The organism is Micromonospora sp. NBC_01638 (genome assembly GCF_045209745.1).
Lineage (GTDB): Bacteria > Actinomycetota > Actinomycetes > Mycobacteriales > Micromonosporaceae > Micromonospora.
Genome location: NZ_CP109273.1, coordinates 6,640,495 through 6,871,180, shown reverse-complemented (window position 1 = coordinate 6,871,180; position 230,686 = coordinate 6,640,495). Strand labels below are relative to the sequence as shown.

Sequence of the window (230,686 nt, the reverse complement as noted above, 5' to 3'; positions counted from 1 at the left end):
CTGGCAGCCCACGCGCTGCTGGTCGGCTCGGCGGTCCGCCGCGGCGGTGCCCGGCGGGCCCGGTGGGCCTGGGCGCTCACCGTGCTGGTGGTCGCCGTGGCCGCGGCGCCCCTGCTGTACGCGGCGTCCCGCCAGGCCGACCAGGTCTCCTGGATCACCCGCGACCAGGCGGCGCTCGCCCGCTTCCCCCGGGAGCTGTTCGGCTCCCTCCCGGTCGCCGTGACGTTCGTCGGGACCGGCCTGGCCGGCGCCGCCGTGCTCTGGCGCCGGCGGCGCGCACTGCTCCTTCCGCTGCTGGTCTGGGCCGTGGCGCCGGCGGTGTGCTGCTACCTGAGCCACCCGCTGGTGCACCTCTTCCTGGCCCGGTTCGTGTTGTTCACGCTGCCCGCCTGGGCGCTGCTGGCGGCGGTCGGGATCGCCGTGCCGGTCGCCGCGCTGCGGCGCGCGCTGCCGGCGGGCGGGCCTGCGGCGGTGCTCGGCGCGGCCGTGCTGGCCGTCGCCGGGGTGGGCCTGCCGGGCCAGGTGGAGGCCCGACGCAGCCCGGTGCCGGGGGAGGCGGACTACCGCGCCGCCGCCGCCCTGATCGACCGGCGGTACGAGCCCGGTGACGGCATCGCCTACTCCGGTTGGCGCGGGTGGAGCGCCCCACTGCCGATGGCGTACCAGTTGCGCACGGCGCCGCGGGACGTCTTCCTCGCCGTGCCGCCCGGCCGGTCCGGCGGGTTCTGGGCGATCGACTGCGTCGATCCCGCTCCCTGCCTGGGCGACGTCCGGCGGATCTGGCTGGTCGTCGGCGGGGCGGGCGACCCGTACGAGGGCATCCCGCCCGCCCGGGCCGAGCTGCTCCGCCGCGAGTTCGCCGTCACCGGCACCGACCGGTTCGTCGGGGTGGCCGTGGTGCTGCTGGTCCGCCGTCCCGGTCCGTGACCACTGGGGCTACCTGTCCGGTTGTGGGTGTGACCCGTGGACGCCAAGCCCGTCGCGGTGACCGTGCAGGCCGACAAGCCGGACACGGGCCAGCTGATCCCGCACGGTGTGCAGGGCGCCCAGTCGCGCATCGACCTGAACGACGAGCAGACCGCCAACGCCAAGGCGATCATCGCCGCCACGAAGAAGGCCGGCCTGCCCGGAGCGGGCGGCGGTCATCTCCATCGCCACCAGCCTGCAGGAGTCGAAGCTAGTGCGGTGTCCAGTAACGTTCGCCGGGTTGGTGGCCGGGCGGTTTTGTCGTACCGGTGGTGTTGGATCGGATCGTGGCTCGTCGTCGGGATCCGCTTGCGCCTCGGGTTATGCATCGCACGGCTCGGGTGGCGTTGCGGGTGACTTCTCGATCGCAATCTGACTGAGAGTCGCGCTCGCATGCACCCCACCCCCTGTAATTTCGCGGCAACGTCACAGACTGCGCCGCCTTCTATCAAGATCACAAGAGTGATGCCTCGCGTGCAGCGTGAGTAAACGGTCCGGGCAGGGGTGCAGCAGAAAGATCGGACCCCGTCGCCACCTCGCCTCGGCGGTGTTCGCGGGCGGGGCCGCGATAGTCTGCAACGGATGAAGCCGTCGGCTCGAAGGTGAGGCTTGCCCGATGGGTACCAGCTACGAACCGATGAGTCTGGCCAGGCTGGCCACCCATCTGGTATCCGCGGACACCGACCGGACTCGCTGGAAGCTCGTATGGGAGTTTCTTGAGGAGTACCGCTGGGAACCCGCCGAAACCAGGGTCGACCTGTTAAGTGATGAGCCCGGGCTGACCGGGGACCCGCGGTGGGACGCGCTGCTTGCCGCGGTCGCGGAGCACCTGCTGGCTCAGGCAGATCTTGCACCGCCCGCATGGGTCGACGCACGTGTGCTGCGCCGGGCGTGGTTCCCGGCCGAACTGGCCATCCACCGGGCAGACGCCCTGGCATGGGCGCCGGCTGCATTCCGAAAGCATGGTGTGTACCTGTCCGTTCACGATCTGGCTGCGGCGTGAGCGGGTCAGGCGGCGTCCTGATGGGGCGCCCGGAACTCGAACGCGCGTTCACTGACCTGGGCGAGCGGCTTGTCCGTCGCGGGGTCGTCGCCCACATCTTCGTTGTGGGTGGTGCCGCGATGGCGCTCGCCTACGACGCGAAACGGGTCACCAGGGACGTCGACGCGATGTTCGTCCCGCACGGAGTCGTCCTCGATGAGGCGCGTGCAGTGGCCGACGAACTAGGCCTGCCGCCGTGGTGGCTCAACGAGCAGGCCAGCGTGTATGTCTCCGGCAAGGACGACCCAGGCAGGCGGCGGGTCTTCGACCACCCGGGCCTACAGATGGGTGGTCGGGCGGCAGCGTCATGCGCCTCCGTCCGGCGGTCGCGCCGGCCGGCACACGCGGCGGTGGGCGTGCATCGTTCGCTCCTTGGCTTCCGTCACCTCGCTCTGCGAGGGGGCGGGTTGGAGGGCGATGCCCGGTCGGCCGGCAGCCAGGCCAGCTCGGCCTCACCGAGCTTGGCGAGCACTTGAGCGGTCAGCCGGTGCACCCGCACATTCAGGTCGGGGGCGGGCGTATTGCCCGTTTGCGGGTCGCACGCCAGGCGGCAGTGGATAAGCAGGTCGGGCAGCATTCGCAACGCCTGTGGGAGATGACCACCCTCGGTAAGCCGTCCACGCGTACCCCACCTGGTGGTCGAGCTGCGCCAACGACGGCGCCGGCTGGTCTTTGCTGCCTGAGCCGGGTCTGTCGTAGCGGGCTAGCGCCGCCCCTACCCGATCTACCGCGCTGCCGGTGTCGGTCGTAGGTTGCCGCGGGGCCCTGCCGGCGAGCAGCACGGCTGGGGCGACGCCGAGCGCTCCGGCGACCGTCTCGATCGTCGAGAGCCGATCGAGGGTGCGGACTCCCCGCTCGACCTTGTCCACGCAGCTTTTCGTCCGACCAGCTCTACGACCTCACTCCTTCGCCGAACTGGACGAAAACGAAATACTACGCGGGCCCGGACTGGGGCGAGTGCCACCACGACATCGCTGTGATCGACGAGGCTGGTCAGCTCGTTAGCCAGCTACGCCTGACGGACGACGCGAACGGCCTGGCCCAACTTCTGGCCGCCCTTGCTGCAGTGCGCCGCAACCGGCGTTCGATCCCGATCGGAATCGAAACCGGCCGCGGTCTGATGGTCACAGGCCTACTCAAAATCCCCGCCCTGCCGCGATCCGGCGGGCGCCGGCCCACAGGATCGGCGGGCCCGGGACGTCAGCAGCGGCGGCCCCGGGCCCGGTCGGGTGTCAGCAGGAGCCCCAGTTCTCGCGGCAGATGCAGCTGCTCGTACCGCCGGAGCTGTTGGTGTAGTTGTAGTCGCAGCAGTTGAAGCTCACCAGCGTCGAGCCCTCGTAGGCACAGGTGCGCCAGCAGTGGGCGCCGCCGCAGATGGTGAGGCCCTTGCAGTTCTTCGCGCAGCAGCCGGAGCCGGTGCAGCACGGGCAGCCGTCGAGGCCGCGGCAGCCGTTGGGGACGGCCGCCTCGGCCCGGCCCGGGAACCAGGCCCCCACGGCGGCGGCGACCATCGAGGTGCCGGCGAAGGCCAGGAAGCGGTTGCGGGTCAGCTGGGTGGTGCGGATGCGCTCCTGGATCATGTGTGTGCCTCCTTGGTTGCGTGGACGGCCTGCCGCCACAGGTGGTCGAGGTTCGCGGCCGCGTCCGCGCCGCTGCCCTGGCCGGTCGCGACGATGTAGCCGTCGCGCTGCGCGATCGCCGTCGGGAAGGTGTGGAGGTTGAGGTCGGTGCGGATCTGCCGGGCCACGTCGCCGGCGATGACCGGCACCCCGGCCGGTACCGACGCGCGGACGTCGTCGGCCGTCGGGCCCGGCTCGCCGATGACGCAGGCGACCAGCGGAGCCTGCACCCGACCGAGCTCGCCGGCCAGCCGCAGGCACGAGCCGCACGTGGTCGACAGCAGCACGACCAGCGACCGCGGCCCGAGCTCGCCCAGGCCAGCCAGCGCCTCGACGACGGAGTCCGGCAGCCGCCGCCCGATGACCAGTTTGGGTGGCCCCGCCGCGCCGTCGTCCTGGGCTAGGCGCAGGCGCAGCTCGGCGACGCCGCGGAGGGCGGCGAGGAACGCGACGGTGAGCACGACGCACATCGCGACGAGCGCGATGGCGACCACGTGCACCATCAGGCCCGGGCCAGGAGGCGCATGAAGTGCACGGTGAGGGTGCCGTCGCGCCGGTTGTCCAGGCACTGCAGGGCGACCGAGTCGCCGGCCCGGAGGTGGTGGGCGGTAAAGCCGACGAGCGGCTCCACGGCTTCGCCGACGTAGAGCAGCGTCCGCGGGTCGAGCCGGATCTGCTGGCCGTCGACGGTGATCGCGTCCGCGGCGACCTTGGCGACCCGGCCGTTGACCTCGCGGTGCAGTGGGACGGCGACGGCGGTACCGGTGGAATCCTCGACGAGCACGAGGTCGCCACCGCGCAGGGCCCAGCCGTAGGGGAGGGCCTGCGCCTCGAGGGTCCGCAGCGCGCCGTCGAACTGGCGGGGTCGGTCGGTCGGGGCCGTGCGGGCCCGGACGGACACCTGCCGGCCCGCGACCGCTTCGACGACGTTGATGCCGGGGGCCGGTGGTGGCGCCGCGTCGGCTGGGGAGGTCACGGCGACCGCCGCCGCCCCGCCGGCCGCGGCGGCCGAGCCGGTGATGAGCAGTTTGCGCCTGGACCATGGAACGCCCACGATCCGCTCCTTTCTGTCATGGCCCCGAGTCGCCTCAGGGCAGCTGATCCCGTAGGGGAATGACCAAGGTGATGATGAGCAGGCCGCCCAGCGCGACGAACGCGGCCGCGTCGGTGACGGCGCGCAGCGGTGTGATCAGGCCGCGCCCGGCGATCTGCAGCCCGGCCCGCCAGACCAGCAGCGAGCCGCCGACCCGGCTGGCCGCGTAGGCCGCCCAGCCCAGCGCCGACAGCCGCGGGTCGCCGATCGCGAACGCGGCGAGCGGCAAGAGGTAGAACAGCCAGTACCCGATGCGCGTGGTGAAGCCGAGCCCGAGCGCGAAGCCGTTGTATGCGGCCGTACGCCAGTCCTCATGCGCCAGCCAGCGCCGGTCGGTCTCCCGGTCGAGCTGCCACGGCAGCCGCCGCCGGGCGGCTCCCAGCAGGACGGTCACCGCCGCCAGCCCGGCCAGCAGCAGCCGGGTCACCGGGTCGAGCAGGGCCCCGGCGAGGCCGATCACGCCGCCGGCGAGCAGGCCGGCGGTGATCGCCGCGCCCAGCAGGACGACACCGGCAACCGTCAGTGAGCCGAAGCACCCGGACACGCGGGCGCGTGTGATCATCACGACCACGTTGGGTCCTCAAGGCAGGGCCTGCTGGGCCAGGCCGACGGCGACCGCCGCGATGAGCAGCAGCCAGAACGGGTTCGCGCCGGCCCACACCGCGAGGCCGGCGCCGAGGGCCGCGCCGGCGGCTGCGGTCAGCAGTCTCACTGCGCGGGCTCGTGCTCATGGTCGTGCCGGTGCCCGGCGTCGGGGGCGTCGATGAGCGGCAGCTGCCGGCGCCGGTTCACGATCTTGGCCAGCCGGTCCAGCTCGCCGGTCTCGTGCAGGGTGCCCTTGGCCGCGACGATCCCGTCGACGAGCGCGACCCCGAACGGCGCCGAGTGCACCTGAAACCGTTCCAGCGCACCGCGGGCGTCGGCTCCGGTGACCTGGCGGACGCCGGCCGGCAGGCTCGCCACGACGCTGTCGCCGGACCCGGGCACGGTACCGTCATTGACGACGCACAGGAACAGTTCGGGCAGCAGGCTGTGCCGGACCGCGTCGATGACCTCATGGCACGACGAGCAGTCGCCGAACAGGAACAGCACGACGTCGTCGCGGCCGAGGCCCGGCACGCGGGGCGCGAACGAGCCGACCGCCAGCCCGTCCATCGGCGTGCGGCCGATACTGTCGACCCGGTCGGTGAGCAGCTCCAGCTCCCGGCGTACGACGAGCGCACCGAACCCCAGCAGCACGAGCCAGACCGCGGCGACGGCCAGCAGCGTCACCTCACCCATCGGCCGCTCCGCTTCCGTCGAGGGTGGTGGCGAACGGCCGCAGGGTCGCCATGGTGCTCAACACCAGGTAGCCGCACACGATGAGCACCCCGGCGAGCAGCCCGAGCAGCCGGTCGGCCGGGGGTTGGCTCGCGGCGGCGACACCGGCGGCCGCCGCGATGTACACCACGTTGCGCGCGACTGTGGCCCATGAGATCCGTTCACCGGTACCGAAACACGCGCACTCGAACGACCGCCCGCGGGCCAGGGCCACCGCGACCAGCGTGGTCAACACGGCGAGCAGGGCGACCCCGGCGAGGGCCGGCCAGCGCGGGCTCGGGCTCGCCACGAGGGCGACACCGAGCAGGACCTCGGCTCCGCCGAGCGCTCGCCCGGCGACCGGCCGAATCCGCTTGAGCACGCCGAAGCGAACCATGGCGAGGGCACTGTCGAAGGGCCGGCGCAGTTTCGGGACCCCGCTGGCGACGAACATCGCGGCGAGGACGCCGACAGCCACCGCAAGCACGGACCCCGTCACCGTCATGCCGTGGACGGTAACGGTGTCGCATCATGAGCATCAATATTGAGAGCCGTGATTTGTGCGGTGGTGAAAGGCTCGCAAATGCCGCACCGGGTCCAACACATCCGGTTCGTGAGACGCTGATCGCATGCCGTCCGCTGCCGTGATCGACCTGGACGCCACTGCCGACCCTGCCCCGCCCGGGACGAGGCGCTGGTTCCCGGCCCTGGTGGTCGTCGGCGTGCTGGCGTTCGCGGGCGGGGCCGAAGCTGCGGCACCGTTGAAGCCTTCGCTGGTCCTGCCGCCCGACGGTACCGTCGACGTCCGCTCCGACGGCCACACCGTCTTCGTGCTGGCCCCGTCCGTCGTCGCTGCCTACGAGGTGCCCGGCGGCCGGCAGCGGTGGGTCGTACCGGTCACCGGCGCCGCGCAGCTCGTCGCCGCCGAACGGGGCCGGGTGGTGATCGCCGAGGCCGAGCCGGCCACGCTCACCGCGCTGGACGCCGGCACCGGCGCGCCGGTGTGGCAGGTCGGCGGCTACGCACCGGTCCTGCACGGCACGGCCGGCGCCGACGGTGTCGTCGTCGCCGACCTCCGCGGCACCCGGGCCGACCGGCCCGACCTGGCCGGCATCGACATCCGCACCGGTACGGTGCGCTGGACCCTGCCGGCGGCGCCCGGCACCACCCGGGCCATCGACCCGGTCGGCTCCGACGCGGCCGACCTGCGCGTCACGATCGCCGAGCTCGACGCCGAAGGGGTACTGCGGGTGCATCGCGCCGACACCGGCGCGCTCGTGCGGACCGTCACGCTTGAGCGGCCCGGGAAGGTCGACGGCTTCGACGTTGCCGCGGAGCGGGTGCTGGCGTACCGGGCCGACCAGGGGGAGCTGGTGGGCAGCGCCGTGTTCGACCTGACGACCGGCCGGCAGCTGTGGCAGCACCCGGCCGAGCCGGACGGTGTTCAGCTCCAGTGGTGCGGCGGCCTGGTGTGCCGCACCGGCGCCGACGGCGTCACCGCGCTGGACCCGGACACCGGCGGCGTGCGGTGGCGGCTGGCCGGCTGGACCGCGCTGGGCCCGCTCGGCGACGGCCGCATGCTCGCCACCCGGTCCACGCCGGGCGGCCTGGTTCTCGACGCCGCGACCGGGCGGGTCGACGTGCGCTTCGACGGCTGGTCGGTGCTCGGCAGTACCGCCGCCGGTGACCTCCTGGTCACCGCCGCCCGGACGCCGCTGATCGGCGCGCTCGACCCCGCGACCGGAGCGGTGCACGTGCTGGGCCGGGCCGCCTCCCCGCCGACGCAATGCATCACGACCGCGACGCTCATGGCCTGTTGGAACGGCCGGGTCTCGATCTGGACCCCGGCCGCCTGAGGAGAGAGGCAACGCTGTGCGAGCAATCCCGCTGTTCGTCGTGGCACTGGTGCTCTGCGGGTGTACTGCACCAGCCCCGCCCGCCGCCGGCCCGGCCTCGCCGGCCAGGTCGGCGCCGGTGCCGTCGTCGCCGGCCGCGTCGCCGCCGGTGCCGGCCTTCCAGCAGAGCCTGCCCGGCAGCGCCCGGCGCGAGTGCGTCGCGGTGCCCGGCGACGCCACGCTGGTGCGCTCGGGCGACTTCATCGCCGGGGACTTCGTGGAGTACCGCCGGCAATGGCATCCTGACCTCGGCCCCGACCTGGGCAAGCTGTTCTGGCTGCCGGCCCGCCCCCAGCTCAACGCCGCGCTCACCGTGACCGCGACCTCCGGCGGCCGCACCGAGACCTACAGCGCCGGCTCGCTGGCGACCAACGACGCCGGGCAGGCGATGTACCCCAGCGGCATCCCGTTGCCGGCCGCCGGAACGTGGAAGCTCGTCGCGCAGGCCGGCGACGGGTGGGGGTGCTTCGAGCTGACACTGCTCTGACCGGCGTTCGGCGCGCGCCCGGGCCCAGCTCAGCCGACAACACCAACGCCAGTCAGCTCCGATCCCAAATGAACGGCTACCTCAAAGACGGGGCGCTCAACAGCTACCACGTCTCCTTCGCCAGGGCCATCGCCGACATCACCCGGGGCCGTGGCCTGGACAAGCGGGCGGCGCTCATCGCCATCACCACCGCGATCACCGAAAGCAGCCTGCACAACTACACCGAGCCCAACGACCTCGACAGCCTCGGACTGTTCCAGCAACGCCCCTCCCAGGGCTGGGGCACCCCCGCGCAGGTCACCGACCTCATCTATGCCACCAACGCATTCCTCAACGCCATGCTGCGCAAATTTCCCAACAACAGCTGGATGACCGGCGACATCGGCGCGATCTGCCAAGCAGTCCAGGTATCCAAGTACCCCGACAACTACGATAAGAATCTGCACGACGCGCAGATCGTGGTACCGCACGAGCCTTAACGACCTTTACCTCGCGACGGCCTGAAGACGCCGACATCAACCCGCTTCTGCCGCGGTCCGCCCACTACACAATGTCGTGGCGGGCCTGGCGCGGGCAACGCCTACGCCGACGAATGAGGGTGGCTGGGCGTTCTCGCTCGTTGACGAGCCGTTCGCGCGGGGTCGCTGCCGGTGCTGCGGTAGTCACCTCACGTACTCAGATTCGACCTGACCGCCCCTATCGTGGATGCGCATCTTGAATCTCGAGGTCCTGTCGGATCGGCGCTTGCCTTCCGGCTCCGAGCCTAGGTGAAGTCCCGGAGCTGCTGGCGCGAGGTCGCTTGATGACGAGACTTGGCGAGCGGGTTCCTGGATCGTGCCCTCCGCCGTTCGGTCGTGACTTCTACCATCAATGATGTCGCTGTCGCTCGATAAGGTGCGGACATGTCTCTCGATGAGGTTGTCTCCTCGGGTGGTTCGGTCGGTGATGCTGGCGCCGCGTCACAGCTGGCCAACGACAAACGCACGGGCGCCTCTGTCAATCCCCTGAAAGCGTGGAGGGTTGTTTAAGCTGCCTTGGCCCGGCGGGCTTCGGCGATGAAGTGTTCGTAGTCGATGGGTGACATGCCGTCGCAGGCGCTGTGGCGTCTGCGGGTGTTGTAGAAGTCGACGATCCAGGTGGCGATCTTGATGCGGGCCTCGGCGCGGGTGTGGAACCGCTGCCGGTGGATGTACTCGACCTTGATGGTGGAGTTGAACGCCTCGGCGGCGGCGTTGTCCAGGGCGCAGCCGACCCGGCCCATCGATTGCAGGACGCCGAGGCGCTTGCAGGCTTTGGCGTAGTCGGCGGCGGTGTACTCGTCGACCCGCGGTCGCTGTGGAAGATCACTGCGTCGACGGTGCCGCCGCGGGTCGCGGCGGCCATGCTCAGGGTCGCCGTGGTCAGGTCGGTGTCGTGGTGGGCGCTCATGGCGTAGCCGAGCAGCCGGCGGGAGTACAGGTCGATCACCGTGGCGAGGTAGAGCTTGCCCTCGTCGGTGACGACCTCGGTGATGTCGCCGCACCACAACACGTCCGGCGCGACGGCGGTGAACTGCCGTCGCACCCGGTCCGGCGCCACGGGGCGTTTGCCCTGCCGGGTGAGGCTGCGTCGGCGCCTGGGGGTGCGTCCGGCCAGGCCGAGGGCGGCCATCCGGGCCGCGACGGTGTTGACCGACACCTGCCACCCGTCGGCGTGCAGGTCCTGGGTCACCCGGGGAGAGCCGTACGTGCCGCCGGAGGCGTCGAAGGAGACCCGGATCGCCTCATCGAGGGCGTCGCGGCGAGTCTGCCGCGCCGTGGGTTGCCGGTCACACCACTTGTAGAACCACGACTCACTCACACCCAGCGCCCGGCAGGTGACCGCGTGCGGCACGGCGTGCTCGGTCCTCTGAGCGGCGACGAAACGGGCCACAGTCACTTCGTCGCCTCCTTGACCCACAGGACCACAGATCGCTTGAGCACGTCGCGCTCCATCGCCAGCTCGGCGTTCTCCTTGCGCAGCCTGACCAGTTCGGCGCGTTCGTCCTCACCGAGCCCGCCGGCGGCAGCCTCGCCGCGGGCCCGTCGGTCCTGCGCCACCCAGTTGGCCAGGGTGCCGTCGTTGATCCCGAGATCCCTGGCGACCTGCGCGATCGGCTTACCCGTCTCCCGCACGATCCGCACCGCTCCGTCGCGGAACTCCCGGTCGAACCGTCTCCTCGTTTCAGCCATGACCATCTATCCCCTTAGGTCCAGCCTCCACGCTATCGGGGGAACCTCATTTGGCGTCGTTGCCGTGGGTCGGGGATGAGCCATTCGGCGACATTGCTGTCGTGGAGTGTGTCGGCGATCAGGGCGGCGACGGGGCCCTGTCTGCCCAGCGGGCGGCGCGGATACGGGGAACGTCCTGCATGGTGGGGAGCCTCCGGGCGTACGGATCGGGGCTGGCAGTGGACGTGGGCGTTGCGGACATGGCCGGCGCTGCTCGCCGGCGGTGAAGTTCAGCGGTAGGCGGCGGTGGCGAGGTCACCGACGACGGCGTCAACGGCGGCCGTGATGTCACGGACGGGCCGATAGTGCTGGTTGGAGATTGTCGTGAGGTGGGCGGTGAGTGCGGTGGTGTCCTCGTAGAGGTAGAGGTGTGGGGTGAGGCCGAGGACGGCGACCAGGCCGGCGAGGGCTGCCGTGTGGTTGTTAGGTGGTTCCCGTCCGGCGGCGAGGTAGCGCAGCCGGGCGCGGGGACCACGGTCCACTTGGTGTCGGTGGGCAGGTAGGTGTCGGCGCGGATGAGTCCGGCGAGGCGGCGTCGGGTGTGGTGGTGCATGATCCCGGCGGCGAGCAGGCCGGCGCGGGTGCGTTCGTAGAGGTCGTCGGCGAAGTCGCGCAGCCAGGGCTTTACCGTGGCGGTGGGGTGGGCGTAGCGGATCGAGGCGAGCGCGGTGTCGGCGATCAGGTCGCCGACGGGCCGGTCGATGCGTAGTCGAAGCTGCGCGATGGGGGCCGGGCGGGTCGTCTCGTTCGGGTCGAGGGTGACCCGCCCGGCCAGGAACAGGTCGATCAGGACCGCGCCGGCCATGCCGAGGGCGAGGGTTCGGCGGTGCACGTGGGGTTGGCCGGTGTCGTCGTCGTGGCCGAGGAGGAACAGCTCGTCGCGTAGCGGCAGTTGGGGGATCGACGCGGTCATCAGCTGGCTCCTACCGCGGTCCGGCTGCGAGCTGTCGCAGCCGGCGGTGTACCCCGTCGTATGCGGCGCGCGGGGCGGGGAGGAGGGGTTTGTCGACGGCGGCGAGGACGGTGTAGTTCGGGTCGCACACGTTGCCGATCGGCGCCCGCCCTGCCTGCGACACCAGTTGATAGGCGTCGAGGGTGTCCAGGCCGGTGAGGGTGCTGGCCCAGCCGACGAGGTCGTGGTGGGCGATGCGGTAGGCGTCCTCCAGGGGGCGTGCACAGCCGACCGACATGATCGAGGTGTCGGTCTCCACCCGGGGCCAGGGCGTGGGCATGTTCCCGGTATCAGCGTGCTGCGGGCGGACCGTCGCGCCGGCGTCGATCCGGAACGGCCCGACGTGGACCACGCCCTCGTCGGCCCAGTGTCCGGACAGGTCGACCTGCGCCACCCGGCGTGAGCGACCCGGATCGTCGTCGCCGCCTGCCACGGCATCCGAACGTGATCCACCAGGCGCGGGATCTTTGGACCGGGGCGGTTGTTCGGCGACCGTCCCGCCTGTTCGGGTTCCTGTCCGAGCGATGTCTTGACCAGCCCGGACAGGGTTGTCCTGTTCGGAACAGCGGCGAGCCCTTCCCAGCGCCCAGCCCAGCTCGTGACGATCTCTCTGATCCCCTGACGGGTTGGGCAGGACGCCCGTCGTCCGATCGGGGACCACTCTCGGGGGAGGGATCCGTATGGGGCGTAGGCCGTTGGCAGCCCGGGGCATGGTGGCGCGCGGCGCCGGCTGGCGCCGGATGTTGGGGGCGGCGACGGCAGCGGTCGTCCTGCTGTCTACCGCCTGGACCGGGGCCGCTCCCGCGAACGCGGATCCGAAGGCACCGCCACCGGCGGCGCCCGGCAGCACCCCGGCGGCCGTGGCGGCGGATCCTTCGGAGGTGGCCGCGGGCAAGCGCGCCGCACTCCTGGGACCGGCGTGGCGGTCATCGAACGACCGGGCCTGGGCCACCTCGGGAGACGCGGATGGACTGCACGTGCTGGTGGCCGACGCGCGGAAGGGCTACCGCTGGCGGACGGCGGCGACCCTGTCCGAGCCGGGCTTCGACACCGACCGCTGGATCGGGAACGCGTGCGTCACCGGCTCCGGCCGGCGTCTCGTCGTGGTGTACGCGCCACGCACCTTCACCAACGAGGCGGCGCTGTTCGACCGGGGGGCGTTCACGGCGGTGGTCGACCTGACCACGGGGGCGGTCGTGAAGCTGCCCGTACTGTCGTCGCTGGCCTACTTCAGCCCGGCCTGCGGGGTCGACGAGAGCGCCGTGCTGACCCAGGCTCGTACGGCCGACCTGCCCGGGGACACGGCCACCCGGACGCGGCTGATCCGGGTGGACGCGGCCAGTGGGAGGACTGCCGCGCCGTTGACCCTGGACGGTCAGGTGACCTCTGCGGTTCCGTTGGCCAACGGGCAGATCGTCGCGGTCGACGCCAACCGGCTCGTCCGCATCGACGGCACGGGCAGGCGGGTCGCGGTCGTCGGCACGAGCGGGGTGCCGTTTCGGCTGGTCGCGGGTTCGGACGGGGGCGTGTCCTTCCTCGAACGCGAGGGCGACACCGCTTCGGTCCGGCGGGTGGACGCAACCACGGTGACCCGTGCCAGGGCCGGTCAGCGCCGTCCCGCAGGACCACTGCACACCGTCGCGAGGGGAAGACTCACGGAGATCGACCTGGCCCCGGGAGCCGGTGGGCGGACGTTCGTCACCGGTGCGGCACGGCGTCCCGCCAACGCCGGTCCCGCAGGCCCGGTACGGCTACTGCCCGTACCGAAGGGCGCCGAGGTGTCCACCCTCGGCGAGGCGACCATCGTCGCCAACTCCTGGACAGCCGATGGCGGCGGCGACAGTTCAGTGGCCCGTGCGGTCGGGTTGACCATGTCCTTCACCACCACCGGCAAACAGGCCGCCTTCACCGTGAATCCCGGCACCGACCGGTCCGGGCGTGCCGGGCGGGACGCGCACCCGTCACTGGACCCACGAACACCGGCCAACGCGCGCAAGCCAGCCATGACCACGGCGGTCGGGTCCACGAGCAACCCGGTGGAGGAAGAGCGGACCTGCGCGGTACCGCGCAACGATCCACGGAACCAGGCGCTCCAGCCGAAGCCACGTCAGGTGGAGTGGGCGGCGAACCAGGCGGTGATGAACGCACTCAATGTCGCGCGGCCGGCGAACTGGAAGAACCTCGGCATGCCCGCCTACACGCCGCAGGGTCTGTTCCCACCGGTGCCGCTCGACGGCGGCGGCGCCGTACCCGCGCAGATACTGCTGGGGATCGCCGCCCAGGAGTCGAACACCTGGCAGGCGTCCAGCAACACCGCGCCCGGCGTCACCGGCAATCCGCTGATCGGCAACTTCTACGGCCGCCAGGTCTACGACGACGACGCCGGAAACGACTGGGACGTGGACTTCTCCGGTGCCGACTGCGGGTACGGGGTCATGCAGGTCACCGACCGCATGCGGCTGGCCGGTCGGGAACGACCCAGCGACGGGCCCGCCCTGCCGTACCAGACGCAGCGCGCCGTCGCGCTCGACTTCGCCGCCAACATCGCCGCCGGGATGACCATCGTTCAGGAGAAGTGGAACGAGACCCGGCGCGCCGGTCTGACCATTCACGGCGGCCAGGCACATTTTCTGGAGAACTGGTTCTTCGCGTTGTGGGCGTACAACTCGGGGTTCCACCCGCAGAGCACGGCGGCCCAGAACAACGGTGCCTGGGGCGTGGGGTGGAGCAACAACCCGGCGAACCCGATCTACCCGGCGAACCGGCTGCCGTTCATGGACTCGACCGCGGCCGACGCCTCCAACCCACAGCGATGGCCCTACCAGGAAAAGGTGCTGGGCTTCGCGGCTCGCCCCAACGAGGTGCTGGAGGCCCCGAACGTCCTCGTCGCGCAGTTCCGCCCGGCGCAATGGAACGGCGGGCCCGTCGGCGGCTCGGTGAACCGACGCGGGGTCAAGCCGCCGGTGAACCTGTTCTGCGATGCCACCAACAACTGCGAGCCCGGCGCGCAGCACGAACCGACCGCGCCCGACCTCGAAGAGCAACCGCCGGGGCCGTGCGCCCATCGCAACGCCGCCGGCCAGTTCGACCTCAAGTGCTGGTACAACAAGGCGGTCAGCTGGAAGCCAAACTGCCTCGAAACCTGCGGCTACGAGTTCATCCGGTTCGACGAGGGATACGTCTACCAGGAGGACGGCACCTCCTACCCGCCACGGTGCACCCGCGACGGTCTACCCACCGGCGCGCTGGTCATCGACGACGTCCCGGCCGATGTCCCCGCCATCCGCCCCAACTGTCCCGGTACGGGTCCCCAGGCCGGCACCTTCACGCTGAACTTCGCGATGGACACCGCAGGGTTGTTTCCCTCGAAGGTGGACTTCCACCAGCTGGGTAGCGGCTTCGGCGGTCACTTCTGGATGGCGCACACCCGGCACCGGGACATGCGCGACGGCAAGCAGAAAATCTCCGGTACCTGGGCACTCAGCCAGCCGATCCACGGCTGGACCCGGGTCATGGTCCACCTGCCGCAGCAGGGTGCGTGGACCCGGCAGGCCGACTATGTCATCGACCTTGGGAACGGGCAGACCCGTCACCGTGTCGTGAATCAGGCGGTCCAGGCACTCACCTGGGTCGACCTCGGGGTGTTCCCGCTCGCCGGCGACGCGCGGGTGCGGCTGAGCACCGAGACCGTCGACGGTGACGGTGAGGACGCGGTGGCCTTCGACGCAGTCGCTTTCGTCCCTACCACGAAGCCGTTGGCCAACTACGTGGCAATGGGTGACTCCTACTCGTCCGGTGAGGGCGTCGCACCGTACTTCACCAACAGTGACTACAAGCGTTCCAACGGCGACGTGAACGACTGCCACCGCTCTCGGACGGGGGCCTACCCCATGCAGGTGAAGCTGCCCGGCCACACCAAGACGATCGCGCAACAGGCCGCCGAGGGCACGGCCTCGTTCGGCTTCATCGCCTGCTCCGGCGCGATCTCACCGGAGGTCAGTCTCGACGCCGCCAACGACCCGCCGGAACCCAGCGATGTCGCGGGGCACACGGTGTGGGGTGACGTCGGTGGTACCTGGGGACGGAAGTCGCAGAACAGCGGCGAGCTCATCCAGGTCGACCAGGGCTGGCTCGACGTCGACACCACCCTCGTGACGCTCACCATCGGCGGAAACGACGCCCGGTTCGCCGAGGTCATGCGTAGCTGCATCGCCTCCCAGGACTCCTGCTACTCGCCGCTGCACAAGCTCACCCGAGGCAACGGCAGGGTCGATCCTGAAGCACTGAGGGTCTACGAGAAGAAGGTCATCCGGGACTGGCTACGGCAACATCTTGAGGCGACCTACCGCGCCGTCGCCGCCAAGGCACCCAACGCCCAGATCCTCGTCCTCGGATACCCGCAACTCTTCCCCGACAAGCCCGCGTCGAGCGGCTGCCTCGGCATCGAAAAAACCTCCCTGCACTTCCTCAACACCCTCGGTGACCTGCTCAACATCGCCATCGCCAACACCGTCGAGAAGGTACGGCAGGACGGCGTGAAAATCCGGTTCCTCAACTCGACCCAGACCTGGCGGGAGGGCGTGGCCCACTGGGCGTGCTCCTTCATGACCGTCGAGTGGAGCAACGGCGTTATCGCCACCGCCTCGCCGGGCAGCGGCCAGGAGGTGCCGGGCAGGGGCAGCTTCCATCCCACCGCCGAAGGACACCAGCAGCTCGCGGCGATCGTCAACAAGCAACTGAACGGGGTGAGCACGGCGGCGACCGTGAAGCAGCGGATCCTCGACTACGTCGCCACGCGTACGCCGGAGGGCGGGCGATGGCTGGTCGATGACGCCCAGGCGCTCCGCGCCGCCGAGACGTGCCTACAACTCAGCGCCCACGGCGGAGTCGTCGGCGACCCGTGCATAGACCTTCCCCTGATTTTCCCCACGACCGGAGACGCGGCCGGTGCCGCCATGAACGACCTGGAGGCGCTCGTCGCCAACCCGCCCTGGGTCCACCTCAACTTTGTTGAGAATAAGGAAATGAAGAAGGTGCTGCCGACGCGGTCGTGGATGGACCTCGCGCCATATGTTCAGAGCACCTGCCCGAAGCCGCGCGTGCCCACCGGGTACCAGTGCGACGAATATCCCTTCTACTCCAGCGAGCTCGCCGCCGCATGGGACTTTATCGAGGGCGAAAATTCACCCAGCTCGACGAGGCTGAAGATGATCCCGGCTCCGGAGAACAGAGCCGAGGGCAGCGCGTTGCGTCAGTTCTACCCCGCCTGCGGCATACCGACCGGCACCTATGTCGGCCCCGCGAACGGTAGCCAACCACTGACGGTCGGCGGCGGCTACCTGACCATCCCGATCGTCACCGACCCACCCACCCAGGCGCCGTTCACCTTCTACGTCTGCTGACCCATCCACCGGCGCCCCATTCACCGACAGAGTCGTACGCATGAGAAAAGACAGCGCGTGCACCGGATACACGCGCCCTCGCCATCTCGACGGCGATGATCGTTACCGGCCGAGTTTCCGGTCCTGCGGACTGGTGTCCACCTCGCCAGCAACTCGACCGGTCAGCATCGGCGACCCATATTTGACCATTCCGGTGATTACCGAGCCAGTGTCAAGTTCTCCACAAATTTTATGTCTGCTGATCAGTCAACCACAGGAGAGAGAGTCGTGCTCAAAACCTTCCGAAGAGGCGTGGCGGTGCTCACGCTCGTGGTCACCACGGTCATCACCGGCCTGACGGTGATGGCGTCCCCCGCCTCCGCAGCCAAATGGGATCCGACAATCCCATCAGACTGGAGCCGGCGTGCGCTGTTCGCCGGAGGTATACCGACGAACCTGCGCCTGGATGTGCGGTACGGGGGTGGACATGGAACGCCCGTTCACCTGTGGGCTTCCAGCAACGAGCCGACCCAGGTCTGGGCGCAGGAGGCAGCCGACCAGGGTGGTTTCTACCTACACCCCGCATTCAACCGTTGGCTCTGCCTCGACTTCGACGGCGATCGGGCCGCCGGAGCAACCCTCAAAGTCAACAACTGCAACGGGTCCGCGTCCCAACGCTGGTACGAGGGTTTCCAGTACGACCACGCTTTCGGCCTAGTCACGCATAGTGACAACCGATACTGCGTCGATGTCCCAAGCAGCAACTTTTCGAGCGGACAGACCCTGCAGATCTGGGACTGCAATCAAACCAACGCTCAGCGGATCTATGGCGCTGGCTGTTACGAGGACAGCTGCTTGGGACGCAGCCCGGAGATCATGGGGTGCGGGTTCGGCGCGCTAGTTGGAGCCGACTTTACTGTCAACAGCAGTCGGGTCACCATGCTCTTTTCAAATACTTGCAACTCCGTTTGGGGTCGGATGACAGTCGACCCGGGAATCCAGACTGGCAGAAAGGTCGTCCTGCAGCGGTTCTTGAAAAACGTCAACGGCGTCTACGACCAGTTCTCATCAGCCTACCTCAACGGGGGTGCGACCGGCTGGACCTCGATGTACGGCCGGGGTCTTGGTTGGAGATTCCAGGTGTGCTTCGACGCCACGCATAACGGCGGGCCATTCGAGTGCAGCGGGCAGATGCGATGAACCTCCGGGCGGGATGATCCAGATCGTCGGACGCCCGGTCGGGACGATTTCTTCCCGATCGGGCGTCGTCCCTGACTTAGCGCTACTCCTCCGTGGAAGATCAGGTTCTCGTCGTGGTGTAGAAGACGGTGTTATTTGGTGTTGTTCACGACGAGTTTCTTGATGTTGCGTTGGACGAGTTGGACTTTGGCGGGGATTTCGTTGGGGGTGGCGGTCCATTGAAAGGGCCGGGGGTTGGTGTTCCAGCTCGTGGTGTAGTCGCGGATGGAGCTGATGAGGACCTGAACCGAGGCGAAGGTGCCGCGGCGGATGGCTTGGCTGGTGGTGATCCCGAACCAGATCTCGATCTGGTTGATCCAGCTGGATCCGGTCGGGGTGAAGTGGAACTGCACGTTGGGGTTGGCGACGAGCCTGGCGAGGACGTCGGGGGTGGTGTGGGTGGATAAGTTGTCGAGCACCACGTGGGTTTTCCGTTTCCGACGTATGGCGACGGCCTTGCGCAGAAAAGGCTAGGAGCGCTGCCACGTTGCGGTCGGGCGGCATTCGGCGGTGACTTCGCCGCTGGCGACGTTACGCGCGGCGAAAAGGTTCGTGGTGCCGTGCCGGACGTAGTCGTGGATGCGTTGCTCGGTGGCGTCGAACTCGGGGGCAGCAGCGGCTGGGTCCGGTCCAGGGCTTGGCTCTGGGTGTTCTCTCGATACTCAGGACGACCGCACCGCCGGGCGATTCCAGATACAGGCCGACGAGGTCACCGACCTTGTCGGCGAACCGGTGATCCCTGCTAAGTGTGAAGGTGCCGGACCGGTGGGGTTTCAGTCCGTGATCGCGCCAGAGTTTCGCGACCCAGTGGTGGGAGACCGATACACCCTTTTACGACCAGCGGAGGCGAGCTGTGCGCGAAAGCAGGTTCAGCACCGACGATCTCCCTACAGCCGACCGGTGGTCGAGCTGGAACGAGTTCAGCACCGACACTTACTACTCGACACGGATGCGCACTCATGATCCGGAGAACTTCCAAGGCTCGATGCGTATGCTCGACCTCGGTCCCATCAAGGTCTCCACCCTCAACTACAACCCACTCGAGGTGTTCCGAACCCCGAAATTGATCCGGCAATCCGACCCCGGCGTGCACCAGCTCGTACTTCCCCTACGCGGACAGATCGGAGTCTCCCAGGCCGGCCGCGAGAGCAGCGTCGATTCCCGGGCCCTGATCCTCTATGACCCCTCGCGGCCCTTCCACTCCTGGACGGCAACCACACGCGGTCCCGATGTCAGCTGCATGGTCGTCCTGATCCCGAAGAAGCTGATTGCCCTCCGAGCACAGGTCCTCGAACCGCTCAACGCCACGCCCCTACCAGCACGGCGCGGCCTCACCGCTCTACTAAGGCGCCACCTCATCGGGCTACAGAGCAACGCTGTCAGTTGGACGGCGGCGGACGCCGCCCGCCTCGGGACCATCACCCTGGACCTGATCGCCGCCACCTACGCCCACGAACTCGAAGCCACAAGCGTCCTGCCACCCGAGACACACCGGCAGGCGCTACAAACGCGAATCCACGACTTTATCCAACAACGACTCCGCGACCCCGGCCTCACACCCGGCACCATCGCCGCAGCGCACGCCGTCTCCACCCGTCACCTGCACACCATCTTCCAACAACAGGGCCTGACCGTCGCCGCGTTCATACGCCAACAGCGGCTAGAACGCTGCCGCCACGACCTCGCCGACCCCCGCCACCGCCACCGCCCCATCCACGCCATCGCCCACCAGTGGGGATTCACCAGCGCCGCCCACTTCACGCGCCTCTTCCATGCCACCTACGGCAGAACGCCCGGCGACCACCGGCACGCCGCTGGATGCGCCCTGCGCCCTGGCACTGGGCCCGGGAGTGTACGAATAACGGCCCCGTCTAACGTTCGGCGGTGACGGAGAGCATGGCGGTGATTGTCGGATCTGTGTCGGGGCGGCGAACGGTGTAACCGGAGGCGGGACATCCCTTTCATCGGAGGTGGCCCGCCTCCGGCCAGGCCGGCTGTCAAGCGAGGTAGTTATCCCATGCGTACTCGCCGGCAACGTTGCGGTACCAGACGTTGAGGTGATCGTTCTTGCACTTGTGCGTGAGATTCCAGGCGCCGCCGCTGCGGTAGAGCACCGGCGAGCTGCCGTAGTAGCTGGAGTGCCAGGGCGTACCGTCCGCGAACGCCAGCCGGACGCTATAGGGAGTGCATCCTGCCATGGCGTGAACGTCGGCTGCAGCGGGCGTGGCGACCGCTCCGGTGGCCAGCGCGATTCCGGCCACGGCGCTGGCGAGCACGCGCTTCGTCGTCGGCATGACTGAACCTCCTTCTGTCGAAGAAATTGACACCGATCGGGCGTCAAATAGATCGTGCCCTCCGCGGAATCCGCTGTCATTGACAATCTATGCACGGCGATTGACCGTCCGTGCCGCCCGCCCACCGGCCCCCGGCTGGTCGAACGGCGGGCCCGCAGGACCCGGATGCTTTGGCGGGTTCAGCCGCTGAAGCCGCTGCGCGGGGTCGTACGTATTCAGCTTGAGAGAGCAGCGGGGATCCACGGGCCGGTGGTGAACAGCTGTTTGAGTACGTCGAGGGCGTCCTGGCCGTGTTTCGCGGCGGTGGACAGGTAGGACCGGACGGCGGCGAAGTCGGCGAGTCCTTGCAGCGTGCGCCAGGTGCCGGAGATCTTCTGGGTCTACTGACGTTCTCGTGGGTCGGGTTTCATGATCGTCCGGGGAGTGGTGGGCAGAGGCCGCCTCGTCGGAGGTTGGCCATGGTGATCAGCGCTGTGGCGCTGCGGTACCCGTATGCCTGGCGGGTCAACACCCGTAGGTGCATGTTGTTGGCTTCGATGCGGGCGTTGGACAGTCCGCTGTCGAGCATGTTGTGGATCGCGGGCAGGTGACGGCGGATCGTGCGGGAGAGTTTCACGAACGGGGTCAGCTTCGATCGGCTGGCCCAGTGCAGCCAGCCCTGCAGCAGCAGCCGGCCGGGTTCGCCCTTGACCGCGATCACCTCCCGGAATTGTTCCTTGAGCAGATACGCCCTATACAGCGGCCGGTTCGTGGCCTGGATCGACGCGAGGGTCGCTTTCTGCTTGTCGGTCAGGTTCTCGGGGTTCTTCCATACCGCCCACCGGGCGTCCTTGAGCGTCGCGGAGGCATGGGTGCGCCCGCCCTTGCCGCCGCGTAGCCGGTTCCACAGGTCACGGCGCACCTCGTCCAAGGCGTCGGTGACCCACGCGACCAGGTGATACGGGTCCAGGCAGCGCAGCGCCCGTGGCGCCCGCTCGGTCACGACATCGTCGATCCACCCGGCCGCGTCAGCCGACACGTGCGTCAACTGCGCGGCCCGGTCAACGCCCAGTTCGTCGAAGAACCTGTGCACGGTGGCCTTGTCCCGTACGTCGGCGGCCCAGACGAGGCGGCCCGTGTCGTGGTCCACGACCAGGGTCAGGTACCGCTGGCCCTTGCGGTAGGCGACCTCATCGATCCCGATTCGTTTGAGCCCGGTAAGCCGGTCGACACCGGCCAGGGCCGCGTCGACGACCCTGCCCACGATCGCGACCACGCTGCGCCAGGCGATACGCAGCAGACCGGTCACCGCCGACGCCGACGTACGCGCGGCCAGCCACGCCGCGGTGTCCTCGAACGCGGCCGTGAACCTGGTGTTGTGACGCGCCCACGGCACCGCGATCACCGTCGGCCCGTGCGTCGGACAGTCGACCCTGGGCACGGCCGTCTCGATCACTACCCGCAGCGTGCCGAAGTCCAGATGCCGCCACCGCCGCCGTCCCCAGCCGCGGTCGTACCAGGGCGCCCGGACCTGGCAGCGCCCACACCGGCGAGCAGCGCCCTTACGCGGCCGGGCGGAGATCACCAGGACCTCACCGTCGCCGTCCTCCTCCAGCCGAGCGTCCTCGACGACCGCCCGCTCGAACCCTGCCTGTCGATGCAATACCCTGGTCAAACGCACGCCGTGTTCCGATCTTCAGATTTCTGTGTCTTCGCAGCTCAGAAACCTAGACGCGACACGGCGTGCCTTGTTGATCAGAGCATCAACCCACCCACGAGAACGTCACAAGAGCCGATCTTCTGTTGAAGCTTGACCGGGCGAAGATCACGTTCGGCCTGGTTGTTCGTGAACGGCACGGCCAGGTCGACGACGAACCGCAGAATCATGCCGCGATGGGTGTGGAAGCGCTCGACCAGCTTGCCGGCCTTCGACACCTCGCCCTGACGATCGGGTGGGTTCTGCTGACGGCCGTAGGCGATCGCGCCGGCGTAGCAGGCCCGGACGCGGCTGATCTCCGCGTCGGTCAACGCTTCCCGGCCAGCCGCGACGGCCTGCTCGGTCATCGTCTTGGCCATCAGCAGCGTGTCGGCCATTACCTCCGCCCATGCCTGCCCGGCCGGGTCCTGCTCGTGGACGCCGCGTAGGTCACGGATCAGGTGGGCGCCGCACCAGGCGTGCTCGGCGTCGCTCAGATGCTGGTAGGCGGCGTAGCCGTCGCGCACGATGGTGCCGTCGAAGCCGGGTAGTACCCCACCGGCGTCGATGTCGGCCTTGCTGCGGCCGCCGACGTGAAACGACGTCAGCATCGGAGCCGAACCTCGCGGACGCGGAGTGCTTGAAAGGGTGACGCGTGCAGGGCGGTGATTGGGTAGCGTCCCGGGCGTGATCGAGCTTGTCGAGCGGCATACGGTTCTCGCCGTTGTGGTCGGGTCGCGGGCGTACGGGCTGCATGACCGGGACTCCGACTACGACCGGCGTGGTGTGTATGTGGCGCCCACACGGGCGTTCTGGCATCTCGACAAGCCGCCCACTCACCTCGACGGTCCGGCGGTGGAGCAGTTCTCCTGGGAGTTCGAACGCTTCTGCGTCCTGGCCCTGCAGGGCAACCCGACAGTCCTGGAGGTGCTCTGGTCCCCGCTGGTTGAGTCGATCACCGTCGACGGGGAATGGTTGCTGGCGGCACGGCAGGCGTTCCTGTCGAGGCGGGTGGCTGAGACCTATGGCAACTACGCCCGGGATCAGCTCAACCGAGTGGCGGCCCGCCGCGAGCGGACCGGCGAGACGAATCACAAGCAGGCCATGCATTTGATCCGGCTGCTGGTCGCCGGGGCGCATGTGCTGCGTACCGGGGAGGTGCTGGTCGACGTTCGTCACCTGCGTGACCGGCTGCTCGCGGTGCGGCGCGGCGAGTTGCCCTGGGATGAGGTTGCCGCGTGGACGGCGGACCTACTTGTTGAGCTCGCCGACGCGACCGCCGCCACCACGCTGCCCGATCAGCCCGATCGGATTGACGTGGATCGGCTGCTCGCGGCCGTGCGGGAAAGGAACCTGTAGTGACCACCGAGGTGCCGCCGTGGGCCGCCGAGGCAGCCTGCGCCCTGCCTCGTCCGCTGCTGTTCGCCACCGTCAGCGGTGCGCATCTGTACGGATTCGCGTCCATCGACTCCGACCTGGATCTGCGGGCCGTGCACCTGCTCCCGGCTGAGGAGGTTGTCGGGTTGCGCACCGGTCCGCAGACGTTGCAGCACATGGGCGTGCGCGACGGTGTCGAGTTGGACGTGGTCAGCCACGATCTGCTGAAGTTCGTCAAGCTGTTGACCAGCCGCAACGGGTACGTTCTGGAGCAGCTGCTGTCGCCGCTGGTGGTCGTGACCACTGCGGTGCACGCCGAACTCATTTCCTTGGCCCCGCGGCTGGTCACCCGTCACCATGCGCACCACTACCTCGGATTCGCGGCCACCCAGGAGAAGTTGTACGCCAAAACCGGGCAGCTCAAGCCTGCGCTGTACACGCTGCGGGTCCTGCTCACCGGGATCCACCTGATGCGGACCGGCCGCGTAGAGACGAACCTTGGCGTGCTCGGAACGAGGTTGGCGTACGTGCCGGATCTCATTGCCGCCAAACGGGAGGCCGAGCATGGCCCGCTCCCCGCGGGCGTTGCAGGGTGGCTTGCTACCGACGTGTCGCGGCTGCGCGCCGAGCTGGAGACGGCCCGGGACATCTCGGTGTTGCCCGAGCGCGTAGATCCGGCAGCCGTGGACGCCCTGCACGACCTGGTGGTGCGCACCCGACTGCACGGGCTCCCCAACCAGCGTCGTGAGTCAGCGGGCTGAGGTCCGCCCTTCACGACCTGGAGCCTGAAGTTGCAGTCGTCGGAGAAGTCCGCCCCGCAGAGCATGCTCAACGCCTGCAGCTCCTGACCACGCTCCCGCCTTGCGGCCCGCGCCCCCTCGAAGGCCGCAGACCGCAAGGCGGGCGCTATGCCCGCCGGTTCGCAAGGCTGCAGATCTGCCCATCACAGGGTACGGACGGTCGCCGGGTGCGCTACGGGTTGGCAGTCGTTTGGACGAACGACAAGACCCGCGGCAGGACGTAACAGAACTCGCCGCCGCCCCATGAGTCCACAAGGCCACCGGCTCGTCCCATCGCGTCCCAAAACGGCTCAGTTGATCGAATGATGTCCTCCGCAGTGGCCGGATCGACGTCGATGGCGGCGCATACAGCCGCCGTCAGTTCCGTCCGGGACTCGGCGGGCATGTCTTCAAGCGGATCACGATCCATTCGCAAAAGCTACCTCGGCAGACGTGCACGCTCATGCCGGTGAGCGGGCGGAACGCTCGGTCGCGCGTACCTGATGGCGGGTAGGCGACCTGCGTCCGCGAGCAGTTCGCCGAGTGGATGGTTGACGGCTAGCGTGTGGTCTTCGGCGCTGGTGCTGGTGGGAACAGTTGACGCAGCGTCGGACCGATGGCCGTGGCCAGCGTGCCGTCGTCGCCGGAGTGCATGACCAGGTTGACCACCCCTGTTGCGACGTCGCCGGTGCGGGTTTCGGCAGCTGCGGGCGCGATGTCGGGCAGCGCGAGATCGGCGAGTAACTGCCGCACCAGGACACCTTCGCCCCAGAATGCCTCTGCTGGAATGGGGAGCCGGCCCAGCCAGGACAGCAGGATTGCCGCCCTGCCGGTGGCTGAGGGCGTGGCTGCGGTGAGCCGTCGCCGGAGATCGTCGACGTGCGTATCGGACAGCTCGCCGCATTGCTGACCGGTGGCGGCGACCAACACGGGATGCAGCACGCTAGGAACCCCACGCTCAATCAGGTACCGCTTGCCCTCTCGCCCGGTGGGCCGGAACTGCGGGCGGCGCTCCTGCAGGTTCAGCAAGTCGGCCAAGGGCGCCAGGAATGACGTCAGCTGATCCGGTACACCGAGCCCGGCCAGAAACAGGTGGAGCGCCCCAGGATCTGCCACGACGAGGTCACTACGGAACCGCGACCGCTCCCAACTGACCGAGCCGTGGCCATGCAAAGCAGCGCTGGCGAGCACCTCGCCTGCCGCATCGCGGAGCACGATCGTCGGCCCACCGTGACAACGACAGATGTCACCGATGAAGCGACCCGTCGTGGTCAACACGCGCGCCGCGTCAACCGACCCGGCATCCGGGAGCTCGGCCAGAATTTCACGACCGGCAAGAGGACCGCTGTCCTCACCGCCTTCGACAATCTGCACGGCGTGTGCCCGAGACCAGACATCGTCGAGCCACTTGATCATGGGGACCTCTCCTGTGCCGACCCAACGATCATCGCAGGCATGCTTACGCCGACCGCTAACACTCAGGACACAGCGCACTCTCATGCCGCCGACCCTGGGCGCTGCGCCTCGGAGCCCCGGTCGCGTTGACTAAACGTCGGCCTCGCACTGCTCGATGAAGACGTGCCGAAGCGGAGCCCCAAGGCGCCTGGGCGACGCCAGGGTCACGGGCCCGGGATTGGGGGAGCACGGCGGGAGCAGCCGGGTGTCCTGAACGGCGTTGAACTGCATCCAATAGCGCACAATGGCGCTCAACCGCACCTGCCCCCACCTGCGCCTTCTCGTTCCTGCAGGTCAGAGTGGGTGCGGCGTCCTGGTTCACCGCGGAGTGCTCTGCGGTTTCGGGCAGCAGTCGATAGTCCTCTATGTTGCCTGGCGGGGGAGTGCGCGCAGGTCACAGTGGTAAGGAGCTGCTGGGTGGCCAGGCCTTGCAGTTGAGAGCAGATTGGGTGCAGGTTGGCGAAGTGGTCAGCGCGCCCGAAGTGCTCACCGATGCTGGACAGGGCGGCGGGCGTTGACCTGCGGTGATGCGGACGGGCGTTCCGGCGTGAGCTCCCAGAGAAGATCGAAGAGGTCAACCTAATGAGTTCTGGGAGTGAGCCATCCGCGGCACACTCCTGGTGGGTGAGTAGCCGCCGGCAGACGAGCACTCCGTCCGCCTGGACGTTGGAGTCCTGAGCAAAGATCGTGCCGCTGTTGGTCGGTGTGGAGAGTTGATCGCTGATGGGATGTCGTGCCCGCCCGATGGTGGCGTGAGTACTGCTTCATTAGGTCGCTGATGGTTCTCCGCTTGGCTACCTGCGGTGATCGGTTTGAGAGGCGGGAGACGTGTTGCTGTTCGTGGGAGATGACTGGGCGGAGGACCACCACGATGTTGAGGTGATGGACGCGTCCGGTCGGCGGCTGTCCAAGGCCCGGTTGCCGGAGGGCATGGCGGGTATGGCCAGACTGCACGCGATGATCGGCCAGGCGCTCGGTGATGACATCGACGTCGAGGATGTCTGCGCGCGGGTGAAGATCGGGATCGAGACGGATCGGGGCCCGTGGGTGCAGGCGCTGGTCGCGGCCGGGTACACGGTGTATCCGGTGAACCCGTTGCAGGTGTCCCGTTATCGGGAACGTCTGGCGCTGTCCGGGGCCAAGAGCGACGCGGCGGCGGACGCGCACATGTTGGCCGACATGGTGCGTACTGACTCGCACCAGCTGCGGCCGATCGCCGGGAACTCGGCCGAGGCGGAGGCGGTCAAGGTCGTTACCCGGATGCATAAGACCCTGATCTGGGAACGCACCCGCGCGGGTCAGCGGCTGCGGCACGCGTTGCGGGAGTACTTCCCGGCCGCGTTGGACGCGTTCGAGGACCTCGACGCCGGTGACACTCTGGAACTGTTGGCCAAGGCCCCGGACCCGGCTGCTGCCGCCCGGTTGAGTCTCGGCCAGATCAGCGCGGCGCTCAAACGCGCCCGCCGCCGCGAGGTTCCGGCCAAAGCCACCGCGATACAGGCCGCCCTGCGTGCCGAGCACCTGGGCCAGCCGGCCGTGGTCACCGCCGCCTACGCCGTGACTGTACGGGCGCTGGTCGCTGTGCTGGGCACGCTCAACGAGCAGGTCACCGCTCTACACGGGCAGGTGGAGACCCATTTTGGCCGGCACCCGGACGCTGAGATCATCGGGTCCCAGCCGGGACTCGGGACGATCCTCGGCGCCCGGGTGCTCGCCGAGTTCGGCGACGACCACGACCGCTACACCTCTGCGAAGGCCCGCAAGAACTACGCGGCGACCAGCCCGATCACCCGCGCGTCCGGGAAGAAGAGAACCGTCATGGCCCGGTTCGTGCACAACGACCGGCTCGTCGACGCCCTGATGACCCAGGCGTTCACCTCGTTGCGGAACTCGCTCGGCGCCCGCGCCTACTACGACCAGCAACGCGCCCGCGGCGTCAGCCACAACGCCGCCCTGCGCCAACTCGCCAACCGCCTCGTCGGCATCCTCCACGGATGCCTCAAAACCGGCACCCGCTACGACGAGACCACCGCCTGGTCGCACCACCTCACCCAAGCCGCTGCTTGACACTCAAGCTCCTGGGATGTCTTTGCTGGTCATCGCCTGGCCGGTGCCGGCTGTTGTCGTAGAGCCCCTCAGGCGCGATCGAGAGAGTTCGCCGCGTCGACGTACCGCTCCGGGCCGTCCGTGGTGCCGTCGGTATGGATCCCGGGAGCTGAGACTCAAGTCCCACCAGCAACCTTCTGACCAGGGCTTCTTGCTGGAAGACCCCTTCGGCGAACCCGAAGGCGTCATCATGTCAACGCCGGCTGAAAGTTGACCCCTCTGTTCCGGCCGAATTTTGACCCCCTCGCTGGTTGTTGATGTTCAGTCGTTGGTCTTGGTGGCTGCGGGGACGCGGCCGAGGTCGCGGTCTTTGAGCCGGTAGCTGTCGCCCTTCATGGAGACGACTTCGGCGTGGTGGACGAGCCGGTCGATCATGGCTGCGGCGACGACGTCGTCTCCGAAGACTTCGCCCCACCGGCCGAAGGGCTTGTTCGATGTGACGATCAGTGAGGCTCGTTCGTAGCGGTTGGAGACCAGCTGAAGAACAGGTTCGCCGCTTCGGCTTCGAAGGGGATGTAGCCGACCTCGTCGACGATCAGGAGCGGGATCCGGCTGAGTTTCACCAGTTCGTCTTGCAGACGCCCGGCGTGGTGGGCGTCTGCAAGGCGCGACACCCACTGGGCGGCGGTGGCGAACGCGACCCGGTGTCCGGCCTGGCAGGCCCGGATCCCCAGGCCGATGGACAGGTGGGTCTTGCCAGCCTCCCCCATTCAGAGGGGATTTGATTCATCGAGTGTGATGAAGGAAAGGTGCACCCGACCTGCGAGGATGTGATTGCTTAGGCCATATCCACAGTAGAAGCGGGTGCACCTTTCTGGTGAGCAAGGGTAGCGGGTGGGATCAGCGGCTGCAGGTAGCCGCGGGTGGCAAGGGTTTGGTGGGTCATGCGGGTGCGGTCCTGCTGCGGCAGTGCGCGGACCGGACCGGGTTGACCGGGGCCGTGAACCGGGTGCTACCCCGAGGTGGGGGGCCGGGCTGGTGGGATCGGGGCACGGTCCTGGTGTCGCTGGCGGTCGCGATCGTGCTCGGCGCGACCAGTATGTCGGATATAAGGCTTCTCGCCCATCAGGCTCTGGTATTCGCTGATCCGCCGTCGGAGGCGACCGTGCGTCGTGCCCTTGTGGGGCTGGACGAGGCCGGGCTGCGCCGGATCGGCAAGGCCCGGGCGAAGGTCCGCGCCCGGGTGTGGGATCTGCTCGCCCGCCGGCCGAACGGTTTCCCGTGGCTGAGCGTGGCCGGGAAACTGCTGTCGGGGTGGGTGGTCATCGACCTGGACGCCACTTTGATCACCGCCCACTCGGACAAGCAGGGCGCGGCGGCCACGTTCAAGCGTGGCTTCGGGTTCCACCCGCTGGGGGCGTGGTGCGCGAACACCGGCGAGAGTCTGGCCATGCTGCTACGCCCGGGTAATGCCGGCTCGAACACCGTCGCCGACCACATCCGCGTCCTCGGTGAAGCGGTCACGCAACTGCCGGTCCGGTACCAGCGCAAGATCCTCGTGCGGGTCGACGGCGCCGGTGCCACCCACGACCTGCTGCAACACCTGGAGCAGATGAACCGGCTGTGGCGCACGGTGAAGTTCACCGTCGGCTGGACGATCACCGACGTCGACGAGACCGCGATCGCCACCCTGCGAAGACGCCAGCCGCCTGCGCACCGGCAACGCACCCCGAGTCATGGCCACCCTGCACAACACCGCGATCAGCCTGCTACGCCTGACCGGCACCACCGCCATCGCCAAAGCCCTACGCCATAACAGCCGAAACCCCTACCGACCACTACAACTGCTCGGAATAAACCTGAAACGGGCATAGGCCTACCTTGCCTGAGCCCTGCCGCGCCGGAGCGGTAGCTGGTCCCGCTAACTGAGACACCGATCCCACTCGCGACGCCGTGGCCAGCGCATCCTTTGTGGTGACCTCTTCGGTGAACCCGAAGAGGTCAGCGACTCGATGGGTCTACGCGAGCCAAAGCATCGCCGCGACGATGATTGGTTGTGGGGCGTCAGTCCGTGTCGCCCCTCCGGCACGCAAAGCTGACCGATCCGGCGTCTCAGCTCAGCGGTCTGTCCGCCGTAGGCGAGGGCGCCGTCACCGATGCGCCTCACCCGGTACAGCCCCAGGCCTCGGGGCACCTGCAGGGGTCCGGTCGGTGCGGTACCCGCGACAGGTTCCCCGAGCCGTACGTCGGCGCGCTTCTTGCCTCGATACGGTTGATGGTGCTGGGCCTCGATCCCGGCCGATACGAGCCGCTCTTCCCCGCCCGGGATGGCTTTTGGCCAGCGAGATCCGCGAGTTCGGCTCGTATAGCGCCTGGATGGCGACCTCCTGCTACCTGTGGCCCCGTGGACGAATGAGACCGATCCCTATCGCTGCTACGGAGCCCGGGTCGGCTTCGTGCGTCGCTGACTCAATGACCCGAACGCCCAGCGAACCAGCAGCGTCGGGCCTACGCCACCTGCAGGCTGATGTGGCCGGAGGTCGATGTGGTGTGCGCGTCGACCCACTCGTACTGGACGACTACATGCGCAGCATCGGCGACTCCCGGCGGGTGGTGGACATGCTGGTGGGCGACACACAGCGGATCGAGGTGGACGCGGAGCGCGGATTCGCGATCCCGCAGGAGATTCCGGACGAGGTGCGGGCGGCGTTCGGTCGCCTGGTGGCGGCTGGCTACACGAGTCGGTTGATCTGAGCCCGGCTACCGCCGTGGCCCTCTCGGCCGGACGCCCATCCGGTGTTCACCATTGCGTTCCCCCGTCGTCCCAGCCCTTCGCCGGTGTCCTGCGGCTAGAGCAGACCACCGGCAAATATGCCTGATCGTCCTGCTGGAACCGTCAGACCGGGTCGGCGGCGCGGAGCCGTGGCCACCGCTGCTCGGTCCAGGCCCGCAACAGCCACTCCACCGGTCCGTACCGGAACCGAGCCATCCACGCCGCGCTGGCGGCGAGCTGCGCACTGTAGATGGCGACCGCGATGAGGAGGACGACCGCAGGTGCGACGGTGCCGGCGAGGCCTAATCCGACGCCGGTGAAGACCAGCACACAGAGCAGCGATTGACCCAGGTAGTTCGACAGGGACATCCGTCCGGCCGGCGCGAGTACGGCGACTACCCGCCGTCCCCGGTTGGTCTGAAAGAAGTGGAGAAGGGTGGCGGCGTACGCGGCGGCGAGCAGCGGCGCGGTGAGTACGCCCGCCGTCAGCCCGGTCAGGTTGGCGCTGCCCCCGCCCGACGCGAAGATCACCGCACCGGCCAGGCCGACCGGATAGCCCAGCCGCTGCACCCGGCGCAGGAGCTGCCGGTTCCCGACGACGTCGGTGAGTAGCCGGCGCCGCCCCGCCGCGTAACCGAAGAGGAAGGCCGAGAGAGCGAGCGGCCCCTGCACGAGGAGCGTGCCGAACATCGCCGGCAGCTGGCGTACGTGCTCGGTGATCACCGAGTCGATCCCGCCCTGTAGTGCCTCGGTGGACCGCTGCCCCGCCGCGAGTGCCGCCGCCGGATCGGTGACCAGCTGGGTCCCGCCCGTGGCGGCGAGCGCGAGGACGAAGCCGATCCCGCCGGTCAGCAGTACGGCAGCGCGCAGGGCGCTGCCGACGGCGACTCGTCGCATGGCGAGCAGGACCAGACCGAGCAATGCGTACGTGGTCAGGATGTCGCCCTGGAACAGCAGCACCGCGTGCAGGATGCCGAGCACGAAGAGCCCGGCCAGCCGTCGCCGGAACCGTGGGGCGAAGTCGACGCCGCGCCGCGCGGCGGAGTCGAGTTGGAGCGTGAAGCTGTAGCCGAACAGGAAGGAGAAGAGCAGGTACGCCTTCATCGCGAAGAGCAACTCGACCAGCCACCGGACCGCCTGGTCGCCCCACGAGTCGTGAGCGGGATCCGGAACCAGATGGAAGGAATAGCCGGAGGTGAAGAAGGCGATGTTGACAATCAGGATGAGGAGCAGCGCCACGGCGCGCAGCGCGTCGACGTCGGCGATCCGGGAGAACGTCCCGGGCGACCCCTCATTCACGACCGGCGGGTTTTTGATGGAGAACTTCACGCGGCTACCCCCGTAACGAACAGGAAATCGAACTCGATGGCTCCCTCCGACCCTATGAAGCGGCAAATCCAGGTGACATCCGGTGAGCGGGAATGTCGCCGGTGGGGCAGGCCCTACTCCCAGGGCTTCCTGAGGCGTTTGGTTGCCCCGTTTCCGGTCATTCGGCGTAGATATGGGGATCAATGCGGTTGGCGATGCCGCCGGAGTCCGCCGGGAGCGCCATCGCCCCGGTCGGGTTAGCGGCTGCCGGCTACCTGGCCCGCACTGGCTGGCCGACCGCGGGGTCTGCCGTCGCACCAGTGCGGCGTACCGGCCGTCGAGCACCATCAACTCCTCGTGGTCGCCGCGCTCGATAATCTCGCCCTGGTGCGGCACGATGATCTGGTCGGGAGCAGGGTGGGAGCAGCCGGGTGTCCTGAACGGCGTTGAACTGCATCCAATAGCGCACAACGGCGCTCAACTGCACCTGCCCACACCTGCGGCTTCTCGTTTCTACAGGTCAGCAACGCGGCGCCGTCTTCGAGGCGCACCACGGTGTGCGAAGATTCGGCGCCGGTTGCTGGTTGCGGCCCGACTGTGTTCGGGCGGATTGTGATGGGGTTCGTCGTGGTCGACCCCGAATGCTCTGTGGTGCTGATGAGCCTGTAGGTCAGCATGGTGGCGGAGGGCTTCCACGGGAACCGTGGATTGGTGCCAGTGAGCCCGAGCGTCAGACTTTCGAATCTCCCTGCCCTCCCCGCGACGGACGCCGTGGTCCGCGTGTGAAGGAGGCTGGTGATGGAAGTCGTTCACTCCCGCTGCGCCGGGATGGACATCTCGAAGAAGGACGCCAAGGTGTGCGTGCGGATCGCGGGGGCTGGTCGCCGTAAGACGACTGAGACGGTCACGACCTGGGGGTCGATGACAAGCCAGATCCTCGCGTTGCGTGACCACCTCGTCGATCAGCAGGTGACGTGTGTGGTGATGGAGGCGACCAGCGACTATTGGAAGCCGTTCTACTACCTGCTTGAGGACGCCGGCTTCGAGGTCATGCTGGTCAACGCCCGGCACGTGAAGACGCTGCCAGGTCGTAAGACCGATGTCGCGGACGCGACCTGGCTTGCTCAGCTCGGTGCGCACGGCCTGGTGAGGGGGTCGTTCGTACCGCCCGAGCCGATCCGTCAGTTGCGGGATCTGACCCGGGCACGCACGGCGATCACGAGGGAACGTGGCCGGGAGGTCCAGCGGCTGGAGAAGTTGCTGGAGGACGCCGGGATCAAGCTGTCCGCGGTCGCGTCCGACATCCTTGGAGTGTCTGGGCGGGCGATGTTGGAGGCGTTGATCGCTGGTGACAGGGATCCGGCCGCGCTCGCGGATCTGGCCAAGCGTCGGCTCCGGTCAAAGATCCCCCAGCTGACCGAAGCGTTGAACGGCCGGTTCACCGAGCACCATGCGTTCCTCGCTCGCGTGCACCTGGACCTGATCGACTGGCATACGGCAGCGATCAACAGGCTCACCGAGCGGATCGAGGTGATGATGGAGCCCTTTCAGGGCTTCCGTGACCTGATCTGCTCCATCCCCGGCATCGGCATTCTGACCGCCGACGTGATCATCGCCGAGACCGGCGCCGACATGACTCGCTTCCCGACTGCGAAGCACCTGGCCTCGTGGGCCGGTACGACACCCGGCAACAACGAATCGGCGGGCAAGGTGAAGTCCAGCCGAACCCGACCCGGCAACCCCTACCTACAAGGAGCGTTGGGGGCGGCGGCGATGGCGTGCTCCCAGAACCCGCGCAGCTACCTCGGCGCCCGATACCGGCGCATCGCCTCACGCCGTGGACCGCAGAAGGCCAACATGGCCATCCAGCACTCCATGCTCATCGCGATCTGGCACATGGGCACCACCGGCACCTTCTACGACGACCCCGGCGCCGACTACTTCACCCGCCTTCACCCGGACCGATCCAAGAAACGAGCCATCCATCAACTCGAAGCCATGGGGTACAGCGTCACCCTGGAGAAGGCATCGTGAAGCGAACCAACCTCTGACGCGAAGGGGAATCTTCGCGTCAGAGGGGGTGCAGCGTCCTGTTTCACCGCGGAGTGCTCCGCGGTTCTGCACAGTGGTCGACAACTCTCTATGTCGCCTGGCAGGGGAGTGTGTGCAGGTCAAGGCGGTAAGGGGTCGTTAATTGGCCTGGCCTTGCAACTGGGAGCAGATTGGGTGCAGGTTGGCGAAGAGGTCTCCGCGCCCGAAGTGCTCACAGATGCCGGACGGAGACGAGGGGCTTTGACCTGCGGTGATGGAGATTGAGCGGTGCGGCGTGACCTCCCAGTGGATACCGAAGAGGTCAAGCCTCCAGCCTCCCGACTGGCTGGTGCCGGCTGTTGAACTGAGGCCTGCCTGCGCCAATCACGAGGACAGCCCGCATCGATGCACGGCTCTGGCTGTCGTCGCAGTGGCGTCGGTACGGGTCCCGTGAGCTGGAACCCAAATCCCACCGGCAACCTTCTGGCCAGGCTTCTTACTGGGAGACCTCTTCGGCGAACCCGAAGGCGTCAGCACTGGCGCCTTCCGCTCATGTCGATGACAGTGCGTCCGGGCGCGGGCACCTTGGGGAGGCTGCACGAGGAGAAGCCGGCGAACCAAGAACCGATTTCATGCTTTGTCGACATGGCCGGGGTGAGACCGGCGTCGCGAGCGCGAGAAGGCTACGGCTGGCGCGTCGCTGCGGCGGTGAACAGTTCGTAGGTGACGCCGGTGAGGTGTTCGGAGAGGTGCCACAGGCGATTGGCTGTGTCGGTGTCGTGGATGGCGTGTTCACGCGTTCGGCGGGTCGGTTCACCGCGCAGTTGCAGCAGGCCGTCGGGGACGATGTAGCTGCCGCCGGGCAGGTCCGGTGCGGTCGCGGCGTACAGGGAGGTCTTCGCTCCTTCCGGAGTTGGTCGGAAGGCAATGCGCACGAGCAGACGTGTGACGGTCGCGTAGAGCCGTCCTCTGCCGCTATTGGCGCCGCCGGTGAGCACGTTGGTGCGGGTGAGTCCGGGCGCGACGGCGATGCTGCGCAGCTTTAGCCCGGCGGCGTCTGCCCGGCGCTGCAGTTCCGTAGCGAAGTAGAGGTTGGCCCGTTTGGACTGCACGTAGGCGAAGGCCGTCCGGTAGCGGCGTTCGGCGTTGAGGTTGCCCAGGTCGAAACGGGCAAAGCGCTGCCCTTCGCTGCTGACGGTGACCACCCGTGGTTCGGGTGCGGCGAGCAGCTCCGGCAGCAGCAAGCCGGTCAGGGCGAAGGTGCCGAGGTGGTTGATGCCGAACTGCGACTCGAACCCGTCCGTGGTCAAGGCAAAGGGCACCATCGCCACCCCGGCGTTGTTGATCAGCAGGTCCAGTCGACCGTGGTCCCATTCGGCCGCGAACGTGCGGATGGACGTCAGGCTGCCCAGGTCTACCTGGCGCAGTTCCAGGTGAGCGTCGGGTACCTCGCTGTGCATGCGGGCGAGCGCAGCTTGACCGCGTTCGGGGTCGCGGCAGGCCAGCACCACGTGTGCGCGACGGCGGGCCAGTTCGCGGGCGGTGACATAGCCGATGCCGCTGTTGGCTCCGGTCACCACGGCGACGCGTCCGGACTGGTCGGGAATAGTACGCATCGTCCAAGAGGGAGAGTTCCGCATGTTGTGCACACCTCACGGGAGACCGTCGATCTATGCAACTCCAAGTTGCGATAGGCTCATCGTGCCATCCGTGTCGGATTATCGCAACTTGGAGTTGCAATGCAGTCCGCCCAGTCCGCCCAGTCCGCCCAGTCCGCCGCCCGACCGATCGGGCGTGGCGCCAAGGTGCGCGCCGCGGTCCACGCCGCCGCGCTCGCCGAGCTCCTGGACAAGGGCTACGCCGCGTTAAGCGTCGAGAACGTCGCACAGCGCGCCGGCGTACATAAGACGACGGTGTACCGCCGCTGGATGGATCGTGACAGTTTGCTCGTCGACGCCCTAGCGGAGCACCTGGCCGCCGACATCCCCGTTCCCGACACCGGAGCGATAGAGACCGATCTGCGGGCGCTGGCGCGTTCGCTCGTGCAGACGTTCACCAGTCCGACCGGACAGGCCATCCTTGCTGCCATGTTCACCGGGGCGGCCCATCTTCCGCAGATCGCCGCGGCTCGGCGGCACGTGTTCGACGACCGGCTCGCCAGAGCCGAACCGGTGGTCACCCGCGCCGTCGAGCGCGGCGAACTCGCCCCAGACACCGATGCGGCCGAACTGTTCAAGACCCTCGCCGCGCCGATCTACCTGCGTCTGCTCATCAACGCCGAGCCAGTCGACGAGGCGACCGCTGACCAGGCGGTACGAGTCACGCTGGCCGCCGCGCACGCTGGCGCACTGCGTCCGACGCACGACGGCGAGCCGACCAGCAATCGACTTGGTCGTGGATGTTGACAACGAGTTGCCCGATCGCCCGTAGCGCTCGACCAAACAGCAAGATTGGATGTACTGCCGCGATCAGCGCGCTACGGAGCGCCAGAGCGAGTTGGGCCGCCCAGCTCCCGGACATGCCGAGGTGAGTGCACCCGGCTGAGATAGGTCCCGGGGTTCTCGGAGTGATCCAAGAGATCAGTACAATCCGACCGATGACTTCGGCGTATGCGCCAGGCCATTCCCAGCACAGCCACCCAGCCACTGGAGCCCCCGTTGGCCGACGCCGCCGCCGCACGTGATGCACTTTGGTCCGCCACTCACGCGGAGCGCGCCGCCCTCGCCGACGACCTCGCCGAGCTCGACGACACCCAATGGGCGCAGCCCTCACTGTGTGGGAACTGGATCGTTGAAGAGGTCGTCGCCCACCTGAGCGCAGCGGCGAGCACCGGTACCGTGCGCTGGCTGACCAGCATCCTGGGCGCACGCTTCGACTCCGATCTGCACAACCAGCGCCGGCTGGTCGAGCACCGCGGCGCGACGCCCGCCGAAACCCTCGAACGATTCCGTCGCGTCATCACCAGCACCACGGCAGCGACCGGGCATACCGCCGCATGGCTGGGCGAGGTCATCGTGCACGGACAGGACATCCGCCGGCCCCTCGGACTGCCTCACACACCCCCGGTGCAAGCCGTCACCGAGGTCGCCCGCTTCTACGCCAGCCGGGACTTCACCGTCGCCAGCCGCAGCACCGCCAAGGGGCTACGCCTGGAAGCGACCGATGGGCCCTTCGCGACCGGCGCGGGTCCGCTTGTCAGCGGTACAACGCTCGCGATCACGATGGCCATGGCAGGCCGCCACGTCTACTGCGACGATCTGACCGGTCCCGGTGTGCCCATCATGCGCGCACGCTGCTCGCCCTAATCCTGATCAAGGGGCAGCAAGAGAAGCGAACGAAATCTCCTCTGCGCGAGTAGCTCCAATGTCCGATCACTGGCCGCTCGAACAAGGTCAGGTGCGCACATCTGCCGCGATCCGCGCGGTCTCGCCGACCGACCGGATCTGCCGATATGAGTGCATTTGGACAAGGCCCGATGAGGTGGCTCCACATCGTAGAGATCCATGTGCCGCTCGGCGTCGAGCCAGAGATTTTTTCAGTCCCGTCGCGTCGGGTAGGGCGCCTCGGCGAGCTCTCCACCCCCAGCGTGGCCCGCAGCCGCACCGGCACGGCCAGCGCGATCTTCCCGAGTGGGAGGCCGTCAGCCGCGACACGCCGCATGACGTTACCCTGCAAAACCGGCCAGGATGGTCGCATTGGACCGGGTCAGGCGCGCGATCCGGTCGACGGGCCTGGCACGTACTCGAGCACGACCGCCCTCAGGTAGCGCGGGGTGGTGGGGAGATCGGCCGCTCCCACCGCGAACATCAGCGGGCTGCCCGGGGTCCCGGCGATCCCGTGCAGGCTCATGCCGACCGCGTCCGGCGGCTGCGGCGCGGGCATGCCGACCCACGCGCCCGTGCTGTACGCGGCGAGCGCCGCGCTCGGTGCCGGGGAGTTCTCGATCAGCCACGGCAGTCCGGCCGGGTCGGTCGCCACGTCGGGCAGCGCGCCACTCGGCGCGTCCCGGAGCATCTCGAAGGATCCACCGCCGCCGCGCACGGCCAACCCACCGTCGCCGACCGCCCACAGCTCGCCGGACGAGCGACCCGCGAGCGCTTCGAACGAGGACTCCTGTTCGTTGATGCCCACCTGGACCGTACGCCAGCCTGAGCCGTTCCAGTGAAAGAGCAGCGGGCCCTTGAACCCCTTCCATGCGCCGTTGCCGGCGGCCCAGACGTCATCCGAGCGAAAGGCCTTGATCGCGGTGAGGGTGCAGAAGTTCGGCATGCCACCGAAGGACGTGCCGCCGGTGCGGCATTCGGCGGGCGACTGGTGCGACCGCCAGGACCGGCCGTCCCACTGCTCGATGATCACCTCGCTTTGGTGATTGCCCACCACCCAGGCGTGTCCACCGACGACGGTGAGTCCGGTGATCAGCGCGTAGCTCTTGCTGTTGCCCCGCGCGAACGGCACCTCGCGCCAGGCGGTCCCGTCGTAGTGCAGGACGTGCGTCACCTGGTCCTCCGGGACGGCGGCGGCCGTGCTGCCAACCGCCCAGACGTTCGAGGGCGAGTCGGCCGCGACGAGGTCGAACCGACCGTGCCACGCGATCGCCGGCAGCGCCGCGCGTGCCCAGCGCGTCCCGTCCCACTGGAGGATCAACGGGATGCCGGTGTCGTTCGGCTGTTCGGGCGAGTAGGCCTCGCTGCCGACGGCCCACGCGTGCGTGGCGTCCACCGACACGACGTCCCACAGCACGCTGGTCGGCCCGGCCAGCTCCGGCAGCGTGGCCAGGCGCCAGGCCGGTGCCGGCGCCTTGGTAACGACGGCTTCGGGCGACCCACTGGCGGCGGTCGCGGAGGGTACCGAGGGTGATGCCGAGGTGCTCGTGCCGGCGCGTTCGCCGGTGCACCCCGACGCCAGCAGGACAGCGGCCAGCGTCACGGCAATCTTGCGCATGGCACCGATGATCGCAGGGCGGCGCCACCCTAGGGATCCCGTTGATCAACGCGCTATACGGACGTGGATCACGGCGAAGGCGCTCAGGTGCCAACCCGGGACGCGGAAGGGCCCAGACCACCGTCAGGGCGTCGTGCCCGAAGACGTGCCGCATCTGGGCCAGCAGGGACGGGAAGTGGTTGCGGTGGTCCAGCGCGTGACGCCGATCGCCGGGCGCAGGCGTCCCTCCGCCACCGTCGATGGACGACTTCATGACCAGGTGCGCACATCTGCCGCCGACCGCGCGCCCACTAGCCGCTACCGCCCGACTCTGCCGAGATCAGTGCGTTCATGGGTCAGCCGACCCGCCAAGCGGCCGGGTCGACACCGCCGGGCACCGGCGTCGCCGAGTCGTAGGGCTGCCGGGTGAAGACGAAGGTCCCCGGTAGGCGCCGACTCATTCATCGGCGCCCGAGCGGCCACGCCGGACCCGCCGGTCAGGGCTGGTACTGGTTGCGGGTGCGGGGCAGCCACTGGGGGTGCTGGTCGCGTAGGTAGCGGATCAGTCCCTCGCGTAGGTCGCAGCGCAGGTCCCAGGCGCTGGCGCCGTCCGCGGCCGAGGCCTGCACCTGGATGACCACGGTCTGCGGGGTGGCGTCGACCATCTGGAGCACCCACCGGTCTCGATCCCACAGCGGTGAGGACTCGACCAGTCGGCGTGCCTCCCGGCGGAGGTCGTCCAGGTCGGCGGTGTGGTCGACATGGATCTGGATCTTGCCGATCACCCGCGTCTCGTTCCGGGTCCAGTTCTGGAACGGCCGCTCGGTGAAGTACGTGGTCGGCAGGATGAGCATCCGGTCGTCCCAGAGCCGGATCACCACGTTGGTCAGCTTCACCTCCTCGACCCGGCCCCATTCGCCGTCCACCACCAGCACGTCGCCGACGTGCAGCCCGTCGGCGAAGGCGACCTGGATGCCGGAGAACGCGTTGCCGAGCGCGGTTCGGGCGGAGAGGCCGATCACCGCGCCGACCACCCCAGCCGAGGTCAGAATGGAGACGCCGAAGAGGCGTACCGGCCGGAAGGTGATCAGGATCAGGCCGACCGCGAGGACCGTGACAACGGCCACCGTGAACCGCCGCACCGGGCGGATCTGGGTCCGGGCCCGCCGGACCCGCCGGCTCGTGACCGGATCGCTCGGCAGCTGGCTGAACGCGACCGCTTCGGCGACCTGCAATGCCTTGATCACCAGCCACGCACCGACGGCGACCAAGACCAGCAGGATGGCGTGCCGCAGATAACCCTGCCACCGGACCGGTCCGGGCGGCAGCGCGTAGTACAGCGCCCCGACCAGCAGGACCGCGGCCGCCGGGCGGCGGCAGGCGTGCCGCAGCGGCTCCAGCAGCCACTTGTAGCGGCCACGGGCACCCCGGCGGATCAGCACGCCGGAGACCAGGTCCACGACCACGGCCGCCGCCAGCGCGGCCAACACGATCAACGCGGTACGCATCAGAAGCCGTTCACCGTGATCCCGATGCCGCCTCTCCCGGCCTCGCGACCGCACTCCCCGCGTTCAGGGTGCCATCCGATTCGGTGGCAAGCGGTGGATATCGGGAATGCCAGACGGCCGTGACCGACGTCCGGCGGCTACCGAACGAGACGGTCGGCCTGCCCGCAGGCTTCCTGCGAGCCGGCGCAGGATGCGTGATCGGCACCCTATGGCCGGTCACCGACCTGCCGGGGGCACCGCTCATGCAGCGCTATCAGCTGCTCTTGGGCGTGCCGGACCGTGCGGCCCGGTGCCCGCGCGCGGCCCAGCGCTGGCTGGCCGGGGCAGGCGACGCGGAGTTGGCGGCGTACTTCGCGGGCGAGCCCGCGCCCGCCGAGGCACCGCACGACGAGCGTTGGCTATTCGCCGACTCGCACTACTGGGGCCGGGTGCTGTCGGGCCAATGCAGGATGCGGGCAAGGTGAACACGGTCCACACGCGGAATGTACATCGGCGCGGTTGTGTTCGGTCCGCCGGAGCGGTCTCTGCGGCCTCATCCCTGGCCGTCACAGATGCACGTTTCTGCCGCGATGCGCGCGGCCGTGTCGTGAATCGTCGAGCTGTCTGCCCGCTGCCTGCGAACGAGTTGGTACCCGGTGTTGGCCGTCAGACCAGCCAGCGACCATTACGCATCAGGTCCCGGCCGGCGAGCTCGTTCTCCTCCCGCCACGCCTGTATCCGGCGAGGTGTCACCCGGAAGTACGCGTAGCGGGTCGTGCCTATCCGTGCATCCCAGAGTTTCGCGGCGAATGCGTCGGCCAGATTGGCTGGCACGGTTTCGCGCGAGAACGTCTCGACGGTGCCGTCGACGAGCACCACGTCGCGGGTCGGGCCGACTGACAGTCGTACCCGTCCAGAGGAACGCAAGTTGCGCCCGGTCGGGCTGGACTCGCCTGTCGCCAAGATGAACGCCGCGCCGTCCCAGAGGAAGGACAGCGGCACCAGGTAGGCGTTGCCGTCCCGGTCCGCTGAGGCGACCCATGCGTCCAGGTCGTGGTCGAGACGGGCCAGCGTGTCCTGCTTACGTTGCTGCAGGGTGCGCGGCGATTCGGGTACCACGTGGGATCCTCCTTCATGCGTCTGCCGGGCGCTTGCGGTTCTTCCGCTCGACAGGCGCCCCAAGCAAGGATCAGCGTTAAAGCGCACTTGAACGCAAGCGGCAACGCCTGGACCTCCGAGCCCGATCGCCGGCCGGGCTCACGGCGGACTTTCCAGCAACGAATCGACCGCTCATGCCGCGATCCGGGCGCTTACCCTCGCCAGCGAAAGACCGGGTCTGCCGAAATCCGCGCGGTGGCGGGACCGCCACGTCGCTCGTTCGGGTGCCGTCCGCCAGCCTGGACGACGCCCACCCTGGATGCCAAGACGGGCGAGGAGAAGGGCACGGCCATGACGGACACCGGTGTGATCCCGGTTCCCACCGGGAGTGAACGGTGAACGCCGTCGGGGCGGCGCCCTGAGCGTGGTCGGTAGCCCGTCGGGCTACCGACCACGCAGCTGAGCCGGGCCATGCCTGACATCGGCAGATTGGCCAGAGCAGCTAGATCCCGGTGTCGGGATCCGTCACTCGTCGCGGGGTTTGCCGAACTCTTCGATCAGCACGGGATACTGTTCCCCCCCGTGTCCGGCGGCGATCGAGCGGTCGGCCATCGCCTTGATCAGCTTCGGCAGTTCAGCGTTGACACCCGCCGCCTCGCTCTCCTCGATGAGATGTGCCATCGCCCGCGCGTCGGTCTCCAGGGCCGACACCTCGGCTGGGAAGGAGCCGCTGTCGATCTGCTGGGCATACCCAGGCAGCCATTCGGCCACAACGGCAGCGATCTGCTGTGCGAACGGCGCATATGTTGCGGCGTCAACACCGGCCGTCCTGAGCAGGGCAGTGCCCTGGAGCCAGGCGTTCAGGACGCTCCACATCATGGCGAGGCCGGCCACGTCGTACAGGGACGCCAGCCCAGGATCCGTACCCAGGTAGGTGACGGTGCCGAGCGCGTCGAGGGTCGACCTGTGTGCCTCGAAGTCCGACTGCGGCCCGCTGTGCAGAATCACCGCCTCGGCGGTCCCGATCGTCGGCGGGACGGCCATGATGGCGCCGTCCAGGTAGCGGACGCCGCGCTGCTCGGCCCATTGGGCGGCTTCCCGGGCCTGGGCCGAGCTGCCGGAGGTCAGGTTGATCAACATCGTGCCGTCCAGCTCGACCTCGGTCCCGCTGAGCAGCTCGTGCATGGCCTGGTAGTCGGTGACGCAGATGATCGTCAGGGAACCTGCCTTGAGCGCGTCGCCAACCGTTGGCGCTAGCCGGGCACCGTCGGCCACCAACTGGTCGGCCTTGGAGGTCGTACGGTTCCATACGGTTGTGGGATGCCCGGCTTTCAGGAACGCGCCGGCGAGTGCCTGGCCCATCAGTCCGAGTCCGATGACTGTCACGGGAACTCTGTTGGTCATGGCAGCATCGTCAACGTTGATACCGGTGTGAAGGTCAAGTGAGGTTTCGATGCGGATCGGGGAACTGAGTCGTCGGACGGGCGTCAACGCCCATCAGTTGCGCTACTACGAGACCCAGGGCCTGCTGGAGGCAGACCGCGGCGCGAACGGCTACCGCGAGTACGACGAGAGCGCCGCGCTGCGCGTGAAGCAGATCCGGCACCTGCTTGGTGCCGGTCTGTCCTCGGAGGACATCGCGTACCTGCTGCCTTGTGCGGTCGGAGAGGCCCCGGAGTTGCTCGGGTGTCCCGAGTTGCTGGCCGCGATGCGGTCACGGCTACACCGACTGGACGATCAAATGGACAAGCTCTCCCAATCCCGCGACGCTCTTGCCGCCTACATTCATGCGGCCGAGCGAACGGGCAGCGAGAACTACCCACCCTTTGACGATGCTGACCTGGAGCCCGTCCCTGCCTGAGCAGCCGGGGTGCCAATGACCCGGCGTGCCAACGGAATGACGGCAACGCCGTCCAGGACGGCGGTAGCCGTGCTGGCAGGCGTACACGACTGGAGCGTCGATCAGGCCGGCGTCGGCCGGGGCCAGCGCCGACAGGTCCTGTGTGGCCAGCAACACAGCAGTCGACGCAGTACATGCGCGGCGCCGACCGCAAGGACGGCTTGATCAGGTGCACGCTCATGCCGCTGACCGCGCGACTTTGCCGAGAACAGTGCGTTTCCTACGCTATAGCGGTGACGTCGGTGCGACGACGGCCCCGGTCACCGTCCTCGACGGTGATGTGGACAGCCTGCCCTGCCTCGGCGCCTGACGGTTCGTTTCAGGGCGCGTCCGCCGGTGGTGGGCTCTTTCGTGTGGGCCCGTCCTGCGGTGCCCATGGGCGCAGAGCGATGTCGGTGGCCTTTTGCAACGACTCGCGGATCGCGGCTGGGTCGGCTCGGCGCTGCGGATCCTCCATCAGCGTTGTCAAGGCACCGGTGGCCGCGCCGACGAAGGCGCCGACTAGCGCGACCGCGCTCACCTCGTCCAGGCGGTCGGGGTAGGCCGCGGCCAGGTGCCGGGCGATCTCGCGCTGGCTGTCCCATTGCAGTTGCAGGCCGCGGCCGCGGACCGCGGGCACCTCCATGGTCAGTCGGATCCGCAGGACGGCGAGCCGGCCGGTCATGTCCTCGCTGTCGTCGTTCGCCTCACGAAGCGCGCGCAGCAGGACGTCGGCCGGTTCCTCGTCCGGCGAGCGCCCGGCAATCGCGTCGACCGCGACCTGCACCCGACGGTCGGTCTCCGGGAAGAGCAGATCCTCCTTGCTTGGGAAGTAGCTGAAGAACGTGCGGGTGCCGATCTCGGCGGCGGCCGCGATGTCGGCAATTGTGGTCGCCTCGTAGCCCTTGCGTTCGATCAGGTCGATGGCGGCGTCGACCAGCGCCTTGCGGGTGCGGGCTCGCTTGCGGTCGCGAAGTGACATGGGGACCAGATTACCGCATCGAGTGTTATTCGGCATCTATTGCGCTACTGCATCCAGTGCAATTAATCTCGGCTCATGCGGACGGTACTCATCTCCGGAGCCGGCGTGGCCGGCCCGACCCTCGCCTACTGGCTAGCCCGCGCGGGGCTCCGTCCCACGGTCGTCGAGCGCGTGAACGGCCAGCGCTCCAGCGGCAACCCCGTCGACGTGCGCGGCCCGGCCCTTCCGGTGGTCGAGCGGATGGGCGTGGTCGACGCCCTGCGCGCGGCGGCCACCCAGGCGACAGGCATACGGTTCGTCGACTCGGACGGCCGGTTGAGCCGCCGGATGTCGATGCCGGCCACGCGCAGCGCGGCCGGCACCCCTGAGATCGAGGTGCCCCGTGCCGATCTCGCCCGGATCCTGTGCGCGGTTGCCCGCGATGACGCCGAGTTCGTCTACGACGACACCGTCACCCGCCTCGACCAGGACCCGGGCGGGGTGGACGTCACCTTCGAACGCGGCCCGGCCCGCCGGTTCGACCTGGTCGTCGGGGCCGACGGACTGCACTCGGCGGTGCGCCGGCTCGCCTTCGGCCCGGAGCGCGACTTCGTGCGCCACCTCGGCGTCTACGTGGCCACCACACCGCTGGGTGAGCCGCCCGAGGATCCGCACGACGTGCTGCTTCACAACACGCCGGGCCGGCTCGTCGCGATGCATCCGGTCCGCGGCAAAGCGGGCGTCGCGTTCATCTTCCGGCACCCCACCGTCCCAGGCTTCGACCACCGCAACCTCGCCCAGCACCGGCGGATCCTCGCCGAGGTGTACGCGGGCGAGCACGGCTGGCGAGTGCCCGAGTTGCTGGCCCGCGCCCAACGGGCGGACGACCTCTACTTCGACGCGGTCAGCAAGGTGGTGCTGCCGTCCTGGTCGGTCGGGCGAGTGGTGCTGCTGGGCGACGCGGCGGCCTCGGTCTCGCTGTTCGGCGACGGTTCGAGCATGGCTATCGCCGGCGCCCGTACGCTAGCCGCCACCCTCGCCGAGGGCGACCACGTCGCCGCGTTCCGACGCTACGAGGCCGAGCACCGACCCCGCACCAACGCCCGGGGGCGCGGCGCCGGTTTCGTAGCGGCGATGCTGATCCCGAAGACCCGGGCCGGCATCCTCACCCGTAACGCCGCAGCCAGGCTGCTGCCCACCGGCCGATGATCTTAAACGAGCCCGCCGCGTGGACCGCGCTTCGCTCGCGCTGTTGCCCCTCGATGTGATCTTCTGAAAGGTCGCGCGGCGGCGCCCGCTCATGCCGCTGATCGCGCCCCGGAATGTGACTGGCAGCCAACGTACTGATTTGCCGCAATCCGCGCGCTACGGAACGTCATGACGAGTCCGCAGGCCAGCTCCCGGACATGCCGATGTGCGGAAGTTGGGCAATAGCAAGTGGTCGATGGCCCCCGCCTGAGCTGTCTGGCGGTGAGGGGTGGCCGGCTCGCCGGCCAGCGGGTCGGCTCGCCCGCCCACGCCGGGTGCGGGCGGGGGCCAGAAGGCTTCCGGTGTCAGCCGGTGAGGCCGGCGTCGTGGGCGAGCAGGGCGACCTGGGTACGGTTGTTGAGATCGAGTTTGGTGAGTATGCGGGAAATGTGGGCTTTCACGGTGGCCACGCTCATGAACAACTCGCCCGCGATCTCGGCGTTGGACTTGCCCCGCCCGACGGCGATGGCGACCTCGCGTTCGCGTTCGCTGAGCTGATGCAGCGCGGTGGTGGCGTGCTGTTGCCGGGCGGCGGCGCCGGTGTCGCTGAGGTGGGCGATGAGCCGTCGGGTGACGGTCGGCGACAGGATAGGTTCGCCGGCTGCAACCCGCGCGATGGCGCGCAGGATCTCGGCGGGTGGGGTGTGTTTGAGCAGGAAGCCGCTGGCCCCGGCGCGCAGGGCGCGCAGGACGTACTCGTCGGCGTCGAAGGTGGTCAGGACGATGACCTCGGGTGGGTCGGGTCGGGCGCGGAGTTGTTCGGTGGCGGCGAGGCCGTCGAGGGTGGGCATGCGGATGTCCATCAGCACCACGTCCGGGGCGTATACGTCGACGGCGGCGGCTACTTCGCTTCCGTCGCCGGCCTCGCCCACCACGGTAATGTCCGGCGAGCCGCGGATGACCATGGTGAGGCCGGCCCGCACGAGCGGGTCGTCGTCGACGATGAGGACCCGCACCGGTGCGTTCACGTTGGGCTCCTTGTCCGTGCTCACCTGGGCCGGAGGCCGGTTCCGACCGCGATCAGAGGGTAGGCCACGGTAGCCAGGCCCTGAGCCGGAAGTCACCGGCGGGGGTGGGGCCGTGTTCGAGGCGTCCGCCGGCGAGGGCGGCCCGTTCGGTGAGCCCGATGAGGCCGATGCCGGCGCCGGGGATGCCGGCAGGGCTGGTCTCGGCCGGGTACGGGTTGCGGATCTCGACGGTTACGCCGTCGCCTGGGGCTGCCCGGACGGTGACGGCCGCCTCGCCGTCGGGGGCGTGCTTGCGGGCGTTGGTCAGCCCTTCCTGCACGATCCGGTACGCGCTGCGCCCCACACCAGCCGGTACGGCGGAAAGCGCGTCGGTCTGCCAGTCGAGCCGTACCCGCATCCCGGCGCGCCGCGATTGGTCGACGAGGTCAGGGAGGTCGGCCAGGGTGGGCTGCGGCCGTTCCGGCGTCTCGTCGGACCGGTCGACACCGGTGCGGAGGACGCCGATCACCTCCCGAAGGTCCTCCAGCGCCTGGTAGGCGCTGTCGCGGACCACCCCGGCGGCACGGGCGACCTCCTCGGGCGCGGCGTCGGGGCGTAGCTCCAGCGCCCCGGCGTGCAGGCTCAGCAGGGACAGGCGGTGGGCGAGCACGTCGTGCATCTCCCGGGCGATCCGGTTGCGTTCGCCCTGGCGGGCTTCGGCGACGCGCAGTTCCTGTTCGGCCTCGACCCGCCCAGCCCGCTCCCGCAGCGACTGGCGCCGGGCCCGTACAAACATGCCCCAGGCGAGCACCGCGGCCGCGAAGACGACGCCCAGCACGATCTGCGACCAGGGTCCGACCGGGACGTCCGGGCGGACCAGCAGCCTCACGAACGGTACGAGCGCGTACCCGGCCACGATCGGGGCGACCACCGCGAAGCGCCGGTGCACCGCGACGGTGAACAGCGCGACGAACGCCGCGCCCGCCGTCGACGTCGAATAGACGCTGACCAGACCCACGACCACGGCCAAGCCGACCGGCCAGCGTCGGCGCAGCCACACCCCCAGACTGCACAGGCCGCCGAGGACGAGGTCGACAGTGAGCGGGACTGGTGCGATGTGTTGCGCGAGGCCGTCGCCCAGGGCGAGCACCGTGAGGCCGACGGCCAGCAGGAAACACGCGGCGTCGACCACCCGGCCGCGGATCGTGCGCCCGGCCGGGCGTACCGGATCGTGGTCAGCATCGCTGGTCACGCCCGCCGGTAGCGGACTCCGATCCTGCGGGTCCGCCGGGACCATCATGATCAAAGGGTACGGCCGGGTCGGGCCCCACGGCATCCGACCAAAGTCGATCCCGCGGTGTAGACCTTCGGCCCACCACCATCGACCTGGGCTCGTAGCGGCGTATCCGGCCGCTCCAGCAATCTGTTCCACATCACCGGAACGGACAGCCAAAGAAGACTCCGAAACCAATTCCGACCATTCCTGCGCCAACGAATGACGTGGTGTTGCACCGATCATCCGACCGCAACGAAGGAGTGAGAGATGAGATCACCGCATAACCCCGCCACCGCGCTGGAATCCCTGCACGTGCCCGTGAGCGCGGCAGCGGCAACGACGGGGCCTACCCCGACCCGAGCGCTCCGAGAGCGGGTCGTGGGCGCGACGGCGATCGCGTTGGCAGCGTCGGTGGCGATCCAGAACGCGGTGGTGGTCTGGGCCGGAGCGCCAGACTACGGGGGCCCGATCAAGGAGGTGCTCGCCTTCCACGCGGAGCACCGGGTCGCGGTCGCGATCGCGGTCGGCCTGGAGGCGCTGAACCTGCCGCTGCTGCTCGGGTTCCTGACCGGTCTCCACGGGCTCGTCGAGCGCCGCGGGCGTGCGGGCGCAGACTGGTCGCGCCTCGCGGTGGCCGCAGGCGCGACCCTCTCGGCAGTCTTTGCGCTCTACGCCGTCCTGTGGAACGGTGTCGTGCTGTCCGCCGGCGAGCTCGCCGAGCCGAGCCCGGAGTTCGAGCTCGCCTGGCAATTGCATGCAGCAGCCTTCGCGTTGGCGCTGCCGGCGCTCGGCACCACATTCATCGGCGCTGCGCTGGCGGCGCATGCGAGCCAGCTGACGCCGCCGTGGCAGCGTCTGCTCGCAGTGGCCGGGGGAGGCCTGCTGCTCGCCGCCGGGGCGGCCAACCTCGCGATCGCGGACGGCTCACGGCTCCTCTTCGTGGGGATGCCCGGCTACGCCGCCTGGCTCGTGTGGCTGCTTGCGACCGGCGTACGGCTGGTGCGCGCTCGAACAGCTGACCGTCCTGACGACGCATCGACCTCCGACGAGGAGGGATGATGGGAACCGACATCGAGGCAGCTGCGGTCGCCGCAGCGCTTGGGGCGTTCGCCGGCCGTGCGCCGGGGGTGCGATTGCCGATGCCGCGCTCGAGTTCGAGGGGAGCGGCAGTGGGCGTTCTCGGTAGCAGCGGCGGGCCTCGCCGCCCTGGGCGGCAAGGCGGGCGAGCGCTCGCCTTGATGCCGCCGCACGGTCCGCGGCGGGATAGCTGATGGCCGGCGCGAACGTCACGTCGGCCGCCGCTGGGCGCAGTGTCCGCGCTCCGAGGCCGTCGTCTCGATATGCGCGGGACCTCGTTTGCGGGGCGTGGCCGTAGTATCCGGCGGTACCCAGCAGGCTCGCACCACCACGATCAAGCTCGTCGACGTTACGGACACGCTGCGCCGCGACAAGAGCGGCGGCGTAGTCCTTCCCTCCGCGAAAGATCGACTCGTAGGACGCGCGAACTGCCATGCGTGCTTCTACCACCACCGCGCCACCGACCGCGCAGGAACAGGCCCGCGGAACTGATCGGAAGCCTGGCGTTCGCGCGCTTCCACTACCGAGGCCGCCGGTCCTCGAACCCAACGAAACATCCTCATCTGGCACCCCTCTGTGTCAAGAGACGGCGAGGAGTGGTGTTCTAGGCTGGGGTTCGGCGGGTCCGGGAAGTGACTGTTCCGAAGTGTCGGCCTTGGGGACTGGGTCGGCCGCGCTGGATTGAAGAGTCGCCCCCACGTGTCCTCCCGGGCCCGTCCTCGACGAGGCGGCATCTTTGATCATCTGCTTGTAGACGACGTCGGACAGGCGCCGTTTCAGGCAACGTATGGCTTCCATCGGGGTCTTGCCCGCGGCGAGTTTGCGCCGGTAGTACGCACGACCTTCGGTGTCGTGTCGCATCTGGACGATGGCCATGATGTGTAGGACCCGGTTGATGCGCCGGTTTCCGGCGCGGGACAGCCGGTGGCGTTTCTGGTCGCCGGACGAGGCGTCCAGAGGCGCGGTGCCGTTCCAGGAGGCGAAGTGGCCACGGGTCGCGAACCGGCTGACGTCACCGACGTCGCCGATGAGTCGGGCCGCGCCGGACGGGCCGATGCCGTTGAGGTCCTGCAGACCACTGCCAGTGGCGGCGACGAGTTCGGTGAGCTCCTTGTTCGCGGCCTTGATCTTTCTGTCGACCTGGGCCAGCTCGGTGATGAGTTCCGACGTGAGCCGCCGGCGGGTGGACCCGACCAGGTCACGGGGTCGGACCGTGTTGAGTAGTGCCCGGGCTTGCGGGGCGGACAGGAACGTCTTCGCCCCGCCGGGCACCAGTTCCAGGAGCAACTTGTGAATCCGGTTGAGTAGGTCCGTGCGGGCATGACCAAGACCATCGCGGCGGTCGACCAGCAGCCGCAGCGCAATTGTCACGTCGTCGACGGCCACCTCCCGCAAGCCCTTGGCCCGTAACGCCGCGACGGCCACGCTGTGAGCGTCGACCGGGTCGGTCTTGCGGCCCTGACCGGTATCGAAGACCCGGGCCCGCGCGGACAGCTTCGCCGGAACGTCGATCACAGTCTCGCCGTCAGCCACGAGGCGTTGAGCGATGTGCCGGCCGATACCGTTGCAGCCCTCGACCGCCCAGACACGGTCCTTGTTCTGTCGGCCGACCTTGAGCATCGCCTGGTAGCCGTCACGGTCGGTGCCGAATCGACCTTGGGCAAGGATCTGCTCGCGGTCGTTGATGATTTCAATGGTCGCGGACCGCTTGTGCGGATCCATGCCGATGATGACGCGTCCCACGCTCGTCCTCCTCGATCGAACCGGGCTGAATCCGGCGAGGAGGGCAGCGCTACTTCGAGCTGGGCAGACCCCTCTTGAGCCTCTCCGCGCCACGGTGACCGGCGGGGCGCATGCCAAATGAGAGCCACACCAACTCGCGGTGGGCAGCCGATGAGAGAGCTACCCCGCCGGTCACCTCGACCTAGCCTGGCCGGGCTGCGGTCGTAGCACCAGTACATAAGTAGCCGCCGAGCGGGCGTACTGGCGTGCCGAACGGCCGTCACTGTGGGTGCTGTTGCTCGGGCACTTCTTTGGCGGTGACGTCCAGGCTGGCGTTGAGGCCGGCGGCGATCTGAGCTGGCAGCGGGTAGACATGTTCGACAGGTAGGTGAGCTGCTGCTGCCTGCACGTCGCCGCCAACCAGAAGGTCCCTCATGCGGTGAACGGTGGGGGTGATGTCCCTGATGGCAACCATCCAGTCGTCAACGTATCGGTGGACGGCCCTGCCGGACAACCCGACCTGCAGCGACCGGTACGGCAGTGCCTTCAAATGCAGTGACCGTTCTGGATCCCACTGCGCTCGTACTGGACTGGCCGTCATCAACGCACCCCGTCCCGATCGCGCCATGCCCGTCGAGATTGAGTCGGCCGACGGCGGGAACCAGTTCCCGGCTTTAGGGGTCAGATTCGCAAACTTCCGCTCAGGGCAGGTTGATCGTGTACTCGGCGGTGTGCACCGTGCCGCCGACCTGGAAGTCGAAGAACGCCCGGTACCGGCCCGAACTCGGGGCGGTCAGCCAGAACTTGACAGTCCCGTCGACCAACTCCGGCTCGGGGTGGACGTGCACGTACCCGAGGTCGCCCTCACGGACGACGACCAGGTGCCCGTACGCGCCCAGGTACCGCTCCAGCTGCACGGGTATGGTCGGGTCAGCGCTGACCTGGAAGTGCATCGGCGCCGTCACCCCCACCGTCGGGGTGCCGCTCATCGATACCACGTACGGCCCGGCCGTTGCCTTGGCCTGCGCTGGCGGCAGCGCAACGGGGATGTGTGCGCCGGGCACGGTGTGGTCGACGCCCAGCACGAGGGGGATCTGCGTGCCGTTGGGCGCGGTGACGGAGAAGTCGGCGTAGACGCGGTAGGCGCCGGGTCGGGCCAGCGTCAGGGGGACGCTCCAGGTGCCGTCTGGCGCCATCGTCGGGTGCAGGTGCTGGTAGCCGGTCAGGTCGCGGCCCACCACGATCAGGTGCAACGGCTTGTCGTGGACGACTGCGAAGCGGGTCGCCGGTTGGCGGTCGGTGCCGACGATCCGGAACCGGTAGTCGGCGCGTACGCCGGGCGGTTGGGACCGCTCGAGTGGTTGCAGGGTGTACCCGTTGGCGCTGACCGTCGTCCCGGTGGCCAGTGTCTCGCCGGTTGAGCCGTCACCCGGATGGGTGTGGGGTCCGATCCCCGGCGCGTGTTGGTGCCCATCACCGGCGGACACCGCCTGCCCCGAGGTCGGGGACCCGCCGACTGGCTGGCGTGCGGTGGTGGCGGCCGGGCTCTGGTCGGCGATGCCGATGCGGGCCAGCCCGAAGCCGGCCAGCAGGGCCAGCACCAGACCACCGACGAGCAGCGTCAGGTGGGTGTTGCTCAGCCGGGATTCCGGTGCCATGGCGGCGACGTCCACGTCGGACGCCGACGCCGGGGTGACGAGCCCGGGCTTCGACTCACTGTCCGTCCTGCCGAGAGCCTTTGCCTCCCGGTCGGTCGGAACCAGATCGACCGCGACGTCCGTCCGGGCCACGACAGCCGCGTTGCCCTGACGCGCCGCCGGTAGGGTGCTGGGTCGCCGCCTGCCGCCGGTGGCGGGCCCATTGGCGCCTGTGATCGCGCCGGTCTTGCTGCCGACGGACTTGTGCCCGGAACGAGCGCCGGTCTTGCCGCCGACGGTCTTGTGTCCGGAACGGCCACCGGAACTGCGTCGGCCGGCGGTCGTCCCCGGGGTGCGGCTCCGGCCGATGGGCCTTCCCCGGGAAGCCGAGCGACGACGCCAAGCGATCAATCCGGCCACCGCTGCCACGGCCGCCACCGCCCAGCCGACCCAGACCATCGCTCCGGGGCCGTCGTCGTCGGTCGACTCGACCGGAGGAGCCGCCGCCGGTGCGGTCGCCGACTCGACTGGTGTGGTCGGTACCGCAGACGCCTGCCCGGACGACTTGTGCTGCTCGGTGGCGGCCAGCAGCGCCGGGTCCGGCTGGTTCGTCGGCGGGCTCCACCCCTGCGGCGCCGCCGTCGCCCGCCCGTTGTAGCGGAACGTCATCGTGCCCCGCACGGTGTCACCGTCGGACGCGACCGACAGGTAGCTCACCGAGTACTGACCCTTGGCGGGCAGATGCGCGAGGGCCACCACCGCCGGGAACCCCGTCGTGTATTCGCGTGGCTCGAACTGCCCGTTGACCAGGAAGTACTCCCGCACCGGCTTGTTTAGCGGCTTCGGCTCCCCGTACGACCAGCCGTTGTCGACCCGGCTGCCACCTGGGGCGGTAATGGTGAAGTACGCGTTGGCGGCGACCTTCTCGGTGAAGTACAGCTGCACCGACGTCAGCGGCTCGCTCACCGTGGCGCCGGCCACCGGGGTGGACATGGCGAGGGTCCCGTGAGCTGCGGCCGGCGGCGCGGACGCGAGCAGTGTGACCGCCGAGGCGAGGGCGAGCGCGAGCAGGCCCGAGGCCAGCCGTCGGGGAGCCTGAGGGAGACGACGCATCTGAATATCCTCACCGTGGCGAGGCTTTGCGCAAGAGGTCGCGATCTTTTTCCTCAGATAACAAAAGTTGGATACGCTCCGGTTCCAGCCCTGTGTCACGAATGTGAAAGGCTGTGCCGCCGCGCTGTCGGGCTGGATGGGCAGCTGCGGTGACCAGCTATGCTCGCCCCGGCGCTGGTTCGCCCGGTGGTAAGCTGGCCGGGTGCCGTAAGAGGGAACCCGGTGGGAATCCGGGGCTGCCCCGCAGCGGTGAGCGGGAACGACCGCCGTCATCAGCACTGGGCCAGTGGCCTGGGAAGCGACGGCCAGTAGGGGACCGGCGTGCAGCCGGTCGGGCCCGCGAGTCCGAAGACCTGCCCGCGCTGCGTACACAATCGTGTGCGCTGCCGTCGGCCTCGCGGGTGGGCTGAGCGGGTGACGTGCCGGCCGGAGTATGCCGGTGCGTGCTCCTCAGCGTGTGTCCGCGTTCCGGCGGTGTGGTTTCCCGAGGGACGGACTACCGCTGTGCACGACACCACCACGATCGCCGGCCGAGCGCCGTCGGCGTCGCACCTGACCCTGTCGCAGATCATGGATCAGCACCACACCAACCTGATGGGTACGGTGCACGGGGGTCGGATTCCTCAACCTCATCGACTCGGTGGCCGGGGTGGTCGCCGCCCGGCATTCGGATGGGCCAGCGGTGACCGCCGCGATCGACGAGACGGCGTTCCTGCGCGCGGTGCGGGTCGGCGATGTCGTGCACGTCGACGCCCGGATCACCTGGGCCGGTCGCAGCTCGATGGAGGTCGCGGTCAAGGTCACCGCCGACCGGTGGGACCGGGCGGTGCCGCCCACCGACGTGGCCACCGCGCACCTGGTCATGGTGCGCGGCCGCGTTCGTCGCGCTCGGGTGCGCCTCGCGCTCGGTTCGTAGCGACGGTCGGTGACCGCCGCCGTGGTCGCGCTGTCGCAGTGGACGTGGCGTGGTCATGCCTGGTAGGCAGGCGGGTGTGCGCATCGTTTCACTGCTGCCGGCGGCCACGGACATCGTGGCCATGCTTGGCCTGACCGGGCACCTGGTCGGGCGTACCCACGAGTGTGACTGGCCACCGGGGGCCCTGGCCGACATCCCGGCGGTGACCGCGACCTCCCTGCCTGAGGCCTTGACGAGTCGGGAGATCTCGGCGGCGATCGCCGGTGACGCGCACCGAGGATCATCGCTGTACCAGCTCGACGTCGCCATGCTGGAGGACTTGAAGCCGGACCTGATCCTGACCCAGGACCTGTGCGATGTGTGTGCGGTCTCCTACGAGCGGGTCAACGACGCGGTTCGTCTGATCGATCTCGACACCACTGTGGTGTCCCTGGAGGCGAGGACCATCGACGGGATCCTGGACACGGTCGACGCCGTGGCCGCCCTGACCGGCACCGAAGGCCGGGCGGCGGAGATCCGAGCCGACAGCGAGCGCCGACTCGCCTCGATGCCGGGGCCGGTGCCCGGCGCGCCGACGGTGCTGTTCGTCGAGTGGCTCGACCCGTTGATGCCCGGCGGGCACTGGGTGCCGGAGCAGATCAGCTATGCGGGTGGACGGTCTCTGCTGCTCGGGCCGGGTGCGCACAGCACCCCGCACCGGTGGTCGGTGGTCCCGGACCTGGCTCCCGAGGTGGTGGTGTTCGGGCCGTGCGGGTTCACACCCGAGCGAACCATCGACGAGCTGTCCGTAGCGGCCGCGCAACCCGGCTGGGCGGACCTGCCCGCGGTGCGGCGGGGGCAGGTGTGGGTGGTCGACGGGCCCGCCTACTTCAACCGCCCCGGCCCGAGGGTCGTCGACGGCGCGGAGATCCTCGCCGCCATCCTCGCCCGCCGTCCGGATTCCCGTGCTCGGCGGGTTTCCGTCGCCGCAGGTTGACGCTGCCGTGCCCGAGTGGTCAAGGCGGATATCGGCGGCGGAGCGTTGCCAGGGGCCGCGGTGGGGCGGCGGCAGGCCGCCGCCCCACCGTTCGCTCAGCTGAGCGTGCTGCGGATATCGGCGGCGGCGGCGACGAGGCGGGTCAGGGCCTGCTCGATTTCCGGGTAGCCGCGGGTCTTGAGGCCGCAGTCGGGGTTGGCCCAGAGCCGGTCGGCGGGCACCGCCGCGACGGCGCGGCGTAGCGCGTCGGTGACCTCCGCCTGTTCCGGTACGCGGGGGGAGTGGATGTCGTAAACGCCGGGGCCGACACCCCGTTCGTAGCCGGTGGTGCGCAGATCGTCGAGAATCTCCATCTTCGACCGGGACGCTTCGATGCTGGTGACGTCGGCGTCGAGGGCGTCGATCGCGGGCAGTACCTCGCCGAACTCGGAGTAGCACAGGTGCGTGTGGATCTGGGTGGCGTCGGCGACCCCGCTGGTGGCGAGCCGGAACGCCCTGACCGCCCAGTCCAGGTAGGCGCGCTGCGCGACCCGGCGCAGCGGCAGTGTCTCCCGCAGGGCGGGCTCGTCGACCTGGATGATGCGGATGCCGGCGGCTTCCAGATCGCGGGCCTCGTCGCGCAGTGCGAGAGCGACCTGGTTGGCGGTGTCGGCGAGGGGTTGGTCGGTGCGGACGAACGACCAGGCCAGGATCGTCACCGGTCCGGTGAGCATGCCCTTGACCGGTCGGTTCGTCAGTGACTGCGCATAGGTGGACCAGGCGACGGTCATCGGCCCGGTGCGGGTGACGTCGCCGTGGATGATGGGTGGGCGTACGCACCGGGAGCCGTACGACTGCACCCAGCCGTTGGCCGTGGCGGCGAACCCGTCGAGCTGTTCGCCGAAGTACTGCACCATGTCGTTGCGTTCCGGCTCGCCGTGCACCAGCACGTCCAGCCCGAGTCGTTCCTGCACGGCGATGACGTGGGCGACCTCGGCGCGCATCCGCTCGGCGTAGCCGATGTCATCGAGCCGACCGGCCCGGTGCGCCGCGCGAGCCTGCCGCAGTTCCGGGGTCTGAGGGAAGGATCCGATGGTGGTGGTGGGCAGCGGTGGGAGGTCCAGTCGGGCCTGCTGCTTGGCGGCTCGTTCTGCGTAGGGTCCCCGGCGTACGTGTTCGGGCCGCAGCGCGTCGAGGCGGGCTCGGACCGCGTCGTTTCGCCAGGCTGCCGGTGCGGCGGGTGGGGGAGGAGGAAGCACGCCGACGCCGTCGCGTAGGGCGCGTCCGAGGGCCACGACCTCGTCGACCTTCTGCCGGGCGAACGCCAGCCGGGCACGCAGGTCGACGTCGAGGTCGGGTTCGGCGGCCAGGTCCACCGGCACGTGCAGCAACGAGCACGACGTCGACACCGCGACGTGATCGGCCAGCCCGGTCAGTACCGCACCGGCCGCAGTGGCGGCGCGCAGGTCCGTACGCCAGATGTTGCGCCCGTCGACCAGCCCCGCGACGATCGTCTTGTTCCGCAGCGGCCCAGCGGCGGCGAGCCTCTTCAGGTTGCCCGGCCCGGCGACGAGGTCGATGCCCACCGCCTCGACCGGAGTGCCCAGCAGCGCCGGCAGCGCGTCTCCGAGGTCACCGAAGTACGACGCGACGAACAGCCGGGGCCGGTGTTCCACGCTGCCGAGCTGACGGTACGCGGCACGCAGCGCGGCGATCTCGTCCGAGGTGCGGTCGGCGGTGTAAGCGGGCTCGTCGAGCTGGACCCATGCGACCCCGGCGTCGGCCAGGGTGCCGAGAATGTCGGCATAGACCGCGACGAGGCCATCGAGTCGGTCAAACGGCCGGAACCCCTCCGGGGTGTTCCCGGTGGCCTTTGACAGCAGGAGGTAGGTCGCCGGCCCGACCAGCACCGGCCGCGTGGTGACGCCGAGGGCCTTTGCTTCGGCGTACTCCCGCACGGCCTTCTCGGGGCGGGCGGTGAACACCGTGTCCGGGCCGATCTCCGGCACCAGGTAGTGGTAGTTGGTGTCGAACCACTTAGTCAGCTCCAGAGCCGGTTCCCGCTCCGTACCGCGCGCCATGGCGAAGTAGGTGTCCAGGTCACCGAGGCCGAGGTGGCGGAAACGGTCCGGGATCGCGTCGATCAGGACCGTGGTGTCGAGCACCTGGTCGTAGAACGAGAACGTGTTCGACGGAACAGCGTCCAGACCGGCGTCGCGCAGCGAGCGCCACACCTCTGCGCGCAGGCCGGCTGCGGTCTCCTGTAGAGCGGTCGCATCGATCCGGCCCGCCCAGTAGGACTCGACGGCGTGCTTGAGTTCCCGGTGCGGACCGATGCGGGGGTAGCCGAGCACGGTGCTCAGCCCGAACGGTGTGGTCACGAGACGGGTGTCCTTCCCTCGAGGTCGACCCTCGACCACACGGGAAGAACGGCAGGGCACCGGCTGACGACCGGGCCTCGCCCAGGCCCTCCCGAGAGGCCGGTGGCGGCGTACGCGGACGCGTACGCGGTGCGGGCAGGTCTTCGGACTCGCGGGCGCGACCGGCGTGAACCGATCTCCTACTGGCCGTCGCTTCCCAGACGCTCACGCGTCCAGTGCGTATGACGGCTGTCGTTCCCACTCACCGCTGCGGGGCAGTCCCGGTCTTGCACCGGGTTCCCTCTTACGACGCCACACCATGATGGTGCGGCGAACCAGCACTGCCGACCATCGTACGGCCTGCGAGCTGATTCCCCGGGCCGCAGTCATCGGCAGCTTTTCCTGTCGTCCGTCCAGCACCGGACCGGTCGGGAGTCCGGGTGCCCGGACTCCCGACCGAGGCCCGCTACGGCGGGGAGATGGACGGCGCCTGCCCGGAGCCGAAGCGCCATCCTTCGACAGTGCCCTGCGCGGGGTTGTAGTGACTGGGTTCGCGTTGGGCTACACCACTCCGACCCCGTTCCCCAGCGACCGCTCCTACGGTCAGGTGCGCTCGGTTCTGGGGTCCAGTGCCATCACCGGGTTGTCCGGCCCTTTCGAGGTGGGCGAGTTTGCTGTCGCGCCGAATGCCCGCCGCGGTGGTCTCGGTCGGCGGCTACTCGACACTCTGGTTGGTGACCGTCCGGCGTGGCTGCTGACCGTGCCGACGATCCCCGGAACGACGGCCTTCTATGACGCTGCCGGGTGGCAGAGGTTGGGAACCGGCGAGGGCATCACGATCTACACGAACGTGCCCCTCGCGCCGAGCGGCTGACGGGGGGCCGCTGGGGCCAGGCAGTAGTGCGCCGCGCAGCACGGCGGACGGGTCGGCGAGATGTCTGTCAGCGCGGCACCGCAGTACGAGGCGATCGCGGACTCCGACCGGAATCTGCCGACGACGCCGGCGCGGGCCAGGTTCTTCACCGCGGTCACGTTTCCGATGCCGCGTAGCTCGGTGAGGGTGGTGCCAGAGGCCGTGACGGCGGCGGTCAGGGTTGTTGTTGCCTCGGTGATGCGCCGGTCGAGGCGGCGGACTTTGCTGAGCAGGTCCTGGCGACCTGCCCCTTAGTGAGGCGGCCCCTGCGCCCCTGGCTGGGCTGGACGGACAATGATCGAATGTCCTCGACGATGCTCGTGGTCGGTCCGAAGCTCGGCGTTGCGCTGGTCGTGCTGGCCCTCGTGGCGGCGATCGTGGTGACCCTCGGGAAGCTGGGCCACGGTCGGCAGGTGCTGGTCGCTGCTGTTCGTGCTGCGATCCAACTGGGTGCCGTGTCGTTGCTGATCGCGGGCATCGTGGTGTCGCTGTGGGCCACGGCCGCGTTTGTCCTGCTGATGTGTGGTGTGGCTGCGGGCACGTCCGGTCGGCGTGTCACGGGCGGCAGCCGGGGGTGGTGGGCCGGTGTGCCGATCGTGGTGGGCAGCATGGCGGTGGTGGCGGGGCTGCTGTTGGCGGGCTTGGTGCCGATGCGTGGCATCGCGATCATCCCGGTCGCGGGGATTCTGATCGGCGGGGCGATGACTGCGACCTCGTTGGCCGGGCGGCGGGCGGTGGACGAGCTGACCAACCGGCGTGGCGAGGTGGAGGCTGGCCTGGCCCTGGGTTTGCTGCCTCGTGATGCCGTGCTGTTGGTGTGCCGTCCGGCGGCCGGACAAGCGTTGGTCCCGGCACTCGACCAGACCCGGACGGTGGGCCTGGTGACCCTGCCCGGCGCGTTCGTCGGGGTGCTGCTGGGTGGAGCGAGCCCGCTCGCCGCCGGAGTGACGCAGTTGGTCGTTCTCGTCGGGCTCCTCGCTGTGGAGGCCGTCGCCGTCGTCCTCACCGTCGAGTTGGTGGCCCGTGGCCGTCTCCATCCCGCCAGATTGAACCCCGGGCTCAGCCGTTGATATCGTCCGATGCCGCTACGGTCGCAAGGCACTGAAGCAAACCATGATTGCCAGCGCGCTGTCGCGGCGCAACAGCCGCAACGGCCGGCATGCCGGTGAACATGTCATCGCTGGCGCTGCGCCCTGGCGCTGCCTACCGGGGGTCGTGCAGTAGTGCGCCGCGCAGCACGGCGGACGGGTCGGGGCCCAGGTCGAGCCGGCTGGGGCAGACGTCGGCGCGGACGAGCAGGTCCCCGACGGCGGCGATCATCGCGCCGTTGTCGGTGCACAGGCGTGGTGACGGCACCCGCAGGTGGATGCCGGCGGCGGCGCAGCGTTGTTCGGCGAGGCCGCGTACCCGACTGTTGGCGGCGACACCGCCAACGAGGAGCAGCGTGTCCGCCTGGTGGTCCCGGCAGGCGGTGAGGGCCTTGCGGGTGAGGGTGTCGGCGACGGCCTCCTGGAACGACGCGGCGACGTCGGCGACGGGCAGTGGCCGGTCACTGTGTTGTTCGACCCAGCGGGCGACGGCGGTCTTGAGCCCGGAGAACGAGAACCGGTAGGGCGGGTCCTGCGGGCCGGTCATCGGGCGGGGAAACTTGATGGCGTTCGGGTCGCCGTCGCGGGCGATCCGGTCGATGACCGGCCCGCCGGGGTAGGGCAGGCCGAGTAGGCGGGCGACCTTGTCGAATGCCTCACCGGCGGCGTCGTCGACGGTGTCGCCGAGGTGCACGACGGGGTCGCGGGCGAGGTCGCCGATCAGCAGCAGGCTCGTGTGCCCGCCGGAGACGATGAGGGCGACGCATCGGGCCGGCAGCGGCCCGTGTTCGAGGACGTCGACGGCGGCGTGGCCAGCGAGGTGGTGCACGCCGTAGAGGGGGACGCCGAGGCTCAGCGCGTATGCCTTGCCGGCGGCGAGGCCGACCTGGACGGCGGTGGCGAGCCCGGGACCGGCGGTGGCGGCGACCGCGCCGATGTCGGCGAAGCTGATCCCGGCCTGGTCCAGCGCGTGTTCGACCATGGGGGTGATGGCGTGCAGGTGGGCTCGGGCGGCGATCTCGGGAACCACTCCACCGAAGCGGGCGTGTTCGTCCATGCTCGTGGCGAGCGCGTCACCGAGCAGGACGCCGTCGGCGACGATGCCGACGCCGGTCTCGTCGCAGGACGTCTCGATGCCCAGGACGACCGTCACGCCTCGGTGCCCTGGTGGACGCCAGCGCCGACGCCGGGGTGTTCGGCGCTGGCCGCGAGGAGGTGTTTGCGCAGTTTGACGGGCAGCCGGTCGACGTAGGCGAGGCCGTCGAGGTGGTCGACCTCGTGCTGGAAGCATCGGGCGAGGGTGCCGGTGCCGTCCAAGTGGATGGGCTCGCCGTGCAGGTCGACGCCGGTGACGGCGGCGGTGGCGGCTCGGGCCAGGTCGGCACGTTGCCCCGGCACGGACAGGCAGCCCTCGGAGTCGATCACTAGTTCCCGCTGTTCGGGCAGGTGCAGCACCGGGTTGATCACGTGGGCGATGGTGTGGGTGTTGGTGGCGTCGGGGCAGTCGACGACGAAGATCCGGGCGTCGACGCCGATCTGGTTGGCGGCGAGGCCGACCCCGTTGGCGGCGTACATGCTGACGAACATGTCGTCGACGAGCGCGGCGAGCGCGTCGTTGAACACGGTCACCGGGGTGCACCGGCGGTGCAGGACCGGGGTGCCGTAACGGGTGATCGGTCGCGGGGTGCCGACATGCCTCTCCATAGCTGCCCATATTATGCAATTGCAAAACTATGGCAGTAGGGGAGTGGTCTGGTGCGGACGGCGGAGATCAAGCGGCGGTACCTCGCGCACTTCGAGGCGAATGGCCACACCGTGGTGCCGTCCGCTCCGCTGCCCGCCATCAGCGACCCGAACCTGTTGTTCGTCAATGCCGGCATGGTGCAGTTCGTGCCGTATTTCCTGGGTCAGCAGACTCCCGCGTACCAGCGGGCGGTGAGTGTGCAGAAGTGCATCCGCACGCCGGACATCGACGAGGTCGGTAAGACCAGCCGGCACGGCACGTTCTTCCAGATGAACGGCAACTTCTCCTTCGGTGACTACTTCAAGGCCGGCGCGATCCCCCTCGCCTGGGACCTGGTCACGAAGTCGCAGGCCGACGGCGGGTACGGGCTGGACCCGGAACGTGTCTGGCCGACGGTGTACCTCGACGACGACGAGGCGTACGAGATCTGGCGGTCGGTGGGGGTGCCGCCCGAGCGGATCGTCCGTCGGGGCAAGGCGGACAACTTTTGGTCGATGGGGATTCCCGGGCCGTGCGGTCCGTGCTCGGAGTTGTTCTACGACCGGGGCCCGGAGTACGGCCGGGAGGGTGGCCCGGCGGTCGACGAGGACCGCTACATGGAGTTCTGGAACCTCGTCTTCATGCAGTTCGAGCGGGGCCCGGGCACGACCAAGGACGACTACCCGATCCTGGGCGACCTGCCGGCGAAAAACATCGACACCGGCATGGGCCTGGAGCGGATGGCCTCGATCCTGCAGGGTGTGGACAACCTTTACGAGATCGACGAGGTCCGGCCGATCCTGGCGCGGGCGGCCGAGCTGACCGGGAAGCGGTACGGCGCGCACTCCGGGCATGTGGCGAGTGAGTCGCACCCGGACGACGTGCGGCTGCGGGTGATCGCGGATCACGTGCGGACGGCGTTGATGCTGATCGGCGACGGGGTGACTCCGTCGAATGAGGGTCGCGGGTACGTGCTGCGTCGGATCATGCGCCGGGCGATCCGGTCGATCCGGCTGCTGGGCTGGCAGGATCGGGCGCTGCCCGAGTTGCTGCCGGTGGCCCGGGACTGCATGGCCCCGTCGTACCCGGAGCTGGCGAGCGACTTCGACCGGATCGCGGATTACGCGTACGCGGAGGAGGAGGCGTTCCTGTCCACCCTGCGTGCCGGCACGACGATCCTGGACACGGCGATCGCCGAGACCCGCACGGCGGGTGGCTCCGCGTTGTCCGGGGCGAAGGTGTTCCAGCTGCACGACACGTACGGTTTTCCGATCGATCTGACTCTGGAGATCGCCGCCGAGCAGGGTTTCGCTGTCGACGACGAGGGTTTCCGCCGGCTGATGGCCGACCAGCGGACTCGGGCGAAGGCGGACGCGCAGGCGCGCAAGGCGGGGCACGTCGACCTGTCCGCCTACCGCCGAGTGCTCGACACGCACGGGCCTACCGACTGGCAGGCGTACCAGACCCTCGACACCGAGTCGACCGTCCTCGGCCTCCTGAGCAGCGGCGGAACGCCGCTTGACGTCGCCGCGCCGGGTGAGATCGTCGGTGTGTTCCTCGACCGGACCCCGTTCTACGCGGAGTCCGGCGGCCAGCACGCGGACGCCGGGATCCTCACCGGCGACAACGTTCGGGCCGACGTGCTCGACGTCCAACGACCGATCAAGGGTCTCGTCGTCCACCAGGTCCGCATCGCCGATGGCACCCTCGCCGTCGGCGACCAGATTCACGCGGCGGTCGACCCGCAGTGGCGACTCGGCGCCCGGCAGGCCCACTCCGGCACCCACGTCGTGCACGCCGCACTGCGGCACGTCCTCGGACCGAGCGCGTTGCAGTCCGGCTCGTTCAACCGCCCCGGCTACCTCCGGCTCGACTTCTCCGCGCCGAGCGGTCTCTCGCCGGCCACCCGCAGCGAGGTCGAGGAGGTGGCCAACCTCGCGATCCGCGACGACCTGCCGGTCCACGCCCGATACATGCCCCTGCCCGAAGCCCGGCAGCTCGGCGCGCTCGCCCTGTTCGGCGAGACCTACGACGACACCGTCCGCGTCGTCGACATCGGCGGCGAATGGTCCCGCGAACTCTGCGGCGGCACCCACGTCGACCGGTCCGCCCAGATCGGGGCCCTCGCCATCACCTCCGAGTCCTCCGTCGGCGCCGGACAGCGCCGCGTCGAGGCCGCCACCGGCATCGGCGCCTTCCGCTACCTGGCCCGCGAACGGGATCTGGTCACCACCCTCGCCGACCAGCTCCGCGCCCCACGGGAGGAACTGCCCGATCGCATCACCGCACTGGTCAGCCGAGCCAAGGCCGCCGAGCGCCGGGCCGAACAGCTTCAACTCCAGCTCACCCGAGCCCAGGCCCGAACCGTGGCCGCCAACGCCGAGGACATCGCCGGAACCGCGTACGCGGTCAGCACCGACACCGCCGACGGTGACCCCCGCCAACTCGCCGAGCTGATCCGGCGAGAACTACCGCAGGACCGTCCCGGGGTCGTGGTGGTCGCGCCCACGTCGAACGGCACGATGCGACTCGTCGTAGCGGTCAACGACGAGGCGGCCAATCGCGGCACGTCGGCCGTACACCTGGTCAAGACCGCCCTCGGCGGGCGCGGCGGCGGCAATGCCAGCCTCGCCCAGGGCGGCCAGCCAGGGGGACGGCCGGATCAGGTCGTCGATCTGGTGCGGGACCTGCTGCGCTCAGTCGGCTGAACGGCGTATCCGGGACGTGGCGCGTCTTCGCAGCAGGTGTCGCACCGCCCATAGACCACCACGCCGCTGGAGCGCCCCGCCGGGTCGGTGCTGAAACCGGCCGCGCCGGCCGCCTGCACCGCAGTGAGTACCGCCGCAGGCGAGATGTGGCAGATTCGCTCGCAGTTGGTGCAGACGGCGTGGTGCTGCGGGTGGTCGGCGAACCCGTAGGTCATCGCTGCGCTGACCGGCACCGCGTGCAACTCTCCCAGCTCGGTCAGGTGCATCAGCACGCGGTGCACCGTCGTCAGGTCGACCCGCAGACCGTTGCGCCGGACGTGTTCGTGGACCTGTGCGGCGCTCAGGTGTGGCCGGTCGGGCGGGGCTTCCACGAGCACTGTCAGCACCGCCTGCCGGGCCAGCGTCTGACGCAGTCCTCGCTCACGCAGCCGGTCCAGAGCCGCCACCACCCGATCCGATGCTTCTGTGATCAATCACGTCCCCTAACGACATCCGCGCCCTTGTTGCAAGATAATGGCAACAGCCACACTAAGGCAGCACTGAGAGGACGTACCCCATGGCCGTGTACAACCTGCCCGACCTGCCCTACGACTACGGCGCACTCGAGCCCGCCATGTCCGGCGAGATCCTGGAGCTGCACCACGACAAGCACCACGCCGCGTACGTCAAGGGCGCCAACGACGGGCTCGACCGGCTCGCCGAGGCCCGCGACAAGGGCGACTACTCGACGCTTGTCGGGTTGGAGAAGACGCTCGCGTTCAACCTGTCCGGGCACGTCCTGCACTCGATCTTCTGGAACAACCTGTCCCCGGACGGCGGCGACCGCCCCGACGGTGAGCTGGCGGCGGCCATCGACGAGCACTTCGGCTCCTTCGACGGCTTCGCCGGGCAGTTGTCCGCGGCGACGAAGGGCGTGCAGGGTTCCGGCTGGGGTGTCCTGGCCTGGGAGCCGCTGAGCCAGCGGTTGATCGTGGAGCAGGTCTACGATCACCACGGCAACGTCGGGCAGGGCTCTACCCCGGTCCTGGTGTTCGACGCCTGGGAGCACGCCTACTACCTGCAGTACCGCAACGTCCGCCCGGACTACGTGGATCGGCTGTGGAACCTGGTCAACTGGACCGACGTCACCGCCCGCTTCGACGCCGCCCGCGCCGCCACCCCGAAGATCTGATCCGGCATGAGTGGGTATACCCCGCAGGCGGCGGAGATCGTCCAGCGGGCCGCTGGCGTCATCGCGGCCAAACACCGCGGTGACCTCGCGGGCGCGGAGGCCCTGATGTCGGCGTTCGGCTCCGAGCAGGCCCGCACGCTCGGGTTCTACCTGTTGGCGGATCTGGCGCTCGGTCTGGTCAAGGCGCAGAGCGGCCAGTCGATGAACGACCTGGTCCGGGAACTGTCCCTGCTGCTGGCCGACACCGCCCAGTCGCCACCAGCTTGACCGTCTGCGGGGCCCCGCAGATCTGCGGGGCCCCGCGGGGCGCTGTAGCTTCCCCATCGCCCGTCGGGAGACGGCCCATGCGCAGGAAGATCGACCACCTGGTCATGACGATCGACGGCCGGGAGGTGGCTGTCCTTGCCGTCGCGGACTTCAACCGCCTCGATGCCTGCCGCCGGCAGCTCGGCGCGAGCGAAGCCCAGGCGCACCAGCTTCGCCAGCAACTGCACGATGCCCGGCGTCGCCTCGCCCGCCTGGAGGGCCGCCTCGCCGGGGCCTCCAACCTCGAAGCACCCGCCCGAGACTCAGGGGTGCGCGTCCTCGCCCTGCCGACCCTGTCGACGATTCGTGCGGGTAGCCGGTCCGACGTTGACGTAACCAGCGGCCGGCTCACCCGCTGCCGCTGGTCACGTCGACGCGACGCAGGTTGATCAGACGCCGTAGCGCAGGTAGATGGTGTCGCCGACGGTCACTGTCGTGCCGCGGGTCGCGGTGACCGGGGTGCCGCCGTCGCGGGACACCGTCCAGGTGGAGGAGCCGCTGTTGGCCAGGCCGTTGATCGAGGTGATGGTGCCGGTGCCGCTGGTCGGGTTGAGGGCGGTGACGCAGCCGCTGGGGGCGGCTGCGCCGATGGCGGCGTCCAGCACGGCGCCGAGGGTGGTGGTGGTGGCGGTCGGCGTGAGGGTGACCGCGCACGGCTTGATGCTGCCGCTGCTGTTGTCGATGATCACGGCGAGCCGGGTGGCGGTGCCGGCGGTGAATCCGCTCGCCGCGACCCAGGTGGGCGCGCCGGCGGTGACCGGGGTCGGGGGAGCGGCGGTGTAGCCCGCGCCAGCCAGGGCCCGCACCGCGTCGATCGAGGCGTACGCCGATGGGGTGGTGTTGGTGGTGAGGTACTTGAACCCGCCGCCGGTGAGCTGCTGCGCGCGGAGGAAGTCGATCGGGGTCTTACCGGCGGTGGTGGTGAAGTCGGTGCCCTGGCTGGGAATGCCGCAGGCGTTGAGCCCGGAGACGGCCCAGGCGTTGGAGTCGGTGTTGACGCCGAACATCGAGGTGAAGGCACCCGAGGAGTTGACGAGCTTGCCCTTGAGGAAGTTCTTCGCCTGGACGATGTCGGTGTCGGTGTTGGGAACGCCGGCGACGCAGAGGGCGGCCATGGCGGCGCCGGTCATGTCGATGTCGCTGGCGGCGGCGAGTTGGGTGGGGTTGCCCTCGGCCTGGGTGAAGGTCCAGCCGCCGTCGTTGTGCTGGTTGTTGCGGATCCGGGTGACCGACAGGTCGAGCAGCGCCTGCGGTACGCGGGCGGCACCGGTCTGGGTCTTCGCGCCGGCCAGGGCGAGGGTGGCGAAGATGGTGCCGTTGACGTTGGCCGGCGGGCCGTAGTAGCCGGCCGAGCCGGTCTGCCAGTAGGCGATGGTGTCGGCGATCAGGTTGCGGGCGGGCGAGACGCGAGCGGGGTCGATGCCGGCGGCGTAGGCGTTCAGGACGCCGCGCTCGTAGTCGGTCACGACGGGAGAAGTGCTCGGCCAGGACGCGGCCGAGAGTTGGTTGCGGTACACGGTGCGGGCGTTCTTGGTCGTGTCGCCGGAGGGATAGACGTCCACGGCCGCGACACCGGCGGGGGCGAACGCACTGAACGCCCACTCGTTCGACAGCCCGCCGCTGGCGTAGCTGCCGTCGGTGGCCTGCAGGGTGCGCAGGTAGGCGACGCCGTTGGTCTTGGCGGTGGCGATCTGTGCCGCCGTCGAGGTCGCGGCGGCCGGTGCGGCCCCTGCCGCGACCGCGACGACGGTGGCGATCAGCGCAGCGGCGGGAACGGCCGCGAGACGTCTCCGGCGACTGCCGGAGGAAAGGCGCGAGGACATCAGGTCTCCTTGGGGTACGGGGCACGACTGCCTCGACCCGGGACCCAGCGGAAGAGCCGGCGGAGCGGGGCGGGCCGGCCGCAGGACGCGTGGGACGGATACCGCAGGTGCTGCGTCACCACGTGGGTAGTCGGGCTCGGGACGGGTGAACCGTCCTCACCGTTGCGCGTCAGCCCCGGATTCCCACCGGGTTCCCCCACGCGATGACGCGGTCACGGTATGGGAGGAAAGCCCTACCGCGCGCTGTTAGGTAGATGACACGTCCTCGCGTTGACGAGGTGGTTGCTGCTGTGGTCCGATGACCGCGATCCAGCAGTCAGGGGAAGCCGGTCAAAGTCCGGCGCTGGCCCGCAGCCGTAGGTCCCGTTTCGGGACGAGTCGGATTACCTGGCTGGATAGTGCACCGCAGCGCCGTCGAGGTACACGGCGCGGAGCCAGATTTCCGGGACTTGTCCTCGGGGTCCGCGTCCGCGCCTGCGCCGCTACCCCCTGAGAGAGTCGCCATGTCCCCACTGGTCAGTCGAACGTCGCGGAGTTCCGCGCCGTGGTTGGCGTTGGTCGCCGCGGTGACGCTCGGCGCGTTGGCGCTGGTGGTGCCGACCCGTGCGGCGCTCGCCGATCCACTGGAGTCCTGCACCCCGACCCAGGGCGCTGTCGTCGCGGTCGACTTCGGCGCGTGGGGCGGGCCGTTGCTGCGGGGCTGCGACGCCACCCCGACCACCGGTCTGGACCTGCTGCACGAGGCGGGCTTCACCACGACCGGCACCGCTCACGACGGGCCCGGGTTCATCTGCCGGATCGGCTCGCCCGACTTCGACGCCGGCGCCGAGCACCCGACGCCGGCCGACGAGGCGTGCCAGCTGACGCCGCCGGCGACGGCCTACTGGTCCTACTGGATCGCCCCGGCCGGGCAGGACCACTGGACCTACAGTCCACTCGGCGCGATGTCGCAGCGACCGGGCCCGGGTGAGGTCGAGGCGTGGGTCTTCGGCGGCACCGACATCGGTGGCACCACCGGCGCACCGAGCTTCACCCCCGCCTCGGTACGCGCGACCGGCCCGACTCCGACTCCGACCGCAACTCCGACCTTAACCCCGACCGGGACGCCCGAGCCGGCGCGGCCGACGGAAGCCCAGGTCAAGGCCGTCGCGAGCTACCTGGTGGGGCAGCTCACCGACGGCGACCACGTCGACAACGGCGGGGTCGACTACTACCGGACCATTGCCGTCGCCACCGCCCTGGCCGGGACCGGCGGTCAGGCTCAGACCCTCACGAAGATCGTCGACTACCTCCGGGCACACGTCGACGCCGCGATCTTCCCGAACGGCGACACCGCCCCACCACACACTGCCAACGTCGCCAACCTCGCGCTCCTCGCCACGATCACCGGCGGCGATCCCCGCACGTTCGGCGACCGGGACCTGATCGCCACGCTCACCGATCGGGTGTGCGCCGCGACCGACTTCGATGCCGGCTGTGCCGCCGCGGGTGACTTCGCCGGATCGAGCGGACCGTTGACCCACGCGACCGCGCTGCTCGCGCTCAAGCGGGCCGGCGTCACGCCGCCCGCCGTGACCGTCACCCGGTTGACCGAGCAGCAGTGCGCGACCGAGGCCTTCGGTGGCCTCTGGCTCAGCCCAGGCGAGTTCTGCGATCCGGACCTCGCCGCCACGACGCTCGCCGTCCTGACGATGCACGCGCTCGGCGGCCAGGATGACCCGCTGGGTTCGGCCAAAGCGTTCCTGACCGGCGCACAGGAGACCGACGGCGGTTACCAGCCGTACACCGGCGCCGGGGTCACCGACACCTACTCCACCGGGTACGCAGCGCAGGCCCTCGCCGTGCTGGGCCTCGCCGACCGGGCCGCCACCGCCACCGGTCTGCTGGTCGGTCGGATCGTCACCGGCGGTGGGCTCAACCCCGACCCGAGCAACCCGGACGCGGACCTGGCCGCCACGGCCGCCGCCGCGCTCGCGCTGGCCGGAAAGAACCTCGCCACCCTGGGTGAGACGAAGCTGCCGCCGGCCGGGCCGCGACCCGATCTGGTCAAGGGGGTGTCCTACCTCGTCGCGCCGACCAATCTGATCGACGGCAGGTACTACGAGTCGTTTCCCGGCTTCCCCGACTTTGGGTTGAGCATCGACGGCGCCTACGCCCTGGCCGCCACCGGCGGGGACGACGCCAAGCTGCGGGCGATCGTCGAGTTCCTGCGCGGTGGCGGCGCGGTCGGCGACAGCGGATTCACAGTGGACACGTGGCTCGGCATCGGCACCGACTACGCCGCCGGCGGCGCGATCGGCAAGGTCGCCCTCCTCGCCCAGGTCACCGGCTACGACCCACGTTTCTTCGGCGGACATGACCTGATCGCCGCGCTGGGCGACGTGACCTGTACCAAGCTCGACGAGCTGGCCGGCTGCGCCGGGGCGGGCAACTACCGGTACGCCACCTCGGTGTTCGGGCAGTCGCTCGGCATCATCGCGCAGCGCCGCGCCGGACAGGGCGACGCGGCCGCCAAGCCGGTCGACTTCCTCAAGGGTTTGCAGCGCGCCGACGGGTCGTTCCCCAGCCTCATCCCTGCGGCGGACGCCGACCGGGACGTCGACAGCACCGCGATGGCCGCGATGGCTCTCGCGCCGTTGACCGACGACCCGGCTGCGGTCAGCGCCGTCGACAAGGCGCTGACCTGGATCGTGTCGACGCAGAAGGAGCACGGTGGGTTCCCCGGCGCGGCCGGCGACTCCACCAACTCCACAGCGCTCGCGATCCAGGGCCTCAGCCTGCGCGGCACCACCTACGCCCGACAGGTCGACAAGGCGTTGTCGTTCCTGGCCGGCCAGCAGAACGACGATGGCGGGTTCACAGTCGCTGCCGGGGGCCAGGCCGGCTCGGACGTGCGCGCGTCCACCCAGGTGGTCGGCGGCGCGACAGGCATCTCGTTCGCCGCCCTGACCCGGGACGTGCACGAGCTGCCGGGCCCGGACCCGTCAGGCACCCCGACGGCGACCCCGACCGCGACGCCGACCCCGACCGCGAGTCAGTCGTCGTCCCCGTCGGGCGCCCCCAGTGTGACGCCGCCGTCGGCCGGCACCGGCGGGCACTCGTCGGGCAACCTGCCCCGCACCGGTTGGTCGATCGTCACGATCACCCTGCTGGCGCTGGTGCTCGTCGTCGCGGGCATCCTGCTGCGGGTCTCCGCGCGCCGTCGCGCGGTTTCCAACACAGGGGGTCTGTCGTGACGGTCCGCAGGTGGTGCCGCTCGATCGCGGCCCTGTCGATCGTCGCCGCGCTGGCGGTGACGCCCGCGCCGGCGCTGGCCGACCCGCTGCCGATCGGGCAGTGCACCACCTCGTCCGGGGTGATCCTCGCTGTCGACTTCAGCGCGTGGGGCGGGCCGCTCCTGCGCTCCTGCGGCACCACCCCGACCACCGGTTACCAACTGCTCAACCAGGGCGGCTGGCGCACCACCGGAACGCAGCACGACGGGCCGGCGTTCATCTGCCGGATCGGTTACGCGGGCCACCAGGGCGGCACCCAGTACCCCACCCCGGCGAACGAGAGGTGTGCGCTCACCCCGCCGGCCAGCGCGTACTGGTCGTACTGGCACGCCGACCCGGGGCAGAACAGCTGGGTCTACAGCCAACTCGGCGCGATGAGCTACAAGCCCAAGCCCGGCAGCGTCGACCTGTGGATCTTCGGGGCGACCGACATCGGGGGCACCGAGGGGCGGCCCCGGTTCAGTCCGGACAGCGTCCGCGCCCGCAACAGCAAACCGACCGGCGCGGCCACCGCCGCTCCGCCCCCCGCCGCGCCCACCCCGGCCCAGCCAGGCGGCGGAATTCCACCGGGCGCCGGTAACCCACCGGGCCCTGGCAACCCGCCGCCGGGCGACCCCGGCGTCGGCAACCCGCCGCCCGGCCTTCCGCCGGCCGGAGCGCCGCCGTCGATCCCGGTCAGTGGCGCGCCCACGCCTCCGGCCACCGTGGCGACATCTCCGGGACCGGTGGTGCCGTCCGGGTCGTCGAGCGCCACCACCGACGGACCACGCGTTCTCGACGCGGAACCCACCGCGACTGCCGCTCGTCAGGACACCGGTTCGGCGCTGCCGACACTGATTACCGTCGGGCTGCTGGCGCTGCTCGCCCTCGTCGGCGGTGTCGTCGGCTGGCGCCGCCGCCGCACCTAACTCGGAAGTAGACCTACTTCCTCCCGATTAGGGCCGCTTCGCGAAGCGAAGCAGCAAGGACTAACCCGATGCGCCCGATCCGTACCGGCCTTCTGCACCGCCTCGCGGTCGCCCGGCTGCCGCGCCCCCTGCACCCGGTGGCCTGGTGGCTGTGGGCGCTCGCGCTGGCCACCGCCGCGAGCCGCACCAGCAACCCGCTCCTGCTGCTGCTCATCTTCGCGGTGCTCGGGTTCGTCGTCACCGCCCGTCGTACGGACGCGCCCTGGGCACGGGCGTTCCGCTACTACCTCTACCTCGCCCTGATCATCATCGCCATCCGGGTGGTGTTCCGGACCGTCTTCGCCTCCGGCGTCACCCCCGACGACCACATCCTGTTCCAGCTCCCGCATCTGCCCACGCCCGAGTGGTACGCGGGAATCCAGATCGGCGGTCCGGTGTCGCTGGAGGCGACCCTGTCCGCCTCCGTCGACGGGCTCCGGCTGGCCTGCCTGTTGTGCTGCATCGGCGCCGCCAACAGCCTCGCCAACCCCAAACGCGCACTGCGGGTCCTCCCCGGCGCGCTGTACGAACTCGGTGTCGCCGTCACTGTCTCGCTGAGCGTCGCACCGCAACTCGTGGAGAGCGTGCAACGGGTCGCCCGTGCCCGCCGACTGCGCGCCGGGCGGGCCAGGGGCCTCGGTGCCCTGCGGGCCATCGTGATGCCGGTCCTGCACGACGCGCTGGACCGGTCACTGCGGCTGGCCGCCGCCATGGACTCCCGCGGCTACGGGCGGGTCGGCACCGCCACCCCGGGCTCGCGGCGGCTCACCGGCGTCCTCATGCTCACCGGCATGGCCGGCCTGTGCGTCGGCGTGTACGGCCTGCTCGACCCGCGCGTACCGCACCCGGTCGGGCTCGGCGGCCTCGGCGGCGGTGTGCTGCTCTGCGTCGCCGGAATGGCGCTCGGTGGGCGTCGGGTCTCCCGCAGCCGCTACCGACCCGACCCGTGGCAGTGGCCGGAGTGGACGGTCGCCGGCTGCGGCGTCGTCACGGCCATCGTCCTCGGTGCCGGCACCGGCTACGACCCCGCCGCGCTCAACCCGAGCCTCTACCCGCTGCACTGGCCCAGCCTGCCCGCCCTACCGGCCGCCGCGATCCTCGTCGCCGCCCTCGCGGCGATCGCCGCACCGACACCGCCGCGCCCGCACCGACCGCAGCCCGCCGCCGCTGTGCGCCGCGGCGCCGCCGACACCGCAGGAGCACCGTCATGATCCGCTTCGAGCGCGTCAGCATCACGTACGACGGCGTGCCCCGCCCCACCCTCCGCGACGTCGACCTCGACATCGACGAGGGGGAGCTGTGCCTGGTCGTCGGCCACACCGGCGCGGGCAAGTCGACACTGCTCGCCGCGATCAACGGCCTCGTCCCGCACTTCAGCGGCGGCACCCTCCAGGGCAGCGTGCGCATCGCCGGCCGGGACACCGCCGACCACCCACCCCGTGAGTTCGCCGACCTGGTCGGCGTGGTCGGGCAGGACCCGGTCGCCGGGTTCGTCACCGACACCGTCGAGGAGGAGCTGGCGTACGGGATGGAACAGCTCGCCCTCGACCCGGCGGTCATGCGAACCCGGGTGGAGGAGACCCTCGACCTGCTCGGCCTCGCCGACCTGCGCCACCGTGGCCTGCATGAACTCTCCGGCGGTCAGCAGCAACGCGTGGCGATCGGCGCGGCGCTGACAGCCCACCCACGGGTCCTCGTTCTCGACGAGCCCACCTCCGCGCTCGACCCGACCGGGGCCGACGACGTCCTCGCCACCATCACCCGGCTGGTCCACGACCTCGGTGTCACAGTCGTGCTGGCCGAGCACCGCCTGGAACGCGTCCTGCCGTACGCCGACCGGCTCATCCACGTCGCCCGCGACGGCACCGTTCACCACGGCGACCCGGCCACCCTCGTCGTCAGCACCACCGTCGCGCCGCCGGTGGTCGAACTCGGGCGCCTGGCCGGCTGGTCACCGCTTCCCCTGTCGGTACGCGACGCCCGCCGACACGCCACCACCCTGCGGGACCGGCTACCCACCACGCCCCCGCAGCCACACCGCCATTCCCACGCCGACGCCCAGACCACGCTCACCGCCGCCGGCGTGATCGTCCGCCACGGACCGGTCGTGGCCGTCCGCGGAGTCGACCTGACCCTGGTACGCGGTGAGATCACCGCGCTGATGGGCCGCAACGGCTCCGGCAAGTCGTCCCTGCTCTGGGCTCTGCAGGGCTCGGGCCGTCGAGACGGCGGCACCATCGCCGTTCCCGACCCGTCACAGGGCGACCTCGACCCGGGCAGGGTCGGTGCCAGCCAGGCCCGCCGACTCGTCGGCCTCGTCCCGCAGACCGCCACCGACCTGCTGTACCTCGACACCGTCGACGCCGAACTCGACCAGGCCGACCGCGACGGCGCCGAGCCGGGCAGCGCGCGACGTCTGCTCGACGGCATCGCCGCCGGCATCGACGGCGACAGCCACCCCCGGGACCTGTCCGCCGGGCAGCAGCTCGCCCTGGTCCTGGCCATCCAACTCTCCGTCACCCCCGGTGTGCTGCTCCTCGACGAGCCCACCCGTGGGCTGGACTACCAGGCCAAGGCCGCGCTGACCCGTACTCTCGACAATCTCGCCGCGCAGGGCCGTGCCGTTGTGGTGGCCACCCACGACGTCGAGTTCGCCACCGCGACCGCCGATCGGGTGGTGGTGATGGCCGACGGTGAGATCGTCGCCGCCGGACCCGTGCCGGCCGTCCTCACCGCGTCGCCGACCTTCGCCCCGCAGGTGGCGAAGATCCTCGCGCCGCTGCCGTACCTGACCGTCGGGCAGGTCGCCGCCGCCCTCGACGATCCGGCGGTGCCCGCGTGACCACACCTAACGTCGCCGTCCGCGTGCCCGCCCGCGCCGTGCTCGCGATCACCATGGCGTCGTTCCTGGGTTTCGTCGCGTTCCTCTGGCCATTCGTCGTCGCGCCGGGCACCTTCGGCTCCACCCAGACCCCTCCGCTGATGTTCGGGGTGCTGCTGCTCCTGGTCCTCGCCGTCATCTTCGCCGAGATCGCCGACGGCAGGATCGACGCCAAGGCACTCGCCATGCTGGGTGTGCTCTCCGCGATCAACGCGGCCCTGCGACCACTCGGGGCCGGCACGGCCGGCATCGAAACGGTCTTCTTCATCCTCGTGCTCGCCGGTCGGGTCTTCGGACCGGGCTTCGGCTTCGCGCTCGGCTGCACCTCGCTGTTCGCCTCCGCCCTGCTCACCGGGGGAGTGGGACCGTGGATGCCGTACCAGATGTTCGGCTGCGCCTGGATCGGCATGTTCGCCGGCCTGCTGCCCAAGGTCCGGGGACGGGCCGAGATCATCCTGCTCGCCACCTACGCCGCAGTCAGCGGATACTTCTTCGGCTTCATGCTCAACCTGTCCTTCTGGCCGTTCTCACTCGACCCGACCAGCTCGATCGCCTACCAGCCCGGGCTGCCCGCCCTCGAACAACTCCACCGGTACCTGACCTTCTTCACCGTCACCTCGCTGGGCTGGGACACCGGGCGGGCGGTCACCACGGCGATCCTCGTCACCCTCGCGGGGCCGGCGGTGCTCGGCGCATTCCGGCGCGCGGCCCGGCGTGCACGTTTCCGGGCCGCCCCGACGTTCACGACCCCTGCTGTTGATGCGTCCGCCGGGGCACTCGCGCGCACTGAGCATGGCGACCAATCGTGCCGTGGAAGTGGCCCAACAACCCAACCCGAAACGCCCACCCATCCGCTGATCCCCTGACGGGCCGAGCCGACCTCGACCCTGGCCTACAACAGGTTCGTTAGTGAGTGACGAACCCAGCTATGCCAAGCACCTCCGCAGCCTAGGACTTAAGCCCGCGCTGGCTTCCGACTTCCGCGCCACCTGCCAGCATGTCCGTCAACACCCCCGCGACCGGCGGCCCGTCCTCCCTTGGCCGGGCGTGGCGGGAAACTGGTGTCATGAGCTACCCCCGTTTTCATGGAGCTTCGTAATCATGGTCTGATGGCCATGGGGAGGAAGTTTCTGTGGCGGCACCGAAGAAGTACCCCGATGAGCTGCGTCAGCGCGCTGTGCGTTTGTACCGCGAGTCGGACCCGAAGCCCGTGATCCGGCGCCTGGCCGAGCAGCTCGGCGTGCATCATGAGGCGTTGCGGAACTGGATCCGGCAGGCCGAGGCCGACGCGGGTGAGCGGGAGGATCGGCCCAGCAGCGACATGCTGGCCGAGAACCGCCGGCTGCTGAAGGAGAACGCGGAGCTACGCCGGGCGAATGAGATCTTGAAGGCCGCGAGCGCGTATTTCGCGGCGGAGCTCGACCCGACCCGGCGACGGTCATGACGTTCATCCATGAACATCGTGACCAGTTCGCGGTCGCGCTCCTACTACGGGTCCTCAACATCGGCGCGTCGACCTACTACGCGTGGGTCAAGCAGGCCGAACAGCCCTGCGACCGCGACATGGTCGACCTGGGCCTGCTCTCCAACATCCACGAGATCTGGACTACTTCCGGGCACACCTACGGCGCGGACCGGGTGCACCGGCAGTTACGCCGCGACGGCATCCACGTCGGCCGCAAGCGGGTGGAGCGGCTGATGGCCGCCCAGGGTTGGCAGGGAGCGTTCCTGCGTCGAGGCTGGCGCGGCGGCTCCACCCGTCAGGACCCACGGCACACGCCGGCACCGGATCTGGTCAACCGGCAGTTCACCGCGACCGGACCGAACCGGCTGTGGTCGCCGACGCCACCCGCATCCCCTGCGGTCAGGGCGTGTTCTGGCTGGCCGCGGTCCGCGATGTGTTCTCCCGCCGGATCGTCGGCTGGAAGACCTCCGACCGCTGCGACACCGACCTGATCCTCGCCGCCCTCGAATACGGCATCTGGTCGCGCGACGTCCGCGACGGTCAGCTGATCCACCACAGCGACCGCGGGTCGAACACGTCCTTCCGGTTCGCGCAACGCTTACAGGACAACGGAATCCTGCCCTCGATGGGCTCCGTCGGCGACTCCTACGACAACGCGCTGATGGAGAACTTCTGGTCAACGCTGAAGATCGAACTCGTCTACCGCACAAGCTGGCGGACCCGCGACGAGGCCGAGAACGCGATCTTCGCCTACATCGACGGGTGGTACAACACCCGCCGCATCCAGAAAGAACTGGGCGACCTCAGCCCCGACGAGTATGAGACCGCCTGGCACCACCAACAGACCAACCTGACCGAGCCAGATAGCGTCATCCCTGCACCGACCGGCAGCAGGTAACCACCGCTCCATCAAAGCGGGGGAAGCTCAGCCAGGACCCGGCCCAGTGTGCTGTCGTCGGGAACCCTGCGTGCCCCGGTGAACCGGTCCCGGGCCGCCCCAAGACGGTCCCATACCTGGTCCGGCAGATCCGCGGCCCACTCGGTGATCTCGACGACCCGGCTCTGCCCAGAGACCACCGCCGCGACCGCGACCGCAAGCAGACCCGGCAACGGATGGATCCGGCCCCGCCGGTCCCGAGGATCCGGCACCTGAGCCAGCACCTGCACCAACCCCGGCCCGTCCTGCTCCTCAAAACGCGACACGCCAATCAGACGTGCGGACAACCCGCCGATCAACGATGATGCTTCCACGAGCGCGGTCCTTCACTTGTGATCATCCAGCCTAGACACCTGAATGATCACCCGAAGGCCGCGCTCTTCTACGTACCCACCGGAACCGGCGTGACTACCCCATAACCGACCATCCGGTCAAACCTCGATCTTGCGAATGCCCTGCTGAGACAGCCTCTAGATTCGTTGAAGTTTGAATCGCTGGTTGGCACCGGTGCCGGGTGTCCACTGGGAGATGCGGGCACCGTCGGCGGTCGAAGCCTGCCAAACGTCCATTGCCAGACCGCTTTGCCGGTTGATGAGTCTGGCCACCCCGCCGCCCTGGTCGTCGACCCGCCATTGCTGGCTGGCGGCGTTGGGTGTGTCGGGTTGCTGGGTGATGTCGGCGCCAGTGCTGTTGCTGGCGGCCTGCAGGAACAGGCCGCTGTGCCGCGCCCTGATCCGGAAGTGGCCCCCGTCCGCCGGCAGAAACTCGAACTGCTGGTTCTGTCCGCTGGTGCTCTGCCACTGGATCAGCGACGCGCCGGCGGCGGTGGACGCACCGTTGATGTCGGCGGCCTTGCCGCTGTGCTGGGCAACGAGCCGGTAGTACGCGCCAGCCTCGACCGGCCCCGAGTTGACCCCGGACGCGCGGTAGGTGTGGCCGGCCTGGCCGGTGAACTCGACGAGATCGGCGTCGATCCGCGTCGGCTGGATGGCGCTGCCGCTCGTCTCGTCGCGCAGTTCGAAGGTGCCGGCGAAGATCCGGTTGCGAACGCGGATGGGTCCGGCGCGGTCGGGAGTGACGACGAGCTCGATTCGGCTGCTGCTCCAAGCGGCGCCGACGGTGTATCCGCCGCGGCCGCGGAGCCCGGTGATCTGCCCGGTTGGCCAGGCGGGTGGTAGTGCGGGCAGGAGGTGTAGTTCGTTGTTGTGGCTTTGTAGCAGCATTTCGGTGATGCCGGAGGTGGCGCCGAAGTTGCCGTCGATCTGGAAGGGCGGGTGCAGGTCGAACATGTTCGGTGCGAGCCGGTCGGTGCGTACCAGGTCGCCGAGGAGCTTGTGGGCGCGTGTGGCGTCTTCCAGTCGAGCCCAATAGTTGATCTTCCAGGCGAGTGACCAGCCGGTGCCGTCGTCGCCGCGCAGTTCCAGGGTCTGTCGTGCGGCCTGGTGCAGTTGTGGTGTGCCGCGTTTGGTGATCTGGTTGCTGGGGTGCAGCCCGTACAGGTGGGAGACGTGCCGGTGAGTCCGCTCGGTTTCCACCCAGTCGGCGAGCCATTCCTGGATGTTGCCGCGTGACCCGACCCGCGTCGGCGGCAGCCGGTCCCGGGCAGTCAGTACCTGGACGCGGTAGTTGGCATCCACGTTGAGGACTTCGGCGGCCCGTGCGACGCCATTGAACAGGTCACGCAGGATCTGGTTGTCCATCGTCGGCCCCGCGCACACGCTGGCGTTCGTGTGATGACGCAGCTCGGGCGAGTTCGACGGATTGGTGACGAGGTAGCCGAGCGTCGGGTGGCTGACCAGCGTGTCGAGGAAGAACTGGGCAGCGCCTTTCATGGCCGGGTAGTTGGCGCGCAGGAACTCGACGTCTCCGGTGAACTGGTAGTGGTCCCAAATCATGGTGGCCAGCCAGGCGCCGCCGGTTTGCCACATTCCCCACAGGGCTTCGTCGACCACCGACGACCCGCGCCACGCGTCGGTGTTGTGGTGGGTGACCCAACCCCCTGCGCCGTACTGCACCTGAGCAGTACGGGCGCCGGTCACCGTCAGATCTTTGATCATGTCGAAGACCGGCAGGTAACACTCGGCCAGGTTGGTGGTGTCGGCCGGCCAGTAGTTCATCGGAAGGTTCGCGTTGATGGTGTACTTCGAGTCCCAGGACGGGGCCATCTGGTCATTCCAGATCCCCTGCAGGTTCGCCGGCTGGCTGCCCGGTCGCGAGGAGGAGATCAGCAGGTAGCGACCGTACTGGAACAGCAGCGCGGAAAACTGCGGATCGTTGACGCTCGCGTGCTGCGCGATCCGCACGTCGGTGGTTTGGTCGGCAGCCGTCGTGCGTCCCAGATCGATCGACACCCGGTTGAACAGCGCCTGATAGTCGGCCACATGGCGACTGCGCAACTGGTCGAAGCCGATGGTGCGGGCCGCGTCGAGGTGCCGCCGCGCGATGCCCTGGTAGTCGCCGTTGACGGTCCGGTAGTTGACGTAACTGGAACCAATCGACACCAGCAGGGTGACGCTTGTCGCGCCGGAGACCCGCAGCGTGCCACCAGAGCTGCTGACCGTACCGCCGCTCACGGCGGCATTGGCCAGAGCAAGGAACCGGACCTGGCCGGTGATGCCCTCCATGTTGCCGGAAACACCGTCGAGGCCGATCGTGGCGGCGTCCGGGCTGGACACGGTCGTCCGTTGCGGGCTGCCGAAGGTGGCGGTGAACGTGATCGCGTTTGCCCGGTCAGCGGTCAACCGGATCACGATCACCTGGTCCGGTGCGCTGGCGAAGACCTCACGCTGAAACCGCACCCCGTTGAGCACGTAGCTGGTGGTAGCGGTGGCCGTGGTCAGATCGAGGGTCCGCTGGTACTGCGACGCCCCGCTGGCACTGCCAAAAGCCAGCCGCAGGTCGCCGACCGGCTGGTAGGCCAACTGCCCGACCGGACTGCCCAGCATGGTCTGGTTGATCAGATCCTGCGCCTGCGTCCACTGATCGGCGAAGACCCGCCGTCGAATCTCCGCCAGGTTGGCCGCGCCACGGGTGTTGGCCGAATCATACGGGCCGCCGGCCCACACGGTGTCCTCGTTCAGCTGCAGCCGATCGGTGTCGAGATTCCCGAACACCATCGCGCCCAACCGGCCGTTACCAATCGGCAGAGCCCGTAGCCAATCCGAACTCGCCGGCTCGTCGTACCACAACGCCATGTCGTTGGCTGCCAGCACTTGTGGGGGTGCAGTCGACCCGGCCCGAGCGGCTGCGGTCCAACCCGCCGGCAGCAGCATGACACCAGCCCCGGCCGCCCCGGCTCCGAGCAGTTTCCGTCGTGTCACTTCAGACATCTTGTCTCCTTCGTGCAGCCGAGCGAAGCAGCGGCGACCCCAGCCGCCCGGGTGGTGACGATCGCAGGGCGGAAGAAGCGGAACGTTGACGAGGACGTCGCCTGAGTCCTTCGAGGGTGTCCGGCGGTCCAACACTCATCAGACGTCACATGTTAACAACTGAGATAAAAGGTGGTCAATGCGTAACCACGGGACCGCACGCGATGCTGTTGTCCCGACCGTCCAGGGCTCGTAAACCCAGCCCACACCGTTCGCGCCATCGCCCTGCGGAGTCGGCGCGCATGAGGCGATCGACTGACGGGTAGTCCCCTAAAGGTCAGACGTACCCTCTGGGCCGGGCCGGTCCCCACGGCCAACCCGACGCTGCCGCCGTACCCGGCACCACGCACGCCGGTGGCCGAGACCCACCCGGCGTGGCGGCGCTTGACGTGGCACAGGTGCTGGCGGCCCATCGCCCGGAGCCGCTGCGACCAGTGCCTCTGACCTCCCGCCTCAGGCATCAAGGATCTGCCATTCCTGGCTGATCTCGCCGCTGACCGGTTGCTGGACCGCCCTGGCGCCGTCTGCGGTGGAGCCGCCTTCGACCCCGACACACCAGCCATTGCTCACGTTGACGAACCGGTAGTATCCGCTGGTCGTCGCCGGAACGAGATTCCACCACTGGTTACGTCCGCCGTTGTCGGCCCATTGAACGAGTGCCGCGCCCTGGCCCGAGCCACCTGGACTGTCCAGGACTTTCCCGCTTTTGACACCGGACAGCCGGAATGAGCCATCGCTGTTGGGCAGCAGCCGCCACTGCTGGTTGGCCGCGCCAGTCCACGGCCACTGGATGACAGCTGCCCCATCCGTGGTGGAGCCGCCGTTGACGTCCAGCACCTTTGCGCTGCGCCGGTTGACCAGTCGAACGACGCCGCCGGCGGCCGGCAGGCCTACGACAACCTGTATCTGTTGCCCGGCCGTCAACGAGATCACCCGGGCATGCGGGCCGAGCGGCGAGGGGGTGACCGTCGCGGAAGTGGTGATGGATGCCATCCCGCGCCGGCTGAGGAGGGTGATCGCCTGGGTGATCGTCGAGGTGAGTGCCACGGTTACTGAGCGACCAGGAAGATCCCAGGAGAGGCTGTGAATGCGGACCTGATTGCGTCCGCGGACCCCGGTGATGGTGCCCCTGGCGAGCTGGCCGGGCACGGCGGGCAGCAGCTCGATGACGCCGGGCCTGGTGTATACAAGCGCTTCGCTGAGCACGGCCGGCAGCGTGTTGGCCGCATCGGCGTTGTAGGTCTCCAGATTCGGGTTGTGTGCTGTCATCAGCGACCGGAAGATCATGTTGTTGCCGATGATCTTCCGGAGGTTGCTGTAGACGCCGGCGCCGTCCTTGAGTCGAGCGGAGGCGAGGGCTCGATGCAGGCTGCCGTGCGCGGAGGTGTTCTCGTCACCGCGCAGCGCCAGGGCCCTGAGCGCGGCGGTGACCAGACCGGGCGCCTCCTCGGGATTGATCTCGTGCAGGGGCCACGCGCCGTACAGGTGATGGACGTGCCGATGGTTGTAGCGATCCGTGAGTCCCGGCCAGGACCATTCGGCGAGGGCGCCGCTGCCGTTGACCGTGTAGGGCGGGAGCTTCGCCAGCAGGGCCGTCCAGCGTGCGACACCTTGGCCGGCGCCCTGTTCGACACCGAGCGCGTTGGCGGCCTCGACGGCCGCCCGCAGGGCGTGTCTGCCGGCCTGGATGTCGCCGGTGGCGTTGATCGCCAGCAGGACGTTCGTGCTGGCCGGCGAGTTCTCCATCGAGAACGACGGCACGAACACCACACGGCCGGCCGAGTCGGTGCGGGTCAGGAAGTCCTCGTAGAACAGCGCTAGCTCCATCAGCGCCGGTCCCAGCTTCTCAGCCAGGAACGTCCGGTCCCCGGTGACCTGGTAATACTCCAGCAGCGGGTAGAGCAACCAGTCCGCGCCACCGGTCCAGCACTGGCCGGGGAAGCCGGGGTCGAAGTGCAGCATGTACCCGTACTCGCCGTCGGTTCGTGATGGGGCCAGGAAGCCGCGGGCGCCGTACAGGTTGCGAGCGTTGGTGCGCCAGTGAGCGAGCTGGCCGAGGATCAGGTTGAAGTAGCCCTGCATGGCATCGGTGAGGTCGAGAATGTTGCCGCCGGCGACCTGCAGGTTGATGTTGGCATCGGTGGTGAAATCGTCGGCCCAGGCGCCATTCCAGGTGCCGGCCCAGATTCCGGTCAACCGCGGCGGCAGTACGCCGCTGGAGCTGATGAACAGGTAACGGCCGCTGTCGTAGAGGCGTTCCAGCAGGGCCACATCGATGGTGTTGCGGTTGGCGTTCTGCCGGGCGATCAGCTCGGTGGTCGACAGTTGCCGGTCGGCGGCGGAGACGTTCAGGTCCAGGCGGGAGCGGTCGTACATCGCCGAGTGCAGGGTGACGTGCCGGGTCCGCAACTCGGCATAGTCGGCGCGCACTGCGGCCAGCGCCGCGTGCAACGGCTTGCTGTCCCAGGCCGTGGGTGACTCGTAACGGTCGAGTTTGGTCAGCAGGAGGAGCCTGGTTGCCGCGGTGACGACGATGCTCGACCCGTTCGCGGCTACCGTGCCACCGGTGGCGACGACCCGGGTGACGCCCTCGAAGCCGAACGCGCCCTGCCCGGACGGGTAGGTGCCTCGCAGGTTCAGGTAGCCGGAGCCGTCAATGACGCCGGCCTGGGTGGTGAAACGGACCGAGCTGGGGACGCCCGCGAGGGATGTGTTGACGCCCAGCGTCGCGTCGATCGATCGGCCGGATGCCGGGGTCAGTTCGTGTACGACGACGTTGTCGGCTCGGGAGGCGAAGGCGCGGCGAGTCCAGGTGCCGTTGCTGTCGGTCCAGGTGGAGGTGACCTCCCCGGTCCGGAAGTCGGTGATGCGGGCGTATCCGTTGGCCGTGGTCATGCCGGGAGTGCTGATCTGCAACTCGAAGCCGGGGTGGTAGGTCTGGGTCCAGCGCAGGCTCCAGCCGGCCGCGAAGTCCGTGTTGGCTCCGGCGTAGTTCCCGGCCAGCGCCTTGTCTCGTACGCCGGCCAGCCGCCCGGAGATTACTGGCGGGGTTACGCCCCGGCTCCCGTTGGGCATCACGAAGCGGTGGTGATTGAAGATCACCTTCTCGAGGGTCGGCGTTCCGTACAGGACCGCGCCGTACTCGCCGTTGCCGGTGAGGAACCCGTCCGTCCAGGTTGTCGCCGCGGTCGCGTCGTAGATCCCGCGCTCGGGCAGGGTGACCTGAGGCGCAGCGGCGGCGGCCCGTCCGGCGCCCACGGCCGGGATCAGGGCCGCCGAGCCGGTGGTCAAAGCGGCGGTGGCGAGCAGGCGCCTACGGCTCACGGGCAGGTCCGTCATCAGGAGTTCCTCTCGACACCGAGGCTGAAGGTTGTGCGTCATCTCGTCCGGCACCCGCAGCCCGTCGGGTCTGGGCTGCGGACAACGGTTCTGCATTCTCGAATCGATTCGGCAAGAATATGAGTAACATCGATGTTCGTCAATTTTGCCAAGATTGGATCGTGGTCTACTCGGGCACGGGAACCCCACGCCCGAGCAGACCTCACAACGATCGGTCAGCTGGTCACCGGCGGTCGGACTCGTCAACCACCTCTGGCGTTAGTCAGGCGGGCACGAACTGCCACTGCTGGTTGGTCCCGCTGTTGGCGGTCCACTGCACGACCTGCGCCCCGTCACTGGTCGCTGCGGCGTAGACGTCGGCCACCAGTCCGCTGGCCTGGCTGACGATGGTGTAGTAGCCGTCACCGGTGGGCCGCAGGTACCACGACTGGTTGGCACCGCCATTCGCCGACCACTGCTGCAGTTGCAGGCCCGCCGTGGTGCTGCCGCCGTTGACGTCGAGCACCTTTCCAGAGGCGGTGTAGCGCAGGGTGTAGGCGTCCTGATTAGCGCTGATCGTCCAGGTGGGGGTGCCGCTCTGCTGGACCGTCTTGGCGCCGTCGGCGGTGGAGTTGCCGGCGATGGCGAGGGGCTTTCCGCTGTTGCGGTTGACGATGCGGTAGGTGCCGGGCGTGGGCCCGGTTCCGCCGCTTCCGCCGAGGTTCAGGTATTCGGCCGAGTCGGTGAAGAGGGTGCTGCCGGACTTGGCGGTCGACAGCTGCAGGTAGACGCGGCTTCCGGTGGCGGGGGTGGTGAAGGACACCGGCTGGGTGACCCGCGAGCCGAGTGGGATGGTCAGGCTGTTGCTGCCGGACGCGACGACCGCGCCGGTCGGGCTGTCGAGCCGGGCGGCCCAGGCGAAGTTCACCGAGGTGTTGGTGAGGTCGTCGTTGAACACGGTGATGTTGCGGGTCACCGTGGCGTTCCGGGCGTAGCTGGGTACCGCCTGCGGCAGCGGGAAGCTGCCGTTCGAGTCCGAGGCGCCGGAGGCGGACCAGTAGGGGAGGTCGACCGCGGCCACCGGGTTGAACGCCGTCTGCACGCGCTGGATCTGTGCGTTGCTCCACGGGTCGGTCAGGTTGTCCGCGCCGTAGACCGGGCGAGTGCCCTCCTCCGTGGTGAAGTCGGTGGTTCGCACGCCCGGCACCACGCTGGCCCAGGCGGACAGCAGCGTGTACGGGCGCAGGTCGCTGGCGTCCTTGCCGCGCTTGGCGGCAGTTGCGGTGGCGAACCACGTGAAGCCCTGCTTGGTGCTGCAGGCAGGCCAGATGTACTCGCCTTCACCGTCCGGGCGCCCGGAATTGCGATTCAGGGCCTCGCCGTACCGGCCGACGCCGTCCAGGTAGTGCGCGAAGATGGCGAAGTTGGAGTAGTTCATGGCCGGGTACCGGCTGGCCGAGTCCGCGCCTGGGGCGGCGTCGATGCTGATCGGCCGGGTGCCGTCGTTGCCGTTCATCGCCGCGTACAGGTCCTGTTGGAACTGCTGCGAGTCGTTGTTGTTGAAGCTGGGCTCGTTGATCTGGCTCCAGCGGATGATCGCCGGATGGTTGCGGTCGCGCAGGGTCAGCGCACGAGCGTGGGCCACCATGTTGTCGCGTCCGGACACGAAGTCCTGGGCACCGCTGCGGATGGCCGTCTCGTCGATGACCATCAGGCCCATCTCGTCGGCCACGTCGAGCATGTACGGGCTGGCCGGTTCCATGTGCATGCGTACCACGTTGTAGTTGAGACGCTGGTAGTTGTTCACCGCCTCGGGCCAGCCGCCGTTGCCAGACGACGGCGGCAGGAAGCCGGGCAGGGTGTCGTACGCGTCGCCCTTCCCGCCGTAGTTGACCCGGTCGTAGTCGGCGCCCTGCAGGCTGTCGCCACGGAAGTTCACCCGCACGCCGTTGAGGTAGTAGTACTCGCCGTTCTGCGTGCTCTCCCGGAACCCGAAGCGGTACGTGGCGTCACTGGTGCGGCCGTCGTCAACGGTGGCGTGGATCGCCAGGCGGTGCAGTTGGGCCCGGTATCCGGACCGGTACGGCACATTGGGCCACCAGTACGAGGTGGTGCCGAGGTCCCACGCCACGGGGCCCACCGTGACCTTCGCCGTCGAACGGGCCGGCACCGTCACGGTCCGCTGCGGCAGCTGCGGGTAGCTGAAAGAGCCCGCGCCGTCGGAGGTGATCGACCCGCTCAGGGTGACCGTTCTGGTCGCGGCCGAGGAGTTGGTCACCGACACGTCGTAGCTGAGGGTGCGGTTCGCCACCGAGGTGCGGACGAACGCGTCGCTGACATACACCGCCGGGTACACCCGCAGGGACGCGGACCGGTAGATGCCCTGCGGTATCGCCTCGGACCAGTCGGCCGCCACGGGGACCAGGTACTTGCCGCCGGACGACTTCAACGCACCGCGGCCCTTCACCTGCACGCTGATCGTGTGGGTGGTGCCCGGCGCGGCGTAGCCACTGATGTCGAAGTTCGACGGGGTGAACGCCGTCGTCTGGGTCGCCACCACCCGGCCGTCGACGGAGAGTGTCGCCTGGTGGTTGACGGCGCCGAACTCGATCCAGGTCGACTGCGGCTGCCCCGAGTCCGGCACGGTGATGCTGCGCGAGTACACCGCCTCGTTCACGTCGGTGAAGCCCTGTTTGTACCAGCCGCCACCGGGCACCGTGATCGAGGTCGTCCCCCGACCCGAGGGCGTGAAGCTCCACGTCCCGCTCAGATCGACCGAGGTGATCGCGGCGTTACCGGCCGCCACACCGTCAAGTCCAGCGGCCGCGACGCTCTGCGTCGTGACCGGCGCGGCCAGGGCCGACCCGGGGGTCGCCAGGGTCAGGCCGCCCAGCGTCAGGGTCAGGCCGAGCGCCACGGTCGCGGCCAGCCCTCTGGCCGACGCCGACAATCGGCCACCCCAGTGGACGTTCGTACGATGCACGGGTAACCTCCTGTGACTCACCCGACAGCCTTACGACTCCGGGTCAAGGCTTCGCTGCCGGCGGTAGTCGAATCGATTCGACGGCCCGGGTGAACACGGCCGACACGTAGATGTGATTAACCGGCAACACGGGCACTGAGTCAAGGATTTGGACTCATCTATCTTGTGCCGAAGCCTGGAATTCCCTCAATCCCGACAAAAGCCGCAGCAAAGGTAGGATGAAAGGGCCGTCGGTATCACTGTCGACGCACCGGCCTCCGACTGAGGCGCCTGCGGGATGGTTAGCCCGCGGCGTTCATCGGTTGGCGGGAACTTCTTCGGCGCCGGCGTCGACTACCGTGTGCGACCCGGAGTGGCCGGGCGGCACCGCACTCCCCGACGGGTGAGCGCGGAAGAAAACCGGCTTCCCCGAGGTAGCCGCCCTTTCGCGCATCGGTCGCAGTGGATAGATGCTGTGCTCGCGTGCCGAAGATCAGCGGGGGATCTACCTTCTGATGGGGCTAGTTGTTTGAGTGGTTCCGCGCCTGCAGCTACATGGAGGGGCTTGGTTGCTCGGGTGGGTTCCCGCGGGCCCGGACGATGTCCGCGATGGCGACCCCTGCCAGGACGAGGGTGGCGGTGAGGGCGGCCACCAGTGCGGGTGCGAGCACCAGAGCGGGGCCGGCGACGATCAGCATGAGCAGCGCGACCAGCCGGGACGGTGACACGCGGCTGAACACCTCGTACTCGAAGCGGGCTCGTCCGGCCAGGAACAATGCGGGGCCGCCGAGGATGATGCCGGCCAGCCAGGGTGTGGTGTGGCCGGTGGGGTGGGCGATGGCGACTTCGAAGCCGGCGGAGGCGGCGACGACGCCGGCCACCATGAGCAGGTGGGTGTTGGGTGCGGACCGCACGAATCCGCCGGGATCTTGGGAGGATTCGATGGTGGCCTTCAGCAGGGCCCCGGCGCGGTGGACGTAGATCTGCCACAGCAGCACGGTGACGGCGAAGGCCAGCAGGAGCGCCGCTGTGTGGCTGATTGTCGCGTCGGTGTCGGCGTAGGCCAGGGTGGTGAGGAGGATGAGATCGCCGAGGGCGAGGGTGAAGAATTGCTGGTAGCGCTCCGCCAGGTGGTCGGCTGCCACCGTGTACTGGGATGTGGGTATCCGACCGAGCCGGGGCGTGGGGTAGCGGAGCCAGGCCGACCCGTAGTCGATGGCGAGCGCCGTGGTCCACAGCAGGCCCCGCGCCGGACCTGTCGCGAGGCCGCCGGCGAGCCACGGTACGGCGGACACGAGGAACCAGAAGACGAATCGGCTGGGGTGCAGGTGCGCCGCGCGGTTGTGCAACGTGGCGACGAGGAAGATGCCACGTCCCAGGTTGATCGCCACGTATGCGCCCGCGAAGACCAGGGCGTGGTCGGCGAAGGCGTCGGGCAGCGTGCCAGCCATCAGGATGGTTCCGAGCATGACCCAGAGCGTCATGACGAAGATGGGGGGCCGCTGCGCGTGGTAGAGGTCGGTTACCAGCGCGGTGACGGACCAGACCCACCAGATCGCCAACAGCAGCACCACGGTCTGGAAGGCCCCGACCCAGTCGAGGCGCTGGGCCAAGGTTCGTGACGCCAGGGCGAGCGCGGCGACGAAGACCAGATCGAGAAACAGCTCCAGCAGGGTTGCCCGCTGGGGCCCCTCGCCCTCCCGGGCCAGCCCTACTGCGAGGTCGGTCGTCATCAGGTTCCCGTCTACTGGCTCCTGGTTTTCACGACTGGAGAGAGGCCTGCAGTAGGGGAACCGGCTGAGTCGGGTGGCAAGAAGCCCTGAATGATTTTAGGTGTGTATTGAACTTAATGTCGCAAAATACCCTGCTCACGGTTCGACCAGGCCGGCCCGGATCGCGTACCGGGTGAGGTCGAGCCGGTCCCGCATGCCGAGCTTCTGCAGGATGTTGGCCCGGTGCCGGTCGACCGTCTTCACGCTGATGAACAACGCCTCGGCGATCTCCTTCGCGGAGTTGCCCTCGGCGATCAGCTTGACGATCTCCTCCTCGCGCGGGGTCAGGATGCTCTCCGGGATCCGTTCTCCCTGCCGGTCGCGGTGCAGGTAGTCCCGGATGAGCGCGGTGATCGCGCCGGGGTAGAGGAAGGGCTCGCCGCGCATCGCAGCCCGGCAGGCCTCCAGCAGGTCCCGGTCGGCGACCGACTTGAGCACGTAGCCGGAGGCGCCGGCCCGGAGCGACTCGAAGAAGTACTGCTCGTTGTCGTGCATCGACAGGATCAGGATGCGGATGCCCGGTGCCCGCCGGGAGATCTCGCGGGCCGCCTGGAGTCCGGTCATCCGGGGCATTGCGATGTCGAGGATGGCCAGGTCGACCTCCGACTCGTTGGCGGCCTCCACCGCCTCGGCGCCGTCGGCCGCCTCGGCGACCACCGCCAGGTCCGGTTCGGCGTCGAGGATCAGGCGTAGCCCTCGACGGACCAGCGCATGATCATCTGCCAGCAGAATCCTCGTTGTGGAAACGGTCACCGCTAACTCCCCTCGGCCATCATAGGCACGATCAGGCGTACCTCAGTGCCGCCACGGGGAAGCGCGGAGATGGTGAGACGCGCGCCGATGAGCAGCGCCCGTTCCCGCATGCCGCGGATCCCGGCGCCCTCGTGGCGTACGTCACCGGCCCCGTTGTCCGCGACCCTCAGCACCATGGTGTCGTCCTCGGCCCGCAGCGACAGTTCCACCTTCGTGGCGTGCGCGTGACGCGCGACGTTCGTCAGACTCTCCTGAACGATCCGGAAGATCACCAGTTCCGTCTCGGCGCTCAGGGCCGGTACGTCCGGATCCGACTTCCTCGTCACCGGCACGCCGCTGACTTGGGAAAACTCCGTGGCGAGGGCATTCAGAGCGCTGTGCAGCCCGAGGTCCTCCAGGACGTCGGGGCGTAGACGGCGGGCGACCTGCCCCACCTCGTCGAGGCTGGACCGGACGGTCTCCTGTACGGCGTGCAGCTCCTCGCGCAGTTCCTCCGGGGCTCGGTCCACCGCCCGCTTCAGGCCGAGCAGCACGACCGTCAGGCTCTGCCCAATCTCGTCGTGCAGTTCCCGCGCGATCCGCTGCCGCTCACCCTCCTGGACGGCGAGCGCGTGGGCGCTGCTCGCGCTGCGTTCGGCCTCCAGCCGGTCGAGCATCGCGTTGAAGGTTTCGATCAGGTTGGTGAGGTCGCCGTTGCCGCTGTCGACCAGCCGGTCACCGCGTTGCAGCAGGTCCACCCGCTGCATCAGCGTGGTGAGCGCGCCGAGCGGCGCCAGGCTGGTCCGCAGCAGCAGCGCGTTCACGGCGAGGATGAGCGCAAGCCCGATGATCAGCACGGGTACCTCGGTGAGCAGCACCGGCGAGGAGACCGTGGCGGGGGAGAGCGCGAGGACGAGCGTTCCGACGGTAAAGACCAGGCCGTTGAGCGCGAACAGCCGGCGGAACAGGGCCTGCGTCGGCGGTCGGCCGCGCGGAAGGTGGCGTCGCGACGGGCGGCCTCGCCGGACGGCGGTATTGGTCATGTCGCCAGCGTCGGCGTGACACGGCGGTTTTGTCCATCCGGCGCGCCACTCATCAGGTCACGAACATCTGCCCCGCACCAGCGGTTCCTACATGTTCCACCCGGGTGGAGATGGGTGCTGGACCCAATGGTGGCGGGCCTGCCGTGCCCGGATGCTTGAAATCGGGAAGTCGATCGGATTAGGCCGGGTAGCCAGCCCCCGTCCAGCCACCGTACTTCCCCGACCGACGGCGCCCTACCCGAGCGGAGGCACAGTGCAGGTTACCCATACCACGATCCCCGGGATCGGCGTGGTGCACCACTTCCGGACCAGGGGCGGGCAGCGATTCGGCACGCTCGTGGACAACCTCGATCAGCGGGTGCTGTTGATCTACGGCCCCGACGACCCGGACGTACCGGTCGAACGCATCGTGATGGAACACGACGAGGCCGATCAGCTCGCCGAGATCCTGCACAGCCGCCCGGTCGCCGACCGGCTGGCCACCCTCGAACGGCGCTTCTCCGAGCTGGTCGGCGACGCCACGTGATCTTGCGGCGCGAGGATGGTCAGCTCACCGACGGTTTCCGTGGTTCGCTGGTACCCGAGTCGGCGGAACACCTGAGCACGGGCCGCCGGTGGCCGGATCGCCCGAGAGCGTTGGCCGAAGCTGGGCCATGTCCCAAGGAATGGTGTTATGCAAGCACGAGAGATCGCCGTGCCAGTTCCGACGGTGACCGTCCGGGATTCCGTGGCGAAAGCCGTGCGCCTGATGGCGCTCCACAGGCTGCCTGGACTGATCGTCGTCGACGACCGAGGGCGGCCCCGGACGGTGCTGCCCGGTACCCAGGTGCTCCGCCTGGTGGTCCCCGGGACGTACCAGGAGGATTCGGCGCTCGCCCGGGTCATCGACGAGGCCCACGCCGATCTGTTCTGGGAGGAACTGGGCACACTCACCGTCGGCGACTGTCTGGTCCGCGACGCCGCTCGGCCGATCATCGTGGGCCTGGACGGGACCCTGCTCGAGGTGGCGGCCCTGATGGCCCGCCAGCGCAGCCCGTTGGTGGCGGTGGTCGACCACGGCGGCGTACTCGTCGGAGCGATCACCCTGGGCCGCCTGCTCGCCCGGCTGGCCGTTCCGGACCCGGACGCCTGATCCGGCGCACCCGCCCGACGGGTGCCCGCTACCTCTACCACGATGACCGCGTGGCCGGTGCGCTGTGTGGCGCCCCGCGCGCTGCCACGTGTGTCGCTCTGCGCGTCGCCCTGCGCGTTGCAATCCGCGCTGCCCTGCGCGTCGCACGTCCGTCGCGTGTCGCGGGTCTGACGCCACCCGGCGGGCCCACTCCGGTGGCCGTCGCCGACAAGCCCCCGGCCCCGGTCTGGGCTCGTCCTGGACCGGCCGATGCCCCGCCGGGCCGGCCTGCGCCACCCGCGCGCCCCGCGTTCCGGCGTGCGCGCGGCTGACCTCGTATCCACCCGGCGTACCGCGCCGCGGAATGCCATTGTCCGGAGGTACTTTCATGTTCCACAGTCCTGCGGTGACGCCTGCCCGGCGATCGCCCAACGCGGACGTCATCCCGTTCTGTAGAGACATCGCCGAACGGGCCGTGGCCGGCGTCGGTTCCGGACCGCCGGGGTCCGCCCGATGAGCGCCGTCATCGCGCTCGTCATCTTCGTGGTGGCGTTCTTCTTCATCGCCACCGAGAAGGTGGACAAGGTCAAGGTTGTGCTGATCGCCGCCGCGGCGATGGCCGTCTTCGGGTTGATCCCGGGTGCCGAGGTCTTCTTCTCCGAGCACGAGGGCATCGACTGGCGCGTCATCTTCCTGCTGCTCGGGATGATGATCATTGTCGGGGTCATCAAGCAGACCGGGATCTTCGACTACCTCGCGATCTGGGCCGCGAAGAAGTCCCGTGGCAAACCGTACCGGCTGATGGTGCTGCTGATGCTGATCACGGCCGTCGCCTCACCGTTCCTCGACAACGTCACCACGATCATGCTGGTCGCCCCGGTCACCGTGGTGGTCTGCAACCGGCTGAACATCCCGGCGCAGCCGTACCTCATCGCCGAGGTGCTGGCCTCCAACATCGGCGGTGCCGCGACACTGATCGGCGACCCGCCCAACATCATCATCGGCAGCCGGGCCGGGCTGACGTTCGGCGACTTCCTCGTACACATGGCGCCGATCGTCGTCGTGATCTTCGCTGTGTTCGTACTGTTCACCCGGGTGCTGTTCCGCAAGTCCTTCCGCTACAACCCCGAACGCGTCGCGTCGGTGATGGCGCTGCAGGAGCGGCGGGCCATCACCGATGTGCGCCTGCTGGTGCGCTGCCTGATCGTCCTCGGCTTCGTCGTGCTCGGCTTCGGGCTGCACTCCGTGCTGCACATCGACCCGTCGGTGGTCGCCCTGATCGGCGCCGGGGTGATGGTGCTGGTCTCGAAGCTGGACATCTCCGAGGTGCTGGAGGAGGTGGAGTGGCCGACGCTGGTCTTCTTCATGGGCCTGTTCGTGATGGTCGCGGGGCTGGTGCATACCGGTGTCATCGGCACGATCGGCGAGTGGGCGATCAACGTGGTGGGTGACAACTTCTTCGCTGCGGCAACGTCCCTGCTCCTCGGCTCCGCGGTGCTCGGTGCCTTCTTCGACAACATCCCGTACGTCGCCACGATGGCGCCGGTGGTGGAGGGGCTGGTCGCCGAAGCACCAGACCCGCAGACCGGTCAGGCGCTCTGGTGGGCCTTCGCCCTCGGCGCGGACTTTGGCGGCAACGGCACCGCGGTGGCGGCCAGTGCCAACGTGGTGGCCATCGGCATCGCGGCGCGGAACGGGCACCGGATCTCGTTCTGGCAGTTCACCAAGTACGGCATGGTGGTCACGATCCTGAGCACGCTGATCGCCTGGTTGTACGTCTGGCTCCGCTACTTCATGTAACGGCGCGGCGGGTCACAGGGCTCCGTCCCGGGTTCTCCCCGGGGCGGAGGCGTCTACTTCTCAGCCGATCTCCGCGACAGTGCGCCGGCCGGTGGTGGCCGGTCCGCCGGGAACGCCACCGAGCCCGGCGGCGCCCGCCCTGCCAGCGGTCCGGGATTGTCGGAATCCGTCGAATCCGGCACCGCTCCGGGCGGAGCCCGGTACGCCCTGACCCAGCTGTGGCTGAGCGCCGCGGTGCCGTTCAGCCTCACCGCGACGGCACGAGATGAGATCGGGACGCGAAACGATCTGGAGTCACGCGTCGCGGCGGTGGAAAAGGAGAGCGGCGAGCGTCAGGGCGGAAAGCGTCCAAATGATCGTGGCGGAGGCGCCGCGGGGCGGGTCGAGGGCCGCGGTGTCCGGGAGGTAGGCGGCGCTGGTGGCGAACCGGGCGCGCAACAGCGGGCCCGCGATGAAGTACAGACCGAGCAGCAGCACCACGGCGGGCAGCGCGCGGCGGACGACGCCGGTGACTGCCGCCGCCAGCAGCGTGGTGAGCGTGGAAGAGCGCGGTCGAGATGCCCCAGGCGTCAAGAGCCTCACTACGCAGCCGCCGCAACGCGCCGCCACCTCCAGCACCGACGCCGGGCTCCGTCACCGACAGGTGTGCCGGCTGCGTCGTCACCGGCACGTGTGCCGGCTGGGTCGGCCGGGCCTGGGTGGGCACCGTCGGCCGGGTCGGTATCTGCGGCTGCGTCGGGCGCGGCTGCGGTGCCGTCGGCGTGACCTGGGGCAGCGGGTGGTTCGGCGTCGGCGCGCCCGCAGTCTCGTTGCCGACCTCGAGCAGGTTCTCCCGACGTAGCGGATCGGTGACCCTGCCGTCCTGCCGGAGCAGCCGCACCAGCACGCGCTCGGCACCCGGCCGGTCCGCCGGATCCTTGGCCAGGCACTCCCGGATCAGCTCGTCCAGGACGGGAGGCAACGCAGGCAGCTCGGGCGGATCGTGCAGCACCCGGTGCATCACGGCGAAGAGCGAATCATTGCCGAAAGGTTCGGCGTGCGACGACAATGGCCGGTCCTTGATTTGGGCAGTCCTCGACCACCAGCAGCTCAACATTTACTCGCCCATCGTGCCCCCGCCTCGAAAGGGGTAGCACTCAGCCGTCCGCCGATCGGTGACTGGCGGATGGGCAGCGATGGTAGGTGCATCAGCCGGTGACGCGCAGCTCGGCGAGGAGCTTCGCCACCCGGCTGCGGATTTCGTCGCGGATGGGGCGGACGGACTCGACGCCCTTGCCGGCGGGGTCGTCAAGCTTCCAGTCCTCGTAGCGCTTTCCGGGGAAGACGGGGCAGGCGTCGCCGCAGCCCATGGTCACGATGACGTCCGACGATTCGGCGGTGGCGTACTCGAGGAGCTTCGGCGCCTGGTCGGTGATGTCGATGCCGACCTCCCGCATGGCCTGCACCGCGGCGGGGTTGATTGTCTCGGCGGGGGCGGACCCGGCGGAGCGCACCTCGACGGTGTCGTCGGCGAGGTGGCGCAGCCAGCCGGCGGCCATCTGGGAGCGGCCGGCGTTGTGTACACAGACGAACAGGACGCTGGGCTTGTCGGTCATCAGGAGTCTTCCTTTGCAGTACGGGTTGCAGGGCCGGGTGAGCGGCGTTTGGTCAGGGATCGCAGGCAGGGTGCGGGCGGGGTCGCTGTTGCGGTCGAGCAGCCGGTAGCGGCCGGCGGCACGCGGTGGATTGACCGGGTCCCGCTGACGTGTCGTTTAGCGGCCTGTTGCTCATCCGCGATGGTCGAGCGCCGGGTCGCGCTCGCCACTCGGGACGACAACCTGGTCGGCGGCCTTCCCAGCGTCGGGGTAGAGGGCGGCCAGGAGACAGATACCGAGGGCGAGGCCGACGAGCTGGGCGATGACGAAGCCGGGAACCGAGCCGGGGGCGATGCCGGCAAAGGTGTCGGTGAAAGCCCGACCGATCGTCACGGCCGGGTTGGCGAACGAGGTGGACGAGGTGAACCAGTACGCCGCGCCGATGTAGGCCCCAACGGCCGCGGGCGCGACCGGAGCGCGACCGGAGCGGGCGAGGGCGAAGATCAGCAGGATCAGTCCGGTGGTGGCGACGATTTCGCCGAGCCACAGGTGGCCCGCCGCGCGGTCCTTGCCGGAGAAGTCGACGGCGGCCAGGTCGAACATGAGGTTGGCGAGGATCGATCCGCCGATCGCCCCGAGGATCTGGGCGGTGGTGTAGCCGGCGAGGTCGCGGCCGGTGAGGCCGGTGCCGGCGCGGCGGCCGAGGAACCAGTCCGCCATGGAGACGACCGGGTTGAGGTGCGCCCCGGAGACCGGTCCGAAGATCAGGATCAGGGCACCCAGGGCGAACGCGGTGGCGACCGAGTTCTCCAGCAGTTGGAGGCCGACGTCGTCGGGGGAGAGGGTGGTGGCCATGATGCCGGAGCCGACCACGGCGGTGACCAGCAGAGCGGTGCCGGTGAACTCGGCCAGCAGGCGCCGCCGGAGTGCGATGGTCATCAGTTTGTTTCCTCTTTGCAGTGACGTCCCGGAACCGGGTGTGGGCCGGGGTGCGGTGATTACCGGCTCGCGGCGACGTTCAGGTCGTGGAGGAGGCGGCGAACGCGGCGTTCTATCTCGTCGCGGATCGGCCGGACGTCGGCCACGTCGAGGCCGGCGGGGTCGTCGAGGTCCCAGTTCTCGTAGCGGGTGCCGGGGAAGACGGGGCAGGCGTCGCCGCAGCCCATGGTGACCAACACGTCGGCGGCGCGGACGACCTCGTCGGTCCAGGGCTTGGGGAACTCGTCGGAGATGTCGATGCCGCGCTCGGCCATCGCGGGCTCCACCGTCTGGGTGCCGTAGATGCCGTCGAACTCGGCGGCGAGGCGGGCGGCGGCGGTGCGCAAAGCGAGTTGCTGGTCGATAGAGAGGTCTTCGCGCAGGTACGCGCTGGTGTCAGTCATGGCGGTCTCCCGGACTCATGGCGGGGGTGATGACGGGGGCGACGCGGTCGATGCGGGAGGCGAGGTCGGCGAACGCGGCCTCGAACGCGGCGTCGGTGTCGACGCGGACCGGGTCGGGCACCGACCAGTGCAGCCGGGGCCGGACCGGGCCGGTGAGCTCCTCGTGGGCGTTGTCGCAGACGGCGATGAGCAGGTCGTCGTCGCGCACGATGTCCGTGACGTGCGCGGTGCCGGTCGCGTCCAGCGGTAGCCCGTGGCGACGAGCCACGGCGACGGCGCGCGGATGAACCCGCTCTGCGGGCTGCGTTCCGGCGGACGCGGCCGAGGTGTGGGTGCGGTCGGACCAGAGTGCGGCGGCGAGCTGCGAGCGGGCGGAGTTGTGGGTGCAGACGAAAACCACCCGACCCACCTCGGTCAGCGGTGCCGGCGTCAGCGTGGCCAGGGCCTCGGGTCGCAGGCGCAGGTACGTGCGGCGGCGGTCTCCCTCGGACCGGCCGCGGACGACGAGACCGGCTTCGCTGAGGACCTTGACGTGGTGGGCGACCAGGTTCGTCGGCATCCCGAGGTCGTGGGCGATCTCGCCGGGGGAGGCGTCGCCCAGGGTGAGCGCGTCGACGACCGCCAGGCGCGCCGGGTCGCCGAGCGCGGCGTGGATCCGGGCGCGCGCCCGAAGGGAAGCAAGCTCAGTAGTCATTGACTCAACTATTACTGAGTAACTGTGCCGCCGTCAAGTCATGAGTCAGTGCTCGTTGGGGCGCCCTGGCCGCGCCCGGCTGCTAGAGGTTCGGCGAGAGGCCGATTTCCTGGGCCCAAGGTGGCTGATCTTCAGGCGATTGCGCGGAGGCGTGATCGGCTGGGGAGCAAGGTCGACGTCACGCTCGGCCGTGAGCCTGAGTCAGCAGCAGGTCATGAGGTACGACTGCAGCTCAGCCAGTGCCGCTACTGCGCCGTCGCGGTCGGCGCGGTAGTACACGGTCTTCCCCTCGCGCCGTGAGGTCACGATCCGCCCCCGGCGCAGCAGGGTCAGCTGCTGCGACGCCGTCGCTTGGCTGATGCCCGTTCGCTCGGCGACTTCCCCGACGGACAGCTCGGCGCCTTGGGAGAACAGCATCATGATCCGCTGTCGCGTCGGGCTGCCCAGCGCCTTGAGGAACTCCTGCGTGTCCGGCCCGAGCCCGGCTGGTGCGGCGCCGGGCGCGACCGCTACGGGCTCTGGCTCATCCATGGCCCCACCTTCTCGCATCATCATCATATTGTCATTCAACAAAACGACGATATGATCGTTGGAGTGACCACCTCTGCAGAACCCGTCGTCATCGTCGGTGGCGGCCAGTCCGGTCTCGCCGCCGCACGCGCCGCACTCTCCGTTGGCCTGCGCCCCGTCCTCCTGGAGGCAGGTGCTGAGCCGGTGGGGTCCTGGCCCGACTACTACGACAGCCTCACCCTGTTCTCCCCGGCCCGATACAGCTCGCTGCCCGGCATGGCCTTCGACGGCGCAGACCCCGACCGCTATCCGGCCCGCGCCGACGTCGTCGCCTATCTCCGCCGCTATTCCGCAGGCATCGACGCTGAGATCCGCACCGGCGCCCGCGTCACCGCTGTGCACCCGCGTCCAGGCGGTGGCTACCTCGTCCATACCGACAGCGGCGATGACATCGCCGCGGCGGGCATCGTCTCCGCCAGCGGCTCCTTCAGCAATCCGTACCTGCCGGTGCTGCCCGGCCGGGACACCTATGCGGGCGAGGTGCGGCACGTCGCGCACTACCGGCGGCCCGAGCCGTATGCCGGCAAGCGGGTCCTCGTCGTGGGCGCCGGAAACTCCGCCGTCCAGGTCGCCTACGAGCTCGCGCCACACGCGAGGGTCACTCTGGCCACCCGGGCGCCGATCCAATTCATGCCCCAGCGCATCCGAGGCCGGGACCTGCACCATTGGCTCCACGTCACTGGCGCGGACCTCCTGCCCCGGGCGGTACTCACCCGCCTGATCCGCCACGCCGCCGTGCTCGACACCGGCGTTTACCGCGAAGCGATCGCCTCCGGCCTGCTCGCCCGCCGGGAAATGTTCACCGCCTTCACCGCCGGCGGTGTCACCTGGGCTGAGGGTACTGACGAGCCGGTCGACTCGGTGATCTTTGCTACCGGCTACCGCCCGCACCTCGACTACCTCGCCCCGCTCGGAGCCCTGGATGACGGCATGCCTCGCCACGTGGGGGGTGTCTCCACGACCCACCCGGGGCTCGTCTACCTCGGCTTGGAGTTCCAGCGGTCGTTCTCGTCGAACACCCTTCGCGGCGTCGGGCGCGACGCGGCGCACGTTGTCGCCGCCCTCGCTGCCGACCAGTCCGGCCGATCGCGGCGCCGGCCGCAGCCTATGAAGCGGTTGCCGGTTCGACGGTGAGCAGCGCGGCGAGTTGGCGCAGGACGGCCGGCCGGGCCCGGTAGTAAACCCAGGTGCCGCGCCGCTCGGCGTCGACGAGGCCAGCCTCGCGCAGGGTCTTGAGGTGATGCGAGATGGTCGGCCCGGTGAGGTTGAAGGCGGGGGTGAGGTCACAAACGCACGCCTCGCCGTCGTCGGCGGAGGCGATCATCGACATCAGCTGCAGGCGGACCGGGTCGCCGAGGGCCTTGAACGCCGGCGCGAGCACCGCGGCGGTCTCGGCCGGCACGCGGTGCTGCGCCAGGGGTTGGCAGCAGAACGCCTCGGCGGTCACGTCGGCGAGGGTGAGGGGCGCAGCTTGCTTCGACATTCCTCTAGGTTGACATCCCTCTAATCAATGTGCAACCGTCTGTTTCGACAGACGTCAAGACAGTGCGGAAGGGGGAGATCATGCTGAGGTTGACGCGCCGACAGGAGGCATCCACAACGGGTGTCGGCCGCTCGCGGTTGATAGGCTTAATCGCCTATCGGCGATGAACGATGAAGGGGTGATGGGGGTGGCCGAGCTACTCGATCGGGCCACGGCGCAGACATACGCGTCGTGGTTCCGGGCACTGGCCGACCCGACCCGGGTGCAGATCGTCGAGTACCTTGCCCGGCAGGCTCAGGCAATGAGCGTGGGGGAGATCGTCGCCGCGATCGGCTTGGCGCAGTCCACCGTCTCGCAGCACCTGAAGATCCTCACCGAGGTGCGGTTCGTCCTCGTCGAGCCGGTCGGCACCGCCCGCCACTACCGGATCAACGACGCCTGCGTCGACTGCTTCCCCTCCGCCGCAGACGTCGTCATGGGCCGACCGGCCCCCCACCCGAACGGAGCCTGCTGATGGCCGACATCACGGTGCGCCCCCTGCGGGACGACGACGCTGAGCGGGTCCTGGCCATCTACCAGGCCGGACTCGACGCCGGCAACGCCAGCTTCGAGACGACCGCACCCACCTGGACGACGTTCGACGCGGCAAAGCTGCCCGAGCACCGCTTCGTGACGGTCGACGGGACCGACACGGTGGTCGGTTGGATCGCTGTCGCACCCACCTCGGGCCGTGCGGTCTATGCCGGGGTGGTCGAGCACTCCGTCTACGTCGACGCCGCCGCGCAGGGCCGCGGCGTCGCCCGGCTGCTGCTGGACACGCTGATCGCCTCCACAGAAGCCGCCGGAATCTGGACCATCCAGTCCGGAGTCTTCCCCGAAAACACCGCCAGCCTCATCCTGCACGAGCGGGCCGGCTTCCGGGTCATCGGCGTGCGCGAGCGGGTCGGTCGCCACCACGGCCGCTGGCGCGACGTCGTCCTGCTTGAGCGGCGCAGTCGCGTCGTCACCTGATCAACCCTGGCTCATCACAAGCGGGGCCCCGTCTACCTGTTTGTTTCGACAGTTATCAACACAAAGGAGTTTGACTGATGAGCACTTTGAACGAGCTGCCCGTCGTGGTGATCGGCGCCGGTCCGGTCGGCTTGGCCGCCGCCGCGCACCTGCACGAGCGGGGCATCGCCTTCACCGTCCTCGAAGCCGGCGACACCCCAGGTGCCGCCGTGCGGCAGTGGGGCCACGTGCGGGTCTTCTCCCCGTGGCGCTACAACATCGACCCGGCCGCCCGCCGGATTCTCGACGAGGCGGGCTGGGTCGCCCCTGACCTGGAGGCCCTGCCCACCGGGGCGGAACTCGTCGGCGACTACCTCCAGCCCCTCGCCCAGCTGCCGCAACTCAAGCCGCACGTACGCTACGGCGCCCGGGCCGAGGCGATCAGCCGCCTGGGCCTGGACCGGTTGCGTAGCGCTGGCCGTGAGTCCACGCCGTTCCTGATCCGCCTCGCCGACGGCGAGGAGCTGCCCGCCCGCGCGGTGATCGACGCGTCCGGCACCTGGGCCACCCCGAACGTCCTCGGCGCATCCGGCCTGCCCGCCCGGGGCGAGACCATTGTCGCTGCATTCCTGGAGCACGCGCTGCCCGACGTTCTCGGCGCGGCCCGGGACCGCTTCGCCGGCCGGCACACCCTCGTCGTCGGCGCCGGGCACTCCGCCGCGAACACGCTGCTGTCCCTGGCCGAACTGGCCGAATCCACGCCGGGCACCGAAGTGACCTGGGCGATCCGGAACGCCTCACCGGCGCGTACCTACGGCGGCGGAGACGCCGACGCCCTCCCGGCTCGCGGTGCCCTGGGCTCACGGCTACGCGCGCACGTCGACGCCGGCCGGATCCGGCTGCTCACCGGCTTCTCCGTGCACGCCCTCACCCCGACAGCCGGCCGGGTCAGTGTGGTGGTGCGCCACGCCGACGGCGAAGAGGAGTCCGTCACCGTCGACCGGATCGTCGCCGCTACCGGGTTCCGCCCCGACCACTCGATCGCTGCCGAGCTGCGCCTGGACCTCGACCCGGTGATGGGCGCCACCCGCGCTCTCGCGCCGTTGATCGACCCGAACGAGCACTCCTGCGGCACGGTGCCCCCGCACGGCGTGAACGAGCTCGCCCACCCGGAGGCCGGCTACTACGCCGTCGGCATGAAGTCCTACGGGCGGGCCCCGACGTTCCTGATGGCGACCGGCTACGAGCAGGTCCGCTCCGTCGTCGCCGCCCTCGCCGGTGACTGGGCCGCAGCCCGCGACGTGCAGCTTGACCTGCCCGAAACTGGCGTCTGCAACAGCAACCCCGCCGACACCGCTGCCGGCGACAGCTGCTGCGGGCCGGCGCCCACCGCCGAGCCAGCAGCGCGCGGACTCGCCACCGGCATCTCCGGCGGGCTGTTGTCCACACCGTTGAACCTGGTCACCCTCGCCCCCGCCAGCGGTCAGGCCGGCGGCTGCTGCAGCTGATGCCCACCACCGCGACGGTGCCCGCCAATCCCACGGTCGGCGGGCACCACGCCCATGACCGACGCGCCACGGCCCTGCTGGCCATCACCATCGTGGCCGGCTTCGCCTGCCAGCCCTGGGAGGCACGCGGAACCTTTTCGTCAGGGTTGATGAGCCCTAGTTCGCACTGCAGTTCTGTGCGCAGGAGCGCGGCTGACCACATGTCTGCATGTGGCTCATCCGCAGGGCCACCGGCCGTACCGATTCCTTTTCGGCGAGGACCACGGCGTGAAACGGCAGATCTTGCAAGGCGAAGTCGAGCTGAGCCATTTCGGCAGAGAGTAGGGCGGACGCTTCCTGACCGAATCGGGGGACCGTCCACAACTCTATGGGGCCCGAGGTGAGCACCTTCTGCCGCAATCCCATCGCGGCGTCCCTGTCCTCGACGAAGATCGTGCGGAGGGCTTCGAAGCGGTAGGCTAACGCACCCACCGTCCGTGCTGCGCGGTCCGGCGACACGCCGATTTCCCCGGCGATCGGCTGCACGATGTTGATGCATATGTGCAGACCGTCCGGCAGGCTGGACAATGCGTCCCAGACCCACTGCTGTCCCCAGCTGAGATGTGTCGTGACGGATCGGTCGCCGACGAAATCCAACGAATACGGGTGCCGTTCGACAGGTAGGTTCATCCCGCTATACACCCTCGCATCGCTGATATGATCCGCCGATGTTCACGTTGGACAGCCGGGCGAATGTACGCCGTCAACTCATCGAACGCGCACACGGGGATTCCAGGATCACCGCCGCTGCCCTGACCGGCTCGGCGGCGCACAAGACCGAGGACGTGTGGTCCGACATTGACCTGTTCTTCGGGGTGAGCGGCGGGGCGACCACCGAGGTCCTGAACGACTGGACCAACTATCTGTACAACGAGCTCGGCGCGGTTCACCACTTCGACCTGCTCGCCGGGCCGGCCACCTACCGCGCGTTCCTGCTCGGCGAACTTCTCGAGGTCGACCTCGGCTTCACTCCGTTGAGCGCGTTCGGCCCGGTGGGCAACGGCGCATTCGAGGTGCTTTTCGGTCAGGGCGTAGACCGCAAGCCCGTGGTCACCGATACCGATCACCTCGCCGGCCGATGCTGGCATCACGTGCTGCATGCGTACGTCTGCATCCAGCGCTCGGCAGCCTGGCAGGCTGAATACTGGATCAGCGCGTTGCGCGACAACACGCTGACTTTGATGTCCGATCGGCTCGGTCATCCGGGCGACTTCCTCAAGGGCGCCGACCAACTTCCGGCCGAGGTGATCTCCCCGCTGCGCGAGGCACTGGTTCGCAACCTGGACCCCGCCGAGTTGTCTCGGGCTCTGAGGTCGGCCACGCACGCTTTCGTGGCTGAGTTGCGCCACCACGATTCCCGCTTTGCGGCGGTGCTGGGGCCGCGCCTGATCGACCTGGTCAACGGCTGACCTCGGCTGCCAGGCGCCGGCGGTCGATCTTGCCGTTGGGGTTGAGCGGCAGGCTCGGCAGCCACACGAACCGGGCCGGCACCATGTACGGCGGAAGCAGCGGGCCAGATAGTTGAGCGGAGGGCACGCCCTCACCAGATCAGCGTGATCGCCTGGTCCTTCGACGGCAAGCGCATAGGCTTAGGAACCTCATCCCACTACGTCGAGATATGTCGCCGCCGCTACGGCTCGGAGACGACGATCGCCTGGCGATAGCGTTCTCGCCGCTAGGCGATCTGCTAGCGACAACCAAGCAGGAGCAGGTCACATTGTGGGACGCGAAGTCTGGTGCCCTTCGCGCACAATGGGGTGATCAACCCCGACGAAAACCGAGACGCATACCGATATCGACGCCGCTCCCGTGGGCGTACGGGCTCGCCGGGTCCGGCGACGGCTCGCGGCTGGCCGTCCACACACATTGTTTCTACCGCAGGACACCACCTGACCTTTCGATTTGGCACGTGGCCAAAGCGCAGCGCCTAGCAGTCCTTGACGGAAGCGAAGACAGCACAGGAACGCTTGCCTGGTCCCCGGACTCAAGCCTCATAGCTGCCGTCATCAACAAATACATCGTGAGCCCTTCAGCGGCGTGGTGTCCGGCGAGGGGCTGGGCTGGACCACAATCCTGACCCTCGACATCGGCTGGCCAGGCGCTGGCGGCACGGCGGGACGGCCGTTGCCGCCAGCCCTCGGCGTCACCGCTTGGCGTTGTGCTTGGACATCTGCGGCTGCTTGCCCTTGCCCACCATGCGCAGCGCGTCGCGCAACTGCTGCTCGGTCATCTTGGAGTTGCCCTCGATACCGGCGTCGTGCGCCTGCTGACGGAGTTCGTGCAGGCGTTCGCGGTCATCCATGTCGGCCTCCCCGTGTGACGCGGCACGGCTGTTCCGCGCCGTCGACCCGCGTCGCCTTCCCGTGCCGGTCGGGGTCAAACGGGTGTCCCGTCGCGCGCCGTCACTCGTCCGGTTGACCGCGTTCGTCCTCCGCCCACTCCCGGCTGAGGTAGAACGCGCCGAGGGCGCCGGCGAGCGTGCCGAACACCGCCACCGAGTATGCGGCCCGCACCAGCTCCAGGATCTGCGCGAACGTGTCGCCGGCGCGCAGCGGTTCGCCGGTGATGGTGGTGAGTGCCGCGTCGTGCAGGGCCCGGGGGAGGCTGCGGCAGGAATCGCTGACCATGAGCAGCTGCCCGGCCGCGAGGATGACGGCCACGGTCACCGCTGCGAGCCAGGCCAGCCGGTCGGTGAGCAGCCGCCCGGCGGAACGCGACCCGCGAATGGCGGCGGCAAAGACCGCCCACAGGATCCAGCTCGTGATGGTGAGCACGGTGCTGAGCGGCTCGTCGTGAACGAACGCCTGCGCGAGGACGAGTAGCAGGAAGAGCAGCCCCAGGACGCCCATCGGCTTGTCCAGCCGGTGGGCGAGACCGTTGAGGCGGGCGTCGTCGTCACGGCCGCGCCGGCGAGGGTCGTCGATCACCCGGTGGCAGCCTACCGGCATCCGTGGCCCCAAACCGCCGCTCGCGGTACGTCGGTCGGAGTGGCGTGGGGCGCGGCACCGAGTGGACCGTCCTCCGCCGTCGTACCGGTGCACGGCGGTGTGCGGCCGTCTCGTCCGGGTACGTCCAGGAAACGCGGCGGTGCAGTTTGGGAGGTGCGATGAGCGAGGGGACCACAGGACCGGACGGGCGGCGTACCAGCGCGACCGAGCGGTTGGCCGAGGACGTGGCCGACGTGGTCCGCGAGGAGGTCCGGGCCGTGCGGATGCAGGTGGGCGAGGCGGCCCGCCCGGCCGGCCTGGGAATCGTGCTGCTGGCCGCCGCAGGCGGCTGCCTGGTGCTCGGCGCCGGAGCCGCGTCGACCACCGTGCTGCGGGTGCTGGAGACGATGCTGCCACGCCGGCTGGCCGCCGCCGGTCTCACCGCCGGCTACCTGGGCGCAGCCGTGCTGCTGGGCCGGGTGGGAATGGCGCAACTGCGGGCGGCCGGCGGCCCATCGGCCCGCCTCGCCGACGACGTGCGGGACATGGTGACGGAGACCGCCGGTCGGGTGCTGCCCGCCGGTGTCGACGCCGCCCGCGCCGAACTGGACAGGTGACAGCACCGAGGACGGGAGGACGTTGTGCCGGACAAGCACGAGCAGGCCGAGGAGATGCGCGACGACGTACCGTCGACAATCGCGCGCTCCGACGACAAGGCGGTCCGTACGTACAAGAAGAGAGCAGGTCCGGCTCGGTCGGGCGACGGTGCTGCGGGCCGGCGACGACATGCTGGTGGCTGGCGGTGAGCAGCCCGCCGCGGCACGGGTCTTCACCGGCCGGGACGAGTGAGTGTTTCGTCGGCGACCCGCCGGGTAGCCGGCGGCCTCGGGAAGGTGGTGGGTCGGGTGAATCTCGGCAGGCTCGGTGACGTGGTGGTGGGCACGGCGGGTGACGTGGCCGGCAGCGTGGTGGACCCGAAGGCGGGCCTGGGCAAACTGCGTTCGGCGATCACGCCGCGCGCGGTGGTCCTGCTCGGTGGCGGACTGCTCCTCGGTTACCTGGTGTCCCGGCACCGGTCCTGATGCTGCTCAGCCGCCGAGCCGGGGGCGGATCTCCGAGGGCTGTGGGTGACGGACGTCCGGAAACCCGCAGCCCTGGTCGGTTTGTGGCCCGGGTAGCCGGGTAGCCGCCGCTGTGTCCGTCCTGGTCCGTCGTGTCCGACCCGGCGGGTGAGCGCCGCCGTCCGGCGGCGGGAGCGGGACGGGGACGGGACGAACCCCCGGAACGAGGAGGACGACGTGCAGGAGATCGTGGGCGAGAGCCTGGCCCGACGGCTGGTGACGTGGGGTGTCGACACCGTGTTCGGCCTGCCCGGCGACGGCATCAACGGCCTGATGGAGGGCTTCCGCCGGCAGCGGGAGAAGCTGCGGTTCGTGCTGGTGCACCACGAGGAGGCGGCGGCGTTCATGGCCACCGGCTACGCCAAGGCCACCGGCCGACTGGGGGTCTGCTGCGCCACCTCCGGCCCCGGAGCGATTCATCTGCTCAACGGGCTCTACGACGCGAAGCTCGACCACGTGCCCGTGTTGGCGCTCACCGGCATGCAGGAAACCTCGGTGCTGGGCTCGCACTACCAGCAGGAGGTGCACACCACGCAGCTGTACCAGGACGTGGCGTCGTACAACCTGATGGTCACCAACCCGCAGCAGATGCCGGCGGTGGTGGACCTGGCGATCCGCAACGCGTTGAGCAAGCGGACGGTGGCGCACCTGACGTTTCCCAACGACGTCCAGGTCGCGGCGGCCGACGAGGACCCGTACCGGCACGTCAGCCCGGGCAAGCCGCCGATGAGCGCCGCGGTGGTGTCCTATCCGCAGCTACCGGCGGACCCGCGGGAGCTGGCGAAGGCGGCCGAGGTGCTCAAGGCCGGCCGGAAGGTCGCCATGCTGGTTGGTGTCGGTGCGCGTGGCGCCCGCGCGGAGGTCCTCGCGGTGGCCGAGGCCCTGGCCAGCCCGATCGTCAAGACGCTGCCGGGCAAGCTGGTGGTGCCCGACGACCACCCGCTGACCACCGGTGGGCTCGGCCTGCTCGGCACCGCGCCGAGCGAGGAGCTGATGGAGGAGTGCGACACCCTGCTGATGATGGGCACCTCCTTCCCGTACGCGAAGTACCTGCCCGGCCCGGGGCAGGCGAAGGTGGTGCAGATCGACGTTGATCCCAGCCTGATCGGGATGCGCCTGCCGGTCGACGCTCCGGTATGCGCGGACGCCCGCCTGGCGCTGCGGGACCTGCTGCCGATGCTCGACCACGGCCCGGACCGCTCGTTCCTGGAGAAGTACCAGCGCAAGATGGGCGACTGGCGCGCGGCGATGACCAGCCTGGTGGACCCGGAGCGATCGCCGATCGCGCCGCAGTACCTGATGGGCTGCATCGACGAGGCCGCCGCCGACGACGCCATCCTGACCTGTGACTCCGGCACGATCGCCACCTGGGCGGCGCGGCACTGGACCATCCGTGACGACCGGGAGTTCTACCTGTCGGGCAACCTGGCGACGATGGCGCCCGGCCTGCCCTACGCGATCGCCATGCAGCACGCCTACCCGGTCCGGCAGGTGATCGCATTCGTCGGCGACGGCGGCTTCGCGATGCTGATGGCCGAGTTCCTCACCGCGGTCCGGCACGAGTTGCCGATCAAGGTGGTGATCAACAATAACAACTCGTACGGGCAGATCCTGTGGGAGCAGATCATCCTCGGCTACCCCGAGTACGCGGTACGGCACCGCCAGCCGGAGGCGGACTTCTCGACCTGGGCGCGCGGCTGCGGCGCGTTCGGGGTCAAGGTGACCGACGCGAAGGCGCTGCCGGGCGCGATCCGGGAAGCGCTCGCGCACCCGGGCCCGGCGCTGGTGGACTGCGACGTCAACCCCAACGAACCGCCGATGCCCGGCAAGATCAAGTATGACCAGGCCAAACATTTCACCGAGGCGTTCCTCCGCGGCCAACCGCACAAGGTCGCCACCCTCGCCACCGTCGCCCGCGACAAGTTCAACGAGCTGCGTTCATGAACGACGTCTTCCTGCCCGAACCCGTCCGGCGCCCGCCCGACCCGATCCACGACATCGACCTGAGCGCCCTCGCCGCCGATTTGCGCGACGAGGTCGACGGGGAGGTCCGCTTCGACGCCGGCTCCCGCGCCGCGTACTCCACCGACGCCTCCAACTACCGGCAGGTGCCGCTCGGGATAGTGGTGCCCCGCACGGTGGAGGCGGCGGTCGCCGCCGTCGCGGTGTGCCGCCGCCACCGGGCGCCGCTGACCTCGCGTGGCGGTGGCACCAGCCTCGCCGGTGAGTGCACCAACACCGCCGTGGTGCTGGACTGGTCCAAGTACTGCCACCGGCTGATCGAGGTCGACGAACAGACGCGGACCTGCCTGGTCGAGCCGGGCATCGTGCTCGACGAACTCAACGCCGAGCTCAAGCCGACCGGGCTGGAGTACGGACCGCGTCCGGCCACCCACGACCACTGCACGCTGGGCGGCATGCTCGGCAACAACTCCTGCGGTGCCACCGCCCAGCGCACCGGCAAGGTGGTCGACAACATCGTGGAGCTGGAGGTGCTGCTCTACGACGGCACCCGGATGTGGGTGGGGGAGACCACCGACGACGAGTACGACCGGATCCAGCGCGACGGTGGCCGCAAGGCGCACATCTACCGGCAGTTGCGGGCGCTGCGCGACGAGTACCTGGCCGACATCCGCACCCGCTATCCGGACATTCCGCGTCGGGTCTCCGGCTACAACCTGGACAGCCTGCTGCCGGAGAAGACCTTCCACGTCGCCCAGGCCCTGGTCGGCTCCGAAGGGACACTGGTCACCATCCTGCGGGCGCGACTGAAGCTGGTGCCGATCGTCAAGGCGCAGGCGATGGTGTTCCTCAGCTACCCGGACATCGCCTCCGCCGGAGACGACGTACCGCGAATCCTGGAGCACCAGCCGATCGCGCTCGAAGGCATCGACGACAAGCTGGTCAGCTTCGAGCGGCGCAAGAACCTGCACCCACACGCCCTGCAGGAGCTACCTCCCGGCGGCGCCTGGCTGATGGTCCAGCTCGGCGGCGAGACGCCGCAGGAGGCGCGGGCGGCGGCCGAGCGTCTCATCGCCTCGGTCCGTCTGGACGGCGGGCCGCGGGTGCACGAGTTCGCCGACCCCGCCGACGAAAAACGGATGTGGGCAGTCCGGGAGTCCGGGCTCGGCGCCACCGCGCACGTGCCGGACTCGGACAACACCTGGCCCGGGTGGGAGGACTCCGCGGTCGCTCCGCAGCGGCTCGGCGACTACCTGCGTGACCTGCAGCGCCTCTACCGGGAGTACGGCTACGAGCAGGCGTCCCTGTATGGACACTTCGGGCAGGGGTGCGTGCACACCCGCATTCCGTTCCAGCTGCGTACAGCCGACGGGATCAGGGATTTCCGGTCCTTCATCGAACGCGCCGCCGATCTGGTGGTCTCCTACGGCGGCTCGTTCTCCGGGGAACACGGCGACGGGCAGGCGCGAGGCGAACTGCTGCCCAAGATGTACGGCGACCGGCTGACCAGGGCGTTCGGCCAGTTCAAGGCGATCTTCGACCCGGACGACCGGATGAACCCGGGCAAGGTGGTGCCGCCGTACCGGCTGGACAGCCACCTGCGGCTCGGCGCCGACTACGACCACGGCGCGGTCGACACCGCCTTCGCCTACCCGGACGACGGCGGCAGCTTCGGCAACGCGGTGCTGCGCTGCGTGGGGGTCGGCAAGTGCCGCCGCCACGAGGGCGGGGTGATGTGCCCCTCCTACATGGTCACCCGCGAGGAGGAGCACTCCACCCGGGGCCGGTCCCGACTGCTGTTCGAGATGCTCGACGGCACCGCCCGCGGCGGCACGATCGGCGACGGCTGGCGCTCGGAGGCGGTACGGGACGCCCTCGACCTCTGCCTGGCCTGCAAGGGGTGCAAGGCCGACTGCCCGGTCAACGTGGACATGGCCACCTACAAGGCCGAGTTCCTGCACCACCACTACGCCCGCCGGCTGCGCCCCCGCGCCCACTACTCGATGGGCTGGCTGCCGCTGGTGGCCACCGGCGCCGCCCGGCTGCCACGTACGGTCAACGCGCTGGCTCAGGCCCCTGGCCTGAACCGGCTCGCGAAGACCGTCGGTGGCATCGACCAGCGCCGTGACATCCCGGTGTTCGCCCCGGAGTCGTTCCAACACTGGTTCGCCCACCGCACCCCGACCGGCGGCGGCTCGCGCGGGGAGGTGCTGCTCTGGCCGGACACGTTCACCAACCACTTCCACCCGGGGGTGGCGCGCGCCGCGGTGGAGGTCCTGGAGACCGCCGGCTGGCGGGTACGAGTGCCGGACAAGCCGGTGTGCTGCGGGCTGACCTGGATCTCCACCGGGCAACTCGGCGTCGCCAAGCGGGTGCTGCGTCGCACCATCGACGTGCTGCGCCCGCACCTGCGCGCCGGCACGCGGATCGTGGGGTTGGAGCCGAGCTGCACGGCGGTGTTCCGCAGCGACGCCCACGAGCTGTTCCCGGCCGACGACGACGTGACCCGGCTGCGGGAGCAGGCCGTCACCCTCGCGGAGTTGCTGCACGACCACAGCCCGGGTTGGCAGCCGCCGCGGGTCGAGGCACACGCCCTGATCCAGACCCACTGCCACCACCACGCGATCCTCGGCACGGCCGCCGACCAGGCGCTGCTGTCCGCGGCCGGCGTGGACGCCGAGTTCCTGGATTCGGGCTGCTGCGGTCTGGCGGGAAACTTCGGCTTCGAGGAGGGCCACTTCGAGGTATCGGAGGCGTGCGCGGAGCGGGTGCTGCTGCCCGCCGTCCGGGACGCCGCCGAGACCGACGTGATCCTCGCCGACGGCTTCAGCTGCCGCACCCAGGTCGAACAGAGCGCCTCCGACGGGCGCTCGGCCATCCACCTGGCCGAGCTGCTGCGCGCGGGCCTGCACGACGACACCGTGCCGCGCCGGCCGGAGCGCAGCTGGGGTGACCGGCCACACCCACCGTCGGTGCTCGCCCGCTGGACGGCGGCCGGGGTGGTCGGCGTCGCCGCGCTCGCCGGGCTGGGCACGCTGCTGCGGCGGTGGACGCGGTGAGCCGCATCCGGCTCACCGCCGAGGCGTACCGGGTGCCCACCGACTCCCCCGAGGGAGACGGCACCCTGGCGTGGACCAGCACCACCCTGGTGCTGGTGCGCGCCGACGCCGACGGAGAGACCGGCATCGGCTGGACGTACGGGCCGGTGGCCGCCGTCGCGGTGGTGGCGGATCTGTTCGCTCCGGTGGTCGCTGACCTCGACCCGGACGACGTACCGGCGGCGTGGACGAGCATGCGCCGCAGGCTGCGCAACGCCGGCCGGCCGGGTGTCGCCGGGCTCGCCCTGTCGGCCGCGGACTGCGCGCTGTGGGATCTCAAGGCCCGCCGGCACGGGCTTCCCCTGGCCCGGTTGCTCGGTACCGTGCGCCGGGATGTGCCGGTCTACGGCAGCGGCGGCTTCACCACCTACGACGACGAGCGCCAGCACAGGCAGCTCGCCGGCTGGGTCCACGAGCAGGGCATACCCCGAGTGAAGATCAAGATCGGGGAGTCGTGCGGTACGGAGGTGCAGCGGGACCTCGCCAGGATAGCGGCGGCCCGGCGCACCATCGGCGACGACGCCGAGCTTTTCGTCGACGCCAACGGCGCCTACCAGCGCAAGCAGGCGATCCGGGTGGCACACGCCGCGGCCGAATCGGACGTCCGCTGGTACGAGGAACCGGTCAGCTCCGACGACCTCGCCGGTCTGGGGCTGGTCCGCGACGGCGTCCTGCCGGATGTGGCGGCAGGGGAGTACGGCTTCGACCTGACCTACTTCCACAGGATGGCGCCGTTCGTGGACTGCCTACAGATCGACGTCACCCGCTGCGGCGGGATCAGTGAGTTCCTCCGTGCCGCCGCGGTCGCCGCCGCGGCCGAGCTCCAGGTGTCCGGACACTGCGCCCCGCACCAGCACCTGCCGGTCGCTGGCGGCATCGGGAACCTGCGACACCTGGAGTGGTTCCACGACCACGTCCGGATCGAGTCGATGCTCTTCGACGGCACGGAGCCGGCGACCGGCGGCGCGGCGCGGGTACCGCTGGACCGGCCGGGCAACGGCGTGCAGTTCCGCTCGGATCTCGCCCAGCAGTACCGGGTGGCCTGACTTGGCGGCCCACCCGGGGCGTGCTCGCCGGCGGGACGGCGGTCGACACCATTCACTGCGTCGCCGCGCTCGCCCTGGCCGCTGCCGACCGCCCGCAACGGCCCGCCGCCCTGACCGCCGTCGCCGTCGCCGCCGCCGCCGCCTGGACGGTGCTGGGGGCCGTCGTCGCACGAGATCGAGGGGACCGATGAGAACGCAGGAACTGCACCAACCGACCGGCCGCGTACTGGTCGTCGTGTGCGATCCGGGCGAGGAGCCGGTGAGCGTCATCGGTGCGGCGCTGCACCGGTACGACCTGCGCGCCGGCCGGGTGACCGCCGTCGGTGGCTTCCAGGAGGCGGAGGTCGGCTGGTTCGACCGGCAGGCGCGCGACTACCGCCGTATCCCGGTGCGGGAGCAGGTGGAGGTGCTGTCCCTGGTGGGTGATGTGGCAGCCCATCAGGACGAGCCCGTGCTGCACGTGCACGCGGTGCTCGGCCGCGAGGACGGCAGCACCGTCGGCGGGCACCTGCTGTCCGCCCGGGTGTGGCCGACGCTCGAGGTGATCGTCAGCGAGGTCGCGCCCGACCTGAGCAAGCGGGTGGATCCAGAGACCGGGCTGGCGCTGATCGCCGGCCCCGGCCGGTAGCGCTGATCGCCGGCCCCGGCCGGTGGCCAGGAGGCACGAGGCGACGGGAGTCGACATGGCCAAGGGACGTGACGTGCGGGTGGCGGTGGTGACCGGCGCGAGCGCCGGGGTCGGGCGGGCGACGGTACGTCTGCTCGCCCAGCGGGGTATCGCCGTCGCGCTGTTGGCGCGGGGACGGGTCGGGTTGGACGCCGCAGCCGAGGAGGTCCGCAGCGCGGGCGGCCGACCGCTGCCGATCGAGGTCGACGTGGCCGACTACGAACAGGTGGTCGACGCCGGTCGACGGATCGAGGCGGAACTGGGGCCGATCGACCTGTGGATCAACGACGCGTTCAGCTCCGTCTTCGCGCCGTTTCAGGAAACCCGCCCGGAAGAGTTCCGGCGGGCCACGGAGGTCACCTACCTGGGGTACGTGCACGGCACCCGTGTCGCCCTGTCCCACATGACCCCCCGCGACCGGGGCACCATCGTGCAGGTGGGATCGGCGCTGGCGTACCGGGGTATCCCGCTGCAGGCGGCCTACTGCGGGGCGAAGCACGCGATCGTGGGATTCACCGAGTCGTTGCGCTGCGAACTGCTGCACGAACGCAGCGGGGTGCGGGTGACGATGGTGCAGCTTCCGGCGCTGAACACCCCGCAGTTCGACTGGTTGCTTTCCCGGCTGCCTCGGCACGCCGAACCGGTGCCACCGATCTACCAGCCGGAGGTGGCGGCCCGAGCGATCGTCGGCGCCGCGGACCGACCCTACCGGCGGGAGTACTGGGTGGGCACCCTCGACGGTGCTGACCATCCTCGGCAACCGGGTCGCGCCGGGGCTGCTCGACCGCTACCTGGCCCGCACGGGTTACCGGTCCCAGCAGACCGGCCGCCCCGCCGACCCGGATCGGCCGAACAACCTGTGGCATCCGCTGGACGGGCCGGGCGGGCGCGACTACGGGGTACGGGGCGGCTTCGCCGGCCGGTCCCACGGGCACAGCCCACAGGCATGGCTGTCGCGCCACCGTCGCCTCATCGCGGCCGGGTTGGCCGGGACGGCGGCGGGCCTGGCCGCCTGGCGTCGGCACTGAACCCGGCGTCCGGGTGTCGCGGCGCCACCCGGTCGCGCTCGACCCGCCCGTTTGTCACCGGCAGGGGTCGACCTGGCCCAGCGTGACCGCCGTCTCCAGCATCAGCGCGTGCACGAAGCTTTGCGGCAGGTTGCCGCGCAACTGCCGCTGCTGGACGTCGTACTCCTCCGTGTACAACCCGGGTGGCCCGCACGCGGCCCGGTTGCGCTCGAACCAGCGGTTGGCGCTCACCGCGTCCCCGGCCTGCCAGGCGGCGAGCGCCGCCATGAACCCGCAGAGCAGGAAGGCACCCTCCGCGTCGCCGAGGGGCCGCCGGTCGGGTCGGAAGCGGTAGAGGTAGCCGTCCTCCGTCAGCTCGGCCAGGACGGCCCGCCGGGTGGATTCGGTACGGGGGTCGTCCGGCGCCAGGGCGCCTCGGATGCCGGGCAGCAGTAGCGCGGAGTCGACGCGCGGGTCGTCGTAGGCGCGCTGCCAGCGGCCTCCCGGACCGAGGCCGTGGGCGGAGGCGTCGGCGAGGATTCCGTCCGCCAGCGCGGACCAGCGTCCGACCAGGTCCCGAGAGCCGACACGCGCGGCGGCGCGTAGCCCGGCGACGCAGGTCAGCTTGGAGTGCGTCCACTGCCGCGGGGGCAACTCCCAGATGCCGGAGTCCGGCTCCGACCAGCGCCGCTCGATCACCGCCGCGGCCAGTCGCATCGCGCGGTAGGCGTCACTGTCGAGCCGATCGAGCCGCTGCGCCGCCGCGAGCACCAGCAACACCTCGCCGAAGGCGTCGAGTTGGAACTGCTCACGAACCCAGTTGCCGGTGCGGACCCTGGCGCCCGGATAACCGGGTAGGTCGTCGAGCCGTTGCTGGTGCGGCACCGAGTCGCCGTTCACGGTGTACGCCGGGGCCAACGCGTCCCCGTCGGCCAGCACCCGCGCGGTCAGGAACGCGACCGCGTCGTCGAGCAGGTCGTACCGGCCGACCAGCGCGGCTGCCTGCCCGGCGAAGGACTGGTCACGGATCCAGGCGTACCGATAGTCGTAGTTGCGTCCGGCCAGCGCCCGCTCGGGCAGCGCGGTGGTGCAGGCGGCCACCATGCCACCGCCCGGACGGGTCAGGCCGCGCAGCACCGCGTAGGCGAGGGTGGCGTCGCGGTGCGCCGGCCCGGTCAGCTCCGGCACCACCGAGCGCCAGTGCTGCTCCGTGGTCCGCCACAGCTCCCCGGGTTCCGCACCGGGCTCCTCCAGCGGCGTTGTGGACACCTCGAACACCAGGTCGTACGAGCCCCGGGCCGGAACGATCAGCTCGCCGGCGAGGGAACCGTCGGCGGTGGAGCTCAGACCCGAACCACCCCGAAATCGCAGGTACAGCGGTCCGCTGCGGGCTGTCCACCCGTCGGCGTGCCGGCTGATCTCGCGCACCGGGCGGCGGCCGAAGTCGCCGTGCGGGTCCAGGACCACACGCACCCGTGCCGGTCGCTCCGCCGCCCGGACCTGCCGCAACAGCACCAGCCGGTGTTCCTGACCCGGGGCGACGAGAGCCTCCCGGCACTCGATGATCCCTTCGGCGGTGACCCACCTGCTGCGCCACATCAGCGACCCCGGCTCGTAGTGCCCGCCCCAGACGAAGCGGTCCGCCGCCGGCGTCACGAGGAAACGACCCGGACCGCCGAGCAGCGCCGAGAACAGCGGCGGGTCGCACCAGCCGGGCGCGCAGAGCCAGTCGACATCACCATCCGGGCCGATGAGGGCACCTCGATATCCGTCAGCGAGCAGCGCGTAGTCCCGCAGTACCGCTGGGGAACTCTCCGAGGCTGGCATCGTTGGCCTCCGGTCAGGGGGTCGGGGCGTTGTTCCTGGCACCGCAGCCCGGACAGCCACCGACCGCGGCCGTGACCGCCAGCCAGCAGCCGGAGGCCGGCGCGGACCGGCGGAAACGGGGTGAACAGCGAGTCCAGGACCGCCTCGCCGTGCCGGTCCCACCGTTGTACGAGGGCCTCCCACGCCGCGCCGTCACCCGCGGCGAAGCTCTCGACCGAGGCGGCGGTCGCGGTCAGGTCCCCGGCGGGTCACCGTCTTCCCATCGTCGGCGCCTTGAAACGGACCAACGGGTACGGCCGGATCAGATCACCGTTTTCTCCATCAAACCCGGGGCTTGACACACGCTGCCCTGCTGCGGTGCCTACCCCTGGCAGGGAGTGGTTGGGCCAGGCCGGGCTCGCAATACTTCGAGTCATGAACGCGAGAGGACAGCTCGGCGATTTCCTTCAGGCCCGGCGCTCCCAGCTGCGGCCCGAGGACACCGGCGTGGCGACGTACGGTGAGCGGCGTCGGGTTCGAGGGCTGCGCCGGGAGGAGTTGGCCCTGCTGGCCGGGGTGAGTGTGTCGTACTACTCGCGGTTGGAGCAGGGGCAGGCGGTGAACGCCTCACCTGAGGTGCTCGACGCGCTTGCCCGGGCACTGCGACTCGACGACGCGGAACGCCGCCACCTGAGCGAGCTGGCGGCCGGGACCCGCCGTCGGCCCGCCGTGCGTCGTCCGGCCCAGGAGCGGGTGAGTCCGGCGGTGCGCCAGCTCGTCGCGGCGCTCGGTGACGTACCCGTGGTGGTGCTCGGTCGTCGCGCGGACGTGCTGGCGTGGAACACCGCCGGTCACGCCCTGTTCGCCGGTCACCTGAATCCGGAAATCCCGGAGCGGCCGAACCAGTACCCGAACATGGCACGGCTGGTGTTCCTGGACGCGCACACCCGCGACCTGTACGCGGACTGGCCCACGAAGGCCCGCGCGGTGGTGGCGACGCTGCGGATGATCTCCGGGCAGCACCCGGACGACCCGCTGATGGCCGCGCTGGTCGGCGAGTTGACGGTGCGGAGTCCGGAGTTCGCCGCCATGTGGGCCGACCATCGGGTGAAGGCCGGTGGCGACACCGTTTACCGGATGTGTCACCCGCTGGTCGGCGCGATGGACGTGACGCAGCAGACCCTGCGTACCGAGGACGGCCAGACCGTGGTCGTCGCCACCACCGAACCCGGCTCGGCGTCGCACGCTGCGATGACGTTGCTGGTACACGGTGCCGTCACCACCCCTGCCGGCGCTTTACCGCAGCCTGTCCTGCGCGAATAGCACCACCCCATCGGCTCGTCGCGAGGTGCTCCGAAGGAGCGCCGGACCCGTCGTGCCCGCTTCACGCCAATCCACAAGACCATGAGCAAGGGACAAGAATGCGCAAGAGAATGATGACCCTCGCAGTCGCCCTCGCAGCGGCGGGGATCGGCGTCGTGACTGTCGTGCCGTCGAGCGCCGCACCGGCCGCGACCGCACGGGCCCTGACCGTGGGGCCGGGCCGACCAGCTGCCCCGCCGGTGCCCTCGCGGATCGCGGTCCACTTCGACCTGACGAAGGGACAGCTGCCAGAGAACGTCGCCATCGGTCCGGACGGCACGGCCTACGTCACCTTCGCGGCCGCCCAACAGGTCGCCGCGGTCACCCCGTCCGGCGGGACGCGGATTCTGGCGACTCTGCCGGCCCCGGCCGACGGCGGCGTCAACACGCCGGTGCTCAGGTTCGCGCTGACCACGGGCATCGTCCGGATGGATGACGGCACCCTCTATTTCCTGTACGCGAGCGGCGATGCCGCCACCACCGGTCTGTACCGGCTACGGCCCGGGCGGGCTCCGCACCGCATCGCGGCCCTGCCGGCCGACGGGCTCCCCAACGGCCTGGCGTTCGACGCGGCGACGAAGAGGTTCTACCTCACCGACTCGGTGCTCGGCACGATCTCGACCGTTCCGCTGGAAGGCGGCCGTGTCGAGGTCTGGTCCTCGGCTCCCGAGCTCGCCGCGGCGGGTTTCCTCGGTGCCAACGGCATCAAGGTACGCGCCGACGCGATCTGGGCGACCAACCTCGACCGCGGCACGCTGTTGCGCATTCCGTGGCGGCACGGCCGGCCCGGACCGGTCCGGGTGGCGGCGAGCGGTCTGGTCGGCATCGACGACTTCGCGTTCGTCGGTGCCGGTGACCAACAGGTCATCGCCACACTGAACGGACCGAACACGGTGGTGAGCATCGACGCGGCCGGCCGTTCACGAACGCTGCTGACCGCCGCCGACGGGCTACAGAATCCAACCTCGGTGGCCGTACGCGGCCGCACCTTCTATGTGCTCAGCGCCGCGTACACCACCGGCGTCGACCCCAACCTGGCGCTGGCCACCCTGCCGCTCCGCTGACCCGTCCTTTTGAGAACCCCATGCACGATATCCAGCTCGGTGGCGTGAGCGTCACCCGCGTCGAGGAGACGCACGGCCCGATCATGCCGACCGGTGCATTCTTCCCCACCATCCCGGCTGATGCCTGGCGCACGGACCGCGACGGCTGGCGAGCGAGGGCTGTTCGCTGGCGACATCCCCGCCGCTCGAGAGCGAGGGGTCCGGGGCGCAGCGGCGCCCCGGACCCCTCCGGCCTGCTCCGCTGGTGTGCAACGGAGGAGGGGTCTCTCAGGTCACCCGCAGCGTCGACCGTTGAGGGTGAAGGCGGTTGGGGTCGGGTTGGTGCCGCTCCACGTGCCGTTGAAGCCAGTGCTGGTGGACGCGCCGGGGGCGAGTTTGCCGTTCCAGCTCATGCTGTCTGCGGTGACGCTCGTTCCGTTCTGTGTCCAGGTGGCCGACCAGCCCTGGCTGACCTTCTGGCCAACGGTGGGGAAGTCGAAGGCGAGTTTCCAGCCGTCGATCGCCGTGGTGCCGGTGTTCTTGATCGTCACGGTCGCGGTGAAGCCGCCCGGCCAACTGTTCGCCGTGTAGCCGACCGTGCAGCCAATGGTCGGGGCGGCGGGCGCGGTCCGCACGGTCAGGCCGGGCGAGGCCGTCGAGACGTTGCCCGCCGCGTCGCGGGCGGTTACCACGAAGGTGTACGGGGTGTCCGGCGTCAGCCCGGTCACGGTGTACGTGGTGCCGGTGGCGCTGCCCACCTTCACGGTGCCGGTGGTGCCGACCCGGTGCACGTCGTAGCCGGTGACGGCGGTGTCGTCGGTGGACGGCGTCCAGGCCAGCGCGACGCTGTCGCCGGTGATCGTGCCGGCGGTCGGCTTGCCCGGGGCGGTCGGCGCTTGGGTATCGCCGGGCGTGGTGCCGCGCGGCAGCACCAGGTGTGTGATCGAGTTGGCCGGGAAGGTGGCCGTGAGGCCGCCGGCGGTCACCGGCTGGTCGGCTTCCCGGACGACGGCGGCGAGGTTCGCCCCGCTGTAACGGTAGACCTGGGCGGTGCTGGCGGAGGCGCCGGTGAGGGCGATCGGGCTGGTCAGGTCGTCACCGGTCTTGTTGACCACGACCAGGGTGAGCGCCTTGTCGGCGCTCCGCTCGGCGGCGTACACGGCCAGCCTGCCCTGGTCGGCGCTGGTCGCCTGGACGGACGTTTCGCCGAACGCCCCGCCCTTGCCGTCATAGTTGCGGTAGACGCGGAAGGCGTTGGCCACCGGCTGGTCGGCCCCGGGCGCGGTCCAGAGGTTGGCCAGGTCGAGCCCTTCGCGGCCGAAGATGCCGAGCACGTCAGCCTGGGCGAGCGCGCCGTTGAGCGACCCGTGGCCGCCCCAGTTGTACTCGGTCATCGCGATCTTCGTGCCCGGGTAGTGCTGGTCGACCAGATCGCGCAGGCGCGGGATGAACCGGACCGGACTGTTGATCCAGCTCTCGTCCACGTAGGTCGGGTCCCAGAGCTGGCGGGTCGAGCGCAGTCGCAGCGCCTGGGTGTTGGCGTCGCCGGCCGCGTCGCCGAACACGCCGGACTGCTGCGGGTAGAGGTGGACGTCGAAGTAGTCGAGGATGCGGGTGCCGTGCTGCTGCTCGTACTCGCGCATCCGGTCCAGGTACCACGGGCCGAGGTCCTGGCCGCCATGCGCGGCCTTGTCCGGCGGGTTCGACCAGCAGCCGGTGCGCGAGCAGGTGTCCTGGTCGAGGCCCGAATAGATGATTGAGTTCAGGCCCCAGCCGACGGGACCGAGCGTCTTCGCGCCGGGGTCGGCAGCCTTGATCGCGGCGGCATACTCGTAGGTGCGGTCGCGTAGCTCGTCGTAGCCCAGCCCGGTCGGGCGGACGTCGCGGTGGGTGGATTGCCACAGGTCCGGCTCGTTGTCCAGGTTGTAGAACTGGACTCCGCCGTCGGCGGCGGTGCCGAACTGCCCCTTGAGGTGGTTGACGAAGTCGGTGACGTACTCCGGACCGACGGCGACGCTGGTGTCCTTTGGATCGTTGCCGGTGACGAGTGACCCGTCCGGCTTCTTGCCGTTGCCGCAGTCCGGTGCCCAGGGGTCGGTGGACTCCTGCGGGCCGTACTTGGCGACGCTGAAGCCACACGCCCGCGACCGGTCCTTGGCGATCCAGCCGAGCAGCGGCACTGTCATGACGGTGGCGGCGCCGGTGGCCTTGTTCTGCTGCACGAACCGGTCGGTCTCCGAGCCCTTCGGGAGGTCGGCCGGGCTCGGGTTGTCGTTGGGGATGTTCTCGAAGTACCAGTCCGATGCGCGGTTGGTGGTGTCGGCACGGAAGTTGTAGCGGGTGGTGGCGTTGCCGCCGTAGCGGTGCACCGGCAGCCGCAGGTCGCGGGCGAGGGCCTGGTCGGCGAAGTTCATGCCGTAGACGTACGGACTGATCTGGTGTCGGGCGGCGGTGGTGTCCACGGCCAGCGCCGGGCCGGTCGCGGCCAGGGCGGGCTCCGGCAGGGCCAGGCCGCCGAGGGCCGTGGCGAGCACGACCGGGAGTAGAACTCTTGTGGTTCGCACGAGCATTCCTTTCGAATAGAAGCTCGACGATGGGAGCGCTTCCACAGCGTTGCGCTTTCCTGGCTTCGAGTCAACGTCGGAAGGCTCCTTGTGGATCATGTCGATCGCGCGGTCACGGGCTTTAGCTCCAAGCGACGGGCCTCGTTCAGCATCGCCGCCATCAGCAGCGTGTGCCGAAACTGGGGGAGCGGGTTGGGAGCAGACGCACCACGACTCGGACACCGAACTGGTCGTAGCCCCACCGAGCAGCCTCTAGCACGCATTCTCAATCTCGTCGTCAAGGCCGGTCACTATCTCTGCTCGGAGTCAGGACATGTCAGGTCCGGTCCCCGGTCCAGGCCGCTTCGAGGATCGCGGTCAGGCTGGCGGTGTCGGTCGGGCCTGGATGGTTCTGGATCAAGCGGGTGACGCCACTGGCCATCTCCGCGAAGCGCGGGAGGTCGGCGCGTGCCACGCCGATGTCCGCCAGGGTGGGAGGGATGCCGATGTCGGCAAGGAGCCCGTCGAGCCAGGTGAGGAACGTGTCTGCGGCCTCGGCATCCGAGGCGTCGGTCACGTCGAGCCCGCACACCCCGGCGAGGATGGCCAACCGGTCGCCGATGGCATCCCTGGCCGCGTCCAGCGCGTAGGGCAGGAGCAGCCCGACGCCCAGGCCGTGCGGCGTGTGCGTGGCTGCGCCGATGGGGTACTGGAGAGCGTGCGGGGCCGCGTTGCCCGCGTGGGAAAAGGCGAGCCCGGCGAGCACGGACCCATAGGACATGTCCGCGCGCGCGTCCGTGTCGCCTCCGTCCCGGACAGCACGACGCAAGCTACGGGCGATCCGCTCCGCGGCCAGGAGCGCGTAGTGGTCGGTGATCGGGTTACGGCCGAGGAAGACCTGCTCCACCAGGTCGCGCGGTCCGTGGGCCCGGGGTCGCGCGGTGTAGCTCTCCACCGCGTGACAGAACGCGTCGATGCCGGAGTGGGCGGTGACGGTCGCAGGGCAGGTGTAGGTGAGTTCGGGGTCGACGATGGCGAAGTCGGGCACGATGTGGACGCTGGAAACCCCCACCTTCAGCTCGCGGTCCGGGTCGGTCAACACCGAGACGGGTGTGAGCTCGGAGCCGGTGCCTGACGTCGTCGGGACCGCGACGAGAGGAACCGTCGGCCCCGGCACCTTCGACTCGCCATAGAAGTCGCGCGGCGTCCCACCGTGGCGCCGGATGACGCCGACGATTTTGGCGAGGTCGATCACCGTGCCACCCCCGATGGCGAGGATCACGTCGGCGTCCACCTTGGCGGCGGCCGAGACGGCCAGGGCGACATCGGCGAGTGGCACGTCTGGAGTCGCGTCGGAAAACACCTCGACGACCTCGACCTGCTCCCGCACGGCGGCCACGATCTCGGCCACGCCGGGCTGCCCCAGAAGAACCTGGTCGGTCACGATGAGGACTCGCGAGCCACTCTCGGCCACCACTCGTGGGATGTTCTGCGCGACCCCTTCGCCCACTATCAGCTGGCGTGGTCCGCGGACGGTCTCAAGCATGTCAGTGCCTCTCCGGAACGTCGGCGGCGATGTGCTGGGCGGACGTAGCCGTTGGGACCACCGAAGGGGCTGGTCGCCCCAACCACCGCCGCGGCTGTGGTGCGCACACCGGCGGAGTCGCCGGCGTCCCCGGTGCCAGCGGATTCGTGCCGGCCATGGCCCGGGTCCCGTCCCCCGGGTGGAGGCCGGTCAGGTCGTGTGTGCACAGGGTGCGGTGATCCTCGGCGGGCGCCCGGAGCAGCAGGCCGATCACGGTAGGTCGATCGCCGCGTAGGTGAGGTCGAGGTACTCAAGGATGCCCTCGTGCGACCCCTCCTTGCCGATCCCGGACTGCTTCACGCCTCCGAACGGAGCTGACGGGTCCGATATCAGGCCACGGTTGATGCCGATCATCCCCGTGTCGAGCCGCTCGGTGAACCGGAGCGCCCGCTGGAGGTCACGGGTGAAGATGTATCCGACCAGGCCGTGCTCGGTGTCGTTGGCCTTCGCCAGCACCTCGTCGTCGGACGTGAACGAGATGATCGGCGCCACCGGGCCGAAGATCTCCGTCTGCAGCATCAGCGCATCGTCGGGCACGTCGACGAGGACCGTAGGCGGGTAGAAGTGGCCCGGCCCATCCGTGCGCTCGCCGCCCACCAGGACCCGGGCGCCGCGATCGACCGCGTCGGCGACGAGCTCGTCGATCTTGGTGACCGAGGCCTCGTCGATCAACGCCCCAACATCCACGCCGTCGTCGAGACCATGGCCCACCGACAGCGCGCCCATCCGCTCGGCGAAGCGCGCCGTGAACTCCTCGCGCACCGGCTCCTCGACGTAGATCCGGTTGGCCGCGATGCAGGACTCCCCGATGTTGCGCATCTTGGCCACCATGGCACCGTCGACCGCGACGTCCAGGTCGGCGTCGGCACACACGATCAAGGCCGCGTTGCCGCCCAGTTCCATTGAGGTACGCAGCACGTTGTCCGCAGCCTGTCGCAGCAGCACGCGCCCGACCTCGGTCGACCCGGTGAACGAGAGCTTGCGGGTCCGACTGTCGGCCAGCAGTGCGGAGACCACCTTGCCGGAACGCTTGGTGGTCACCACGTTGACGACGCCCGGGGGAACGCCGACCTCCTCCATGATGCGGGCCAGGAACAGCATGGTGAGTGGCGTCTGGCCTGCTGGCTTGGTGATCGTCGTGCAGCCCGCAGCCAGCGCAGGAGCGATCTTGCGGGCACCCATGGCCAACGGAAAGTTCCAGGGCGTCACGAAGACGCACGGACCGACCGGCTTCGGCACGGTCAGGATGCGATATCCACCTGTGGGAGCGGTGCTGTAGCGCCCCTCGACGCGCACCGCCTCCTCGGCGAACCAACGGAAGAACTCGGCGCCGTAGGCCACCTCTGCCCGAGCCTCGGCGAGCGGCTTGCCCATCTCGAGCGTTATCAGCCGAGCGACCTCCTCGGATCGCTCGGTCAGTGCCCGGTACGTCGCGGTCAACAACTCTGACCGTTTCCGCGGCGGGGTCGCCGCCCACTGCGCCATCGCCTTGCTCGCCGCGTCCAGAGCGGCGAGCCCGTCAACGACGTCGGCGTCCGCCACCTCGGCGATGGTCTTGCCGGTGGCCGGGTCCTCGACGGCAAAGGTGGCTCCGCTTGCGGCGTCGCGCCAGGCGTCGCCGATCCGGAGCCGCCGGTGCTCGGGGGCCAGGACGTTCATCGGGTCACTCATCGCGTCGCCTCCTGTGATCTTCTTCGTGATGTCCGGGCGTGTGCCTCAGCGATCGCGCAGTGCGCGGAGACGGGCGGGTCACCCGCCCTCGTCGGGGGCGAGGTTGCCGAGCGGGTCGAAGGTGGCCCTGGCCCGGTCTGCAGGCCGACGCCCCGCGCCACTGATCGCTTTCTCGGGCCACGGCCGTCACAGCGTCGTCAGGCCCGGTGACGGTCCGCCGAGGCTGGATCGTCACGTGCGGGCGCATGGTGCCGTCGCCGCCCGGCGCGGTTACCGCCCGGCCTCGGACAGCGACAGCCCGGTGCCCGCATCGAACAGGTGCGCACGGTCCAGGTCGACCGTGACACGCAACCGTTCGCCCGGCGTACCGGTGACGGTGGGTCGTGCCTTGACCTTGAGGATCTCCGTCCCCACACGGACGTCGACCACCGTCCGGTCACCGAGCGGCTCAAGCCCGTAGAGCTCCCCGGACAACGACGCGTCCCCACGCTGCTCGACGGACAGGTCCTCCGCGCGCAGGCCCAGCAGCAGCGCACGACCGTCCTCAGCCGTGGTCCAGCGGGGCCGCGGCAGCGTCCAGCCGTCCGCACCGACCAGACGATCTCCCTCGGCGCGGCAGGCGAGCAGGCTGATCGGCGGGCTCCCGACGAATCCGGCGACCCACTTGTTGGCTGGACGCTCGTACACCTCGGTCGGCGTTCCGACCTGTTGCACCTTCCCCTCCTTGAGGACCGCGACCTGGTCGGCCATGGACAGGGCCTCGACCTGGTCGTTGGTCACGTAGACGAAGGTTGCTCCGAGGCTCCGGTGGATGCGGGTGAGCTCGGTGCGCATCTCGACGCGGAGCTTGAGGTCGAGGTTCGTCAGCGGCTCGTCCATGAGAAACGCGCGTGGGCGACGGACCAGCGCCCGGGCCAGGGCGACACGCTGCATCTCACCGCCCGACAACTGCGCGGGACGACGCTGCAGCAGACGTTCGATGTGCAGCAGGCTCGACATCTGCTCGACGGCAGCGGTGATCTCGCTCGAAGAACAGCGGCGGGCCCGCAGCGGCGACGCGATGTTCTCGTACACCGTGTGGCGCGGGTAGAGGGCGTAGCTCTGGAAGACCATGGCCAGGTCGCGTGCGGCCGGGGTGTCACCGGTCGCGTCCCGCCCGTCCAGCTGCACCGACCCGGCGTCGAGTTTCTCCAGGCCGGCGATCGCTCGCAGGGTCGTGGTCTTGCCTGCCCCGGAGGGCCCGAGCACGACGAAGAACGAGCCGTCCGGCACGTCCAGCGTCACCCCGTCCAGGGCCTGGACTTTGCCGAAGGACTTGCACAGCCCCTGCACTGCCACGGTTCCCATCAGGCCACCAGTTCTTCCGTGCGCACGTCGTAGACCGCCGGGGTCCCGCCGGTGTGCCGCAGCCCGACCTTTGCGTCAGCGGCGAACCGGACAGTCGGCGGCATCCGAACCCGTACGTCGCGCTGGCCGCTGTGGTCAACCACGTAGATGATTTCGTCACCCAGCCACTCCACCGAGACCACGCGGGCCGGGACCGAACGTTCCGCCCCTGGTTCGGTGACTTCCAGCGCCTCCGGCCGGACGCCTGCGACCAGGCGACGGTCGCGCGGCAGGCCTGGCGGTGGCGTGAGGACCAGTCCGCCCGGACTGCGCAGCTTCCCGTCGGCCACCTCCACCTCAACCAGGTTCATCGGCGGGGAGCCGATGAACGCGGCGCAGAAAAGACTCGCCGGACGGTCGTAGACTTCCAGCGGCGTGCCGATCTGCTCGACGCGACCCTTGTTGAGGATGGCGATTCGGTGACCGAGCGACATCGCCTCGACCTGGTCGTGGGTGACGTAGACCATCGTCGTACCCAGTTCCCCCTGCAGGTGCTTGATCTCCGTGCGCATGTCCGCCCTCAGCTCTGCGTCCAGATTGGTGAGAGGTTCGTCCATGAGGAATGCGCGCGGTCGTCGCACCAGGGCGCGAGCAAGCGCGACGCGCTGCTGCTCCCCGCCGGACAGCTGGCGGGGTCGCCGGTCCAGGAGCGGACCAAGCCGCATCAGCCGGGCTGCCTCGTTGACCCGCTCGTGCACCTCCGGTTTGGGCAGTCCCTCGGCCCGCAGTGGGAACGCCAGGTTGTCGCGGGTTCTCAGGTGTGGGTAGAGAGCGTAGAACTGGAACACCATGGCGATGTCGCGCTCGGCGGGCGGCAGGTCGTTGACCAGTGTGTTGCCGATGCGGATGTCGCCCGTCGTCTGCCTCTCCAGGCCGGCTATGGCCCGCAGCGTGGTCGTCTTGCCGCAACCCGAAGGGCCGAGCATCACGAACAGCTCGCCGTCGCCGATGGACAGGTCCACGTGATCAACTGCGACCGTCCCGTCCGGGTAGCGCTTGTGCAGGGCGGTCACCTCGATGCCCGCCATCAGCGCCGCACCGCCCCGAGCGTCACACCGGCGATGAGGTGCTTGCGCACCAGATAGGCGAAGATGAGCACCGGTAGGGCGAACACCACGGAGGCGGCGGCCACGAGACCCCAGTCCGTGGTGGTGCCACCGATGAGGCCGGCGATGGCGGGTGGGGCCGTCCGCACGTTGTCGCTGGAGGTAAGGAAGATGGCGAACACGAACTCGTTCCACGAGAAGATGAGTGCGAAGACCGCCGTCGCGGCGATGCCGGGCACGAGCAGGGGAAGGGTAAATCGCCAGAACGCTTGCAAACGGGTGTAGCCGTCGAGCATGGCGGCATCCTCGTACTCCGCGGGCACCTCGTCGACGAACCCCTTCATCATCCAGATCGTGAACGGGACGTTGAACGCGGCGTAGATGAGGATCAGGCCGAGCTTGTTGTCGATGAGTCCGACTTGGCGGTACATGAGGAAGATCGGGATCACGACCACCACGGGCGGCATGAAGCGGGTGGACAGGATGAAGAACAGTTGGTCCTTCTTGGCCTTCAGGGCGAAGCGTGAGTAGGCCCAGGCCGCCGGGACCCCCAGCACGGTGGCCAGCACCGTGGAGACCCCGGCGACCACGACGGAGTTGAGGAACGAGACGGACAGGGCCGAGCGACCGCCGCCGGGGGCGACGAACACGTCCTTGTAATGGTCCATGGTGACCTTGAAGCCGAAGAACTTGGCCGGGATGGTGTAGACGTCCCGGTTCTCCTTGATGGACGTCTCGATCATCCACAGCACCGGAAAGAGCATCACGACGGCCAGCACAATCAGCAGCGTGACCTCCAGCCCGGAGCGGCCCCGGCCGCCAAGGCGGCGCGCGGGGGGCGAGTGATCCCGGGCAGGACCTGTGGACACGGCCTCGTCGACGGAGACGGCCATCAGTCCTCCTTGAGCTTGTTCAGGTAGCGCAGGTACAACTGCGTGAGGACGATGACGACGAGGACCATGAGGATCCCGTACGCCGAGGCGGTTCCGGTGTTGAAGCCCAGGAACGCGACCTTGTAGACGTGGAACGACAACGTCTCGGTGGAGACACCCGGACCTCCGTTGGTCAGGATGTAGACGAGGTCGAACAGCCGGAAGGCCTCGATGGCCCTGAACAACACGGCAATGAGGAGCAGCGGCCACACCAGCGGAAGAGTGATGGTGCGGAACCGGAACCACTCGGATGCCCGGTCGATCGAGGCGGCCTCGTACAGGTACTTGGGAACCGCGGTAAGGCCCGCAAGTGCGATGAGCATGATGAACGGCGTCCACTGCCAGGTGTCGACCACGATCAGGGAGATCAATGCCGTTCGCTGCCGGGTGAGCCACTCCACCTGCCCCAGGCCGACCGAGCCGAGCATGCTGTTGATCACGCCGAATTGCGCGTCGAGCATGAATCGCCAGAACAGCCCGACCACGACCGGCGACAGCATCATCGGAACCAGGAACAGCGTGGTCAGCACGCCTCGCCCGTGCGTGCGCCGTGAGATCAGGTAGGCGATGGTGAAGCCGAGCACGGTCTGCAGGCCGACCGCGCCGATCACGTAGATCAACGTCGTCAAGGCCCTCTGGTGGACCTGTGCCGAAGTCAGGATGGCGGTGTAGTTCCCGAACCCGATGAAATGGGCGGGCCCCCCGCGGGTGGCCGAGTAGTCGGTGAAAGACAGGTACAACGCCCACAGCAACGGGAACACCGACATGGCGAGCAACAGCAGCAGCGCGGGGGAGATGAAGGCCACGGCGAGCCTGCGGTCGGTCAGCCGGCGGGACCGACCCGGTGCAGGTGGCGTCTGCGACGCCACCTGCCCGGGGTGGTCGGCCGTCAGAGGGACGGGGTCACTCACAGTCCGCCGCCGCCCTTGCGGCTGCTGGAGTCGAGCACGCCCTGCTGCTCCTTGGCGATGTCGTCGAGCGCATCCTTCGGCTTCTTCGCGCCGTTGAGAGCCGCGTTCACGTTGGTGTTCTCAATGTCGACGAGGCGCGCGTACTCGGGCACGTTCCACATGTCCCGCATCCGCGGAACCGAGTCGGTGTACACCTGGTTGAACGGCCCGGCATTGAGGAACTCGGGCGACTCCAGGGCGTCCGTACGCGATGGCACGCCACCAGCCGCAGCCCACTTCTTCTGGACATCAGCCTGCTCGAACCACTTCATGAAGTTCAGGGCCTCCGCCTGGTTTGCCTTGGCGGAGTAGGCCGACACGTGCATCCCCATACCGCCGAGCGGGACCAGGTTCGTCTTCTGGCTCGGCAGGGTGGCAAAACCCAGCTTGTCGAGAATCTGCTCCCGCGTGGTGCCGAGCGTCGACTGCTTCGGATCAAGCAGGCCGCCGCTCGCGGCGATCCAGTTGAACGCGATGCATGCCTTGCCCTGGGCGACCGACGCGTTCACCTCGTCGATGAACCAGTTGCCGGAGCCCTTCGCGGTCAGCGGCTTCATCTTGTTGACCAGGACGTCCATCGCCTCCTGGCCCGCGGCGTCGTTGAGAACACCGTCGATCTTGCGGGCCTTGGCGTCCCAGAGGTTGCCGCCGTAGACGCCGTTGACCGTGTTGTAGGTGACGGCCGCGGCGTCCGAGCCGTTGGCCTGGTGGAAAGCCAGCCCGCTGACGCCAGGATTTTCCGCCTGGCACTTCTCGGCGACTGAGATCATCTGGTCCCAGGTCTGCGGAGGCTTGTCGCCGATCAGGTCCTTGCGGTAGATCATCGTCCAGGTGTCGCCGAGCAGCGGCAGTCCGTACAGGCTGGCGTTCTCGTCGCGTTTGCCCGTCTCCGCCTGGGGGAACTGGCCGTAGGCCGCCAGGAGGTACGGGTTGTAGGCCTTGACGTCGATGTTCTGCTTGACGAAGTCGGTGAGGTCGAGGATGTTGCCGTTCGTCACGGCCTCGCCGATGTGTTGCGAGTCCAGGATCGCGATGTCGAAGTCGGTCTTGTGCGCGGCGAACTGGGTGAACATCGAGTCGTGCCAGTTCGCGTTCGGCACGGTGTTGACCTTGATGGTCGCGTTCGGCCGCTCTTTTTTGTACTCGGCGTTCGCGAAGGTCTCCAGTGCCTGGGCGGGGGGCCAGTCGAACCAGATGAAGCTGAGAGTCAGCGGGTCCTTGGTGAGCTCCGGGATGGTCGCCGGTGCCTTGGGGGCGCTCGCCTTCCCGCCGTCATCCTTGCCATCGCCGCATGCCGTCACGGTCGTGGCGACCAACAGCATGGCCGCCGCCGCCAGCCGCACCTTTCGGCCGGGAACGGACATTATTCCTATTCGCTTCGGATTCCGCATCTTCTCGCCTGCTTTCTGGGTGGGAACTTCTAGAGCCTCGCTATGTGCTTCGCCGAGCAGTTGCTGGGTCGTTCAGGCGTGTTACTGGGCTGTCGCGGGGGCCGACCCGGGAGCGGCGTCACGAGCACGCCGCGATGTGCTGGGTCTTCCGACCGTCGAGCAGTCCTCCAGGTGATCGAAGTCGCCATGGCGGGTGGTGCCGCGATGGTGGAGGATGAAGATCATCCGTCACTTTTCCTATACGATCTGGTGGGGGCGTCAGCATGCCGCAGCGTTGTGACTGGTGTCAACAGGTTCTCGAAGGCGCAAGAAAGGACCTCAGGTCACGATGGACGACGAAGCGATGATCGGGCGGGACCGTAGGGCCGTGCCGGGTGGAACGCCGCCGAGAAGATCTCGCGGCCGGCTCGCCGACGAGGTGTACGACACGCTGCTCGGACAGCTGATGTCGCTACGGATCGAGCCTGGCTCCCGCGTCACGATCGACGTCCTGGCGCGGGAACTGGGGGTCTCGCAGACGCCGATCCGAGACGCCCTGAACCGCATGGAGGCCGAGGGCCTGGTCGTGCGTGTGCCCCATGCCGGCTACCGCATTCCGCCCCAGATCACTCGTCACCGATTCGAGGACATGCTCGAGGTTCGCCTGCTCCTCGAGCCGGCGGCGGCGCGCAGATCCGCCGAACGGGCGTCCTCGGAGCAGGTGGCCGGTCTGCGACGAATGCTGGAGGAGATGGCCGAGCTGCAGGGGGGCAGCGGGCTGTCGGCCTACGGCGCCTTCGGGCTACGCGACGCCGCTTTTCACGATCTCGTCGCCCTGAGCGCGGAGAACCAGGTCATCCGTGAAACGCTTGCTCGCCTGCACAGCCACGTGCACCTCTTCCGGCTGCACCACGACACCCAGGTCACTCACCTCGCGATGGCCGAGCACGAGGAAGTTGTGGCCGCGATCGCCGCGCGTGACCCCGACGCCGCCGCCTACGCGATGCGTCGGCACATCCTGCGGTCCGGCGAGCGTTTCCGGCGATTGTTCGACGAGGTCAAGGACGCGGACGGAATGGCGGTGGAGGGTTGACGGGCGGGCTGGGCCGAGGAATGCTAACTCGATCAGATCGGATTGGATCTGATTCACCTCACCCGTCCCCACATGCGAGGAGAAGCAGGTGCCCAGAGCGCTGCTCCTGACCGGCGACGCCGCCGAGGAACTCGACACCATGTATCCCTACTATCGCGTGCAGGAGGGCGGCTGGGACGTCGACGTCTCGTCACGGACGATGCGTGACGTGCAACTGGTCATCCACGAGTTCGACCCCAACTCCGACGCCTACGTGGAGAAGAACGGCCGGAAGCTGCCGGTCGACGTGCCCTGGGCCGAGGTCGACGTCGAGCGCTATGACGCCCTCATCATCCCCGGGGGACGTGCACCCGAGTGGATCCGGGTCGACGCCGACGTCAGGCGCATCACCGAGCACTTCTTCGCCCGCAACCTCCCCATCGCGCTGGTGTGCCACGGCGCGCAGGTACCAGCGGTGTACGGGCTGCTCAAGGGTCGAAAGACGGCGTGCTTCCCGCCCATCACCGGTGACATGGAGAACGCGGGCGCGACGGTCATCGACGCTCCCGACGTCGTGGACGGCAACCTCGTCTCCTGCCGGGGTTGGCCCGACATGCCGCAATTCGGCAGGGCGATGATGGAGCTCTTCTCGAAGTCCGTCAACTCCGCATCGGCATGAGCACACCTGGTTTGCCCCGGTGACGGCACTTCGGACCGTCACCGTCGACGGTTCCCCCGTCCACGTCCTGGAGAGCGGCACCGGGCCCGCGGTGCTGATGCTGCACGGCTCCGGACCCGGCACGACCGGGTCCGGCACCTGGGCGACGACGGCGCAGGCGCTGGGCAGGTCCTGGCACCTGGTGGCTCCTGACCAGGCGGGGTTCGGCCGTACACCTGTCCCGGCGGGCTCCAGGGGTGGGCTCCGGCTGTGGACGGAGCAGGCCGCGGGCCTGATGGATGCTCTCGGTATCGAGCACTACGCCGTGGTGGGTCACTCGATGGGCGGCGCCGTGGCGCTGGCGTTGGCGGCCGCGCGCCCCCAGCAGGTCACCCGCGTCGTGGCGGTCTCGACGATGGGCGCCCCCGGGGCGCCGCTGTCCGCCGAGCTCGACGCGGTCTGGGCCGCCCCCGCCGGCCCGCTCGGGGCACGAGACATGCTGAGTCGCCTCGTCCTCGACCAAGCGCTCGTGACCGATTCGGCCGTCGATGCTCGTGCAGCTGCGATGCGAGCGGGGGCGGCCGCGTTCGCGTCGTTGTTTCCTCCACCTCGGGCACGATGGGTCGACGAGCTCACCCTCTCGACGCAAACGCTGGCAGCGGTCCGCGCGCCCGTGCTGCTCGTTCACGGCGCCGAGGACCGAGTCACCCCGCTCGGGACGGCAGCCCAGCCCTTGCTCGAACACCTGGCCGATGTCCGTCTGCACGTGCTCGGCCGATGCGGGCACGTGCCGGCGATCGAGCACCCGCACGAGTTCAGGCAACTGCTGTCGTGCTTCCTGCGCCGGGACCGAGGTCACTAACTGCTGCGGCAGGTCCGCAGCCCGTGCTCAAGCAGACGCCCTCCCCGAGACCCGAGCCGTGCGGCTGCGGGGCGGATGGTTTGGGACGACGCGCCTGCTCCTGAGCACGCTGCTCGGCCGCGAACGCCGCGCAGCACCACGTAGCGGTCACCCGTCGCCTGGGCGACGATGCCGCATGGTGTTCCTTCCTGTGGTGAGCCCAGTGCGGACCGTTCGCCTAGGCGGATCGTGTGGTGGCCTTGTTCTCGTCACGGGCGGGTCGACGAGGCGAGTGGCCCGATGGCGATGCGGTGGAGACCGTCGACGCCGTCGTGGTGTGCCAAGGCGGGTGGATCGGAATCGCGTTGTCCAACGCGTCCCATATCGGTGCGCTCGTCCGCACGGACCAGGCCCTTAGCCGCGGACTGGAGCGCTTCCCTGAACGATCGAGCGCTCTGGAACCGGTCCTTTCGGTCCTTGGCGAGCGCCGTGAGGAGCACCGCGTCAAGCGCCGGAGTCACCTCGGTGCGGTAGGCACTGGCTCGCGGGGGCTCCTGGTGCACGTGCTGATAGGCGACGGCAACCGGGTTGCCACCGACGAAGGGCGGCCGCCCGGTCAGCAGCTCGTAGAGCAGGCAGCCCGCGGAGTACAGGTCGCTGCGGGCGTCGGCGATCTCACCGCGCAATTGTTCGGGAGAGAGGTACTGGGCGGTTCCGAGGAGCGCGTGGGTCTGGGTTGCTATGGCGCCGGCATCACCATCGACACGCGCGATGCCGAAGTCCACGACCTTGATTGCGCCGTCGGGAGTGACCATGACGTTGGCGGGCTTGATGTCGCGATGGACAACGCCTGCGCGATGGCTGAACTCGAGTGCCGACAGGACCGCTACCTGATGCTGGATCGACTCCTCCAGCGCGAGCGCGCCCTCGCGGAGGCGGGCCTGCAGCGACTGGCCGGCGACGTGCTCCATGACGATGAACGGAACGTTCGGCTCGTCCGCCCGGCTGCCTTCTACGTGCTCATGTCCGACGTCATGAACGGAGACGATGCCGGGGTGATTGAGGCGGGCGACCGCCTGTGCTTCCCGCCGGAACCGGGATCGGAACAGCGGATCGCGGGCTAGCTCTGCGCGGAGCACCTTGACCGCGACCCAGCGCTCGAGACGGATGTCACGAGCCAGGTGAACAACGGCCATGCCGCCCCGGCCCAGGACGTCGCAGAGCTCATAGCGTCCGCCAAGCACGCGATCCGTGCTCATGGTCTCCTCAACTTTCTCGTGGTCGTACCGGGGACGGGTTCGACGTCGGATGGTTCGTCTGGTCTGAAAACGCCCGCCACGGGGCTCCGGAGTCCATCAGCCCCGGGTGCGCCGGGGTCCGGATGCCCGGTCCTGGCGAGTCATCAGGTTCGCACCGGAGGCCGAGCCCTCGCGTCGGTCACAACCACGTAGGTCTTCACGGCCTGGCGCCACCGAGAACTCTGAGGTGGCAGGTGCTAACCCGGAACTTTGGCGCTTCGCATCAGGGACGACTACGGTGGCGGCTACCTACATCTGGCGCGTTGACGGGAGCACGACCTGGCGGATCTCGTGGGCCGGCGTTCAGAGCGTGACGCGGTCGAGAAGCTCCTCTCCCTGGCTCGGTCCGGGCGCAGCGGCGCTCTTGTGGTGCGCGGAGAAGCCGGCATCGGGAAGACTGCCTTGCTCGAGCACGCTCACCAGACGGCACTCGCCTCGGCCTTCCGGGTGGAGCCCTCGGTCGGCGCCGAGTCCGAGACGCAGTTCGCGTTCGCTGGGCTGCACCAGTTATGTGCTCCCCTGCTGGAACGCACCGGCACGCTGCCCGAGCCGCAACGGGCCGCCCTCGGGGTGGCGTTCGGACTCCACGGTGGCGCCGCGCCGGACCGGTTCTTGGTCGGGCTGGCCGTCCTCAACCTGTTGGCCGAGGTCGCCGAGGAACAACCGCTGCTGTGTCTTGTCGACGACGCGCAGTGGCTGGATGAGGCATCGGCGCAGGTCCTGGCCTTCGTGGCCCGACGGGTGGGGGCCGAAAGGTTGGCCCTCGTGTTCGGGGTGCGCGACTCCGACGACGACCGCCTTCCGTTCGCCGGGTTACCAGAGCTAGGTCTGGAGCGGCTCGGCGCGTCCGATGCCCGGGTGCTGCTCAACGCTGCGGTGCGCACACCGCTGGACGAGGGGGTGCGCGAACGGATCCTCGCCGAAGCGGGCGGCAACCCGTTGGCGCTGCTGGAGCTGCCCCGCAACATGCGGTCGCCATACTTGGCCGGTGGGTTCGAGCTGCCCGACGCGCTGAGCGTCCCACGCCGCTTGGAGGAGGGCTTCCGACGCCGGTCAGCCAGCCTGCCCCCGCAGACGCAGCTGCTGCTGCTGGTCGCCGCGTCCGAGCCGACAGGTGACGTGGCCCTGCTGTGGCGTGCGGCCGCGCACCTGGGCCTGGCTCGCGAGGTTGCGACACCCGCGGAGGTCACCGGGCTGCTGGAGATCGACGTCCGGGTACGGTTCCGTCACCCGCTGGTGCGGTCCGCGGTGTACCAGGCAGCCACCCTCCCGGACCGTCGCCGCGCCCACGGCGCGCTGGCCGAAGCGACCGACCCACAGGCCGACCCTGATCGTCGTGCCTGGCACCGCGCACAGTCGGTGTTCGGAGCTGACGAAGAGGTCGCTGAAGGGTTGGAGCGCTCGGCCGAGCGGGCGCGTGCCCGCGGGGGTGTGGCCGCCGCGGCCGCGTTCCTGCAGCGCGCAGCCGAGCTGTCCCCTGAACCTGCTGCTCGCGCGAGGCGGGCACTTGCGGGCGCCCACGCCAAGCACGAGTCCGGTGCGCCCGAGGCCGCCCTCGAGCTGCTGGCGGTCGCGGCTGTCGGGCCGCTGGACGCCCTGCCACGCGCCCGCCTGGAACTGCTCCGCGCCCAGATCGGGTTCCACCTGACACGAGACAGCGGCGTGCCGGGAAAGCTGCTGGACGCGGCCAAGATGCTCGCCCCGCTGGACACCGCACTTTCTCGCGAGACCTATCTGCATGCGCTGGATGCGGCGGTCATCAACGGCGGCGACGACGCGACGCACATCGCCGCAGCGGCCCTGGCCGCTCCTCCAGCCGAAGTACCGGCTCGGCCCGTGGACCTGCTCCTCGACGGCCTCGCGACGACCCTGACGAGGGGATACACGGCGGGAGCACCCGGGCTACGGCGCGCCATTGAAGCGATTGGCGACAGCTCGTACGCAGATGCTGGGCGGGACCGTCACAGCGACCGCTGGCTGTGGCTGGCCGGCCGCAGCGCAGTAGCGATGTTCGACGACGAGCTGCTCTACCTCCTGGCCAGCCGCAACGTCCAGTTGGCTCGTGAGGCCGGCGCGCTGGCGACGCTCCCCACCGCGCTGAACCTTTTCTCGATCACATTGGTCCTGATGGGCGAGCTCGCCCGAGCCGGCGAGCTCGCCGCCGAGGCGGCTGCGATCACGCAAGCCACCGGCGGCGTGGAGCTGCGGCATGCTCGCGTCATCCTGGGTGCCTGGCGTGGCGACCAGGCCGAGACCACCGCGCTCAGCGCTAGCACCGCCCAAGACGTCGCCTATCCCGACGGGAGCACGGACGCGTCCCAGGCCCAGTACGCGATGGCGGTGCTCAACAACGGGCTGGGCAACTACGAGGTGGCCCAGGAGACCGCGGCCCGGGCTTGCACGTCGCGTGAATTTGCAATCAGCGGCTCGAGCCTCACGGAGTTCATCGAGGCTTGCGTCCGTGCGGGGCAGCCGGAGCGCGCGACCCAGGCGATGGAGCAGTTCGGCGCCCGGGCTCGCGTCAGCGGCACGCCGTGGGCACTAGGGCTGGTGGCGTACGCCCAGGCGCTCATGAGCACCGGATCGTCGGCCGAGGATCAGTACCGCGCGGCGATCGAACACCTCGGGAGCAGCCGAATGCGCGGCTACCTCGCCCGCGCCCACCTCGTCTACGGCGAGTGGCTACGTTGTGAGGGCCGCCGCCGAGACGCCCGAGACCAGCTCCGCACCGCCCACCAACTCCTCACCGACATGGGGGCGGAGGCGTTCGCGGCCCGCGCCGCACGCGAGCTCCGCGCGACCGGCGAGCACCCACGCGCGCGATCCGCGCAGCCGACCGACGAACTAACCACCCAGGAGCTGCACGTCGCGCGGCTGGTGGCCACCGGAGCAACCTCCCGTGAGGTCGGCGCACAGCTGTTCCTCAGCCCTCGGACCATCGAGGCTCACTTGCGCAACATCTTCCGCAAGCTCGGCATCACCTCGCGCCGTCAGCTCAAGGAGCTGCACCTTCCCTGACCAGGCGGGCGCGGGTGTCACGAGTATCGGTGGGTTCTACCGACGCGAAGCCTCACCGCGGCTGCGAGCCTGACGAGATGCTCCAATCCACCCACACCCTCGACTTGCCCTTCCTGGCAGGCACATCCTTCGTCCACGAGGAAGCGACGGTCGCCATCACGCTCCAAGCGCTGCATGGCGTCACAATCGGACCGCGATGAAGGTCTTCATCCTTGGTGTCAGTGGCGCCGTGGGCAGGTTGCTCGCCGATGACCTGTCCGAGCGCGGCGACGCCGTATCCGGCTTGGTGCGTCGGGACGAGCAAAAGTTCGAGCTCATGAGGCGGGGCGTCCACGCATCCGTAGGTCAGCTCGCGGGCATGAGCGTGGACTCCCTGGGATCGATGCTCCGTGGGGTCGATGCAGTGGTGTACACCGCGGGATCGAACGGCGGCGCCAGGGGTGTCACGGCAGCGATCGACGGTGAGGGCGTCGTCAGAGCTCTTGAGGCCACAACTCTGGCCGGGGTGCGCCGCTTCACACTGGTGTCCGTGATGCCCGAGGCCGGGCGCGACCAGGACCTGAGCGACGACGAGGAATTCTACTTCGCGGTCAAGAAGCTCGTCGACGTCACGGTGAGCCAGAGCGACCTCGACTGGTTGATCCTCCGGCCGTCGATGCTCATTGACCGGCCGGGAATCGGCAGCGTGTCCCTCGGCCCGGCGCAGCCGCACGACGAGATCGCGCGCGAGGACGTCGCCGCCACGCTAGCAGCGCTGCTCCACGAGCCACGGATCCGGCGTCAGATCCTCGAGCTCACTCAAGGATCGACGCCGATCGCTATCGCCGTCAGCGCGAACCTCCCTTGATGACCCCACTCAGGCGTCCGAGGGGTCCTGGCCGCCGAGCCGTCGCCCGACGCTCGGCTCCGTTGCCTGTCGATGACGCCTTCGCTCGGCCCCCGCACCTCGCCGGTGTCGGCCGGGATGCTCGGATCTGTGAACAAAGGCTTCTTGGTGGCGTGCTCGGCGTTCCCGTAGAGCGGCGTCCACGACTCGTAGGTGGTCTGCTCCGGGGCAGCGGCTAAGGACCGCAGCCCCCGCGCTGCGGAACTTGTCAAGGCCCGAGGGCGTGCGGGTGAACCCGCCGTCTCAGATCAAGTCCCTGTTCCCAGTACGGGGCAGGGCCCCTTGTTGGCAAGGGGCCCTGCCCCGTATCTCAGTCGAGTAGTTCGGTCACGGTGCCGGCGGCCACGGTACGGCCGCCCTCCCGGACGGCGAAGCCGAGCCCGACATCCATCGCGATCGGCCTGCCCAGCTCCACCGACAGGTCGACGGTGTCACCCGGCAGGACCATCGTCAGGTCACCGAGGTCTATCGACCCGACCACGTCGGTGGTGCGGAAGTAGAACTGCGGCCGGTAGTTGGCGAGGAACGGCGTGTGGCGCCCGCCTTCGGCGGTGGTCAGCGCATAGAGCCTGGCCCGGAACCGCTGGTGCGGCGTGACGCTGCCGGGCAGCGCCACCACCTGACCACGCTGTACCTGGTCGCGCTTGACCCCGCGCAGCAGCACGGCGGCGTTGTCCCCGGCCTCGGCGCCCGCCAGCGACTTGCCGAACGTTTCGAGCCCCGTGGCCACGGTCGACAGCGTCGGGCCGAGGCCGACCACCTCCACCGGGTCGCCGATCCGTAGGATGCCCCGCTCGACCGCGCCGGTCACCACCGTCCCCCGCCCGGAGATCGTCAGCACGTTCTCGATCGGCATCAGGAACGGCTCGCCGAGTTCGCGGGGTGGCACCGGGACGTACCGGTCGACCGCGTCGAGCAGCTCCACGACGGAGGACACCCAGCGCGGGTCGCCCTCGAGGGCACGCAGCGCCGACACCCGTACGACGGGCACCTCGTCGCCGGGGAACCCGTACTCGGACATCAGCTCCCGCACCTCGAGCTCAACCAGGTCGAGCAGTTCCGGGTCTTCGACGGCGTCGGCCTTGTTCATCGCCACCACCAGGTAGGGCACGCCGACCCGCCGAGCGAGCAGCACGTGCTCGCGGGTCTGCGGCATCGCCCCGTCGAGCGCGGAGACAACCAGGATCGCGGCATCGACCTGCGCCGCCCCCGTGATCATGTTCTTCACGAAGTCGGCGTGGCCGGGCATGTCCACATGGGCGTAGTGCCGGGTCTCGGTCTCGTACTCGACATGCGCGATATTGATGGTGATGCCGCGCGCTACCTCCTCCGGCGCCCGGTCGATGCCGTTGAAGGACACGAACCGGTTGACGGCGGGGTCGCGGTCGGCGAGGACCTTGGTGATGGCGGCCGTCAGGGTCGTCTTGCCGTGGTCGACGTGACCCATCGTGCCGATGTTGAGGTGTGGCTTCGCGCGCACGAATTGGCTCTTGGCCATGATGAGCTCCACACTGGAGACGAGTTGGCGGACGACGAACGCGGGCGGATGCCACTCCGCGGAAACCGCGCCAGAACCGCATGTCGCGGCGCGCCTGCCAGGGCAGCGCCGGAGCGCCGGGCCACCCTCCTCCGTGGTTCTGCCGGAGCGGGAGGAGGGTCAGCCTCGGGTATCAGCCAGCCACGCGCAGACGTCGGCGGCGCCCGGCAGGTGGAAACCTGCGGGCCGCACAGAGCCGACGGTGCCGAATGTGGCGATCACGCTAGCTTCGAACCTCTGGCGGGCGACTGATATTCCCGGCCCCCCTCTACGGCGGCGGAGGGTGGTGACCAGGTGCAGGGCGTGGGTGGGCTTGGCCGAACGCCGCCGACCGTGGTCGATCCCCGAAAGGCGTGGGTAGCCGCGCCTGGCAATGAGAAAATGAATGCTGCCGGCCCTGGCGGCCAGGCATGGCGGATCTTGGCGTGGGAGCGGTTGACCTCGCGCAGGGGCTCGGGCAGGTTCCGGCCGTAGAAGGGGACGATGACGGTGCCGCGCGCGCCGCAGCAGCCCTAATAGGCGCCGAGGGCGGCTCTGGTGACGTCTGATGCGTAGCCCGTGCTCCTTGGGTGCTCCGACAAGAGCGACGCGCCGGGGCCGTCCTGCTCAGCCGTTGGGGCGGTGTCTCGTAGCCTGCCGTGGTTGAGCCGCCTGCCGGGATGACCCCTGGTTCAGCTTGGACGTGAAGCCCTGCGACAGATTGAGGCCCTGGCGATGGGTTGGGATCACGGACGGCTGATGGGGTGACGCGCCTTTGAGCGCTGCTGGTAGGGCGCCGGCTGGTCCCGCCAGGTTCGTCAACGGCGGCCCGGGCGGTCAGCCGGTGAGGCTCGGCGACCACCACCCGACCGACGACCTCGTCGGCCACCGCGAGGGGAGCGAGGGTGGTCCTGCCGGTGCCGGGCGGCGCCACCAGGACCGCGGTGCCGGCCGCGTGCAGCGCCTCGGCCAGCGCCGCCCGCACCGGCAGGTCGTACGACACCTCGGAAAGTACCGACCCACTAGTACGTCCCGTCCAACTGCCCGCGCAGCTTGGTAAGGGCCCGGGCCAGCAACCGGGACACGTGCATCTGGGACACGCCGATCTGCTCGGCGATCTGCGACTGGGTCAGGTTGCCGTAGAAGTGCAGCGTGAGGATCCGCTGCTCGCGTTCGTCGAGCGTGGCCAGCGCCGGGCCCAGGGCGACCCGCAGCTCGGCCAGCTCGAACTCGCCATCCTCATCGCCGAGCAGGTCGCCCAGCTCGGTGGCCCGGTCGCCGTCGCCGGTGGGGGTGGAGAGGGACACCGCGTTGTACGCCCGGGCGCCCTCCAGGCCCTCCAGGACCTCCTCCTCGGTGATCTTGAGGTGGGCGGCGATGTCGGCGACCGTCGGCGAACGGCCCAGGGCCTGCAGCAGCGAACTGTTGGCGTCGAAGATGGCCAGCCGCAACTCCTGGAGGCGGCGGGGCACCCGGACGTCCCAGGTGCGGTCGCGGGAGTGCCGCTTGGGCTCACCGATGATGGTCGGGATGGCGTAGCCGGCGAAATCCTCGCCGCGCGAGGGGTCGAACTTGTCGATCGCCTTGACCAGGCCGACCGCGGCGGTCTGTGCCAGGTCGTTGGTGGGCTCGCCCCGGCCGCCGTACCGCCTGGCGAGGTGGCTGGCGAGCGGCAGCCACGCCTCGATGGCTCGGTCGCGCAGCGCGGAACGCGACAGGTGGTCGGCGGGCAGCGTGGCCATCGCGTGGAGCAGGTCGGCGGCGCTGTCGGTGGGCGGGCGCGGGTCGCGCTTCTGGGCGGCGGACGGTCTGGTCCGCTGCTCGCTGATCGTGCACGCGGTCATTGGTGATCCTCCCTGCACCTTCATCGTGGAGAAGAGACGTGGGGCTTCGTAGCACGCCTGACGAGCGCGATGTCGGCAGGTGTCGGCGGACGGAACTTGCCGCCACCCGCGACGAACTCGTCGCCATGCCTTTTCAAATGGCCCGCAAACAGCGGGCACACCGGAACGATGGTGACACTCGTGCGAATGCTGTCCGCGAGCACCTCGCGGACCAGCAGCCCGGCCAGGCCCCGTCCACCGAACTCCCGGTCTACTTCGGTGTGGAAGACGATTCGCTCACCATCTACCTTGGGGGAGTCGACGAAGTCCACCCGGCCGACGGGTGACCCCTCAGCGAGGTTAATGGTGTAGGTGCCGATCGGGCGAGTTTTACTGAGCCTTACCGATACGGGTGCACCGGTGTTGTCATAGAGCTTCTGAGTCATCTGGTGTCCTTTCGGGACTGGTCCTGCTGTCCGCAGTGGCCTGCAATCCGGCCACGATTCGCCGCCACGTGCCGTCACGCTGCCACCGGCGGAACAACCCGTATACCGTCTGCCAGGGTCCATAGCATTCCGGCACATCCCGCCACGGGGATCCGACCCTGGTCCGCCATCTGATTTCATCGATGAGCAGCCGTTACTCCATTTCGGCGGCCGACCTCGCTTCTTGCCCCTGAGCAACGGCTCCAGCACCGTCCACTGCGCGTCGGTCAAATCGTGCCGCCTCGTTGCCGCTACGCCGGCCACGAGGTCTCCGGTGCTCAGGTCTTCTTGGTCGAAGAACCATCTACCGGAGACCTCGCCATCCATCGATCACCGACACGCCGCGATGATCAAGCCCGGGTCGGCAACCCAGCCCACTCGTGAAACACCGCCTAGGAGAACAGGTCGCCTGCGGACTGCCCTGCTTCACGCTTGCGGCGGAAGTAGTCGTTGATGATGGTCCGGTACCGGTCAGCGTCCGAGCGGGCCCAGTTGCGCATGAGCTCACAGCCGAACGCCAGTGAGGTGATCGGCTGTGCCCCAGCCTGAAGCATGCGGTCGATGGCTGCCTGGTGGGTGACCGCTGAAACGCCTCCAACGGCATCGATCACGGGGTAGATCTCGTAGCCCTCCAAGAGCATGTCCAGGGTTGGGAACGCGAGGCAAACCTCTGTCCACAGGCCGGCCATCACGATCTTCTTGCGTCCAGTGGCCTCGATCGCGGCCCGAAAGTCCGCATCCTCCCAGGAGTTGACACCTGTCCGGTCGATTTCAGTGATGCCGGGTAGTTCACGACTGATCTCATCGACGGTCGGCTTGTTCACCCCCATTCCCACCGCCACGGTGGTCACGATCGTCGGAATCTCATAAGCTCGCGCCAGCTGCGCCAGCGTCACCACACCGAGGCCGATCTCCTCCCGGCTGGCGGAACCGACTGTGGCGTACTGGCCCTCCTGGTAGTCGATGAACGCAATGGCGCAGTTCTGCGGTGTCAAGAGGTGGTCGGAATCGGGATCGCGGATCGGTTCAGGATCCATCTTGCTGGTCTGCACGGTAGTCATACGTAATCTCCTCTGGTGGTTCTGCTTGCCTAAGAGCGGATGCTGGCGGCGCGCGAGGTGGTCTTGCGCGTCAGGTCCACGAAGTCGGGTTCGAATTCCGGATCGACATTGACTGCCTCCCACAGTCGCTGCCGGCCTGCGTTGGAGATCGGCAGCAACCTGGCCGGGTCATCGACGGCAGACACCAGCGTGTCGTCGTCCTCCGCAGAGCGACGTAGCGGACGAGGGTTGCTGACGTCCAGAGCGCGCTCCACGACCGCTTTCATAGGCCCTGCCGCCATCAATTCCAACGAAATCTCATAGTCTCGCCCGAGGATGTCCGCGAGGTCCAACGCCTCGCGTAGCCCCGCCTCCGCAGCCATGATGGCTACGTTGGTGATCAGCTTGTAGTCCACGCCCGCACCGAACTCACCCACGTGCCGGGATCTGCCGAGATCATCGAGCACCGACTTCACCCGCTCGAAATCGTCGGCCGATCCGCCGACCAGGAACGTGATCGCTCGCTCGCGCGCGTACTTCACACCGCCAACAATGGGCGAGTCGAGCACGACCACTCCGCTGGGTGCCGCCGCGTGGACCTGCTCAATGATTGCGCGGGTGGTAGTCGAGCAGATCAGCACTGATGCACCAGGTCGAGCGCCGGCGAGTATTCCATCGTCGCCCAGGTAGGCGGTCGGGATGTCATTCGACATCACGAGGCCGAAGATCACGTCAGCGCCCCGCGCCGCTTCTGCGGCCGACGCGACTGCGGTCGTCCCCATGCGCCTAGCTGCTTCGAGCCGGGAGTCCGCGATATCAGATACTCGCACTTGATGTCCGGCAGCGAGTAGATGAGGCGCCATCTGCTCGCCCATGTCGCCGAATCCCACGATTGCGATCGTTGCCATGCGTCTAGCTCCTATTCAATACATCTGTGCTGTGCCCACACGCAGGGGTGTGGCAGGCCATGGACTCACGCCGGTGAACCTTTCGGGTGGCGTTGGGCGAAGTCCCAGGATGATGACGCTGGCGTCCGGCGGCGATCGTCGCCGCCAGTGCCGCCGGCCAGCGTGGCGACTACCACCAGGTGAGCGCCCAGGTGGACCCGGACGACCCCGGCTCCACGCCGCCGGAGTACACCGCCCGTCAGGCGTGGTCCCAGGTGGGCGACCGGGCGCGGCAGGTGCCGCCGCTGTCGTACCTCGTCCAGATATGGGCACGCCTGGCCGGGCCTGCCGGCGACGGACTCTTCACCGATCGCGCCGCCGTCACCGCGGTGGCGACCGCCTGGGATCCCCAATGGCCGCGTCCGATCTCGCTGGCCCGGGTCACCGTCGTCGACGTCCAGGGCAGCGGCGGCCGCAGCGAGGGTATATGGCGCCGATCGTCCCGTACCGACATCGGTTTCTCGCCCATATGTCGTTCCTTCCTCGAGTTCTCCGCGCGGTGTCCCTTCCGTCAGCTCAGCCGAGGAAGGTGCGCAGGGCGGCGTTGACCTCGTCGGCGTGGGTCCAGAGCAGCCCGTGTGGGGCGCCTTCGATCTCGACGTACTCGGCCTCGGGCAGGCCCTGGCGAAAGCGCCGGGCGGTAGCGTCGATCGGGAGGATTTTATCGGCGGTGCCGTGCAGGATCAGGGCCGGTTTGCCGCTGGCACGGACCGCCTCGACGTCGGCGCGGAAGTCCTCGATCCAAGAAGACACGACGGCGTAGGCCGCCACCGGCGCGCTGGAGACGGCGACGTTCCAGCTGCCGGTGACAGCCTCCTGGCTGATCCGGCTGCCAAGGTTCTCGTCGAGGTTGTAGAAGTCCGAGAAGAACTGCGTGTACCAGGCGTAGCGGTCACGCTTTGCCGCGGCCTCGATCCCGTCGAACACCTTCTGCGGCAGGCCCCCGGGGTTGTCGTCATGCTCGACCAGGAACGGTTCGAGTGAGGCGAGGAACGCCAGTTTCGCCACCCGCTGGTGGCCGTACTGCGAGACATAGCGGGCCAGCTCACCGGTGCCCATCGAGAACCCGACGAGGACGACGTCGCGCAGGTCGAGCGTCTCCAGCACGGTGTTCAGATCGGCCGCGAACGTGTCGTAGTCGTAGCCGGAACCTACCTTCGACGAGCGCCCAAAGCCACGACGGTCGTAGGTGATCACCCGGTATCCGGCAGCAAGCAGCTCACGCGTCTGAAGCTCCCAGCTGTGGCCGTTCAGCGGATACCCGTGGATGAGGACAACCGGCTGACCTGCGCCCTGATCCTCGTAGTGCAGCTCGATCGGGGTGCTGTTCTCGATCCCTACGGCGATGAATCCCATGATTGTTTCCTTCTGTTGTCGCGTACTTCGTGGGTTGTGTCCGCGCTGGACGTCGTTGTCGTGTCGCGGCGCTTATCGACGGGGCTCCCAGCAGAACATCCGCGCGGCCAGCACAATCGCCACCGCCACCCAGACCAAGGTCGGAGCCAGCAGGAGCATGGAGTCGGCCAGTGGGACCCCGCCGTTCCAGGCGTTGACGATCAACTCAGTAGCCGAGCCTCCGGGCAGAAGGACGCACCGCGCGCCGGTCCGTGGGGCTCTTGCCGAACACGCGCACCGTGCCCGCCGACGCCGTCCGGTGGCCCTCGATGACCTCCAGGGTCGAGGTCTTGCCCGCACCATTGGTGCCGAAGAGTGCGTAGAGCTCCCCGCGCGCGACCTGGAACGAGAGATCCTTGACGGCGTCGAACTCGCCGTAGGTGACGTTCAGTTGGTCGACTTCGATGACAGGTCTGACGGGCATCACGGATCCTTTCGTCTCGACACAAGGCTTCCGCCACTGGCGGCACCTTGGCATCGGTATAAACCCCTTAGCTCTCACCGTCAGCGCACTCAGCCGCAAGCGAGCTGGTCGCTGTCTGTGCGAGGCAGCCAGGTTGGGCGGCTGGTGCGGTTGACCAGCGACGAAAGCCGCGTGCTCGAGGCCTGTCTCGACCTGCGGCATCCGAGTCATCAATCCGTCCGCGTTGAGAACGCGGCCGTGCAGAGGCGGCCGGCATCGGGAAGAATTGCGATTCGCATCGGTGACAACCACCTACTCCGCCGGACGGCGGTACGTCACCGACGGGGAGCTGTCCAGGCAGGTCATCACCCTGGCCAAAGCCACACCCGAACGGGCGTGGCTGGCCGAGGTGTCGTCGGTGGTGCTGCAGCAGGCCCTCGCGGACCTGAACACCGCGTACCGCAACTTCTTCGCCTCGGTCACCGGCAGACGCGAAGGTCGGAAGGTGGCTCCGCCGCGGTTCCGGTCCCGCAAGGACAACCGGCAGGCCATCCGGTTCACCAGGAACAGCCGGTTCAAGGTCTGTGCCAATGGCCGGCTGCGGTTGCCGAAGGTCGGTGACCTGAGCGTGCGCTGGTCGCGGGATTTGCCGGCCGAGCCCACCTCGGTCACGGTGATCCGGGACGCTGCGGGCCGGTACTTCGCCTCGTTCGTTGTGCAGACCACAGACGAGCCGTTGCCGCCGGTCGAGTCCGAGATGGGCATCGACCTCGGGTTGACCCACTTCGCCGTCCTTTCCGACGGCACGAAGGTGACCGCACCGAAGTTCCTGCGCCGCGCGGCCCGCAAGCTCAAGCGGTTGCAGCAGGACCTGTCCCGCAAGCAGCGAGGCAGTCAGAACCGCAAGGAAGCCGTCGTGAAAGTCGCCAGGGCGCACGCCCGGGTGGCCGACACCCGGCGGGACTGGCAGCACAAACTGTCCACGACGATCATCCGCGACAACCAAGCGGTATACGTCGAGGACCTGTGCGTGACCGGTCTCGGCCGAACCAGACTCGCGAAGTCCGTGCACGATGCGGGCTGGGCCAGCTTCACCGACATGTTGCAGTACAAAGCCGCCCGGTACGGGCGGACCTTCGGCCGGGTGGACCGGTTCTTTCCCTCCACCCGGATGTGCTCCGACTGCGGCCGGATCAACGACAAGATGACGCTCAACCTCCGATCGTGGACCTGCCCATGCGGATCGACCCACGACCGGGACGTCAACGCGGCCATCAACATACTCGCGGCGGGACGCGCCGAGAGCCTAAACGTCTGTGGAGCGCAGGTAAGACCGGCACCCGTGCCGGCACCGCGCCGCGAAGCAGGAATCCGCCCGGACGCCGCGTGTTCCACGCGCAGCGTGGAGGGAACCTCCGTCCTTTAGCGCGGAGAGATCGTCAAGCGACCCCACCGACCGCGACGTTGGGGTGTTCGCCGGACTGCGGGAGCTACGGCTGGACGGACTCGGCGAGACCGACGCCCGGGCGCTGCTGGCAGCCGCGGTCCGCGCACCGCTGGACGACCGGGTACGCGACTGGATCGTCGCCGAGGCGCGTTGCAACCCCTTGGCGCTGCTGGAGCTGCCTCGCAGTGCGCAGCCCGCACAGCTGATCGGCGGGTTCGAGCTGCCCGACGCGCTGGGCGTCCCGCACCGCGTCGAGGACGCATTCCGGCGCCGCTCCGGCAGCCTGCCCGCCGACACGCAGTTGCTGCTGTTGGTCGCCGCGGCCGAGCCGACCGGCGACGTGGAGTTGCTGCGGCGGGCGGCCGCGCAGTTGGGCATCGGCCGCGAAGCGGCCGAGGCAGCCGAGGCAGCCGGGCTGCTGGAGATCGACACCCGGTGCGGTCGCCGCCTCCAGACTCGGCGCGTGGGGGCGAGCACGCCGATGCCCTCATGCAGGTAGTCGTAGACGGTGGACTTACCGATCGCGTTGTCGGCGGCCAGCTGGCTGGCCCTGGTGCGATCCAGGAACCAGCGGATGACCAGGACCGCCTGCTTGAAGCAGCTCAGGGCACGGGTACCAGTGCGGGTAGCGCGCCGGGCACGTTGTGAGCACCGCCATCTTCGCGAATGATGCCCTTCGTCGCGGACTGGAGCGCCTCTCTGAACGCTCGCGCGTTCGGGAATCGATCCTTTCGGGCTTTGGCGAGAGCCTTCACGAGTACGGAATCAAGCGCGGGGGTGAGGTCTGGACGGCGCGTGCTGGCCCGCGCGGGTTCCTCGTAGACGTGTTGGTAGGCGACAGAGAGCGGGTCAGGACCGATAAAGGGTGGCCGCCCGGTAAGTAGTTCGTAGAGCAGGCAGCCTGCGGAGTAAAGGTCGCTGCGGGCGTCCGCGGTTTCACCGCGCACCTGCTCGGGAGAGAGATAATGGGGAGTTCCAAGGACCTCGTGGGCTTGGGTTATCGTCGCGGCTGAATCACCACTGGCGCGTGCGATTCCAAAGTCCACGACTTTGACGGCACCCTCGGTCGTGATCATCACATTGGCCGGTTTGATGTCGCGATGGACAATGCCCGCGCGATGACTGAACTCAAGCGCCGAGAGGACCCCGACCTGATACTGGATCGATTCCTTGAGTCTTAGCTCGCCAACCTTGAGGAGGTCCCGCAGGGACCGGCCAGCGACATACTCCATGACGATATATGGAACGCGCACCTTATCCGCCGAGCCTCCTTCCACCTCTTTATATCCAGTGTCATAGACGGAGACGATTGCAGGATGGTTGAGGCGAGCCAACATCCGCGCCTCGCGTCGAAACCTGGATTGGAACAGGGGATCCTGTGCAAGGTCTCTGCGGAGCACCTTGATCGCAACGGAGCGACCTGAGCGGATGTCACGACCTAGGCGAATATTGGCCATACCGCCCGAGCCAATGAGATCGCCTACCTCATAATTTCCATAAAGGACTCGATTCGTGCTCATCAGGATTTCCTAACTGCTCTCGCTCGCTCTTGGTGGAGTTCCGCGGCGGCGAAGTCCAGACCCCGCTTCGCAACACCGGGCAACTGGGACACATGAGTGCCGGCCCCACCGGCGAGGTCGGGCCGGAACGAAAGGCCCTTCGCGGCACGAACATCGCCGTAGCTGAGGTTCCGCCTGGCAACGTCGATGACAGCGCTGACTGACATGGCGGTTCCTTTCGCGTCAACGGTTCGAAGGGGGCGGCGACCTCGCGGTTCAAGGCCGTTCCCGGGCGGATGGGGTCCGGCGCTGGTCCGGTCGTTGCCGGTCATGGCGTGTCTTCAGGCTGGCATCGGTGGCGGCACCTTCGCGTCGGTGGAAGCCCCTGATTGCTTCGCCGGTCGCCACCGTGCCGAGAGGTGGATGGTCGGTGCCAGGGCGTGCCAGACCAGCGACGGGGCCGGTGTGCGGGCAGGCCCAGCATGCGGCGGCCGGATCGTCGCCCCGTCCACAGTTGAGAACTTGGGTTTGGCGGGTGAGCTTCGCGTCGGTGACACTTACCTACTTATTGCAGTGCCGACGGGCTCGGGTGGGAATGAAACTGGCGAACCTTCTGGGCCGGCGCCGTTGGCCGGGTTGAGCCGGCGGCGGCGGATCCATAGGGCTTGCTGGGCGTGCGGGAAGTCCAGGCGCAGCGGCCCGGTGCAGGTGACCGCTTGCAGCTGGCGGATGTCTGGCGGCCGTGGCCGTGGTCGCGGGCAGACCTCGCGGATCACGCGGGTCCGGCACCTGCGCCAACGACCCCGATGTGTCCTGCTGCACCTGCTGCGACACGGCGTGCAGACGTGCGGACAGCCCGCCCGATCAACGATGATGCTTCCACGAGCGCGGTCCTTCGCCTTTATCATTCAGTCTAGACACCTGAATGATCACCAGAAGGCCGCGCTCTTCAACGCAACCAACCGGAACCAGCGTGGCTACCCGATGACCGGCCATCCGGTCATATCCCTACCTTGCGACAGCTCTGGCCTCCCCAGGGGCTTTTGGCCGTGTGTGTGCATGTCTGGTCAGGGAAGCGGCAGATCCTTGAGCTGTCGGCGGGAGGTGATGCCGAGTTTGCGGAAGATGTTGCGCAGGTGCGCTTCGATGGTGCGTGGGCTCAGGAACAGCTGTGCGGCGATCTCCCGGGAGGTCGCCCCGGTGGCGACCAATCGGGCGATGTGCAACTCGTGGGTGGTGAGGGCGTGGGCCGGCTGGGTGCTGCGTTTGCGTGGGTGTTCACCGGTGGCGCGCAGCTCGCGGGCGGCGCGCTCGGCGAACGCTTCCAAGCCCAGCTCCGACAGCTGTTGGTAGGCGGTGCGGAGTCTCTTGCGCGCGTCCTGGCGGCGGCCTTCGCGGCGCAGCCACTCACCGTAGACGAGGTGAGCACGAGCCGCGTCGCTGGCCATCCGGGACTCTCCGAGCCGTTCGATCGCTTCGCGGTACTGCTCCTCGGTACCCGGCCCCGTGCTCGTCAGCGCTCGTGAGCGCGCGGCCAGGCCCAGAGCCCACGAGGTGCCGCACGCATACGCGCGTGAGCTGAACTGCTCCAGTGCGAGTGCCGCTCGTTCCGGCTCGCCGGCACGGACGGAAGCCTCGATGAGCTCGGGTAGGCCCGTGCTGCTGATCGACTGTTCGTCGGATTTGCACGCCCTCGCCGCGGCTTCCTGCGCGACCGAATAGTTGCCCAACCCGTTGTGGAGCACTGCCATCGCGTACTGGGCCAGGGAGACCTCCACGCCCTCGTCGGGGTAGGTGACATCGCTGGCGATGATGGCGTTGAGCGCAGTGGTCTCGGCCTGGTCGCCACGCCAGGCGTTGAGAATGACGCGAGCATGGCGCAACGGCACGCCCCCGGTCGCCTGTGTGATCACCGTGGCCTCGGTGGCCAGCTCGTCGGCGTGGGCGAGATCGCCCATCAGGACCGACGTGATGGACAGGAAGTTCAGTGCGGCGGGGAGCGTCGCCAGCGCGCCGGCCTCACGAGCGAGCTGGACGTTGCGGGCGGCCAGCACGTAGAGCAGTTCGTCGTCGAGGACCGCCACGGCGTTGCGGCCGGCCAGCCACAGCCAACGGTCGCTCTGGCTGGACTGCACAGATTCCGCCTGCGGGCCGTCGCGGAACGCTGCCAGCGCGAGCCGTAGCCCGGGCACTCCCGCCGCATAGCCCCTCGTCAAGGTCGTCACGAGCCCGTCGAGGAGCAGGTCCACCGGTCGCGCCGGCACCCCGGGTGCGGGGGCGGCCAGGGTCGCTTCGGCGATGCGCACCGCGTCGCCCCCGCCGTTGATGATCGCCGCGTCCAGCGCATGTAGGTAGGTCTCGCGGGACAGCGCGGCGTCCAACGGGGCGAACGCCTTGGCGGCATCCATCAGCATGCCCGACACCTCGGTGCCTCGGGTCAGGTGGAACACGATCTGGGCTCGCAGCAGGTCGAGATGCGCGCGTTGCAGGGCATCCAGCGGCCCGAGCGGCGCCGCCGTGAGCAGTTCCAGCGCGCTTTCGGAGGCGCCGGCTTCGTGCTTGGCGCGGGCGGCTTCCAGCGCCCGCCGGGCACGGGTGGCGTGATCGGGGGTGAGGGTTGCCGCGCGTTGCAGGAACGCGGCCGCGGCGGCCAGCCCGCCACGGGCCCGCGCCCGGTCGGCCGAGCGTTCCAGCTCCGCGGCGGCTTCCTCGTCGGTGCCCAGGACTGACTGTGCGCGGTGCCAGGCGCGCCGGTCCGGATCGAGCTGAGGGTCGGTGGCGGCGGCCAGCGCGCCGTGGGCGCGGCGTTGGTCCGGCGGGGTGGCGGCCCGGTAAACGGCCGAGCGCGCCAGCGGGTGGCGGAATCGCACCCGGGTGTCGATCTCGAGTAGTCCGGCGGCTTCTGCGGGTGCGGCCCCCGTGCGGGCGATCCCCAGCTGCGCGGTCGCGCGCGACAGCAGCGCCACGTCGCCGGTCGGGTCGGCGGCGGCGACCAGCAGCAGCAGCTGGGTGTCGGGTGGCAGGCTGCCGCTGCGGCGCCGGAACTCGTCCTCGACGCGGTGCGGGACGGTGAGGGTGTCGGGCAGCTCGAACCCGCCGGCCAGCTGTGTCGGCGGCGTGCTGCGGGGGAGTTCCAGCAGCGCCAGCGGGTTGCCGCGCGCTTCGGCGATGATCCGCTCACGGACCTCGTCGTCCAGCGGGGTGCGGACCGCGGCCGCCAGCAGCGCTTCGGCATCTTTGGTGCCGAGGCCGTCCAGGCGCAGCTCTGGCAGTCCGGAGAGCGGGTGGACCTCGTTCGTGCTGGCGTCGCGGTGTGCGAAGACCAGGGCCATCCGCTCGGCCCCGACCCGGCGTGCCACGAACGCCAGGACCTGTGCGGAGGCCTCGTCCAGCCACTGCGCGTCGTCGACGAGGCACAGCAGCGGCTGTTCCTCGGCGATCTCGGCGAGCAGGTTGAGGGTGGCCAGCCCGACCAGGAACCGGTCCGGTGTCGCCCCGCCGCGCAAGCCGAACGCCACGCCGAGGGCGGCCTGCTGCGGCTCGGACAGCACACCGACCCGGTCCAGCAGCGGCGCGCACAGCTGGTGCAGACCGGCGAACGCGAACTGGGTCTCGGACTCTGCTCCGACCGCGGACTCGATCCGGTACCCGGATCGAGCCGCGGTGTCGCGGGCGTGCCCCAGGATCGCGGTCTTCCCGATGCCTGCTTCCCCGCGCACCACGAGTGTCCCGCTGTGTCCGGCATGTGCCCGGATCAGCAGTTGCTTGACCGTGTCGCGCTCTGCGCGCCGGCCCAGAAGGTTCGCCAGTTCACTCTCCACCTGAGTCCGTCGGCACCGTACAAGGAACGTAGAACTTAGGTAAGTGTCACCGATGCGACCGCGGCCGCCAAACCGGGGTCTCCACCGCCGTCGGGTGGCCGGCGCGCCCGCCGACGCCGTTGCTGGTCCTGGCACGCCCGGGCAGCGACCGTCCACCTCGCGGCACGGTGACGACCGGAGAGGACATCAGGGGCTTCTACGGACGCGAAGGCGCCACCACCACTGCCAGCCTGACAACAAGGCAAAGACCGGACCAGTTGCGACTGGGCCCGCGAGGAGACCGTGCCGGGCGCCGCCGAGGTCCAGATGCAGCACGGTGGCACCACCGGGGTGGCCTTCGCCTGGGAGACGCAGCTCCTCGCCGGACACGCTGGAAGCGATCTCTGACCTGACCGCCGCGCCGGTCGGCCCGTCATGCAGGTGAGATCTGATGGAGGACACATGGCAGTGAATGTGAGCAATGTTCCCGAAGCCAAACGGTACGAGGCTCGGGTCGAGGGAGAGTCCAAGGTCGCGGGCGTCGCGCAATACATCCGCACCACGGAACTCATCGCGTTCGTACACACCGAGGTCTCGCCGGAGTACGAGGGCAGGGGAGTTGGGTCGGCCCTAGCCCGCGCCGGCCTCGACGAGGCCCGCGCCGCGAGCCTGTTGGTCCTGCCCACCTGCCCATTCTTCGCGGGGTGGATCGCCCGGCACCCCGAGTACCAGGACCTGGTGTACCAAGCCCGCAGCAGAGTCAGCGACTGACCAGCCGGGCACGGCAGCGACGGAGGTCGGTATGAGTAGCAGAACCGTAAAGAAGGCGTACGAGGGCCAGTCGATCACCGTGACCTTTGAGGCCAGGCGTTGCCTGCACGCCGGCGAGTGCGTCCGCGGCCTGCCGGAGGTGTTCGACACGGGTCAGCGTCCGTGGATCCGCCCCGACGGTGCCGAGGCCGAGCGCCTGGCCGAAGTGGTGCGGCGCTGTCCCTCCGGAGCGTTGCAGTACGCACTCGTAGACGGCGGGGCGGAGGCCCCGGACCGGCCCACGCAGATCACGCGCGACTCCATCGGACAATTGATCGTGCGCGGTGAGTTGAGAGTGGACACGTCGCAAGGCGCGCGCGCTGAGACCAGGGTCATCCTGTGTGGTTGCGGGCAAAGCCGCCTGCAGCCGTACTGCGATCACGGAGGGCCTTGCGGTCAGATACCGCAGGGCTGACCCGACACCCCGGCCTGTCAGTTGCCGGATGAGCAAGGGCCGAGCAGGTGGTGCGCATTGTGCAATTCTCCGAGCAGGGCAGCCACGACGCGCTGCGCCTCGAGCTGAGACCGAAGATCCGCGTCACATTGATCGAGCCGGGCAGCGCCGCCACGGAACTGCCCCAGCACATCACCCATGCCGAGACGCGTGCGGTGGCGGTGACCGCTTGGAAGCAGGTGGAGGTCACCGCCACCGATGTCGCAGAGGTCGTCGTCTTCGCCGTGACGAGGCACGCCTCCTGAGACGCATCGGCGGGCACAGAAGAGACGAAGGCATTGAAGGAGCTGCACAGGATGGACGCATCGCAGATCGAGTTCGGTATCGACAGTTTCGGAGACCTCCCCCGTGATGATCGGGGGGAGATCGTCTCGCACGCGGAGGCGATCCGCGCGGCAGTGGCCGAGGCTGTGATGGCCGACCAGATCGGCATCGACGTGGTCGCATTGGGTGAGCACCACAGGCCGGAGTTCGCGATCTCCAGTCCGGAGACGGTGCTCGCCGGCATCGCGACCGCCACGAAGCGCATCCGGCTCGCGTCGGGGGTGACGGTGCTGTCCTCGGATGATCCGGTGCGGGTGTTCCAGCGCTTCGCCACGGTCGATGCGCTCTCCAGCGGTCGTGCCGAGGTGATCCTCGGGCGAGGATCGTTCACCGAGTCGTTTCCGTTGTTCGGGTACGACCTGAAGGACTACGAGGTGCTGTTCGAGGAGAAGATCGACCTGTTCCACCGACTCCTGGACGAGAAGCCGGTGACCTGGGAGGGCACCACTCGCGCCTCCCTGCAGGACGCGGACGTCTACCCGAAGACGGACTCGGGACGTCTGAACACCTGGGTGGGAGTGGGTGGCTCGCCGCAGTCGGTGCTCCGCACCGCGCGCTACGGGTTCCGGCTCATGCTCGCCATCATCGGTGGCGCACCCGATCGCTTCGCTCCGTACGCGGACCTGTACCGACGTGCGCACCAGCAGCTCGGCACGACCGCTCAGCCAGTCGGGATGCACTCGCCCGGCTTCGTCGCCGCGACCGACGAGGAGGCCAGGGAGCTGTTCTACCCCGGCTACAGGGAGATCCGCGATCGGATCGGCGCGTTGCGCGGTTGGCCGCCGATCCAGCGGCGGGAGTTCGATGCCGACGTGGAGCACGGCTCGCTGTACGTCGGCTCGGTCGAGACCGTCGCGGCGAAGATCGCCCGCGCGATTCGGGTGCTGGACGTGGGCCGTTTCGACATGATCTACTCCGCCGCCGGGACGGTCTCCGCCTCCGCGCGGATGCGGTCGGTCGAGCTGTACGGCACGCAGGTCATCCCGCGGGTGCGTGAGCTTCTGGCCGAGCAGCCTGCGGTCACGGCGCGGGTGGCACGATGACCTCTCATGTCACCACGATCGGCATCATGGGTGCCGGAAAGGTCGGCACCGTCCTGGCACGCCTGGCCGTCGCCGCAGGCTACCGCGTCCTGATCTCCGGCTCCGGAGATCCTGCGAGGATCGCGCTGACCACCGAGGTTCTGACCCCCGGCGCGACTGCCGTGTGGCCGACCGAGGTCGCGGCGGCCGCGGACGTGGTGATCCTCGCGCTCCCGCTCAGCAAGCACCGCAACCTCCCGGCGAACGAGCTGAGGGGGAAGCTTGTCGTGGATGCGATGAACCACTGGTGGGAGATCGACGGCCCCCGCGACACGATTGCCCCGCCCGGTATCTCTTCCAGCGATGCCGTCCAGCGGTTCCTGACGGGCGCGCGTGTCGTGAAGGCCCTGAACCACATGGGTTATCACGACCTCGAGGACGAGGCTCGTTCCGCAGGGCGGCGCGGGCGCAAGGCGATCGCGATCGCCGGCGACTCTCCCGAGGACGTCGCCGCGGTGTCACAGCTGATCAACGCGTTCGGATTCGACGCCGTTGCGATCGGCTCCCTCGTGGCCGGCGCTCGCCTCGAGCCCGGAACTGCTGCATTCGGAGCGAACGTCGAGGCCGCCGAGCTGCGAACCCTCACCGCAGCCTCGGCCTCAGCCGCTTTCGAGAACCGTTAGGGGTTCGAGTCCCTTCGGGCGCGCAGGTTGTTGAAAGGGCCTGAGCTGCGGAAACGCAGCTCAGGCCCTTCCTTGTTGTCCGACCTGTGTGGGCGGTGGTCACTCAGAACTGATTCACTCCGCCGTCGACGTAGAGGTTCGCGCCCACGATGAAGCTGCTGTCCTGGGAGGCCAGGAAGGCGACGGCATGGGCGACCTCCTCGGGGTTACCCGTCCGGCCGATCGGCACCATGGCGGCCAGGCTGGCCTTGACGACCTCGTGATCCTGTCCGGCCGCCACGCTCATCTCCTCGACGCCGCTGGTGTCGATCGGCCCTGGCGAGATCGCGTTGACCCGGATGCCGCGGCCTTTGAGCTCGTTCGCCCAGGTGCGGGCGAAGGAGCGGACGGCGGCCTTGGACGCGGCGTAGGCGCCGAAGGCCGGCATGCCTCGGTCGCTGGCGGTGGAGGCGCTCAGGATCACCGCGGCTCCGTCGTTGAGCAGGGGCAACGCCTTCTGCACCGTGGCGAAGGTGCCCTTGACGTTGATGTTGAAGATGCGGTCGAACTCTTCTGAGGTTTGCTGTTCGATGGTCGCGTACGACGCGACGCCGGCGTTGGCGAACAGAATGTCGATGCCTTTCCCGCGCTCGCGGACCACGCTGTACAGCCGGTCCAGGTCGGCCGGATCGGTGATGTCGCCGGGCACGGCTGTGACCGACGCGCCGATGACGTCGACCGCCTCGTCCAGCTCGGCCTTGCGCCGGCCGGTGATGAAGACGTGTGCGCCCTCGGCCGCCAGTCGCGCGGCGGTGGCCCGGCCGATTCCCCGCGTCCCGCCGCCGGTGATGACGGCCGTCTTGCCTTCGAGCTGACCCATGATTTCCTCCGCGTAATTATGTACCGATCGATCGGTACGGAATTAAGGTAGCAGTTCTGCATCGATCGGTACACAACTGGTAAGCTGGATCACGTGGGCATCCAACAGAGGGCGTCGGTCGGCCGGCCCCGGGGCTTCGACGCCGACGAGGCACTCGAGAACGCGATGCGGGTGTTCTGGGAGCGCGGCTACGAGGGCGCCAGCCTCACCGACCTGACCCAGGCCATGGGGATCAACCGAACCAGCATGTACGCGGCCTTCGGTAACAAGGAGGAGCTGTTCCGCAAGGTTCTAGAGCGGTATACCGACGGCCCGGCCTCGTACGGAGCCCAGGCGCTTGCCGAGCCGACCGCCCAGCGGGTGGCCACGGTGTTCCTCGACGGCGCTGTCCGCAGCAGCACCCTGCCCAGTTGCCCGAAGGGATGTCTCAGCCTGCGGGCCTCCCTGATATCTGGCGAGGGCGGGCAGGCGATCCGCGACCTGCTGGCCTCATGGCGCAACGAGACCAGCACCCTGTTGAGGGAACGGTTCCAGCGGGCCGTCGACGAGGGCGACCTGCCCGCGGGAACCGATCCGGCGCTGCTGACCCGGTACATCCTGACGATCGCCAACGGCGTCGCGGTGCAGGCCGCCGGTGGCGCCGAGCGCACCGACCTTCAAGTGGTCGCCGACGCCGCCCTCCGGAACTGGCCGCCCGTCTAGAGCCAACGCCGTTAGGTGGTTGGGTGGATGGCTGATCAGATTGCCATAACCCGGACGGTGCGGGTACGTAGCACACACGCAGGTTCGCGCTCCGTGGTGTCCACCGGCCGGTCGCCTCGACGCGGGTGCCGTGGGTGACGGTCACCGTGTAGTCGCAGGGTCGTGTGTAACGGCCCTGCCCCGTATCTCAGTCGAGTAGTTCGGTCACGGTGCCGGCGGCCACGGTACGGCCGCCCTCCCGGACGGCGAAGCCGAGCCCGACATCCATCGCGATCGGCCTGCCCAGCTCCACCGACAGGTCGACGGTGTCACCCGGCAGGACCATCGTCAGGTCACCGAGGTCTATCGACCCGACCACGTCGGTGGTGCGGAAGTAGAACTGCGGCCGGTAGTTGGCGAGGAACGGCGTGGCGCCCGCCTTCGGCGGTCCTCGAAGCCGGCGGAGCGGGTCACGGCAGGTTCGCCAGCACCGCCCAGGCGATCGGTGTCGTGCCTTGAGTGAGCTCGAGGATTCGCCTGCGGATCCGGGGCTCGTGAAGCAGCAACGCCAGCGTGGCGGCCACGTCCTCACGGGGGATCTCGTCGTGGGGCTGCGCCGGACCCAGCGAGACCGTCCCGATCCCGTTGCGGTCGACCAGCAGGGATGGCCGAAGGATCAGCCAATCCAGGTCGCTCATGCTGACCGTGACGTCGATCAGCTTCTTCACCGCGAAGTAGAACTCCACGTCGTCGCCGAGGTCATGCTCGCGCCCGGCCTCGGGAAGCACGGACACCAGCACGAAGCGACTCACACCAGCGAGGCGTGCCGCCTCCAGAGCCTTCACCACACCCTCGCCGTCGATGGCGGCCGTGACCTCCCACTTACCGCCGTTCGACCCGGCGGTGTAGACGACGACGTCCGCCCCGGTGAGCATGGGGGCCAGCGAGTCAGCAGTCAGGTCCGCGAGCTGAGCCACGTGAGCCTCGACTCCCTGGGCAGAGAGGTCTGTCCGCTGCTCCTCACGGCGTACCAGTCCGGCGACGTCGTCGCCCCGGTCGATCAGGTTCCTCGCCAGCAGCCCACCGACGGCCCCACTGACGCCGATGATGAAGGCCTTCATCATTCCGTTCCCGGCCGCACGGGGGCGCTAAGCTCCGCGGTACGTCGCCACACCCGGTGGCGATCGGTCACCAGGGTCGTCGACGGCAGACCTGCTCGAGCGGGGTGAGGGTCGGGGTACTGGCGCATCGTGCCAGCCTGGCCGCCGCGGCGTGGCCCTCGCGTCGGTAGGAGACACCTATCTTCGGCGCACCCGCTCCGGTCCGGTCAGGGAAGGTGGAACTCCTTGAGCTCGCGGCGTGAGGTGACGCCGAGCTTGCGGAAGATGTTGCGCAGGTGGGCCTCGATGGTCCGTGGGCTGAGGAACAGCTGTGCGCCGACCTCACGGGAGGTTGCTCCAGTTGCCACCAGCCGTGCGACGTGCAGCTCCTGGGCGGTGAGCTGGTCCGTCGGCCGCGCGGTTCGTGCGCGCGGGTGCTCGCCCGTTGCGCGGAGCTCGCTTGCGGCGCGTGCGGCGAATGCTTCAGCGCCCATGTCGGTGAGGAGCTCGTGGGCGGTACGGAGCTGGTCTCGGGCGTCACGGCGGCGGCCCTCTCGACGTAACCACTCGCCGTAGACGAGATGCCGCTGGCGCGAGCCCGGGAGCAGAGCTGCTCCATCGCTTCGACCGCGCGGTCAGGCTGCCCGGCACGGGCGGCTGACTCGATGAGTCGGAGCGGGCCAGGTTGCTGAGCGACAGCTCCTGGGACTCGAGCGCCCGTGCCGCAGCCTCCTGCGCGGCCGAGTAGTTGCCCAGCCCGTTGTGGAGCACTGCCATCGCGTACTGGGCCAAGGAGGCCTCCGTACTCCCGTAGGGGTGGGCGACGTCCTGGGCGACGACGGCGTTGAGTGCGGTGGTCTCGGCTTGGTCTGCTCGCCAGGCAGCCTGGATGACGTGAGCATGCTGCTCGTCGTCGAGGATCGCCACCGCGTTGCCGCAGCCAGCGATTGCTCTGTCGGTCCCGCGCAGGGTCCGTGTGAGAGCCAGTCCGGGAACTGGCTGTGAGGCGTGCGGCGTGGCGGGTTGATCATGGGTTGGGCCTTGAGGTACGAGCGCAGGTAACCACACCTGCCACGCTCGACCTCAAGGTCCAATATGACGTTGTACCTGGTTGCCGGCGCCAGCGCATCTCTGGACGCACCCGAGGCGCTGCCGGCGGTGTCCGCGCATCTGCCCCAGCCGCCGGACGCGGCGTTATCCCTCGGACACCACCGACGCGGAGTGGGCGGTCCTGGCCGTGCGGCATCACCGCGCAATCACCGGCACCGATCCGGCAGGGTGACAGCCCGAACCAGCGACGATCGGTCGTCATGGCCCACGACTCGGCCCTGAGCAGGTCGGATCGCACTTTCGGCAGCCACAGGGTACGTCCGGGCGGTGTGAGATCCATCGCCGGTGGGAAGGCCCGGGTGAGCCTGAGGCGTTGTCCCGCACATGCTGGAGACGGATGTGGTGGTTCTCGGCGCCGGACAGGCGGGGCTGTCCAGCGGGTACCACCTGCGCTCCTCCGGTCTTGACTTCGCCGTCCTGGACGCCAACCCGGCACCCGGCGGGGCCTGGCAGCACCGGTGGCCGACGCTGCGCATGGCGACCGTGCATGGGATCTTCGATCTGCCCGGCATGCGCTTCACGCCTCCGTCGCCGGACGAACCAGCCGCCGACGCGGTGCCGGCCTACTTCGCCGCCTTTGAGAGGAAATTCGGCATCGACGTGCAGCGGCCAGTGGCCGTCACGGCCGTCCGGAACGCCCGTGACGGACGACTCCTCGTCGAAGTTGGCAACAGCACCTGGACCACCCGGGCGCTGATCAACGCCACTGGAACGTGGACCAGGCCGTTCGTGCCGTACTACCCGGGACAGGAAGCGTTCCGCGGGCGGCAGCTGCACACCGCCCACTACCGGGGGCCGGCGGAATTCGCAGGGAAGCGGGTGGTTGTCGTCGGGGGCGGAACGTCGGCCGTGCAGCTCCTGGTCGAGATCGCCGACGTCGCGGCGACGACGACCTGGGTCACCCGCCGGCCGCCGGTGTTCCGGGACGGGCCGTTCACGCCGGACTACGGACGCGAGGTGGTCGCCAAGGTGGAGGCACGGGTACGGGCCGGCCTGCTCCCGGGAAGCATCGCCAGCGCGACCGAGCTGTCGTGGACACCGCAGCTGCTCGAAGCCCGGGAACGCGGTCTCCTCCTACGCCGGCCGATGTTCGACCGGATCGTCCCCGACGGCGTCCAGTGGCGCGACGGTGCGGCACAGGATGTGGACGTCATCCTCTGGTGCACCGGCTTCCGGCCGGCGCTCGACCACCTGGCCCCGCTGCGGCTGCGGGGGCCCCGCGGCGGCATCGTCGTGGACGGCACCCGGGTGGTCGCCGACCCCCGGATCCACCTGGTCGGCTACGGATCGTCCGCGAGCACAGTCGGCGCGAACCGCGCCGGGCGGGCAGCGGTCCGCGAACTGCGCGCGCTTCTGGCGGCGCCCGCGCCGGTCTGACCGCTCGGCGACGGTGGATCCGTCAAGGGGCAGGTGCGGCTGGCGACGGACAGGACCTGCGCGCGTTCGGGCAGGCGCCCGACACAGCCGTCAGCGTCCGGGACTCGTACTGAGGCAGGCCGCCCGGGCGGGGGTCGGCCAGCACGTCGTACGCCTGGCGAGCTTTCTCGAGCAGCCAGATGACCCGGTAGGTGCCGAAAACACCGTCCGAGCAGGTCAAGCGCTCGTGTCGTTTATTCGTGGCGGAGGCCGCCGAATCGGTCTCGTCGTCGGATGTCGAGCCGGTCGAGTCGGTCCGGTTTGGCGATCGGTTGGGGGAGCGGATCCCGGCCGGTGACAGACGCCGTGACACCGGGCACGGCCGCCGCGAGACCCGCACCGTCAAAGCCGCCACCGTGCAACCCCCGGCGGCATCGCCTTCCCCCACGCCCAACAGGCCGTCCGGATCACCCGTACCCGCACCACCAACAGCAGGACCAGCCGCGAGACCGCCTACCTGATCGTGTCCTAGCGCGGCTTGCGTTGCCAGGGGTGGCGGTGGTGGCGAACGCCGGCGGGCTATGGCGATGTTGCCGGGTTGATCAGTCCCGTTTGATAGGCGAGGACGACGGCTTGGACGCGGTCGCGGGCGCGCTGGCAACCTCGGGCTTCACCGCGGAGCCGAAACGGTCCACGGGCAGCAGCGACACCATCGTGCTCCTCGACGCGCTTCGGGGCTCAGCCGCCGAGATCAATCCTCCCCGGCGTCGAGGAACAGCTCGGCCAGCCGGGGCAGCCGACGCCGCATCTCGTCATCGTCATCGAAGTCGAAGTCCTCACCCATGTCGGGCTCGCGGGCCTCGTCGATGCCGACCGCAGCTTGCTGACGGACCTTCATCGCCTCGTAGAAGGCATGGTCGTCACCCGTGACCTGCTCATAGGCCTCGCTGGCCACGTAGTTCACCGACTCGGCGAACAGCGTGCCGTCGTCTTCCTCGGCCGCCGTTTGTCGTACCACGGGATGGTCAGCCAGTCCGTCGGGGGAGGCCAGGACACGTTCGTACCACTCGCGCCCGAGCGCGATGACTCCCGCCCGGAAATCCATGAAGCTGTCGTCTGAGCATCCCCCGCCGATCAGGTACGCAGCCGCCCACACGTCCCAGCGATAAAGGGTGCCATGGAGCTGATCGAACAGGTCCTGGAACTCGAGGATGCCCTCCGGTGATGTTGCGGCCAGACGCGTCACCAGTGCCGCGGCAACGGCCTCACCGTCGTCGCCGGTCCGCCCGTCGAGACCCGCCCCGGCCGACTCCACGACCGCCCAAAACTCGTCAACGTCCACGGCGCGAGAGTCTCCCACGGCCAACCGACACAACTCGTGCCCGTCGACCCGGGCACCAGTCGCGAGCGGCCGCTCAGGCATTCCTGACCCTGAACATCCGCTCATGCCCGATACATTCGGCGTCAGCGGACGATGATCACGTTGGCCATGTCGACGACCGGGCGGTAGCCGAGAGTTGGCGTAGATCTTGTTCGAGGTCGGGTTGGCTTGGTCGGTGAACAGGCAGACCCGCGCGCCCTCGGCCTGGATTCGGCGGGAAACCTCGGCGACCGCGTTGCTGGCCCAACCACGCCCGCGCTGGGCAGGGGGCGTGTAGACGGGGCCCACGCGGGCCACCCCGAACGACGGTGGGTTGGCACCGGTGAGGTGCACCGGCTCCCCAGTCTCGTCGACCCAGAACCAGAGCCGTCCGGCCTGGAGCCGGCGCAGCATCTCCGAGCGGTCGGGCACTTCGTGCGCACTGGTACCGCGCGGGCGACCCGCCTGTTCGTCGGCGTCGCCCATGAACGCGGCGAACCACTCCGTGACCAGTCCCACGTCGTCCTGGGTCGCGACCACCAAGCCGCCAGGCACAGGTGGCGGCCACGCCACCTCGCCGAGCTCGTGCAGCCGCGTGTGCTGGGTGACCTGGACTCGACCCCCGCCGAGCCGGGCCAGCTCGGCGGCGAACAGTTCAACGGCAGGCAGGGCCCCATTGACCGCGAGTACCTCCTCCTCGCGCTCGTGCAACGCGTGGGCCAGCGCAACGGCAGCCTCGTCGGGCATGGGCAGCAGGAATAGCGGGTAGGGGGCATACGGCGCCGCGCGCATCCCGGCACCGACCACGGCGCCGGAATCGTCCCTGACCACCAGCCACCAGTCGCGGTCGGGCTGCGAGAACCCCTCGGCCCGCTGCGACAACAGCCGGTGCGCGACGGTGGTCACGACCGTGCAGACGACCGGATCGGCGCCCAGGTAGTCACCCGCGGCGGCCAGGAACTCGCCCGGATCGGTGATGAACCGCAGCCGCAGTCCGGCCATCGGGATACTGCTCATCTGCGTACGCTAGCCACCGCCGTGCCACATCGATACGGGTTTTTTCACGGCCCGAGGACTTGCAAGCGCTGAGCAGGCCGGCATCTTCGGCCGCACGGAAGCCAAACACCGCAGCCAAGCCTTCGACGTCGCACCTGCCGCGAACCGAACGCTACGCGTTGTCGCCGCCGGGCTCGTTGGTGCGTGCTTGCGGGGTCACGCCCGGTTGAGACTGTCAGAATCGTGTTCAAGGAGTCGGTGCGCGGAGGCGAGGAGAGGGCATGAGCGACTGGAACGACAAGATCATCATTGAGTTTCGCGCCAACGGTGGGCAGGTCGGCGGTCAGTTCGCTGGCGCGCCGCTGCTGCTGTTGCACACGATCGGCGCCAAGAGCGGCCAGCCCCGCGTGAACCCGGTGATGTACCAGAAGGTGGACGGCGGCTACGCCGTGTTCGCGTCCAAGGGCGGTGCGCCCACCAATCCCGACTGGTACTACAACCTGCTCGCTCATCCGCAGGCCCAAGCGGAGATTGGTACGGACAAGGTCGAGTTGGTCGCCAGAGTTGCCGCCGGGGACGAGCGGGAACGGATCTGGAGCGCGCAGAAGGTCGCGTATCCAGGCTTCGCCGACTACGAGCAGAAGACCACCCGCCAGATCCCAGTCGTCGTACTGGAACCTGCGCCGTAGGCAGAGGCGGCACAACCCCATTGCCCGCCTGTGCGGGCCGCGCCGCTGATCCGGCGCGTACCCGCTCATGGCACGAAGAGGACGTCCTGTCGGGGCTACCCTTCCTTCGCTTGGCGTGAGCGCCAGATCTCCAGCCGCAGTCCGGCCCATCGGTCGAGCCATCCCTTGACCTCCACGCGGCGCTGTACCTTCGCGCGGCCCGCTGCGTTGTTCATGGCTGGAGACGGGCGGACAACCATTCCCACAAGGTCAGCCAGCCCATGGCAGGACACCAGGCGAACAGAGTCACCCCGCAGAGTCACCGCGACGCACGTCGCCGTTTCGGGCCAACGCGATATCGCGTCCAGCGCGGACGTGTAGGGCTTATCGCCATTGCGCAGATGCATCCGTGCTTGATTACGAATCTCCCACGGCACCCCAGGCAGGGCCACCATGGCCTGGGCTTCGGCGCGTGCGTCCTCGCGTGGGTCCAGCTTCTCCGGGTCGAAGTAGGCGACATCCACGTCGCGCTCCGCCGAAACCGGGAGGCCGCTGATCGCGTCCCAGACGCGGTTGCGTACGAAGCCGGCACCGATCCACCAGTCCGGTAATCCAAGGTCGGCCGTAGTCCGAAGGACTCTCATTGCTGCCGGGTCTGACTCGATCACGCCCACAACGTCCTGCGCGCTCATGACCACCTCAGGACCCTAAACCAGCAGACGTGCACACCGCTTGCGAGCGAGGGCTGAGAGCAGAGCGAAGTCGTGACCCACCTGCTTCGGGGTGAACCCGATGCCCGCTCCGCCGTCGAACGGCGCGGCGTCGTTGGCCCGTGACCGTTCGACCATCCGGTCGCCTCTGACGAGGCTGGTACGGACGCCGGTGACCGGCAGCCTGGCGCCCGCGGTGTAGTCAACGGCGATGTCGATGCCGCCGGTCATGAACCCTGTCGGCTGGACGACGCGATCACCGCATCCGCGACGCGGATGCGGAGGCGGGCGTTGATGATCCAATGGTGCCGCCACAGGGGCCGTCTCGGTCTACCGAGACGGCCCCTGCCGTGTGTCTCACTGAGTTACTCGCCTGAGCGTCGAAGCTCTCGGTGCAGCCCTGAACGCGGGCAGAGGGTAGCGGACACGGTCACTTACCGGAGAACTCCCAGAGGGGCCCGGTCCGCCACTCGTGATCGTTGTAGCGGACGCCGCCCCGAACCTTTTTCGTACCGTCCTCGCGCCAGTCGAAGTTGCACCTGGCCCAACTGCCGTTTCCGTGGGTATTGCGGCAATACCGTTCGGCGACGCCGTATTGGCTCCAGACCTGCCCCAGCGCTGAGTAGCCGTCGGCCTGGTTGTCCTTGACGTAGACGAAGTCACCGTCGTAGTCGATGCAGACGATGGTGGAGTGGTAGTAGGCGGTCGTCATCAGGCATTCGCCAACCGGCCCCGCGACCTTGACGCCGGTCTGGCAGGAATATTGCGAAAAGCCGCATACATCGAGGTAGTTGTCAGCGGCGGCGCTACTCGGGGGCGCTGCGGCGAACACGGCGATGACCGTGGCCACCAGGGCGAGAGCCCCGCCGCGGAAGCCGCGCCTGGACCGCATGAGTCCCAAGAGAACTGTCTTCATGTGTCTCTCCATGGATAGGAAGTTGATGCGAGGGAGCATGGGTGTCTGCCGCTGGTGTCAGCAGCCCTGGGTGAGGCTGTCCACGGTGTAGACCGTGAAGTCCCAGACGATCCAACCCTTTGCCGAGACGCAGTTGTTGGCGGTGCCGGTGACACCGACCGGTCCGGCGTAGGAGGAGTAGGTGCCCTCGTCGGGGTTGGAGAGTGCATCGAAGTTGCAGGTGCGCCCTTCGCCTGAGCGTTGGGTGCAGCGGGCGATTTGGACGCCGGTCAGCGCCGACTTGCCGTAGGAGACGCCTCGGTGGTAGAAGCAGGCGCTGTTGGTGCCACCGTTGCTGCTGTTGTAGTAGATGATCAGTTCTGCGATGGGGCTGCCGCTGCGTGAGACCGTCTTGCTGTATGTCACGGTGCCGGAGCAGGAGGTCGCAGCCTGCGCGGGTGCGGCGGTGATCAGTGCCGAGGCGGCCACGGTGACCAGGCCGACGGCCAGTACGCCGGCACGACGGAGGGTACGACGGATCATTCAGCACTCCCTGGGATCAGATAATCGATCTTGACCGGCGGACCGTATCGGCGACGGGTGAAAGGGCGCTGAAATGCCGCTGACGGCAGTGCCCGCGGCCATACCATCGCTTGTCGACGGTCGCGCCGACGCCCGCCGGATCTGCCCGTCGGGTCCGGTCAGTAAGCTGCGCGAGGTGCCTGCTCGGGAGCGGTGAATGATGGACGGTGTCGAGTTCCGGGTGCTGGGACCGGTCGGTGTGTGGTGCCACGGCGAGCGGCTGAGTCCAACGAACGCCCAGCAGCGCACGATCCTGGCGATGCTCCTGTTGACCCCGGCCCACGTCGTCACCCTCGGCCAGCTGGTCACCGCTCTGTGGGGCGATTGTCCGCCAGCGTCAGCGCGCAATGCCATCCAGGGGCACGTGTCCCGGCTCCGCCGGCTCCTCGACGACATCCCCGGGGTCGAGCTGGTGACGGCGGGTCCGGGCTACCGGCTGAACGTGCCGCGTGAGTCGGTGGACGTGCACCGGTTCCGACGATTGGTGGGGCGGGCGCAGGCCGTTGACGCCCCGCTCGACGAACTGCTGCGTACCGCCGTGGACCTGTGGCGCGGTCCCGCGTTCGCCGACGTCGCGGGTGAGTGGCTGGCGGCGACGGCCGGGCCGGCTCTCGAGCAGGAGCGGCTCGCCGCCGTCGAGGAGCTGTCCCGGGCCGAGCTGCGCGGGGGGCGCCCGGGCGCCGCCATCGGTCGACTGACCGCCGTGGTCGCCGAGCATCCGCTGCGGGAGAACGCGGTCGCGCTGCTGATGACCGGGCTGCATCGCGCCGGCCGGCGCAGCGAGGCCCTGGACGTGTTCCGGGCGACCCGGCTCCGGCTGAGCCGGGATCTCGGCATCGAGCCGAGCGACGAGCTGCAGCGGATCCATCGCGCGGTGCTGGCGGACGATCCGCCGGCGGTGGCGGCGTCGCAGGCGGTGGCGGCGCCGGCGGTGGCGACGGCCGGTCCGTGCGCCCGTCAGCTGCCCGCCGACGTGGCGTACTTCACCGGCCGTACCGCCGAGCTGGCCGCGCTCGACGAGCTGCTGGGGTGGCGGCACACCGGTGTCGCGGTCGCCGTAATCAGTGGTGCCCCGGGGGCGGGCAAGACGGCGCTCACCGTGCACTGGGCCCACCGGGTCGCCGACCGCTTTCCGGACGGGCAACTGTTCGTGAACCTGTGCGGCTTCGACACCACGGGCGCCGCCATGGACCCGGCCGATGCGCTGCGCCGGCTGTTGGCCGGGCTGGGCGTGCCGGCGAACCGGCTTCCGGCGGCGCTGGACGAGCAGTCGGCCCTCTTCCGTACGGTGGTCGCGCAGCGACGGGTTCTGATCGTGCTGGACAACGCGCGGGACGCCGCGCAGGTCCGCCCGCTACTGCCCGGAGCTTCCGGGTGCCTGGTCGTGGTGAACAGCCGCGACCAGATGACCGGACTGGTGGTCGGACATGGTGCGACGCCGCTCGCGCTCAGCCGCCCCTCCCCAGCAGAGGCGCGGGAGTTCCTGGCCAAGCGGCTCGGCAGCGAGCGGGTCGCCCGTGAACCGCAGGCGAGCGCGGACATCGTCGAGTCGTGCGGTCGGCTGCCGCTGGCGCTGGCCGTGGTCGCCGCTCGCGCCGTCACCAACCCCCATCTGCCGCTGGCCGCGCTCGCGGCCGAGTTGCGGGAGAGTCGCGACCGCCTCGACGTCCTAGCCAACGGTGACTCGGCCACCGACGTGCGGACGGTGTTCTCCCGGTCCTACCGGGCGCTCGGTACGGAGACCGCCCGGCTGTTCCGGCGACTCGGCCTGCATGTCGGCCCCGACCTCAGCCTGTCCGCGGCGGCCAACCTCATGGGACTGCCCGTGGCGCGGACGCGAGCACTCATCGGCGAGCTGATCCGGGCACACCTGATCGAGGAACCTGTTCCGGGCCGTTACGTGTTCCACGACCTGATCCGGGCGTACGCGGAGGAGTTGGCGCGGACCATCGAGTCGGCGGCGGACCGCCGCCTGGCGCTGCGCCGGCTCCTCGACCACTACCTGCACAGCGCGCGGCTCGCCGACGCGCTCGTGGAGCCGCACCGATCGCCGATCCGGTTCGAGCCGTGCGCCGACGAGGTGCACGTCGACGAGCCGACCGACCGGCAGGAGGCTCAGGCGTGGTTCACCGCTGAGCGGGCGGTCGTGCTGGCTGCGATCGACCGGGCCGCGGCTGAGGGATTCGCCGCACACGCCTGGCAGTTGGCCTGGGCGATCAAGCCGTGGCTGAGCCGGCAGTGGCACCGCCACGACCAGGTGCGGGCGCAGCGCACCGCGGTGGCGATGGCGATGAAGGTCGGGGACACCGCGGCGCAGGCGGTGGCACACCGGTATCTGGCCGACGGGTTCGACCGGCTCGGCCAGCACGGCGACGCCGAAGTCGACTACCAGCGGGCGCTCGACCTGTACCGGATCGTCGAGGACCGGATCGGGCAGGCGCACGTCGAACTGGACATCGCCCGGATGTTCGACCGGCAGCAGCGCCACCGGGACGCGGTGTACCACCTGGAACGCGCCCTGGTCCTGTTTCGCGCCGAGTGCCACGGCGTTGGCGAGGCCCGTACCCTCGCCGCGCTGGGTTGGGAACACGCCCAACTCGGCCAGTACGGCGAGGCGCTGGAGCACTGCCGCGCCGCGCTGGCGCTGCTCCAGGCGAGTGCCGACCGCCACGGCGAGGCGGCCGGCTGGGACAGCATCGGCTACATCCACCATCAACGCGGCGAGTACCCGCTCGCCATCCAGTGCTATGAGCGCAGCCTTGAGATGTTGCAGGAGTGCGGCGACCGGATGGGCTCGGCACGTTCGCTGGTCTGCCTCGGGGAGAGCCGGCTCGCCGCCGGTGAGGCGGCCGGGGGCCGGCGGGCGTGGCAGCGGGCGATGGCTCTGTTGACCGACCTGGACGACGCCGCGGCCGCGGAGTTGGCCGAACGGCTGCGCCTGTTGCCGGCCGCGCCGCCCGGCGCCGACCAGCGGTCCGAGTCGGGGTGACCCACGGGTCGGATGCGCCGGTGTGGTGACGCCGCCGGCCGCGGCGCCACCACACCGGTCCGTCATCCGAGCGTGAACCGGAAGAATCGGGGCCGGTAGATTCCCGGGTCCCGGTAGTGGTCCCCCTTTGAACTCACCCTCGTGTCCATACTGTTCACGTTGTACGAGGCGGTGAACGTGTTACCCGAGCTCAGCGACGCGTGGACGTGCGCGTTGTAGGAGATGACGTTGCCGTTCCAGTAGCTGCCGTACGGGCCCGGTTCGGGCATCCGGTAGACCTCGGTGCGATGGTTGAACGGCCCGAACGGCGAGCACGACGTGTAGGCCATGATCCGGCCGCTGAACGCCTCCGTGCTGTCCTGGCTGAGCAGCAGATACTGGCCGTTCCACGGGGTCACGCTGTACTCGTTCGCGATGCCGGTGAGCATGTTGCGCGCATTCTGCTCCCGGAACGTCCAGCCCCATGGCGTGTAGTACTGCCAGGTACCGGTGGCGAGGTCGCTGCCCTGGACGCGGGCGATCCGCATCTGCTTGTGCGTCGGCGAGTCGTCGACGCCGTAGATGTAGGTGTAGCCGTCACCGCTGCGGCTCGCCGGCAGCAGCGCCGAGCCCCACGCCACCCCGCTGGCCGAGGGCAGGTTGCGGACCTGGACCGGGGCGTGCAGGTTGTTCAGGTCGAAGTCCGCCACGACGTTGCGGTTGAACCGGAAGTCCCACCCCCCGGAACCGAACCTCAGGTACTCCTGGTACACCACCTGGAGCCCGTTACCGGAGAGGTGCCCATCACCGACCCAGTACCAGGTGGTGGTGGACGTCGGGCCCATGATGGGGCGGGGCGCCCCGGCCGTTCCGCCGTGGTACGTGGTGAGGTTGCTGCCGTTCTGCACCACGAACGTGTTGTTCACCAGTGGCGCCGTTGTCGGTCGGGTGCCGTCGGAGTTCAGCGGGCCGATCCAGGTGTCGGAGAACAACCAGATGATGCGGCCGTCCGGCAGCTTCACCGAGTAGGTCGAGTCGCCGCCGGTCCAGCCGTCGGGGGTGGTGGCCGCGTACGAGTTGAAGGTCGACTCGGGGGCGACGTGCGTGGTGAGGCTGGTGACGTTGGGCGCGCGCAGCGCGCAGCTCCGCTCCTTCAGCGGCAGCGTGGTCTCCATGTAGGTGTCGAACGTCCTGGGAGAGTTGTCCGCGTCCTGCGAGTGGATGTCCAACTCGGTCCAGGTGGTCACCAGCGTGGCCACCATCGGGTAGGCGAAGTTCGACACGGTGATGAGCCCACCGGCGTCGGGGTACTTCACGGTCTCGATGGTCGGGTACTCGGCGAGCGTGCCGGGGCTGCCCTTGGGCGACCACACGATGATCGCGGAGCTACGGTTCGGGTCCTTGGTGGTGTCCACCATCAGCGTCGAGCAGTAGCCGCAGTCCGGGTCGCCGGACTGCGCCTTGGCCCAGAAGTCGTGGTAGACCGCGCCGCCCTTGCGCAGGGTGTCGTGGTACTCGGTGTGCGTACCGGCCGGGACGGTGTGCTTCTTGCGCGCCGGGCGGGCGTCACCCAGCCCGTCGTCGGCGGTCTCGCTGTAGCCGTACAGGAAGCTCCGCCACACGTTGTGGGCGTCCGTGTCCTGGTAGCCGTAGCGGCCCCAGACGTCCGGTGGTGGGGCGGCGTTCGCCTTCGTCAGGCGGTAGTTGGCGATGTGGTAGTCCAGCAGCATGTACTTGAAGTTCATGCTGTAGCCCTCGACAGTGTTGCGGATCGCCTCGATCGGCAGGTGGTCGTGGTTCCGGATGCTCTCCCAGGTGCGGCGCACGAAGGCGCCGTCGGTCCGTTCGGTCAGGTACGCGGGCAGCAGGAACGCCCCGTACTGGGAGCCTCCACCGAGCCCGCCCCACGAGTTCAGCGCCTGGCCGGGCTTGCGCAGCACCTGGGAGACGTTGCGGGCGTAGTCCTCGTGCTGCCTGTCGTTCGGGTCCTCGATCGGATGGAGCCCGGTCCGAACGTAGGTCTGGTGGGCCGCCCACTCGGCGGTGCTCTCCATCCACCAGTTCATCGAGCCGAACTCTTTGCCGCCCACCAAGCTCCACACGGCGTCCAAGCCCACGCTGGACTTGTCCCAGTACTGGTACTGCATGATGTGGAACAGCTCGTGCCGCGGCATGTAGTCCCACCTGGTCTCGGTGGTCGGCACCAGGATCGTCGGCTGCTGGTTCAGCCCGAACGGCAGCACGAAGGGCGCCGTGTTCTGCTGCCCGAGTATGCTGTTCACGCCGTACACGAGCACGTACGGCCTGTCCGGGCGAACGGGCAGGGGATACCCCATGGCCCGGTACTCGTTGGCCGCGATCAGCAACGCATTCAGCATGTACTGAACGGCCTTCGCCCGTCCGTTCGGGTTGTAGTCCGCCGGGACGCCGGGCTGTCCGCCACCTGCGATGTTGTACAGGATGAGGAACTCGTCGGAGCCGGCCCGGCACTTGTAGATGACGCCGTTGTACAGGAGGTCGTCGGCCGCGCAGTCGTCGGCCGCCGCGACGGCCGGTGCGGCGACCGTCGAAGTGAGGGCGCGGGAGGTGGCCGGCGCCGCGCTGGCCGACAACATCGACAGGTAGGTCAGGTACGTCGCCGGGTCCTCGATGGCGCCGGTGGGGCGCAGGCGCGCGGGCACCGAGGCCGGGGAGTCGACCGACATGGTGCCGTACCGCACGGTGTCGTCGAGCGACAACTGGCCGCGGTGGTACGCGCGGACGATCTTCTCGTGCGGTCCGAAGTCCGGCCGCTCCGCCTTCGGCGGCTTGGCCTTGCGGTCCGGCGTCACGGGCTGGTACGGCTTCGGCTGCTGGGACGCGTACCGGTCGTCCTCGGGTGCGGGCGCGGTCGGTGCCGGCCGGTCGCCGACTCGACGCGTGGTGTCGTCGGGTGACACGGCCTGGGCTTGGCCGCCGACCAGTACGGCGGCGGCCAGGGTGATCGCCGCCGTACTCATTGCCAGGATGGTTCTCACGCTGCTCCTTGCTCTGGGGTGGGCGAGACGTGCGCGCCGGGATCGCGACGCGCCGTCGGTCTACGCAGGGGGCTGCCCTCAGGATGGGCCGAGGGAAAGTAACGTGCGCCGCTGATCGGGCATTGAAATTCCCTTGAAAGTGCTATCGCCGGTCCGGTCACCGGCAGCGCCACACGATGGCCTGGAGCTTTCCCGTCGAATCGTCGGACTGTCCGGCGATGGTGCGCCCGTCATCGCTCAACGTGGTCGCGATGGTGGAGAGTCCGCCCGGCGGAGGGTCGGCGAGGTCCGGCAGGACCACGGTGGCGGCGTCGGTGCGGAGTACCGCGCGCCCCTGCCGGTCCATGCCGACCTGCCAGCCGTGTGCGTTCGTCGTCTCGGCGCCGAAGCGCAGCTCGTCGAAGACGCGCACCTCGCCGGTCTGGATGTGCCAGCGGACCGCCCGGGTAGCGGCTGCCTGGTCGGCGTCGCCCGGGCTTCCCGACCCCAAGGTCTTCGTGTCGCGGCCGGCAACGCCGATCGCCCAGCCGTTGCGGACACTGGCGACGCTCGCGGTCGCGGCCTGGACACCGTCGATGGTCGGCATCGGCAGCTGGCGGTGGGTGCCGTCGGGGAGCCAGACGTACGGCACGGTCGGGGCGATGCCCGACGCTGACGGTGTGCTTCGCCCGCCCACGGTCATGGTGCCCACGACCGTGCCGTCCTCGTCGATGTCGCGGGCCGTGGCTCTCGACGCGCCGGCGGGCAGCGGCAGCCGGATCGGCTCCGTGGTCGCCGACGGCCAGACCAGCGCGGCGTCGCCGGAGTCGTCGCCCACGATGGCCCCGGCGTTGTTGATCGCGTACGCCGATCCACGCCGTACGCCGGGCAGCCTCGACACCTTGCCGTCGTGGTAGACGTACGGGACCGGGCCGGTGTCCGCCTCGCCGCTACCTGTGAAGCTCCAGCCGACCGCGGTACCCGCCGAGTTGACGTCCTGCAGCGACTCCTCCAGGTCGCCGGGGAGCATCACCTTGTCGGCCCTGCCGTCGTGCCAGATCACCGCCTGGTAGCCGCCGGTTTTCGGGTACGAGTGGCCGACGAGGTACCGGCCGGTGGGTTCGGCGCCGGAGACCACCGCAGCCGGGGCGTTGTCCGGCGCGGGTAGCCGGTCGAGCGTGCAACTGGTGGGCGGGGTCGCCGCCGGCACGCGCCAGCCGGGGGTGCCGGGAATGACGTACGGTGGCTGCGTCACGGTGGCGACGGCGGTGGGTGCGGTACCGGTCGCCGCGGGCTGCGTCGGCCAGTGGCGGAGCGCCCCTGCCGCGACCGACGCGCCGGCGACGGCGAGCGCGGTCACCGCCGCGGCGCCCGTGTAGGCGATGCCGCGGCGGGCGCGGCGACGCCGACCATCGGCGATCGCGCGTTCGATGTCCACTCTGGAGGGGCTGTGCGGCCCCTCGTCGAGCGAGTTCAGTAGGTCACGTTCGCTCGGCATGTCTACTCCTCAATTCAAGGCGGGATGACGTGTGAAACCCCGCTCGTTGAGCAGGCGTCGCAGCGTCGCCAACCCACGAGAGGTCTGGCTTTTCACCGTGCCGGCCGAGCAGCCGAGAATCGTGGCCACCTCGTCGACCGGCAGGTCATAGCAGAACCGCAGCACCAGCACGGCCCGCTGCCGGCGAGGCACCCGGGCCAGCTCCGCCCGGATGATCTGGCGGTCTTCGATGCCGTGTTCCTCGACCGGATCCGGATCCGGCACCTTCTGGAACAGCCGGACCCGTGCCCAGGCCAGCCGCCGCTCGTCCAGGTGCGTCCGCACCAGCATGGTCCGGACGTACGCGTCGAGATGCTCGGCCGCCTGCGCACGCTTCCACTTCACGTACAGGGTGGTGATGGTCTGCTGGACCAGGTCATCAGCGCGGTGCTCGTCTCCAACCAGGAGATACGCCAGCCGTCGCAGCGCGGGCAGGCGCCCCGTGACGTAGTCGACGTACTCCCGCTCCGAGGCATCCCGCATCGTCGGTTCCCTCCGTTGGGTCATCCCCCCTCAGACGGGCGCGGGCGACCAAGCGGTTGTCCGGTCCACGGATCTGCTGTGCGTGATTTTTTCCATCCACCCGGTCAGGCAACCTCGCTGTCGTCCGAGCCCTTCTAAGGGGCATGAATCTCTCGATGGATGGCGGTTGGCTGCGCAGCCGCAGCCGCCCACTGGTCGGACTACCCACCGTGGGAGTGCTCCTGGTGGCGCTCGGGTGGGCCGTCCCCGCTACCGCTGCCAGAGAACAGGGCGGTACCCGGGGCACGTCGACCGTGGCCACCCAGGCGGCACTGCTTCCCGCCGGGCGGACGTACACGGTGACGCTGTTGACCGGGGATGTGGTGACCGTCCGGAGCACGTCGTCGGGCTGTCCCGCGGTGAGCGTGCGCCCGGCCGAGCCGAGCGGCGTGATGAACCGCAGCTGCGGCCCGGACGGGCACGTGCGGGTGGTGCCGGCCCGGGTCGCCCCGCTGCTCGACACGGTGCTGGACCCGGCGCTGTTCGACGTGACCACGCTGATCCTCAACGGCTACGACGACGCCCGCACCAAGGAACTGCCGCTCATCATCCGGCCCGGCGGGCAGGCCCGCCAGGCGAAGAGCGACCCCCTGGTCACCGGTTTGACCGATCTCCGCGAGCTGACGAGCATCGGTGCGGTCGCGGGCCGGCGCTCGAAGGCGGCGAGCGCGGCGTTCGTCCGGTCGCTCGCCACCGGCCCGGCCAAGCTCCGCTCGTCCGGCTCGTCGCCGAAGGTGTGGCTGGACCGGCGGGTACGGGCGACCCACGCCCCCGCGACCGCGATGACCCCCGCGACCGCGACCGGCACCGGCACCGGGGGCGGGTGGTGGGACCGGAACCTGCGGCAGGTCGCCGCGCCGCAGGCGTGGGACGCCGGCTACACCGGCAAGGGCACCCGCGTCGCGGTGCTGGACACCGGGATCGACGCCACCCACCCGGACCTCGCGGGACAGGTCGCGGAGAAGAAGGACTTCACGGCCGACGACGGCGACGCCGGTGATCACCACGGTCACGGCACCCACGTGGCGGCCACGATCGCGGGCACCGGTGCGGCCTCGAACGGCGCCCGACGGGGCGTGGCGCCCGACGCCCGTCTCGTCGTCGGCAAGGTCCTCGATGACCACGGCGATGGCACCGACTCACAGGTGATCGCCGGTATGGAGTGGGCCGCGAGCCGGGCCGACGTGGTGAACATGAGCCTCGGCGGCGGGGAGTCGAGCGACGGCACCGACCCGATGTCGCTCGCGCTCGACACACTGTCCACGCAGACCGGGGCGCTCTTCGTGGTCGCGGCCGGCAACTCCGGACCGCTCTACGGCACAGTCTCCGCGCCGGGCGCCGCCGCCACCGCACTCACCGTGGGCGCGGTGGACGGCGACGATGTACTCGCCGACTTCTCCAGCCGAGGACCGCTGGTCAACACCCGTGCCGCGAAGCCGGAACTGGTCGCGCCGGGCGTGGACATCGTCGCGGCCCGGGCCGCCGGGACCACCCTGGGCCGGCCGCTCGACGCGCAGTACGTGTTCCTGTCCGGTACGTCGATGGCCGCCCCGCACGCCGCCGGCGCGGCCGCCGTTCTGGCCCAGCGCCACCCCGGGTGGAACGGCGGGCGGCTCAAGGCCGCACTGACCGGCGCGACCGACCCGATCGCCGACGGCGACCCGTACACCAGTGGTAGCGGGCGGCTCGATGTGGCCCGGCCGCTGTCCGGAGTGGTGAGCGCCGAGCCGGTGGTCAACCTCGGCATCTTCGACCACCCGCAGTCGGGCACGACCGACGCGAAGCTGGCGTGGGTCAACACCGGGACCGGCTCGGCCATGGTCGACATCGCCGTTGCGGTGACCGACCACGACGGGGTCGCCGCACCGGCCGGCGCAGCAACCCTCTCCGCTCCTCGGGTTCACCTCGCCGCGGGGGCCAGCAGCGGCGTCACGCTGCGCGTCGACCGCGCCGCGTTCACGACCCGTCCCGGCCGCTACACGGCCGTGGTCACGGCCCGCGTCGGCGGCCGGGTGGCATCGCGTACGCCGGTGACGTTCCAGGTGGAGGCACCGAGCCACGACCTCACCGTCGAGACGACCGCGATTCCCGGTGCTCCGGACGAGGCGTCGGCGTGGGCCACGGTGACGGTGGTCAACCTCGACGACCAGGCCCGGTACGCCCAGGCCGACAGTGGTGAGACCGGTGAGACGCTGACCTTCCGGGTACCCGCCGGTCGGTACAGCGTCATGGCGAGCTTCATGTCCTGGTCGCCGGGGGACGAGCGTGCGGCGCTGGCCGGTGACCCGGACCTGGCGGTCGCCGGCGACACGTCGCTGCGACTCGACCTGACCAAGGCCCGCCCGCTCACGGCGAGCGTGGACGGGGTCGCCACCGAGGCCGTCTCGCTCGGCCTGACCTACATTCAGCTGCCCCGGCGGGGCGTCGGTTGGACCGACTTCGCCTTCGCCTGGGGCGACGCGGCCAGGGCGGGTAACGTGTCGGCGGTGCCGAACGACGGGACCGGCATCGGCACGTTCGACGCGTACGGGTCCTTCGGCCTGGTCGCGCCCGGCGGGAAGCAGAGCCCGTACCTCTACGACCTGATCCGCCGGTTCGACCGCATCCCGGACGATCCCGGGTACCGGGTCACCGCGGCCGAGCACGCCACCCTGGCCCGGATCGACCAGCGCTTCCACACGCTGGACCGCCCGGACTCGGTCACCAGCCACAAGCGGTACGGGCTCAGCTCGGAAGGTGTGTTCATCGCCGACACCTCCACCGAGTCGCTCTCCGGCGACCGCGTCGATCACGTGTCGCCCGGCTTCGACTGGCTGGACGAGGCGTTCTGGGACGGGATCGTCACCCAGGAGGCGACGAGACGGTACGCGCCGGGCAGCCGGCAGGCGAAGGCCTGGGTGCGGCAGCCGCTGCGTTCCGACTGGTACGACGACCCGGCGATCTCCCCGAGCGCGTGCGCACCGAGCGCGCCGAGCCGCACCAGCGGTAACCTGCACATCGAGGTCGTCACGCTCACCGACCAGCACGGGCGGTTCGACTGCCTTGCCGACGGCTGGGATCTCGACATCCCGCGTACGCTCACCCTGCAGCGTGACGGGCGGACCGTGGGCCAGGTCAACGGCTCGATCGCCGACTTCACGGTGCCACGGCAGGCCGCCGACTACCGGCTGACCTACGACATCGACGCCAGTGCCGCCCTGCCGGTCTCCCGCCGGGTCAGCACCTCCTGGACCTTCCGGTCCACCGGACCGGCCGGCACCGAAACCATCCCGCTGCCGCTGCTGTCGGTGGATTACGACCTGCCGCTGGACAGGGCGAACCGTCCCATCCCCGCCGGTACGGCGACCTTCGCCGTCCGCCAGGCACACGGCGTGCCAGCGCAACCCATCACCTCCTTCACGCTCGCTGTCTCCCTCGACGGGGGTACCACCTGGCAACCTGTGCGGGTCAACCAGTCAGGCGACGGCGCGTACCAGGCCCGCCTGCCTCAACCCACCGCTGGTCAGACGGTGTCGTTGCGGGTGATGGCGCGGGGCAAGGCCGGTGGCGGCATCGAGCAGACCATCCTCGACGCCTACCGGGCCGGATAACCCGGCCACGCACGGCGCGGTCGTCCGCGGTGCGCCACGGCCGGCGCATCGCGGACGACCTGGTGGTCTCTCCGCCGAGCGGGGGTTGTTCGTGATGGTTTCAGCTTCCAGACCGAGCTGACCGACGCTCCGCTGGACAGGTCGGTGGCGTGCGGGTGGTCGGCGGCCAGGCCGATGCCCCAGACCCGGTCGAGAGGGCTGGCCTCCACGAGCACCCGCTCAGCAGTACCGAACAGGTACACATCATGTAGTGCTCGGCCGTGGCGAAGCGCAGCCCGTCGATAGTGAACGGTGCTGGCCACCACCGGCCGTCGACGCGCAGATCGAATTGATTCGATGTATCATCGCGGCGGGGCAGGGTCACTCCGCACGGGCGTACGACGCCGGTGCACGCCATCCACCGGGCGGACCGGGCAGCCGCCGGTGGTGACCGATTCGAGCGCGGCCGGTCTGACGACGGCTCGGCGTCACCTGTGACGTGCTGATTCAGCGAGCGCGGTGCTCAGATCGTCGTCCGTGCAGCGGTCGGCCGGTTCCGTGCCTCGTGCGGTATCGGATCAGACCGAACACCGAGGAGAAACGCAAATGTACGACGTACCCGCTCGACCGAGACACCGCGCCCGGGGTGCCGCCAGGCTGCTTCTGGGCGGAGCCTGCGCCCTGGCGGTCATCGTGGCCTCGATGGCCATGGCGACCTTCGCGCAAGCCGATCTCAGCGGCCCGCCCGGGACCACACTGCAGGCCGCCGCCGAGCGCAGCGGCCGGTACTTCGGCGCTGCCATGGGGGCGGACCGTCTCAACGACTCGGGCTTCCTGACCATCGCGGACCGCGAGTTCGACATGATGACGGCCGTCAACGAGATGAAGCCCGACGCGACCGAGCCCAACCGGGGTCAGTTCGACTTCCGTGCCGGTGACGCGATCTACAACTGGGCCACCCAGCACGGCATGAGGTTCCGTGGTCACACCCTGGCCTGGCACGCTCAGCAGCCGAGATTCTGGGGAAGTCTCAGCGGCAGCGCCCTGCGGACCGCGATGATCGACCACATCAACGGCGTGATGGCCCACTACAAGGGCAAGTTCGCCTACTGGGACGTGGTGAACGAGGCCTTCGCGGAGAACGGCAGCCGGCGGTCATCGAACCTGCAATCCACCGGGAACGACTGGATCGAGGTGGCGTTCAGGACCGCGCGTGCGGCGGACCCGAGCGTGAAGCTGTGCTACAACGACTACAACATCGAGAACTGGAGCTACGGCAAGACGCAGGGCGTCTACAACATGATCCGGGACTTCAAGTCCCGTGGCGTCCCGGTCGACTGCGTCGGTCTCCAGACCCACTTCACCGGTGGCAGCTCGCTGCCGGGCAACTTTCAGCAGACGCTGTCGAGCTTCGCGGCCCTCGGGGTTGACGTGGCGTTGACCGAGGCCGACGTCACCAACGCCTCGACCAGCCAGTACCAGGGCCTGACTCAGGCCTGCATGAACGTCCCCCGCTGTGTCGGGATCACGACGTGGGGCATCCGGGACAGCGACTCCTGGCGCGGCAACGAGAGCCCGCTGCTGTTCGACCGCAACAGCAACCCGAAGGCGGCGTACACCGCCGTCCTCAACGCTCTCAACGCCGCCTCCACCACGGTGCCCGGCACGACCACCCCGCCGACCACCGTTCCACCCACCACCGTTCCACCGACCACGACTCCACCGACCACCACTCCACCGACCACGCCGCCCAGCACCGGGCAGCCGGGTGCCTGCACCGCGACGTACCGCATGGTCAACAGCTGGAACGGTGGCTTCCAGGGTGAGGTCAGCGTGGCCAACAACGGCTCCGCCACCCTCAGTGGCTGGACCGTACGACTGACATTGGCCGGGGGGCAGACCATCGCCAACATCTGGAGCGGCATCAACACCGGCACCAGCGGGGCGGTCAGCGTCCGCAACGCCGAATACAACGGATCCCTCGGCGCGAACGCCTCGACCACCTTCGGCTTCCTGGTCAACGGCAGCAGCGACGCGGCACCCAGCGGCCTCTCCTGCACCAGCCCCTGACCGACGACATGCACCAGCCCGCCGCCTCAGGACGCTGACCGGGCTCGGAGCCACCGGCTCCGGGCCCGGGTACCGTCGTGGCCGGTCGAACCCGGTTCACGACGGTCGACCGGCTGCCGGCCGGACGCTTGCCGATGCTTCTGCCTCGTCTCGGGACCCGCTGGTGGGAATCCACTGCCGGGCGACCGAAGCGAACCGCATACACTGACATGCGTCAATGCAACCGGAGCTGATGCGGTCGTGCCGGATAGCTCGGATCGCCGCAGTGCGGGGCAACCGCGCCGCAACGGTGCGAGCGGGAGCACGCAGCGCCGGATGGCCGGAAAGTGCCTGCTGGCCCGGCCCGTGTGGTGGGGACCAGCCGTCATGGAGGATGACCATGCGTAGTTTTCTCGCGGTGTTGAGCGCCGCCCTGATCCTCGGCGCCGCAGTCGGCAGCGTTCCGGCCGGCGCGTCGGGTGCCTCCCCGCCCTCGTGCCCCCGTGGCCTGCTCTTCTGTGAGGACTTCGAGCGACTGCCTCCCGGGGGGCCCAGCACGTTGAACTGGGGCGTCGACACCCGCCACGGCACGCTCACCGTCGAACGTGCCCGCCGTGGCAACCAGGTGCTGCATATCCACACGGTTGACAACGGACGCGCCTTTCTGCGCGTCGACGACTTCGCCGCGCCGGGCAACCACTTCTACGGCCGGATGCGTCTGCGCGTCGATGCCTTCCCCACCGCCCCGGACTGGGCGCACTTCACACTGGTGGAAGCGACCGGCGCCGGCAGCGCGGAGGTCGTCCGTCCGGTCGGTGGCCAGTACGCGCCCACGGTCCCCGGAACCTTCTGGGGGGTCGGCGCCGACGGCGGTCCGACCGGCGACTGGACCAACTGGCGGGAGTCCGCCCCGGTCGCCGAGGACACCTGGCAGTGCTTCGAGTGGAAGATCGACGCGGCGGACAACAGCGTCGCGGTGTGGATCGACGGCGTGGCGAACCCGGAACTGACCGCTTCCACGAGCGACCACGGCGGCAACGACGTTCCCTTCGTCCTGCCGACGGTCGACACGGTAAAGATCGGCTGGCAGCTTTACCAGGGCGGCACGACACCAGGCCAGTTTGACCTCTGGATCGACGACATCGCCCTTTCAAGTAAGCGGCTCGGCTGCTGACCTGGAGCCCCCGGTTGGCGCGGAGGCTCTCCGTCGCGTCAGTCCCGATCGGCGTCTCTGCCGGGGTGCGGCTTTGCTACCACACCCCGGCAGCGGCGTCGCCGGGCTGGTGGGGATCGATGTTGCGGCCGACGAGGTCGATCAGACCGTCGACACCGGACGGGGCGAGCACCCGCACCTGCCCGGGAACGTCACCGGCCGGGTAGCTGGCGATCGCCACGCCGAGAGCCTCGGCCCGCCGCGTATGTCACCGACGCCGGGATCTGGATCACCAGCCTGCTTGTCATCGGGCTGCTGATTCTGGGCTTCCGCGCCTACCGGTCGCCCGAGACCCGACGGCTCGTCGCGGTCCTGTGGGACCTGGGCACCTTTGGCCGCGCCCCGTGCAGCCGTTCGCGCCCCCGTGCTATGCCGCCCGCGCCGTGCCTGCGAAACGGATGAAAAAAACAAGACACAAGGTGTCAGGTTTTGGGTTGAGTATGGGTGTGTTGCTCGGCGTCGATGACGGGGCGTAAGCCGTGAATTCGGATAGATACCAACAGATAAGGACCTCCGTGCGCGAAACTTCAGAAGATCTCAAAGAGCTTCAGGCCCTCCTTGATGCCTCCCTCTCCCGTTCCACCTCGCACCTCCGCTCGATCATCAGCACTGAGCGAACATTGACCGCGGAGCAGCTCACTCAGGTCCTCACCGGCATGTGCACTCTCGCCCTGTCCACCGTGACGGCGAAGGGCGAGCCGCGGATCAGCGGTGTGGATGGGCATTTCCTGCACGGCAAGTGGCTTTTCGGCACGTCGCGCGGCGCGGCCAAGGCGCGTCATCTCGCTGCGCGGTCCGCCGTGAGCGCCGCGCACATGCGCGGTGAGGACCTGGGCGTGTTCACGCACGGGAGGGTGGAGATCCTCAACCCCCAGGACGGCGAGCCGGCCACGGACTGGCCGGACCTGCTCGCGTACCTCAAGGACTTCTATGGCGACGACCTCTTCGACTGGGACAACGACGTGGTCTACTACCGGCTGCATCCGCACTGGATGACCGCTTACGCCCCCGACATCGCAAAGGTCACTGCGGCGTCCCGATCCTGATCCGCAGCGCGGGCCGCATCGGGACCGGCCACGTGCTGAGAAATCTGGTGAAGCGGCCGCTCGGCGCCATTGATGACGACCTGCCGCGTAGTGACGTGATCGCTTCATGTCCTGCTGCACTGCGAGAGGGTGGACGAAGGTTGACTGTATTCGTAGGGGACGTGGCGAGTATGGGGCGCGAGACCATCGACGTGGTGGGTGCTCGTACCAACAATCTGCGGGACGTGTCCGTGAGCATCCCCAAGGGGCAGCTCGTCGCCTTCACCGGAGTGAGCGGCAGTGGCAGGACCTCGCTGGCCATCGACACCCTGGACAACGAAGCCCAGCTGCGGTATCTGGAAGGGCTTTCGCCGTTCGTACGGCAGTACATTACCCAGCGCAATCGGCCGAAGGTCGACCGCATTCTCGGACTCGGCGCGACGCTCGCGGTCGACCAGCGCCGTCTGAACCGCAACCCCCGCTCCACGGTCGCGACGATCATCGGTATCGACGGGCACCTAGGGCTGCTGTATTCGCGCCTTCCGGGGATCGGCCCAAACCCGGCCTGCACCCGTCTGACATCCAGCGTGTGGTGGATGCGCTCGATGTGTTGCTCGACTCGGGCAACACCGTCGTGGTGGCCGAACATGACATCCCCGTCGCCGCGTCGGCGGACTGGGTGATCGACCTGGGCCCGGGAGCCGGTCCGGATGGGGGCGCGGTGGTCGCGGAGGGCACCCCGGACGCCGTCGCGGCAGCCGACACCCCGACCGCCAGCTTCTTCCGGCGGTACGCGTCGGGCCTACCGCTCCTGCAGATACGAGAAGGCCTGCGCTGCCCAAGGGCCGGGGCGGGTCCTACGTCACGTTCGGCACCCGCGTCCACGCCCCAGCCGAGGAGGAGGGGTGGGAGCGGTCTGCCCGCTCCCACCGGGTCCTCATGAGCCGACAGCCCGGATGTCCGCTGGGCGCATTCCGCACGGTTTGCGCCCGGCCCGCAACAGGGCGGCCTACCTACCGCCAGCCGCGGTGTCGGTTCGCAGGCCCAGCCGGGTGACCGCCGCCGTGACGAGCTGGTCCGGGGGCAGCGAGAGGTCGAGGACCACGCCGGACTCGTCCGAGCCCAGCGGTTCCAGGGCCGCCACCTGGGAGTCCAGCAGGCTCGCCGGCATGTAGTGCCCGGCGCGCTGGGACAACCGTTCCCGGATCACCTCCGCCGGCCCGTCCAGGTGGACGAAGTCCAGGTCCGGCGGCCCCTGCCGCAGCAGGTCCCGGTAGGACCGCTTCAGCGCGGAACAGGCCAGCACCGTCGACACCCCCTCGGTGTTCCGGGCGGACATCCAGGCGGCGAGGTCGCGCAGCCACGGCCAGCGGGCCTCGTCGTCGAGCGGTACACCGGAGCGCATCCGCGCCACGTTGGACTCGGAGTGGAACTCGTCCGCCTCGGCGAACGTCAGCCCGGTCAGCTCGCGGATCCCCCTGGCCACGGTCGTCTTGCCCACACCGGACACGCCCATCACGACGACGTGCCGGGTCGGCCGCGGGTTGCCGTGGGTGGGGCGCCTGTCACCAGTCATGGACAGTGCCGTCCTTGAGCCGGTTGAACGGCAGGTAGGCCGGCGTGTACGGGTACCGCGCGGCGGCCTGCTCGTCGAGTTCAACGCCGATGCCCGGCTGCTCCCCGGGGTGGAGGTAGCCGTCGGCGAAGGTGAACGACTGCCGGAACACCTCGTTGGTCAGGGGCCCGTGTTGCATGTACTCCTGGATGCCGAAGTTGTGGATGGCGAGGTCGAGGTGGAGCGCGGCGGTCATGCCGACCGGTGAGATGTCCGTCGGACCGTGGATGCCCGACTTGATCTGGTATTGGGCGGCGAAGTCGAGGAGCTTGCGCATGGCCGTGATGCCCCCGGTGTGGGTGACGGCGGACCGCACGTAGTCGATGAGCTGTTCCCGGATGAGGGTCTGGTAGTCCCAGACCGTGTTGAAGACCTCGCCGATGGCCAGTGGCGTGGTGGTGTGCTGGCGGACCAGCCGCAGCGCCTCCTGGTTCTCCGCAGGGGTGCAGTCCTCCAGCCAGAACAGGTCGTACGGTTCGAGGTCCTTGCCGAGCCGGGCGGCCTGGATCGGGGTCATCCGGTGATGGCCGTCGTGCAGCAGCGGCAGCTCGGGGCCGAACTCGTTGCGTACCGCCTCGAAGACGCTGGGCAGGTGGCGCAGGTAGGCGCGGGTGTCCCAGTCCTCCTCGGCGGGCAGCGGCGTGCGCTGCGCCGGTTCGTAGTCGTACCGCTTGCCGTCGGGGCTGGGCTGCGCGGCGACCCCGTACACGGCGTTGATCCCTGGCACGGAGGTCTGTACCCGGATCGACCGGTATCCGAGTTCCAGGTGGTTGCGGATGGAGTCGAACAGTTCGGGGACGTCCCGCCCCGATGCGTGGCCGTACGCCATGATGCCGGTCCGCGAGGCGCCGCCGAGCAACTGGTACAGCGGCATGCCGGCGGCTTTCGCCTTGATGTCCCAGAGCGCGACGTCGACGGCGGCGATGGCCGCCATGGTGACCGGCCCGCGCCGCCAGTACGCCGAGCGGTAGAGGAACTGCCAGGTGTCCTCGATCCGGTGCGCGTCCCGCCCGATCAGCAGCGGGACGACGTGGTCGCGCAGATACGAGGCGACCGCCAGTTCCCGCCCGTTGAGGGTGCCGTCGCCCAGGCCGGTGACCCCGTCAGCTGTGGTGATCTTCAGGGTGACGAAGTTGCGGTCGGGGCTGGAGACGATGACGTCCGCTGCGACAATCTTCACGAGGTGCCTTTCTCGGGTAGTGCTCAGCGAAGGGTGTTTCCGGTCTCATGATCGTCGAGAAGGGACAGTTCGTCCCGGCGCGGCAACCCCTCCCAGTCGCCGTGACCGGCGACGGCGAAGGCGCCGAGGGTCACCGCGCGGCGCAGCCGGCCGGCCAGGTCGAGTCCGTCGAGGTGGCCGGAGAGGTAGCCGGCGGTGAACGCGTCGCCCGCGCCGACGGTGTCCACCGCGGTCACCGGCAGCGCCGCCGCGTGTCGGACGCCGTCGCGGGTGTACGCCCGGGCGCCGTCGGCGCCGGCCTTGACCAGTACGGTCTCCACTCCGCGCGCCAGCAGACCCGCCGCAGCCGTGGACTCGTCCGCCCCCGGTTCGCCGACAAGGTCCAGCTCGTCGGCGGAGGCGATGACGACCGAGGCGTACCCGGCCAGCGGTGCGAGCACCGCGCGGGCGGCTTCTCGCGTCCAGAGCCGGGCCCGGTGGTTGACGTCGAGGCTGACGAGCATCCCGGACCGGGACGCCGCCTCGGCCGCCCACCTGGCGGCCTCGCGGGCGCTGTCGGACAGCGCCGGGGTGATGCCCGTCAGGTGCAGCACCCGGGCACCCCCGGCGATCGGCTCACGCAGGTCCTCGACGCACAGGGCCGACCCGGCCGAGCCGGCCCGGTGGTACCGCACCCTGGTCAGGTCGGCGGTGCGCCGTTCCAGGAACAGCAGACCGGCGGGTCGGTCGGGATCCCTGGTCACGCCGTCGACGCCGACGCTCTCGGCGCGCAGCTGCCGCAGCACGTACTCGCCCAGCTCGTCGTCGCTGACCCGGCCCACCCAGGCGGCCCGGTGCCCGAGCCGGGCCAGGCCGATCGCGACGTTGGACTCCGCCCCGGCCAGGTGCATGGTCAGCGCGCCCCCGGTGGCCAGTGGTCCGGCCGCCCGCAGCGACACCAGGGCCTCGCCGAAGGTGAGCACGTCGACGGCGGTCATGAGGCCGGCGGGCGGGTCGCCGCCGCCAGGTAGGCCCGCGCCCGATGGCGCAGCGCGTCCAGGTCACCGCCGGAGGCGGCGTCCCCGACGAGCGGGCCGCCGACGCCGACGGCGATGGCGCCGGCAGCCAGATAGGCGGGCATCTCGGCCAGGCCCACCCCGCCGACCGCGACGAAGGGAATGTCCGGGAACGGGTCGCGCAGCGCCTTCAGGTACGCCGGGCCGCCGAGGGATGCCGGGAAGAGCTTCACCGCCGACGCCCCCAGCTGTCGGGCCGTGTACGCCTCGGTCGGGGTGAGCGCCCCGGCGGCGACCGGGATTCCGCGGCGCACGGCTTCGGGTACGGACTCGACGACGGCCGGGGTGACGACGAACTGCGCGCCGGCGGAGAGCACATCGGCGACGTCGGCGGCGGTCAGCACCGTCCCCGCGCCGACCAGGGCTTCGGCGGGCGCGGCCGCGCGGATGGCCTCGATGGCGTGCAGCGCGCCGGGCGTTGTGAGGGCCACCTCGACGATGCGTACGCCCTCTTTCAGCAGCGCGGTGCCGGTGGCGACCGCGGCGGCGGTGTCGGTGCCGCGGATGACCGCCAGGACGCGGGCCGCAGCGAGTTCGGTGGTCAGATCGAGGGTCATGGTCACCATTCCGCGTAGGAGCCGTCGGGGTGCCGCCACATGGGGCTGCGCCAGGCGTGGCCGCGCTTGTCGGCCGCGCGTACCGCCTGCTCGTCGATCTCGATGCCCAGGCCTGGCGCGGTGAGCCGCTCGACGTACCCGTCGACGAAGGTCAGCGGCGTCTTGTCCAGGCAGTAGTCGAGCACCTCGGCGCCGAGGTTGTAGTGGATGCCGATGCTCTGTTCCTGGATCAGGTAGTTGGGCGTGGCGAAGCCGACCTGCAGGCAGGCCGCGAGGGCGATCGGTCCGAGCGGGCAGTGCGGGGCGAGCTGCACGTCGTATACCTCGGCGAGCGCGGCGATCTTGCGTACCTCGGTGATGCCACCGGCGTGCGACAGATCCGGTTGGGCGACCGCGATGCCGGCCTGGAAGACGGGCAGGAACTCCTGTCGGCTGTAGAGCCGCTCGCCCGTCGACACGGGCGTGGTGGTGGACCGGACGAAGTCGCCGATGAGGTGGGAGTTCTCCGGTACGACCGGCTCCTCGAGGAACAGCGGCCGGTACGGCTCGAGCAGCGGGGCGATGCGGCGGGCGTTGGCGAGGGTGAACCGGCCGTGGAAGTCGACGGCGACGTCGCGGTGGTCGCCGAGCACCTCGCGGGCGGCGGCCACCCGCTGGACCACCCCGTCCAGTTCGGCGACCGACGCGATCGGGCCCATCCGTCCGGAGGCGTTCATCTTGACGGCGGTCAGGCCCGCCGCCACCTGGGCGGCGATGTGGTCGCGGACCTCGCTCGGTTCGTCGCCGCCGACCCAGCCGTAGACGCGGATCCGGTCCCGGACCGGGCCGCCGAGCAGTTGGTGCACCGGCGCCCCGTACCGCTTGCCGGCGATGTCCCAGAGCGCCTGGTCGAGGCCGGCCACCGCGCTGGCCAGGATCGGGCCGCCCCGGTAGAAGGAGCCCTTGGTCATGACCTGCCAGTGGTCCTCGATCCGCAGAGCGTCCCGGCCGATCAGGAGTTCACTGAGCTGTTCGACGGCGGCCCGGACAGTTTCGGAACGGCCCTCGCAGGTCGCCTCGCCCCAGCCGACGATCCCGGATTCGGTCTCGACGCGGACGAAGAGCCAGCGGGGGGCGACGAGGAAGGTCTCGACCCGTGCGATTGTCGTCATGGTGTCCTCAGCCCTTCGTCGCGCCGGCGGTGAGACCGGAGACGACGTACTTCTGCACGAACAGGGCGATCAGCATGATCGGCAGGGTGACGACGGTGGCCGCCGCCATCAGGCCGCCCCAGTCGATGCTGGCGTAGCCGACGAAGTCGAAGATCGCGACGGGCAGGGTCTTGGTGTCCGCGCCGGAGAGCACGAGGGCGAACATGAAGTTGTTCCAGGAGAAGATGAAGGACAGGATGCCGGCGGTGGCCACGCCCGGCACCGACAGCGGCAGGGTGATGCGGCGGAACGCGCCGATGTGGGTCAGCCCGTCCACCAGCGCCGCCTCCTCGAGTTCGGGAGGGAGGCTGTCGAAGTAGCCCATCATGATGTAGACCACCAGCGGCAGCGACACGAACATGTGGCTGAGGACGAGCACGCTGAACCCGCCGACCAACTGCAGGTTGGAGAAGACGTAGTACCAGGGCACCAGCAGCGAGACGCCGGGGATGACCCGCGCCATGAGCACCACCAGCGCCGACTTCTTCATGTTGAAGCGGCTCATCGAGTAGGCCGCCGGCACGCCGAGCAGCAGGGACAGCGCGGTGGCCGCGAAGGCCACCCAGAGGCTGTTGCCGATGAACTGGACGTAGTTCGCCTGCTTGAGGACGTTGGCGTAGTTGTCCGCGGTGGGCGAGAAGACCAAGGCCTTGCCCGTGTCGTAGATGTCGACGTTGGTCTTGAACGACGCGGCGACCATCCAGAGCAGCGGTGCGAGCAGCGCGATCACCACGACGATGAGCGCCACGAAGCGGAAGATCCGGTAGGCGGGGCGGGCCTTCATCGCTGCGACTCCTTCCTGCGGGACGTCAGGGCCCACATCGACCCGATGATGATCAAGAAGAAGATGATGAGGACCGTCGATGAGATGCCGTACTCGTTGTAGTCGAAGCTCAGGCCGTAGGCGTACACGTTGAGCGTCTCGACCTCGTGGAACGAGCCGCCGCCGCGGCCCTTGGTGGCGTAGAGGATGTCGAAGGTCTTCAGCGCGTCGATGCCGCGCAGCAGGATCGCGACGATCACGGTGGGCATCATCAGCGGCAGGGTGACGTGCCGGAACCGCTGCCAGGTGCTGGCGCCGTCGATGCGCGCCGCCTCCTGGGGCTCGTCGGAGAGCGAGGTCAGGCCGGCGAGCAGGATCAGCACGACCATCGGGGTCCACTGCCAGATGTCGATGAAGATCGTCGTCGGCAGCGCCGAGTGCTGGCCGGCGAGCCACGGCTGGGGACCGATGCCGATCCAGCCGAGAGCCTGGTTGGCCAGGCCGATGTTCGGGTCGAAGATGAGTCGCCACATCATGCCGACCGCGACCGGGGTGGCGACCAACGGCATCAGGATGGCGACCCGGACCCACTTCTGACCCCGGAACGGGCGCCACAGCAGCAGCGCGACGGCCATGCCGAGGACGACCTCGAACAGCAGCGCGACGACGGTGAACGCGGCGGTACGCCCGGCGGCCGGCCAGAACCGGTCGGTGTCCGAGAGCACCTCGATGTAGTTCTGGAAGCCCACGAACTCGGACTCGGCCCGTACCGACCCCTCGGCGTCGGTCAGGCTCAGATAGCCGGTCCAGGCCAGCGGGAAGATGATCAGCGCGGCGACGAACACCATGGCGGGCGCCGCGAAGAGCCACTTGCGGTGGTCGTTGGCCCAGCGGGCCCAGCCGGGCGTGTCCGGTGTGGCGGCGGCGCCGCGGGGTTTGGTGGGGGTGGTGACTGCTGCCATGAGATCTCCGGGGTGGGCGGGCCGAACGGGGGACCGGGGTGGCGGAGCCGGACGGCCCCGCCACCCCGCGCTCGGCTTACTTGGCCTCGTCGTCCAGGAACTTCTGGAACGCCGTGTTGGCGGTGTCGGCCGACGCCGCCGCGTCCTTGCCGGCGATGGCGTCGACGATCGGCTGGCCGACGATCTCGCGGGCCTGGGCGACCTTGTTGACCAGCGGGCGGTCGTGACCCACGCCGTCCTTGGTGCTGGCCGCGATGGCCTCGACGAGGTCCTTCGGGTAGGTCGCGGTGCCCTCCGGGTTGGCCCAGACCGAGGTACGCGCGCTCGGCACGCCCGACTTCTGCTGCGCGAGCGTCTGCTCCTTACCGGTCGCCCACTCGACGAACTTCCAGGCGTTGCTCTGGTTCTTCGAGCCGTCGTTGATGCCCAGCGCCCACGAGGGGATGTTGTAGGGCTTCGAACCGGCGGGGCCGGCCGGGAAGGGCGCGAAGCCGACGGTGTCGGAGACCTTCGACTTGGCCGGGTCGGTGGCGTTCTTGTAGAGCGAGTTGGCCTCGGTGTAGAACGCCGCCTTGCCCTGGGTGAAGATGGCCATCGCCTCCGGCCAGCTCATGTCGGTGCTGACGTTGGCCGGGCCCTGGTCCTTGATGAGTCCGCCGTAGTAGGCGTACGCCTGCTTGGCCTGCTCGCTGTTGACGGCGGCCTTGCCGTTGCTGTCGACGAAGTCACCGCCGAAGCTGTAGAGGAAGCTGGAGAACTGGGTGACCGCCGGCGACTTGCCGGTCCGGGCGACGAAGCCGGCGACCTTCGGGTCGGCCGCCTTGATCTTGGCAGCCGCCGTCTTGAGCTCGTCGAGCGTCTTCGGCGGGGCGGTCAGGCCGGCCTTGGCCAGCAGGTCCTTGCGGTAGTAGAGGACCTCCTGCTCGGTGATGATCGGGACACCGACCGCCTTGCCCTCGTACGAGGTGGCCTCCACCGGGCCGGCCTGGAAGTCGCTGTGGTCCCAGTCCTTGTTGGCCTTCACCTCGTCGGACAGGTCGGCGAGGTACTTGTTCTTGGCGAACAGCCTCCCCTCCTGCAGCGGGCGGTACATCATCACGTCGATGTCGCCGGAGCCCGCGTTCAGCTTGACGTTGTACTGGTCGGAGAGCTGGTCCTCACCGAGTTGGGTGATCTCGACCGTCAGGCCGGTCTGCTTCTCGAACTCGGGCAGGGCCTTCTTGATGTTCTCCGTCCACACGTGGTTGGCCAGCGTGACGCGGACCGTCTTGGAGGCGCCGCTGTCCTCGCCGCCGCCGCCGCACGCGCTCAGGCCCATGGCGGCAACCACGGCCAGAGAAGTTCCAATTATCGATCGACGCCGCACTGCATCTCTCCTTGTGTCCTGGCCGCCGCCCCGGGGGGAAGAGCGCCACCTGGTCGTAACACCTGTTTAACGACCGGATGCTAGGCCGATAAAGCGGATTTATTCAAGGGCTGATCTTCAACTGATATGATCCGGAGTGTGAACCGGTCCTCATCGGGGGTTGCAGCCGCCCAGAACGCCCCTGCCGAGGCCGGGCTGCACGCACAGGTGCTCGACCACCTCGGCACCGCCATCTGCGGCGGCCAGGTGACGCCCGGCTCCGTCCTCAACATCGACGACCTCGTCGACCGGTACGGCGTCTCCCGCTCGGTCGTCCGCGAGGTCCTGCGGGTGCTCGCCTCCATGGGATTCATCGAGACCCGCCGCAGGGTCGGGGTGATGATCCGCTCGGCGGAACACTGGAACGTCTTCGACTCGCAGGTGATCCGCTGGCGGCTCGCCTCGGCCGGCCGGATGGCGCAGATGCGCTCGATCACCGAACTGCGGACCGCCGTAGAACCGCACGCGGCGTGGCTGGCCGCCGCCCGGGTCGACCACGACGAGGCGAGCGATCTGGTCGGGCTGGCGGCGAAGATGTGGGCCGCGGGCAAGGCCGGGGACGAGGAGCGCTTCCTCCGCCTCGACATCGAGTTCCACCGGCGGGTGCTGGTCGCCTCCGGCAACGAGATGTTCGTCAAGCTGCATGAACTCGTGGCGGAGGTGCTCAGCGGCCGCCACCACCACCACCTGATGCCGCGCTACCCCGACGAGCAGGCCCTCCAACTGCACGCGGACGTGGCCCAGGCGATCCAGCGGCACGACGGTGACCGGGCCCGGGCCGCCATGGTCCAGGTCATGGAGCAGGCGTTCGACGAGATGAAGTCGATGTGGGAGCAGACCGGCGAGCCCGGCCAGCGTTGACCCGCTGAGCAGTGGGTTACGAGGTCGGTGCCTGCCATTGGTAGGTCCAGGGCGGCCCGGAGCCGGCGACGGCCTGTCGCACGTACAGGCCGATCCGGCCACCGTGATGCTGTCCCCGCCTCCGGACCCGCAGTGATACCTGCGCTCGTTGTCACCGAACTGTCACAGGAATCGCACAGATCCTGGTGCGCGGTGACGCCCGAGTGACGCCCCTGCCGTAAAACTTCCAGCTGAGGGCACCGGGTGTTCGCCCCGGCAGCGGCGTCGCGGACCGGGAACTCCGGCGGGCCTGCCTCGCCCACGGTCCCGGTGCAGGGAGTTCGATCGTGACCTGTGAGAAGAGCACGAGGCTGTCCACGACCGGCGGCACGCCACCACGGCCGGGGCCCGACGCCGAGCCGACGGTTCGCCTCCTGCTGCTCGGCGGCTTCCGGCTGCTGCACGGCGGGCGACCTGTGGTGGTGCCGCGCGGCCTGCAACGCACCATCGCCCTGATCGGCCTGCGCCCGGGCGCCACCCGCACCCGACTGGCGGGCCTGCTGTGGCCGGAGGTGCCGGAGGAGCGCGCCCTGTCGTCGTTGCGGACGGCGCTGTGGCGGCTGCGCCGGGACTCGTCCTGCCCGGTGGTCACGATCGGCGACACGGTTCGGCTGCACCCGGTGGTCGACGTGGATGTCGACGAGCTGGCCCGGGCCGACGCCCGGGTGAGCCAGGGCGGCGATCCGCGGCCGGCGGCGGCGGTCCTCGCCGCCGGGCGCCACGACCTGCTGCCCGGCTGGTACGACGACTGGGTTCTGCTGGAGCGGGAACGGCTCAGCCAGTTGCGGCTGCACCTGCTCGACGAGATGGCGCGGGCCCACCTGCGTGCCGGCGAGCACGGCGCGGCGTTGCAGGCCGCGCTCGAGGCGATGGCGGCCGAACCGCTGCGGGAGACGCCGCACCGGCTGGTGGTCGAGACGCACCTGGCGGAAGGCAACGCGTACGAGGCTCTGCATGCCTTCTTCGTGTATCGCGACCTCCTGCGGCGCGAGCTGCAACTGGAGCCGTCCGCGGCGATGTCCGCGTTGATCAACGATGTGCTCGCGCCGGATCACGCGCCCGCGCCGCGGGGCCCGGCCCCGCCGCGTCAACGGTCGCGGACTCGACACCGGTCATCGGTGACGGCGGGGTGACGCACCGTTCGGCAAGGTCGCAGAACGACGTCATGGTCCGGGCGAGCCGGTGGCGTTCGACCAGCTAACCGTTGTCGTGACGCACGCAGAAATCACCTCCACGAGGACCGGGAAGGAGGCCCGTGATGATCCGCACGCTGCTGCTCGTCGTCCGCGAGTCCTGTCGGATGGCGGTCGACGCCTTCCTGGTCGGTGCGCGCGGCCATGGCGGGTTCATCAGCCCGATCGTCTCCCGCACGCGTTCGAAGGGGAATTCATGATCAGGACAATGGTCCGGATACGCGCCCGCCCGGGGTGCGAACCCGCCGTGGAATCCGCGTGGCGAGCAACCGCAGGGCAGATCAGCGCACTGCCCGGCAACCTCCTACAGGACCTGCTTCTCGACGCCGATGATCCACGCTTGCTCGTCGTCGTCACCGAGTGGACCGACGAGGCCGCGCTGCGCGGCTACGAGGACGGGCCGGTCGCCGCACGCTTCGCCGATGCCGTCCGCCCGCTGTGCGAGACACCCGCAACGGACAGCTACCGGGTGATGCGCGACCCCGACGGCGGGGGGTCGAGCATCTTCGTGGATGTCGAGGTCACCGTGCCGGCCTCCCGGCTCGCGGAGTTCCACCGCGGGTACGCGCAGGTCAGGGCGCGGATGGCGGGGGTGCCCGGCTATCTGCGCGAGGATCTGCTGCGCGAACCCGGCTCGGACCTCCACCACATTTTCGCCGAATGGCGCAGCGAAGCCGAGTTCTTCAGCTGGATCGCCAATCCGGCACACGCGCAGGAGGAGGCCGGGCCGATCGCGCCGTTCCTCCTCGACTTCCGGCGCCGTCTGTTCCACCGCGTGGCGCATTCCGACAGCAGGCGAGCACCGAGCACGGGCAAGGAGATCGACGTGCACACGACAACGGACGTACTCATCGTCGGAGCGGGGCCCACCGGGCTGACCGCCGCCGTCGAGCTGGCCCGGCGCGGCATCGAGTGCCGGGTGGTCGAGAAGCACGCCACCCCGCCGGGGCAGGCCGACAAGGCGATCGGCGTGCACTGCCGCACGATGGAGATCTGGGAGAGCCAGGGCATCGTGCGGGAGGCGATGGACGCCGGGATCTGGCTGACCGGGAACCTGGTGTTCGTCAACGGCGCTGAGGTCCACCGGATGAGCTGGGAGCTGCCCGAGCTGCCGTACGCGCACCTCGGCCTCCCGCAGTACGAGACCGAGCGCATCCTCACCGAACGGCTCGCCACGCTCGGGGTGCGCCCGCACCGCGGCGCCGAGCTGATCGCGTTCACCGAGGACGACGACGGCGTGCTGGCCACGCTCGCGACCACCGCCGGCGAGGAGACGGTACGCGCGAAGTACCTCATCGGCTGCGACGGCGCGCACAGCAAGGTCCGCGAGCTGCTCGGGTTGACGTTCTCCGGCGGGCTGGGCCGGTTCCCGCAGCTGTTCATGCTCTGCGACGTGGACGTGGACTGGGACATGCCGGAGGGCCACCTGCTCCGGTTCTTGCACGAGACCGACGGCCGGATGGACGGCATGCTGGTCTGCGTCCCGCTGCGCGGCGAGTCCCGGTACCGGATCGCCACCCTGGCGCCGCCCCGGTTCTTCGCCCAGACCGGCGGGCAGGACGCCCCGCCCGGATTCAGCGAGGAACTCGCCGAACCGACCCTCGCCGACCTTCAGGTCGCGCTCGACCAACTGGCCCCGCCCGGCACCCGCGCATCGAACCTGCGCTGGTCGTCGGTGTTCCGGATCAGCCACGGCATCGTGGACCGGTACGGCGATGGTCGGGTGTTCGTGGCCGGCGACGCGGCGCACCTGCACCCGCCCGCGGGTGGCCAGGGCATGAACACCGGCATCCAGGACGCCTGGAACCTGGCGTGGAAGATGGCGCTGGCGGTGCAGGGGATCGCCGCCCCCGGGCTGCTGGACAGCTACGAGACCGAACGGCGCCCGGAAGGCGAGGAGATCGTCGGGCGCGCGGTGCGGATGGCCTTCACCGACGAACTGGACCGCGATGACCTGAAGCGGCAGTTCCTGCAGGAGATGTCCATGTTGCTCAGCTACTCGGACAGCCCGCTGGTCGGCGAGTCCCTGTCCGCTCCCGATGCCCTGCGGGACGGCCCCGGGCCCGGCGACCGCGCTCCCGACGTCGGCGGCCTGAGTCGGCGGGGCGTCGGGCACCCGCTGCGACTGCGTGACCTGACCCGCGGCACCCGGCACACGTTGCTGCTCTACGCCGACGGTTCGGCCGACGAGGGGACCGTGACCGCCGTGGGGAAACTGTGCGCCGACGTCCGCCGGCAGACGTCCGGACAGGTCGACATCTACCTGCTGCTCAGCCCGGACGCCCGTGTGCCGTCGCTGCTCGATCCGCCGGTGGTGCGCGACACCGGGGGTGGGTTCCGCGCCGTGTACGGCGTCGACGGCACCGCCCTGTACCTGGTCCGCCCGGACGGGCACGTCGGGTTCCGGAGCCAGCCGATCGACGCGGACGCGCTCGGCAAGCACCTGCAACTGGTGTTCGGAGGCGCGAGATGACGACGGTACGCACCGTACTGGCGATGCGTACCAGGGAGGGCTGCGAGGAACGGTTCGAGGCGGCGTGGCGCTCGGTGGCGGAAGAGATCCGCGCGCTGGACGGATGCCTGAACCAGGACCTGGTCCGCGACGCCGACGACCCGCGCAGCTATCTGATCATCAGCGACTGGGCGGACCGCGAACGGCTGGACGCCTTTGGCCGCAGCTCGCACCGGGACCGGTTGCTGCACATGATCCGCGAGCTTCGCGAATCCGCGCAACGGCACACCTACCAGGTTCTGCACAGCGTACGGAGCGAGCCCGAGGAGTCGCGATGACCGAGGATGCCGTACCCGCGGCCGAGCTCTACACCCACGAGTTCGCTGCCGACCCCTATCCCACCTTCGCGCGGCTGCGGGCGGAGAAGCCGGTGTGCCCGGTCAGCTCGCCGCGGTTCGACTCCTACCTGATCACACGGTTCGACGACGCCAGGGCGGCGCTGACCGACCCCAGGCTGTCCAAGGACCTCTACGGCCCCGGTCAGCAGTACCTGCGGATCTTCGGGCCGAACTCGGAGGCGTTGAACAGGAACATGCTCAACGCGGATCCGCCGGAGCACACCAGGTTGCGACGGATCGTGTCGCAGGCGTTCGCGCCGCGTCGGATCGAGGCGCTGCGGCCCCGGGTGGCGGAGATCGTCGACAACCTGCTCGACAAGATCATCCCGCAGGGGCAGTCCGAGCTGATGCACGACTTCGCGATCCCGCTACCGATGATGGTGATCAGCCAACTGGTCGGCATACCGGAGACCGACCACGAGCGGGTCCTCGACTGGACCCAGGTGATCAGGACGTCCGGGTCGTCCGGCCGTAGCCCGGAGGAGGACCGGGCGGCCGTGCAGGAGGCCCAGCTGCGGCTGCACCACTATCTCGCCGACCTGGTCCAGGCCAAACGCGCGCACCCCGGCGACGACATGGTCAGCGCCCTGATCGACGCCTGCGACCACGACGGGCAGCTGTCCGAACGGGAACTGGTCACCACGACCTTCCTGCTGCTGTTCGCCGGGCACCAGACCACCGCGGACTTCCTCGGCAACGCGACCGTGGCGTTGCTGACCCATCCCGACCAGCTCGACCTGCTGCGCGCCAAGCCGGAGCTGCTGCCCTCGGCGATCGAGGAACTGCTCCGCTTCGACGGCCCGTTGCCGGTGGCCAGTCCCCGGATTGCCACCGAGGACGTCGAGTACCAGGGCGTACGCATTCCACGCGGGTCGATCGTCGGCGTGGTGATCAACGCCGCGAACCACGACCCGGAGCACTTCGCCGACCCCGACCGGCTCGACCTCTGCCGTGAGCGGGGCCCGCACATCGGCTTCGGCTACGGCGTCCACTACTGCCTGGGAGTCTCGCTGGCCCGGATGGAGGCCCAGATCGGCATCGGGGCGCTCCTGCGCCGGCTACCGGAGCTGCGGCTCGGGGTGCCGGTCTCCGAGCTGCGCCGGCTGCCGGCGGCGTCGCCGTTCCGGGGCCTGCTGGAACTCCCGGTCAAGTTCGCCACCTGGGGTGCCGGACGGCCGTCCCCGATCGGCACCCAGCGAACACCGTCCACGCGCTCACCCGTCCACACACCCGAGGAGCAGTAATGGTCTTCCGAAACGTGATCGTCTGTCACATGGTTCCGGGCAGCGAGGGCATCGTCGGTGATGTCTTCGGCTACTACGACAAAACGACCCGACCGCAGGACCTCGGCGTGATTGGACGACGGCTGCTGTCACTGGACGACCTCTACATCCACGTGATCGAGCGCAGGGCGGACCCGCGGGTGTCGGGCCAGACCCGGGGACTGCCCGCGTTCCAGAAGATCGCCGAAGCCATCGCCCCGTACGTGACGCCGTACCCGAGGAACTGGCAGAACCCGTCCGACTCGGTCGCGAAGGAGTTCTACAGCTGGGTTTCGGCCGCGGATTCAGCGCCGCCGGAGTCGGCCGGCAGGAATCTCACCGTCATCATCAGCCGGATCAAGCCCGGCGCGGAGCCCGACGTCGCGCGGATCTTCGGCGAGTCCGACGCCGGGTCGCTGCCAGTCCAGTTGGGCGTCACCGGGCGCTGGCTGTATTCCATCGACGACGTCTACGTGCACCTGTTGGAGCGCACCGACGCGGCGGTCGCCGACGCCACCGGGCAGGACCACGACCAGCCGGTCTTCGCCAAGATCATGGCGGAGCTCAGCCCGTTCATCAGCCCGTACAACCCGGAGACCTGGCGTGGCCCTCAGGACGCGGTGGCCAACGAGTACTACCGCTGGCAAGCCGACGACTGACGACCACGACCAAGCGCTGCGGATCAGAAGTGCGTGAATGACCATCAGTGGGGTCGGTGCCGGGTGGTTCGGCGGCCGAGCCGCGTGGCTCCGCCGCCGAACCGGACTGGCGAGCACGGCGATCCTGGCGGAGGCCGTGCACAGCCGGTCCTACCGTTGCCCTCCCGAGACGTTCGCAGGGCTCAACTCCGGCTCCATCGTTGGTTGGCCGCGCCGGTGCAGTCCCAGATCTGGATGCGCGTGCCGTTGGCCGTGCCGTTGCCGACCACGTCCAGGCACCGGCCGGAACCAACTGCGGTGATCGAGCCGTCGGCATTGAACCGCCACCGCTGGTTGGACTGGCCGTTGCAGTCCCAGATGATCACCGAGCTGCCGTTCGCGGTGCCGGCGCCGCTGACGTCAAGGCACTTGCCGCCGAAGACGCGCAGCTCCTGGGCGGCGGTCGAGGTCCAGCTCTGGTTGCTCTGGCCGTGGCAGTCCCAGATGATCGCGGCCGTGCCGTTGGTCTGTGCGGCGCTGTTGACGTCCAGGCACCGTCCGGAGGACGTGTTACGCAGGGCCGACGTGCCGCTCGGCGGGGGGGTGGTCGGCGGCGGGGTGGTCGGCGGCGACGTTGGGTCGGTGCTGCCGAACTGGGTGAAGAACCTCCACACCTCGCCCTTGGTCCAGGTCCTGGCCCCGCTGTCCCCGCCGCCGTCCACCGGGCCGGGGGTGTGCCCGCCGTCGAAGGCGGCCCACACCACCGGATAGCCGGACCGGCAGCCGGAGTAGGTGGTGGTGATGTGGGTCAGGCTGCCCGACCTCGGCTCGGGCGGGTTCTGTGAGGTGCACCCGTTGTTCCGCACGAACGTGTCACGTAGGGACCGTCCGGCGGAGACGTTGAGCACCGGGTCCCCGATGCCATGGATTCCCATGTACGCGATCGGCTGAGTGCCGCCGCTGCACCCGCTGAGCTGCCCACCGGAGTAGACCGCGACAGCGCGGAAGACACCTGCCCGGGAACAGGCCAGCGAATAGCTCATGCCTCCGCCGTAGCTGAAGCCGAGCGCGAAGAGCTGCGTCGTGTCGACACACAGATCTGCCTCGATCAGTCTGATCATGTCGTCGACGAAGGTGACGTCCTGGCCGCCGGGGTTGGCCCAGCCGTTGCCGTTGCCCTGGGGGGCGACGAAAATGGTGCTGTTGTTCGCCTGCTGCCGCAGCCCGTAGTAGGACCAGGCCGCCCCGTCCGCCCCGCCGCCGTCGACGTCGTTGGCGGTGCCGCCGTTCCAGTGAAATCCGAAGATCAATCGGTACGGGTGGCTCCTGTCGTAGTTGTCAGGAATCCTCAGGATGTAACTACGGTTCTGGCCGCCGCTCTGGATGGACCGTTGGCCGCTGGTCAACGTGGGCGCTTTGCCGCACCCGGCGGTCGTTGCGGCTGCTCCGACGGTCGCGGCCGACGCAGTGGTGCTCAAGCCGCCGGTCAGTGCCGCCGCGGCCACGGTCACGACGGCAACCGCCGTCGTTGCAAGAAAACCAAGGATGGGTCTACGTCTTGTCATGATGGGGCTCCCGCCACTCGGCACGATCTGATTCAGGTAGAGGGGTCCACGGCGATTCCCGCACCGCCGCGATGCGCCACTCCGGGTCACCCCCGCCGGCCACCCTGGCCGGGGACGAAACCCAGAAGGCGCGATGTGCCCACGGCGCTGGCCGGCTCATCGCCACAGGTTCCCGCCACCGGTCTCGCCGCCCATGCGGGACCGGTCGGTCGTCGAATCGTCGGCGGTCCACACCGCACGCAACCGACCGCCGGACGGTGCTGGAGCACCCGGCTCGACGTCGAATCGATTCGCCCCGACGTTAGGTCGTGCAGTGAAGGATGTCAATGCTGTGTCCGGCACGTTGCCGGCCGCCGGGCGGTCTGCGGCGCCTGGGAACGGACCCTCGTGGCGGCGCGGGTCGGCAGGCGGGCTCGCCAACCCGCGCTGCCGGCCAAGCCAAACGAACATCTTCGATGCCTTGACATGCTGGATGCGAATCGCTAACACTTGTCCGCAACGCAAACTCAACGAACAGAACACATGGCGTCTGACGTTCCAGACCTGCCCATGCGGGCGTCACCCGCCGCCCAAGATTGTGCAGCCCAAGCATATGCACGCACTGGTGTTGTTAGCGCTAACGTCCGTGATCACACTGAGCTGGTCACTGCCCACAAAGCTCGCGTCAGCACCGGCCACCACTCGGCCATCCGGGTACCCCGCAAACGACACCTGGTACATCGCTTGCCACCGCGTATGCCGCTAGGCGAAGGAGGGACCCATGTCGAGAATCCTCGCCCGGCTCTGCGCGGTGGCGGTCGCCGCGTGCCTGGTGTTCACCACCTGGTCGGTGGCGACGCCGAAGGAGGCTGCCGCGCTGGACCCGACCGTCGGCTACCTGATGACGCATTTCACCGGCGAGTCGTCGGCCGACCAGCAGATCTACCTCGCGCACAGCGCCGACGGCCTACGGTGGACGGACCTGAACAACGGCGGGCTCGTGCTGCGTTCCACCGTCGGCACCCGCGGTGTCCGCGACCCCGCTCTGGTCCGCTCGCCCGGCGGCGACCGGTACTGGATCATCGCCACGGACCTGTGCATCGGCTGCGGCCAGGACTGGTCGGCCGCGATCAACAACGGCAGCCGCAACCTCGTCGTGTGGGAGTCCACCGACCTGGTCAACTGGTCGGCGCCATGGCTGCTGAACGTCGCCGGCGCGATCCCGGACGGACGCAACGCCTGGGCACCGGAGGCGATCTGGAACCCGGCGACCGGCGACTACGTCCTCTACTGGGCGACCAACGTCCCGCTCAACGGGGCGACCAAGCACCGCATCTACCACGCGCGCACGGCGAACTTCCGCAGCATCACCACGCCGCAGGTCTACGTCAACCGGCCCGGCAGCCAGGAGATCATCGACACCCAGATCGTCGAGGTGCCCGCTGGTGTCGGCGCCTACCGCTACGTCCGGGCTTCCCGCGACGGTCAGATCACCCTGGAAGGCAGCAACTCCATCCTCGGCACCTGGACCAACATCGGGAACCTGTCCGGAATCGGGCTGACCGGCTCCCAGGTCGAAGGCCCGATGTGGATGCGGTTCAACGCCCGCAACGAGTGGGTGCTCTACCTTGACCAGTACTCCAGCGGGCGCGGCTACCTGCCCGTCCTGACGACCGATCCGTCGAGCCCGGGCAGCTTCCGACTGCCGGCGTCCGGCTCGTACGCCATGGGTGGCACCAGGAAACGGCACGGTTCGATCCTCAACCTGACCGCCGCCGAGCAGAACCGGGTGCTCGCCCGCTGGCCCGCCACCGCCGTCAACCGGATCCAGTCGTACAACCTTCAGGATCGGTTCGTGCGGCACGCCGATTACGACGCCCGCATCGACGCGAACGTCAGCCCCGTCCAGGACGGCCAGTGGCGGCTGGTGCCCGGTCTGGTCGGCTCCGGCACGGTCTCCATCCAGTCGGTGAACTACCCGGGCTACTACCTGCGTCAATACGGGTTCGACTTCCGGCTGGAAGCCAACGACGGCACCGCCACCTTCGCCGCCGACGCCACCTTCCGGCAGGTCGCCGGCCTCGCCAGCTCCTCGTGGACGTCGTTCCAGTCCTACAGCCACCCGGACCGCTACATCCGGCACTACAACTACCTGCTCCGGCTGGACCCGGTCACCGACGCGCAGAGCCGTGCCGACGCCACCTTCCGGGTGACCAGCTGAACTCCGACTGTGGCCCCACCTCGATTGGACATGTCATGACACGGACCAGCCCGTTTCTGGGTCACGTATCGCGGAGCACCTGGTCGTTGCGCCGGCTGCCGATCATCCTGGTGACCGCGCTGACCGCGCTGGTCGGCGTCGTCGTCATCGTGGCGTCGCCGGCCACCGCCGCCACCAGCCACTTCCGTGGCGTGAACTGGGCGGTGCTGGGTGACAACTTCAGCACCGGTCCGCTCGTCGTGCAGGGCCTGAGCGTCTCCGACAGCAATGCGACAGTGCGGGCCAAGGCGAACGCCCTCTACGACGACATGGCCTCCACCATGGGTGTCAACACCGTCCGGCTGCCCATCAACACCCACACGGTGGGGACGGCCTGGTGGGAGGCGTACCGCGGCGCCATCGACGCCGCCACCGCCCGCGGATTCAAGGTCATCCTGGCGTACTGGGAGGACGGCGCGGCCTCCGGCGGCAGGATCACGAACCTCGCCGCATGGAACGCGATGTGGTCCACGGTGACCAACACGTACGGCTCGAACACCAACGTCTACTTCGAGCCGATGAACGAGCCGCACGGCTACAGCTCGGCGGAGTGGCGCGACGTCGCGGCGAACTGGCTGAGCTACCACTACTCGGCGGTGCCCGGCCGGGTGCTCATCGGTGGCACCGGCTTCAGCCAGGACCTGCGCGACATCTGCAACGACACCCGCTTCAACTCGACCCTGCTGTCCTTCCACTACTACGCGTTCTTCTACGGTGCGATGACCTACGACGCCTTCCGCAGTCACATCCAGACCCGCCTGGGCAATTGCGCCTCCCGCGCGGTCGCGACCGAGTTCGGCGCTCCCATGAACGACGGCCGCAACTACGCCGACGCGGGCAGCACCGACAACTTCGTGCGCTACATCCGCGCGATGGCGCAGGTCATGCGCGACAACCAGATGGGCGGCACCTACTGGCCCGCCCTCGGCGGCAAGCCGGGCACCATCGGATACGACTGGTACTCGATGTTCGCCCTCAGCGGCAGCGGCACCAACCTCAACCTGACCGTCCGCAACACCTCCGGCGCCGACCAGATCCGGTACGCGTGGGGCGACACCATCGGCGGCGGCCCCACGACACCTCCGCCGTCGACGGGGACGTACTACCGGATCACCGTGCGGCACAGCGGCAAGGCCATGGACGTCCAGTCACCGAACACCGACAACGGTGCGCGTGTCGGCCAGTACACGTACGGCGGCAACGCGTGGCAGCAGTGGCAGTTCCAGGACGGCGGCAGCGGCTACTGGCGCATCATCAGCCGGCACAGCGGGAAATGCCTCGACGTGGCGAGCGCGTCGACCGCCGACGGCGCCGAACTCATCCAGTACACCTGTGGCACCGGCGGCAACCAGCAGTTCCAGATGGTCGCCAACGGCAGCTACTTCCAGCTCCGGGCACGCCACAGCGGCAAATGCGTCGACGTACCGGCCGCGTCGACCGCGGAGGGTGTGATCCTCAAGCAGTACCCGTGCAACACCGGCGCCAACCAGCAGTGGTCGCGCTCGGCGGTCTGACGATCGTCTCGACGGGACCACCGGTCCTCGGGGGTGCGTGGTCAGGCGCTCCGGAAGTCGCGTGGGTCAATCGATGCCGGTAGCTCGTACACCTGGTGTCCCATCGGCACTCTCTGGCGCCACTCACAGACATTGACACCCGTCGCTTAAACGGTAAGGATTGTTGCGTGAGAGCGCTCTCGCGGCCTGTTCAATCCACCTGGAGGTGCTCCATGATCCGCGAACTGGGTGTTGTCCTGGGAGTCGCGACGCTCGTCACCGCGCTGGCCTCGATGCCCGCCGACGGCGCGTCAGCCGCCCCGCCGCCCGGCCCGGTGCCACCGGCCGCCGCCCACCCGTCACCCGATCTCCCGGCGGGCCAGCGGGCCGCCCTGCGCCGCGACCTCGGCCTGACCGACGACCAGATCCGGCAACGGTCGACCGTCGAGGCCGGCGCACCGTCGATCGAACGACGACTACGCGCCGAGTTGGCAACCAGCTACGGCGGGTCCTGGATCGCGGCGGACGGCACCACCCTGGTGGTCGGAGTGACCACAGCCGCCCGCGCCGGCCGGGTCCGCAGCGCCGGCGCCCAGCCGCAGGTGGTCCGCTGGAGCATGGCCGACCTGGACCGGACCAAGGCCGCCCTCGACCGTGAGGCCGGCCGCGCCGGCGCGACCGTGCACTCCTGGTACGTGGATCCGGCGAGCAACAGCGTGGTGGTCCGGGCCGCGGACACCGCGACGGCCCGCGAGTTCGTCCGCGCCACCGGCGCCACCGGCGACACGGTGCGCACCGTGTCGAGCGCACAGCCGTACCGCCCGGTGTACGACGTCCGGGGCGGCGACCAGTACGTCATCAACAACAGTGTGCTGTGCTCGGTCGGGTTCGCGGTCGCCGGTGGCTTCGTCACCGCCGGACACTGCGGCGGCGTGGGCAGCACCACCAGCGGTAGCGGCGTCGCGCAGGGCACCTTCCGGGGCTCGTCCTTCCCGGGCAACGACTACGCCTGGGTACAGGTCAACTCCTCCTGGGTGGCCACGCCGACGGTGAACACCTACAACGGCGGCACGACCAGCGTGGCCGGCTCCGCGGAGGCGGCGATCGGCAGCTCGGTCTGTCGCTCCGGCCGGACCACCGGCTGGCGCTGCGGCACGATCACCGCCCGGGATGTCACGGTCAACTACTCCGGCTCTCTGGTCTACGGGCTGGTCGCCAGCAGCGCGTGCGCGCAGCCCGGTGACTCCGGCGGCTCGTTCATTTCCGGCAACCAGGCCCAGGGCGTCACCTCCGGTGCCGGCGGTGACTGCAACTCCGGCGGCACGACCGTCTACCAGCCGGTGAACGAGATCCTCGGCGCATACGGGCTCGCCCTCACCACCACCGGAGGCGGCGGTGCGAGCCAGATCATCGGGTACGCCGGCAAGTGCATAGACGTCCCCAGCTCCAACGGCGCCGACGGCCAGTACCTGCAGCTGTGGACCTGCAACGGCACCAACGCCCAGCGGTGGACGTTCGCCGGCGACGGCACCGTCCGGGCGCTCGGGTTGTGCATGGACGTGGCCGGGGGGTCGACCGCGAACGGCGCGGTGATCCAGCTCGCGAACTGCAGCGGCAATCCGGCCCAGCAGTTCGTGCTCAGCGGGGCCGGAGACCTGGTCAACCCGCAGGCCAACAAGTGCGTCGACGTGCAGGACTGGAACAGCGCGGACGGCGCGCGGCTGTTGCTCTGGGAGTGCCACGGCGGCGCCAACCAGAAGTGGCGGCGCGGCTGAGGCAACTCGGGCCGGGGACGGGTCGGCCTCGCCAACGCCGACCCCGTCCCCGGCCGCGATCGGCGTTGGCGGGGGTGCCCCGGTTACCGAAGTACGACGGCGAACCCGAATTACCGAGACAGCTCGGACGTTGGCCTTTCAACCTCTGTAGCTGGCCGCTGGACCCGCTCGAACCGCACCCGGCTCAGCCATCCCGGGAGGTCACTGAGCACATACAGCTCGCCGCGCACGTCGGTGCCGATCGCGGTCGGCTGGGTGGGGAAGTTGCCGATCGTGGCCGACTCGTAGCCGCCCGTGGGTTTGGGGCGGACGGCGAACGCGAGGGTCGAGCAGTAGTCGCTCGCGATGTAGGTCCCCCACGCTTCCGGGGTGGCGGACCCTCGGTACACCACGCCACCGATCACCGAGCAGTTCTCCGTCATGTAATGCTCGTACTCGAAGACCGGGTCGGTGTATCGCACGCCCGGCCGGCATTGCTCCGGGTCGAAGACCGGCGTGCCCTCCCGGCAGGACCAGCCGAGGTTCGCTCCACGCTGCGACGGGCGGATGTGGTTGATCTCCTCGACCAGGCCCTGGCCGACATCACCGATCCACAGCGAGCCGTCGACCGGGTCGATGGAGAACCGCCACGGGTTGCGCAGCCCGTAGACCCAGATCTCCGGCCGCGCGCCCGGCGTGCGGACGAACGGGTTGTCGGAGGGCACGCAGTAGGGCTTACCCCCGCAGGTGCGGTTGACGTCGATCCGCAGAATCTTGCCGAGCAGGGTGCCGAGATTCTGACCGGACTTGAACGGGTCGTACGCGTGGCCGCCGTCGCCAAGGGACCAGTAGAGGTAGCCGTCGCGGCCGAACGCTACCTGTCCGCCGTTGTGGTTGCCGTACTCGGCGTGCTCCTGGGTGAGCAGCACCTGCAGCCTGTCGGGAGCGCCGATGGGCACTCGCGCCAGGGTCAGCGCGCCGGCCGGCAAGCTCGTGTAGGCCACGTAGAGGATCCCGGTCCGCGCGAAGTTCGGCGCCGGCGTGATGCCGAGGAGGCCGCGCTCGTTGTCCGACGTGTCGATCCGGGCGGTCAGGTCGAGCACCGGCTCGGCGGCCAAGCCGGTATCGGGGTGGTAGGAGCGGACGGTGCCGTTCTTCTCCGCAATCAGCATCCGACCGTCCGGCAGCCCGGTGATCGCGATCGGACGCTGCAGACCGAACGCCACCCGTTCGGATACCACGGTCAGCTCGGCGAGTGGCACCGCGCGGGTATGGGATGTGCCGGCCGCGGCGGTGCCAGAAATCGGCGCCGGTGGCAACAGGGACGAAGCCAGGGCCAGAACGAGCAGCCCGGCCAGCATGGTGGCCGGGCGACAACGCCATCGCGACATTTTCAGCTCCTCGAGTAAGTGGGGTGGCCTCCATGCCACCCGGGTGACTTCCCACTTGGCACAGCCGGTCGGGTAAGGCGATACCGGAAGAACAGTCCGGCCCAGGACGCCGACGCCCTGGGCCGGAGTAGTGCCACGGCTTTCGGTCCTGCCGATCAGGCGATGTTGATGTCGCTGCACCACATGTAGGTCTGGTCCATGTGTGACGCCTTCCAGATCACGAACAGGATGTGGTTTCCGGTGCGTCCAGAGACCGAGACGTTGAACGAGATGTTCTGCGCTGGCGCGTAACGCCCGGTCGTCGTGATCAGGTCGAGGTTGCCCCACCCGAGCCGCTGAGTGGTCGGGTTGAATCCCTGCTTGGTGACGTAGACCCGGAAGTAGTCAGCACCGTGACTGGCCTGGTCGTACATCTGGACGGTGAAGTTGCTGCTGACGGTGGTCGCCTTCCACGCTCCGGGCTGGTTCACGGTGTCGTTCCTGGAGAGGGCGTTGCTGCACAGCTGGCCGTCCGGGGTGCGGGCCTGGAACTGGCCGGCGAGGCCGTCCCGCAGCTGGCTCATCCAGTTCCACATGGTGTCGGGGTTGGCCTGGAACGCCCGCCAACACATGGGGTCCTGTTGCTGCATGGCTGGGTTCGTGTGTTGGTTGCCCCAGGTCTTCCAGCACTGGTAGGCGCGACTCGCCGGGTTGATGACGGTGCCGTGGGCCTGGGCTGCGCCGGTCCAGGGCAGCGTGCCGACCACCATGGCGAACAGCACAACGACCACTCGGAGGGACTGACGGACGGTTGGCCGGGATCGTCCGCCGGAATGATCGGACGTGTGTGGACGCACTGTTCATCCTCCGCTCTTCGGTACTAAAGATCAGGAATGGGAACGCTCCCAAAACTCACTGTTACATTAATGAACGTAAATATCAATCCTGATCTCCTTATGGTCGGATGTGGTCCGCAGCCCGCCCGCCCGGCATGGTCAGAGCCCGGCTGCGGCGTCGTACCGGCGGCGCTGCTCGGCCATCTCCGAGGCGGTCAGCGCCTCCTCTTGCGCCAACGTCGCGTACTTGGCCGGGAACATCTCCCGCAGCCGGTCGACGAACATGACGTCGGCGGTCGCCTCGACGACCTGGATGCCCGGAGGGTCGGTGGACATGTCCATGATCACGGGGCCGGCCAGCTTGACCGCCACGTCCCAGGGGCGCTTCTGCTCGGCGACTCCGCAGAGGTGGAAGCCGTAGACCGTCTGCACATCAGCGAGAGCGCTGGCTTCGGCCGGCTCGTAGCCGTAGACGCGGACCCCGCAGATCACTGCAGGCTTCTCCTTCTCGGTGGCCACCTGCTGGGCGCTGTGTCCGGCGTGGTTGTGCTGCCCCGGGTCCGCCTGTTCGAGCGTGGTCCGCATCCGGGCCACAATCTGCGCTTGCAGATCCGCCGGCTCCGCCTCCGGGCCGGCCCGGTTGACCAGTACGGCCGTGCCGGCCGACACCGTCAGCAGGATCACCGCCACCCACACGAAGCGGTTTCGGTACCACCCCGCGAAACTCTCTCGGGAAATCATGATTGCTTCTCACCTCGTCGCCGGTTCTGGTGCGCTGGCAGACCGAATCGGACGCCCCCGGCGTGTCAGAGGTCGAGCGTCGGCCGTCGGGGGTGCACGCCGGGGGATACGTACGGCGGGCGAGGGTGCCTGCCCGGCAAAATGCCCGTCGTCGTAGCGATGGCCCGGCGATGCGGCATGCGAGCCTCCGCCAAGGCGGTGCGCTGCCGGCGCTGCGATGCTCCCGTGCTGGCCGTTCCCAGCACGGTTGCCCCCGTGCTGCGGCGATATGAGCTATTCCAACACGCTTGGATCCGCTCTGGCAACATTGACGAGTATCAACGTGGATTCGGCCCCGCCACCCGCACCTTCGTCGCACACGAACCCGTCGCCCCCACGGACCACCACCGTCCTCGACAGCGACCGGACCGAGTTCCCCGGTGCTGCTGACCGTGCCGTGGGGGCCTGACTATTGTCATGAGTACCTGTGCGCCCCGCATCGAACGTCGTGACTAAGCGCACTGGAGCCCGCCCCGTCCCGTCCATGAGACTCGATTCGACGCCGGAACAACAGCCGGCCGAGTTCGAGAGGCGGCGAGACGGTGGACGAACGCTACGACAGCTACTGCGCCGCAGATCGGCTGTTCTACGACTCGCTCGGCAGCGCCGTCGCGCAGCCCGTCTTCCCGGCCGCCGAACGACCGATGCCGGCCGGCTGGCGTCGCGAGCCGCTCGACGACTGGCTGATCTACGCGCCGGACGGCGGCTCGCTGCCCCAGCAGGGCTGGAAGATCCACGTTTCGGCGGGTCTGGCGAACGCGGAGCGGGTGCTGGACGCGGTCTGGAACTACTGCGTCCCCCGCGGCCTGTCCTTCAAGTTCCTGCGCGGGCCGCGCACGCTGCTGCTGCGCAACTCCAAGTACGCCGCACGAGCCGCCAGCGGAAAGTTCATCACCGTCTACCCCCGTGATGACGCGGAGCTGGAGCTGGCCTGCAAGGAACTCGACGAACTACTCATCGGCGAGCCCGGACCGTACATCCTCAGTGATCTCCGCTACGGCACCGGCCCGGTCTACGTGCGCTACGGCGGCTTCGCCGCCCGCTACTGCCACTCAGCCGACGGCCAGGTGGTGCCGGCGATCGAGGACGACTCCGGCGCGCTGGTGCCGGACCGCCGTGAGCCCGTCTTTCACGTACCTGCCTGGATCACCCTGCCCGACTTCCTCGGCCCGCACCTGGCCGCCCGGAATGACACCAGCACCAACGAGGTGCCGTACCGGGTCGAGCGGGTGATCCACTTTTCGAACGGCGGTGGGCTGTACGTGGGCAGGGACCTGCGTACCGACACCGAGGTGGTGCTGAAGGAGGCCCGACCGCACGCCGGCCTGGACGCCGACGGCACCGATGCCGTCGCCCGGCTGGCCCGCGAGGCGGAGGCCCTGCGGCAACTCGCCGACCTGCCACAGGTGCCGCGGGTGCACGACGAGTTCGTCCTCGGCGAGCACTGCTTCCTCGCGCTCGAGTTCATCGAAGGCCGACCGCTGAACAAGGTGCTGGTCGACCGGTACCCGCTCATCGACGCCGACGCGACGGACGGCGACCGGGCGGCGTACGCCCGGTGGGCCCGGCAGACCTACGAGCAGGTCGAATCCGTCGTGGCGGCGATCCACGAGCGCGGCCTGGTCTACGGGGACCTGCACCTGTTCAACATCATGATCCGGCCGGATGACCGGGTCGCCCTGGTCGACTTCGAGGTGGCCGCTCCGATCGCCGGGCACCGCCGACCCGGGCTGCGCAACCAGGGCTTCGCGGCACCGAGGGACCGGACCGGGCCGGCGGTCGACCGGTACGCCCTGGCGTGCCTGCGGTTGGCGCTGTTCCTGCCACTGACCCAGCTGGTCCGGCTCGCCCCGGCGAAGGTGACTCACCTGGCCGACATCATCGCCGCGAACTTCCCGGTGCCGAGGTCCTTCCTCGACCCGGCGGTCGAGGAGATCACCGGCGGCCTGCGGGTCACCGCTGACCCGCGAGGAGCTCTTGTCGCGGATGACTGGCGCACCACGCGGGACCAGTTGACGACGGCGATCGTGGCCAGCGCCGCTCCCGAGCGTAACGACCGACTCTTTCCCGGTGACATCGAGCAGTTCCGCAGCGGCGGCCTCAACCTCGCCCACGGGGCGGCGGGAGTGCTGTACGCGCTCGACAAGAGCGGTGCCGGGCGGTGGCCCGAGCACGAAGACTGGCTGGTGCGGCGGGCGACAACGCCCCCGTCCGGCACCCGCTGCGGCTTCTACGACGGGCTGCATGGCGTTGCCTACGCACTCGTTCACCTCGGACGCCGGCAGGACGCGCTGGACGTTCTCGACATCTGCCTGCGGGAACCCCTGGACGGGCTCGACCACAGCCTGGCGAGCGGACTGTCCGGGATCGCGCTCAACCTGGCCGAGTTGGCTGCGCGTACCGGGGAGGTGTCGTTGCACGCCGCCGCGTGGCGGGCCGCTGAGCAAGTGATCGGGCAGCTGGCTGACGACCCGGGCCCGGACGTCAGCGGCGGACGCAACCCGTACGCCGGGCTGCTGCGGGGCCGGACCGGACCGGCGCTGATGCTGTTGCGGCTCTACGAGCTCAGCGGCGACGACGAGCTGTTGGGGCACGCCGCCACGGCGCTGCGCCAGGATCTGCGCCGGTGTGTGCTGCGCCCGGACGGTGCCCTGGAGGTCAATGAGGGCTGGCGCACCATGCCCTACCTGGCGCACGGCAGCGTCGGTATCGGGCTGGTCCTCGACCAGTACCTGCGCCACCGTGCCGACGACCAGTTCGCCGAGGCGAGCGCGGGGATCCGCCGTGCGGCGCGGTCACCGTTCTACGCACAGTCCGGGCTCTTCGCCGGCCGGGCCGGCATCATCGCCTACCTCGCCGCCTCGGCGGGCGATGCCGACCGCCGCGAACTCGGCGCGCAACTGGATCGGCTGACCTGGCACGCGCTGCCGTACCGGGAGGGGACCGCGTTCCCCGGCGAGCAGTTGCTGCGGCTCTCCATGGACTTCGGCACCGGCACCGCCGGCGTGCTGTACGCGCTGGCCAGCGCGCAACACGACCAGCCGCCGGTGCTGCCCTTCCTCGCGCCCCTGCCGGGCGCGACGAGACTCCCTCGCGACAGCGGGGGCGACCTGATCGGCGAACGGATGGAAGGGAGGTGAACGACATGGCGCTTCTGGACCTCCAGGGCCTGGAGATGGCTCCGGCCGACCGCACGGGTGGCGGTAGCCGGGCGAGCCTGCTGCTCTGCGGCGACAGCTCGCTCTCCGTCACGACCTGCAACTGATCCACGCACACGTGGGGCCCTGGGTGGGTAGACGTGCCCACCCAGGGCAACCGCGTACCCACGGGAGGACCGATGCCGACGTTCGCCAACGGGGACAGGCTGCTCCGGCAGACGGTCCGGGCGGGCGGCGGCTGGACCGTCGGACTCGCTGCGGTCGCGCTTCTCGGCGCGGCCGCCGAACTGTTGCTACCCGCGGCACTCGGCCGCGCCGTCGACGCCGCCCTCGCCGGCGGCTCCGGCTGGTGGGCGGTGTCCGCCTGCGGCCTGGTTGTCGTCCTCATCGGCGTCGACACCCTGACGGATCTGGCCAGCGGGTTCGGTGCGGCGCGCGCCACCGCCGGGCTGCGCCGGCACCTGCTGCGTCACCTGTTCGCCTTGGACGTCCGCGCCACCCGCCGACACCCGGTGGGTGATCTCGTCGGCCGGTTGGTCGGTCAGGCCGCCGACGCGGGACAGGCCGGCAACGCCGTGGTCCTGGCCGTCGTGGCGGTGCTCCCACCGCTCGGCAGCGTCGTCGCGCTCGCCATCATGGAACCGGTCCTCGGGGTCACCCTGCTCGCCGGTCTCGGCCTGCTCGCCGTCCTCATGCGTGTCTTTGTGGCCGACGCCTCGGCCGCGACCGCCGGATACCAACGGGTGCTCGGCACCATCGCCGGCCGACTGCTGGAGTCGCTGAGCGGTTCCCGGACCATCGCCGCCGCCGGCACCGCCCATCGCGAGGAGGACCGGGTGCTGGCGGCCCTACCGGAGCTGGACCTGCACGGCCGGCGCACCTGGAAACTGCTGGCCCGGGCGAGCGCGCGCACCTCGGCCGTGGCGCCGCTGCTGAACCTGAGCGTCATCGCGGTCGGCGGGTACGCGGTGACCACAGGCTGGCTCACACCGGGCCAACTGGTCGCCGCGGTCCGGTACGCGGCCATGGGCGCCGGGCTCGGTGGAGTGCTCGCCACCCTGAACCACCTGGTCCGCAGCCGCGCGGGAGCACACCGGGTCGCCGACCTGCTGACGCAGCCCGCCACGCCGGCAGGCGATCGGCCCCTTCCACCCGGCGGCGGCGCCCTGCGACTGCGCGGCGTGTGCGTGCACGCCGACGACGGTCGGCCCATCCTCGACGGCATCGACCTGGACGTGCCGGCCGGCGCCACCGTGGCCGTCGTCGGAGCGTCCGGTGCCGGCAAGTCGACCCTGGCGGCCGTGGCGGGACGACTGTACGACCCCGACAGCGGTGAGGTGCGACTGGACGGTGTGCCGCTGCGGGACCTCGACCCGACGGCGCTGCGCCGAGCCGTCGGGTACGCCTTCGACCGGCCGGTGCTGATCGGCGCGACCGTCCACGACGCGATCGGCCTGGCGCTGCCGGTCGACTCGGCGGCGCCGCCGGCCAATCGGAGCCCGGCCACGCCGACGGTTCTGCGGGCGGCCCGGATGGCGGCGATCGCCGACGTGATCGACCGTCTGCCCAGCGGTTACCGCAACCCGCTGGTCGACACACCGCTCTCCGGGGGCGAGACCCAACGTCTCGGCCTGGCCCGCGCGTTCGCCGCCGAGCGGCTGCTCATCCTGGACGACGCGACGTCCAGCCTCGACACCGCGACCGAACACCGGATCACTGAGGCGGTGGTCGGGCGGGCCGGGGAGCGTACCCGACTGGTGGTCACCCACCGGACCGCGGCGGCCGCGGCGGCCGACCTCGTCGCCTGGCTGGACGGCGGTCGGCTGCGCGGCCTGGCGCCGCACCGGCAACTCTGGGCCGACCCGGACTACCGCGCTGTCTTCCAGCCGGCTGGCGGTGGATCGTGAGCCATCCCGGCGTACGGCGGGTGACCTGGCGGGCGCTGCGGGCCCGCCGCCGGGAGCTCGCCGGGCTCGGCGGCTGGTCGCTTGTCGAGTCGCTGCCCGCGCTGCTCGCCGGCTATCTGGTCGCCCGCGCCGTCGACGAGGGTTTTCTGGCCGGACATCTCCTCAACGGCCTGGCCTGGTTGGGTGTCCTCGCGGTGGCCGTGCTGGTCGGCGCGGCGGCCACCGGTCGGACGTACCGCAGCCTCGGCGCCGTGGTCGAACCGTTCCGCGACGAGGTGGCCGCTCAGGTGGTCCGGGGTGCGCTAGGCGACGCCACCCGGGCGGGTGGCCGCCCGGACAGCGCTGCCGTGACCCGGCTGACCCACCAGATGGAGATCATCCGCGACACCTTCGCCGGTCTGCTGATGGTGACCCGCGGTTTCCTCTTCTCCGCGGGCGCGGCCCTGCTCGGCCTGCTCGCCCTGGCACCGGTGGTGGCGGCGCTGGCCGCCGCGCCGCTGGTCGTCGGCGTGGTCGTGTTCCTCGCCGCGCTGCCGGCGATGGTCACGCACCAGCGCGCATACGTCCGGGCCGGTGAGCAGCTCGGCCAGTCGGCGGCGGCCGCGCTGGCCGCTCACCGCGACGTGCTGGCCTGCGGCGCCCAGACACGTGTGACGGCCGACGTGGCACGCTGGGTGTCGGCGCAGGCCGCCGCCGAACGCATGCTCGCCCGGATGGCGGCGATCCGCAGCCTCAGCCTCGGCATCGGCGGCTGGCTGCCACTGGTGGTGCTGATGTTGACCGCCCCGTGGCTGGTCGAGCGTGGTCTCACCCCCGGCGCGGTGCTGGGCGCACTGATCTACGTCTCCACCGGACTGCAACCCGCCCTGCACACCCTGGTGCAGGGCCTCGGCGGCGGCGGGCTCCGCTACGCGGTCACCCTGGAGAACATCCTGCGCACCTATCCGGTGTCCGCCGACCAGCGCCCGCCGACCCCCGCCGCCCGGATGCCCCGCTGCCCGCCGCCCACCGGTCCGGCCGGCCGCTCGCCAGCCGTCGAGATCCGGGGACTGACCTTCGGCTACGGACCGCGCGCCCGGCCCGTCCTGGAGAACTTCTCCCTGACACTGGCCGACCGGGACCATCTCGCCGTGGTGGGCCCGAGCGGTGCGGGCAAGTCCACACTTGCCGCCCTGATGGCCGGTCTGGTGCCGCCGCAGGCAGGCACGGTCCACCTGGCCGGCGCGACGGTCGCCGAGGTCGAGCCGGCCGTTCTCGCCCGGATGCGAGTGCTGGTGCCCCAGGAGGCGTACGTCTTCACCGGCAGTCTCGCCGACAACCTCCGCTACCTCCGGCCGGACGCCGATGATCACACGCTGGAGGTCGCCCTCGACGCGCTCGGCGCGCGTCCCCTGGCGACCCGCCTGGGCGGCCTGGGCGCGCCGATCGCGCCGGCCCTGCTCTCCGCGGGCGAGCGGCAGCTCATCGCGGCGGTCCGGGCCTGGCTGGCACCCGCCCCGCTGGTGATCCTCGACGAGGCGACCTGTCACCTGGACCCGGCGCTGGAAGCGACGGTCGAGGCCGCCTTCGCCCGGCGGCCCGGCAGCCTCGTGGTGATCGCACACCGGATTAGCTCCGCGCTGCGGGCCGGTCGGGTGCTGGTCCTCGACGGCGACGAGCCCGTGGTGGGGACGCACGAACAGTTGTTGGCCCGCTCGGCCACCTACCGGATGCTCGTCGGCTGCTGGGACGACTCGGTGGTGCCGTCCCAGGCGGCGTCGGCGCGGCAGGGCTGAACCTCGCGCATCCGCCGGTCAGATCCAGCCCGACTCGCCTGCCATTCGCACGGCCTCCACCCGCGTACGCGCACCCACCTTGCGGGCGATCCGCCCGAGATGGTTGCGGACGGTGCCACGGGTGAGGCCGAGCGACACCGCCACCTCCGCGACCGGCGCCCCCGCCGCCGTCAGCCTCAACACCTCCGTCTCGCGGCTGGTCAGTGGGCCGTCCGAGCGCAGCGCCGCGACGACGAGATCCGCGTCGAGCACGGGCTCCCGGCGGGCGAGCCGGCGGATCCCTTCGATGACCCGCTGGGGGGCGGCGTCACTGCGCAGGATGCCGACCGCCCTGGTCGGGCAGAGTATGCCGCGCAGTCGCCGGGCCCGATGCGGGTGGGCCAGCACCAGGACGGGGCACAGGCCGAGGCGGTCGGGATCGACTCCCTCGACGAAATCGAGGTCGGCCACCATGACGTCGGGGCGTTGGGCGCGGACGGCTGCGGAGACCGCGTCGCCGCGATCCACCTTGGCCACGACACGGATGTCCTCCTCGGCGGCGAGGACGAACGACAGCGCGCCCAGAACCAGGGCACCGTCCAAGGCAAGCAGGGTACGGATCACGATGAGCCTTCCCGCACTCCGATGAAGATCACACAACGTCAACATTCAAACACGCATCCGGCGGGTCCGCACGGTGACGGGGGCGGGTCCGGACATCTCCACCGGACCCGCCCCCGACGGCTACAGCCAGCCGTTACGCCGCGCCCGCGACACCGCCTCCAACCGGTTGCGAGCCCCGGTCTTGCGCAGAATCACCGACAGATGATTGCGCACCGTCCCGTGTGCCAGGTGAAGACGGACGGCGATCTCCTTCAGGGGCAACCCCTCGGCGGCCGTCCGCAGCACGTCCATCTCCCGCGGCGTCAACGGCATCTCCGGGGGACTCAGCACCGCCACCGCCGCGGCCGGGTCGATCGCCCGATCCCCGGCCGCGAGCGCGCGGATCGCCCGCACCAGCTCCGCCAGTGAGCTGTCCTTCCCGACCAGGCCGCGCGCGCCGGCTGCCAGCGTCGCCTCCACCAGGGCCGGGCTCCACCGAGGGCTCATCGCCAGCACGGCGGTGTGCGGCGCCTCGACGCCGATCCGGGCGACCACCTCCACCGGGTCGGGCAGCTCCGGTGTCAATGCCAGCACCACCACCTGCGGTCGACAGCGCCGGACCACCGTCAACAGCTCGCCGACACCCTCGACGTCGGCGACCACCTCCATGTCTTCCTCTCCTGACAGCGCGGCGCAGAGCGCCCCGCGCAGCAAACCCATGTCCTCGGCGACGACAACGTGGATCACCACGTTTTCTCCGATCTCAGGTACGCGTCACGACGGCCACCGATTCCGGAACATCCACGGCTTGGTCGGGGCGGTCGTGCGCTACAGACGGGTAGGCATCGGCCCGCGGCACCGTCACGGCGGACGGATGCGGGCACTGATCGACCGGCCAGCGGGTGGAACAGGCCGCGCGCACCAGCCACCGGGGTCGGTCAACCCGCCTCAGCCCGGGCGGGTGATCGGAGAGAGAGTTCGGCTCTCGACCGGAAGTGGCAGGAGATCGCAGGGCTGCCCAGCACCGAGGTGCGACTGCCGGTCGAGCGGCCGGAGCAGCCCCGGCCCGGGCGTCGATCCATCGTCGACACCAGCGGCATCCTGGTCGACGGGCGCGACGGGTTGGCCCGAAAGCTCACCCTCCGCCGCCACCGTTCCCGGGTGTGCGGCGAGGTGCCCCGTCGAGGCCGTGGAACGCGCGGGGCCGACAACGGGCATCCAGCGTGGCGCGGCCGGGTTCGGCAGCGCCGCGGCGCGCACGGGGGCCAGCGCCGGAACCGCCGGTGGGGTCGGCACTGTCGGCACGGGAGCCGGTTCGGTCACCGGCACGGTGGCCGGCCCGAGCGCTGTGGGAACGGGCGGTGGAGGTGTGGCCGCCGGAACGATCGCCGTGCCGAGAGCGGGTGGTAGAACGGCATCGGCGACACGGAGGAGCGCCACGACGACGGGCCGGATCGGCACTGTGCTCACGATGTCGACGACGTGCGGCAGTGGTGCGGTGATCAGGCCCATCGCGGGCAAATCGCCCGGCCCGCGCACTGCGGGTGGGTCGGGGACGGCGGTGGCTGGCTGTCGCGGCGGATCAGCAGCCGGCCGCGACAACTCGGCACGGTGAGCTGGGCGATGAGCCGCGCGAGCTACGGAGGCTGACCGGAGCCCTTCGCGCTCCGCCGCGCCGGGTGGGACGGATGCGCCGACCCGGGGCAGCGGCACGGACACGGGCGACGCACCCGTCAACCGTCGAGGCTCCGTCGAGGGTGTCTCCTCGCAGGGGGCGACGACACCACCGATGGGCGCTGCCAGCGGGGCACGAAGCCTGTCGCGGTGGCGGTCGTCGGCACCCGTGGCTCGCTGGCGGTGATGGCTGAGGCGCTCTGCGACCGGGAGCCGCGCCACCGGCTCGACCAGACCGCCGATCTCCCGATGAAGCGCGTCACCGGACCCGCTGCGCATCCCATCGGCGGCGGCCGGCCCCTGGAACAGGGCGGCCACTACGAGACCAGCCCCGACGGCGACCGCGATCAGCACCATCCGCCGGGCGAGCCTGCGCAGCCGGTCGGCCACAAACGGCGCGGATCGGGTTGGCGCAGACGGCGGCGCGGTTCCGATGACGGGACTTCGCACGCGGGCACGACCCCTTTCTCTGGATTGCTGACCCATAGTAGCGATGCGCTCACGTAGTTGCATACGGTCGTGTGTGCGCTCGTCGACAATGTGCGGTTGGTTGTTCTGCCCAGGGCGGCGGGACACGGCTGGCGGGGTGACCAGGTTCGTCAGCCCGCATGATCCGGGCGGGCCCGGCGTGACGCCGAGCCCGCCCGTATTCAGTTCGGCCTGTCTCGGGTGTGTTGGAACTGGTCCTGCGGTTTGTCGATCTGCACGCCCTCGAACAGGCTGTTCGTCGAGTCGGTCAGGATCATCGTGCGAGCGAGTTGAGCCTGAATTGTTGGTTGGTTTGTCCGTGGCAGTCGTACAGCTGGATCTGGGCTCCGTTGGCTGTGCTCCAGGCGTCGAGGCATCGTCCGGATTGGACGCCGCTGATGGTGCCGTTGGAGTTGATGTTCCACTGTTGGTTGGTTTGGCTGTGGCAGCTGTAGATCTGGACGGCGGCGCCGTTGGCGGAGCCTGCGGCGTCGAGGCACATGTTGCCGTAGACCTGTAGTTGCTTGCTTGAGGTGTAGGTCCAGGACTGGTTGGACTGTTTGTTGCAGTCGTAGAGCTGGACGCGGGTGCCGTTGTTGCGGGAGGCGTTGGGTACGTCGATGCATCGGCCGGACTGTGTGCCGACGATTTCGCTGGCGGAGGTGGGTGGGACGGTAGGCGAAGCGGTGGGGGTCGGCGTGTTGGTGGGGGTCGGCGTCGGGGTGGTCGGCGTCGAGGGCAGCAACGGGCAGGTGCTGCGGTAGGTCACCACGCCGCTGGAGTCCAGCAGCGGGCAGAGGAATTGGCTGTACCGGGCGTCGTTGTCGATGAACATCTTGACGAACGGCAGCATGGTTCGGACCATCACCGGGTTCGACCGTCCGACCATGAACCCGTGATCCGCACCGGCAACCTCCAGGTAGACGCTCTCCGTCGTGGCCGGGAGGCTGTTGTACAGGCCGGTGGCGTAGGACGGGGTGACCACCGTGTCCGCCTGCCCAGCGAAGACCATCGTGGGCACTCGGTCGTTGGCCAGGTTCGACGACGGCGAGTACGGCGCGATGCCGACCACTGCCTTCAACGACGAGCGCCGGGTGGCTGCGCTCAGCGCGCCACCGCCGCCCATGGAGTGACCGGCGACCGCCAACCGGGTGGGGTCGACCCGGTCGCGTACCGGGCTCTGCTGCGTCAGGTAGTCCAGTGCGGCGAGCAACTGGGTGCCTCGGGCCGTGTCGAAGTCGTTGCGGCTGTTGGTCTCGATGCCGATCACGACGAAACCGTGGGAGGCCAGCCACGGCCCCATCCAGGCCAGTTCGGCGGAGAACAACGCGGTGTAACCGGGCGAGATCGCGATGGCCCCGAAGGTGCCCTGGCTGGTGTCGGTGGGGTAGTAGATCCGGCCGCCGTTGAAGCCGTACCCGGTCGGGACGCTGACCGACGTGTTGGCGAAGGGGCCGTTCACGGCGGTGACGCTGGTCCGGGTGGGGTCCGGGCCCCGCTGGTACGGGTTGTCGGCGGCCGACGCCGACCCGGTCGCCACCGTCAGGGTGAACAACCCGACTGCGGCTGCGATCCCAGCCGCGGCGAGCTTGAACAGCCGTCCCCGCAAACGGGGAGACACTCGGTCAGCATGCGTATTCCCCGAGGGCGGGGGGTGGTTTGCATGTACTCGCACTGTCGGTACCTCCTGGTGATGGATGAGTGCGGGGCGGACGGGCTCGGTCTGGTGCCGAGCCCGCCCGCCCCGGCGATGTCCGATCGTCAGCGTTGCAGGGTCAGCAGACCCGGCCGGTACGGCAGGAGGCCGTAGTCGCCACCGGAGCTGGGAGAACGCCCCTGGTAGAGCAGTTGCAGGTTGCAGGCGTCAATGGTCATGGTCTGATCGGCGTTGCTGCGGATCAGTTCGCCGTGGCTGATGTCGTTGGTCCAGGTGGCGCTGCTGTTGGCCTTGCCGGCGAACGGGTTGCTCTCGGACGTGGCCTGCGGCGTCCACGTGCCACCAAGGCTGGTCGCCGTGAAGGAACGGAAGTAGCGCCCGTTCGCGCCGATTGCCTCGACGAGCATCAGGTACCGGTTCTGGCCCTGGAGCTTGTAGACCTGAACCCCTTCGAACAGGTTGTTCGTCGAGTCGGTCATGATCGTCGTGTAATTCGACCCGAAGCTGCCCGGGAAGTTCCCGATGGGCATGCTGGCCCGGTAGATCCTGCCGTTGTCCCCGGCGAAGAACAGGTACATGTTCTGGTCGTCACCGATGATTGCCTGGTCGATCGGGCCGGTCCCGGAGTTGGAGATGCTTCCGGTGAAGAGCGTCTGCGCCGACGACCAACTGTTCACATTGGTCGGGTCGGTCGACGTCCGGTACGAGAAGGCCGGCCCACCCCACTGATAGGCCAACACCCAGACGTTGCGCGGCGCGAAGTAGAACAACGACGGCGCCACTGCGGCGAACGGCATCTGATTCTGCGACGCCGACCCCATCTGGTTCCAGTTCGAGAAGACACCGAAGTTCATCGAGCCCCACGTCGTACCCGTGTCGTGCGTCGTCGCGTAGACCAACTGCTGGCCGTTGTACGGCGCGTGGGTGAAGTCCTTCAGCGACGCCCAACCCGACCTCGGCTGCGCCAGGGCGCCCGTCGACGACCACCGGTACGACGACGGAAGATCACACGTACCGCCGGTCGGCGTCGGCGTCGGCGTGGTAGGTGTCGGCGTCGGCGTTTGGGAGGGACCGCCGAGCGAGTTGAGCCTGAATTGCTGGTTGGTTTGTCCGTGGCAGTCGTACAGCTGGATCTGGGCTCCGTTGGCTGTGCTCCAGGCGTCGAGGCATCGTCCGGATTGGACGCCGCTGATGGTGCCGTTGGAGTTGATGTTCCACTGTTGGTTGGTTTGGCTGTGGCAGCTGTAGATCTGGACGGCGGCGCCGTTGGCGGAGCCTGCGGCGTCGAGGCACATGTTGCCGTAGACCTGTAGTTGCTTGCTTGAGGTGTAGGTCCAGGACTGGTTGGACTGTTTGTTGCAGTCGTAGAGCTGGACCCGGATGCCGTTGTCGCGGGAGGCGTTGGGTACGTCGATGCATCGGCCGGACTGGGTGCCGACGATTTCGTTGGCGGAGGTGGGTGGGACGGTGGGGGTGGGCCCCGGCGTGGTGGGCGTGGGAGTGGGCCCGGGGCCGGCGCTGTTCAGCGCCTCCAGGGTGGCCGTGTAGGCGGCCTTCTTGTTGCCGTTGCACTCGAAGAGCAGCGGAGTGCCGCTGGACCGCCACGAGTCGCAGTCCCGCACTCCCCACACGGTGAGCCCGTTGCAGCGAGCCACGGCAAGGCAGTCGTTGACCACACTGCGGAAGGCGTTGGCCTGTGTCGTGCCGGAGCCCTCGATGTCCAACTCGGTGATCTGCACGTCCACTCCGAGAGCGGCGAAGCTGGACAGCGTCGTGCGGTAATTGCTGTTGTACGGGGAGTTGGCGTTGAAGTGCGACTGGAACCCGACGCAGTCGATCGGCACCCCACGCTGCTTGAAGTCGCGCACCATGTTGTACACGGCCTGTGTCTTGGCCCAGGTCCAGTTGTCGGTGTTGTAGTCGTTGTAGCAGAGCTTCGCGCCCGGGTCCGCCGCGTCGGCGGCGCGGAACGCCGCCTCGATCCAGTCGTTGCCGGTACGCTGCAGGTTCGAGTTACGACGGGCACCGCTGTTGCCGTCCTCGAACGCCTCGTTCACGACATCCCACGTGTCGATCTTGCCCCGGTAGTAGGTGGCCACCCGGGTGACGTGGTTCAGCATCGCGTTGCGCAGCGCGGTGCCCTCCATGCCCTGCATCCAGCCCGGCTGCTGTGAGTGCCAGGCCAGGGTGTGCCCACGGACCCTCCAGCCCCGGGAGGTGGCGTGGTTGACGATCCGGTCCGCGTTGCTGAAGGTGAAGTTGTTCTGCTGCGGCTCGGTCGCGTCGATCTTCATTTCGTTCTCGGGAGTGACGCTGTTGAACTCGCGGTTGAGGATCGTCGTGTAGGCGCTGTCGCTGAGTTTGTTCGCGGCGACGGCGGCACCGAAGTATCGGCCAGACTGGGCCGCGGCGGCACCGAGAGTCGTCTCGGCGGCCTGGGCGAGATTGGGCAACATCGACACGACAAGCACCGCAACTATCGCGGAAGTTCCGGAAAGAAGGAGTGTTCGTGGTCGGCTACGCCCGGTGGGACGGGTCCGGGAAAACATGCTGATCCTCCAGTGGTGGGGTAGGAAAATCTCGGTCGCTGCTCGAGTGGGAAGCCCTGCTTGGATGGCGGCGGCCACGATGCTGAATCCGGAGGTGGGTGGGCCTGACGGTCGCGTGAGGCGCCTCCGGTGTTGAAAGGATCTTGTTAACGTTCACACTGATCGATGGCTCTCAGGCTGGCAGAAGATTCCAGGTTTTTCAACCGGTAGTTTCGGGCCTGTTACGGATCAGAGGGTTGGGGTTCGAGCCCTTGATCGTCCTACTTGGCCTTTCATTCAGTGAAGGCTCCAGTCCTCATCGCGGGCACCTCACGGGATGATCCGGTCCCATCGACGTTCGTCTGGCTGGAGGTTCGGTCCCATGGCCTTCGCGCGTAACCAGTGGTATGTGGCGGCCTGCGGCAGGAGGTCGGGCGTGGCGACCAGCCGTTTGCTGGAGGGCGACCCGTCCACGTCGGACCTTGGCCGGATCGTCTCCCGCGGGATCGACGCCTTACGGCTATGCCCGCACCGTCACCCGGGTCGCCCCGGCCAGCACCGCGATGTCGGCGTTGGACATCCCGTTTGCGGCGCGCAGCAGCACCTGCGCCCGCTGCGAGCCGTGACACACCAACGCGGCCGGCTGCCTCAACGACGAGTCTTCACATCTTGGCAGCGGCGCGCGCCTCCGCTACCGTTCATGGGAACGCTCCCATGAACTTAGATACATCTATGTGATCAGGAGGAAACACGTCGTGGCTATCCTCTCTCTCCGGCGTCGCAGATCGACGGCCATCAGTGTGGCGGCCATCGCGGGCGCCACCGCCGTTGGCGTCTGCCTCGCCGTCGGCGGCGCGTCCGCCGGCACGGTGTCCGGACCGCTCTACCGCGACCCGAGTTCGGCCGTTGTCCGCTGGGTCGCCGCCAACCCCGGCGACTCGCGTGCCGCCGTCATCCGCGACAAGATCGCGAGTCAGCCGCAGGCCCGCTGGTTCGCCAACTTCAACCCGTCGACCGTGCAGTCCGAGGTCTCCGGGTTCGTCGGCGCCGCCAACGCGGCGCAGCAGATCCCGGTGCTGGCGGTGTACGAAATCACCAACCGGGACTGCGGCGGGGCCAGCGCCGGTGGGGCCCCGGACCTCAACCAATACCAGACGTGGGTGTCCAACTTCGCCAGGGGGCTGGGCAACCAGACCGTCATGATCATCCTGGAAACCGACTCGCTCGCCCTGCTGACATGCCTGAACAGCGGCGAGATCAGCGCGCGCAACCAGGCGATCACGACGGCCACCCGGACCATCAAGTCGGCCAACCCCAACGCCAAGGTGTACCTCGACGGCGGCCACTCGACCTGGAACAGCGCGGGCGAGACGGCCAACCGGCTCCGGGCGGCCGGCGTGCAGTACGCCGACGGCTTCTTCACCAACGTGTCGAACTTCAACTCCACCTCCGGCGAGGCGAACTTCGGCCGGTCGGTCATCTCCGCCCTCAACGGCATGGGCATCTCGGGCAAGCGCCAGGTCATCGACACCAGCCGCAACGGGGGCGCCAGCGGCGACTGGTGCGGCGACGACAACACCGACCGGCGCATCGGGCAGTACCCGACGACGAATACCGGCGACAGCAACATCGACGGGTACCTTTGGGTGAAACCGCCGGGGGAGGCGGACGGTTGCCGCTACACGGCCGGTTCGTTCCAGCCCGACCTGGCCTACAGCCTGGCCAACGGCGCGCCCAATCCGCCCACGACGGCGCCGCCCACGACCGTGCCGCCGACCACCGCGCCGCCCACGACCGCGCCGCCGACCACCGCGCCGCCCACGACCACTCCCCCCAACACCTCGCCACCGGCCGGTGACGGCTGCTACGCGTCGGTGGCGGTCAACCAGTGGGCCGGCGGCTTCACCGCGAGCGTGACGGTCACCGCCGGCAAGTCGGACATCAACGGCTGGACCGTGACCATCGCGCTGCCCGGCGGCACCGCGGTCACCGGCACCTGGAACGCCCAGGCCAGCGGCACCAGCGGAACCATCGGGTTCACCAACGTGAGCTACAACGGACGCGTCCTCGGCCGGCAGTCGACCAACTTCGGCTTCCAGGGCACCGGCACCGGCCCCGGCGCGACGGCCACCTGCGCGGCCAGCTGACCCCACCCGATGCTGCGGCCCGGCGCGGAGGACCACTCTTCGCGCCGGGCCCGTCCCCGTCCCGCGGTACGGGCCGCACCGGCCGGCGCTGGAATGACGGGTCAGCGAACGTCACCGTACGGCGGCCAGGACGACGGTCGCGACGGCCAACCCGAGGTACCCGATCGGGAAGGCGATGCTGTGGTAGACCCCCGCACGGAGGTGCGCGCCGACGGCGCCGACGAAGAAAGACAAGGCCGACAGCCGCCGCGAGGCCTTTCGGTCGGGGACCATCCACCTGAACGGCGGTAGTGTTCCGGGCGTGCTTCGGCGGTGGACCCTGACGATCCTGATGGCGGCGTGCGGCGTGCTGGTGGCGGCGAGGCAACTGGCCGCCGGTTTGTCGGCTGTCGGCGGCGCCGAGTTGCTGGTCTTCCTGGCGCTGGCACTGCTGCTGTCGCCGTGGGCCTTCCCCCGCTCGATGGGCGCTGCGGAAGCGCAGCGGGCCAGCGCGGCGGACGGCCGGCCGATCGTGTATTGGCGCCCCGGCTGTCGCTACTGCCTCCAGCTCCGGTTTTCCCTTGGTCGGCTCGCCCGGCGGGCGCACTGGGTGGACATCTGGCACGACCCGGCGGGTGCTGCCGCCGTCCGGGCGGTAGCCGGCGGTAACGAGACCGTGCCCACCGTCGTGCTCGTCGGTCAGGCTGTCGTGAACCCCGATCGGGCCTGGCTCCGCGAGCAGCTTCGCTCGTCCTGAGCACGACCGTCACCCGGCGAGGGTCGACGGATGGTGCCACCGCACCCGGAGCTGGCCCTTCGCGGCGACACCTCCGGAGCCACGGTCCACCCCCATTCATGGTCACCGTAATCGCGGGGCCCGACCCCCGCTGTAGCCGGCCAGCCGCTGATCGGCATCACCGGACTCGTGCCACGACGCGACACAATGGACGGCGGGTCGTGGATGTCCGGTGCGGCCCGGTCGCTGCCTCACTCGGCACCGGACATGTTGGGGTCGTCGTTGTGGTGATGGTGCAGTTCCGGGTGCTGGGTCCGCCGGAGATCGTCCGGGACGGGCGAGTGGTGCCCCTCGGGGGGCCGAAGCAGCAGGCACTGCTGGCCCTGTTCCTGCTGCGACCGAACCGGTTCGTCGCCGCCGACTGGCTGGTCGAAGCGCTGTGGGACGGGCGACCGCCGGCCAGCGCCCAGATGACGCTGCGCACGTACGTCGCCGGGCTGCGTCGGGCCCTGGAGCCCGAGCGGTCCCACCGCGAGCCGGCGCGAATCCTGCGTAGCCGCCCGAGGGGGTACGAGCTGCGGGTGGAAGTCGAGGCCATCGACGCGATCCGGTTCGGCAGCCTCGTGGATCGGGCGGCGGACGCGCTCGCGGCCGGGGAGCCGGCGGCCGCCGAGTCCAGCTACGCCGAGGCGTTGACGTTGTGGCGTGGCGAGCCGCTGGTGGGCGTCGCCGACCTGGCTGCGCTGCGTCCGGAGGTGGCACGGCTGGCTGAGCTGCGGTTGAGCGCCGAGGAGGGGCGGTTGACCGCCGCCGTCGTGGCCGGCCGGCACGCGACGCTACTGGCGGAACTGCGCCGGTTCGTGTCGGCGAATCCGCTGCGCGAGGGGGCTCGGGCGCAATTGATGTTGGCGCTGTACCGGTCCGGCCGGCAGACCGAGGCGCTGGCGGCCTTCGACGAGGGGCGCCGGATCCTGGCCAGCGAGTACGGGCTCGACCCTGGCGATCAGACACGGGCGGTGCACCGGCTGATCCTGGAGCAGGCCGTACCGGCGGGGTACGGCCGTCCGGCGGTGGTCGATCCGGACGTCGTGCGGGCGGCCGAGGTCCTGCCGCCCCGCGTCGAGCCTGGACCGAGCTCAGGCGTGGTGGTCCCGAACGAGCCCGGCGCCTGGCCGACCGGGACCGGACGCCTGCCGGGCGAGAGCGGAGCCAGTGTGGACCGGAGCGGGGCGCTGCCGGTTGGGTGCGGGGCCGAGCCGTCCGGGCGGGTTCAAGCCCTGGCCGGAGTGTCGCCGGACCGGGTCGCGGGCCCGCTGGTGGGTCGTGACGCGGAACTGGAGCGGCTGCGGGAAACGCTGTACGTGGCCATCCGGCACGGCGGGCGGGTGCTGGCTCTGGTGGGGGAAGCCGGCATCGGCAAGACCAGCCTTGCCGCGGCACTCGGCGCGCAGGCCGCCGCGAACAGCGTTCCGGTGGTCTGGGGCCGCTGTCCCGACGTCGGGCAGGCGCCACCGTTCTGGCTGTGGGGCCAGGTGGTACGCGCGCTCGTGGCGATTGCGGAGGCCAGCGCGACGAGCTCGGCGAGCCGGCTGGACGGGTTCGCCGCCGGATCGCTGTCCGGCCCGGCAGACAGTGGCGGACTCGACCCGACGGCGCGGTTTCAGGTGTACGAGGCGGTGTCGGAACTGGTGCACGCGGTGGCCCGGCAGCGCGGCCTGCTGGTCGTGTTGGAGGACCTGCACGCTGCCGACCCGGACTCGCTGCTGTTGCTGCGGTTCCTCTCCGCCGATCTGTCGGCGGCCCGGGCACTGGTGGTCGCCACCCTCCGGCCCTACGAACACGACCCGGCCCTGGTGGCGACCGTCGCCGAGCTGGCTCGCGGGTGGGGTTTCGGCCAGCTCCGGCTCGCTGGGCTGGACGCGTCGTCGGTCGCCGACCTCGTCCGGGACCGGACTGGGGTGGTACCGCCGGAGCCGGTCGTGGCCCGACTCGTCACCCGTACCGGCGGGAATCCGTTCTTCATCACGGAACTGCTCCGGTCCCGGACCGACCCGGCAGCCGCGGCGGAGCTGCCGCCCAGCATCCGGGACACCGTACGGCTGCGGCTCAGCGGGTTGCCCGATCCCGCCCGGGGCTGCCTCGACCTGCTCAGTGTGGCCGGACACGACCTGGACCTTCAGGTGATGGCGGCGGCGCTGAACGCCACGGCCCCGGCGGTCGCCGAGGGGCTCGCCCCGGCCTACACGGCCGCATTGGTGACTGAGGCCGGACCGGGCGCGGTCACCTTCTGCCATCCGCTCATCGCCGAGGTCACCTATGCCGAGCTGGTCCCGCCGCGCCGGGCCGCACTGCATGCTCGGCTGGCCGTGGCCTACGAGCGGGCCGCCGACGTCGCACCGGCCGAGCTGGCCCACCACTACGGCCAGGCGATCGGGCTCGGCCACGGCGAGGACCACCTACGGTGGTCGCTGACCGCTGCCGACGACGCGACCCGGCGGGTCGCCTACGAGGACGCGCTCGGTCACCTCGAACGCGCCGCGCACCGGCTGGCACCGCGCGCGGAGGTTTCGCCCGACGTGGCGTTGACCGAACTGGCCGTCCAGTTGCACCGCGCGTCTCTGTTGCAGATGACGGTCGGTGTCGGCAGCGACGCGGTCGACCAGGTCTGCGTCCGTGCCCGTGAGCTGTTGACGCTGGTGGGGCCGGACGCCGACATTCGTCACGCGCTCTGGGCACTGGGCGAGCTGGCTGCCAACCGGGCCGAGTTCGCGATCTGCACCGACCTCGCCGAGCGGCTGGTGCGGGCCGAGGACGACGGCAGTCGGCTGATCGCCGTGGCCGGTGAGTACCTGTTGGGCGCGGTCGGCTACTTCGCCGGCCGGCTGGCCGACGGCGAGCGCCGGCTCACCGCCGCGATCGACCGGCTGCGAACGGTCGATCGAGGGCTGCTGCGCCGGGAGGTCGGTCGGCGTCCGGTCCTGGGCTGCTACAACTTTCGGGCGCTGGTCCGCTCGGTGCGCGGCAACCCCTCCGGCGCCTGGGCGGACATCGCCGATGCCGAGGCCCTTGCCGAGGAGCTCGACGACCCGTACGGCCGGGGGAACGCGGCACTCTACGCCGCCTGGCTGGCGATGCAGGAACACGACGTCGCCGCGGCCAGCGTCGCGGCGCGGCGGTGCCGGGATATCGGCCGGGTCACCGGGTTGCCGCACATGTTGGCGACCGGTGCCTTCTTCACCGAATGGGCTGCCGCGCGGGACGGCGACCACGGCCGGCTCGAAGCGATGCGCGCCGCTGGTGACGAGATCTACCGTCCCGGACTGCGGTCCACCCGCACCATCCTGCTCTCCGCGATGGCCGAGGCGTACCTGACTGCCGGTCAGCCGGAGACCGCGGCGACGCTGGCCGAGGAGGGGCTGGCCGTTGCGGACCGGGTGGGCGAGCGGCTGTTCGTCGCGGAACTGCACCGGATCCGCGGTGTCGCCCGCCGCGACCGTACGGAGTGGGACATCGGGGCCCGGATCGCCGCCGAACAGGGGGCCGGACTGTTGCTGGCCCGGTTCGCCGCCGAGGGCGGTTTCTGACCGGCTGTGGAGGCCGACCTCCACGTCGTCTCCACAACTTTCCTACGCCGACCTGGTGCCCTGGTCCGCGTCAGGGGGACGGCCGGAGCCGTCCCCAGGAACGTGTTCCGAAAGGGCATCACCATGCGTCCAGTTCAGCCGTTGGCTCACCATCCGGTCCAGGACGTCGAGGTGGCCGTCATCGGCTGCGGGCCGGTCGGTGCGCTCACCGCCAACCTGCTCGGCGCCCGCGGCGTCACCACGCTGGTCGTGGAGCAGAGCGTGGCTCCGCACGGCCAGCCACGGGCCTTTTCCTGCGACGACGAGGCGCTACGCATCTACCAGCAGGCCGGCCTGCTCGACGAGGTGCGGGGTGAGACGATCGCCCCGCAGCTCGTCGAGTACGTCAACGGCGCGGGCCGGGTCTTCGCCCGGATGGCGCTGTCCGAGACGGACTTCGGGTACGGGCATGCACCGCTGCGCTTCTTCGACCAGCCACGACTGGAACGGACGCTGCGGGCCGGGCTGGACCGCTTCGCGCACGTCCAGCTCTCGCTCGGCACCGAACTGGTCGGCCTGAAGCAGGACGAGGAGGGGGTGACCGTGCTCCTGTCCGACGTGGTCACCCGGCAGCGACGGGCAGTCCGTGCCAAGTACGTGCTCGGCTGCGACGGCGCGCGGAGCGCGACCCGATCCGCCGTCCGGATCCCGTTGGCCGGGGCGAGCTACGCCGAGCCGTGGCTGGCGGTCTCAGGCGACGTGCCGCCCGACGCCGTGCGGGTCAAGGACACCACGTTCGTCTGCGACTGGCGGCGGCCAGCGTTCGTGTCCCCCGGCGCGGCCGGCAGCTACCGTCTGGAGTTCATGCTGCGCCCAGGTGAGACCGATGCCGAGATGCAGCGGCCGGAGAACATCGCCGCGCTCGTCTCGCCGTACCTCGACCCGGCACGGTTCACCGTTAGCCGGGCGGTGGTCTATACCTTCCACCACCTCATCGCCCAACGGTGGCGAGAGGGAAGGGTCTTTCTGCTGGGCGACGCGGCCCACCAGATGCCCCCCTTTCTGGGCCAGGGTTTGTGCAGCGGTCTGCGCGACGCGGCGAACCTGTCGTGGAAGCTGGCCCTGGTGCTGTCCCGTGCCGCCGACGTCGCGGTACTGGACACGTACGAGTCCGAGCGGCGCCCGCACACCCTGGAGATGGCGCGGACGAGCGTCCGGCTGGGTCGCGTCTTCCTGGCCCGCAACCGGTCCACCGCCTGGCTGCGGGACACCGTGCTCCGGGCGGTCCAGACGATCTCCCGGGTACGGCGTTTCGTGGAGCGGTTCGAGTTCAAGCCGGTGCCGGCGTACCGGCGGGGCCTGATGGCCGGCGGTCGGCGAAACGGCGTGGTCGGGACGATGTTTCCCCAGCCGCGGATCCTCATCCCGGGAACACCCGATGCGCGCCTGCTCGACGAGGCGCTCGGCGACGGCTTCGCCGTGCTCGGCCCCGCTACGGCGGACAGTCCGCTCGGACCGCAGTGGAGAGGGCTGCCGGTGCGGTTCGTCGCCGTCCATCCGTCCGGCACCCCGGTGGCCGGCCTGCCAGACCCACCAGGGGACGGCCAGCCAGACCGGGTCGATGTCATTGACGTCGACGGTGTGCTCGGCGGATGGCTCCGGCGCCACGGTGCCGATCTGGTGGTGCTGCGGCCGGACCGGTTCGTGTTCGCCCTTGCGGCGACCGTCGGGATCGATCGGGCCGGGCGGGATCTGACGGCCGCCCTCGGCGTGCCGTCGGGAGGACCGGGTCGGTCCCTGCCAGACAGTTCGGGGTTCGCGGCGACACCGGGCCTGCCTTCGTGATCGTCGTCCTGGTACCGATGGGTCGCCCTCGCGATGCTCGCGCATGCCTTCCTCGCCGTTGCCGGGTCGCACGCTCACGCAGCTCATCGTTGTACTTCTTCGGTGCCGGCATAGCTGGTGTTCCTCCCAGGTTTCGGTGTCTCCATCAAGCCCGGTGCGGAACCCTCTTCCCTTCGTCAAGGTGATCAGCAAAGCGGGCCCTGCCGGCCCCGGGCATGCTGGCGACCTCCGACCGGCATCGGCCGGGCCGGCCGGCCACGCTGCAGGGCGCCGAGCGCATGAGGAGCTGAGGCGGGACGACATCGGGGTTGCTCCCCGCGTGATGCATCCCCCCGGGTGCCCCCAACCCTTTGCGCCACGCGGGGACGTCAAGGGCGCTACGCGTGACCGCGACGGTTTCGGCCATGCATCAACCGATAGTGCTACTAGCGCTACTTGGTTTGCCATGGAAACCTATTGGCATGACTTCTGATGCTGCTCCTGCCGGCGACGATCCCCGCCGGCTCCTGGCTGATGCGCGCGACCTCGCGCGCCGGGTCCGTCTTGACCAGCGGGTGACGTGGCTGCCGCTGCTGGTGCTGGCCGTGGTGACACTCGGAGCGATCCCGGTGTACCGGTACGGCCACCCGGTCGTCAGCGACTGCCACGTGGTGGAGGACGGCCAGGTGTGCAAGTTCCGGTTCCCGGCCGTGGCGTACTACTGGTGGGCGGCGACGGTGGTGGCGTACGTGGTGATCGCCGGCGGGTACCTGCGCGTCGCCCGGACCCGGGGACTGGCCACCCGGGTGCTGCCGTACGTGCTCACCGGCGTCGCGCTCGTCGTGCTGCTCGCCGCCATCCCGCCGGCTTGGGCCCTCCCCGACCCGACGGTGTACCCCGACAACCCGTGGCCCTTCGTCCTCTTCCTGAACCGGCTGCTCGGGCCGACCGGCACGATCGGGTTGGCCCTGCTGGTGCTGGCCTGGCTGGAGCGGCACGTCGCGCTGCTGCTGTTCACCCTCGGGTACCTGGCGGTGGTGCTGGTGCCGATCAACTTCGGGTGGGGGGTCGGCTGGGGGGACCGGTGGGGATTCGCGCCACCGCTGGTCATCAGCGGTGGCCTGCTGCTGCTGGGCAGCGCCGGCTTCGCGCTGGCGCGACGGCTGCAGCGGCCCCGATGACCGACCCCGCCGACAACCCGGCGCCGGACGAGACCGAATCCCCGCATCCGGTCACCGGGCTCGACGACGTGGTGCACCAGCGGGTCCGGCTCGGCATCCTCACCATCGCACACGAGGCCCGCCGGGTCGAGTTCGGCTACCTGCGCACCCAGCTGGAACTGACCGCCGGCAACCTCTCCCAGCACATAGGCGTGCTGGAGACGGCCGGACTGGTCCAGGTCGAGAAGGGCTACGCCGGGCGGCGCGGCCGGACCTGGATCACCCTCACTGCGGCGGGCAACGCCGCGCTCGCCGAGGAAATCGCGCGACTCAAGCTGCTCATCGCCCGTGTCGAGACGACGAACGACCAGTAGCGATAACAGCCGTTGGCACCGGTTCGATGCTGGCGGCAGCGCGGCTGGACCATTTCGGCGCGATGCCGGCGGGCGTCGGCGATGCTGTGGGCGTGGAGTACGTGTCCAGAGTGCCGCGACCGCCGCTAAACGGACTGATCGACGACCTTTACTACCTGGAGGGTGCGCCGCCGTACGCCCGGCTGACGCTGCCGCCGATGCCGGCGGCGTTGCTCATCGTCAACCTCGGGGCGCCGTTCCGCATCCGCGCAGGCACCGACATCGAGACGGCCGAGTACGCCGACGGCTGCGTGGTCACCACGCCCACCCGCGCGTTGGAGTTCGGCTACCCACGCCGGACCCGGTCCGTCGGCGTGCACTTCAAGCCGTGGGGGCTGGCGCCGTTCCTGCCGATGCCCGCGGCCGAGCTGTGTGACCGGCCGGTGACGGTAGAGCAGGTTTGGGGCCGGCCCGCCATTGCTGAGCTGCGAGACCGGCTGGCCACGGCGGACGGACCGCACGAGATGCTGACGCTGCTCGAGGAGGAGCTGATGCGACGGCTGTGCGAGACCGCCGGCCTGGGGCTGGTCAGCCATACGAGCAGCGTCATCGCGGCGACCAGCGGGGCGGTGGCGATCGGCGACCTGAGCGTGGCAGCCGGTGTCAGCAGCACTCATCTGGCACAGCGGTTCAAGGAGCTCATCGGCGTCACGCCGAAGCGGTTGGCCCGCACCTACCGCTTCGCCGCCACCGTGCTCTCGATCAACCCCGCCGAACCGATCGACTGGGGCGACCTCGCCGGTGGCGCAGGCTACTTCGATCAGGCCCACTTCGGCCACGAGTTCCGGGCGTTCACCGGGCTCACGCCGACCCGGTACGTCGAAGTCCGGCGGCGGTTCCTGCGCGAACATCCCGGCCACGTAATGGACGGCTGGCCGCTGCCGGCGGATTGATTTCTTACAAGAGCGACAGCTCACGACACGCTAATTTGGGGCACCCCAAAACAGAGGAGAGCCCCGTGGGCAAGGTGGTCATGTACAGCTCGGTGTCGGTGGACGGCTTCGTCGCGGACGAGAATGACCAGCCCGGACCGCTGTTCGACTGGTTGTCCAACGGTGACGTCCCGTTGGACGAGAGCGGCGGGGTGAAGGTGTCGCAGACGTCCTACGACTACACCCGGCCGTACTGGGACCAGATCGGGGCGACAATCGTCGGTCGCCACGTCTTCGACATGACGGATGGCTGGGACGGGAAGCCTCCGGGCGGGATCGACCACGTGGTCGTCGTGAC

Annotated in this window: 198 protein-coding genes, 15 pseudogenes and 4 riboswitches (2 of these 217 running past the window's edge); of the genes and pseudogenes, 102 read left to right on the top strand and 111 right to left on the bottom strand. The window is 69.5% G+C overall.

Annotation, left to right across the window (positions count from 1 at the left end; genetic code table 11):
• The 4 genes and pseudogenes from OG811_RS31920 to OG811_RS31905 all read left to right on the top strand — a co-directional run.
• Positions 1–927, top strand: partial view of a glycosyltransferase family 39 protein gene (locus tag OG811_RS31920; protein ID WP_406071047.1) — the 3' portion only. It extends 522 nt beyond the left edge of the window; 927 of the gene's 1,449 nt are visible here — the last part of the coding sequence; the start codon falls outside the window, past its left edge; the stop codon is at positions 925–927.
• A gap of 42 nt (positions 928–969) precedes the next feature.
• A pseudogene (locus OG811_RS31915) lies at positions 970–1,180 on the top strand (hypothetical protein); the annotation flags it as partial.
• Between the two features lie 402 nt (positions 1,181–1,582).
• Positions 1,583–1,969 (top strand): hypothetical protein, encoded by a 387-nt coding sequence (locus tag OG811_RS31910; RefSeq protein ID WP_406071045.1) that lies wholly within the window; start codon positions 1,583–1,585, stop codon positions 1,967–1,969.
• Positions 1,966–2,484, top strand: a complete 519-nt coding sequence (locus OG811_RS31905; protein WP_406071044.1) for a hypothetical protein — start codon at positions 1,966–1,968, stop codon at positions 2,482–2,484. The genes OG811_RS31910 and OG811_RS31905 overlap by 4 nt, the downstream gene beginning before the upstream one ends.
• Before the next feature lie 756 nt (positions 2,485–3,240).
• Here the strand turns inward: OG811_RS31905 and OG811_RS31900 are convergent.
• The 7 genes from OG811_RS31900 to OG811_RS31870 are packed head-to-tail and all read right to left on the bottom strand — an operon-like array spanning position 3,241 to position 6,524.
• Entirely contained in the window at positions 3,241–3,588 is a 348-nt protein-coding gene (locus OG811_RS31900; RefSeq protein ID WP_354992428.1) for a hypothetical protein, read from the bottom strand.
• Complete coding sequence (locus OG811_RS31895; protein WP_406071042.1) at positions 3,585–4,121, bottom strand: hypothetical protein; 537 nt, start codon at positions 4,119–4,121, stop codon at positions 3,585–3,587. The genes OG811_RS31900 and OG811_RS31895 overlap by 4 nt, the downstream gene beginning before the upstream one ends.
• An 8-nt stretch (positions 4,122–4,129) precedes the next feature.
• Positions 4,130–4,681, bottom strand: coding sequence for a hypothetical protein (locus OG811_RS31890; RefSeq protein WP_406071041.1), 552 nt, complete (start codon positions 4,679–4,681; stop codon positions 4,130–4,132).
• A 34-nt stretch (positions 4,682–4,715) separates the two neighbouring features.
• Positions 4,716–5,282, bottom strand: a complete 567-nt coding sequence (locus tag OG811_RS31885; protein ID WP_354992425.1) for a hypothetical protein — start codon at positions 5,280–5,282, stop codon at positions 4,716–4,718.
• A gap of 18 nt (positions 5,283–5,300) precedes the next feature.
• Positions 5,301–5,432 (bottom strand): hypothetical protein, encoded by a 132-nt coding sequence (locus OG811_RS31880; RefSeq protein ID WP_354992424.1) that lies wholly within the window; start codon positions 5,430–5,432, stop codon positions 5,301–5,303.
• Positions 5,429–6,001: a hypothetical protein gene (locus OG811_RS31875; protein WP_406071040.1), complete on the bottom strand. Its 573-nt coding sequence runs from the start codon at positions 5,999–6,001 to the stop codon at positions 5,429–5,431. The genes OG811_RS31880 and OG811_RS31875 overlap by 4 nt, the downstream gene beginning before the upstream one ends.
• Positions 5,994–6,524: a MauE/DoxX family redox-associated membrane protein gene (locus tag OG811_RS31870; RefSeq protein ID WP_406071038.1), complete on the bottom strand. Its 531-nt coding sequence runs from the start codon at positions 6,522–6,524 to the stop codon at positions 5,994–5,996. Before OG811_RS31870 ends, OG811_RS31875 begins: the two co-directional genes overlap by 8 nt.
• 124 nt (positions 6,525–6,648) lie before the next feature.
• On the opposite strand from OG811_RS31870, the gene OG811_RS31865 reads away from it, so the two are divergent.
• The 3 genes from OG811_RS31865 to OG811_RS31855 all read left to right on the top strand — a co-directional run bounded on the left by OG811_RS31865 (position 6,649) and on the right by OG811_RS31855 (position 8,880).
• Positions 6,649–7,875 carry a PQQ-binding-like beta-propeller repeat protein gene (locus tag OG811_RS31865; protein ID WP_406071037.1) on the top strand — a complete coding sequence of 409 codons (1,227 nt, stop codon included), beginning with the start codon at positions 6,649–6,651 and terminating at the stop codon, positions 7,873–7,875.
• Between the two features lie 16 nt (positions 7,876–7,891).
• On the top strand, positions 7,892–8,401 hold the full coding sequence (locus OG811_RS31860; protein ID WP_406071036.1) for a hypothetical protein: 510 nt from the start codon (positions 7,892–7,894) through the stop codon (positions 8,399–8,401).
• Between the two features lie 68 nt (positions 8,402–8,469).
• Positions 8,470–8,880 (top strand): hypothetical protein, encoded by a 411-nt coding sequence (locus OG811_RS31855; RefSeq protein WP_406071035.1) that lies wholly within the window; start codon positions 8,470–8,472, stop codon positions 8,878–8,880.
• 545 nt (positions 8,881–9,425) lie between these two features.
• On the opposite strand, the gene OG811_RS31850 is transcribed toward OG811_RS31855, so the two are convergent.
• From OG811_RS31850 to OG811_RS31830, 5 genes and pseudogenes are all read right to left on the bottom strand, one after another.
• Complete coding sequence (locus OG811_RS31850; RefSeq protein WP_406075997.1) at positions 9,426–9,671, bottom strand: integrase core domain-containing protein; 246 nt, start codon at positions 9,669–9,671, stop codon at positions 9,426–9,428.
• A gap of 56 nt (positions 9,672–9,727) precedes the next feature.
• Positions 9,728–10,312, bottom strand: a pseudogene (locus tag OG811_RS31845) (IS3 family transposase); the annotation flags it as partial.
• Positions 10,313–10,314: 2 nt separating this feature from the next.
• Positions 10,315–10,611 carry a transposase gene (locus OG811_RS31840; RefSeq protein ID WP_406071034.1) on the bottom strand — a complete coding sequence of 99 codons (297 nt, stop codon included), beginning with the start codon at positions 10,609–10,611 and terminating at the stop codon, positions 10,315–10,317.
• Positions 10,612–10,880: 269 nt separating this feature from the next.
• Positions 10,881–11,563 (bottom strand): annotated as a pseudogene (locus tag OG811_RS31835) (GPP34 family phosphoprotein).
• 10 nt (positions 11,564–11,573) lie between these two features.
• Positions 11,574–11,885 (bottom strand): annotated as a pseudogene (locus OG811_RS31830) (acetamidase); the annotation flags it as partial.
• 397 nt (positions 11,886–12,282) lie between these two features.
• On the opposite strand from OG811_RS31830, the gene OG811_RS31825 reads away from it, so the two are divergent.
• The gene (locus OG811_RS31825; protein ID WP_406071033.1) at positions 12,283–17,004 is read left to right on the top strand and encodes a hypothetical protein; all 4,722 of its coding nucleotides are present in this window, start codon (positions 12,283–12,285) and stop codon (positions 17,002–17,004) included.
• A gap of 267 nt (positions 17,005–17,271) precedes the next feature.
• Positions 17,272–18,183 carry an RICIN domain-containing protein gene (locus OG811_RS31820; RefSeq protein ID WP_406071031.1) on the top strand — a complete coding sequence of 304 codons (912 nt, stop codon included), beginning with the start codon at positions 17,272–17,274 and terminating at the stop codon, positions 18,181–18,183.
• 131 nt (positions 18,184–18,314) lie between these two features.
• Here OG811_RS31820 and OG811_RS31815 read toward each other — a convergent pair whose 3' ends face one another.
• Positions 18,315–18,644, bottom strand: coding sequence for a transposase (locus OG811_RS31815; RefSeq protein WP_406071029.1), 330 nt, complete (start codon positions 18,642–18,644; stop codon positions 18,315–18,317).
• Positions 18,645–19,075: 431 nt separating this feature from the next.
• Here OG811_RS31815 and OG811_RS31810 point away from each other — a divergent pair, with 431 nt between their 5' ends.
• Positions 19,076–20,110 carry a helix-turn-helix domain-containing protein gene (locus OG811_RS31810; protein WP_406071028.1) on the top strand — a complete coding sequence of 345 codons (1,035 nt, stop codon included), beginning with the start codon at positions 19,076–19,078 and terminating at the stop codon, positions 20,108–20,110.
• A 109-nt stretch (positions 20,111–20,219) separates the two neighbouring features.
• On the opposite strand, the gene OG811_RS31805 is transcribed toward OG811_RS31810, so the two are convergent.
• The 4 genes and pseudogenes from OG811_RS31805 to OG811_RS31790 all read right to left on the bottom strand — a co-directional run bounded on the left by OG811_RS31805 (position 20,220) and on the right by OG811_RS31790 (position 22,802).
• Positions 20,220–20,516 carry a hypothetical protein gene (locus OG811_RS31805; RefSeq protein ID WP_406071027.1) on the bottom strand — a complete coding sequence of 99 codons (297 nt, stop codon included), beginning with the start codon at positions 20,514–20,516 and terminating at the stop codon, positions 20,220–20,222.
• Positions 20,517–20,731: 215 nt separating this feature from the next.
• Positions 20,732–20,881: pseudogene (locus OG811_RS31800) on the bottom strand (IS66 family transposase); the annotation flags it as partial.
• Between the two features lie 41 nt (positions 20,882–20,922).
• Positions 20,923–22,176, bottom strand: coding sequence for an ISL3 family transposase (locus OG811_RS31795; protein WP_406071025.1), 1,254 nt, complete (start codon positions 22,174–22,176; stop codon positions 20,923–20,925).
• Between the two features lie 74 nt (positions 22,177–22,250).
• The gene (locus tag OG811_RS31790; protein WP_406071024.1) at positions 22,251–22,802 is read right to left on the bottom strand and encodes a transposase; all 552 of its coding nucleotides are present in this window, start codon (positions 22,800–22,802) and stop codon (positions 22,251–22,253) included.
• Positions 22,803–22,878: 76 nt separating this feature from the next.
• On the opposite strand from OG811_RS31790, the gene OG811_RS31785 reads away from it, so the two are divergent.
• Positions 22,879–23,550, top strand: a complete 672-nt coding sequence (locus tag OG811_RS31785; RefSeq protein ID WP_406071022.1) for a DNA polymerase beta superfamily protein — start codon at positions 22,879–22,881, stop codon at positions 23,548–23,550.
• On the top strand, positions 23,550–24,329 hold the full coding sequence (locus tag OG811_RS31780; protein ID WP_406071021.1) for a DNA polymerase beta superfamily protein: 780 nt from the start codon (positions 23,550–23,552) through the stop codon (positions 24,327–24,329). Before OG811_RS31785 ends, OG811_RS31780 begins: the two co-directional genes overlap by 1 nt.
• Before the next feature lie 211 nt (positions 24,330–24,540).
• Here OG811_RS31780 and OG811_RS31775 read toward each other — a convergent pair whose 3' ends face one another.
• Together OG811_RS31775 and OG811_RS31770 are read right to left on the bottom strand one after the other, a co-directional pair.
• Positions 24,541–24,777: a hypothetical protein gene (locus OG811_RS31775; RefSeq protein ID WP_406071020.1), complete on the bottom strand. Its 237-nt coding sequence runs from the start codon at positions 24,775–24,777 to the stop codon at positions 24,541–24,543.
• Positions 24,778–24,905: 128 nt separating this feature from the next.
• On the bottom strand, positions 24,906–25,763 hold the full coding sequence (locus OG811_RS31770) for a hypothetical protein (protein WP_406071018.1): 858 nt from the start codon (positions 25,761–25,763) through the stop codon (positions 24,906–24,908).
• Between the two features lie 870 nt (positions 25,764–26,633).
• Here OG811_RS31770 and OG811_RS31765 point away from each other — a divergent pair.
• Positions 26,634–27,869 (top strand): IS110 family transposase, encoded by a 1,236-nt coding sequence (locus OG811_RS31765; RefSeq protein ID WP_406075995.1) that lies wholly within the window; start codon positions 26,634–26,636, stop codon positions 27,867–27,869.
• A 300-nt stretch (positions 27,870–28,169) separates the two neighbouring features.
• Here OG811_RS31765 and OG811_RS31760 read toward each other — a convergent pair.
• A pseudogene (locus OG811_RS31760) lies at positions 28,170–28,618 on the bottom strand (ATP-binding protein).
• A gap of 107 nt (positions 28,619–28,725) precedes the next feature.
• Here OG811_RS31760 and OG811_RS31755 point away from each other — a divergent pair.
• Both OG811_RS31755 and OG811_RS31750 read left to right on the top strand, forming a co-directional pair.
• Positions 28,726–29,523, top strand: a pseudogene (locus tag OG811_RS31755) (transposase); the annotation flags it as partial.
• Between the two features lie 819 nt (positions 29,524–30,342).
• Positions 30,343–30,602 (top strand): annotated as a pseudogene (locus tag OG811_RS31750) (YdcF family protein); the annotation flags it as partial.
• Positions 30,603–30,744: 142 nt separating this feature from the next.
• Here OG811_RS31750 and OG811_RS31745 read toward each other — a convergent pair.
• Positions 30,745–31,950, bottom strand: coding sequence for a DUF418 domain-containing protein (locus OG811_RS31745; RefSeq protein ID WP_406071017.1), 1,206 nt, complete (start codon positions 31,948–31,950; stop codon positions 30,745–30,747).
• A gap of 777 nt (positions 31,951–32,727) precedes the next feature.
• Between OG811_RS31745 and OG811_RS31740 the strand changes: the two genes are divergently transcribed.
• Positions 32,728–33,963, top strand: a complete 1,236-nt coding sequence (locus OG811_RS31740; RefSeq protein WP_406069517.1) for an IS110 family transposase — start codon at positions 32,728–32,730, stop codon at positions 33,961–33,963.
• A 680-nt stretch (positions 33,964–34,643) separates the two neighbouring features.
• Here the strand turns inward: OG811_RS31740 and OG811_RS31735 are convergent.
• Entirely contained in the window at positions 34,644–35,600 is a 957-nt protein-coding gene (locus tag OG811_RS31735) for an oxidoreductase (protein WP_406071016.1), read from the bottom strand.
• Positions 35,601–35,699: 99 nt separating this feature from the next.
• On the opposite strand from OG811_RS31735, the gene OG811_RS31730 reads away from it, so the two are divergent.
• Positions 35,700–36,365, top strand: coding sequence for a TetR/AcrR family transcriptional regulator C-terminal ligand-binding domain-containing protein (locus OG811_RS31730; RefSeq protein ID WP_406071015.1), 666 nt, complete (start codon positions 35,700–35,702; stop codon positions 36,363–36,365).
• Between the two features lie 252 nt (positions 36,366–36,617).
• A complete protein-coding gene (locus OG811_RS31725) occupies positions 36,618–37,265 on the top strand; it encodes a maleylpyruvate isomerase family mycothiol-dependent enzyme (protein WP_406071013.1) in 648 nt (215 codons plus the stop codon).
• 400 nt (positions 37,266–37,665) lie between these two features.
• Here the strand turns inward: OG811_RS31725 and OG811_RS31720 are convergent, their stop codons facing one another.
• Both OG811_RS31720 and OG811_RS31715 read right to left on the bottom strand, forming a co-directional pair.
• On the bottom strand, positions 37,666–38,901 hold the full coding sequence (locus OG811_RS31720; protein WP_406071012.1) for a hypothetical protein: 1,236 nt from the start codon (positions 38,899–38,901) through the stop codon (positions 37,666–37,668).
• Between the two features lie 476 nt (positions 38,902–39,377).
• Complete coding sequence (locus OG811_RS31715; RefSeq protein WP_406071011.1) at positions 39,378–40,388, bottom strand: mechanosensitive ion channel family protein; 1,011 nt, start codon at positions 40,386–40,388, stop codon at positions 39,378–39,380.
• Between the two features lie 68 nt (positions 40,389–40,456).
• Here OG811_RS31715 and OG811_RS31710 point away from each other — a divergent pair, with 68 nt between their 5' ends.
• On the top strand, positions 40,457–40,852 hold the full coding sequence (locus OG811_RS31710; protein WP_406071009.1) for a CHAT domain-containing protein: 396 nt from the start codon (positions 40,457–40,459) through the stop codon (positions 40,850–40,852).
• A 181-nt stretch (positions 40,853–41,033) separates the two neighbouring features.
• Here OG811_RS31710 and OG811_RS31705 read toward each other — a convergent pair whose 3' ends face one another.
• Positions 41,034–41,486: a pyridoxamine 5'-phosphate oxidase family protein gene (locus OG811_RS31705; RefSeq protein WP_406071007.1), complete on the bottom strand. Its 453-nt coding sequence runs from the start codon at positions 41,484–41,486 to the stop codon at positions 41,034–41,036.
• 504 nt (positions 41,487–41,990) lie between these two features.
• Complete coding sequence (locus tag OG811_RS31700) at positions 41,991–42,956, bottom strand: NAD(P)-dependent oxidoreductase (RefSeq protein WP_406071005.1); 966 nt, start codon at positions 42,954–42,956, stop codon at positions 41,991–41,993.
• Here OG811_RS31700 and OG811_RS31695 point away from each other — a divergent pair.
• Complete coding sequence (locus OG811_RS31695; protein WP_406071004.1) at positions 42,919–43,326, top strand: MerR family transcriptional regulator; 408 nt, start codon at positions 42,919–42,921, stop codon at positions 43,324–43,326. The two genes, OG811_RS31700 and OG811_RS31695, sit on opposite strands and share 38 nt — an antisense overlap.
• A 358-nt stretch (positions 43,327–43,684) precedes the next feature.
• Here the strand turns inward: OG811_RS31695 and OG811_RS31690 are convergent, their stop codons facing one another.
• Positions 43,685–44,326: a TetR/AcrR family transcriptional regulator gene (locus OG811_RS31690; RefSeq protein WP_406071002.1), complete on the bottom strand. Its 642-nt coding sequence runs from the start codon at positions 44,324–44,326 to the stop codon at positions 43,685–43,687.
• Positions 44,327–44,401: 75 nt separating this feature from the next.
• Between OG811_RS31690 and OG811_RS31685 the strand changes: the two genes are divergently transcribed.
• Positions 44,402–45,514, top strand: coding sequence for an FAD-dependent monooxygenase (locus tag OG811_RS31685; RefSeq protein WP_406071001.1), 1,113 nt, complete (start codon positions 44,402–44,404; stop codon positions 45,512–45,514).
• A gap of 344 nt (positions 45,515–45,858) precedes the next feature.
• On the opposite strand, the gene OG811_RS31680 is transcribed toward OG811_RS31685, so the two are convergent.
• Positions 45,859–46,545: a response regulator gene (locus tag OG811_RS31680; RefSeq protein WP_406070999.1), complete on the bottom strand. Its 687-nt coding sequence runs from the start codon at positions 46,543–46,545 to the stop codon at positions 45,859–45,861.
• A gap of 28 nt (positions 46,546–46,573) precedes the next feature.
• On the bottom strand, positions 46,574–47,800 hold the full coding sequence (locus OG811_RS31675) for a sensor histidine kinase (RefSeq protein WP_406070997.1): 1,227 nt from the start codon (positions 47,798–47,800) through the stop codon (positions 46,574–46,576).
• A gap of 243 nt (positions 47,801–48,043) precedes the next feature.
• On the opposite strand from OG811_RS31675, the gene OG811_RS31670 reads away from it, so the two are divergent.
• On the top strand, positions 48,044–48,835 hold the full coding sequence (locus OG811_RS31670) for a hypothetical protein (protein ID WP_406070995.1): 792 nt from the start codon (positions 48,044–48,046) through the stop codon (positions 48,833–48,835).
• Positions 48,836–49,432: 597 nt separating this feature from the next.
• On the opposite strand, the gene OG811_RS31665 is transcribed toward OG811_RS31670, so the two are convergent.
• From OG811_RS31665 to OG811_RS31655, 3 genes and pseudogenes are all read right to left on the bottom strand, one after another.
• Entirely contained in the window at positions 49,433–50,596 is a 1,164-nt protein-coding gene (locus OG811_RS31665; protein ID WP_406070020.1) for an IS110 family transposase, read from the bottom strand.
• Between the two features lie 259 nt (positions 50,597–50,855).
• Positions 50,856–51,176: pseudogene (locus OG811_RS31660) on the bottom strand (DUF4291 family protein); the annotation flags it as partial.
• A 100-nt stretch (positions 51,177–51,276) separates the two neighbouring features.
• Positions 51,277–53,325 (bottom strand): copper resistance protein CopC, encoded by a 2,049-nt coding sequence (locus OG811_RS31655; RefSeq protein ID WP_406070994.1) that lies wholly within the window; start codon positions 53,323–53,325, stop codon positions 51,277–51,279.
• 178 nt (positions 53,326–53,503) lie between these two features.
• Positions 53,504–53,701, top strand: a riboswitch (cobalamin riboswitch).
• A gap of 264 nt (positions 53,702–53,965) precedes the next feature.
• On the opposite strand from OG811_RS31655, the gene OG811_RS31650 reads away from it, so the two are divergent.
• Both OG811_RS31650 and OG811_RS31645 read left to right on the top strand, forming a co-directional pair.
• On the top strand, positions 53,966–54,241 hold the full coding sequence (locus OG811_RS31650) for a hotdog domain-containing protein (RefSeq protein WP_406070992.1): 276 nt from the start codon (positions 53,966–53,968) through the stop codon (positions 54,239–54,241).
• A 76-nt stretch (positions 54,242–54,317) separates the two neighbouring features.
• Positions 54,318–55,217 carry an ABC transporter substrate-binding protein gene (locus OG811_RS31645; RefSeq protein WP_406070990.1) on the top strand — a complete coding sequence of 300 codons (900 nt, stop codon included), beginning with the start codon at positions 54,318–54,320 and terminating at the stop codon, positions 55,215–55,217.
• Between the two features lie 95 nt (positions 55,218–55,312).
• On the opposite strand, the gene metE is transcribed toward OG811_RS31645, so the two are convergent.
• Positions 55,313–57,577 (bottom strand): 5-methyltetrahydropteroyltriglutamate--homocysteine S-methyltransferase, encoded by a 2,265-nt coding sequence (gene metE / locus OG811_RS31640; protein WP_406070989.1) that lies wholly within the window; start codon positions 57,575–57,577, stop codon positions 55,313–55,315.
• A 116-nt stretch (positions 57,578–57,693) separates the two neighbouring features.
• A riboswitch (cobalamin riboswitch) is annotated at positions 57,694–57,911 on the bottom strand.
• Between the two features lie 186 nt (positions 57,912–58,097).
• Between metE and OG811_RS31635 the strand changes: the two genes are divergently transcribed.
• Entirely contained in the window at positions 58,098–58,430 is a 333-nt protein-coding gene (locus OG811_RS31635; protein WP_406070987.1) for a hypothetical protein, read from the top strand.
• Here the strand turns inward: OG811_RS31635 and OG811_RS31630 are convergent.
• Positions 58,397–58,648, bottom strand: a complete 252-nt coding sequence (locus OG811_RS31630; protein ID WP_406075994.1) for a transposase — start codon at positions 58,646–58,648, stop codon at positions 58,397–58,399. The genes OG811_RS31635 and OG811_RS31630 overlap by 34 nt on opposite strands.
• A gap of 123 nt (positions 58,649–58,771) precedes the next feature.
• Between OG811_RS31630 and OG811_RS31625 the strand changes: the two genes are divergently transcribed.
• Complete coding sequence (locus tag OG811_RS31625; RefSeq protein WP_406070985.1) at positions 58,772–59,539, top strand: ABC transporter permease; 768 nt, start codon at positions 58,772–58,774, stop codon at positions 59,537–59,539.
• Between the two features lie 133 nt (positions 59,540–59,672).
• Here the strand turns inward: OG811_RS31625 and tsaD are convergent, their stop codons facing one another.
• Positions 59,673–60,710 (bottom strand): tRNA (adenosine(37)-N6)-threonylcarbamoyltransferase complex transferase subunit TsaD, encoded by a 1,038-nt coding sequence (gene tsaD / locus OG811_RS31620; RefSeq protein ID WP_406070983.1) that lies wholly within the window; start codon positions 60,708–60,710, stop codon positions 59,673–59,675.
• Entirely contained in the window at positions 60,707–61,261 is a 555-nt protein-coding gene (gene def, locus OG811_RS31615) for a peptide deformylase (RefSeq protein ID WP_406070981.1), read from the bottom strand. The genes tsaD and def overlap by 4 nt, the downstream gene beginning before the upstream one ends.
• Positions 61,262–61,312: 51 nt before the next feature.
• On the opposite strand from def, the gene alaS reads away from it, so the two are divergent.
• The gene (gene alaS / locus OG811_RS31610; protein ID WP_406070979.1) at positions 61,313–63,988 is read left to right on the top strand and encodes an alanine--tRNA ligase; all 2,676 of its coding nucleotides are present in this window, start codon (positions 61,313–61,315) and stop codon (positions 63,986–63,988) included.
• Here alaS and OG811_RS31605 read toward each other — a convergent pair.
• Entirely contained in the window at positions 63,943–64,434 is a 492-nt protein-coding gene (locus tag OG811_RS31605) for a Fur family transcriptional regulator (protein ID WP_406070977.1), read from the bottom strand. The two genes, alaS and OG811_RS31605, sit on opposite strands and share 46 nt — an antisense overlap.
• 110 nt (positions 64,435–64,544) lie before the next feature.
• Here OG811_RS31605 and OG811_RS31600 point away from each other — a divergent pair, with 110 nt between their 5' ends.
• From OG811_RS31600 to OG811_RS31590, 3 genes are all read left to right on the top strand, one after another.
• Positions 64,545–65,159 carry a superoxide dismutase gene (locus OG811_RS31600; protein ID WP_406070975.1) on the top strand — a complete coding sequence of 205 codons (615 nt, stop codon included), beginning with the start codon at positions 64,545–64,547 and terminating at the stop codon, positions 65,157–65,159.
• A 6-nt stretch (positions 65,160–65,165) separates the two neighbouring features.
• The gene (locus OG811_RS31595) at positions 65,166–65,426 is read left to right on the top strand and encodes a superoxide dismutase (protein WP_406070973.1); all 261 of its coding nucleotides are present in this window, start codon (positions 65,166–65,168) and stop codon (positions 65,424–65,426) included.
• 104 nt (positions 65,427–65,530) lie between these two features.
• Positions 65,531–65,854 (top strand): hypothetical protein, encoded by a 324-nt coding sequence (locus OG811_RS31590; RefSeq protein WP_406070972.1) that lies wholly within the window; start codon positions 65,531–65,533, stop codon positions 65,852–65,854.
• Here the strand turns inward: OG811_RS31590 and OG811_RS31585 are convergent, their stop codons facing one another.
• A complete protein-coding gene (locus OG811_RS31585; protein ID WP_406070970.1) occupies positions 65,855–67,288 on the bottom strand; it encodes a prenyltransferase/squalene oxidase repeat-containing protein in 1,434 nt (477 codons plus the stop codon). It lies immediately after the preceding gene.
• A 103-nt stretch (positions 67,289–67,391) separates the two neighbouring features.
• A riboswitch (cobalamin riboswitch) is annotated at positions 67,392–67,515 on the bottom strand.
• 52 nt (positions 67,516–67,567) lie between these two features.
• Positions 67,568–67,698, top strand: a riboswitch (cobalamin riboswitch).
• Positions 67,699–67,791: 93 nt separating this feature from the next.
• On the opposite strand from OG811_RS31585, the gene OG811_RS31580 reads away from it, so the two are divergent.
• From OG811_RS31580 to OG811_RS31545, 8 genes are all read left to right on the top strand, one after another.
• Positions 67,792–70,524: a prenyltransferase/squalene oxidase repeat-containing protein gene (locus tag OG811_RS31580; RefSeq protein ID WP_406070968.1), complete on the top strand. Its 2,733-nt coding sequence runs from the start codon at positions 67,792–67,794 to the stop codon at positions 70,522–70,524.
• Positions 70,521–71,471: an LPXTG cell wall anchor domain-containing protein gene (locus tag OG811_RS31575; RefSeq protein ID WP_406070966.1), complete on the top strand. Its 951-nt coding sequence runs from the start codon at positions 70,521–70,523 to the stop codon at positions 71,469–71,471. Before OG811_RS31580 ends, OG811_RS31575 begins: the two co-directional genes overlap by 4 nt.
• A 68-nt stretch (positions 71,472–71,539) precedes the next feature.
• Positions 71,540–72,721, top strand: coding sequence for a CbiQ family ECF transporter T component (locus OG811_RS31570; RefSeq protein ID WP_406070964.1), 1,182 nt, complete (start codon positions 71,540–71,542; stop codon positions 72,719–72,721).
• Positions 72,718–74,352: an ABC transporter ATP-binding protein gene (locus OG811_RS31565; RefSeq protein ID WP_406070962.1), complete on the top strand. Its 1,635-nt coding sequence runs from the start codon at positions 72,718–72,720 to the stop codon at positions 74,350–74,352. The genes OG811_RS31570 and OG811_RS31565 overlap by 4 nt, the downstream gene beginning before the upstream one ends.
• Positions 74,349–75,257 (top strand): ECF transporter S component, encoded by a 909-nt coding sequence (locus tag OG811_RS31560; protein WP_406070960.1) that lies wholly within the window; start codon positions 74,349–74,351, stop codon positions 75,255–75,257. The genes OG811_RS31565 and OG811_RS31560 overlap by 4 nt, the downstream gene beginning before the upstream one ends.
• A gap of 266 nt (positions 75,258–75,523) precedes the next feature.
• A complete protein-coding gene (locus OG811_RS31555; protein ID WP_406070958.1) occupies positions 75,524–75,835 on the top strand; it encodes a transposase in 312 nt (103 codons plus the stop codon).
• Positions 75,832–76,347 (top strand): IS3 family transposase, encoded by a 516-nt coding sequence (locus OG811_RS31550; RefSeq protein WP_406070956.1) that lies wholly within the window; start codon positions 75,832–75,834, stop codon positions 76,345–76,347. Before OG811_RS31555 ends, OG811_RS31550 begins: the two co-directional genes overlap by 4 nt.
• Positions 76,245–76,754: an IS3 family transposase gene (locus OG811_RS31545; RefSeq protein ID WP_406075992.1), complete on the top strand. Its 510-nt coding sequence runs from the start codon at positions 76,245–76,247 to the stop codon at positions 76,752–76,754. Before OG811_RS31550 ends, OG811_RS31545 begins: the two co-directional genes overlap by 103 nt.
• Positions 76,755–76,765: 11 nt before the next feature.
• On the opposite strand, the gene OG811_RS31540 is transcribed toward OG811_RS31545, so the two are convergent.
• The 7 genes from OG811_RS31540 to OG811_RS31510 all read right to left on the bottom strand — a co-directional run bounded on the left by OG811_RS31540 (position 76,766) and on the right by OG811_RS31510 (position 89,988).
• On the bottom strand, positions 76,766–77,059 hold the full coding sequence (locus OG811_RS31540; RefSeq protein WP_406070955.1) for a transposase family protein: 294 nt from the start codon (positions 77,057–77,059) through the stop codon (positions 76,766–76,768).
• A gap of 204 nt (positions 77,060–77,263) precedes the next feature.
• Complete coding sequence (locus OG811_RS31535) at positions 77,264–80,122, bottom strand: glycosyl hydrolase family 95 catalytic domain-containing protein (RefSeq protein ID WP_406070954.1); 2,859 nt, start codon at positions 80,120–80,122, stop codon at positions 77,264–77,266.
• A gap of 492 nt (positions 80,123–80,614) precedes the next feature.
• A complete protein-coding gene (locus tag OG811_RS31530) occupies positions 80,615–83,746 on the bottom strand; it encodes a glycosyl hydrolase family 95 catalytic domain-containing protein (RefSeq protein ID WP_406070951.1) in 3,132 nt (1,043 codons plus the stop codon).
• Positions 83,747–83,762: 16 nt separating this feature from the next.
• Entirely contained in the window at positions 83,763–86,462 is a 2,700-nt protein-coding gene (locus OG811_RS31525; protein ID WP_406070949.1) for an RICIN domain-containing protein, read from the bottom strand.
• Positions 86,463–86,992: 530 nt separating this feature from the next.
• Positions 86,993–88,174, bottom strand: a complete 1,182-nt coding sequence (locus OG811_RS31520) for a low temperature requirement protein A (protein ID WP_406070948.1) — start codon at positions 88,172–88,174, stop codon at positions 86,993–86,995.
• 135 nt (positions 88,175–88,309) lie between these two features.
• Positions 88,310–88,966: a response regulator gene (locus tag OG811_RS31515; protein ID WP_406070947.1), complete on the bottom strand. Its 657-nt coding sequence runs from the start codon at positions 88,964–88,966 to the stop codon at positions 88,310–88,312.
• A gap of 2 nt (positions 88,967–88,968) precedes the next feature.
• Complete coding sequence (locus OG811_RS31510) at positions 88,969–89,988, bottom strand: histidine kinase (RefSeq protein ID WP_406070945.1); 1,020 nt, start codon at positions 89,986–89,988, stop codon at positions 88,969–88,971.
• Between the two features lie 253 nt (positions 89,989–90,241).
• On the opposite strand from OG811_RS31510, the gene OG811_RS31505 reads away from it, so the two are divergent.
• The 3 genes from OG811_RS31505 (at position 90,242) to OG811_RS31495 (ending at position 92,899) form a co-directional block, all read left to right on the top strand.
• A complete protein-coding gene (locus tag OG811_RS31505) occupies positions 90,242–90,514 on the top strand; it encodes a hypothetical protein (RefSeq protein ID WP_406070944.1) in 273 nt (90 codons plus the stop codon).
• 147 nt (positions 90,515–90,661) lie between these two features.
• On the top strand, positions 90,662–91,120 hold the full coding sequence (locus OG811_RS31500; RefSeq protein ID WP_406070943.1) for a CBS domain-containing protein: 459 nt from the start codon (positions 90,662–90,664) through the stop codon (positions 91,118–91,120).
• Between the two features lie 492 nt (positions 91,121–91,612).
• On the top strand, positions 91,613–92,899 hold the full coding sequence (locus OG811_RS31495; RefSeq protein ID WP_406070941.1) for an SLC13 family permease: 1,287 nt from the start codon (positions 91,613–91,615) through the stop codon (positions 92,897–92,899).
• 294 nt (positions 92,900–93,193) lie between these two features.
• Here OG811_RS31495 and OG811_RS31490 read toward each other — a convergent pair whose 3' ends face one another.
• The 6 genes from OG811_RS31490 to OG811_RS31465 all read right to left on the bottom strand — a co-directional run bounded on the left by OG811_RS31490 (position 93,194) and on the right by OG811_RS31465 (position 97,080).
• Positions 93,194–93,472 carry a hypothetical protein gene (locus OG811_RS31490; protein WP_406070940.1) on the bottom strand — a complete coding sequence of 93 codons (279 nt, stop codon included), beginning with the start codon at positions 93,470–93,472 and terminating at the stop codon, positions 93,194–93,196.
• 614 nt (positions 93,473–94,086) lie between these two features.
• Entirely contained in the window at positions 94,087–94,494 is a 408-nt protein-coding gene (locus tag OG811_RS31485) for an arsenate reductase ArsC (RefSeq protein ID WP_406070938.1), read from the bottom strand.
• A 171-nt stretch (positions 94,495–94,665) separates the two neighbouring features.
• A complete protein-coding gene (locus tag OG811_RS31480; protein WP_406070936.1) occupies positions 94,666–95,412 on the bottom strand; it encodes an aquaporin in 747 nt (248 codons plus the stop codon).
• 59 nt (positions 95,413–95,471) lie between these two features.
• A complete protein-coding gene (locus OG811_RS31475; RefSeq protein WP_406070934.1) occupies positions 95,472–95,855 on the bottom strand; it encodes a heat-shock protein HtpX in 384 nt (127 codons plus the stop codon).
• Positions 95,848–96,549 carry a helix-turn-helix domain-containing protein gene (locus tag OG811_RS31470; RefSeq protein ID WP_406070933.1) on the bottom strand — a complete coding sequence of 234 codons (702 nt, stop codon included), beginning with the start codon at positions 96,547–96,549 and terminating at the stop codon, positions 95,848–95,850. Before OG811_RS31470 ends, OG811_RS31475 begins: the two co-directional genes overlap by 8 nt.
• Positions 96,550–96,750: 201 nt before the next feature.
• Positions 96,751–97,080 carry an ArsR/SmtB family transcription factor gene (locus tag OG811_RS31465; RefSeq protein WP_406070932.1) on the bottom strand — a complete coding sequence of 110 codons (330 nt, stop codon included), beginning with the start codon at positions 97,078–97,080 and terminating at the stop codon, positions 96,751–96,753.
• 63 nt (positions 97,081–97,143) lie between these two features.
• Here OG811_RS31465 and OG811_RS31460 point away from each other — a divergent pair, with 63 nt between their 5' ends.
• A complete protein-coding gene (locus OG811_RS31460) occupies positions 97,144–98,253 on the top strand; it encodes a flavin-containing monooxygenase (protein WP_406070930.1) in 1,110 nt (369 codons plus the stop codon).
• Here the strand turns inward: OG811_RS31460 and OG811_RS31455 are convergent.
• Positions 98,225–98,602 (bottom strand): ArsR/SmtB family transcription factor, encoded by a 378-nt coding sequence (locus OG811_RS31455; protein ID WP_406070929.1) that lies wholly within the window; start codon positions 98,600–98,602, stop codon positions 98,225–98,227. The genes OG811_RS31460 and OG811_RS31455 overlap by 29 nt on opposite strands.
• Before the next feature lie 163 nt (positions 98,603–98,765).
• Between OG811_RS31455 and OG811_RS31450 the strand changes: the two genes are divergently transcribed.
• The 3 genes from OG811_RS31450 to OG811_RS31440 all read left to right on the top strand — a co-directional run bounded on the left by OG811_RS31450 (position 98,766) and on the right by OG811_RS31440 (position 101,100).
• A complete protein-coding gene (locus tag OG811_RS31450) occupies positions 98,766–99,116 on the top strand; it encodes an ArsR/SmtB family transcription factor (RefSeq protein ID WP_406070927.1) in 351 nt (116 codons plus the stop codon).
• Positions 99,116–99,613: a GNAT family N-acetyltransferase gene (locus OG811_RS31445; protein ID WP_406070926.1), complete on the top strand. Its 498-nt coding sequence runs from the start codon at positions 99,116–99,118 to the stop codon at positions 99,611–99,613. Before OG811_RS31450 ends, OG811_RS31445 begins: the two co-directional genes overlap by 1 nt.
• Positions 99,614–99,690: 77 nt before the next feature.
• Positions 99,691–101,100: an FAD-dependent oxidoreductase gene (locus tag OG811_RS31440; protein WP_406070925.1), complete on the top strand. Its 1,410-nt coding sequence runs from the start codon at positions 99,691–99,693 to the stop codon at positions 101,098–101,100.
• Between the two features lie 156 nt (positions 101,101–101,256).
• On the opposite strand, the gene OG811_RS31435 is transcribed toward OG811_RS31440, so the two are convergent.
• Positions 101,257–101,769, bottom strand: coding sequence for a hypothetical protein (locus OG811_RS31435; protein ID WP_406070923.1), 513 nt, complete (start codon positions 101,767–101,769; stop codon positions 101,257–101,259).
• A gap of 38 nt (positions 101,770–101,807) precedes the next feature.
• On the opposite strand from OG811_RS31435, the gene OG811_RS31430 reads away from it, so the two are divergent.
• Positions 101,808–102,548, top strand: a complete 741-nt coding sequence (locus tag OG811_RS31430) for a hypothetical protein (RefSeq protein WP_406070922.1) — start codon at positions 101,808–101,810, stop codon at positions 102,546–102,548.
• Here the strand turns inward: OG811_RS31430 and OG811_RS31425 are convergent.
• The 3 genes from OG811_RS31425 to OG811_RS31415 all read right to left on the bottom strand — a co-directional run bounded on the left by OG811_RS31425 (position 102,538) and on the right by OG811_RS31415 (position 104,066).
• Positions 102,538–102,675, bottom strand: a complete 138-nt coding sequence (locus OG811_RS31425; protein WP_406070920.1) for a hypothetical protein — start codon at positions 102,673–102,675, stop codon at positions 102,538–102,540. The two genes, OG811_RS31430 and OG811_RS31425, sit on opposite strands and share 11 nt — an antisense overlap.
• A 607-nt stretch (positions 102,676–103,282) precedes the next feature.
• Positions 103,283–103,441, bottom strand: coding sequence for a hypothetical protein (locus OG811_RS31420; RefSeq protein WP_406070919.1), 159 nt, complete (start codon positions 103,439–103,441; stop codon positions 103,283–103,285).
• Between the two features lie 100 nt (positions 103,442–103,541).
• On the bottom strand, positions 103,542–104,066 hold the full coding sequence (locus tag OG811_RS31415) for a hypothetical protein (protein WP_406070918.1): 525 nt from the start codon (positions 104,064–104,066) through the stop codon (positions 103,542–103,544).
• Positions 104,067–104,245: 179 nt separating this feature from the next.
• On the opposite strand from OG811_RS31415, the gene OG811_RS31410 reads away from it, so the two are divergent.
• The 9 genes and pseudogenes from OG811_RS31410 to OG811_RS31370 all read left to right on the top strand — a co-directional run bounded on the left by OG811_RS31410 (position 104,246) and on the right by OG811_RS31370 (position 112,988).
• Complete coding sequence (locus OG811_RS31410) at positions 104,246–104,683, top strand: phage holin family protein (protein ID WP_406070916.1); 438 nt, start codon at positions 104,246–104,248, stop codon at positions 104,681–104,683.
• 24 nt (positions 104,684–104,707) lie between these two features.
• Positions 104,708–104,872 (top strand): hypothetical protein, encoded by a 165-nt coding sequence (locus OG811_RS31405; protein WP_406070915.1) that lies wholly within the window; start codon positions 104,708–104,710, stop codon positions 104,870–104,872.
• A 99-nt stretch (positions 104,873–104,971) separates the two neighbouring features.
• Complete coding sequence (locus OG811_RS31400; protein WP_406070914.1) at positions 104,972–105,148, top strand: hypothetical protein; 177 nt, start codon at positions 104,972–104,974, stop codon at positions 105,146–105,148.
• 147 nt (positions 105,149–105,295) lie between these two features.
• Entirely contained in the window at positions 105,296–107,131 is a 1,836-nt protein-coding gene (locus OG811_RS31395) for a thiamine pyrophosphate-dependent enzyme (RefSeq protein ID WP_406070912.1), read from the top strand.
• Entirely contained in the window at positions 107,128–110,208 is a 3,081-nt protein-coding gene (locus tag OG811_RS31390) for an FAD-binding and (Fe-S)-binding domain-containing protein (RefSeq protein ID WP_406070910.1), read from the top strand. The genes OG811_RS31395 and OG811_RS31390 overlap by 4 nt, the downstream gene beginning before the upstream one ends.
• Positions 110,205–111,293, top strand: a complete 1,089-nt coding sequence (locus tag OG811_RS31385) for an enolase C-terminal domain-like protein (RefSeq protein WP_406070909.1) — start codon at positions 110,205–110,207, stop codon at positions 111,291–111,293. The genes OG811_RS31390 and OG811_RS31385 overlap by 4 nt, the downstream gene beginning before the upstream one ends.
• Before the next feature lie 20 nt (positions 111,294–111,313).
• The gene (locus tag OG811_RS31380; protein ID WP_406070908.1) at positions 111,314–111,484 is read left to right on the top strand and encodes a hypothetical protein; all 171 of its coding nucleotides are present in this window, start codon (positions 111,314–111,316) and stop codon (positions 111,482–111,484) included.
• Complete coding sequence (locus OG811_RS31375; protein ID WP_406070907.1) at positions 111,481–111,921, top strand: PPC domain-containing DNA-binding protein; 441 nt, start codon at positions 111,481–111,483, stop codon at positions 111,919–111,921. Before OG811_RS31380 ends, OG811_RS31375 begins: the two co-directional genes overlap by 4 nt.
• Before the next feature lie 55 nt (positions 111,922–111,976).
• Positions 111,977–112,988: pseudogene (locus OG811_RS31370) on the top strand (SDR family oxidoreductase).
• 54 nt (positions 112,989–113,042) lie between these two features.
• On the opposite strand, the gene OG811_RS31365 reads toward OG811_RS31370, so the two are convergent.
• Positions 113,043–114,794, bottom strand: a complete 1,752-nt coding sequence (locus tag OG811_RS31365; protein WP_406070906.1) for a glycoside hydrolase family 15 protein — start codon at positions 114,792–114,794, stop codon at positions 113,043–113,045.
• A 414-nt stretch (positions 114,795–115,208) separates the two neighbouring features.
• Here OG811_RS31365 and OG811_RS31360 point away from each other — a divergent pair, with 414 nt between their 5' ends.
• Entirely contained in the window at positions 115,209–116,096 is an 888-nt protein-coding gene (locus OG811_RS31360; protein ID WP_406070904.1) for a helix-turn-helix transcriptional regulator, read from the top strand.
• A 98-nt stretch (positions 116,097–116,194) separates the two neighbouring features.
• The gene (locus OG811_RS31355; protein WP_406070902.1) at positions 116,195–117,199 is read left to right on the top strand and encodes a hypothetical protein; all 1,005 of its coding nucleotides are present in this window, start codon (positions 116,195–116,197) and stop codon (positions 117,197–117,199) included.
• A 272-nt stretch (positions 117,200–117,471) separates the two neighbouring features.
• Here OG811_RS31355 and OG811_RS31350 read toward each other — a convergent pair whose 3' ends face one another.
• The 8 genes from OG811_RS31350 to OG811_RS31315 form a co-directional block, all read right to left on the bottom strand.
• The gene (locus OG811_RS31350; RefSeq protein WP_406070900.1) at positions 117,472–119,748 is read right to left on the bottom strand and encodes a glycoside hydrolase family 44 protein; all 2,277 of its coding nucleotides are present in this window, start codon (positions 119,746–119,748) and stop codon (positions 117,472–117,474) included.
• A 310-nt stretch (positions 119,749–120,058) separates the two neighbouring features.
• Complete coding sequence (locus OG811_RS31345; RefSeq protein ID WP_406070899.1) at positions 120,059–121,267, bottom strand: iron-containing alcohol dehydrogenase; 1,209 nt, start codon at positions 121,265–121,267, stop codon at positions 120,059–120,061.
• A 249-nt stretch (positions 121,268–121,516) separates the two neighbouring features.
• Positions 121,517–122,977 carry an NAD-dependent succinate-semialdehyde dehydrogenase gene (locus OG811_RS31340; protein WP_406070897.1) on the bottom strand — a complete coding sequence of 487 codons (1,461 nt, stop codon included), beginning with the start codon at positions 122,975–122,977 and terminating at the stop codon, positions 121,517–121,519.
• A 270-nt stretch (positions 122,978–123,247) separates the two neighbouring features.
• On the bottom strand, positions 123,248–124,324 hold the full coding sequence (locus OG811_RS31335; RefSeq protein WP_406070895.1) for an ABC transporter ATP-binding protein: 1,077 nt from the start codon (positions 124,322–124,324) through the stop codon (positions 123,248–123,250).
• Positions 124,324–125,391 carry an ABC transporter ATP-binding protein gene (locus tag OG811_RS31330; RefSeq protein WP_406070893.1) on the bottom strand — a complete coding sequence of 356 codons (1,068 nt, stop codon included), beginning with the start codon at positions 125,389–125,391 and terminating at the stop codon, positions 124,324–124,326. Before OG811_RS31330 ends, OG811_RS31335 begins: the two co-directional genes overlap by 1 nt.
• Complete coding sequence (locus OG811_RS31325) at positions 125,391–126,302, bottom strand: carbohydrate ABC transporter permease (RefSeq protein ID WP_406070892.1); 912 nt, start codon at positions 126,300–126,302, stop codon at positions 125,391–125,393. Before OG811_RS31325 ends, OG811_RS31330 begins: the two co-directional genes overlap by 1 nt.
• Positions 126,302–127,210 carry a carbohydrate ABC transporter permease gene (locus OG811_RS31320; RefSeq protein ID WP_406070890.1) on the bottom strand — a complete coding sequence of 303 codons (909 nt, stop codon included), beginning with the start codon at positions 127,208–127,210 and terminating at the stop codon, positions 126,302–126,304. The genes OG811_RS31325 and OG811_RS31320 overlap by 1 nt, the downstream gene beginning before the upstream one ends.
• A 38-nt stretch (positions 127,211–127,248) precedes the next feature.
• The gene (locus OG811_RS31315; protein ID WP_406070888.1) at positions 127,249–128,682 is read right to left on the bottom strand and encodes an extracellular solute-binding protein; all 1,434 of its coding nucleotides are present in this window, start codon (positions 128,680–128,682) and stop codon (positions 127,249–127,251) included.
• A 328-nt stretch (positions 128,683–129,010) separates the two neighbouring features.
• Here OG811_RS31315 and OG811_RS31310 point away from each other — a divergent pair, with 328 nt between their 5' ends.
• The 3 genes from OG811_RS31310 to OG811_RS31300 all read left to right on the top strand — a co-directional run bounded on the left by OG811_RS31310 (position 129,011) and on the right by OG811_RS31300 (position 131,253).
• Entirely contained in the window at positions 129,011–129,754 is a 744-nt protein-coding gene (locus tag OG811_RS31310; RefSeq protein ID WP_406070887.1) for a GntR family transcriptional regulator, read from the top strand.
• Positions 129,755–129,842: 88 nt separating this feature from the next.
• Positions 129,843–130,412 carry a DJ-1/PfpI family protein gene (locus OG811_RS31305; protein ID WP_222952845.1) on the top strand — a complete coding sequence of 190 codons (570 nt, stop codon included), beginning with the start codon at positions 129,843–129,845 and terminating at the stop codon, positions 130,410–130,412.
• A gap of 19 nt (positions 130,413–130,431) precedes the next feature.
• The gene (locus tag OG811_RS31300; RefSeq protein ID WP_406070886.1) at positions 130,432–131,253 is read left to right on the top strand and encodes an alpha/beta fold hydrolase; all 822 of its coding nucleotides are present in this window, start codon (positions 130,432–130,434) and stop codon (positions 131,251–131,253) included.
• A gap of 248 nt (positions 131,254–131,501) precedes the next feature.
• On the opposite strand, the gene OG811_RS31295 is transcribed toward OG811_RS31300, so the two are convergent.
• Entirely contained in the window at positions 131,502–132,491 is a 990-nt protein-coding gene (locus OG811_RS31295; protein WP_406070885.1) for a protein kinase domain-containing protein, read from the bottom strand.
• 330 nt (positions 132,492–132,821) lie between these two features.
• On the opposite strand from OG811_RS31295, the gene OG811_RS31290 reads away from it, so the two are divergent.
• Complete coding sequence (locus OG811_RS31290) at positions 132,822–135,548, top strand: AAA family ATPase (protein WP_406070883.1); 2,727 nt, start codon at positions 132,822–132,824, stop codon at positions 135,546–135,548.
• 196 nt (positions 135,549–135,744) lie between these two features.
• Positions 135,745–136,395, top strand: a complete 651-nt coding sequence (locus OG811_RS31285) for an NAD(P)H-binding protein (protein WP_406070881.1) — start codon at positions 135,745–135,747, stop codon at positions 136,393–136,395.
• Positions 136,396–136,744: 349 nt separating this feature from the next.
• Here OG811_RS31285 and tuf read toward each other — a convergent pair whose 3' ends face one another.
• The 6 genes and pseudogenes from tuf to OG811_RS31255 form a co-directional block, all read right to left on the bottom strand.
• Positions 136,745–137,932 carry an elongation factor Tu gene (gene tuf, locus OG811_RS31280; protein WP_406070880.1) on the bottom strand — a complete coding sequence of 396 codons (1,188 nt, stop codon included), beginning with the start codon at positions 137,930–137,932 and terminating at the stop codon, positions 136,745–136,747.
• A gap of 1,040 nt (positions 137,933–138,972) precedes the next feature.
• Positions 138,973–139,794 (bottom strand): SigB/SigF/SigG family RNA polymerase sigma factor, encoded by an 822-nt coding sequence (locus OG811_RS31275; protein ID WP_406070878.1) that lies wholly within the window; start codon positions 139,792–139,794, stop codon positions 138,973–138,975.
• 20 nt (positions 139,795–139,814) lie between these two features.
• Entirely contained in the window at positions 139,815–140,219 is a 405-nt protein-coding gene (locus OG811_RS31270; protein WP_406070877.1) for a GNAT family N-acetyltransferase, read from the bottom strand.
• 22 nt (positions 140,220–140,241) lie between these two features.
• A pseudogene (locus OG811_RS31265) lies at positions 140,242–140,522 on the bottom strand (transposase); the annotation flags it as partial.
• 128 nt (positions 140,523–140,650) lie between these two features.
• Positions 140,651–141,319, bottom strand: coding sequence for a hydrolase (locus tag OG811_RS31260; RefSeq protein WP_406070876.1), 669 nt, complete (start codon positions 141,317–141,319; stop codon positions 140,651–140,653).
• Between the two features lie 29 nt (positions 141,320–141,348).
• Complete coding sequence (locus OG811_RS31255) at positions 141,349–142,206, bottom strand: NAD(P)-dependent oxidoreductase (RefSeq protein WP_406070875.1); 858 nt, start codon at positions 142,204–142,206, stop codon at positions 141,349–141,351.
• A gap of 179 nt (positions 142,207–142,385) precedes the next feature.
• On the opposite strand from OG811_RS31255, the gene OG811_RS31250 reads away from it, so the two are divergent.
• A complete protein-coding gene (locus OG811_RS31250; protein ID WP_406070873.1) occupies positions 142,386–142,793 on the top strand; it encodes a hypothetical protein in 408 nt (135 codons plus the stop codon).
• Here OG811_RS31250 and OG811_RS31245 read toward each other — a convergent pair.
• The 3 genes from OG811_RS31245 to OG811_RS31235 all read right to left on the bottom strand — a co-directional run bounded on the left by OG811_RS31245 (position 142,762) and on the right by OG811_RS31235 (position 144,064).
• A complete protein-coding gene (locus OG811_RS31245) occupies positions 142,762–143,601 on the bottom strand; it encodes an alpha/beta fold hydrolase (RefSeq protein WP_406070872.1) in 840 nt (279 codons plus the stop codon). The two genes, OG811_RS31250 and OG811_RS31245, sit on opposite strands and share 32 nt — an antisense overlap.
• Before the next feature lie 72 nt (positions 143,602–143,673).
• Entirely contained in the window at positions 143,674–143,805 is a 132-nt protein-coding gene (locus tag OG811_RS31240; protein WP_406070871.1) for a hypothetical protein, read from the bottom strand.
• Position 143,806: 1 nt separating this feature from the next.
• Positions 143,807–144,064 carry an ATP-binding cassette domain-containing protein gene (locus OG811_RS31235; RefSeq protein ID WP_406070870.1) on the bottom strand — a complete coding sequence of 86 codons (258 nt, stop codon included), beginning with the start codon at positions 144,062–144,064 and terminating at the stop codon, positions 143,807–143,809.
• Between the two features lie 280 nt (positions 144,065–144,344).
• Between OG811_RS31235 and OG811_RS31230 the strand changes: the two genes are divergently transcribed.
• Both OG811_RS31230 and OG811_RS31225 read left to right on the top strand, forming a co-directional pair.
• Positions 144,345–145,469: an RNA-guided endonuclease InsQ/TnpB family protein gene (locus OG811_RS31230; RefSeq protein WP_406070869.1), complete on the top strand. Its 1,125-nt coding sequence runs from the start codon at positions 144,345–144,347 to the stop codon at positions 145,467–145,469.
• A 43-nt stretch (positions 145,470–145,512) separates the two neighbouring features.
• Complete coding sequence (locus OG811_RS31225) at positions 145,513–145,989, top strand: hypothetical protein (RefSeq protein WP_406070867.1); 477 nt, start codon at positions 145,513–145,515, stop codon at positions 145,987–145,989.
• On the opposite strand, the pseudogene OG811_RS31220 reads toward OG811_RS31225, so the two are convergent.
• From OG811_RS31220 to OG811_RS31210, 3 genes and pseudogenes are all read right to left on the bottom strand, one after another.
• A pseudogene (locus OG811_RS31220) lies at positions 145,959–146,138 on the bottom strand (IS5/IS1182 family transposase); the annotation flags it as partial. The gene OG811_RS31225 and the pseudogene OG811_RS31220 overlap by 31 nt on opposite strands.
• Complete coding sequence (locus OG811_RS31215; protein ID WP_406070866.1) at positions 146,093–147,010, bottom strand: protein kinase domain-containing protein; 918 nt, start codon at positions 147,008–147,010, stop codon at positions 146,093–146,095. The pseudogene OG811_RS31220 and the gene OG811_RS31215, both read right to left, overlap by 46 nt.
• Before the next feature lie 1,046 nt (positions 147,011–148,056).
• Positions 148,057–150,810, bottom strand: coding sequence for an ATP-binding protein (locus OG811_RS31210; RefSeq protein WP_406070865.1), 2,754 nt, complete (start codon positions 150,808–150,810; stop codon positions 148,057–148,059).
• 441 nt (positions 150,811–151,251) lie between these two features.
• Here OG811_RS31210 and OG811_RS31205 point away from each other — a divergent pair, with 441 nt between their 5' ends.
• Genes OG811_RS31205 through OG811_RS31185 form a run of 5 tightly spaced genes read left to right on the top strand, consistent with a single transcriptional unit; the run spans position 151,252 to position 154,082 of the window.
• A complete protein-coding gene (locus OG811_RS31205) occupies positions 151,252–151,560 on the top strand; it encodes a GNAT family N-acetyltransferase (RefSeq protein ID WP_406070864.1) in 309 nt (102 codons plus the stop codon).
• 31 nt (positions 151,561–151,591) lie between these two features.
• Entirely contained in the window at positions 151,592–152,014 is a 423-nt protein-coding gene (locus OG811_RS31200; protein WP_406070862.1) for a (4Fe-4S)-binding protein, read from the top strand.
• 47 nt (positions 152,015–152,061) lie between these two features.
• Complete coding sequence (locus OG811_RS31195) at positions 152,062–152,298, top strand: hypothetical protein (RefSeq protein ID WP_406070861.1); 237 nt, start codon at positions 152,062–152,064, stop codon at positions 152,296–152,298.
• A 51-nt stretch (positions 152,299–152,349) separates the two neighbouring features.
• Positions 152,350–153,420: an LLM class flavin-dependent oxidoreductase gene (locus OG811_RS31190; RefSeq protein WP_406070860.1), complete on the top strand. Its 1,071-nt coding sequence runs from the start codon at positions 152,350–152,352 to the stop codon at positions 153,418–153,420.
• Positions 153,417–154,082 (top strand): NADPH-dependent F420 reductase, encoded by a 666-nt coding sequence (locus OG811_RS31185; protein ID WP_406070859.1) that lies wholly within the window; start codon positions 153,417–153,419, stop codon positions 154,080–154,082. The genes OG811_RS31190 and OG811_RS31185 overlap by 4 nt, the downstream gene beginning before the upstream one ends.
• Positions 154,083–154,185: 103 nt before the next feature.
• Here the strand turns inward: OG811_RS31185 and OG811_RS31180 are convergent, their stop codons facing one another.
• Positions 154,186–154,941, bottom strand: coding sequence for an SDR family NAD(P)-dependent oxidoreductase (locus tag OG811_RS31180; RefSeq protein ID WP_406070858.1), 756 nt, complete (start codon positions 154,939–154,941; stop codon positions 154,186–154,188).
• A 93-nt stretch (positions 154,942–155,034) separates the two neighbouring features.
• Here OG811_RS31180 and OG811_RS31175 point away from each other — a divergent pair, with 93 nt between their 5' ends.
• On the top strand, positions 155,035–155,643 hold the full coding sequence (locus OG811_RS31175) for a TetR/AcrR family transcriptional regulator (RefSeq protein ID WP_406070856.1): 609 nt from the start codon (positions 155,035–155,037) through the stop codon (positions 155,641–155,643).
• A gap of 187 nt (positions 155,644–155,830) precedes the next feature.
• On the opposite strand, the pseudogene OG811_RS31170 reads toward OG811_RS31175, so the two are convergent.
• The 4 genes and pseudogenes from OG811_RS31170 to OG811_RS31155 all read right to left on the bottom strand — a co-directional run.
• A pseudogene (locus OG811_RS31170) lies at positions 155,831–156,065 on the bottom strand (elongation factor Tu); the annotation flags it as partial.
• Between the two features lie 27 nt (positions 156,066–156,092).
• Positions 156,093–156,743, bottom strand: a complete 651-nt coding sequence (locus tag OG811_RS31165; protein WP_406070854.1) for an NAD(P)H-binding protein — start codon at positions 156,741–156,743, stop codon at positions 156,093–156,095.
• 206 nt (positions 156,744–156,949) lie between these two features.
• A complete protein-coding gene (locus tag OG811_RS31160) occupies positions 156,950–157,216 on the bottom strand; it encodes a helix-turn-helix transcriptional regulator (protein WP_406070853.1) in 267 nt (88 codons plus the stop codon).
• Between the two features lie 43 nt (positions 157,217–157,259).
• The gene (locus OG811_RS31155; RefSeq protein ID WP_406070852.1) at positions 157,260–157,649 is read right to left on the bottom strand and encodes a hypothetical protein; all 390 of its coding nucleotides are present in this window, start codon (positions 157,647–157,649) and stop codon (positions 157,260–157,262) included.
• Positions 157,650–158,156: 507 nt separating this feature from the next.
• Here OG811_RS31155 and OG811_RS31150 point away from each other — a divergent pair.
• Positions 158,157–159,209, top strand: coding sequence for an NAD(P)-binding domain-containing protein (locus tag OG811_RS31150; protein WP_406070851.1), 1,053 nt, complete (start codon positions 158,157–158,159; stop codon positions 159,207–159,209).
• A gap of 730 nt (positions 159,210–159,939) precedes the next feature.
• On the opposite strand, the gene OG811_RS31145 is transcribed toward OG811_RS31150, so the two are convergent.
• Positions 159,940–161,565, bottom strand: a complete 1,626-nt coding sequence (locus OG811_RS31145; RefSeq protein ID WP_406070849.1) for a GNAT family N-acetyltransferase — start codon at positions 161,563–161,565, stop codon at positions 159,940–159,942.
• Between the two features lie 260 nt (positions 161,566–161,825).
• Between OG811_RS31145 and OG811_RS31140 the strand changes: the two genes are divergently transcribed.
• On the top strand, positions 161,826–162,233 hold the full coding sequence (locus OG811_RS31140) for a nitroreductase family deazaflavin-dependent oxidoreductase (RefSeq protein ID WP_406070848.1): 408 nt from the start codon (positions 161,826–161,828) through the stop codon (positions 162,231–162,233).
• A 95-nt stretch (positions 162,234–162,328) separates the two neighbouring features.
• On the opposite strand, the gene OG811_RS31135 is transcribed toward OG811_RS31140, so the two are convergent.
• The 4 genes from OG811_RS31135 to OG811_RS31120 form a co-directional block, all read right to left on the bottom strand.
• A complete protein-coding gene (locus OG811_RS31135) occupies positions 162,329–162,904 on the bottom strand; it encodes a nucleotidyltransferase family protein (protein WP_406070847.1) in 576 nt (191 codons plus the stop codon).
• A gap of 15 nt (positions 162,905–162,919) precedes the next feature.
• The gene (locus OG811_RS31130) at positions 162,920–163,153 is read right to left on the bottom strand and encodes a hypothetical protein (RefSeq protein WP_406070845.1); all 234 of its coding nucleotides are present in this window, start codon (positions 163,151–163,153) and stop codon (positions 162,920–162,922) included.
• A gap of 199 nt (positions 163,154–163,352) precedes the next feature.
• Positions 163,353–163,838, bottom strand: coding sequence for a hypothetical protein (locus OG811_RS31125; protein ID WP_406070844.1), 486 nt, complete (start codon positions 163,836–163,838; stop codon positions 163,353–163,355).
• Between the two features lie 57 nt (positions 163,839–163,895).
• Positions 163,896–164,360 carry a hypothetical protein gene (locus OG811_RS31120; RefSeq protein ID WP_406070842.1) on the bottom strand — a complete coding sequence of 155 codons (465 nt, stop codon included), beginning with the start codon at positions 164,358–164,360 and terminating at the stop codon, positions 163,896–163,898.
• Positions 164,361–164,556: 196 nt separating this feature from the next.
• Here OG811_RS31120 and OG811_RS31115 point away from each other — a divergent pair, with 196 nt between their 5' ends.
• Positions 164,557–167,388 carry a BTAD domain-containing putative transcriptional regulator gene (locus tag OG811_RS31115; RefSeq protein ID WP_406070841.1) on the top strand — a complete coding sequence of 944 codons (2,832 nt, stop codon included), beginning with the start codon at positions 164,557–164,559 and terminating at the stop codon, positions 167,386–167,388.
• 62 nt (positions 167,389–167,450) lie between these two features.
• Here OG811_RS31115 and OG811_RS31110 read toward each other — a convergent pair whose 3' ends face one another.
• From OG811_RS31110 to OG811_RS31100, 3 genes are all read right to left on the bottom strand, one after another.
• Positions 167,451–170,384 carry a hypothetical protein gene (locus OG811_RS31110; protein WP_406070840.1) on the bottom strand — a complete coding sequence of 978 codons (2,934 nt, stop codon included), beginning with the start codon at positions 170,382–170,384 and terminating at the stop codon, positions 167,451–167,453.
• 157 nt (positions 170,385–170,541) lie between these two features.
• A complete protein-coding gene (locus tag OG811_RS31105; protein ID WP_406070838.1) occupies positions 170,542–171,861 on the bottom strand; it encodes a hypothetical protein in 1,320 nt (439 codons plus the stop codon).
• 9 nt (positions 171,862–171,870) lie between these two features.
• Positions 171,871–172,383, bottom strand: coding sequence for a SigE family RNA polymerase sigma factor (locus tag OG811_RS31100; RefSeq protein ID WP_406070837.1), 513 nt, complete (start codon positions 172,381–172,383; stop codon positions 171,871–171,873).
• Positions 172,384–172,526: 143 nt separating this feature from the next.
• Between OG811_RS31100 and OG811_RS31095 the strand changes: the two genes are divergently transcribed.
• Positions 172,527–176,012: a S8 family serine peptidase gene (locus tag OG811_RS31095; RefSeq protein ID WP_406070836.1), complete on the top strand. Its 3,486-nt coding sequence runs from the start codon at positions 172,527–172,529 to the stop codon at positions 176,010–176,012.
• Positions 176,013–176,152: 140 nt separating this feature from the next.
• On the opposite strand, the pseudogene OG811_RS31090 reads toward OG811_RS31095, so the two are convergent.
• Positions 176,153–176,409: pseudogene (locus tag OG811_RS31090) on the bottom strand (DUF1768 domain-containing protein); the annotation flags it as partial.
• Between the two features lie 188 nt (positions 176,410–176,597).
• On the opposite strand from OG811_RS31090, the gene OG811_RS31085 reads away from it, so the two are divergent.
• On the top strand, positions 176,598–178,061 hold the full coding sequence (locus OG811_RS31085; RefSeq protein WP_406070835.1) for an endo-1,4-beta-xylanase: 1,464 nt from the start codon (positions 176,598–176,600) through the stop codon (positions 178,059–178,061).
• A gap of 379 nt (positions 178,062–178,440) precedes the next feature.
• The gene (locus OG811_RS31080) at positions 178,441–179,214 is read left to right on the top strand and encodes a hypothetical protein (protein WP_406070834.1); all 774 of its coding nucleotides are present in this window, start codon (positions 178,441–178,443) and stop codon (positions 179,212–179,214) included.
• 76 nt (positions 179,215–179,290) lie between these two features.
• On the opposite strand, the gene OG811_RS31075 is transcribed toward OG811_RS31080, so the two are convergent.
• Positions 179,291–179,434 (bottom strand): hypothetical protein, encoded by a 144-nt coding sequence (locus OG811_RS31075; RefSeq protein WP_406070833.1) that lies wholly within the window; start codon positions 179,432–179,434, stop codon positions 179,291–179,293.
• A gap of 439 nt (positions 179,435–179,873) precedes the next feature.
• Here OG811_RS31075 and OG811_RS31070 point away from each other — a divergent pair, with 439 nt between their 5' ends.
• Positions 179,874–180,299: a pyridoxamine 5'-phosphate oxidase family protein gene (locus OG811_RS31070; protein ID WP_406070832.1), complete on the top strand. Its 426-nt coding sequence runs from the start codon at positions 179,874–179,876 to the stop codon at positions 180,297–180,299.
• Positions 180,300–180,469: 170 nt separating this feature from the next.
• Positions 180,470–180,829, top strand: a pseudogene (locus OG811_RS31065) (excinuclease ABC subunit UvrA); the annotation flags it as partial.
• A gap of 458 nt (positions 180,830–181,287) precedes the next feature.
• Here OG811_RS31065 and OG811_RS31060 read toward each other — a convergent pair.
• The 8 genes from OG811_RS31060 to OG811_RS31025 all read right to left on the bottom strand — a co-directional run bounded on the left by OG811_RS31060 (position 181,288) and on the right by OG811_RS31025 (position 188,918).
• Positions 181,288–181,854 (bottom strand): gluconokinase, encoded by a 567-nt coding sequence (locus tag OG811_RS31060; RefSeq protein ID WP_406070830.1) that lies wholly within the window; start codon positions 181,852–181,854, stop codon positions 181,288–181,290.
• Positions 181,844–183,073 (bottom strand): D-mannonate dehydratase ManD, encoded by a 1,230-nt coding sequence (gene manD, locus OG811_RS31055; protein WP_406070828.1) that lies wholly within the window; start codon positions 183,071–183,073, stop codon positions 181,844–181,846. The genes OG811_RS31060 and manD overlap by 11 nt, the downstream gene beginning before the upstream one ends.
• Positions 183,074–183,096: 23 nt before the next feature.
• Positions 183,097–184,050: a sugar kinase gene (locus OG811_RS31050; RefSeq protein ID WP_406070827.1), complete on the bottom strand. Its 954-nt coding sequence runs from the start codon at positions 184,048–184,050 to the stop codon at positions 183,097–183,099.
• Entirely contained in the window at positions 184,047–184,685 is a 639-nt protein-coding gene (locus OG811_RS31045) for a bifunctional 4-hydroxy-2-oxoglutarate aldolase/2-dehydro-3-deoxy-phosphogluconate aldolase (RefSeq protein WP_406070825.1), read from the bottom strand. Before OG811_RS31045 ends, OG811_RS31050 begins: the two co-directional genes overlap by 4 nt.
• A gap of 2 nt (positions 184,686–184,687) precedes the next feature.
• Positions 184,688–185,836, bottom strand: coding sequence for a galactonate dehydratase (dgoD, locus tag OG811_RS31040; RefSeq protein ID WP_406070824.1), 1,149 nt, complete (start codon positions 185,834–185,836; stop codon positions 184,688–184,690).
• Between the two features lie 7 nt (positions 185,837–185,843).
• The gene (locus OG811_RS31035; protein ID WP_406070823.1) at positions 185,844–186,659 is read right to left on the bottom strand and encodes a carbohydrate ABC transporter permease; all 816 of its coding nucleotides are present in this window, start codon (positions 186,657–186,659) and stop codon (positions 185,844–185,846) included.
• A complete protein-coding gene (locus OG811_RS31030; RefSeq protein ID WP_406070822.1) occupies positions 186,656–187,600 on the bottom strand; it encodes a carbohydrate ABC transporter permease in 945 nt (314 codons plus the stop codon). The genes OG811_RS31035 and OG811_RS31030 overlap by 4 nt, the downstream gene beginning before the upstream one ends.
• Positions 187,601–187,676: 76 nt before the next feature.
• Positions 187,677–188,918, bottom strand: coding sequence for an ABC transporter substrate-binding protein (locus OG811_RS31025; RefSeq protein ID WP_406070820.1), 1,242 nt, complete (start codon positions 188,916–188,918; stop codon positions 187,677–187,679).
• 186 nt (positions 188,919–189,104) lie between these two features.
• On the opposite strand from OG811_RS31025, the gene OG811_RS31020 reads away from it, so the two are divergent.
• From OG811_RS31020 to OG811_RS30990, 7 genes are all read left to right on the top strand, one after another.
• Positions 189,105–189,866 (top strand): FadR/GntR family transcriptional regulator, encoded by a 762-nt coding sequence (locus OG811_RS31020; protein WP_406070819.1) that lies wholly within the window; start codon positions 189,105–189,107, stop codon positions 189,864–189,866.
• 350 nt (positions 189,867–190,216) lie between these two features.
• Positions 190,217–191,038: a BTAD domain-containing putative transcriptional regulator gene (locus tag OG811_RS31015; protein WP_406075990.1), complete on the top strand. Its 822-nt coding sequence runs from the start codon at positions 190,217–190,219 to the stop codon at positions 191,036–191,038.
• Between the two features lie 125 nt (positions 191,039–191,163).
• The gene (locus OG811_RS31010; protein ID WP_406070817.1) at positions 191,164–191,298 is read left to right on the top strand and encodes a hypothetical protein; all 135 of its coding nucleotides are present in this window, start codon (positions 191,164–191,166) and stop codon (positions 191,296–191,298) included.
• Between the two features lie 47 nt (positions 191,299–191,345).
• A complete protein-coding gene (locus OG811_RS31005) occupies positions 191,346–193,571 on the top strand; it encodes an FAD-dependent oxidoreductase (protein ID WP_406070815.1) in 2,226 nt (741 codons plus the stop codon).
• Positions 193,568–193,888: a putative quinol monooxygenase gene (locus OG811_RS31000; RefSeq protein WP_406070814.1), complete on the top strand. Its 321-nt coding sequence runs from the start codon at positions 193,568–193,570 to the stop codon at positions 193,886–193,888. Before OG811_RS31005 ends, OG811_RS31000 begins: the two co-directional genes overlap by 4 nt.
• Positions 193,885–195,192, top strand: coding sequence for a cytochrome P450 (locus OG811_RS30995; protein ID WP_406070812.1), 1,308 nt, complete (start codon positions 193,885–193,887; stop codon positions 195,190–195,192). Before OG811_RS31000 ends, OG811_RS30995 begins: the two co-directional genes overlap by 4 nt.
• Positions 195,192–195,869, top strand: coding sequence for a TcmI family type II polyketide cyclase (locus OG811_RS30990; protein ID WP_406070811.1), 678 nt, complete (start codon positions 195,192–195,194; stop codon positions 195,867–195,869). The genes OG811_RS30995 and OG811_RS30990 overlap by 1 nt, the downstream gene beginning before the upstream one ends.
• 182 nt (positions 195,870–196,051) lie before the next feature.
• On the opposite strand, the gene OG811_RS30985 is transcribed toward OG811_RS30990, so the two are convergent.
• A complete protein-coding gene (locus OG811_RS30985; protein ID WP_406070810.1) occupies positions 196,052–197,413 on the bottom strand; it encodes a ricin-type beta-trefoil lectin domain protein in 1,362 nt (453 codons plus the stop codon).
• Positions 197,414–198,173: 760 nt separating this feature from the next.
• On the opposite strand from OG811_RS30985, the gene OG811_RS30980 reads away from it, so the two are divergent.
• From OG811_RS30980 to OG811_RS30970, 3 genes are all read left to right on the top strand, one after another.
• Positions 198,174–199,613 carry a glycoside hydrolase family 43 protein gene (locus OG811_RS30980; protein WP_406070809.1) on the top strand — a complete coding sequence of 480 codons (1,440 nt, stop codon included), beginning with the start codon at positions 198,174–198,176 and terminating at the stop codon, positions 199,611–199,613.
• Between the two features lie 35 nt (positions 199,614–199,648).
• The gene (locus tag OG811_RS30975; RefSeq protein ID WP_406070808.1) at positions 199,649–201,166 is read left to right on the top strand and encodes an RICIN domain-containing protein; all 1,518 of its coding nucleotides are present in this window, start codon (positions 199,649–199,651) and stop codon (positions 201,164–201,166) included.
• Between the two features lie 212 nt (positions 201,167–201,378).
• Positions 201,379–202,920, top strand: coding sequence for a ricin-type beta-trefoil lectin domain protein (locus OG811_RS30970; RefSeq protein ID WP_406070807.1), 1,542 nt, complete (start codon positions 201,379–201,381; stop codon positions 202,918–202,920).
• 110 nt (positions 202,921–203,030) lie between these two features.
• On the opposite strand, the gene OG811_RS30965 is transcribed toward OG811_RS30970, so the two are convergent.
• The 3 genes from OG811_RS30965 to OG811_RS30955 all read right to left on the bottom strand — a co-directional run bounded on the left by OG811_RS30965 (position 203,031) and on the right by OG811_RS30955 (position 205,846).
• Positions 203,031–204,290 (bottom strand): PQQ-dependent sugar dehydrogenase, encoded by a 1,260-nt coding sequence (locus OG811_RS30965; RefSeq protein ID WP_406070805.1) that lies wholly within the window; start codon positions 204,288–204,290, stop codon positions 203,031–203,033.
• A 155-nt stretch (positions 204,291–204,445) separates the two neighbouring features.
• Positions 204,446–205,060, bottom strand: a complete 615-nt coding sequence (locus OG811_RS30960; protein ID WP_406070804.1) for a lytic polysaccharide monooxygenase — start codon at positions 205,058–205,060, stop codon at positions 204,446–204,448.
• Between the two features lie 204 nt (positions 205,061–205,264).
• Positions 205,265–205,846 carry a hypothetical protein gene (locus OG811_RS30955; RefSeq protein ID WP_406070802.1) on the bottom strand — a complete coding sequence of 194 codons (582 nt, stop codon included), beginning with the start codon at positions 205,844–205,846 and terminating at the stop codon, positions 205,265–205,267.
• Between the two features lie 581 nt (positions 205,847–206,427).
• On the opposite strand from OG811_RS30955, the gene lanKC reads away from it, so the two are divergent.
• The 4 genes from lanKC to OG811_RS30935 all read left to right on the top strand — a co-directional run bounded on the left by lanKC (position 206,428) and on the right by OG811_RS30935 (position 212,725).
• The gene (gene lanKC / locus OG811_RS30950; RefSeq protein WP_406070800.1) at positions 206,428–209,025 is read left to right on the top strand and encodes a class III lanthionine synthetase LanKC; all 2,598 of its coding nucleotides are present in this window, start codon (positions 206,428–206,430) and stop codon (positions 209,023–209,025) included.
• 5 nt (positions 209,026–209,030) lie between these two features.
• Positions 209,031–209,150, top strand: coding sequence for a SapB/AmfS family lanthipeptide (locus OG811_RS30945; RefSeq protein ID WP_013734295.1), 120 nt, complete (start codon positions 209,031–209,033; stop codon positions 209,148–209,150).
• Between the two features lie 72 nt (positions 209,151–209,222).
• A complete protein-coding gene (locus OG811_RS30940; RefSeq protein WP_406070799.1) occupies positions 209,223–210,950 on the top strand; it encodes an ABC transporter ATP-binding protein in 1,728 nt (575 codons plus the stop codon).
• Entirely contained in the window at positions 210,947–212,725 is a 1,779-nt protein-coding gene (locus tag OG811_RS30935; protein ID WP_406070796.1) for an ATP-binding cassette domain-containing protein, read from the top strand. Before OG811_RS30940 ends, OG811_RS30935 begins: the two co-directional genes overlap by 4 nt.
• 18 nt (positions 212,726–212,743) lie before the next feature.
• On the opposite strand, the gene OG811_RS30930 is transcribed toward OG811_RS30935, so the two are convergent.
• Together OG811_RS30930 and OG811_RS30925 are read right to left on the bottom strand one after the other, a co-directional pair.
• Positions 212,744–213,328, bottom strand: coding sequence for a response regulator transcription factor (locus OG811_RS30930; protein WP_406070795.1), 585 nt, complete (start codon positions 213,326–213,328; stop codon positions 212,744–212,746).
• A 120-nt stretch (positions 213,329–213,448) separates the two neighbouring features.
• A complete protein-coding gene (locus OG811_RS30925; RefSeq protein WP_406070793.1) occupies positions 213,449–214,057 on the bottom strand; it encodes a LuxR C-terminal-related transcriptional regulator in 609 nt (202 codons plus the stop codon).
• A gap of 1,074 nt (positions 214,058–215,131) precedes the next feature.
• Between OG811_RS30925 and OG811_RS30920 the strand changes: the two genes are divergently transcribed.
• The gene (locus OG811_RS30920; protein ID WP_406070791.1) at positions 215,132–215,488 is read left to right on the top strand and encodes a hypothetical protein; all 357 of its coding nucleotides are present in this window, start codon (positions 215,132–215,134) and stop codon (positions 215,486–215,488) included.
• A 235-nt stretch (positions 215,489–215,723) separates the two neighbouring features.
• On the opposite strand, the gene OG811_RS30915 is transcribed toward OG811_RS30920, so the two are convergent.
• The 3 genes from OG811_RS30915 to OG811_RS30905 all read right to left on the bottom strand — a co-directional run bounded on the left by OG811_RS30915 (position 215,724) and on the right by OG811_RS30905 (position 220,286).
• Positions 215,724–217,070, bottom strand: coding sequence for a ricin-type beta-trefoil lectin domain protein (locus tag OG811_RS30915; RefSeq protein ID WP_406070790.1), 1,347 nt, complete (start codon positions 217,068–217,070; stop codon positions 215,724–215,726).
• Between the two features lie 140 nt (positions 217,071–217,210).
• The gene (locus OG811_RS30910) at positions 217,211–219,562 is read right to left on the bottom strand and encodes a non-reducing end alpha-L-arabinofuranosidase family hydrolase (protein ID WP_406075989.1); all 2,352 of its coding nucleotides are present in this window, start codon (positions 219,560–219,562) and stop codon (positions 217,211–217,213) included.
• 592 nt (positions 219,563–220,154) lie between these two features.
• A complete protein-coding gene (locus tag OG811_RS30905; RefSeq protein WP_406070789.1) occupies positions 220,155–220,286 on the bottom strand; it encodes a hypothetical protein in 132 nt (43 codons plus the stop codon).
• A gap of 103 nt (positions 220,287–220,389) precedes the next feature.
• Between OG811_RS30905 and OG811_RS30900 the strand changes: the two genes are divergently transcribed.
• Entirely contained in the window at positions 220,390–221,781 is a 1,392-nt protein-coding gene (locus OG811_RS30900; RefSeq protein ID WP_406070787.1) for a glycoside hydrolase family 6 protein, read from the top strand.
• Positions 221,782–221,892: 111 nt separating this feature from the next.
• Here the strand turns inward: OG811_RS30900 and OG811_RS30895 are convergent, their stop codons facing one another.
• The gene (locus tag OG811_RS30895; RefSeq protein WP_406070786.1) at positions 221,893–222,015 is read right to left on the bottom strand and encodes a hypothetical protein; all 123 of its coding nucleotides are present in this window, start codon (positions 222,013–222,015) and stop codon (positions 221,893–221,895) included.
• A gap of 67 nt (positions 222,016–222,082) precedes the next feature.
• Between OG811_RS30895 and OG811_RS30890 the strand changes: the two genes are divergently transcribed.
• From OG811_RS30890 to OG811_RS30860, 7 genes are all read left to right on the top strand, one after another.
• Entirely contained in the window at positions 222,083–222,517 is a 435-nt protein-coding gene (locus OG811_RS30890; protein ID WP_406070785.1) for a glutaredoxin domain-containing protein, read from the top strand.
• A gap of 269 nt (positions 222,518–222,786) precedes the next feature.
• Positions 222,787–226,080: a BTAD domain-containing putative transcriptional regulator gene (locus OG811_RS30885; protein WP_406075988.1), complete on the top strand. Its 3,294-nt coding sequence runs from the start codon at positions 222,787–222,789 to the stop codon at positions 226,078–226,080.
• Between the two features lie 123 nt (positions 226,081–226,203).
• On the top strand, positions 226,204–227,904 hold the full coding sequence (locus tag OG811_RS30880) for a bifunctional 3-(3-hydroxy-phenyl)propionate/3-hydroxycinnamic acid hydroxylase (RefSeq protein ID WP_406070783.1): 1,701 nt from the start codon (positions 226,204–226,206) through the stop codon (positions 227,902–227,904).
• A gap of 461 nt (positions 227,905–228,365) precedes the next feature.
• The gene (locus OG811_RS30875) at positions 228,366–229,064 is read left to right on the top strand and encodes a hypothetical protein (protein WP_406070781.1); all 699 of its coding nucleotides are present in this window, start codon (positions 228,366–228,368) and stop codon (positions 229,062–229,064) included.
• Positions 229,061–229,417 carry a transcriptional regulator gene (locus tag OG811_RS30870; protein ID WP_406070780.1) on the top strand — a complete coding sequence of 119 codons (357 nt, stop codon included), beginning with the start codon at positions 229,061–229,063 and terminating at the stop codon, positions 229,415–229,417. The genes OG811_RS30875 and OG811_RS30870 overlap by 4 nt, the downstream gene beginning before the upstream one ends.
• A gap of 26 nt (positions 229,418–229,443) precedes the next feature.
• Positions 229,444–230,349 carry a helix-turn-helix domain-containing protein gene (locus OG811_RS30865; RefSeq protein ID WP_406070778.1) on the top strand — a complete coding sequence of 302 codons (906 nt, stop codon included), beginning with the start codon at positions 229,444–229,446 and terminating at the stop codon, positions 230,347–230,349.
• Between the two features lie 65 nt (positions 230,350–230,414).
• On the top strand, positions 230,415–230,686 hold the 5' end (the start) of the coding sequence (locus OG811_RS30860) for a dihydrofolate reductase family protein (protein WP_406070776.1). 310 nt of this gene lie beyond the right edge of the window; the window shows 272 of its 582 coding nt (coding positions 1–272); the start codon lies at positions 230,415–230,417; its stop codon lies beyond the right edge, outside the window.

Bases quoted from the DNA above. Each gene is read 5' to 3' on its own strand.
- OG811_RS31600 (WP_406070975.1), top strand. From the start codon at position 64,545: ATGGCCGTGTACAACCTGCCCGACCTGCCCTACGACTACGGCGCACTC.
- OG811_RS31470 (WP_406070933.1), bottom strand. From the start codon at position 96,549: ATGACTACTGAGCTTGCTTCCCTTCGGGCGCGCGCCCGGATCCACGCC.
- OG811_RS31420 (WP_406070919.1), bottom strand. From the start codon at position 103,441: ATGGATGACCGCGAACGCCTGCACGAACTCCGTCAGCAGGCGCACGAC.
- OG811_RS31035 (WP_406070823.1), bottom strand. From the start codon at position 186,659: ATGAAGGCCCGCCCCGCCTACCGGATCTTCCGCTTCGTGGCGCTCATC.
- OG811_RS31360 (WP_406070904.1), top strand. From the start codon at position 115,209: ATGAACGCGAGAGGACAGCTCGGCGATTTCCTTCAGGCCCGGCGCTCC.
- OG811_RS30880 (WP_406070783.1), top strand. From the start codon at position 226,204: ATGCGTCCAGTTCAGCCGTTGGCTCACCATCCGGTCCAGGACGTCGAG.
- OG811_RS31215 (WP_406070866.1), bottom strand. From the start codon at position 147,010: ATGAGCACGAATCGAGTCCTTTATGGAAATTATGAGGTAGGCGATCTC.
- OG811_RS31350 (WP_406070900.1), bottom strand. From the start codon at position 119,748: ATGCTCGTGCGAACCACAAGAGTTCTACTCCCGGTCGTGCTCGCCACG.
- OG811_RS31270 (WP_406070877.1), bottom strand. From the start codon at position 140,219: ATGACTCAGAAGCTCTATGACAACACCGGTGCACCCGTATCGGTAAGG.
- OG811_RS31775 (WP_406071020.1), bottom strand. From the start codon at position 24,777: ATGGATCGTGATCCGCTTGAAGACATGCCCGCCGAGTCCCGGACGGAA.
- OG811_RS31160 (WP_406070853.1), bottom strand. From the start codon at position 157,216: ATGGGCGCTGAAGCATTCGCCGCACGCGCCGCAAGCGAGCTCCGCGCA.
- OG811_RS31100 (WP_406070837.1), bottom strand. From the start codon at position 172,383: ATGCGGGATGCCTCGGAGCGGGAGTACGTCGACTACGTCACGGGGCGC.
- OG811_RS31465 (WP_406070932.1), bottom strand. From the start codon at position 97,080: ATGGATGAGCCAGAGCCCGTAGCGGTCGCGCCCGGCGCCGCACCAGCC.
- OG811_RS30980 (WP_406070809.1), top strand. From the start codon at position 198,174: ATGTCGAGAATCCTCGCCCGGCTCTGCGCGGTGGCGGTCGCCGCGTGC.
- OG811_RS31735 (WP_406071016.1), bottom strand. From the start codon at position 35,600: ATGCGGAACTCTCCCTCTTGGACGATGCGTACTATTCCCGACCAGTCC.
- OG811_RS30955 (WP_406070802.1), bottom strand. From the start codon at position 205,846: ATGATTTCCCGAGAGAGTTTCGCGGGGTGGTACCGAAACCGCTTCGTG.
- dgoD (WP_406070824.1), bottom strand. From the start codon at position 185,836: ATGACGACAATCGCACGGGTCGAGACCTTCCTCGTCGCCCCCCGCTGG.
- OG811_RS30875 (WP_406070781.1), top strand. From the start codon at position 228,366: ATGACTTCTGATGCTGCTCCTGCCGGCGACGATCCCCGCCGGCTCCTG.
- OG811_RS31145 (WP_406070849.1), bottom strand. From the start codon at position 161,565: ATGAGCAGTATCCCGATGGCCGGACTGCGGCTGCGGTTCATCACCGAT.
- OG811_RS31330 (WP_406070893.1), bottom strand. From the start codon at position 125,391: ATGGCGGGCATCGAGGTGACCGCCCTGCACAAGCGCTACCCGGACGGG.
- OG811_RS30965 (WP_406070805.1), bottom strand. From the start codon at position 204,290: ATGTCGCGATGGCGTTGTCGCCCGGCCACCATGCTGGCCGGGCTGCTC.
- OG811_RS31205 (WP_406070864.1), top strand. From the start codon at position 151,252: ATGGCAGTGAATGTGAGCAATGTTCCCGAAGCCAAACGGTACGAGGCT.
- OG811_RS31325 (WP_406070892.1), bottom strand. From the start codon at position 126,302: ATGGCCGTCTCCGTCGACGAGGCCGTGTCCACAGGTCCTGCCCGGGAT.
- OG811_RS31855 (WP_406071035.1), top strand. From the start codon at position 8,470: ATGAACGGCTACCTCAAAGACGGGGCGCTCAACAGCTACCACGTCTCC.
- def (WP_406070981.1), bottom strand. From the start codon at position 61,261: ATGGAGAGGCATGTCGGCACCCCGCGACCGATCACCCGTTACGGCACC.
- OG811_RS31430 (WP_406070922.1), top strand. From the start codon at position 101,808: ATGTTCACGTTGGACAGCCGGGCGAATGTACGCCGTCAACTCATCGAA.
- OG811_RS30985 (WP_406070810.1), bottom strand. From the start codon at position 197,413: ATGACAAGACGTAGACCCATCCTTGGTTTTCTTGCAACGACGGCGGTT.
- OG811_RS30940 (WP_406070799.1), top strand. From the start codon at position 209,223: ATGCCGACGTTCGCCAACGGGGACAGGCTGCTCCGGCAGACGGTCCGG.
- tuf (WP_406070880.1), bottom strand. From the start codon at position 137,932: ATGGCCAAGAGCCAATTCGTGCGCGCGAAGCCACACCTCAACATCGGC.
- OG811_RS31590 (WP_406070972.1), top strand. From the start codon at position 65,531: ATGACGATCGACGGCCGGGAGGTGGCTGTCCTTGCCGTCGCGGACTTC.
- OG811_RS31140 (WP_406070848.1), top strand. From the start codon at position 161,826: ATGAGCGACTGGAACGACAAGATCATCATTGAGTTTCGCGCCAACGGT.
- OG811_RS30970 (WP_406070807.1), top strand. From the start codon at position 201,379: ATGATCCGCGAACTGGGTGTTGTCCTGGGAGTCGCGACGCTCGTCACC.
- OG811_RS31285 (WP_406070881.1), top strand. From the start codon at position 135,745: ATGAAGGTCTTCATCCTTGGTGTCAGTGGCGCCGTGGGCAGGTTGCTC.
- OG811_RS31095 (WP_406070836.1), top strand. From the start codon at position 172,527: ATGAATCTCTCGATGGATGGCGGTTGGCTGCGCAGCCGCAGCCGCCCA.
- OG811_RS31715 (WP_406071011.1), bottom strand. From the start codon at position 40,388: ATGCGTACCGCGTTGATCGTGTTGGCCGCGCTGGCGGCGGCCGTGGTC.
- OG811_RS31730 (WP_406071015.1), top strand. From the start codon at position 35,700: ATGCAGTCCGCCCAGTCCGCCCAGTCCGCCCAGTCCGCCGCCCGACCG.
- OG811_RS31570 (WP_406070964.1), top strand. From the start codon at position 71,540: ATGCGCCCGATCCGTACCGGCCTTCTGCACCGCCTCGCGGTCGCCCGG.
- OG811_RS31080 (WP_406070834.1), top strand. From the start codon at position 178,441: ATGCGTAGTTTTCTCGCGGTGTTGAGCGCCGCCCTGATCCTCGGCGCC.
- OG811_RS31345 (WP_406070899.1), bottom strand. From the start codon at position 121,267: ATGCTTGAGACCGTCCGCGGACCACGCCAGCTGATAGTGGGCGAAGGG.
- OG811_RS31510 (WP_406070945.1), bottom strand. From the start codon at position 89,988: ATGACCAATACCGCCGTCCGGCGAGGCCGCCCGTCGCGACGCCACCTT.
- OG811_RS31585 (WP_406070970.1), bottom strand. From the start codon at position 67,288: ATGTCCTCGCGCCTTTCCTCCGGCAGTCGCCGGAGACGTCTCGCGGCC.
- OG811_RS31390 (WP_406070910.1), top strand. From the start codon at position 107,128: ATGAACGACGTCTTCCTGCCCGAACCCGTCCGGCGCCCGCCCGACCCG.
- OG811_RS31130 (WP_406070845.1), bottom strand. From the start codon at position 163,153: ATGACCGGCGGCATCGACATCGCCGTTGACTACACCGCGGGCGCCAGG.
- OG811_RS31865 (WP_406071037.1), top strand. From the start codon at position 6,649: ATGCCGTCCGCTGCCGTGATCGACCTGGACGCCACTGCCGACCCTGCC.
- OG811_RS31315 (WP_406070888.1), bottom strand. From the start codon at position 128,682: ATGCGGAATCCGAAGCGAATAGGAATAATGTCCGTTCCCGGCCGAAAG.
- OG811_RS31115 (WP_406070841.1), top strand. From the start codon at position 164,557: ATGATGGACGGTGTCGAGTTCCGGGTGCTGGGACCGGTCGGTGTGTGG.
- OG811_RS31485 (WP_406070938.1), bottom strand. From the start codon at position 94,494: ATGACCGACAAGCCCAGCGTCCTGTTCGTCTGTGTACACAACGCCGGC.
- OG811_RS31440 (WP_406070925.1), top strand. From the start codon at position 99,691: ATGAGCACTTTGAACGAGCTGCCCGTCGTGGTGATCGGCGCCGGTCCG.
- OG811_RS31030 (WP_406070822.1), bottom strand. From the start codon at position 187,600: ATGGCAGCAGTCACCACCCCCACCAAACCCCGCGGCGCCGCCGCCACA.
- OG811_RS30975 (WP_406070808.1), top strand. From the start codon at position 199,649: ATGACACGGACCAGCCCGTTTCTGGGTCACGTATCGCGGAGCACCTGG.
- OG811_RS31900 (WP_354992428.1), bottom strand. From the start codon at position 3,588: ATGATCCAGGAGCGCATCCGCACCACCCAGCTGACCCGCAACCGCTTC.
- OG811_RS31275 (WP_406070878.1), bottom strand. From the start codon at position 139,794: ATGACCGCGTGCACGATCAGCGAGCAGCGGACCAGACCGTCCGCCGCC.
- OG811_RS31180 (WP_406070858.1), bottom strand. From the start codon at position 154,941: ATGGGTCAGCTCGAAGGCAAGACGGCCGTCATCACCGGCGGCGGGACG.
- OG811_RS31690 (WP_406071002.1), bottom strand. From the start codon at position 44,326: ATGTCACTTCGCGACCGCAAGCGAGCCCGCACCCGCAAGGCGCTGGTC.
- OG811_RS31045 (WP_406070825.1), bottom strand. From the start codon at position 184,685: ATGACCCTCGATCTGACCACCGAACTCGCTGCGGCCCGCGTCCTGGCG.
- OG811_RS31805 (WP_406071027.1), bottom strand. From the start codon at position 20,516: ATGCCGACGACGAAGCGCGTGCTCGCCAGCGCCGTGGCCGGAATCGCG.
- OG811_RS31150 (WP_406070851.1), top strand. From the start codon at position 158,157: ATGCTGGAGACGGATGTGGTGGTTCTCGGCGCCGGACAGGCGGGGCTG.
- OG811_RS31450 (WP_406070927.1), top strand. From the start codon at position 98,766: ATGAACGATGAAGGGGTGATGGGGGTGGCCGAGCTACTCGATCGGGCC.
- OG811_RS31255 (WP_406070875.1), bottom strand. From the start codon at position 142,206: ATGGCAACGATCGCAATCGTGGGATTCGGCGACATGGGCGAGCAGATG.
- OG811_RS31520 (WP_406070948.1), bottom strand. From the start codon at position 88,174: ATGACGACCGACCTCGCAGTAGGGCTGGCCCGGGAGGGCGAGGGGCCC.
- OG811_RS31235 (WP_406070870.1), bottom strand. From the start codon at position 144,064: ATGCCCGTCAGACCTGTCATCGAAGTCGACCAACTGAACGTCACCTAC.
- OG811_RS31125 (WP_406070844.1), bottom strand. From the start codon at position 163,838: ATGAAGACAGTTCTCTTGGGACTCATGCGGTCCAGGCGCGGCTTCCGC.
- OG811_RS31355 (WP_406070902.1), top strand. From the start codon at position 116,195: ATGCGCAAGAGAATGATGACCCTCGCAGTCGCCCTCGCAGCGGCGGGG.
- OG811_RS31295 (WP_406070885.1), bottom strand. From the start codon at position 132,491: ATGAGCACGGATCGCGTGCTTGGCGGACGCTATGAGCTCTGCGACGTC.
- OG811_RS31870 (WP_406071038.1), bottom strand. From the start codon at position 6,524: ATGACGGTGACGGGGTCCGTGCTTGCGGTGGCTGTCGGCGTCCTCGCC.
- OG811_RS31670 (WP_406070995.1), top strand. From the start codon at position 48,044: ATGAGATCACCGCATAACCCCGCCACCGCGCTGGAATCCCTGCACGTG.
- OG811_RS31185 (WP_406070859.1), top strand. From the start codon at position 153,417: ATGACCTCTCATGTCACCACGATCGGCATCATGGGTGCCGGAAAGGTC.
- OG811_RS31500 (WP_406070943.1), top strand. From the start codon at position 90,662: ATGCAAGCACGAGAGATCGCCGTGCCAGTTCCGACGGTGACCGTCCGG.
- OG811_RS31480 (WP_406070936.1), bottom strand. From the start codon at position 95,412: ATGACCATCGCACTCCGGCGGCGCCTGCTGGCCGAGTTCACCGGCACC.
- OG811_RS31435 (WP_406070923.1), bottom strand. From the start codon at position 101,769: ATGAACCTACCTGTCGAACGGCACCCGTATTCGTTGGATTTCGTCGGC.
- OG811_RS31445 (WP_406070926.1), top strand. From the start codon at position 99,116: ATGGCCGACATCACGGTGCGCCCCCTGCGGGACGACGACGCTGAGCGG.
- OG811_RS31000 (WP_406070814.1), top strand. From the start codon at position 193,568: ATGACGACGGTACGCACCGTACTGGCGATGCGTACCAGGGAGGGCTGC.
- OG811_RS31790 (WP_406071024.1), bottom strand. From the start codon at position 22,802: ATGCTGACGTCGTTTCACGTCGGCGGCCGCAGCAAGGCCGACATCGAC.
- OG811_RS31025 (WP_406070820.1), bottom strand. From the start codon at position 188,918: ATGGGCCTGAGCGCGTGCGGCGGCGGCGGCGAGGACAGCGGCGCCTCC.
- OG811_RS31875 (WP_406071040.1), bottom strand. From the start codon at position 6,001: ATGGGTGAGGTGACGCTGCTGGCCGTCGCCGCGGTCTGGCTCGTGCTG.
- OG811_RS31550 (WP_406070956.1), top strand. From the start codon at position 75,832: ATGACGTTCATCCATGAACATCGTGACCAGTTCGCGGTCGCGCTCCTA.
- OG811_RS31310 (WP_406070887.1), top strand. From the start codon at position 129,011: ATGGACGACGAAGCGATGATCGGGCGGGACCGTAGGGCCGTGCCGGGT.
- OG811_RS30990 (WP_406070811.1), top strand. From the start codon at position 195,192: ATGGTCTTCCGAAACGTGATCGTCTGTCACATGGTTCCGGGCAGCGAG.
- OG811_RS30910 (WP_406075989.1), bottom strand. From the start codon at position 219,562: ATGTTGCCCAATCTCGCCCAGGCCGCCGAGACGACTCTCGGTGCCGCC.
- OG811_RS31010 (WP_406070817.1), top strand. From the start codon at position 191,164: ATGATCCGCACGCTGCTGCTCGTCGTCCGCGAGTCCTGTCGGATGGCG.
- OG811_RS31050 (WP_406070827.1), bottom strand. From the start codon at position 184,050: ATGACCGCCGTCGACGTGCTCACCTTCGGCGAGGCCCTGGTGTCGCTG.
- OG811_RS31335 (WP_406070895.1), bottom strand. From the start codon at position 124,324: ATGGGAACCGTGGCAGTGCAGGGGCTGTGCAAGTCCTTCGGCAAAGTC.
- OG811_RS31190 (WP_406070860.1), top strand. From the start codon at position 152,350: ATGGACGCATCGCAGATCGAGTTCGGTATCGACAGTTTCGGAGACCTC.
- OG811_RS31135 (WP_406070847.1), bottom strand. From the start codon at position 162,904: ATGAGCGCGCAGGACGTTGTGGGCGTGATCGAGTCAGACCCGGCAGCA.
- OG811_RS31365 (WP_406070906.1), bottom strand. From the start codon at position 114,794: ATGCCAGCCTCGGAGAGTTCCCCAGCGGTACTGCGGGACTACGCGCTG.
- OG811_RS31495 (WP_406070941.1), top strand. From the start codon at position 91,613: ATGAGCGCCGTCATCGCGCTCGTCATCTTCGTGGTGGCGTTCTTCTTC.
- OG811_RS31840 (WP_406071034.1), bottom strand. From the start codon at position 10,611: ATGGCTGAAACGAGGAGACGGTTCGACCGGGAGTTCCGCGACGGAGCG.
- OG811_RS31675 (WP_406070997.1), bottom strand. From the start codon at position 47,800: ATGATGGTCCCGGCGGACCCGCAGGATCGGAGTCCGCTACCGGCGGGC.
- OG811_RS31565 (WP_406070962.1), top strand. From the start codon at position 72,718: ATGATCCGCTTCGAGCGCGTCAGCATCACGTACGACGGCGTGCCCCGC.
- OG811_RS30885 (WP_406075988.1), top strand. From the start codon at position 222,787: ATGGTGCAGTTCCGGGTGCTGGGTCCGCCGGAGATCGTCCGGGACGGG.
- OG811_RS31085 (WP_406070835.1), top strand. From the start codon at position 176,598: ATGTACGACGTACCCGCTCGACCGAGACACCGCGCCCGGGGTGCCGCC.
- OG811_RS31655 (WP_406070994.1), bottom strand. From the start codon at position 53,325: ATGCGTCGTCTCCCTCAGGCTCCCCGACGGCTGGCCTCGGGCCTGCTC.
- OG811_RS31260 (WP_406070876.1), bottom strand. From the start codon at position 141,319: ATGACTACCGTGCAGACCAGCAAGATGGATCCTGAACCGATCCGCGAT.
- OG811_RS31695 (WP_406071004.1), top strand. From the start codon at position 42,919: ATGCGGATCGGGGAACTGAGTCGTCGGACGGGCGTCAACGCCCATCAG.
- OG811_RS30945 (WP_013734295.1), top strand. From the start codon at position 209,031: ATGGCGCTTCTGGACCTCCAGGGCCTGGAGATGGCTCCGGCCGACCGC.
- OG811_RS31165 (WP_406070854.1), bottom strand. From the start codon at position 156,743: ATGAAGGCCTTCATCATCGGCGTCAGTGGGGCCGTCGGTGGGCTGCTG.
- OG811_RS31685 (WP_406071001.1), top strand. From the start codon at position 44,402: ATGCGGACGGTACTCATCTCCGGAGCCGGCGTGGCCGGCCCGACCCTC.
- OG811_RS30865 (WP_406070778.1), top strand. From the start codon at position 229,444: ATGCTGGCGGCAGCGCGGCTGGACCATTTCGGCGCGATGCCGGCGGGC.
- OG811_RS31060 (WP_406070830.1), bottom strand. From the start codon at position 181,854: ATGACTGGTGACAGGCGCCCCACCCACGGCAACCCGCGGCCGACCCGG.
- OG811_RS31535 (WP_406070954.1), bottom strand. From the start codon at position 80,122: ATGTCTGAAGTGACACGACGGAAACTGCTCGGAGCCGGGGCGGCCGGG.
- OG811_RS31245 (WP_406070872.1), bottom strand. From the start codon at position 143,601: ATGGGATTCATCGCCGTAGGGATCGAGAACAGCACCCCGATCGAGCTG.
- OG811_RS31340 (WP_406070897.1), bottom strand. From the start codon at position 122,977: ATGAGTGACCCGATGAACGTCCTGGCCCCCGAGCACCGGCGGCTCCGG.
- OG811_RS31120 (WP_406070842.1), bottom strand. From the start codon at position 164,360: ATGATCCGTCGTACCCTCCGTCGTGCCGGCGTACTGGCCGTCGGCCTG.
- OG811_RS31625 (WP_406070985.1), top strand. From the start codon at position 58,772: ATGTCCTCGACGATGCTCGTGGTCGGTCCGAAGCTCGGCGTTGCGCTG.
- OG811_RS31455 (WP_406070929.1), bottom strand. From the start codon at position 98,602: ATGTCGAAGCAAGCTGCGCCCCTCACCCTCGCCGACGTGACCGCCGAG.
- OG811_RS31720 (WP_406071012.1), bottom strand. From the start codon at position 38,901: ATGCGCAAGATTGCCGTGACGCTGGCCGCTGTCCTGCTGGCGTCGGGG.
- OG811_RS31580 (WP_406070968.1), top strand. From the start codon at position 67,792: ATGTCCCCACTGGTCAGTCGAACGTCGCGGAGTTCCGCGCCGTGGTTG.
- OG811_RS31375 (WP_406070907.1), top strand. From the start codon at position 111,481: ATGAGAACGCAGGAACTGCACCAACCGACCGGCCGCGTACTGGTCGTC.
- OG811_RS30870 (WP_406070780.1), top strand. From the start codon at position 229,061: ATGACCGACCCCGCCGACAACCCGGCGCCGGACGAGACCGAATCCCCG.
- OG811_RS31105 (WP_406070838.1), bottom strand. From the start codon at position 171,861: ATGCCGAGCGAACGTGACCTACTGAACTCGCTCGACGAGGGGCCGCAC.
- OG811_RS31595 (WP_406070973.1), top strand. From the start codon at position 65,166: ATGAGTGGGTATACCCCGCAGGCGGCGGAGATCGTCCAGCGGGCCGCT.
- OG811_RS31825 (WP_406071033.1), top strand. From the start codon at position 12,283: ATGGGGCGTAGGCCGTTGGCAGCCCGGGGCATGGTGGCGCGCGGCGCC.
- OG811_RS30995 (WP_406070812.1), top strand. From the start codon at position 193,885: ATGACCGAGGATGCCGTACCCGCGGCCGAGCTCTACACCCACGAGTTC.
- OG811_RS31770 (WP_406071018.1), bottom strand. From the start codon at position 25,763: ATGATCAAGTGGCTCGACGATGTCTGGTCTCGGGCACACGCCGTGCAG.
- OG811_RS31910 (WP_406071045.1), top strand. From the start codon at position 1,583: ATGGGTACCAGCTACGAACCGATGAGTCTGGCCAGGCTGGCCACCCAT.
- OG811_RS31200 (WP_406070862.1), top strand. From the start codon at position 151,592: ATGAGTAGCAGAACCGTAAAGAAGGCGTACGAGGGCCAGTCGATCACC.
- OG811_RS31475 (WP_406070934.1), bottom strand. From the start codon at position 95,855: ATGACTGACACCAGCGCGTACCTGCGCGAAGACCTCTCTATCGACCAG.
- OG811_RS31885 (WP_354992425.1), bottom strand. From the start codon at position 5,282: ATGATCACACGCGCCCGCGTGTCCGGGTGCTTCGGCTCACTGACGGTT.
- OG811_RS31410 (WP_406070916.1), top strand. From the start codon at position 104,246: ATGAGCGAGGGGACCACAGGACCGGACGGGCGGCGTACCAGCGCGACC.
- OG811_RS31740 (WP_406069517.1), top strand. From the start codon at position 32,728: ATGGAAGTCGTTCACTCCCGCTGCGCCGGGATGGACATCTCGAAGAAG.